Raw genomic sequence first — 226,879 nt, 5'->3', positions numbered from 1 at the left:
GACAGAGCAGACGCTGTCGTCGCTCGGCGCGGTCGTCAACGGCGGGGGATTGGGCCAGATCGGAGAGGTCATCCACAATTTCTCGGCCGCCCTGTCCGGGCACGAGGGTGCCGTGCGTGATCTGATCACCCGCCTGGACACGTTCGTGGGGACACTGGATGACCAGCGGGACAACATCGTCGCCTCCATCCAGGCGCTGAATCGGCTGTCGGCCACGTTCGCCGACCAACGCGACGTCGTCACCGACGCGCTGCGCAAGATACCGCCGGCGCTCGAGGTGTTGATCAAGGAGCGGCCGCGTCTGACGGCCGCCCTGGATCATCTTCGGGTGTTCAGCAACACCGCCACCCGGCTGATCAACGACTCCCAGGCCGACCTGGTCACGAACCTCAAAAATCTGGAGCCGACCATCAAGGCGCTCGCCGACGTCGGACCGGAGTTCGGCGCGGCCATCGCGGCGGCGTCCGTGTTCCCGTTCACCCAGAACTTCGTCGACCGCGCGGTCCGAGGCGACTTCTTCAACCTGCATTTCGACTTCGACCTCACGATTCCACGGCTCAAGAAGGGTTTGTTGCTTGGAACCCACTGGGGGCAGCTGGATATGCCCGTGCCACCGGTGCCCGGGGATCCGTATCGCATGAATTACACACTCGATCCTTTGCATAACCCGCTGAGGCCACCATGGATCGATCCCGACGCCTTGCCGCTGCCCCCACCACCGCCGGGTGCGGCTCCGCTGCCCGGCCCGCCACCGGCTGCGGCACCGGGGAATTATGGACCGTTGCCCGGGCCTGCTCCGGCCGCAGCCCCGCTGCCCGGACCTCCTCCGGGTGCGGCCCCGCTGCCCGGTCCCCCGCCTGGCGCGGCCCCGCTGCCTGACGCGGGTCTTGGCCAGACGGCGCCGCCCGCAGAGGCGCCGCCGACAGGAGCGGGTGGATAGATGCTGACTCGCTTCGTTCGTATCCAGCTGGCGGTGTTCGCGATCGCCGGAATCATTGGCGTGATCGCCATGGTCCTCTTCTATATCCAAGCGCCGACCCTGCTGGGCATCGGCCGGATGACGGTAACGCTGGAGTTGCCGGCCACCGGCGGCCTGTACCGGTTTTCCAACGTGACCTACCGCGGGGTTCAGCAAGGCAAGGTCACCTCGGTGGATCTGACGCCGACCGGCGCGAAAGCCACACTCTCGCTTAGTAGTTCACCGAAGGTCCCGGCGAATCTGACGGCGAAGGTGCTGAGCGTTTCCGCGGTGGGTGAACAGTACGTGGACTTGCAGCCCAAAACCGATTCACCGCCCTATCTGCACGACGGCTCGGTTATCGCCGTGCGAGACACGACAATTCCGCAGCCGGTCGCCCCAATGCTCGAACAGGTCAATGCCTTGGTTCAAAGCATCCCGAAGACCAAACTCGGTCAATTGCTCGACGAGTCCTTTCAGGGCTTCAACGGCTCCGGTTACGACCTGGGGTCGCTGCTCGATTCCTCGAAGACTTTGTCCCGCGACGCCAATAGCGTCGTCGATCGCACCCGAGCCCTCACCGAAGACACCGGGCCGCTGCTGGACACTCAGGCAAGCACCACCGATTCGATCAGGAAGTGGGCACACAGCTTCGCTGGCATCTCGGACACGCTGGTGGACAACGATTCCCACTTCCGCGCCATCTTGGAGAAGGGTCCTGACGCCGCGAACGAAGCGTCGCGGCTTCTCGAACAAATCAAACCGACGCTGCCGGTGCTGCTTGCCAACCTGACCACCATCGGGCAGATCGGCGTCACCTACCACCCTTCGCTCGAGCAGCTACTGGTGTTGCTGCCGTCGGGGGTTGCTGTCGAGCAGGCCGCGCAGGGTGAAAACCATCCCGACGGTAGGGCTTACGGCGACTTCGCGGCCACGGTCGACGATCCACCTATTTGTACGGTCGGCTTCATGCCACCCAACACCTGGCGATCACCGGACGACCTCACCGACATCGACACACCGGACGGGTTGTATTGCAAACTCCCGCAGGATTCACCGATCGCGGTTCGCGGTGCCCGCAACTATCCCTGTATGGGTCACCCGGGTAAGCGCGCACCGACCGTCGAAATCTGCAACAGCGACAAGCCGTACATGCCGCTAGCGATGCGACAGCACACCCTCGGCCCCTATCCGCTGGACCCGAATCTGCTGGCCCAGGGTGTCCCGCCCGATGACCGAATCACCGTCAATGACAGGATCTTCGGCCCGGTCGAGGGTACGCCGCTACCGCCGGGGGCGGTGCCGCGCGGCGCTCCTGTGGGGCCGCGGGGAGAAAATCCGCCACCGGGCACGGTCGGGGCCGCAGTCCCCCCCGTCCCGTCTTCGGGACCCCCCGCGCTGGCGCCGATGTCGAGAATGTCGGCGGACCTTCCGCCCATAGCGCCACTCGACGTTCCTGCGGCGGGAGAACTTCCCCCGCCGCCCGCGGCGCCGGCCCCGCTTCCAGTCCCGCTTCCAGCCCCGCCCTCTCCTCCCGATCCCGGACCAGCCGACACGACCGGCGGGGGAGGACCTCAGGCTGCGCCAAGCTCGTTCGGAGGCAACGCATCTAAACCAACGCCGTCGGTCGTGGTGGCGAAGTACGATCCGCGCACCGGTCGTTACGTCGGTCCGGACGGAAAGTTGTACCAGCAGTCGGATCTCGTTGCTCCGAAAGCACCCAGGACGTGGAAGGACATGCTTCCCACCTGAATTCGCCGGGAGACGAAGCGGCCCGAGGGCGGGGCAATGAAGCTAGGACGGCCCGGTCAGGAGAGCTGATCCAGGCGCAACGGCATCGTGATATCGAGCCACTGGTTTTGCCCGCAGGCACCGCTCGGGCCGACTGTCTTATCCTTGCCCGCGAAAACCCGCGACCCGATCTGGAATCCACCATTGTCGTTCACCGGGTAGAAAAAGAACTGCTGCTGCCCCGCAAACGCGGTACCGTCCTGGCACCGCTCCCAGTTCGGCACTTCGCGTCTCACCTTCCACATCTCGCCATCTTTCATGAATAGGGCCGCGCTCCATCCCTGGTCGCTCGTCACCGTGCCATGGCATTCTATGGTCGAGTCGCAAGTCGAGCTGATGGTCCATACTTGATAGACCGTTGGCTCGCCGAAGTACTGGTCATTTCTCTGGGCGTAATCGCCAATGGACGTGGCACGGAACGTCCCATTGATGGCCACGTCCTCCTTGGTTATCGCCTGGGCTGTGGGTGCAGTGCCCAAACCGCCGAATGCGGTGGCAGCCAACAGCGTTGCGGTGGTGAGTGTTCTGACTGAACGCATCAGGTGCTCCTCGAAGCGCGTAATCCGAGAGTGCCTATGGCACCTATTCCGCCGTCGGTTGCGACGTTCTCGAGCGATGACGTTACACCGCTTTAGCCCGCCAGATAATGGTTAGGACAACATCTGTCGCGCTCATCCGGACGGGTCGAATTTCGCGATCAGCCAAGAGCCGTTGACCTTGGTCAGCGTGACCAGGACACTGCTCTGCGTCGTCTCGGGGTCTTTCTTTTGTGCGCTTGCGGTGGTCTGGTCCACGAATACCAGCACCACGGCCGAATCGGGATGCAATTCCGAGACTGCGGCCCGAATCACCTTGGCCGTCGCCGTAAGTTGTCCCTTCTGCGCAGTCGGCGCGATGACTTCGTCGGCGAATTTGCTGTAATAGGCCAAGAAGTCGCCGGTGAGATGCGACTTCGCGTTGTCGAAATCGCGATTCCAATGGTCGTAGGAATACGACAACGCCGCCACCGCACCATTCGACGCCGCCTGTATTGCCCGGTTCGCCGCGGCGTCGCCAACCTGCTGATCCGGCCGGTACAGGATGAAGTACACGCCGGCAGCGACTCCCATGGCGGCGATCACCAACGTTGTCGCGACGATCGAACGCCACCGCGCCAAATAGCGGCGCGCCCGACGGCGAATCGCCGCCGGCCGCCCCTCCTGGTCGGCACTTGGAATCGTCGAGCCGTCACTCGCGTTTTCGGTGCCGCCCAGCGAGGAGCCATCTTCGACAGTCATCGCAGGAAATCAACTTTCGACATCTTGAGCTGGCCGCCGTCGCGGTCCAAATTGACGCTGAGCCGAAACAGGGCCGGTGGCGGTTTGGCGTTATCGGGCCCAATGGGATCGGTTTTCGCCGCCACAAGCACGACTCCCGAATTGTCGCTCACCGACTGGACCGCGACGGCTTCCACGGTGACCCTGGTGCCGACCTTCGTCTCCTCGGCCTTGTTGACGATCAGCCTCGACAGCACAGCCAGCTGGTTCTTCTGGTCGCCCGTGGAGGCATCGATCGAGCGCTGGACATCCTCTTTGGCATGAGCGGGGTCAATCGACATGAATGCCGTGATCCCTTGCCGGGCAGCTGCACTGAACTCCGCGGTGAGCTGGCGGTTATGCACCGCGATGTGGTGCTGCCAGAGCATGTAGCCGCTCCCTCCCAGAGAAGTGGAGAAGAGCACGGTGCCGATGCCGGCGGCTACCGTTCGCCGCTTTGGGCGCCGCAGCCATCGCGGTCGCCTGGGACGGCGCGGCAACCGTAGCCGTTTCCGGATCGACACCGCGGGCCGGTGCTCGGCATCATGTGCATCGTCGGCCGAATCCCCGGTTTCGGCCGCTCCGCGCAGGCTTTCCAGGCGTGCCCGAGCCGCCTCGGCGCGCGCTTCAGCCTCGGCAACTTCGTCTTCTGCGTCCACTTCCGAGAGGTCGGCGTCGGGCCCGTCCGGATCGTGCATCGGAGAGCGAGCTTATCACTTCCGCGCGGGCTCAAAGGCGCCATGGGGCGGCTGCCCTTGCGGCTCTCACATGCGGAAATGCTCGCCCGTCGGGACACCCGACGTAGTCGCGCTCGATGCCTCGGCGCCGCCGACCTTGCAGTCAGGGTTGATCTTCTCCAACCAGGAGAATTTTCTTTTCGGATGTGGCAGAGTTATCGGGTGCGATCGATCGTGGCCCTGGTTGCTGCGTTGCTCGGCGCCGGTGTGGTGGCGGCGCCGCCAGCCTTGGCGGGGCCGACTGTCTGCGACTACCCCGCCTGCACCCCCGGCATCATGCCGCACCAGGTTCTGGGCGCGCCGTGTGACAACACCAGCTACTACGCGTTCGGTGTCGCCGACGGCTACGTTTCCTTCGCCTCGGAGCCCGGCCGGCTGATGTTCTGCGGCTCGCCGCGGCGATACCAGCCGCGCTGGTTCCGCTCACCTCCGATGGCGGGGGTCAAGGACGAAAACGCCGAATGCCCGAACTATTTGAACTACGTCGCGCAGGCGCCCGACGGCCTGTTCCTGATCTGTATCGCTCACGACGGCATAGCGAGCTGGGTCCGCGCCGACACATAACCGAGTCAGTCGCGGGATTTTCGGGGCAGGCCGAGCAGGCGCCGGCTCAAGTCGGTCACCCGCTCGAGCAACGTGTCGTCGTCGATGTCGGCAACCAGCGGATGCATGACCGCGGTGCTCAGCGCGCCGGAGAACATGGCCGCCTCGATCCGCCCGTCCAGACCCGCATCGCTCAGCAGCACCCGGTACAGACGGTCCATGAAAAGTTGAAACGGCTTGTGCTCGGCCAGCAATCGGACGACGACGGGGTCGAACTGCAGCGTGCGCACCAACCGGCGGTCACGCACGGCCATCTCGACCACGCGCACTAGTAACGCATCGCGCGCTTGGGGACCGTCGTCGTATGCTTCGGCCTCCTCGAGCGCCGGCTCGAGCCGGCCGAGTTCGCGCTCGGTCACGGCGATGACGATCTGCTCTTTGGTCCGAAATTGATGGTAGACAGCGGCTTTCGTGATTCCGACTGCATCGGCGATCATCTGCAGTGAGGTACCGCTGACACCGTGCGTGGCGATCAGATCCAACGCGGCGTCGAGTACCCGCGTCCGGGCCGGGCTGTGCTCGATGAGCCAAAATTGCTCAGCGGCGACCGGCTGCCGTGCTGTTCCCACGCCCCGAGACTAGACGACGCTATTGACCCTGGCTAGCCGATCGGCTAGCTTCGCTCACTAGCCGGGTACCGGCCGCGATCTCGTATGGGAAGGAGTACCGATGTCCGACGTCGGCGCGGACGACCCAGGCGGTCGCCAATCTGTCCGAAGCGCGTACCGGCGGACCGACGGCGAGCTGATCCTGCTCTGGACCTTGCCAATGGCGCTGATCCTGTGGATCGCCTCCTTCTTCCTGTTCCCGGGATTCAACCCGCCGATGTCACCCACCATGCCGGCGGAGGAGGTGGCCGCCTTCTACCGCGATCCGGGGCACATTCCGCAGATCCGTTCCAGCATGATCTTGTTCAACTGGTTCGGGGTGTGTCTGGTGCCGATACTGGCGCTGATCGTGCTGCAGATCCGCCGCATGGCGCACCGGACACCGATCTTCTCCTACGCCATGCTCGGGTGCGCGGCCGGCGGCCCGACGCTGTTCCTCGTCGCCGATGTCTGCTGGCTGCTGGCCGCCTTTCGCCCGGAGCGCAGCCCGGAACTGACTCAGCTGCTCAACGACCTCGCCTGGATCACCTTCACCATCCTGGTCCCGTTCTTCATCGGTCAGTGCGTAATCTTGGCCCTGGCAATCTATTTCGACGACCCGTCCCGCCCGGTGTTCCACCGGTGGGTGGCTTACTTCAATCTTCTGGTGGCGGCCGCGCTGGTGCCGGCGGCGTTCGTCGGCGTGTCGTTGAAGGGCCCGCTGGCCTGGGACGGCCTGCTGTCGTTCTGGGTGAAAAACGTCGCGATCGCGGTCTGGATCGTCGTGATGGGCATCGTCTTGGGGCGGGCCGTCTATCGCGAGCGCGCCGAATCCCGCGGTCAACCAATGGGATTGGTCACCGCATGAGCGCGGTGATCGCACCGCCGACGTCCCCGGCCACGCCGCCCGCCGGCCCCCTACACCACCGAATCGGTTGGCACCTGAGCCGCGACCCCAAGCGTGAGCTGTGGCTGGCGTGGGGGGTGCTCATGGTGTTCTACGGCCTCTTCTTCCCGATGTTCTTCATCGTGGCGCAGGTTCAGCCGCCGCCGGAGCCGACCTGGGACCTCGCGACCCAGGCCCACTGGTTCTCCGAGCGTCACCTCGGCATACCCGTCGGCTTCGGGGTCATCTTCGCCATCAGCGGCATGATCGCGGTCAACAACGCACTCATCGCGTACTCGATGCGCCGCATGTCGGTCAGCCGCGCGTTCGCGTACTCCTATCTGCTCATCTACTCACTCAGCGCGGTTCCGGGCATGCTGCTGCTCAACATCGCGCTGATCGTGGGCACCCTGCGACCGGACCGCGACCCCGAAGCGATCGGTTGGCTCTATGACTTCGCCTTCTTGTCTTTCGACGGAACCATGGGGGTGTTCCTGATCGGCTCACTGATCTGGATGGTGGCGATCTTGCTCGACAAGAATCGCGTATTCCCCAAGTGGTTCGGCTATCTCAACCTGTGCAACGCGCTGACGGAGGTGGTCGTGGCGCCCTGCTGGATCTTCCGGCGTGGCGTGTTCGCGTGGGACGGCGAGATCGCGTGGTGGCTGGACATGGTCGTCTTCGGGGTCTACCAGGTCACGTTCATCGTCATGCTGTTCCAGATGATCCGGCGCGAAGACTTCGGTACCGGACCACTGCCGGACCTGCCGCGAAAGACGGCGGTTGCGCAATGACGGACCTCGCCGAAAACAGCGCGCGGGTTAGGGCCGTACCGGGCCAACCCGACATGTGGGCCTTCGTCCTGTTCGAAACCCTGGTGTTCACCGGGTATTTCGCCTTCTACCTGTTCGCACGGGGTCGCAACCCCGAACTCTTCCTGCACTCGCAGGCGCATCTCGACCTGCGCGTCGGAGTCTTCAACACTTTGGTCTTGTTGCTCAGCTCATGGTCGGTCGCGCGGTGCGTTCAGTCGGCGCGCGCCGGCGCTTACCGCGCGGCGCTCAGTGATGCCGCCATCACGGCAGGATTCGCCGTCGTATTCCTGTTTTTCAAGGTGTTCGAGTGGGCGCGGCTGGTCCAAGCGGGAAATGGCATAGACCGCAACGACTTCTTCATGTACTACTTCTTCCTCACCGGGATCCACTTTGTTCATCTGCTGATCGGCTTCGTCGTCCTGGGCGTCGTCGTCTACCAACTCATGAGTCCGGCGCGGCGCTCCCAGGAAATCGTCGAAACCGGCGCAACGTATTGGCACACCGTCGATTTCCTGTGGGTGCTCATCTTCGCGCTGCTCTACGTGGTGAGGTGAGCGGGTGAAATTCAACAAGAGGTTGCTGTTCGTCTGGCTGATCTTGGCCGCGTTGACGCTGGCTTACCTGTGGATAGATCACTCCGCCGGCGGATTGCTGAAGTCCAGCGCGGTGGTGACGTCGAGCGTCATCGTCATCGCACTTATCAAGGTGCGCATCATTTTTCGCGAATTCATGGAGGTGCGCGACGCGCCGGTGCTGCTCTGCCGCCTTACCGACGCGTGGGTGGTGCTGATCGCCGCCGTCTTGCTCGGCAGCTACTTCGTCGGACTGCAAATCCGTTAGCGCTCGCCAGTCGCGAGTTCCTAGGCCACCGGCGCGATCGCGTCCGCGGTGGTGAACCTCAGGTGCAGTTCGCTGAGGCCCCGCAGGATGTAGGTGGGCTCGTAGGTGTAACGACGATCGGCGGCCGGCCCGTGATGGGCTTCGTTGATTTCGATGTGCGGCATCCGGTCCAGGATCCGCTCGATCGAGACACGCCCCTCGACGCGGGCGAGCGGACCGCCGGGGCACGAGTGCACGCCGCGGGCGAACGCCATGTGTTCGCGAACGTTCCTGCGGCGCAAGTCGAATTCGTGCGGGTTCTCGAACCGGCGCGGGTCGCGGTTGGCGGCGCCCGGCAGGATCATCACCACGGTGCCCGCGGGGATGTCGACACCTCCGACGGTGGTCGCCTTGCGCGCCAGCCGCGAGTCGCTCTTGACGGGGCTGTCCATCCGTAGCGATTCCTCGATGAACCCGGGAATCAGGCTGCGGTCGTCACGCAACTGCTGCTGGATATCGGGCCGGTCGCCGAGAACTTGCAGGGCGGCGCTGAGCAGCTTCGCGGTGGTCTCCTGTCCCGCGGCGAAGAGGAAGGTCGCCGAGCGGACGACCTCGATCACCGGGGGTGTCGATCCGTCCGGGTACTTCGCGTCCGCCAGGAAGCTCAGCACGTCTCCGCGGGGCTCGCGGCGCCGATCCTCGATGTAGTGACAGAACTTGTCGTCGAGCCACTCCAGCGGGTTGATACCCACCGACTCGTGGTCCAGGGCACCCACTCGCGCCTCGGGGCGATCGGCGCCCAACACCTTACGGAATTCCCTGTGGTCCTCCTCCGGCACGCCGAGCAGGTCCGCGATCACCAAAGTGGCGAACGGCTTGGAATATTCGGCGATGAACTCGCACTCACCGAGGCCGAGGAACTCGTCGAGCTGGCGGTCGGCGAGGCGCCACATGAACTCCTCGTTCTGCTTCAGCCGGCTCGGGGTCAGCAACTTCGCGAGCACCGACCGGGCCTTCGTGTGGTCGGGCGGGTCCATGGTGACCATGTGCTCGTTCATCGGAAACGAGCTGCGGTGCGCATCGATCTGCGGGCTGATGTCGTCGCCTTCGGGCGTGAACGGCAGCGGCGGGAAGGGCCCGCCGAGGGCGACGATGTTGGAGAAGGTGTCCGGGTCCTTGTAGATCTCGCAGGCTTCGTCGTAGCCGGTGACGGCGACCACCCCGTAGTGCGGCAGGCGCAGCACCGGGTTTTGGCTGCGCAGGTAGTCGAAGTAAGGGTGCGGATCGGGGACCAATGACGGATCGGTGAAGAAGTCGATCGAGTCGAAGGTGCTCATCGGAATGCGTCTCCCTGGGCTGGGTTTACCGGCGGTATTCGGCGGCAAGCCGTACCGCCGCCCGATTTCGAGATCCAAAATGTGCTGAGCACCTGCTTAGCATGGCGGTAATGTCAGGGTCAAGGTTGAGGGCGGCGCGCCACGATACGATCCGTGTGGTCGGCACGGGATGGCACACAGTACGGAGCAGGCACATGACATCGGCCCGCAGAATCGGGGCGCCGGACGCGAAAAACCGCGTCTTGTTGCTCGATGCCGCCGAGCGGCTGATGCTCGAGGAGGGCTATGCCGCGGTCACGTCCCGCCGCCTGGCGAACAAGGCCGGGCTCAAGCCTCAGCTGGTGCACTACTACTTCCGCACCATGGAAGAGCTGTTCCTGGAAGTGTTCCGTCGCCGGGCCGAAGAAGCGCTTGAAGTGCACGCGCAAATGCTGAAGTCGCCGCAGCCGCTGTGGGCGCTCTGGCGATTCGGCACGGACCCCGCCTTCACCCGGATTTCGATGGAATTCATGGCGCTGGCCAATCATCGCAAGGAGATGCGGGCCGAAATCGCTTACTATGCAGAGCGTTTCCGCGAAGAGCAGCGCCAAGCGGTGACGACCGCGCTGGAGCGTTACGGCTCCAGAATTCAAGACGAAGGCCAGGACATCGACATCCCTCCGGTGGTGTGGACGGTGCTGATGAGCAGCCTGTCGCGGTTCCTGGTACTCGAGCAGGCGATCGGTATGTCCGCCGGACACGCCGAGACGTTGGGATTGGTGGAGAACTACTTGCGCCGCCTGGAAGGCGAACCGCAGCCGATCGAGGGCGTACCGGATACCTGGATTGTTCACCAGTTCCGCAGCGAGCAGAGCACGCCTTTGGGGCCATCCTTGGATACGACGACCGCGCCGTCTACCGCCAGATCGCAGTGAAGTCCCGGCGTGCCGGGCTCCGTGCCGGTGCTCGCCACCACCATCGCGTAATGGTCGGGGTCCGACATGTCCAGATCGAAGCCCCACGGCTTGCCCGGGGCGAGATCGACGTCCACATGGGGTGTGAACGAGTAGGGGTTGTGGCTGTAGTCGGAGAATTTCTCCGGCTGGTGGTCCAGGTAGTAGATGGACGTATAGATCGGGTTCTGCGCGGAAACGGTGTACCTGACGTGATGCATGACCGGGTCGGCATGCGCCCGTCCGCTTCCCACCAGCACGCTCGCGACCGCCAATAGCGAAGCCAACGACACGATGGAGCCGACGCCCATCGCTGTCCTCGTTGTGGTCATGACGCTCCTCCGGCGGCCGGGCGCGGTTTGTTGTTGCGGTTCATCACCCGTTCTGCGGCTTGCCAGTGCGGGTCGGCAACCCACAGCCGTGCGAAGGATGCTATCGCCTCCTCCGGGGAAACTCCGCGGATTGCGCGCTTTATCTCGGTTGCCGGGTGGCGCGCCAGCGACCTCGCGATGGCTCGCCAACCCTCGTCGGGCGAATCGAAGACGTCGCGGGGCACGACCTGGTCGACCAGGCCGATGCGCTCGGCGTCGAACGCGCTCAGGGCGGTTCCCGAGCCGGCCAGCAGCAGCGCCCTGCTCTTTCCGACCAGCGCAGCCAGCCGCTCGGCCCCGCCCCAGGCCGGCATGATCTCCAGCTGGACTTGGTTGAAGGCGATTTTGACGTCGTCGGCGGCTATCCGGATGTCGGCGGCGACCGCGACTTCGGCGCCGCCGCCGAACGCGTGGCCGTTGAGCGCGGCGATCACCGGGGCGGGGAAGTCGGCCAGCTGATCGCAGATGGACCGCATCCGTCGCGCCATGGCTGCGGCGTCCTCCTCGGTCCGCAGCGCGCTCAACTCCTTCAGGTCACCGCCGGAGACGAAAGCTTTGTCTCCGGCGCCCTTGATCACCAGCGCTTGAGCGCCTTCCGCCGCATCGAGCGCCTTCTCCAGCTGGTCCATGGTGTCCAGGCCGATGGCGTTGCGGGCCTGCGGGCGATCGATGGTGACCACCGCCAACCCGGCGTCGATCTCCAGATCCACCATGCGTTTTCGCTCCTCGACAACAACACGATATTGGCATTCTCTTTTCGCGAGAATAACATCATCGCTGCAGGCCCAAGAACTTTAGCCAGTGAGGTAGAGGTGACTCGATGCGGAACCGAATCCTGGCCGCCGCCGCGGTCCTTGCCATCGCCTTGGTCGGGGCATGCACGTCGCGGCCTCCAAGCCAAATCGCCAGCACGGCGACGGTGACCGTCAACGGCGCTGACCGCACTTTTCACGTCGTGAAGTGCAGTCAGCGGGAGTGGACCCGAACGATCGACATCGGCAGCGACTTCGCGGGAGCCAAGGTCGTGATCGACGAGAGTGCGCAACCGGCGACCGCCGAGTCCGTACACATCCAGAACCTGGGTGGCTTCAGCGGAATGTACTCCCGGGGCGGCGACGGCGAAGGGGGCATGAGCATGACCGGTGACAAATTCACCGTCAGCGGCACCGCCAACGGGTACCTGACCGCCAAACCCGGTGAACCGGCTACCGCCACCTACAAGATCTCCGTGGCCTGCTGACACGCCGGACCGGGGTCCGGAGACCCACGTTGCGATTACGCTCCCGTAGAGAATAGTATTCTCATAAATTGCGAAGGAGGATTTCATGGGCCAGCTGTCGCATCGGGAAGACGTCCCATTCCCGATCTTTGACGCGGATAACCACCTGTACGAGCCCCCAGAGGCGCTGACCAAGTTCCTGCCCAAGGAGTACAAGGACTTCGTCCAGTACGTCCAGATCAACGGGCGGACCAAGATTGCGATCCGCGGTCAGATCAGCAACTACATTCCCAACCCGACCTTCGAGGTCGTCGCCCGGCCGGGCGCCTGGGAGGAGTACTTCAAGTACGGCAACCCGGACGGCAAGAGCAAGCGCGAACTGTTCGGTGAACCGATGCGCGCGATCCCGGCGTTCTTCGAGCCCGGCCCGCGCCTGGAGAAGATGAACGAGCTTGGTCTGGATCGCACTCTGATGTTCCCGACGCTGGCGAGCCTGCTCGAGGAACGTCTGCGCGACGACCCGGTGGCCGTCCACGTCCTGATCCACGCGCTGAACGAATGGCTCGACGAGGTCTGGGGCTTCAACTACCAGAACCGGATCTTCACCACCCCGGTCATCACCTTGCCGATCGTCGAGAAGGCGATCGAGGAACTGGAGTGGGCCGTCAAGCGCGGCGCGCGGTGCATTCTGATCCGCCCGGCGCCGGTCCCGGGCTTCCGCGGGCCGCGTTCCTTCGCGGTGCCCGAGTTCGACCCGTTCTGGGAGCGGGTCGTCGAGTACGACTTACTCGTCGGCATGCACTCCAGCGACAGCGGCTATTCGCGCTACACCTCCGAGTGGGACGGCGCGGAACAAGAGATGCTGCCGTTCCAAACCAATGCGATGGGCATCCTCAACGAGTGGCGGCCGATCCAGGACGCGGTGGGGTCGTGGGTGATTCACGGCGCGCTGTACCGGCACCCGAAGCTGAAGGTCGCGATCGTCGAGGCCGGGTCGAAGTGGATGACGCCGCTGCTGGACGGCCTGGCCGAGGTGTTCCGCAAGGCCCCGGAGGTTTTCCCGAGCGACCCCGTCGAGATGGTCAAGAACCGCATCCACGTGAGCCCGTTCTTCGAGGACGGCATCGACGATCTGGTCAACCTCGTCGGCGTCGATCAAGTGTTGTACGGCTCGGACTGGCCGCACCCGGAGGGGCTGGCGGAGCCGACGTTCTACGTCAACGCGCTGTCGCATCTATCCGTTGAGGATCAGGCAAAGATCATGGGCGGCAACCTCGGTCGGCTCGTCACGGTGTGACGTCTGGGGGCTCCGGGCGGCGACGATGCAGGACGTGAAGCGTCCTGAGAAGGAGCCGGCCAACCGACAGTGGCAGACCATCCCGGAGATGGTCTTGAGCGCAGCGGACCGCTTCGGCGACGCGGAAGCGGTCGTCGACGGTCCGCTGCGCTTGACATTCGGTCAGGTGACCGAGAGAATCCGTTGTGCCGCAGGCGCTTTCGCCGACCTCGGCATCGACAAGGGTGACCGGGTCGCTGTCTGGGCGCCCAACTCGGCCGAGTGGATCATCGCGGCGTTCGGGTTGCTCACCGCCGGCGGCGTGCTCGTCCCGGTCAACACGCGGTTCAAGAGCGAGGAAGCCCGCGACATCATCGTCCGCAGCAAGGTGAAGGCCGTCCTGGTCCAAAAGGGTTTCCTGGACCAGGATTACAGCGCGCCCGCCGGAGTGCCGGTGATCGACCTGAAGTCCGACTTCCTGCCCAGTGGTTCGCCATTCGAACGGCCGGTGAGCGGCACCGACACCTCGGACATCATCTTCACCTCGGGCACGACCGGGCGTCCTAAGGGGGCGATGCTCAATCACAGTCAAACGCTGCGCATGTACGAGGAGTGGGCGACGCTCGCGGACCTGCGGGAGGGCGACCGCTACCTGCAGATCAACCCGTACTTTCACACCTTCGGACTCAAGGCGGGTCTGGTCGCCTCGTTCCTGCGCGGCGCCACGATGCTGCCCGTCGCGGTGTTCGACGTCGACACCGTAGTGAATCTTGTTGAACGTGAACGCATCACGATGCTGCCCGGACCGCCGACGCTGTATCACTCGTTGCTGACGGTGGCCGACAAGTCCAGGCTGTCGTCGTTGCGTGCGGGCGTGACCGGCGCCGCCGACATCCCGGTCGAGCTGGTGCGTCGCATCCACGACGAACTGCCGTTCGAGACGCTGATGACCGGTTACGGCCTCACCGAGGCCGGCAACGTCACCCTCTCCCTGCCGGGCGATTCCTTCGAGGACGTCGCCACCACCGCGGGCGTGCCGTGCGAGGGGGTCGAGGTGCGCATCGCCGAGGACGGCGAGGTGCTGGTCCGTGGCTACGGAGTGATGCGGGGGTACCTCGACGAACCGGAGGCCACCGCCCAAGCGATCGACCGCGACGGCTGGCTGCACACCGGAGACCTCGGAGACTTCACCAAGACCGGGCGGCTGCGCATCGTCGGCCGGAAGAAGGACATGTTCATCGTCGGTGGGTTCAACGCCTACCCGGCCGAGATCGAGGGCTTCCTGCTCAATCACCCGGCCGTGGCACAGGCCGCGGTCATCGGTGTCCCCGACGAACGGATGGGCCAGGTCGGCAAAGCGTTTGTGGTGCGCAACGGCGAGGTCAGCGCCGACGAATTGATCGGCTGGTGTCGTGACCGGATGGCCGGATTCAAGGTGCCCCGCACGGTAGAGTTCCTCAATTCACTCCCACTCAACGCGACGGGGAAAGTGATGAAGGACCAGCTCCGATGAACAACGGCGATATCCATTCGATGGTGATCGCATCGGACTATCGCGTCCCCGATCCCACCCGGGTATGGCCACTGCTGAAACGCAACAAGGCCGCCCTGGCCGATATCGGCGCACACCACGTGTTGGTCTACACCTCGACCCGCGATCACGGCCGGGTCCTGGTGATGATCGGTGTGCACAGCCGGGAGCCGATCGTGGAGCTGCTGCGGTCCCGGGTCTTCTTCGATTGGTTCGACGAGGCCGGCGTGGAAGACATTCCCGCGGTCTTCGCCGGCGAGATCGTCGACAGATTCATCGCGCAGCCACCGACAACTCCGGCGGCGCCGGGCGTCGTGGTGGCCGCCATCGCCTCCGTGAACGACGTGTCCCTGCTGACCTCCGAAGTCAGCACGGCGATCGACAGATTCACTACTGCCGGCATCCGAAAGACGTGGGTGTTCCAGGCTTTCGACGACGATCACGAGGTGCTGATCCTGCAGGAGTTCCCCGACGAGGAAAGCGCGCGGGACTGGATCGACCACCCAGACGCGGCGGCGCAATGGATGTCGGGTGCGGGCATCGGCGCCTACCCACCGTTGTTCGTCGGCCGATTCTTCGACATGATGCGCATCGAGGCGGACTGAGGATCCGCCGGTGTTCGTGTGCCTGTGCAACGGAGTCACCAGTCAAACGGTGACCGAAGCCGTTTCGTGCGGGGCGTCGACCACCAAGGAAGTCGCCCAGGCGTGCGGTGCGGGAGCCGATTGCGGACGCTGCCGTCGCACGGTGCAGGCCATCCTGCGATCGTCCAGTCCGGACCGAACCCCGAACTCGCGCTAGCTCGTCAGCGGCGCGGACTGCCATCCGGTGATGTCGGTTCGACGAGTTCGACCAGCAGGGCCGGGATTTCGAGTCGCGGCAACATCACCTCGACGAACACCATGCGGTCTCGCTGCTCGGCGGCGGCGGTCAGCGCGTCGTCGAGTTCGCCGTAGGTCCGGACCTGGAACGCCAGGTGGTCGGTGACCCCCAGCGCGCGGGGGACCTCCGTCCACTTCCAATTGACGATGTCGTTGTACGGCGCGGTCTCGCCGTGGATCGCCCGTTCCACGGTGTAGCCATCGTTGTTGACCACCACGATGACCGGGGACAGCCCCTCACGCGAAAAGGTGCCCAGTTCCTGGACGGTCAACTGCGCGGCGCCGTCCCCGATGAGCAGCACCGTCCTGCGGTCCGGATGCGCCACCGCGGCCCCGAGCGCGGCGGGCAACGTGTAACCGATTGAGCCCCACAGTGGTTGGCCGATGAAGGTCACACCCTGCGGCAGCCGGTGGTCGGCCATGCCGTAGAACGAGGTGCCCTGGTCCGCAAGCACCACGTTGCCGGGGGTGAGGGCCACGCAAAGGCGGTCCCACAACATCTTCTGGGTGAGTGGCTGGTCGCGCGGCGGGGGCGGCGGCAGCGGCTCGGCCGGCGGCGACACCACCGGTGGCGAGGAGACTCCGCGGCGCACCAGGATCGCGGTCAGCGCGTCGAGCGCCGCGCCCATTTCCAAGGGCGCGAAGACTTCTCCGGCCACGCTGCTCTGGTACTGGCCGACATCGATCGTCCGGGCGGGGTCGATGCGCTGGCTGAAGAAGCCGCTGACCATGTCGGTGAACACCACCCCGGCGGTGACCAGCACGGGCGCCTCTTCAATCGCGGTGCGCACCGCCGGCGCGCTGGCGGACCCGGCGTAGATGCCCAGGAAGTTGGGCGAACTCTCGTCGAGCAGACTCTTTCCCCACATCAACGTGGCGTGCGGCACCACGTCGGCCGCCAGCAACGCCTCGAGTTCTTTGATCGCCTGCAGTCGGTGTACCAGCAAGTCGGCGAGGACGGTGAGCCGGTGGTGGCCGATGAGTTCGGCCGCGGCTTCGGCGAACATCGCCAGGGCGCGGGGGCTGGTGCCACCGGTATAGCGGGGCAACGGCGCCTCCGGCGGCTCGGTGGGGAAGCGAGCCACGTCGGTGGACATCAGGATGTATCCGGGGCGCTTCTGCTCGCGCACCTCGGACAGCACCCGGTCGATCTCGCGGCGGGCCGTCGCGGGCATCAGATTGGTTTGGGCGCAGGTGATTTCGCGGCTGACCCGGAAGAAGTGCTCGAAGTCCCCGTCGCCGAGCGAATGGTGCAGCGCCCGGCGGGTGTGCTGGGCATCCTTGGACGGGCCGCCGACGATGTGCACAACGGGTACCTGCTCGGCATAACTGCCCGCGACCGCGTTGGCCGCGGAGAGCTCTCCGACCCCGAAAGTCGTTACCAAGGCCGACATTCCGCGTAACCGGCCATACCCGTCGGCGGCGTAGCCGGCGTTCAGCTCGTTGGCGTTGCCGACCCAGCGAATGCTGGGGTGCGCAATGATGTGGTCGAGGAATTCCAGGTTGTAATCGCCGGGAACGCCGAAGATCTCCGAGACGCCGAGCTCGGCGAGGCGGTCCAACAGATAGTCACCGACGGTGTATGCGGGATCGGTCGCAGCATCAGTCACAGGCACGACGGTACGCTCGGTCGAATCCGTTCCGGGCGAGACGCCGGGCCAGTATCGTGCGGGCCATGGCACTCAAAGAATCCCGCGACATCGTCATCGAAGCCAGTCCGGAGGAGATTCTGGACGTCATCGCCGACTTCGAAGCGATGCCCGAATGGTCGGAACCGCATCAGAGCGCGGAGATCCTGGACACCGGTGACGACGGGCGCCCCCGGCAGGTGAAGATGAAGGTCAAGGTCGCCGGGATCACCGACGAACAGGTGGTCGCCTACACGTGGGGCGACAATGTGGTGAGCTGGAAGCTGGTCAGTTCCTCGCAGCAGAAGGCGCAGGACGGGAAGTACACCCTGGTGCCGAAAGGCAACGAGACTCTGGTCAAGTTCGAGCTTCTCGCGGACCCGAATGTGCCGCTGCCCGGCTTCGTGCTCAAGCGCGCCGTGAAGGGAACGATCGATTCGGCGACCAAGGCGCTGCGCGACCGGGTGCTCCAGGTGAAGAAGGGTAAGTAGCTGCCGTGAGCGGCGGCCCGCTGTCCGGGGTGAAAGTCATAGAACTCGGCGGCATCGGGCCGGGACCGCACGCGGGAATGCTGCTCGTCGATCTGGGAGCCGACGTGGTGCGGGTGCGGCGTCCAGCGGGCGGCTTGGGGATGCCGGCCGAGGACCGCGATCTGCTGCACCGCGGCAAGCGAATCGTCGACCTGGACGTCAAGGCGCAGCCGCGAACGCTGCTGGAGCTGGCCGCCAAGGCCGACGTGTTGCTGGACTGCTTCCGGCCCGGGACCTGCGAGCGACTCGGCATCGGGCCGGACGACTGCGCGGCGGTCAACCCGCGGCTGATCTACGCGCGGATGACTGGGTGGGGACAGGAGGGTCCGCTGGCGCCGACCGCCGGTCACGACATCAACTACCTGTCGCAGACCGGCGCCCTGTCGGCGCTGGGCTACGCCGACCGGCCGCCGATGCCGCCGCTGAACCTGGTCGCGGACTTCGGTGGCGGCTCGATGCTGGTGGTGATCGGCATCGTGGCCGCCTTGTACGAACGGGAGCGTTCGGGCGCGGGGCAGGTGATCGACGCGGCGATGGTCGACGGGGTCAGCCTGCTGGCCCAGATGATGTGGACTATGAAGTCCACTGGCGCACTGCGGGACCGACGCGAATCGTTCCTGCTCGACGGCGGCGCCCCGTTCTACGGCTGCTACGAGACCGCCGACGGACGATACGTCGCCGTCGGCGCCATCGAACCGCAATTCTTCTCGGCGCTGCTCGACGGGCTCGGCCTGTCACCCGACGACGTGCCCGCCCAGCAAGACAAAGCGTCCTACCCACGGATGCGCGAGATCTTCACCCAGCGATTCGCCAGCCGGACGCGGGACGAATGGACGCGGACCTTCGCCGGCACCGATGCTTGTGTCACCCCGGTGCTGACGTGGCAGGAGGCCGCCGCCGATGGGCACCTGCGGGCGCGTTCCACCCTGATCACCGCCCACGGCGCCGACCAGGCCGCACCCGCCCCACGCTTTTCGCGAACCCCCGCCGGGCCCGTCGGACCGCCTCCGGCGGCGACCACGCCGCTCAACGAAATCGACTGGTAGAAAATCCTTTACGGCGAACCGGTCCGCATCGCGGTCGGCGTTGCTAAGTTGATCCTCAGTGGCCGTAAAAGCATCAAGGGAATTCGTCGTCAACGCGCCGCCAGAAGTGGTCATGGAGGCGCTGACCGATGTCGGCGTCCTGTCATCGTGGTCGCCGCTGCACAAACATGTCGAGGTGATAGACCGGTATCCCGACGGCCGGCCGCACCACGTCAAGGCCACCATCAAGGTTCTCGGGCTGGTCGACAAAGAGGTCCTGGAATACCACTGGGGACCGGATTGGGTTGTCTACGACGCCAAGGGGACCTCGCAGCAGCACGGCCAGCACGTCGAGTACACCCTCAAACCCGAAGGGGTCGACCAGACTCGGGTGCGCTTCGACATCACCGTCGAACCCGGCCGGCCCATGCCTGCGTTCGTCGTGCGGCGCGCGGCCGAGAGTGTTCTCGACGCCGCGATGAAAGGGTTGTGCGACCAGGTGGCAGGCGGCAGCGGTTCTTCCCGGCCGGAATAGCCTTCGCCGGTGGCTGCGCTGGCGTTAACTTAGTACTAGTGGCCGTTCAAGCATCTTCGGAAATCGTCATCGACGCGCCTCCGGAAGTCATTATGGAGGCGCTCGCCGATATGGATGCCGTGCCCTCGTGGTCGTCGGTCCACAAGCGGGTCGAGGTCGTCGACAAGCATCCCGACGGCCGCCCCCACCACGTGAAGGTCACGATCTCGGTGACCGGCATCCACGACACGGAAGTGCTCGAATACCATTGGGGCGCAGACTGGATGGTGTGGGACGCCCACAAGACGGCGCAGCAGCATGGTCAGCACGGCGAGTACAACCTGAGCCGCTTGGGCGTCGACAAGACCAGGGTGCGCTTCACCATCACCGTCGAACCCTGGGCGCCGCTACCGGAGTTCTGGATAGCCCGGGCCCGAAAGAAAATTTTGCACTCGGCGCTGGAGGGGCTGCGCAAGCGGGTGATGGAGGGCTTCGGATCGGCTAGGTAGCGTCGCGCAGCCCGGCGAGTCGCTTGATCGCCTCGTCGAGGGTGTCGTCGCGTTTGCAGAAGGTGAAGCGCACCAAGTGATTCCACACATCGGCCGGACCGTGCGTGGCCGCCGGCTCGCAGAAGGCCGACATCGGGATCGCGGCGACTCCAACCTTTTCCGGGAGCGCCGCGCAGAACGCGCCGCTGTCGTCGTAGCCCAGCGGACGGGGATCGGCGCACAGGAAGTAGGTGCCGGCGCTGTCGTGCACCTCGAACCCGACGTCGATCAGCCCGGCGGCCAGTCGATCGCGCCTGGCCTGCAAAGTGGCGCGCAGGCCGGCCACCCACGCGCCCTCGGTCTCCAGTGCCAGGGCCACCGCCGGCTGGAACGGCGCGCCGCCGACATAGCTCAGATACTGTTTCGCCGCGCGCATCCCCGCGATGAGATGCGCTGGGCCGCAAGCCCATCCGATCTTCCAGCCGGTGCAGTTGAACATCTTGGCGGCGCTGGAGATGGTGATCGTCCGCTCGGCCATGCCGTCGAAGCCGGCCAGCGGAACGTGCTGCCGCCCGTCGAATACCAGGTGCTCGTAGACCTCATCGGTGATCACCAGCAGGTCCGCCGCGGTCGCGACCTCGGCGATGGCCGCCAACTCGTCGGCACTCAGCACGGTGCCGGTCGGGTTGTGCGGGGAGTTGACAATCAGCGCGCGGGTCCGTGGCGTCACGGCCCGGCGCAGGGCGTCGGCGTCCAGGGCGAAGCCGCGGCCGTGGGGGACCAGGGGCACGACCACCCGTTGCGCGGAGGCCATCGCCACCACCGGTGAATAGGAGTCGTAGAACGGTTCGATGAGCAGGACCTCGGAGCCGGGTTCGACCAGGCCGATCACCGCCGAGGCGATGGCCTCGGTCGCCCCCACCGTCACCAGCACCTCGGCGTCGGGGTCGTAGGTGATGCCGTAGCGGCGCTGCCGCTGGGCGGCGATGGCGTGGCGCAGCGGTGCGATGCCGATGCCCGGTGGGTACTGGTTGACGCCGTCGGCGATGGCCTCCTGGGCGGCCTTCAGCATCGCCGGGGGTCCGTCCTCGTCGGGGAACCCCTGGCCGAGGTTCACCGCTCCGATCCGCGCGGCCAGCGCCGACATTTCGGCGAACACCGTGGTCGCGTAGGGGCGCAGTCGCGACACCGTCATGGTGGTTGAGCTTAGGCGCGGCGGGCCACGGCCAGTGCCCGGGACGTGGCAGGCCAGCGTGAAGTTAATTGCACACTCGTCGCCGAGCGTGAAAGTAGTTTCACGGTCGGCCGGGGCGGCCGTCCCGGCCGGGCGAGCCGACGCGTGGTCGTCGTCACACGCCGCCCCTGAGCTGCGCGGTTTGGCCAACCAACAGGTTGGCCGGGGGCCCTGTTAGGGTGGGGCGGGATCTAGTCTTCAAGACGGATTCGAACCCTATTCGCCAGATCAGGAAGTCGTCATGTCCGAAGAAGCTTTTATCTATGAGGCCATCCGCACCCCGCGGGGCAAGCAGCGCAACGGTTCGCTGAACGAGGTGAAGCCACTCAACCTGGTCGTAGGCCTGGTTGACGAGCTCCGGCGGCGTTTCCCCGACCTCGACGAGAACCTGATCAGCGACATGATCCTGGGTGTGGTGTCCCCGGTCGGCGACCAGGGCGGCGACATCGCCCGCACCGCGGTGCTGGCCGCCGGCCTGCCCGAGACCACCGGCGGCGTGCAGCTCAACCGGTTCTGCGCGTCGGGCCTCGAGGCCGTCAACACCGCCGCGCAGAAGGTACGGTCCGGCTGGGACGACCTGGTGCTGGCCGGCGGTGTCGAGTCGATGAGCCGCGTCCCGATGGGCTCCGACGGCGGCGCCTGGGCAACCGACCCCGAGACCAACTACCAGATCGGGTTCGTGCCCCAGGGCATCGGCGCCGACCTGATCGCCACCATCGAAGGCTTCTCCCGCGAGGACGTCGACCGCTACGCGCTGCGCTCCCAGGAGAAGGCGGCCGCGGCGTGGTCCGGCGGCTACTTTGCCAAGTCGGTCGTTCCGGTGCGCGACCAGAACGGTCTGGTGATCCTCGACCACGACGAGCACATGCGGCCCGACACCACGCTCGAAGGCCTGGGCAAGCTGAAGACCGCGTTCGACGGCATCGGCGAGATGGGCGGCTTCGACGACGTGGCGCTGACCAAATACCACTATGTCGAGAAGATCAACCACGTCCACACCGGCGGCAACAGCTCCGGCATCGTCGACGGCGCCGCGCTGGTGCTGGTCGGTTCGGAAGCGGCCGGCAAGTCGCAGGGCCTGACCCCACGGGCGCGCATCGTGGCCACCGCCACCAGCGGCTCGGACCCCGTCATCATGCTCACCGGCCCGACCCCTGCCACGCGCAAGGTGCTCGACCGCGCGGGCCTGACGATCGACGACATCGACCTGTTCGAGCTCAACGAGGCGTTCGCGTCGGTGGTCTTGAAGTTCCAGAAGGACCTCAACATTCCGGACGAGAAGCTCAACGTCAACGGTGGCGCCATCGCGATGGGCCACCCGCTGGGCGCCACGGGCGCCATGATCACCGGCACCATGGTCGACGAGCTCGAGCGCCGCAACGCGCGTCGCGCCCTGGTCACGCTGTGCATCGGCGGCGGCATGGGTGTCGCCACCATCATCGAGAGGGTTTAAGACCATGGCAGAGAACACCATTCAGTGGGATAAGGACGCCGACGGCATCGTCACGCTGACCCTGGACGACCCCACCGGGTCGGCCAACGTGATGAACGAGCACTACAGCGAGTCCATGCACAACGCTGTGGAACGCCTTGCCGCCGAAAAGGATTCGATCACCGGTGTGGTCATCACCAGCGCGAAGAAGACCTTCTTCGCCGGCGGCGACCTCAAGGGCATGATCAACCTCGGCCCGGAGAACGCCGGCGAGGCGTTCGACACCGTCGAGTCGGTCAAGCGTGACCTGCGCGCCCTGGAGACCCTCGGCAAGCCAGTCGTCGCCGCCATCAACGGGGCCGCGCTGGGCGGTGGCCTGGAGATCGCGCTGGCCTGTCACCACCGCATCGCCGCGGACGTCAAGGGTCTGGTCGTCGGCCTGCCCGAGGTCACGCTGGGCCTGCTGCCCGGCGGCGGCGGGGTGACCCGCACCGTGCGGATGTTCGGCATCCAGAACGCTTTCATGAACATCCTGTCGCAGGGCACCCGCTTCAAGGCCGACAAGGCCAAGGAGATCGGCCTGGTCGACGAACTCGTCGGCTCGGTCGACGAATTGGTGCCCGCCGCCAAGGCGTGGATCAAGGCCAACCCCGACTCACACGAACAGCCTTGGGACAAAAAGGGTTACAAGATGCCCGGCGGTACCCCGTCCAGCCCCGCGCTGGCGGCGAACTTGCCGGCGTTCCCGGCGCTGCTGAAGAAGCAGCTCAAGGGCGCGCCGATGCCGGCGCCGCGGGCCATCCTGGACGCCGTGGTCGAGGGCGCGCAGGTGGACTTCGATACCGCCAGCCGCATCGAGAGCCGCTACTTCACCCAGCTGGTCACCGGCCAGGTCGCCAAGAACATGATCCAGGCGTTCTTCTTCGACCTGCAGCACATCAACGGCGGTGGTTCCCGGCCGGACGGCATCGAGCCGGTCAAGATCAACAAGATCGGGGTGCTGGGCGCGGGCATGATGGGCGCCGGTATCGCCTACGTGTCGGCCAAGGCCGGGTACGAGGTGGTGCTCAAGGACGTCAGCCTCGAGGCCGCCCAGAAGGGCAAGGGCTACTCGGAAAAGCTTGAGGCCAAGGCACTTCAGCGGGGCAAGACCACCGAGGAGAAGAGCAAGGCGCTGCTGGACCGGATCACGCCGGCCGCCGACCCGGCCGACCTCAAGGGCGTCGACTTCGTGATCGAGGCCGTGTTCGAGAACCAGGAACTCAAGCACAAGGTGTTCCAGGAGATCGAGGACGTCGTCGAGCCCAACGCGTTGCTGGGGTCGAACACCTCGACGCTGCCGATCACCGGTCTGGCGACCGGTGTGAAGCGCCAGGAGGACTTCATCGGGATCCACTTCTTCTCGCCGGTCGACAAGATGCCGCTGGTGGAAATCATCAAGGGCGAGAAGACCTCTGACGAGGCGCTGGCCCGCGTGTTCGACTACACGCTGGCCATCGGCAAGACCCCGATCGTGGTGAACGACAGCCGCGGATTCTTCACCAGCCGCGTCATCGGCACGTTCGTCAACGAGGCGCTGGCGATGCTGGGTGAGGGCGTGGAGCCCGCGAGCGTCGAGCACGCCGGTTCGCAGGCCGGCTACCCGGCGCCGCCGCTGCAGCTGTCCGACGAGCTGAACCTGGAGCTGATGCACAAGATCGCGACGGCCACCCGCAAGGGCGTGGAGGACGCGGGCGGCACTTACGAGCCGCACCCGGCGGAGGCCGTCGTCGAGAAGATGATCGAGCTGGAGCGGCCCTCGCGGTTGAAGGGCGCCGGCTTCTACGAGTACGTCGACGGCAAGCGGACCCGGTTGTGGCCGGGCCTGCGCGAGACGTTCAAGTCCGGCAGCGCGGAAATCCCGTTGCAGGACATGATCGATCGCATGCTGTTCGCTGAAGCGCTCGAGACGCAGAAGTGCCTTGACGAGGGCGTGCTGACGTCGACCGCCGACGCCAACATCGGGTCCATCATGGGCATCGGGTTCCCGCCGTACACCGGTGGTAGCGCGCAGTTCATCGTCGGTTACCAGGGCGCGGGTGGTATCGGCAAGGAAGCCTTCGTGGCCCGGGCCAAGGAGCTGGCCGCCCGGTACGGCGACCGCTTCCTGCCACCGGCATCGCTGAGCTGATCACCGACGCAAGCGGCCAGCCCCCGAAGCGACGTTTTCGGGGGCTGGTGCGTTCGGTGGCTCGACGGCTGTGCTGCGCCCGAGACTTAAGTTATTGCGAAGCGATACGGCGTGTCGTCGCAACAGGTTACGTGTCGCCGCGCGCGAATAGGTAGTACCACGCCGGGGTCTTCTCGGCGCGGTCCAGCTCGCGCTCGGGGCCGGCCGACAACAGCGTCCAGCTCTGCGCGAATCGGCGTTCCATCTCGGCGCGGTCGACTCCGCGCACCCCGACCCGACCGCCGGGCACGAACGCGACGATCAGCAGCCGTGCGTCGGGCCTCGCCAGGGCGCTGATCTCGCGGACGTAGGCGTCGCGGTCGGCGTCGCTCATGTTGTGCAGGCAGCCGTTGTCCACGATCAAGTCGAAGTTCGCGCCGACGCCGGACCGGCTCAGTTGCGTGACGTCGGCCCGAAGGAACTCGACGGCGGCGCCCGCCGCGCTGGCCTTGGCACGTGCGCGTTCCAGTGGCTTGGCCACGAAGTCGACCGCGGTGACCTTCCAGCCGTGTTGGGCCAGATAGATCGAGCAGTCGCCGGTACCGCAGCCGACCTCCAGGGCCGACCCGGCGGTCAGTGCCGCGGCGTCAGCCGTTCCCTCGACCAGGCCCCGCAGGCTCTGCGCCAGCGGATGACCATCCCACGGGGTGAACCCGATGCGGTAAAAGATCCGAAACAGCGTTTGTTTGGAAGCCATAGCTCACCCTAGGCCCGCGGGGGCGGTCACCTGGAGGCGGCGGCGATGCGGCGCCATTGCTCCCGCGGGAACGCCCGGGGATCGGGCAGCAGCACCTGGACGCAGACGTGGTCGGCGCCCGCGGAACGATGCTCGGCGACGCGGCGCATGATGGCCTCTTCATCACCCCACGCGATGATGGCGTCGAACAGCCGATCGCTCACCTGCGACAGGTCGTCTTCGGTGAAGCCGCTGCGCAGCAGGTTGTTGGCGTAGTTGGGCAACGCCAAATACGACCGCAGCCAATCGGTTCCGATCTGTCGGGCCTCGTCGGCGCTGTCGGTCAAGATCACCGTCTGTTCGGGCAGCAGCAACGGACCGCTGCCCAAAGTCGAACGGGCAGAAGCGGTGTGCTCGGGGGTGACGAGGTAAGGATGGGCGCCGCCGGCCCGGGTCGCCGACAACGTCAGCATCTTGGGGCCCAGCGCGGCAAGCACCCGGCGCTCGGTGGGAACCGGCCGCGGCGCGGCGTCCAGGCCGTCCAGAAAGGATGCGGTGGCCGCCAGTGGTTTGCGATATCGCCCGGGTTGGCCGGCGTCGATCAGCGGGGCGTGGCTGACGCCGATCCCGAGCAGGAAGCGGTCACCGTGCTCGGCCGTCAGCGTCGCGTAGGAGTCGGCGACATCGCCGGGCGAATGCATCCACAGATTCAGGATGCCCGTGGCGATCACGGTCCGCTTGGTCGCGCCGAGCAGATGCCCCACCGCGTCGAACACCGGCCCGCCGACATCGGGTATCCACAGCGCCGGGAACCCCAGTTCGTCGAGTTCGGCTGCGGCCTCCGCGGATTCGGTCGGGTCACCGTAGCGTAGCTGACTGCTCCAGATTCCAACGCCCGTCAATTCCATGTGCAGTCTTCCCTTCGTGGCGCGCGCCTGCCGCGGTGGCTCGGGCCGCGGCTCTACACGACATGCTGTCAGACGTCGCTTCCGGAGTATTCGGGCACCGGCATCGAATCGTGCATCCGGACGCCCCTGGTGTTGAGCTTCGCCACAGAACGGGACAGCGACCCGGGCATCGCCGAGATCAGCTGGGCTCCACGGGTTAACGCCCACACTCCGATTCGTGAACCGGGGATGATGCCTTTGGCGGCGCCGCGGGCGAAAGTCCGGCTGCGCCGCACCGATTCGTGCATCCGCAGTTCGTAGGCGGCGAAGGCGCGCAGGTGGTCCCCGTCCGCCTCGGCGAGCTCTCCGGCCAACACATACGCGCCCAGGACGGCGAGACTGGTGCTGCCGCCCACCGCGGGCCCCGGGCAGTAACCAGCGTCACCGACCAGGGTGACCCGCCGCCGTGACCACCGGTCGGTGCGCAGCTGGGTGATCGAGTCGAAGTAGAAGGTGGGCGTGTGCTCCAGTTCTGCCAGCCAGGTGTCCACCTGTTCGTGCATGCCGGCGAAAGTGTCGCGCAGTATCTCCTTCTGCCGCAACGCATCGCGATGCTCGTAATCCAATTCCTCTTTGCTGCGGAACAGGAACACCGCCCGGGCGTCGTCCAGGTGGTCCGCCGTGTAGATTCCGGCGAAACGGCCGACGCCGACGTGACCGACCATCTCGCCGGATTCGACGAGCGCCTTGGGCGCCGACAACACCGACAGGTACCCGCCGAGAAAGCGCGTCAGGTTGGCTTCCTCGCCGAAGGTCAGGCGCCGAACGTTGGAGTGCAGCCCGTCGGCGCCCACGATGACGTCGAAGGTACGCGCCGGCGAATGCTCGAATGTCACGGTGCCGTCGTGCTCGATCGCGGTGATGGAATCACCGAACACGTACTCGACGTCGTCGCGGGCCGCGTCGTAGTAGATCTCGCTCAGGTCGTCGCGCATGATTTCCACGTGCGAATCGGAGGTCGCGGCGTAGATCTTGGTGAGGTCGACCTCGATGGCCTTCGTCCGCCCTTCGCGGTACATCGTCAACCGTTCCGTTCCGGTGGCCCGCGCCTCGATGCGCGGAAGCACACCCATCTTCGTCGAGATTTCCATTGCGGGACGGAACAAGTCGACGGCGTGGCCACCGGTTTTGCGCAGCGTCGGTGCGCGCTCCACCACGGTGACGTCGAAACCGTACCGGGTGAGCCAGTACGCCAGGACCGGACCCGCGATGCTGGCGCCCGAGATGAGTATGCGCATGATCACCTCCCACGCTTACTTAACGTTCGGTAAGCTTAACATCCCACTTACCTATCGGTAAGTCAGGTAAATTGGCGGGGTGAGCAGGCCCCGGTCGGATACCCGTGAGCGCATCCAACAGGTCGCCCGGGAGCTCTTCTTGCAGCGCGGCGTGCAGCGCACCAGCCTGCAGGACATCGCGGACCGGCTGGGTATCACCAAACCCGCCTTGTACTACCACTTTCCCTCACGCGAAGACCTGGTGCGCAGCATCTTGGTGCCGCTGATTGACGAGGGTGAACGCTTCGTGGCCGAGCACGAGGGTCGCCGCCGCGACAATGCGCGCGAGCTGCTGGAGGGGTATTTCGATTTCCACTACCGGCACCGCCGGGACCTGGTGCTGCTGTTGACCGAGCTGTCGACGCTGATCGACCTCGACCTCATCGACACGGTGCTCGCGTGGCGTGAGCGGCTGGCCAGGCTGGTGTTCGGCAAGAAGCCGACGCTCGCGCAGTCCACCCGGGCGGTGGTCGCGTTCGGTGGCTTGCAGGATTGCTGCGTGCAGTTTCCCGATGCGCCGTACGAAGAGCTACGCGAGAAGTCGGTTGCGGCCGCGCTCGACGCGCTGGGTGGGTAGCGGAGGGCTACAGTCCCGGTATGCGCTTTGGACTCTTCATTCCGCAAGGCTGGCGAATGGATCTGGTCGGTATCGAACCCGAGAACCACTGGGCGGTGATGCGAGATCTGGCGACCTACGCGGACCGCAGCGCCTGGGACTCGCTGTGGGTCTACGACCATTTCCACACCGTTCCGGTGCCGACGGGTGAAGCCACCCACGAAGCCTGGTCGTTGATGGCGGCATATGCGGCCACCACCTCGCGGATCAAACTCGGTCAGATGTGCACGGCGATGAGCTACCGCAACCCCGTCTACCTCGCCAAGGTCGCCGCGACTGCCGACATCATCTCCGGTGGCCGCATCCAGATGGGGATCGGCGGTGGCTGGTACGAACACGAATGGCGCGCTTACGGTTACGGATTCCCGTCGGCGGGGGTGCGGTTGGGTCGACTCGACGAGGGCGTGCAGATCATGCGCGACGCCTGGCGCGACGGCAAGGTCAGCTTCGAGGGCAAGCATTACCAGGTTGACGGGGCGATCGTCGCGCCAAAGCCCCTGCGGGAAAACGGAATTCCGCTATGGATCGCCGGCGGTGGTGAGAAGGTGACGTTGCGGATCGCCGCTCAATACGCGCAGTACACGAACTTCACGCCGGAGCCCGAAGCGTTCGCGCACAAGTCCGAGGTGCTGGCCGAGCACTGCCGCAGCGTGGGCACTGATTATCACGCGATTGTGCGGTCGGTCAACGTCAATGCGATCGTCGGCAACTCCGAGGCCGATGTCAAAGACCGGCTGCAACGAGTCCGCGACCGGCTGGTGGGTTGTGTGGGCGAGGCCGCGGCGGATGCGATGATCGCCGGCACCAGCGGACCGGACTCGGCGACGGGCACACCGGATCAGGTGATCGAGCGACTCGCGAAGATCCGCGACCTCGGGTGCGAATACGCCATCTGCTACTTCCCCGAGGCCGCCTACGATCGTTCGGGTATCGAGATGTTCGAGAGCCAGGTCATACCCGCGCTGACTTAGCCAACCTCGAAAGCCAGCGTCAGATGTCGGAAGTCGTGTACCTGGTCTTGGCCGGCGGCTCGGCCAGCAGCGGAGGAAGCTGGGTGAGCTTGCCTTCGCCGGCGCGGAAGGCGCGGTAGGCCTCGTCGTTTTCGACCGTCTCCCAGATCTCGTAGATGAGCCAGTGCGCTTCGTCGTCTTCGTCGACGAGCACGTCAGTGCGGACGTTGCCGTCGAACGCCCGGGTGTCCTGTAGCGCCCGGCCCATCAGCTCGCGGCCCGCAGCGACCTCGTCGGGCTTGAATCTGAGCTCAAGTATCACGGTGACCGTCATGGGCCCAACATATCTTCGCGCCTGGTCGGGCGGCGGCCCACCCGTCCCCCAAGGAGGAGAATGCGGTTTCCACTTTTCGGAAAGCTGTTATACGGTTCAGTCGGAATTGTTCAATTTGGTGCACCGTGGACGTCGCTGGAGGACCCCTCAATGCAGAAGGCGCTGGCTCCCGAGATCTCAACCTGGCCCGACGAGAATCCGCAGCTGATCGGCAGTCGGTGCGGTGATTGCAACGCCACCACCTTTCCGGTGCAGGAGCGGTGCCCGCGGTGCAGCGGAGGCGCGATGAGCGACGTGCTGTTGCCGCGGACCGGGACCGTCGTCGCTTGGACCACCCAGGGCTTCCCGCCCGGGGCCCCGTACGCCGGCCCGACCGGCAAGGACTTCGTGCCGTTCGGCGTGGGTCTGGTCCAGCTCGGCGACGTGATCCGGGTCGAGGGCCGGCTGACCGAGAGCGACCCCGCCAAGCTGAAGTTCGGCCAGGAAGTCGAACTCACCATGGTGCCGTTCACCACCGACGCGGACGGCAACGAGATCGTCACGTTCGCTTTCCAGCCGGTCTAGACAGAAGGAGCCTGAGATGACCAATGATGTGGCGATCGTCGGTGTGGGCCTGCATCCTTTCGGCCGGTTCGAGAAGACCGCGATGCAGATGGGCGCCGAGGCCATTCAGTCCGCGCTCACCGACGCCGGAGCGCAGTGGAAGGACATCCAGTTCGGCTTCGGTGGCAGTCACGAAGTGTCCAACCCGGACGCCGTGACCCGCCTGGTCGGACTGACCGGCATCACCTTCACCAACGTCTTCAACGCCTGCGCCACCGCGGCCAGCGCCATCCAGCAGACCGCGGACACCATCCGGCTGGGCAAGTACGACATCGGCATCGCCATCGGCTTGGACAAGCACCCCCGCGGCGCCTTCACCGACGACCCCGCCAAGCTGGCGCTGCCGCAGTGGTACGCGCAGAACGGTCAGTTCGTCACCACCAAGTTCTTCGGGATGAAGGCCAACAAGTACTTGCACGACCACAACATCTCCCAGGAGACGCTGGCGCGGGTGGCCAACAAGAACTTCCGCAATGGCGCACTGAACCCGAATGCCTTCCGGCGCAAGGAGATCTCGGTCGAGGAGATCCTCAACTCGACCGTGCTCAACTACCCGTTGACGCAGTACATGTTCTGCGCGCCCGACGAGGGGGCCGCGGCCGTGATCATGTGCCGCGCGGACATCGCGCACAGGTTCACCGACAAGCCGGTGTACGTGCGCGCCTGTGAGATCCGCACCCGCACGTTCGGTGCGTACGAGGTGCACGCCACCTTCGCGCCGCTCGATGAGGACGTCTCCCCGACGGTGTACGCCGCCAGGGCGGCCTACGAAGCCGCGGGCATCGGGCCCGAGGACGTCGACGTCGCCCAGCTGCAGGACACCGACGCCGGCAACGAGGTCATCCACATGGCCGAGACGGGGCTGTGCGCCGACGGCGAGCAGGAGAAGCTGCTGGCCGACGGTGCCACCGAGATCCACGGCTCGATGCCGGTCAACACCGACGGCGGGCTGATCGCCAACGGCGAGCCGATCGGCGCGTCGGGGCTGCGGCAGATGCACGAACTGGTGCGGCAGCTGCGCGGCGAGGCGGGGGAGCGGCAGGTGCCCGGCAACCCGCGCGTCGGCCTGGCCCAGGTTTACGGTGCGCCCGGCACCGCGTCGGCGACCATCCTGTCGCTCTGAATCGCTTGCACCGCAGCCTAAATCGCCGGGCCCAGCAGGTCGTCCGCGTCGCGGATGATGTAGCCGTAGCCCTGCTCGGCCAGGAAGCGCTGCCGGTGCGCGGCGTACTCGGCGTCCAGGCTGTCGCGCGCCACCACGGAATAGAAGATGGCGCCGCCGCCGTCGGACTTGGGCCGCAGCAACCGGCCCAGCCGTTGCGCCTCCTCCTGGCGTGAGCCGAACGTTCCCGAGACCTGCACCGCCACAGAGGCTTCCGGCAGGTCGATGGAGAAGTTCGCAACCTTGGACACCACCAGGGTGGACAGCTCGCCGCGCCGGAACGCGTCGAACAGTTCCTCGCGTTCCTTGGTCCGGGTGGACCCCTGGATCACCGGGGCGTTCAGCTCGGCGCCAAGCTCGTCGAGCTGATCGAGATAGGCACCGATCACCAGCGTCTGCTCACCGGGATGCTTCGCCAGGATCGACTTGACCACAGCGATTTTGGTGTGGACAGTCGAGCACAACTTGTACCGCTCTTCGGGCTCGGCGGTGGCGTAAAGCATGCGCTCGTTGTCGGTCATGGTGACCCGCACCTCGACGCACTCGGCCGGCGCGATCCAGCCCTGCGCCTCGATATCCTTCCACGGCGCGTCATAGCGCTTCGGGCCGATCAGCGAGAACACATCGCCCTCGCGGCCGTCCTCGCGGACCAGCGTGGCCGTCAGACCCAGGCGCCGCTTGGACTGCAGATCGGCGGTCATCCGGAACACCGGCGCGGGCAACAGGTGGACCTCGTCGTAGATGATCAGCCCCCAGTCCCGGCTGTCGAAGAGTTCCAGGTGCCGGTATTCACCCTTGGTGCGGCGGGTGATCATCTGATACGTCGAAATGGTGACGGGCCGAATCTCCTTGCGCTCGCCGGAATATTCGCCGATCTCGTCCTCGGTGAGCGACGTGCGCGCGATCAGCTCGCGCTTCCATTGCCGGGCCGCGACGATGTTGGTGACCAGAATCAACGTCGTCGCACCGGCTTTCGCCATGGCGGCCGCGCCCACCAGCGTCTTGCCGGCGCCGCACGGAAGCACCACCACCCCGGATCCGCCGGACCAGAAGGAGTCGGTGGCCATCTGCTGATAGTCGCGCAGGTGCCAGCCGTCCTGGGCCAGGCTGATCGGATGCGCTTCGCCGTCGACGTAGCCCGCGAGATCCTCGGCAGGCCAACCGATCTTGAGCAGCATCTGCTTGACGCGGCCGCGCTCGCTGGGATGGACGACGACCGTGTCGTCGTCGATGCGGGCGCCGAGCATCGGGGCAATCTTCTTGTTGCGCAACACCTCTTCGAGCACCGCGCGATCCAGGCTCACCAGCGTCAGGCCGTGCGCGGGGTTCTTCACCAGCTGCAGGCGACCGTAGCGGGCCATGGTGTCGACGATGTCGACCAGCAGTGGTTGGGGCACCGCGTAGCGCGAGAAGCTGACCAGCGCGTCGACCACCTGTTCGGCGTCATGACCCGCGGCGCGGGCGTTCCACAGCGCCAGCGGCGTGATGCGGTAGGTGTGCACGTGCTCGGGTGCGCGTTCCAGCTCGGCGAACGGCGCGATGGCGGCGCGCGCCGCGCCGGCCAGCTCGTGGTCTACCTCGAGCAACACCGTCTTGTCGGACTGCACGATCAACGGTCCGTCAGACATGTTCAGCGCCACTCCTTCTCATCGGTGCTTCTGCGTGCCAACCATTATCCGGCGGTGGCCGACACGACCGAGGTGATGCGGTGGATGGCGAAGTCACGCAGCCGCCCGGACGCGGAATCGAAGGCGACCAGCTGACCGCCCTTGATGGTGATCGGCGACACCACCCGCTGGGTGGCCACGCCCGCCGCATCCAGATAACCGATCACCAGGGTGTCTTGTTCCTTGGCCGCGCGCTGCAGCTGCGTCATGGTCACGGCGGGATCGATGCGGATATTGCCGAACGGTGCGGCGGTCACCTTGCGAAGCACGGCCACCACCGCGTTGAGGCTTTCACTGTTGGGGCGCCGGGCCGGGCGATAGGGCCGGCGCTGCTGGGGTGTGGCCACCCGGGCGCCGCGCGGACGCACGTCGACGATGGCGCCGGATGAATCCTCAGCCGCCGGCGCGAAGCCCGCGGACCGCAGGGCGGCGAGCACCTCGCCGATCGGAGCCGGCGACACCGCGACCGTCGGCGCCAGGGCCCGCAACTGCACCTCCCCGGCCGCCGGCGCGGCCAAAGCCTGGGCCAGCAGCGCGGGGTCCTCGCACCGCACGAACGACGCGGCGATGCCGATCCGCAGCTGCCCGTGCCGGCGCGCGACATCGTCGATCAGATAGGTAAGCCCTTGGGGCACAGGCGTTTTGGAATGCCTGGCGAATAAGGAATGCATCCAGTCGCGAGTCTTGCCGACATCGAGTGCGTGCCGGATCGACTGCTCGCTGACGCGGTACACCATCGCGGCGCCGGCCGATTCGACGGTGGCGACGACGGCGAGTTGCTCGGCCAGGTCGCGTTCCAATGGCCCGGGCACGACCACGGTCAGGTCCGCCTGCACCAAAAAGTGGTCGACCGGTTTGGGTAGCGCCCGGTTCATCGCCTCGATCGCGACCTGCGGATCGCCGTCGTTGTCGAGCAGCGCACGGCCGGGTGTGCTGATCGCGCCGCGGCCGACCAGTCCCAAGGCGGTGCTCTCGGCGAGCAGGTCCCCGACGGGCCCGGGCTGCAACCGCTTCGCCCAGCGTGGACGCCGCCAGATCAGCGCCGCCGAGGCTGCCGCCGCGTCGACGCCGGCGCCGGGGGACAGCTCGGAGAGCATGCCGAGCAGCAGCCGGCGATCCAGCGGCGCGGCCGTCGAGTACAGGCCGTCGGTGAGAGCCCCGTAGGGCTTCGCGTCGGGGCCCCGACTGCCGATCAGCGCCGGCCGACCGGGAAGGTCGAGCCAGCTGCCGGCCAACAGCTGCCAGCGTTCGGCCGCCGACATCGCGGTGTACCGGTCGGTGGCGACCGTCGGCGCCCAGTACGGCGCCTCGCCGGTGACCGGCTCGGGGTCGGGCATGCCGCTGGCGATCAATCCGGCCGCGGCCGTGACTTCGAGGATCAATCCAAGCCGCGGCTCGTCGATGCCCGTCACCTTGCTGAGCCGCTTGACGTCGCGAATTCCCAGGCCGCCGCTGCGCAGCTCGGAAACCGGTGCGGCGGAAAGCGTTTCAAGCAGGACGTCGACCTCGTGTAGCAAGTCGATGACGGCCCCGGCGGCCACCGCGTCCGCGTCGTGGGCCGTGGTCGTCGAGACCACCGGGTCGGGTGCGGTCAGCTGCATAGGGCCCGGCTGCTCGCCGCGCAGCACCTGCCCGACGTGGCGGGGCAAGATCACCGTCTCGGCGTCGACGCGCCGCAGCAGGCCTATGGCCAGCAGCTGGGGGACCGGCCGGTCGGCGGGCGCGCCGGGCGCGGCGTCGCGAGTGCGGCCCATCGGGGAACCCTCGAGAAGCTTCTCCAGCACGTCGAGCTGGGCCTGATCGAGATCGTCGATCAGACCGGCGATCTGCTCGGCGCTGCGCGACGTGTCCTCGAGAATGACCTGGCCCGGATGCCAGGGCATCCCCGTCGCGGCGTCGGCTGCTACGCGCAGCGCGGCCTCACCCCAGACCAGGGCGCGTTGCCGGAGGTCGTCCAGCGCATCGAGGACGTCGGCTTCGGCGGCGCGGTCACCGATCAGCGCCAGCAGTTTCGCGGCGGGCACCGGCTCCGCGTCGGCCTGCAGCACCAGCAGCGCATCGAGTACGGCCAGGCGCAGGAAGTCGAGGTCGTCGGTGCCGGCCTTGATCGACTGGCGGGCCTGGGCGCGCGCGGCCAGCGCGGCGATGCTGCCGGGTGGGGGCTGGGCCAGGTCCGGCCGCAACTCCAACAGTCGGATCAGCCGCTCATCGGATAACTCGGCCAGCCACGACCCCAGCGGGATATCCGGGGTGTTGTCGGTCATTGCTGACCAGCGTAAAGCAGGTGGCGGGTACCCAGCAGACGCTCAGCGCGGGGAGGTCTGATTGAACCGTGCCTGGCGCCGGGAGTAATCGCCCCAACGCCGGATCGAGTCTGCGGCGACGTGCCGCACGGGCACATTCTTAAGGCGGGCGCGGCGGCGCAACTTGTTCACGGCGTCGTCCATGGAAATGTCGAATCGCGAGCTGAGCATCCCGGCGGCGATCGTCACATCGAGGTCGAAGTCGTCGGTGTCCAATTGCGATTCGATATGCACTCCGTCGGACAGGAGAGCCGAGACCGCCAGGTCGGCCGCGATCGCGGTGTCGATCCATTCGGCGTGGTCGGGAGCGCGTTCGCGGCGGCTGCGATAGACGGTGAACGCTCCTACTACGTCGCCGTCGAGCATCATCGGATACGCGGAGACTCCGACGATGCCGAGGTCGAGGGCGGCCGTGGCGTAGCCGGGCCAGAGGGCACAATCGCTGGCCAGGTCGGCGACGTGCACCGGAACGCCGCTGAGCAGGGCCGCATGCATGGGACCCTCCGCCAATTCGGCGCCCCACTGATCCATGTTGCTGGCGCGGGCGTCGCTGGCGGTCAACAGTGCAAGCTGCCCGGACGCGCTCTGCAGCGAAATAGCTGCGCCGACGACGGTGTCGAATGCTTCCACGGCCAGGACGCACAGCGAGGCCGACCATCCGCGGCCGGGGTTTTCGCGGGTGTGCGCCATGAGCAGCTGCCACAGCCGGCGGCGCCGCTGACTGGATGCCGTCGGGCCGGACGGCCCGCGCGAGGTGCCTACCGCGAGTAGCGCATCGGTCAGCCTCGTGTTCTGCTCGATCAGGAGGTCATGCAGACCGCGATAGCGCGACGCCGTCAGGGCAAGGGCGCGACCGTCTGCGCTGCGGTCGATGCCATCGGCGATCAGCGGGGTGATGTCTTCGACGTGGTGAAGCAACCCCACCACCCGGCCCTCGTCGTCGCTGATCGGAGAGTTAACCGGGCTCCATATCTTGGGAATGAATTCGGCGCTGCCGCTGGGTGCGATGTCGTAACGCTGAATGGGCATCTGGTGCGCGGCCGCGTCCCGCAGGACCCGGCTGAGCGAAGCCTGCAGGTTCTGCACGCCGGTGGCCGCGACGTCGGCGGGATTGTCTGGGAAAGCGTCGAACATCTGCTCGCCGATGAGTTCGTCGCGCTCACGACTCGTCGCCCGCAGGTAGGCGTCGTTGACGGCCCGGATGTTGAGTTCCGCATCCAGGAGCAGGTAAGGAGCCGCCGTCACGGCAAAAACCGGACTGTTCGCGGCGGCGTCTAGCACGGCTGGCACGATCATTTCAGCGTAACTCGGCGTGGCCGACCGTCGCATTACGTTCGAGGGCGCCCAACACCCAAGCCCTTGCGGCTACATGCTGTGCGCCACCTGTCAGAATGGACCTCGTGGCTGACAATGCTGACGGCAAAGCGCGCAAAACCAAGTATGTCGACAACGGCTGGCCGACGACCGACCCCGACGACCACGCGGTGAGCGAACTCGTGACCGATCGCACGGGCGCACTGTCGCCGTTCGGCGAGCTGGTGTTCCCGCTGCCTTCCACCGAACTGCCCTACCTGCACCCGGTCACCGTCGTCAATCGGTAGGCCGCCAGATGGCCTCTGAGGACTCCAAAGCCTCGGCGAAATGGGCGTCGGAGAATTCCGGCCCCGGCGTCCTGTCACATCTGGACGACCGTGGGGCGGCGCACATGGTCGACGTCAGCGAGAAGGCAGCCACCAAGCGAACTGCGATGGCCGCCGGGGTGGTGCGCTCATCGGCGGAAGTGCTGGCGCTGATTTCGACCGGCGGCCTGCCCAAGGGCGATGCCCTGGCCACCGCGCGGATAGCCGGCATTCAGGCCGCGAAGCGCACCAGCGAACTCATCCCGCTATGTCATCAACTCGCTCTCACCGGGGTCGACATCGACTTCACCGTGCGGGAGTCTGAGGTCGAGATCATCGCAACGGTGCGAAGCACCGACCGCACGGGGGTAGAGATGGAAGCGCTGACGGCGGTCAGCGTCGCGGGGCTGACGCTCTACGACATGATCAAGGCGGTAGACCCGGCCGCACGAATCGACGACATTCGAGTGCTGCGCAAGGAAGGCGGCAAGACCGGAAGGTGGGCGCGCCCATGAGCACCCGTTCCGCCCGCATCATCATCGCCTCGACCCGCGCGTCCTCAGGGGCGTACGACGACCGTTGCGGCCCGATCATCGCCGAATGGCTTGCAGAGCGCGGCTTTTCGGCCCCGGAGGCCGAGGTGGTGGCCGACGGGCCACCGGTCGGCGACGCGCTGCGCACCGCGATCGACGCCGGGGCCGACGTCATCATCACCTCCGGCGGCACCGGCATCTCGCCCAGCGACAGCACACCGGACCACACCGTGGCCGTCGTCGACTACCTGATTCCGGGACTGGCGGAAGCGATCCGCCAGTCGGGTCTGCCGAAGGTGCCGACATCGGTGTTGTCGCGCGGGGTGTGCGGTGTGGCCGGCCAGACCCTGATCGTGAACCTGCCCGGTTCGCCCGGGGGGGTTCGCGACGGCCTCGGCGTGCTCGCCGATGTGCTGGACCACGCACTCGATCAGCTCGCCGGCAAAGATCACCCGCGATGACGCTCGTCGTGCGCGCCGCGATGACCGAGCACCCCATTTCACTGGCCGAGCATGAAGAGTTGGTGGGCCATCAGTCGGCAGGGGCCATCGTCGGGTTCGTCGGCATGATCCGCGACCACGACGGCGGACGGCGGGTGGTGCGGCTGGAGTACTCCGCGCACCCGTCTGCCGACCAGGTCATCGCCGACGTGGTGGCCGAGGTGGCCGAGCAGTCCAGCGGCGTGCGCGCCGTCGCCGCCAGCCATCGCATCGGCCCGCTGCGCATCGGAGAGGCGGCGCTGGTTGCGGCCGTCGCCGCCGACCACAGGCAAGCGGCATTCGCCACCTGCGCGCACCTGGTGGACACCATCAAGGCGCGGCTACCGGTGTGGAAGCACCAATTCTTCGCCGACGGAACCGAGGAGTGGGTGGGCTCGGCCTGACGCGCTAGGCACGGCGGCCACCGGAACGGTGCGCCGAGCCCGACACGCCCCGAAAAGGAGGGGTTTCGGGGCGTGCGGGGAGTACGGCGGCGTCAGGCGTTAGGAGACGGCTGAGCGAGAGCGTCCAGCGCGTCGTTCCCGTGAACGTCCTGGGCCCGGATCGCATCCCACAGCTGCACGAGGTAGTTACCTTCAGAAGCCTGCTGCGGCATGTCTTCCGGAACGAAACCGTGGAAGCCCGTGTCCACGACGGGCGGTGCGTCCGCCGGAGGTGCGGGCGGCATCGCGTCGGCCGGAGGTGCGGGCGGCATCGCGTCGGCCGGCGGCGGTGCGTCGGCCGGGGGAGCCGGCGGCAGGTCCACGGGAGGCGCGGGCGGCATCGCGTCGGCCGGGGGAGCCGGCGGCAGGTCCGCCGGGGGCGGCGGAGGAGCGTCCGGCGGTGCCGGCCGGTCAAACCCGGCCAATTGCACCGGAGCGGGCGGGGGCGCGTCGGCGGGCGGGGCCAGCGGTGCCGGGGCGCCATTGATGCCGGGCGCATCCAGGCTGGCCGGAGCCGGCACGTCGCGCTGGGTGGGACCCGACAGGGGGCCACCGCACACGGGCCAGGCGCCACGACCCTGGGTGGCGAGCACCCGCTCGGCGACGGCGATCTGCTGTTCCTTGCTGGCGAGTTCGGCCGACGGTGCGTACTGGCCACCGCCGTGTGCGGCCCAGGTGCTCGCGCTGAATTGCACGCCACCGTGGTAGCCATTGCCGGTATTGATGCCCCAGTTGCCACCGGATTCGCAACGGGCTACCTGATCCCATTCACCGTCGGTGGCTGCGGCCGCTTGGCCGGCAAGGGCGATGCTGCCGCCACCAAGTACCGCGCCGGTGAAGGCGATCTTGGCGACGCTGATGTTCGAACTGCTGGGCTTACGGTGACGTCCACTCATACGCGCCGATGTATTCCTCTCTCGTCACGCGCCTGCGAGGTCAGCTGTCGGGTTCGGGTTGGAGAGGCCACCCGGCCGGCGTGGTCTCGAACGAGACGACGTCGACTTCACCCCTAGGAGCCGCGAGCGGCCCCAATCCGATCACGGTGGACCGGTGGGTCCCCCGTCTCCATCCATGTAGTTCGGAGGCCCCCGCCTATTGGATGGAGCTCGGCGCGATAGGGAGGGGAGGTCCGCCAATCGGGATGGCTGGCGAGCCTCCGGAGACGTTAACCGTTTCTGTTGGTCTCGTCACGTCTAGGGAAACCCGGCGTTTCCCGCTCGGCCATCTACGAAAACCGCAGGAACACATAGTGTTTGCGCAGGTCGCAATGCGCGATATCGGAGCGTGATCGCGCCGTTATCGTTCCGTTACGTGAGATATGTCACAGTTTCAACCGCCGGAAAATGGCGGCAGAACATCGATCGTGTCACCGGGTTGCAACGCCGCGGTCTCGTCGCGCACCGCGATCCCGTCGCGCAGGTATGAGCATCGGGTCAAAACGGTGGCCAGGAGGGGCCCTCGAACGGCGAGCCGCTCGACCAGCTCGCCGACCGACGTGCCGGGGCGAAGCACCACTGCCTCGGAGTCGACGCCGGCGGCCGCCCGCGCGGCCGCGAAGTAGCGCACCGTCACCTGGATTCCGTCGGCTTGGACAGGGGTCTGTCCCATGGGACTAGCCACCGATCGCGCTCATCGGGCGGTCGGGCTGGATGAAGTTCGGATCGTTGATGCCGTGGCCGGCGGGCTTGCCCCACATCGCGGCGCGCCACGCCGCCTCGACGGCGTCGTCGGGCGCACCGCTACGCAGCAGCCCACGCAGGTCGGTCTCCTGCTCGGCGAACAGGCAGCTGCGGACCTGACCGTCGGCCGTCAAGCGGGTGCGGTCACACGCCCCGCAGAACGCGTGCGAGACAGATGCGATGACCCCGAACTTGCCGCTCGGCGTGCCGGGGCCGGTATCGACCAGCCACAGCTCGGCGGGGGCCGATCCCCGCGGCGCGGGGTCGGGCCGCAGCCGGAAGTGGGGGCGCAGCGCGGCCAGCACGTCGTCGGCGCTCAGCGCCGCGTCCCGCCGCCATCGGTGTCCGGCGTCCAGCGGCATCTGCTCGATGACGCGCAACTGGTAGCCGTGCTCGAGGCAGAACCGCAACAACCCCACCACGTCTTCGCGGCCGGTGCCGGGGTCCAGAACGGCGTTCACCTTCACGGGCGTCAGGCCGGCGTCGTTGGCGGCTGCCAGGCCGTCCAGCACGTCTGCGAGCCGGTCGCGACGGGTGATGGCCGCGAAATTCCGGCGATCCACGCTGTCGAGTGAGACGTTGACCCGATTCAGGCCGGCCGCGGCGAGCCCGGCTGCGCGCCGCGCCAGCCCGACACCGTTGGTGGTCAGCGAGATCTCGGGGCGGGGCTGCAGGGCGGCCGCCTCGGCCACCACCTCTTCGAGGTGGCGCGCCAGCAGGGGTTCACCGCCCGTGAACCGCACGCTGGTGACCCCCAGCCGGGTGACCGCGATCCGCATCAGTCTGGCCACCTCGTGGGCGCTCAGCAGTTGTTCGCCCGGCAGCCAGTTGAGGCCTTCGGCCGGCATGCAATAGCTGCACCGCAGGTTGCAGCGGTCGGTCAGCGAGACCCGCAGATCGGTGGCGACCCGCCCGTAGGTGTCCACCAGCGGGCCGCTGGCCGGCACATCGCCGGGAACGGCCGGGCCGTCATCGCGGCGCGGCACCGAGGGGACGCCCAACGTCGTCAGGGTCATGCGGCCACCGGCGGCGCGTAGTGGGTCGGCGAGCTGACCGGCACGATCTGCTTACCCAGCGGCATCAGCGACACCGGAATCAGTTTCAGGTTGGCCAGCGCCAGCGGGAGGCCGACGATCGTGAGCGCCATCGCCGCCGCGCTGACCAGATGACCGATCGCCAGCCACACCCCGAACAGCACGACCCAGATGACGTTTCCGACCAGGGCGCCGGACCCCGCCGTCGACTTGTCCACAATCGTGCGGCCGAACGGCCACAGCGCGTATGAGGCGATGCGCAGCGACGCGAAGCCGAACGGAATGGTGACGATGAGCACGAAGCTGACGATCGCCGCGGCCAGGTAGCCGACGGCCATCCAGAGGCCGCCGAAGACTAGCCAGATGACGTTCAGGATCAGGCGCATATCTCCTCCGCGGTTATCACCAAGCGTACCGAGTGCCAAATAACGGGGGTGCTCGTCATCTGGGCTTCCGAGTAGGATCAGACTCCTAATACGGCGTCCTGCGCAGGCGGGACGCATATTTTGTTGCCTAATTCCGTTGATTCGTTAGACAAGCAGGTGAGACCAGTGCCGACGGGCAAGGTGAAGTGGTACGACGCTGACAAGGGCTTCGGCTTCCTGTCGCAAGAGGACGGCGAAGACGTGTACGTTCGCTCGTCGGCGTTGCCCGCTGGGGTCGAGGGCCTCAAGGCGGGCCAGCGTGTCGAGTTCGGCATCGCCTCCGGACGGCGTGGACCGCAAGCGTTGAGCCTCAAACTGATTGAGCCGCCGCCCAGCCTGACCAAGACGCGGCGCGAGGTGCCCGCCGAGCACAAGCACAGCCCCGACGAGCTGCACGGCATGGTCGAGGACATGATCACGCTGCTGGAAAGCGCGGTGCAGCCCGAGTTGCGCAAGGGTCGCTACCCGGACCGCAAGACCGCCCGCCGGGTTTCCGAGGTGGTCAAGGCCGTAGCCCGCGAACTCGACTCCTGACGGTGCCTGTGTCCGGCCACGCCGGCCGGCCGGTGGCACACGGCCAACCAGCAGAATCACCGTCTGCGCCCCAACGGAGGGTGGCGACGCCCGCACTGGGGTACTCCCTGCTCACGACGGGTATCGAGCAAGGAGGCTGTGATGGCGCAGCAAAAGCAGGTCACCGAAGAGGAAGCGAGAGCTCTCGCCGAGGAGTCTCGTGAAACGGGTTGGGAAAGACCATCTTTCGCCAAGGAGTTGTTCCTTGGTCGTTTTCCGCTGGAGCTGATTCACCCGTTTCCCACACCGTCGGAGGCTGACGAGGCGCGCACCCGTGCGTTTCTCGACCGGCTACGAGAGTTCCTGGGCACCGTGGATGGCAGCGTCATCGAACGCGATGCGCACATCCCTGACGAGTATGTGAAGGGTCTGGCCGATCTGGGCTGTTTCGGGATGAAGATACCGTCCGATTACGGCGGGCTGAATATGTCGCAAGTCGCCTACAACCGGGCCCTGATGATGGTGACGAGCGTGCATCCGAGTCTCGGCGCACTGCTGTCGGCTCATCAATCCATCGGCGTACCCGAGCCGCTCAAGCTTGCCGGGACACCCGAGCAGAAGCGAAAGTTCTTGCCGCGGTGCGCGGCTGGGGCGATATCGGCATTTCTGCTTACTGAACCCGACGTCGGCTCCGACCCGGCACGGCTGGCCTCGACGGCGACACCGGTCGAGGACGGCAAGGCCTACGAACTCGATGGCGTGAAGTTGTGGACCACCAATGGCGTGGTCGCAGAGCTGCTGGTGGTGATGGCCCGGGTGCCCAAGGGCGACGGACATCGAGGCGGCATCAGCGCCTTTGTCGTCGAGGCTGATTCGCCCGGCATCACCGTGGAGCGACGCAATAAATTCATGGGGCTGCGCGGCATCGAGAACGGTGTGACCAGGCTGCACAAGGTCCGGGTCCCGAGCGAAAACCTGATCGGCCGCGAAGGCGACGGCTTGAAGATCGCGCTGACCACCCTCAACGCCGGACGGTTGTCGATTCCCGCCAGTGCGACGGGCTCGTCGAAGTGGGCACTGAAGATAGCGCGCGAATGGTCCGGTGAGCGTGTGCAGTGGGGCAAACCATTGGCCCAACACGAGGCGGTGGCACGCAAGCTCTCGTTCATCGCCGCGACCAACTACGCCCTTGACGCGGTGCTGGAACTGTCCGCCCAGATGGCCGATGAGGGCCGCAACGACATCCGCATCGAGGCGGCGTTGGCCAAGCTATGGTCCAGCGAGATGGCCTGCCTGATCGCCGACGAGGTCATGCAGATTCGGGGCGGGCGGGGATATGAGACGGCGGAGTCGCTGGCGGCGCGCGGCGAACGTGCGGTTCCGGTCGAGCAGGCGGTGCGGGACCTGCGGATCAATCGCATCTTCGAGGGGTCCAGTGAGATCATGAGACTGCTCATCGCACGCGAAGCGGTCGATGCCCATCTCGCCGCGGCCGGTGACCTCGCGAAGCCCGACACCGGCTTGCGGCAGAAGGCCGCCGCGGCCGTCGGGGCAAGCGGGTTCTACGCAAAGTGGTTGCCGCAGCTGGTTTTCGGTGAAGGGCAGCGGCCCCGCGCCTACCATGAGTTCGGTCCGCTGGCGGCACACCTGCGCTTCGTCGAACGCTCCAGCCGCAAGCTGGCACGCAACACGTTCTACGGGATGGCACGTTGGCAGGCAAAACTGGAGCAGCGGCAGGGCTTCCTCGGGCGCGTGGTCGATATCGGTGCCGAACTGTTCGCGATGTCCGCGGCGTGCGTGCGGGCGGAGTCACAACGCGCCGCCGATGCGGCAATTGGTCAGCAGGCGTACGAGCTCGCCGAAACGTTCTGCCGGCAAGCGGCCTTGCGGGTGGAAGCCCTGTTTCACGCCCTGTGGGACAACACCGACGGCAGCGATGTCGCGCTCACCCGTAACCTGCTTCAGGGGCGCTACGGCTGGCTCGAGGACGGGGTCATCGATCAGTCCGAGGGCACCGGGCCGTGGATCGCCGAGTGGGACGAGGGCGCGTCGACCGAGACCAACTTGGCCCGGAGATTTCTCACGACCTGAGGCGCAGGTCGAACCTGAGGCGGCTGAATCCCGGCGATCGCTCGGCAATGAATCGATGTTGAGCGACTATGGGAGATATGGCTTCCTATGTTGCTTCGGCGGGCGAATTTACCCGCGACACCGACTACATCACCACCCGCATCACCGCCGATGGGCGCGACGGCTATCCGGTCGAGCCCGGGCGGTACCGGCTGGTCGTCGCCCGGGCGTGCCCATGGGCGAACCGCGCGATCATCGTGCGCCGCCTGCTGGGCCTGGAAAGTGTTCTCTCCATTGGCTTTTGCGGCCCCACCCACGACGAGCGCAGCTGGACGTTCGATCTCGATCCCGGCGGCGTCGACCCGGTGCTGAAGATCCCGCGGCTGCAGGACGCCTACTTCAAGCGTTTCCCGGACTACCCCAAGGGCATCACGGTCCCGGCGATCGTCGACGTGGGAACCGGTGAGGTGGTCACCAACGACTTCGCGCAGATGACCCTGGATCTGTCGACGGAATGGTCGGCATACCACCGCGACGGGGCACCCGAGCTGTATCCCGAACACTTGCGCTCCGAGATCGACGAGGTGAGCAAGAAGGTCTACACCGAGATCAACAACGGCGTGTACCGGTGCGGGTTCGCCGGCTCGCAGCAGGCCTACGAAGCCGCCTACGACCGGTTGTTCACCGCGCTGGATTGGGTGAGCGAACGGCTGAGCGAACAGCGATTCCTAGTGGGAGACACCATCACCGAAGCCGACGTCCGGTTGTTCACCACCCTGGCCCGCTTCGACCCGGTCTATCACGGCCATTTCAAATGCAACCGCAGCAAACTGAGCGAAATGCCGGTGCTGTGGGCCTATGCGCGCGACCTGTTCCAGACACCCGGATTCGGTGACACCGTCGACTTCGTCCAGATCAAGCAGCACTACTACATCGTGCACGCCGACATCAATCCCACCCGGATCGTGCCCAAGGGTCCGGACCTGGCCAGCTGGCTATCTCCGCACGGGCGAGAAAGTCTCGGTGGCAAGCCGTTCGGAACGGGGACACCGCCCGGGCCGCCGGTCGAAGGCGAACGCGTGCCCGCCGGGCACGGGGCCTAGTTCGTGGCGCCGAACGTCGAGTAGGTGCGCCCAAATACGCGCATTTGCACAACAACTCGACGTTCGGCGCGAACCCTCAGAAGGTCAGGCGCACGGACCATTCCGCGTGCGGCACATCGCGCAACTCGCCCGCGGGATCGACCGCCAACGTCAGCAACTGCACGACGATGCCGGCCAGCCGCCCGCGATGAGGATCGACCGACGGGATCGTCACGGCGAACCGGGTGCCCGGCCGGAAGATGGTGCTGGTCGTGTTGGTCGGGTCGTCGTATACCTGGAGCAGCCGCCAGGGCGCCCGGTAAATCGCGTCGGGCACCGAGAGCTGAATCGGGTAACGTTCGCTGACCTTCAGCTCGCCCTGGTTCTGCGGTGTCTCGCAGTCTTCGAGGTTGAGCACGTTGCAGTACAGGTAGGGCCCCACCCGGGTCAGGTGACCGTGTGAAAACGCGCTGATCTCGGGGTGCCGCGGTCCGGAGCGGCCCACCAGCAACCAGGCGCCCACGCCGGCGCCGACGCAGAGCACAGCCACCACACAGGCGAGCAGCACGGCCACCCCCCGCTTGCTTCTGGGTTTCACTCGGCAACCACCGCCGGAGCGCCGACACCGCGGCGCTTGCCCTCCTGCTCGACCATGATTGGCCTATTTCCTCCCAGGCCGGGAATCAGTGAGTTACCGCGGAAGCTGACCAGGGTCTGCGCCAGGCCCAGGATGAGCAGCGCCGTGACCGCGGTGAAACCGACCCACAGTTCGGTGTACACCAACACCCCCAGCGCGCCGCCGAGGACCCAGGCCAACTGCAGTGTGGACTCCGAGCGCCCGAACCCCGATGCGCGGGATTCCTCCGGTAGATCGTTCTGCAGCGACGCGTCCAGGGACGCCTTCCCGATGGCGCTGGCCCCCGACGTGACCAGGGTGGCGATAACGGCCAGCACCAGGTTGCCGGCCACCGCAGCGGCCAGCGCGACGGCGCTCACCGCGACCGTGCAGCGCACCACCAGCACGGCGGGCCGCCCCAGCTTCAGGCGCGCACTGGTGAAGTTGCCGACGAAATTGCCGATCCCCGCCGCGGCGCCGATCACCCCGAGCATCGCGACCTGGGCCCAGCCGTTGGTCTGATGGGCCTTCGCGACGAATGCGGGATAAAGGAACAGGAAGCCCACCATGACCTTGATGGTGCAGTTACCCCACAGCGACGTAATGATGTTGCGGCCCAACGGCTGTCGCAACGCCCCGCTGACCTCCTTGTGCCAGCTGCGCCGCAGCGGTTCACTGTCCTGGCGATAGCTCAGGGTGGCGGGGACCTCGCCGGCGGTCACCTCGACCCAGCGCGGTATCCGCATGGACAGCAGGGCGCCGGCGATCGTCACCGCGATCACCACGAATAAAGCCCCGGGCAGCTTGAACAGGTGGGTGCAGACGAACTCGACGCCACCCGCGATCGCTCCGCCGACGATCGTGCCGCCCAGCAGGCCGAACATGGTCAGCCGCGCGTTCACCCGGACCAGGTCGATGGTCGGCGGCATCACCCGCGGTGTCACCGCGCTGCGCAGCACGCTGAACGACTTCGAGAAGACCATCATCGCGAGTGCGCACGGGTAGAGGACCCACGAGGGGAAACTGCCGCTCGCGCCGTCGTAGTTCATAACCAGCAGCACGGCCAGGGCGGTGCGAAGCGCGAACGATGCGGCCAGGGCGACGCGGCGGCCGTGCTGCAGCCGGTCCAGCGCCGGGCCGATCAGCGGCGCGATCACCGCGAACGGCGCGATGGTGATCAACAGGTACAGCGCGACCCGGCCCTTGCTCTCGCCGGTTGCGGCGGCGAAGAACAGCGTGTTGGCCAGTGCGACGGCCATCGCGGCGTCCACCGCGAAGTTGGCCACCACCGGCCACGTCAGCGCCGTCAGACCCGACTTGTCCGCGCCGTCGGCGGTCGCGGCGCGCTGCACCATCCAGTACATCCGCGAACCCATCTCGCGACTGCGCAGCGCCGCCGCGCGGGTGACGGTGATCCGCTCGCCGGCACCGCGAGGCGCCCCGCCACTGTTGCGTTCCGGCTCCGGCTCATGGTCCAGAGGGGGCAAATAGCGGTTGGCGCTCGGCATCGGCGACGGGCGGCGGGTACGCCGGTCGGCCGCGCCACCGGCGGGGTAATTCGCCGCGCCCGGATGCTGGGCGGCAGGGCCGTTGCGGGGCCGGCGGCCCGGCTGAGCGGCCACCCGGCCCGGATTGTTTTGCCGCCTTCCGGACACGTCCCGATTCTCCCCTATGCCGACTGCATGCGTCTGCAGGCAACGGGGTGTGGCTCGTCAACCTAGTATTGGAAACGCCATGCAGAAAGAAGACAGCGTGACCCGACCCACCGAGGAGCCCACCGTGGACTACGCCGTGGCGACCGTCGGCGACTGGCCCGAGGGGTTGGCGGCGGTGCTGACGAGCGCGGCGGACCAGGCCAGGGCCGCCGTCGTGGAGTTCAGCGGGCCGGAGATGGTCGGCGATTATCTGGGCGCCGGCTACGAAGACCCGAACACCGCCACCCACCGGTTCCTGGCGCATCTACCCGGCTACCAGGGATGGCAATGGGCGGTCGTCGTGGCCGCCTATCCGGGCGCCGACCACGCCACCATCAGCGAGGTGGTGCTGGTGCCGGGGCCGACGGCATTGCTGGCGCCCGAATGGGTGCCGTGGGAGCAACGGGTGCGGCCCGGGGACCTGAGCCCCGGTGACCTGTTGGCGCCCGCCGCCGATGATCCCCGGCTGGTGCCCGGCTACACCGCCAGTGGGGATCCCCAGGTCGACGAGACCGCCGCGGAAATCGGGCTGGGCCGTCGTTGGGTGATGAGCGTCGAGGGCCGCTCCGAGGCGGCCGAACGCTGGCGCACCGGCGATTACGGCCCCGATTCGCCGATGGCGCGATCCACCAAGCGGGTCTGCCGCGACTGCGGCTTTTTCCTGCCGCTGTCGGGTTCCCTGGGGGCGCTGTTCGGCGTGTGCGGCAACGAATTGTCGGCCGACGGGCACATCGTCGACAAGCTGTACGGCTGCGGCGCCCACTCGGACACACCGGCCCCTGCGGGCAGCGGGTCGCCGGCTTACGAGCCGTACGACGACGGCCTTTTGGACGTCGCCCAGGCACCGGTCGAGCCATCCCCGCCGCCTTCGGAGCCGTCGGAGGCCGCGGAAGAGCAGCCGGCGCCCGAGGCTGTGCAGCCCCAACCCGATACGCCGGGCGAACCGGCGGAAACGGATACGTCGGAGGCCGCGCCGGTGGCCGAGGCACCGGAGCCTGGGCAGCCACCGCGGGACGAGACGCCCGACTAACCGGTTTCGGCGGCGGCCTTGATGCGCGCCAGCGACGCGTTCATGCCGTCGAGCAATTCGCGTTCGAACTTGGTGGTCCCGCCGAAGAGCGCGTTCACCGACAGATTCGAAAACGCGGTGACGCCGTTTTCGGCGTGGCGACTCTCGATCAGCCGCGTGCCCTCGCCGCTGGGCTCGAGCTCATAAGTCCAGATGGTGTTGTTGGTGTCGACCCGGAACGCGAGCCTGCGGTCCGGGACGACCTCGACGACGGTGCAGGTGGTCGGCCAGAACAGCCGCTTGCGGCGGTTGAGGTTGAGGGTCCGGGTGCCCTGACGCAGCGGGCCGAAGGGCTTCATCCACCGGCACTGCGGACTCCACTGCGGCATCCGCCGCAGATCGGCGACCAACCCCCACACCGTCGCGGCCGGGGCGTCGATATCGACATGCGCTTGCAACAGCGGGGCTACCATCGCTCCTCCAGGTTCCGTGCGTTACTCATGGTCGAGGAAATTTTCCAGCCCGGCCTGAGCGCCGCGCGCACCACGGCGGGCCGCGGCCAGCTGCAACAGGAAGATGCTCGTGCCGAGCGCCCCCACGCCCAGCCCGGCCAGGGCAACCGGACGCCAGCTCTGCAGGGAGGGCACCAGGAAAGCGGCGCCTACCGCAATCAGCCATCCCAGCGCACCGAGGATGATGAACGGCCACGCCCGCAGCAGCGCAGCCGGCAGCGGCGGTGCTGTGCGGTTGCGACCGGGCTCGGCAGACATCGCGATCAACATAACCCGCCGGTGGTCTCTGCGGACGGCGCACCCGCTTGCCCGACACCTCGGGGCAAAGCGGGATACGCGGGCGGATAAGCGTTTCGATGAAAAAACCCCGCCGCTTGGCCATACCGATCAACACCCCGTCGTTCTCGGGTTCGTGTCCCGGTTTGTGAGCGTGCCGTGTAACCTCGCGCCATGCCTGACAGCGATGCGCGGCTGGCCAGCGACCTGTCACTGGCAGTAATGCGGCTGGCCCGCCAACTGCGGTTTCGCAATCCGTCGTCGCCGGTGTCGTTGTCCCAGCTGTCGGCGCTGGCGATGCTGACCAACGAAGGCCCGATGACGCCCGGCGCACTGGCGATTCGCGAGCGTGTCCGGCCGCCGTCGATGACCCGGGTGATCGCGTCGCTTGCCGAGATGGGACTTGTCGACCGCGCGCCACACCCGGTCGACGGCCGGCAGGTGCTTGTTTCGGTCTCCGAGTCCGGCGCCGAGCTGGTCAAGGCAAACCGTCGTGCCCGGCAGGAGTGGCTGGCCAAGCGGCTGGCGACGCTGGACAGCCAACAGCGCGACACCCTGCGCAACGCGGCCGACCTGATGCTGGCCCTGGTCGACGAAGGCCCGTGAGCCACACCACCGAATGATCACCGACGTTGACGACCCCGACGATCCGAGGCTCGACGATTTCCGCGACCTGAACAGCGTCGACCGCCGTCCGGATCTGCCGTCCGGCAAGGGTCTGGTGATCGCCGAAGGTGTGCTGGTGGTGCAGCGCATGCTCGCGTCACGCTTTAGCCCGCATGCCCTGCTGGGCACCGACCGTCGGCTCGCCGAACTCGAAGATGACCTGGCCGGCAGCGCGGTGCCGTTCTACCGGACCTCCGCCGACGTGATGGCCCAGGTGGTCGGCTTCCACCTCAACCGCGGAGTGCTGGCCGCCGCCCGTCGGGTGGCCGAACCCAGCGTTGCCGAAGTGATCGCGAAGGCCCGCACCGTCGCGGTGCTCGAAGGGGTCAACGATCACGAGAACCTGGGCTCGATCTTTCGCAACGCGGCGGGCCTCGGCGTCGACGCGGTCGTATTCGGCAGCGGCTGCGCCGACCCGCTGTACCGGCGCGCGGTCCGGGTGTCGATGGGCCATGCGCTGCTGGTGCCGTTCGCGCGCGCAACCTGTTGGCCGGCCGACCTCAAAGGGTTGCGGGACAACGGGTTTCGACTAATGGCGATGACACCGCAGGGCACCGCTTGCGCCTTGCCGGACGCGATGACGGCCGCACGCGATGAACGTGTCGCGGTATTGGTGGGCGCCGAGGGGCCCGGACTGACGCCGGCCGCCCTGCGGTCGAGCGACGTGCGGGTGCGCATCCCGATGTCGCGGGGCACCGACTCCCTCAACGTCGCGACGGCGGCGGCGCTGGCGTTCTACGAGCGGGCCCGCTCGACGACGAGAGGCGGAGATGGACAGTCAAACTAGGCTCCGGCTGATGAGGGACGAGTCCGTGCCCTGGGCAACGGGTTTGACGGTGTCCGGATTCGTTGCGGCGGTCACCGCCGCCGCGATCGTGGTGCTCAGTCTGGGGCTGCTTCGGGTGCACGCGCTGCTGGCCGTCGGGCTCAACGTCGTCGCGGCGGGAGGGCTCGCACCGACCTTGTGGGGGTGGCGGCGCACCCCGGTGCTGCGCTGGTTCGTGCTAGGTGCGGCGGTCGGTGTCGCGGGGGCCTGGTTGGTGCTGCTCGCCTTGACGGCCGCGGGTCACCATCCGGCCTAGTGCTGTCCGCCCGAGCGCACGCCGAGCAATACGTCTTCCCACGCCGGAATGACCGGCTTACCCCGGCGGGTGTGCACGGGCTTTTCCTCAGGCTCGGCGGCCACCGGTGGTTCCGGCACGGGCGGCTTCGCGGGTTCTTCGAAGTCGACGTGGGCCACCCGGGCCAGGGGGCGCAGCGGAAGTTCGAAGCTGGGGTCGATCAGCGCGCTGGCCGCGTCGTCGATGGCGGTGACCGTTCCGCCGTGGGCGCCCGGCGAGAAACAGAAATGCGCAAGGTTGTCGGACCGGCCGACCTTCCACGCGAGTTGCACCGTCCAACGGTTGTCTTCGTTACGCCAGGCGTCCCAGCTCAGTTTGTCGTGGCTGAGACCCCGTTTGACCAGTGCGGCGCTGACCGTCTCCAGGAGGGTCAGCACGGCGGGACCATCCGCCAGCATCGGGTGGGCGGCGGTTGCCAGTTCTGCGGCGCGGAACCGTTCCAACAGCACCGGGTGGGCGAAGCGGCGGATCCGCGACACCTCCGAGCCGGACGCCGCGGCGACCTGCTCGACGGAGGCGCCCGCGCGGATTTTGGCCTGAATTTCTTTGGGGCTCAGCATGTTGGTGACTTCAATCTCGAGCTGCGGTTGCTCGCAGGACAGGGCGGCGTCGCGCAGCAGGGCTCGCAGGCGGTCGTCGGCCGCCAGCTTGAATTGCTCCGCGGCATCGTCGCCCTCGCAGATGACATATTTGCTGTCGGCATCCAGCCCAACCACTTTGAGTTCCCGCATGGTTATCTCCTCGCAGGCTCCGTGCAGGTCAGCGACGGACCCGTCACGTGCGCACTGTAGTCCAGCAACCGCCCATCATCTGTGCTGACACGCTGTGCGGTTGCGGCTTGATTGCCAGTCGGTTACAAGCGCTCGACGACCCAATCGATGCATTGGGTCAGTGCGCTGACGTCGTCGGGGTCCACCGCTGGGAACATCCCCACCCGCAGCTGGTTGCGGCCGAGTTTGCGGTACGGCTCGGTGTCGACGACGCCGTTGGCCCGCAGAATCTTCGCCACGGCCGCGGCGTCGACCTCGTCGGCGAAGTCGATGGTGCCCACCACCTGCGAACGCAGCTTCGGGTCGGTGACGAATGGCGTGGTGTAGGACCGGTCCTCGGCCCAGGAGTACAGCCGGCCCGACGAGTCCGCGGTGCGTTTGACGGCCCAGTCCAGTCCGCCGTTGCCCAGCATCCAGTCGACCTGCTCGGCCATCAGCGCCAGGGTGCCGACCGCCGGGGTGTTGTACGTCTGGTCCTTCAGGCTGTTCTCCACCGCGATGGGCAGCGACAGGAAGTCGGGAACCCAGCGGCCGGAGGCCGCGACGGATTCGACGCGGGCCAGCGCCGCCGGGCTCATGATGGCCAGCCACAGGCCGCCGTCGCTGGCGAAATTCTTCTGCGGAGAGAAGTAGTAGGCGTCGGTCTCGGCGATGTCGACGGGCAGGCCGCCGGCGCCCGAGGTCGCGTCGATGACGATCAGCGCGTCGCCGGAATCTGTCGGCCGGCCGACGGGCACCGCGACGCCGGTCGACGTCTCGTTGTGCGCCCAGGCGATGACGTCCACCGAGGGGTCGCCCTGCGGCTCGGGGGCGCTGCCGGCGTCCGCTTTGATGACGACGGGATCGCCGACGAACGGGTTCTTGGCGACCGCGGAGGCGAACTTGGAGCTGAACTCGCCGAAGGACAGGTGCAGCGAACGCTTGTCGATCAGCCCGAAGGCCGCGGCGTCCCAGAACGCGGTGGCCCCGCCGTTGCCCAGGATCACCTCATAGCCGTCGGGCACGGAGAACAGATCGGCGAGCCCGGACCGCAGCCGGCCGACCAGGTTTTTGACCGGCGCCTGCCGATGGGAAGTGCCGAACAGCGGCGCGGCCGAAGTGCTCAACGCCTCCAGTTGTTCGGGCCGGACCTTCGACGGGCCACAGCCGAAGCGGCCGTCTCGGGGTTTGATGTCAGCGGGGATCTCGAGCTGGTCAGCCATGCCCATCAGGGTAGTGAGCCGACCTGACGGGCCGGTGCGGCGGCCCGCCCCCGGGCCCAAGCCGCCGGGTGAAAACGCCTGCTCGCGCGTGGTCGGACGTTTGATCCCATGTGATCTGGGGCATAAAAAATCCATGACCACCGGTCAGATCACACTGCCCGAGGGGCCTGGAGAATATCCGGTACCTGCGGTACTGTCTGGACACAGCACGTCCAAATGTAAACCTCGTTGGGGAAGGCCTGGATATGGCTAGGACGCGATTGGTCCGGCGTTGGCGCAGCAACATGGAAGTGCGCGACGACGCCGAATACGTCAACATGCTTGCCACACTGTCCGAGGGGTCGGTGCGGCGCAACTTCAACCCGTACACCGACATCGACTGGGATTCGCCAGAATTCGCCGTCACGGAGAACGACCCGCGGTGGATTCTGCCGACGACCGACCCGCTGGGCCGGCACCCGTGGTATCTGGCGCAGTCGGACGAACGCAAGATCAGGATCGGGATGTGGCGCCAGGCCAACGTGGCCAAGGTCGGACTGCACTTCGAATCGATCCTGATCCGCGGGCTGATGAACTACACGTTCTGGGTGCCCAACGGGTCGCCGGAGTACCGGTACTGCCTGCACGAGTCGGTTGAAGAGTGCAACCACACCATGATGTTCCAGGAGATGGTCAACCGCATCGGCGCCGACGTGCCTGGCATGCCGCGGATCCTCAAGTGGCTCTCGCCATTGGTTCCACTGGTGGCCGGCCCGCTGCCGGTGGCATTCTTCATCGGCGTACTCGCCGGCGAGGAGCCCATTGACCACACGCAGAAAAATGTTCTGCGCGAAGGCAAGTCGCTGCATCCCATCATGGAGCGGGTGATGGCCATCCACGTGGCCGAAGAGGCTCGCCACATCTCGTTTGCCCACGAGTTCCTGCGCAAGCGGGTTCCGGAATTGACCAAGAGACAGCGGTTCTGGACCGCGCTGTACCTGCCGCTGACCATGAAGGTGCTGTGCCGCGCAATCGTGGTGCCCCCCAAGGCATTCTGGCGCGAGTTCGACATCCCGCGTGAGGTGCGCAAGGAACTGTTCTTCCGCTCGCCGGAATCGCGTAAGTGGCTCAGCGACATGTTCGGTGATGTGCGGATGCTGGCTTATGACACCGGCCTGATGGAGACGCGCTCGGCCCGGTTGATGTGGCGGTTGTGCAAGATCAACGGCAAGCCGTCGCGTTACCGCAGCGAGCCGCAGCGCCAGCACCTGGCCGCGGTCCCGGCCGCCTAATAACTGCGAGATCCTTTATGCCGCACGTTATTACCCAGTCGTGCTGTAACGACGGGTCCTGCGTCTTCGCGTGCCCGGTGAATTGCATTCACCCGTCACCAGATGAGCCGGGCTTCGCCACGTCGGAAATGCTCTACATCGATCCGGTGGCGTGCGTGGACTGCGGCGCGTGTGTCAGCGCATGCCCCGTCGGCGCGATCGCACCCGACACCCGGCTGGACTCCAAGCAGCTGCCTTTCATCGAGATCAACGCCTCCTTCTATCCGGATCGGCCGAAGGACGAGAAGCTGCCGCCGACGTCGAAGCTGGCCCCGGTGATCCCGGCCGCCGAGGTGCACGCCCGCCGGAGGCCGCTGACCGTGGCGATCGTCGGATCGGGGCCCGCGGCGATGTATGCCGCCGACGAACTGCTGACCCAGCAGCGCGTGTGCGTCAACGTCTTCGAAAAGCTGCCCACGCCTTATGGATTGGTGCGGGCTGGGGTGGCGCCCGATCATCAGAACACCAAGAGGGTCACCCGTCTTTTCGACAGAGTCGCCGGTGATCGCCGGTTTCGGTTCTATCTCAACGTCGAGGTCGGCAAGCAGCTGAGCCATGCGGACCTGCTGGCTCACCACCACGCCGTGCTGTATGCCGTCGGTGCACCGGATGACCGCCGGCTGGACATCGCGGGCATGGACCTGCCGGGTACCGGTACCGCAACCGAACTGGTCGCGTGGATCAACGGGCATCCCGACTTCACCGGTCTGCCAGTCGATCTCAGCCATGAGCGGGTGGTGATCGTCGGCAACGGCAACGTCGCGCTCGATGTTGCCCGGGTGTTGACGGCGGATCCCGACGACCTGGCCCGCACCGACATCGCCGACCACGCGCTGGCAGCCTTTCGGGGTTCGGCGGTGCGCGAGGTGGTGATCGCAGCCCGGCGTGGCCCCGCGCAGTCGGCGTTCACGCTGCCCGAGCTGATCGGGCTCTCCGGCAGCTCCGAGGTGGTGCTCAGCGCGGCCGACCATCAGCTGGTGGCGGCCGATCTCGCGACCGCTTCGGACGCGCTGACCAAGCGCAAGCTGGAAATCTTGAGCACGCTCGGCGACGATTCGACGCCGTCCTCGCGTCCGAGGATCAGGCTGGCCTATCGGCTCACCCCGAACCGCGTGCTGGGGGAGCAACGCGCGACCGGTATCGAGTTCTCGGTCACCGGAACCGACGAGACGCGCGTGCTGGACACGGGCCTGGTCCTGACGTCGATCGGCTACCGCGGCAAGCCGATTCGCGATCTTCCCTATGACGAATCGTCGGCCGTGGTGCCGAACGACGGGGGCCGCGTCGTCGAACCCGGATCCGGTGAACCGGTGCCCGGCGCCTACGTCGCGGGATGGATCAAGCGGGGGCCCAGTGGGTTCATCGGTACCAACAAGTCCTGCTCGTTCGAGACCGTCCAGTCCCTGGTCGCCGACTTCAACGCCGGCAAGCTGACCGATCCGGTCGGCAAGCCCGAGGCGCTGGCCGGCCTGGTGCACTCCCGTCAGCCCGAGGCCATCGACGCGGCGGGGTGGCGCGCCATCGACGCAGCCGAGATCGCGCGCGGCAGCGCTGAGGGCCGGCCCCGCAATAAGTTCACCGACGTTTCCGCCATGCTCGCGGCGGCGGCCACCGCAGAACCGGCGCCGCCACCGCGGCGCCGGCTGCTGGATCGGCTGCTCGGCTAGTTCGCGGCCTGCCCGGCCATCGCCGCCGAGATCTCGTCCATGCTGACCTCGCGGACCGGCTGCCCCAGTGACCAGTGGTGGCCGAACGGGTCGGCGACCATGCCGTAGCGGTCTCCCCAGAACTGGTCGTCCAGCGGGGTGACCACGGTGGCGCCCGCGTCAAGCGCGCGCTGGAAGCTGGCGTCGACGTCGGTGACCTCGAGGTGGATCGTGACGGGGGTGCCGCCCAGCGACGTCGGCGTCATCGATTTGCCCCCACACATTTCGGGGAAGTCGTCGTTGAGCATCACCGTGAAGCCGTTGATACGCACCGCGGCGTGCACCAGTTTGCCGTCGGGGCGCGGCACGCGCCCTATTTCTTCCGCCCCAAAAGCCTTGACGTAGAAGTCGATTGCCGCGGCGGCATCGTCGACCACCAGGTGCGGGGACAGTGCCGGTTCGATGTTGATCGCCATGCTGGTTCTCCTTGTTCGGTTCCCGTTCCTGCCCGGGGGACGGGCAGGCCCACGATTTATGACTGCGTCGGCGATGGAAACTCATCGCGACGACAACCATTAGATCGCCGGGTACCGACAATCGAGCGGCTCAGGCGTTGGTGAGACTGCGGTCCCAGCCCTCGACGGTTTCCGGGCTGCGCGGGCCGGGGCCCACGTAGATGGCCGACGGCCGGACCAGCTTGCCCAGCCGCTTCTGCTCGAGGATGTGGGCGCACCACCCCGCGGTCCGGCCGCAGGTGAACATTGCCGGCATCATGCTGGCCGGTACTCGGGCGAAGTCCAGCATCACCGCGGCCCAGAACTCGACGTTGGTCTCGATCGCCCGGTCCGGACGGCGTTCGCGCAACTCCGCGAGCGCGGCCTGCTCCAGCGCGACGGCCACCTCGTGGCGTGGCGCGCCCAGCCGTTCGGCGGTAGCGCGCAGCACCCGGGCCCGCGGGTCCTCCGCGCGGTAGACCCGGTGCCCGAAGCCCATCAGCTTGTCGCCGCTGTCCAGGATCTTCTTCACCAGGCCCCGCGCGTCGCCGGTGCGCTCGACCTCCTCGAGCATCGGCAGCACCCGCGCCGGCGCCCCGCCGTGCAGCGGGCCGCTCATCGCGCCGATCGCACCGGACAACGCGGCCGCGACGTCGGCGCCGGTCGAGGCGATCACCCGTGCGGTGAACGTCGAGGCGTTCATGCCGTGCTCGGCGGCCGAGACCCAGTAGGCGTCAATCGCTTCGACGTGCCGCGGGTCCGGCTCACCCTGCCACCGCGTCATGAAACGGGCGGTGACCGTGTCGCATTCGTCGATGATCCGCTGCGGGACGGCGGGCTGGTAGATGCCGCGCGCCGACTGCGCGACGTAGGACAGCGCCATCACCGACGCCCGGGCGAGCTGGTCGCGGGCGACGGTCTCTTCGGTGTCCAGCAGCGGCTTGTACCCCCAGATCGGGGCGAGCATCGCCAGGCCCGCCTGCACGTCGACGCGGACGTCGCCGGTGTGGATGGGCAGCGGGAAAGGCTCGGCGGGCGGCAGGCCGCGGCCGAACTTGCCGTCGACCAGCAGCGCCCACACGTCGCCGAACGTGACCTGCTGGGTCACCAGGTCTTCGATGTCGACACCGCGATAGCGCAGCGCACCGCCGTCTTTATCCGGTTCGGCGATTTCGGTGGTGAAGGCGACCACGCCCTCGAGGCCGGGGACGAAGTCTTCGGGGACCACAGTCATACCGAAAATTCTCGCACCCCCTGATCGGCCCGACGCTACCGGCCGGTAGCAAGCGCCGGTAGCGTGGACGCGATGGCAGGACCAGACCCCGGACCAGGAAAAGAGCACCTGCAAAGAATGCGTGTGGAGTACGGGTCGGTGGAAAAAGACGGCAGTCCAGATCTCGACGCGGATTGGCTCGATGACGGCTGGGTTTCGTTGTTGCGCAAATGGATCGACGACGCCGAGCGGTCGGCTGTCGCCGAACCCAACGCGTTCGTGCTGGCGACCGTCAGCGCCGACGGCAGGCCGGCCAGCCGGTCGGTGTTGTGCAAGAGCGTGGACGAGACCGGAATCACTTTCTTCACCAACTATGACTCGGCCAAGGGCGACGATCTCGCGGCCACCGGGTACGCCTCGGCGACCTTTCCCTGGTACCAGCTCGGCCGTCAGGTCCACATCCGCGGGCCGGTGAGCAAGGTCAGCGCGCACGTCACCGAGGACTACTGGTCCAAGCGGCCGCGCGGGTCGCAGCTGGGCGCCTGGGCGTCGCACCAATCGCAGCCGATCGCCTCACGGGCGGCCCTGCTCGACCAGCTGAGCGAGGTGACCGCCCGCTTCGCCGACCGCGAGCAGGTCCCGGTCCCGCCGGGCTGGGGTGGCTATCTCATTGCCCCGGAGCTGGTTGAGTTCTGGCAGGGCCGGGAAAACCGATTGCACAACCGCATCCGCATCACCGGCGACCGGGTGGAGCGCCTGCAGCCCTGACCGCGTCGTACGGGAATCGATTGCCTGCGTGACCAGCAGACTCGACCCCGGGCAGGCGTCTTATCCTCATAACGACTACTTTTGCAGTAAGCACCAAGTCAGCAGCCATTCAGCCAGAGCGCAAAGGGGTTCTCGTGGCAGACACCGACGACACCGCCACTTTGAAGTACCCGGGCGGCGACACCGACCTGCAGATCGTCAAGGCCACCGAGGGTGCTGACGGCATCGCGCTGGGCTCGCTGTTGTCCAAGACCGGCTACACCACGTTCGACAACGGCTTCGTCAACACCGCCGCGTGCAAGAGTTCCATCACCTACATCGACGGCGACGCGGGCATCCTGCGCTACCGCGGCATCCCGATCGAGCAGCTCGCCGAGAAGTCGACCTTCATCGAGGTGAGCTACCTCTTGATCTATGGCGAGCTGCCCAGCAAGGAGCAGCTGGCCGACTTCACCAAGCAGATCCAGCTGCACACCATGCTGCACGAGGATCTCAAGCGGTTCTTCGACGGCTTCCCGCGCAACGCGCACCCGATGCCGGTGTTGTCCAGTGCCGTCAACGCGCTCTCGGCTTACTACCCCGATTCGCTTGACCCGATGGACAGCGAGGACGTCGAGCTGTCGACGATCCGGTTGCTGGCCAAGCTGCCGACCATCGCGGCCTATGCCTACAAGAAGTCGGTCGGCCAGCCCTTCCTTTACCCGGACAACTCGCTGTCGCTGGTGGAGAACTTCCTGCGCATGACGTTCGGCCTGCCCGCGGAGCCCTATCAGGCGGATCCCGAAATCGTTCGGGCGCTGGACATGCTGCTCATCCTGCACGCCGATCACGAGCAGAACTGTTCGACCTCGACGGTCCGGCTGGTGGGGTCGTCGCAGGCCAACCTGTTCACCTCCATCTCCGGTGGCATCAACGCGTTGTGGGGGCCGCTGCATGGCGGCGCCAACCAGGCGGTGCTCGAGATGCTCGAGAAGATCCGCCAAAGCGACGACGACGTCAGCGAATTCGTGCGCAAGGTCAAGAACCGCGAAGAAGGCGTGAAGCTGATGGGCTTCGGTCACCGGGTCTACAAGAACTACGACCCCCGCGCGCGCATCGTCAAGGAGCAGGCAGACAAGATCCTGGCCAAGCTGGGCGGCGACGACGACCTGCTGAGCATCGCCAAGGAGCTCGAAGAGGCGGCGCTCACCGACGACTACTTCGTCGAGCGCAAGCTCTATCCGAACGTCGACTTCTACACCGGCCTGATCTACCGGGCGCTGGGTTTCCCGACCCGGATGTTCACCGTCCTGTTCGCGCTGGGGCGGCTGCCCGGATGGATCGCGCACTGGCGCGAGATGCACGACGAGGGCGACAGCAAGATCGGGCGCCCGCGCCAGATCTACACCGGTTACACCGAGCGCGACTACGTCACCATCGACGCGCGCAAGTAAGCGGATCCGCAAGCGCGGCAGTCACATTCGCGATGTGAGCGAGGCCAGCACCGCCATCGCGGCGTTGTGCCCCCCGATGCCCGACACCGCCCCGCCCCGGCGTGCGCCGGAGCCGCACAGCATGATCCGTTCGTGCGCGGTGGCCACACCCCATTGCCGCGCCGGGGTGTCCAGCGGGTCGTGGTCTTCGGCGAACGGCCACGACAGGCCGCCGTGGAAGATGTTGCCCGCCGTCATCCTCAGGGTGCGGTGCAAGTCCAGCGTGGTCGTCGTCTCGATGCAGGGCCGGCCGCGCGCGTCGCTCAGCAGAACCTCTTGAATCGGTTCGGCCAGAACGGAATTCAATGACGCCAGTACGGCGTCGGTCAGCCGGTCGCGCAGGGCGCCGGAGTAGGTGCCGTCGAACAGCGAGTGCGGCGTATGCAAGCCGAACACCGTCATCGTATGCGCGCCCGAGTCGCGCAGGCCGGCCGAGAGGATGCTCGGGTCGGCCAGCGAGTGGCAATAGGCCTCGCAGGGCAGCGGATTGGGGATGTGCCCGGTCGCCGCTTGCGAATACGCGGCGTCGAGCTGGGTCCAGGTTTCGTTGACGTGGAAAGTCCCGGCGAAAGCGTGCTCGGGTCTCACTTTCTCGTCGAGCAGCCGGGGCAGCCTGCGCAGCACCATGTTGACCTTGACCTGCGCGCCCTGGGGCGGGGGCGGCGGTCGGTCGCCGACAAGCCCGGCCAGGACTGTCGGTGTGACGCCGGCGAGAACGAACCGCGCCCGGATCCGATGCTCTTCGTCGCCGGTGCGATACCTCACCTCGCCGCTGGGATCGACGGCGTAAACCTCTGCGCCGGTGGTGATTTCGGCGCCATAGCCCTCTGCCGCCGCGGCCAGGGCCGTGGTGACCGCGCCCATGCCGCCGATCGGGACGTCCCAGTCGCCGGTGCCGCCGCCGAGCACGTGATACAGAAAGCAGACGTTCTGCGCCAGCGAAGGGTCATCGAGGCGGGCGAACGTGCCGATCAGCGCGTCGGTCGCGATCACCCCGCGCACCACGTCGTTGCGCACCGCGTCGGCGATCGCGTGTCCGATCGGCTCTTCGATCATCGCGTGCCACGCGCGCGCCGCGCGGCGATCGCCGCCTCGCATCACCTGCCGGCGGACGCCCTCGCGGGTGCGCAGCGGCTCGAGCAATGTCGGCCACAGGCGTTCGGTGACCAACCGGCAGCGTTGATAGAAGTCGGCGAACCCTCGCGCATCGCCCGCGGCCCCGATGCCGGCGAAGGTGTCACCGTCCGACCCGATCAGCAGCCCGCTGCGGCCGCGGGTCGCGGGATCGGGTGTGTAGGACGAAAACGGCCGCCGGGCCAACCGCACGCCGGCGCCCAGATCCTGGACGATCCGCGCGGGCAGCAGGCTGACCAGGTAGGAGTAGCGCGATACCCGAACGCCGACACCATCGAAGGCGTGCGCCGAGACCGCCGCGCCGCCGGTGTGGTCGAGCCGTTCCAGCAGGCGAACCCGCAGGCCCGCGCGGGCCAGGTAGGCGGCCGCCACGAGGCCGTTGTGGCCGCCTCCGATGACGACGGCGTCGACTTGGCTCGGGTGGCCGCTCAGCTCAGGTAGCCCTCGACCTCGTCGGGCGGACGCACCTCCGCCTCCCGAGGGTCGCCGCCGGTCTCACGTAGGGCCCGGCGCTGCCGCAGCAGGTCCCAGCACTGGTCGAGTTCCACCTCCACCCGCCGGAGGCGGTCATGCTCTTCGGACGTGTCGATGTCCCCGCGCTGCAGCTGGGCCCGCAGCGCCTTCTCCTCGGCGACCAGGTCGCGAATCACTGCCAGCGTGTCGTTGTCGGTCGGTTTACTGCCGTTGGCCATCACTCCAGTGTGCCCGACTCGCCAGCTAGTGGACGGCCCCGCCGACCCGCGGCGGCGATGCGGCGCTAGCTGGGGCCCGGGAGCCGCAGCACCAGCCGCGCCCCACCCAACGGGCTGCTCTCCAGTGCCGCCGTTCCCCGGTGCAGCTGGGCCTGCTGGGCAACCAGTGCCAACCCCAGGCCCGACCCGGAATGCGAGGCCGTCGAGCCACGAGAAAACCGATCGAACACCACCTGGCGCTCGTCCTCGGGCACGCCGCTGCCGTTGTCGTCGATGGCGATCTCGACGCCGGCGCGCGAGCTGACCGCCGAGAGCTGGACCTTGGTGGCGCCGCCATGCTTGACGGCGTTGGCGATCGCGTTGTCGACGGTGAGCCGCAACCCGGCCGGTAACCCGACGATGATGCAGGTGGGTGACGGCACGAGCGAAACGTCGACCCCCGGATAGATCCGGGTGGCGTCATGGGCCGCGCGGTCGAGCAGCTCGGTGATGTCGACGGGCACGTGATCGTCAGCCGTCGACAATTCGCCCTGGGCCAACCGTTCGAGGGCGGTCAACGTGGCCTCGATCCGCGACTGGGTGCGCACGACGTCGCCCAGCACCTCTTTGCGCTGTTCGTCGGGCATGTCGAGGGTGGACAGCACTTCGAGGTTGGTGCGCATCGCGGTCAACGGAGTGCGCAGTTCGTGCGAGGACACGGCGGCGAAGTCGCGGGCCGACGCGAGCGCATCCTTGGTCCGGTCCTGTTCGGTCCAGATGCGTTGCAGCATGCCGCGCATGGCTTCGGCGATCTCGACGGCCTCGCTGGCGCCGCGCACCGCTACCTGTGGGCGCTCGTCGGCGTCGATCGAACGGGCTTGCTGGGCAAGGCGTTTGAACGGTCGTACCGCGAAAGCCGCCAGGAGCCAAGCGAATACCGCCGCCGCACCGATGGAGAGCGCACAGATCAGGATGACCCGGCGATGCAGGTTGTTGGTCTGGGCGATCGTGTCGTCGTACGTCGCACCCACCGCCACCGTCGCAGGCTGCGGCGTGCGGACCTCCAGGGTCCGGACCCGGTAGCGCACCCCGTTGATGTACGTGTCGGCATACCCGACATCCAGCGGCGGCAGCGTGACGTCCGAGTTGGACATGACCTGACCCTCGCGCCGGACCGTGATGACGGTGTCCTGGTCGTTGGGGGTGCGCGGGATGTCGGCGAGTCCACGCGGCAGGAAGGGGATGGCGAAGCCCGCCGCCTCGTCCAGGCGGCGATCGAGTCGTTCCTTCCAGGCGCTGGTGATGCCGAACCACACGACGGCGCCCGCGATGACCACCACGATGGCGGTGCCGATGGCCGTCGCGACAGCGACCCGCGCCCGTAGCGATGGCGTACGGGTCGCAATCCGGGACAGAAAGTTCATTGCCGGTCGACCTGCTTACTGCATGCGCAGTACGAATCCCACTCCGCGGACGGTGTGCAGCAGCCGGGGACCACCGTTCGCCTCCAGCTTGCGGCGCAGATACCCGATGAAGACGTCGACGACGTTGGTGTCGGCGGCGAAGTCGTAACCCCACACCAGCTCGAGCAGTTGCGCGCGGGACAACACCGCAGTCTTGTGTTCGGCCAGCACCGCCAGCAGGTCGAATTCCCGCTTGGTCAGGTCGACGTCGACGCCGTTGACCCGGGCACGCCGTCCCGGGATGTCGACTTCCAGCGGCCCGACCGTGATGGTTTCCGACGAGGACGTGGCGGTGGCGCCGCGGCGGCGCAGCAACGCCTTGACCCGCGCGACCAGCTCGGCGAGCACGAAGGGTTTGACCAGGTAGTCGTCGGCTCCGGCCTCGAGGCCCGCCACCCGATCGTCGACCGAGCTGCGCGCGGACAGGACGCAGACCGGGACGTCGTTGTCCATGGCGCGCAGCGCCGTGACGACGCTGACGCCGTCCAGCACCGGCATGTTGATGTCGAGCACGATCGCGTCCGGGCGCGTCTCGGTGGCGCTGCGCAACGCTTCGGCGCCGTCGACCGCGGTCGACACCTCGAATCCGGACAGCCGCAGACCGCGTTCGAGCGACGCGAGCACATCTGAATCGTCGTCGACGACCAAGACCCGCGGTGAGCTAGCGCCTGTGTCCATGCCGCCCATTTTGCCTGATTGTCGACTATGGCTGTGGGAGGCGCGACCTTGCGGCCGAGCAGTCGCAAAAGCACCCGACACGCCGAGGAAAACGGGACATTTGCGTCTGCTCGCGGGTCTACGCGCCGGCCAAACCGATGTTGCGGTAGCGCCGCAACCGGGCGGCGAGCCGCTCGGCGGCCGGGAGCTCGCGCAGCGCATGCACCTCGGCGGCGATGGCCCGCGCCAATCGCCGCGCGAACTCGACCGGCTCGTCGGCGGCGTCGGGATACTCCGGCACGACGGCGTCGACGATTCCCGACTTCAGCAGATCGGCCGACCGGATGCCTTGGGCCGCAGCAAGTTCGGCGGCGTGCTCGGTGTCGCGGAACACGATCGCGCTGGCGCCCTCCGGCGGAAGCGGGGCCAGCCAGCCGTGCAACGCGGCGAGCACCCGATCGGCCGGCACCATCGCCAGCGCGGGCCCGCCGCTGCCCTGGCCCAGCAGCACCGACACCGTCGGGGTTTCCAGCGTCACCAACTCGGCCAGGCATTGCGCGATCTGCCCGGCCAGCCCGCCCTGTTCGGCTTCGGCCGACAGCGCCGGCCCCGCGGTATCGATCGCCAGCACCAGCGGCAGGCGCAACTCGGCGGCCAGCGCCATGCCGCGCCGGGCTTCGCGCAGCGAGGCGGGCCCCACCCCACCCTTTTCGAAGCCGCCCGTCAGCCGCTGCTGCCCCAGCACCACCACGGGCTGGCCGGCGAACCGGGCCAGCGCCAGCAGCGTGGTCGCCGCGTCTCCCTGGCCGGTCCCCGACAGCAGCACCCGATCGGTGGCGCCGTGCCGCAGCAACAGGCCCACCCCCGGCCGGTCGGGCCGTCGCGACGCCACCACCGAGTCCCAGGCCGCGATGTCGGGCGTCGGTTCGGCCGGTACCGGCGCGGGCAGCGGCCCGGGAGCGTCGACCATCACGGTCATCGCACGGTCCAGCGTGCGGCGCAGCTCCTCGAGCCGGACGACGCCATCGATCACGCCGTGCCGCTGCAGGTTCTCCGCGGTCTGCACGCCCTCGGGAAAGGGTTCGCCATACAGGAGCTGGTACACGCGCGGGCCGAGAAAGCCGATCAACGCGCCCGGCTCGGCAACCGTCACATGGCCCAGCGACCCCCAGGACGCGAACACCCCACCCGTGGTCGGATTGCGCAGATAGACCAGGTAGGGCAGGTGCGCTTGCCTGTGCAGCCGGACCGCCGCGGCGATCTTCACCATCTGCAGGAACGCGACCGTGCCCTCCTGCATGCGGGTGCCACCGGAGCTCGGCGAGGCCAGCAGCGGCAACCCCTCGGCCGTCGCCCGCTGCACTGCTGCGGTGATCCGCTCGGCCGCGGCGATCCCGATCGACCCGCCCAGGAAGCCGAATTCGGAGACCACCACCGCGACCCGCCGGCCGAAGACGCGTCCCTCGCCGGTGAGCACCGATTCGTCCAGGCCCGTCGCGGCCCGGGCGTCGGCGAGCTCCTGGGCGTAGGACGGGCTGACCGGCACGTCGAGGGGTTCACCGTCCCAGCGGACGAAGGAATTCTCGTCCAGCACCGCATCGCGGAGTTGAGCAGCCGTAATACGACTCACGAGACGAGGCTATATAGGGTGGCTGCCATGATCGGTGTTACCCAGGCCGAGGCCGTTATGACGATCGAGCTGCAGCGTCCCGAGCGCCGCAACGCGTTGAACTCCCAGCTGGTCGAAGAGCTGCGCGAGGCCGTGCTGAAGGCCGGCGACGGCTCCACCCGCGCAATCGTGCTGACGGGTCAGGGCACGGTGTTCTGCGCCGGCGCGGACCTGAGCGGTGACGCCTTCGCGGCCGACTACCCCGACCGGCTCGTCGAGCTGCACAGGGTGCTCGATGCCACGCTGATCCCCGTGATCGGGGCCATCAACGGCCCGGCCATCGGCGCCGGCCTGCAGCTGGCCATGCAATGCGATCTGCGGGTCGTCGCACCCGACGCGTTCTTTCAGTTCCCGACCTCGAAATACGGCCTGGCCCTGGATAACTGGAGCATCCGGCGACTATCGTCGCTCGTCGGTCACGGCCGGGCCCGGGCGATGCTGCTCACGGCCGAAAAGCTGACCGCCGACGTGGCGCTGCAGACCGGGATTGCCAACCGCATCGGGACGCTCGCCGACGCCCAGGCCTGGGCCGCCGAGATCGCCGGTCTGGCACCGCTGGCGATCCAGCACGCCAAGCGGGTGCTCAACGACGACGGTGCCATCGAAGAGCCCGGGCCGGTGCACAAGGAACTGTTCGACAAGGCCTGGGGCAGCCAAGACGTCGTCGAGGCCCAGGTCGCCCGGATCGAGAAGCGGCCGCCGAAGTTCCAGGGGGCCTGACGGCTATGCGCGGGACGCTACGGCTAGTCGCCGGTACGGCGTCGCTGGCGGCCGGTGGTTGGCTGGTGCGAGCGTTGCACGGCGCGCCGGACGCGCTCGGCGCCCACCCGGCATCGATCGCCGAGGCGGCCGCCGGGTCGCCGCACTACCGTGACGGTGTTTTCGTCAACGTCGAGCCCGCCTCCGAAATCAAGATGGACCGCGAGCAATTGCGGCTCATCGCGTGGGAGCTGATCGGCAACCGGGGCGGCAGCCGTCCGAAGGGGCCGATCCCGCTGGCCTCGCCGGGGATGCTCGACGCCGGCCCGGGCCGGTTGGCCGTCAGCTGGTTCGGCCATTCCACGGCGTTGCTGGAGATCGACGGCTACCGGGTGCTCACCGATCCGGTGTGGAGCGAACGTTGTTCGCCGTCGGACGTCGTGGGCCCGCAGCGGCTGCATCCGCCGCCGCTTCCGCTCGAGGCGCTGCCCGCCGTCGACGCGGTGGTGATCAGCCACGACCATTACGACCACCTGGACATCGACACGGTCAGGGCGCTGGCCCGCACTCAGCGGGCACCGTTCTTCGTGCCGCTCGGCATCGGGGCCCACTTGCGCCGGTGGGGGGTACCGGAGCCGCGCATCGTCGAACTCGACTGGCATCAGAGCGCCAAGGTCGACGAGCTGGAGGTGGTATGCGTACCGGCGCGGCACTTCTCGGGACGCTTTCTGGACCGCAATACGACGCTGTGGGCGTCGTGGGCGTTCGTCGGCCCCAAGCATCGCGCCTACTTCGGCGGCGACACCGGCTACACCAAGAGTTTCGAGCAGATCGGCGCCGATCACGGGCCGTTCGACCTGACTCTGCTGCCCATCGGGGCCTACAACACGGCGTGGCCCGACGTGCACATGAACCCCGAGGAGGCGGTGCGGGCGCATCTGGACGTCACCGACGGCGGACTGTTGGTGCCGATCCATTGGGGCACTTTCCGATTGGCCCCGCACCCGTGGGCCGAACCGGTTGAGCGCCTGCTCGCCGCCGCCGCGCCGGAGCGGGTGAAGGTGGCGGTGCCGCTGCCGGGTCAACGCATCGATCCCGCGGCGCCGGAGGAATCCGCCCCGTGGTGGCGGCTGTAGATCGCCCCGGCGCGCACGCGCGTAGGGTTCGCGCATGATCAAACGCGCGGCCGGGGCCGGCCTCACCGCGGCGCTGCTCGGGTTGACGGGTTGCGGCTCCGCGCAGCCGACCGCCGGGCCGCCGTCCACGTTGTCTGACGTCCCGCCCAACCAGGTTTCCGGCGTGGCGATCCCCGCCGGCCGCGTGGACGATGCCGTGGCGAAGCTGGACGGGCTGGTCGGCGACCTGATGAAAAGCACCGGCATCCCGGGGATGGCCGTAGCCGTCGTGCACGGCGGAAAGGTGTTGTACGCCAAAGGCTTTGGCCTAAAAGATGTGAGCCGAGGGCAAGGTTTGGACAACAAGGTGGACGCCGACACCGTCTTCCAGCTGGCCTCGGTGTCGAAATCGGTGGGCGCGACGGTGATCGCGCACGAGGTCAGCGACAACGTCGTCGGGTGGGACACGCCCGTCGCGTCCGAGTTGCCGTGGTTCACGCTGAATGATCCCTACGTCACCAGTCATGTGACCATCGGCGATTTGTATGCGCATCGCTCCGGGTTGCCGGACCACGCGGGTGACAAGCTGGAAGACCTGGGCTACGACCGCCGGCAAACGCTGGAGCGGCTCAAGTACCTGCCGCTGGACCCGTTTCGAATCAGCTACGCCTACACCAACTATGGGATCACCGCCGGTGCCGAGGCGGTGGCGGCCGCGGCGGGCAAGCCATGGGAGGAGCTGTCCGACGAGGCGCTCTACCGCCCGCTGGGCATGGCGTCGACGAGTTCGCGGTTCGCCGACTTCATCGCCCGGCCCAACCACGCCGTCAACCACATCAAGATCGACGACAGGTGGCAGGCCCGCTTCCAGCGCGACCCGGATCCCCAGTCGCCGGCGGGCGGCGTGAGCTCATCGGTGAACGACATGGCGCGCTGGCTATTGATGCTGCTGGGCAACGGAACCTACGACGGTCACCGGGTCGCGTCGCCGGAGGCCCTGCTGCCCGCCACCAGCCCGCAGATGGTGTCATCACCCGCCAAGACGCCGCAGGCGCGCACCGGCTTTTACGGATACGGCTTCAACTCCTCGGTCGATTCGTCGGGACGCACCGAGTACAGTCACTCCGGCGCTTTCGATTTGGGAGCGGCCACCAACTTCGTGGTGCTGCCTTCCGAGGATCTGGGCATCATCGCGCTGACGAACGCCGCGCCCTACGGCATCCCCGAAACGCTCACCGCCCAGTTCATGGATCTGGTTCAGTACGGTCAGATCCGCCAGGACTGGGCGCCCTTGTACAAGAAGGCGATCGGATGGCTGAACAACCCGCTCGGCTCGCTGGTCGGCCGGCAACCCCCGACCAACCCCGCCCCGGCCAGGCCGCTCGGTGACTACGCCGGCAGCTACGCCAACGACTACTGGGGACCGGCAGTAGTGACCCAGCACGACGGCGCGTTGCAACTGCGGATGGGTCCGACAAACCGGACGGCCACCCTCACCCACTGGGACGGCGACACCTTCACCTTCACGTTGACCGACGAAAACGCCCCACCCGGAACGGTTTCCAAGGCCGTTTTCGGCGACCATACGCTGAACTTGGAGTACTACGACTCGGACAAGCTGGGAACCTTCACGCGATGACTCACGCCTCTGGCCTCACCGACGCCGAAGTGGCCCAGCGGGTGGCCGACGGCAAGAGCAACGCAGTACGGGAACGCGCCACACGCAGCATCACCGACATCGTCCGGGCCAACGTGTTCACCCGGATCAACGCGATCCTGGGAGTGTTGCTGCTGATCGTGCTCGCGACCGGCTCGCTGATCAACGGGATGTTCGGGCTGCTGATCATCGCCAACAGCGTCGTCGGCATGGTGCAAGAGATCCGGGCCAAGCAGACGCTGGACAAGCTCGCCATCGTCGGGCAGGCGAAACCCTTGGTGCGCAGGCAATCCGGGACCAGGGCGGTGCCGCCCGGTGAAGTGGTACTCGACGACATCATCGAGCTGGGCCCCGGAGATCAGGTGGTCGTCGACGGCGAGGTCGTCGAGGAGGCGAACCTGGAAGTGGACGAGTCGCTGCTCACGGGGGAGGCCGACCCGATCGCCAAGGCCGTCGGCGACGCGGTGATGTCGGGCAGCTTCGTCGTCGCGGGCAGCGGCGCGTACCGCGCCACCAAGGTCGGCCCGGACGCCTACGCGACCAAGCTCGCCGAGGAGGCCAGCAAGTTCACCCTCGTGAAATCCGAACTGCGCAACGGCATTAACCGCATCCTGCAATTCATCACCTACCTATTGGTGCCAGCCGGACTGCTCACCATCTACACCCAGCTGTTCACCACGCGCGCGGACTGGCGGCAGGCCGTGCTGCGCACGGTCGGCGCACTGGTGCCCATGGTCCCCGAAGGGCTGGTCCTGTTGACGTCGGTCGCGTTCGCGGTCGGGGTCGTGCGGCTCGGTCAGCGCCGGTGCCTGGTGCAGGAGTTGCCCGCCATCGAGGGACTCGCGCGCGTCGACGTGGTCTGCGCGGACAAGACGGGCACCCTGACCGAGAGCGGCATGCGGGTGGCAACCGTGGACGAACTCGACCCCGCGGCGAATGGGATTGCCGATGTGCTGGCCTCGCTGGCCGCCGCCGATCCGCGACCCAACGCGAGCATGCGGGCCATCGCCGAGACCTATCACCGGCCCCCGGGCTGGACCGCCACGGCGACAGCACCTTTCAAGTCGGCCACCAAATGGAGCGGTGTTTCTTTCGACGGGCACGGGAACTGGGTGATGGGGGCTCCGGACGTGTTGCTCGAGCCGGCCTCGGCGGCGGCCGAACAGGCCGAGCGGATCGGCGCGCGGGGGCTGCGGGTCCTGCTGGTCGGCGCGGGTGACGTCGCCGTCGACCATCCCGACGCGCCGGGCCGCGTCACCCCGGTCGCGCTGGTGGTCCTCGAACAGAAGGTGCGCCCGGACGCGCGCGAGACTCTGGATTACTTTGCCGAACAAGGCGTTTCGGTCAAGGTGCTGTCCGGGGACAACGCGGTCTCGGTGGGCGCCGTCGCCGGGGAGCTCGGGCTGCGCGGCGAGGCGATGGACGCGCGCCAATTGCCCTCGGAACCTGCACATTTGGCCGATGCGCTGGACACCCACACCGCCTTCGGCAGGGTGCGGCCGGACCAGAAGCGCGCCATGGTGCACGCCCTGCAATCGCACGGGCACACCGTCGCGATGACGGGCGACGGCGTCAACGACGTGCTGGCCCTCAAGGATGCCGACATCGGTGTCGCGATGGGCGCCGGCAGCCCGGCAGCGCGCGCCGTGGCGCAGATCGTCTTGCTGGACAACAGATTCGCGACGCTGCCTTACGTCGTGGGCGAGGGCCGTCGGGTGATCGGCAACATCGAACGCGTCGCCAACCTCTTCTTGACCAAAACGGTGTACTCGGTCCTGCTGGCGTTCCTGGTGGGCGTCGAATGTCTGCTGGCCAAACCGCTGGGGGCCGACCCGCTGCTGTATCCGTTCCAGCCCATCCATGTCACCATCGCGGCCTGGTTCACCATCGGCATACCGTCGTTCATCCTGTCGCTGGCGCCCAACAACGAACGCGCCCACCCGGGCTTCGTGCGCCGGGTCCTCACGTCCGCGCTGCCCTGCGGACTGATCGTCGGCAGCGCGACGTTCGCCTCCTACCTGCTGGCGTATCACGGGCGTCACGCCAGCTTCGTCCAACAGGATCAGGCGTCCACGGCTGCCCTGATCACGCTGCTGATGACGGCGTTGTGGGTGCTGGCGGTGGTGGCCCGGCCGTATCAGTGGTGGCGGGTGGCGCTGGTGATCGCTTCTGGTCTGGCCTATGTCGTGATTTTCAGCCTGCCGTTGGCACGCAAGGAGTTCCTGCTCGACCCGTCCAACGTCGCGGTGACGTCGACGGCGGTGGGCATCGGCGTGCTGGGCGCCGCCGCGATCGAGGCCACCTGGTGGATCCGCGCCAAAGTGCTGGGCGTGCGGCCGCGGTTGTGGCGCTGAGCGCGCCGAACTCACCCGCAGCGGGCCCTCGCCGGCCAAGTACGATGCCGGGGAAAAGGGAGGGTGCATGGGATTCCTGGACAAGGCAAAGGACCTGTTGTCGCAGAACGCCGACAAGGTCGAGATGGCGATCGACAAGGCCGGCGAGTTCGTCGACGACAAGACGCAGGGCAAGTACACCGACACCATCCACCAGGTGCAGGAGCAGGCCAAGAAGGCCACCGGCGCTGCGGACCCCGGCGACCAGCAGAACTGAGCGATGGCGAAGCTCTCCGGATCCATCGATGTCCCGCTGCCACCCGAGGTGGCCTGGCAGCACGCCTCCGACCTGTCCCGGTACAAGGACTGGCTGACCATCCACCGGGTGTGGCGCAGCATCCTGCCCGACGAGATCGAAAAGGGCACGGTCGTCGAGTCGATCGTCGAGGTCAAGGGCATGTACAGCCGGATCAAATGGACGGTCGTGCGCTACAAGCCGCCCGAGGGCATGACGCTCAACGGCGACGGCGTCGGTGGGGTCAAGGTCAAGCTGATGGCCAAGATCGCACCCAAGGACGACGGGTCGGTCGTCAGCTTCGACGTGCACCTCGGCGGCCCGGCGCTGTTCGGCCCCATCGGCATGATCGTCGCCGCCGCCCTGCGCAGCGACATCAACCAATCGCTGGAGAACTTCGTCACGGTGTTCACCCGGGCCGACCCGAGCACCAACGGAGACGGTGCGGCTCATCGCTGATCGCCGGCGATGAGTTTCGGGCGCGGCGGCAGTCGATAGTGTGAAGCCCTTTCCTTCGGGCCCAGGACACCACCAGGAGGTCACCGTGCCTATCCGTGACTGCGCCCCGCTGGGCGCTCCATGCTGGATCGATCTGACCACATCCGACGTCGGCCGCGCCCAGGAGTTCTACGGCCTGGTCTTCGGCTGGACGTTCGAGTCCGCGGGACCCGAGTACCACGGCTACGTCAACGCCGCCAAGGACGGTCACCCGGTGGCCGGCATCATGGCCAATCGGCCGGAAGCCGAGTCGCCCGACCGCTGGGCCACCTACTTCCACACCGCCGAGATCGACACCACACTCGCGGCCGTGACCGGGGCCGGTGGTGCGGTGTGCATGGCGATCGAGGTGCCCGCCAAGGGCCACATGGCCGTCGCGACCGACCCCGCCGGCGCGGTCTTCGGGCTGTGGCAGCCGCTGGAACACCGCGGCTTCGAGCTCATCGGGGCGGCGGGTGCCCCGGTGTGGCACCAGCTGACCACACGCGGCTACGACGCGGCCCTCGACTTCTACCGCGAGGTTCTGGGATGGCAGACCGAGACTGTGTCCGACACCGACGAATTCCGTTACAGCACGGCACGATTCGGTGACGAGCAATTGCTCGGCGTGATGGACGGCGCCTTCTTGCCGGAGGAGATCCCGCCGAACTGGGTGATCTTCTTCGGTGCCGAGGACGTCGACAAGACCCTGCGGGTCATCGCCGACAACGGCGGCGCGGTGGTGCGCGACGCCGAGGACACCCCGTACGGACGGCTGGCCGCCGCCAGCGATCCGACGGGTGCGATCTTCAACTTGTCCTCGCTGCAGGCCTAGCGTCTCTGGACGGCAGCGTCACGCCGGCGTGGCCGTCGGCGAGTTGCGCCACGCTAGCGGGACGCTCGCTCACGGGAGCCGGCCCCGCAGTCCGTTAGTCTCGCTAGCATGACTCGCCGACTGCGTCCCGGTTGGCTGGTGGCCCTTTTCGCCGTCATGGTGTCGGCCAGCGCATGGCTGCCGTGGCTGCGGACGCGGGTGAACGGCGGGGGCTGGGCCAACGCCATCGGCGGCGCCCACGGCAACTTGGAGCTGCCGCGGGGGTTCGGCGCGGGTCAGCTGATCGTGCTGTTGGCCTCGACGCTGTTGGTGGTCGGCGCCATGATGGGTCGTGGTTTATCGGTGAGGCTCGCTTCGGTTGCCGCACTACTGATTTCGTTGCTGATCGTGGCACTGACGGTCTGGTACTACAAGCTCAATGTCAATCCGCCGGTGTCGGCCGAATACGGGCTGTACGTCGGCGCGGGCGCGGCCGTCGGTGCGGTCGGCTGCTCGCTGGTGGCCGTCATCGCCGCCTTGGCTTCCGGCCGGCCCGGTCGCTGACTTTCAGGCGGGTGGGAATTCGTGCTGTCCCGAGGCGCCGCTGCTCTCGGGCTCGTTGACACCGAATACGAAGGGCGCGAACACGATTTCGCGTCCGTCCGGGTCGCGGAAGGTGGCCGCCCCCGTCGCCGCCCAGTACGGGTGCTGCTCGACGGGCTCGACGCCGGCGTCGCGCAGGCGCGCGAGGGCGGCTTGCTGCGACTGCTGGTCGGGAAAGTACAGACACAGCTGTTCGTGGGGGTCCACCGCGACGTCGTCGCTGGCCTCGACGATTTCCATGGTGAGGTTCCAGCTGGGCAACCCGAAGATCGCGCCGTTGCTTCCGTAGCTGTCCCCGAAGGTCTCGTAGAGCGGCAGGCCGACCAGATCGCGGTAAAACTGCACGGTTTCAGCGAAATGTGCGGAGCGGCGCGCGAAACGGATGGCGCCGATCGGCGCGAGTTGCAGTGGCCAGTGTGTGTGGCGGCGCCTGCCGGTGCGCATCACAGTCCGATCGCGGCAGCGGCCGAGTCGGAGGTGTCCCAGCGCCGCAATTGCGCACCGGGCGCCCAGGTGGAGTGGGTCCCACTGGAAATGCGTTCGGGCAGTTGAAGTTTGCAGACCGGGCCGTCACCGACGCGGGACGCGTCGAAGACCAGACAGTAGGAGGCGTCGGTGTTCATGTCGGTGGTGAGGGTGACCAGGTAGCCGTCGTCCTCACCGACGGCGCCCACGCGTGGCGCCATCGCGGTCTCACTGCCGTAGACGCCCTCACCGAACGAGAACACCTCCTCGGTTCCGGCGCGCAGGTCGTGTTTGACCAGGCCGTCGAACAAGAACCAGCCTGGCCTGCCGGTGGCGGCATAGGTGTAGCGGTAGTCGCCGCCGACGCATTCGGGATTGATGGTGCCGAATTCGGTGATGGACTCCGAAAGCCGCTCTTCTCGTACTGCCCCGGTGACCAGATTGAACCGCCACCGGTGCAGCCGTGCCTGCAGGCGATCGAGGGCGAGGAAGCGAAACAGCTTCTCCCACTTCGTCCCGCCGGTATCGAGCGGGGACGGATCGCCCTCGAAGAAGCCGTCGAGCACGATCTCGTCGCCGTCCTCGTAGGCGTTGGTGAAGTGCAGCACGAAGGTGGGGTCGGCCTCGAACCAGCGAATGTCTGCGGTGCCGCCGCGGCGCGGGATCACCGCGAACCGCGACGGGATGTCGGGGTAGAAGCGCGGCAGGTGCACGTCGTGCTCGAGCAGCTGGGGATCCCAGAACAGCGGGAAATCGTTGAGGATGGCGTAGTTCTCGGTAAACGCCATGTCGTGGGGCAGACGCGGACCGGGCAGCGGGATGTCGACGTAGTGCGCCAGCTGGTTGTGTTCGTCGACCACGCCGTAATGCATGTACGGCTCTTGCTTGCTGTAGTTGAAGAACAGCAGTTCACCGGTTCTGTTGTCTACCTTGGGATGTGCGGACACACCCCACTCGACGGGGAAGCCGCCGCTCCAGGACTCCTTGCCCAGCGTGGCGGCCGAATACGGATCGATCCGGTACAGGTCGCCGCACTGGTAGAAACTGGTCAGCGCGATCCCGCGGTGGACGATGACGTCGGTGCTCGACGCGTCCTTCATCTTGGTACGTGCGCCCCACCCCTGTTCGCGCCGCGCCAGTTGCACGGGCTCGGCCAGACCCGGCCACAGCGGCTCACCGGCCTCGTTCTCGGCCAGAAACCCGTCCGTGCGGATAAAACGGTTGCGGTAGAACGCCTTTCCGTCACGGAAGCCGACCACGTGCACCATGCCGTCGCCGTCGAACGGATGATAGGTCTTCAGCGCCGGATGCAGCGGGTTCTCGGTGTTGCGCAGGTAGACGCCGTCCAGATCGCGGGGGATTTCGCCCTCGACAGCGCGGACGTCGTCGGCGTCCCACTCGGTGGTCTGGGGCCGCCACGGTCCGGTCCGGTAGGGATGCTCGTCGTCCTCAGGCAGCGTGGAAAGGAACTTGCCGACGATCTCAACATCCATTCTCACTCGCCTCCGGTGCCGCTGACGACGAAACTCACTGTGGTGGCGGTGCTGCCGCCGAAGTTCAGCGTGCCGAAAATTTGGGCGTCATCGACCTGGTATTCGCCGGCGTCGTCGCTGACCTGCTTGGCCGCGTCAAGCAGCATCCGCACGCCGGAGGCTCCGACCGGATGTCCGCCGCCGATCAGGCCGCCGCTGGGATTGATCGGCAAACGGCCGCCGATCTCGATCTCGCCGTTCTCGATTGCCTTCCACGATTCACCCGGGCCGGTCAGCCCAATGTGGTCGATCGCCAGGTACTCGCTGGGGGTGAAGCAGTCATGCACTTCGAATCCGTCGACGTCGTCGAGGGTGCGCCGGGCGCGGCGCAGCGCGTCGAGTACCGCGGCCCGCACATGGGGCAGGACGTACGGGTCGCCATCGGCGCGGTCGAGTTTTTGTCGCAGACCCAACCCGACGGTGCGATGGCCCCACCCGTCGATTCGGGCGATCGCGCGCGCATCGGGATGGTCGCGCAGATACGCGTCGTTGACGAGTACCAATCCGGCGCCGCCATCGGTCATTTGGCTGCAGTCGAATCGACGAAGCCGGCCTTCGGTGATCGGGTTGCTCGCGTCGTCGTCGGTGATCGGGTCGGGGACGATCCATTCCCGGGTTTGAGCGTTGGGGTTCCGCCGCGCGTTGGTGAAGTTCAGCTGTGCGATGGCCCGCAGGTGCGCGTCGTCCAGGCCGTACCGCCGGTCGTACTCGTCGGCCACTTGCGCGAACATGGATGGCCATAGGTAGCGGGCGTCGGCCCCCTCGTGCCCGGTCCACGCGGCCGCACCCAGATGCTGCGCGGCGGTGTCGCCGGGGACGGTCTTCTCCAACTCGATGCCCATCACCAGCGCGGCATCGTAGGCGCCCGATCGCAGGTCGGCCATCGCCGAGAGCGCCGCCACGCTGCCGGAGGCGCACGCCGCCTCGTGTCGTGAAGCCGGTGTATCCCAGAGGCCGTCGCAGACCGTAGCCGGCATCGCCCCGAGGTGGCCCTGACGCGCGAACATCTCGCCGAAGGCGTTGCCGACGTGGACCACCTCGATGTCGGCCGCATCGACCCCGGCCGCCGTCAGCGTGGCGTCGACGACCTCGGCGGTCAACGCGGCGAAGTCGCGGCCTTCTTTGGTGAGATTGCGAGCGAAATCGCTTTGATAACCACCGAGAATCCACACACCGGCCGAGTCATCCATACGCCGACGGTACTCCGGGACGGCGGGGATGTTCAGCGCTATCGGCCACCCGATGCGGGTCGGCCAAGAGCCGAGAAAAAGGGGCGGCCCCGTCGGCTCTCGGGCTGAACCGACGGGACCTAGACGGGTGCGCAGGCCGGCCGACGCACACGCCTCTGTTGCATCATTGCCACCGATGGGGGTCGACAAACATGCGGACCCTAACTCGTTCGCTTGTGCGACACCGTTGGCGCGCACCGGGCGGCCGACGATTTTCGTTACGCGCGTGTGCAATAGAGCTTCGGAGAATTGTGCCGGTGCAAGGCTGAGCTGCGGCAATGTGGTGCGCTTGTACCGATCGGCGGCTCGCGTCGCCGCTCGGCTTCCGACGGAGTCCGACGCGCCAACCGCCTGCGCCGAGGCGCGCACCGCCACCGGCTTCCCGGGGGCGCCCAGCAAATCTGGCGATGTCGCCACCCGCCGCGTCCCCCGACCGCCGCGCCATTGCCGCGAGGCATGTGGCGAGGCGCCCGCTCACCGCGACACAGCCGGACGGTCGAGCGATCAGCCACCTGGCGGTGACGCCGACCGCGGCCCATTTCGGCACCATGCCGGGCGCCCTTTGACCCGGTTAGCGGCCACGACGGCAAAGGCCTTAACGCTTCTCATCTCGCTCGCATGAGTGATGAGCTAATCATCTGCGGACCGCGGCGTGGGCGGGGACCGTCGCGTTGCGACACGGTCACGGATGAATACCTATCAGCTCATCACTGGTCACATTTGCCCCGCCAATCACTATCGTCACATGGGCCAGCTAAGGGACGTCATCGCGGTGTCCTACCCCTCGAAAGGTGCTACATGTCGGCGTTTCTGCGAAGTGTGTCGCTATCGATGGCGTCGGCGGCCGCTATCGGATTCGTCCTCGTGGTGGGGCCCGCGCCGGTTGCAAACGCCACACCGTGCGGGGCGCCCGAGGCGAACGTGGACCCTCCCGCCGCGCCCCCGGCCATGCCCGCGCCCCAGCCGGTCGTGCAGCCGCCGACCGGGCGCCGGCCCACCCACACGAATGACCAGGCGCCACTACCGAGGCTGGGGCCACTGATCTCGTCACTGCTCAAACCGGCCGCTCCGGGCCGCCAGTACTCCGCACCGCTGCATCCGCAAGCCGAGGTGCTGCCCCCCGGCCCCAATCCGCCCGCGCCCGGCGTCCCGCTACCGCCCAACGCAAACCAATTGCGCCCCAACGCCGCTCCCGTTCCGCAACCGCAGCCACAGCCCCAGCCGCCGCCCGAGCCGGGACCGCCGCCTCCTTCGATCGCGGGGGCTCCGACGTCGCTCGTCGACTGGGTGACCGGACCGAACGGCCCCAACAAAACCCTGCAACGTTTCAGCATCTCCGGTACCGACCTCGGAATTGCTTGGGACAACGGTGATCCCGCCAACCGCCAGGTGCTGATGGCCTTCGGTGACACCTTCGGCTACTGCAAGGTGCACGGCCAGCAGTGGCGCTACAACACCCTGTTCCGCAGCAACGACCACGACCTGTCCAAGGGCATTCACATCGCCGACGGTGTGCCGAACGACAGGTATTCCGGCTCGCCGGTGTGGGCGCCCGGACTTTCCAAGCAGGTCGTCAACACCATCCACAAAGCCGCGCACGAGACTGGGATCATCCCGACCGCGGCGATGTCGATGGGCAGGACCCAGTACATGAGCTACATGTCGATTCGCCAGTGGGGCCGCGACGGCGAATGGTCGACGAACTACTCGGCGATCGCCCGGTCCAACGACAACGGCCAGAACTGGGGGATCTTCCCGACAACCATTCGTACCGCTTCGCCGGATGCCATTCCGGGAGCGGGGTTTACGCCGGGAAACGAGAACTTCCAGATGGGCGCGTTCATGAAGGGGAACGACGGTTACCTCTACCAGTTCGGCACCCCCTCCGGACGCGGCGGCGCGGCGTTCCTCTCGCGCGTCCCGCCGAATCAATTGCCCGACCTGACCAAGTACCAGTACTGGAACGGCGACAACGGCGGCCATTGGGTGGCTAACAACCCAGGCGCGGCGACGCCGATCTTCCCGGGCCCCGTTGGCGAAATGTCGGCCCAGTACAACAGTTATCTCAAGCAGTACCTGGTGCTGTACACCGACGGAGGCAGCAACGACGTGGTGGCGCGGACCGCGCCGACGCCCCAGGGGCCGTGGAGCCCTGAGCAACCGCTGGTGTCATCCTTCCAAATGCCCGGTGGCATCTATGCGCCGATGATCCATCCTTGGTCGTCGGGCCGAGACCTGTACTTCAACCTGTCGTTGTGGTCGGCCTACGACGTGATGCTGATGCACACCGTGCTGCCGTAGCGCCGTTGCCGGCGAACAACGACTGTCGAGTGACCGGACGCTTTCGCTCGCAGACGCCCGGGGGGATGCGGGCGTCTGCGGCGTTAGCTGCCGGAAATTTGCTTTGCAAGATCAGTTAGCCAGCGGCTCAATGCTTTTCGGTAAGTCTGCCGTGGGGGTATCGGCTACTGCGGTGGCAGCGGAATCCATCGCTTACCGTCCGTCGTCCACCCGCAGGGCAGGTAGTTCCAGTGCGCGGGCGGATTGGGGTCAAAACTCAGGCATTTCGGTGCGTAGAACGAAGGGCCGGGAGGCGGTGGGGCCGGCTGATTCTCAGCGCGTGCGATGGCCCCGCTGAGCATCACGGCTCCAACGGCCATCAGTGTCGCGAATAGCTTCCGCATCGCAAACTCGGCGACTTTCGTGCCCCGACGAAGGGGGCGCTACGGTTCTTCCCTCGCATGCATGGTATCGATGCTAGCCCTCTTTTCCGTCTGGTGTGGGACTTGAGATTCTCCGGTCGGTCACCGCGCAGCCGGCGATGTGTCGACTTGGCCGTCATTGCTGTATACCGGTGGCGGCATCGGCGAGCGCGGGACAATAGGCGAAATCGAGAAACGCAACCTGGACAGGGCATCACAACGAAAAGTACGCTCGTGTCAGCGATCTATTGTCAGAGCAGAAATTGTTGCGGCACAAACCCGTGCAGCCAGGAGCATTAACAATGAGGTATCTCGATTCGAGCTCACCTTCGGCGTTTGCGGTGAGGACCTCTGAAGTTGTACTGCGCCGCCTGAGTCACGGCCCGTTGGCCGCCCGTTACCTCGCACACGCCCGTCCCTGCCTCGACAGAGTCATCTCTGAGCAAACACGCCAAGATAGTTGGCGCGCAATAGAATTCATTGCGGATAGCCATAATCGGCGCGTCGAATCCTACCTGCAACGCCGACGGCATCGTCCGTGGCGCAACCGCGGATCTTAGCCTCGCAAGCCGAGCCATCCATGTCGTGATCGGCGTTGCACAGCAACTCCGACCAGGCAGGCATGTCGCCCACGGCCGAACAACGCCGTAGCGAGATCTCGCGTCGTGCAGGTAGCCCGAGCCGCAATCTGCTGGCGCGGATCCGGGCCACGGTTGCAGTTCGCGTGTGTCACAGCAAGCCATGTGGTAGCGCTCGGCCTTAGTCCCACCGGCGGAAATGAGCCAGCCGCGTTGCGGGTCTGGATGGGGACCGGTGGTTGCGCACTCAACACGAAAGTGCGGTCAACGAATCAGTCGATGGGTATGGCGAGTCGCCGTCCGTTCCGCAGGTGAGTTCGCTACGCCATCAAATATGAGGTGCATCAATGGATTACGGGGGTTTACCGCCGGAGGTCAACTCCGGCCGGATGTACATGGGGCCCGGATCGGGGCCGATGCTCGCCGCAGCCGCGGCGTGGGATGCTTTGGCCGCCCAGTTGCACTCGGCGGCAGCATCGTATGAGTCGGTGATCTCGAATCTGACCGGCGGCTGGCAGGGTACTTCGTCGACCGCGATGTCGGCCGCGGCAGCGCCTTATGCGGCGTGGATGAGCGCGACCGCTGCCCAGGCCGAGCAAACCGCTGCTCAGGCGCGAGTGGCCGTAGTTGCCTATGAGGCCGCATTCGCCGCAACGGTGCCTCCGCCTATCGTTGCGGCCAATCGTGCCCGGTTGATGACTCTGGTGGCGACCAATCTTCTCGGTCAGAACACCTCGGCGATCATGGCCACCGAGGCCGAGTACGCCGAAATGTGGGCCCAGGATGCGGCGGCGATGTACGGCTATGCCGCCGCCTCGGCGACCGCTACACAGATGACACCACTCAGCCAGCCGCCGCAGACCGTCAACCCGGCCGGCACAGCAATACAGGCCGCTGCGGTCGCGCACGCGACCGATGGCTCTGCCGCAACAAGCACGCAAACCGTACTGCCACAGTTGATGTCGTCCGTGCCGCAGTCGTTGCAAACCCTGGCAACGCCTACGGCCGCCGCCGACCCGCCGTCGCTGCTGTCCGCGTTCGACTCGGCCCTCACCGGTCCGTTGGGGCCCGTCTCGTTGTACGGCATCGGGGGCAGTCCCTATCTGCTGGGCGTTGAGAGCTACCTGGTTCCCCAGAACGTGGCGAATGTGAACAGCGCCAGACAACGGCTCGACCGGGACAGATCGGCGCTGCGGTCGCTTGGCCTGGACCGCGGTCCGGAGACGCGGGTAGTGGGGACAACGACCACCGGCAGCGCCGGAATACCAACGGGTATAGGCCGTTCCGCAGCGGTAGGACCTTTGTCGGTACCGCGCGGATGGGCTGCGGCAGCCCCCGAAATTCGGTCGGTTGCCGCAGTATTGCCGCAGGCCAATTTCGCCGCTGCTCCGGTCGCCCTGACGGCAGAAGGGCAGGGGAGCCTGTTCGGCAACATGGCCGCTTCAGGCCTGGCGGGGCGCGCCGTGGTCGCGACCGGTGATGGTTCTGGCCGCGGAATAGGGTTCGGAGGCAATGCCTTCGGACGAACGGCGACCACTGCCACGATCATCGTCATCAATGGGGACGACGCGCAGGAATAGTCTGACGCGCTCATATCAAGGAGCAGCAATGGATTTTGGAGCATTACCGCCGGAGACCAACTCCGTGCGGATGTACGCCGGCCCCGGCTCGGGGTCAATGTTGGCCGCGGCGTCGGCATGGGACGGATTGGCCGCCCAGCTGTACGCTGCATCTGCATCGTATGAGTCGGTGATCGCGAACCTGTCGAGCGGTTGGCAGGGTCCGTCGTCGGTGGCCATGGAGGCTGCGTCGGCGCCCTACGTGGAATGGATGAGGGCGAGCGGCGCACAGGCGGAGCAGGCCGCTTCCCAAGCCAGAGCGGCGGCGGCGGCTTATGAGACCGCGTTCCTGGCGACGGTGCCCCCGGCGGCGATCGCGGAAAACCGCGGTCAGTTGGCGTCACTGGTGGCGACAAACGTTCTCGGGCAGAACACCGCCGCGATCGCAACGACCGAGGCCGAATACGGGCAGATGTGGGCGCAAGATGCGGCCGCCATGTATGGCTATGCCGGTTCCTCTGCGACTGCCGCGCAGATGTCGCCGTTTGGCCAGCCGCCGCAAACCACCAATCCCGTTGGAGCAGCCGGTCAATCGGGCGCCGTCGCCCAGGCTGCCGGCACGGCGCCGGCCAACACGCAGTCGGCCTTGTCGCAGCTGATGTCGACCACACCGCGAACGCTGCAAAGCCTCGCGTCGCCCGCCCCATCGCCTGCGGCCGATCCGTCGTCATTGACAACGTTCTTGAACAATTTGAACTCCACGCCGCTGGCGAGGATTGCCGCGAACATCGAATTCGTCACCAAAGGCATTCGGCCGGTGAATGACACGTTGCTTAGTCTCAGCTTGGGCCTGGTGGCAACGGCACGGACCTGGAGCGACACAGCGGTCGATCTCGAGGCGCCACTGTTCGCGTCGCTCGGTTCAGGTAGCCAGACGGTGGGGGCAGCGAGTGGGGCTGCGGTGTCGGCAAGCGTCGGCAGTGCGGGCCTAGCCGGTGCCCTATCGGTGCCGCCGAGCTGGGCCGTGGCCAGCCCCGCGGTCAAGCTCGCTGCCAGTGTGTTGGAGTGCACTAGCACGGGTGCCGCTCCAGCGGCCGTGAGTGGCTTCTCGGGTGAGATGGCCTTGGCAGGCTTGGCCGGAGGCGCTCTCGGCGGTGCCGTGCCCCGCGGGTTCACTAAAGGCAGCGCCCGAAACGTCGGCCGTCGCGCATCGGACAGTGACGACAAGACTCCCGATAAACTCAAGGCTGTACTCGCGGAGCTGCAGCAAGCGCCCGAGGTGATTCAGCACTGGCACACCGATAAGGCGCATCTGGAAAGCCTCCTGGACCAGCTCTCCAAGAAGCCGGGCGTGCACGCCGTGCACTTGTCGTCGGCCGGCAAATCCAAAGCCACACCGCCGCGGCCAACGTGGGGCTGAACGTTCCGGTGGTGTGCTGCAGCCCAATATTGTTGATACACAGCATCTTTCGGCAGCGTATCCGCCTGGTCCGGCCAGGGGAGGAACGGGCGACGTCCAGTCAGCCGGCTTCTGCCAGACGCAAGGAAGGCGCCGTCTCTTTGAGCCTCCCGAGCCCGCCGACCGCTTCAACCGCTTGCCTGAACCGCCCATGCTGATCCATCACCCAGTCCAGCATCGCGGGCCACAGATCCACATCCGCGACGTCGTCGAACTGCGAGGTGACGCAGATGGCGGCGGCCTTCTTGCCGGGCTTGTCGTCCCACTCGGCGTCCTGGCCCAAGGCCCGCTCGAATTCGTCTTTTATCGCATGGAGTGCTTCGAACCGGCCCAAATTGACACGGGCATCGGGGCTGCTGAAGTAGAGCTGCACGCCGAGACCCTGGTGCGTGAAGGCGGTTGAGTAGGAGACCGCGCTCGTGCCGGTAGGCAGGTTGTATCGCGAGGCGCGTGTCGGTGTTTTCCGTTTTGTCCAGCCAGGGTGCTCCGCGCCGACCCGATTGAGAAACTGCTCCCAGAAGTCCCGATACAGCTTCGAGCGCTCGGTCAGTGTCGCTGGGTTGTCTTGCCTCCCCGACTTGCTTGGCTGAGCGACCGCCTCGGAGTCCGGCGCCGCGGTGGGGCCGTCGGCCTGGACCACCTCGATCCCGACTCCGGCAGGGCGAACATCGGCGTCTCGGGCGGCTGCTTTCCTGGCGGTTGCCGCTCGTGTCCTCGCCTTGGCGGCCCTCGCCTTCGCGGGCCTCGTCTGAACGACCAACGCCCCGAGCACGATTCCACCGATCGCGACAAAGAAGACAACAAAGAGAATGTAGAAGAAGTTCGCCGCATCCATGACGTCACCGCTGCGAAGCCAGTCGGCGGAACTCGGCGGCAAATCCGGACGGATGCCGGCTCATCGACTGGGCAGTCATGAGGCGGCTACTACAAGTGACTGTTGAACGCCGTCGTGGCCGTGAGATGCGCCGCGGGACAACATGCTCGCCCAAACCTCCGCGATTGGTGATGCAATTTGGTGACGTTGCCCGACTCGTCGGTTCGAGCGTAAATGCCTCAGCTGGCAGTTACACGGGAATTGTGAATCTCGCAACCGCTCTGCACCCTTGAGCCGCCGGCGCGATCGGGGCCAGACCGCCCTGGCTCAGGTCCGCCTCAGGGAAACGCTGGGCGGATCGGTCGTGAGGCTTTCTCCTTTTGCCTATCAGAGGCCCCCGCACCGTGACGGCGCCAGGATGGGCGACCAGGGAGGGCAATCCGGTGGTAAAGGTTGCGGCGGGGGTGACGGGATTGGAGTTGGGAAGAGGTTAGGACCTTCCCAGTAGTGCGCGGGAGCGTGAGTCCGCACGTCGTAGGCGAAGTAATAGGTGTGGCACACACTCATGTCCCAAACTAGGTCGGCATCCGACCGAGGTGGATCATTCGGCATAGCTTGTCCTGGGCACCATTGGAATGGGCCATAGGTGTAGGCGTGAGCGATACCAGCGCCCGGCCCCAAACTCGCCATACCCAAACCGCCGGACATTAGCATGATCGTTGCTAATCCAACGATTTCTCGTTTCATAAACCGCAGGCTATTCCCCCTGACCCGGGAAGACTAGAGGATCGAACGGTTCGATTTACGTTGGTCGTTCGTTGCTGTGGAGCCGGGTCGTGATTCAAGCACGCGCGGAGGTCCCGTCGGAGGAGGAGTAAGGCCGCGCGGTTGCTGTGCGCCCGAAACATGCCGGGAGCGCTCTCAGCCGAATGACGTCAGTTGGTGCTCGACAGTTTGTCAGCGGGTGACGCCTGTCGACGTTTCGGCCGCTGCGTCGTGGGCTGGCCCTTGAGGCCCTTGTTGTCGGGGAGCTGAGCGTTGTCGAACGACGTCTCCCGGCTGGGCACTCGGCTCGCCACCACTATCTGCGGTTTGAATGTCTTTCCGCCCCGCAGCTCGACCTTGATCGCCGGGTCGGCGTACTGAGCCAACGTCCGCAGCGCCGACTTGCTGTACGCGCGTAGCGCGCTGATGAATCCGTCATGCGGTACCGGCAATATCGGCGCGAACGGCAGGGTCAACGACAACCGCGCAATGTGTACCAACGACGGTGGGCGCGACAGGTCGATGATCAGCAGTTTGCTCGCGACGCGGGTGCCTTCGGCAAATACTCGAGCGGCTAGCGGCGGTGGCAGGTGGTGTAAAGACAGGGCGAACACGGCGAGGTCGTAATGGCCATCGGGGGCGTCGATGGCGGTCGCGTCCATCGCGCGGACCACCGCACGCGGGTGTCTGCCGAGGTTGCTCTCGGCGATGGTCGACACAAATGTGGGGTCGATGTCCGTGGCCGTCACTCGGGCGGTGGGATGCATCTCCAGCAGCGCTCGCGACAACCCGCCGTGGCCGGCACCGAGTTCGATGATGTTGGGATCGGGTACTTCCGCGACCTCATCGAGCGCGATGCGCGCGAAGTTCTTCTGGGTACCCGAAAACCTTTCCATGCGCTCCAATGAGCGGACCACTTTGCGTTTCAGATCGTCGACATCGTCGCGGTCGAGGTATTCCAGACGATCGGTTTGCAGCCGCCGGTCCAGCCATGAGGCGTCCGGGCCCCCGCGCGGCATACTGTCGATTTCGAGGCTTTTGGCCGCCCCGCCGGCGCCCCGTTTCGAACGGGTCAAAAAGTTCAACACCAAGCCCAGCACCCCCGCTCGTGATCTTAGACGCTGCCCTATTCGTGCGGAGATGAACGCTACACGTGCGCTAATCGTTTTTCTGTGCGTACACACCGGGTCCTTCGTCGTGCGATTTCTTGAGTTCGCTTTCTGGCGGTGAGGCGTGGGAGGGCCGCGACGCCCCGGGCAACTGTTCAGATGTTGCCCGTGTACGCGACGGTGCCCTCTTCCTCGTTAGCCTTCTCAATCGCCGCATCTACCGCTTCGATCAAGTGGGGCTCATCATCGGGCAAGCATGCTGCCTCGATCTTGTTGACCCCGTCATGTTCAGCCCGGAACCGGTCGTGGCCGGAGAATTGCTTTTTGAAGTGCTGGCGCCAGTTGGCGCCTCTGGGCCAGGCGGGAAGCGGCGTGGTCTCGATCTCGTACACGTTCCGCACTTGCCTCAACGCCGACGGAAAGAGGGTCCTCGGCCCGTGCAGCGGCTTGGGTTCTCCAACACGCGAAATGCCGAGGTTCATTCGTCGTAGCCTCCCGTCTGCTTTAACCTTTCTTTCGCCTTGTTTGTATTGCCACGATGCGCAGATTTACGCACCTGGTCGGATATCGGACGCACCTTGGGCAGGCCAGCAACAGTGCATCTGGCCGCTCACTCGGTGCTCAGATGGTGCCCCTGCCAACCTTCTCGGCACTGCTCTGCCACGCTCAACTCCCTCAGTCGAAGGAGTGTCGCGGATCAGCCGAACTAACTGTCAAGCATCAGCCGAAACACTGTCACACATCAGCCGAAGACAGACTGTCACGCATCACCCGACGTAATACAACCACCTGTGCCCCCGGCAGGATTCGAACCTGCGACACCGGCTTTAGGAGAGCCGTGCTCTATCCCCTGAGCTACGGGGGCGGACCGGCCTGAGCTTACCGGCAGGCCGGCGGCAATCGCCCCGGCGGTCAGCGCAGTTCGGCGATCACCTTGGAGAAGTTGCCGATGTTGTTGTCCTGCACGGTGAAGGACGACACGCCGTATTTGTCGCGGTATGCGAGCAACGTGTCGGCGATCTCCCGCGGCGAACCGCTGAGCACTGAGGGCTGGGACAGGATCTCCTCGTCGGACAGGTTGGGCGCGTAAGTGCGGGTCAGCTTGAGGTCGGGCTCGGTCTCGCCGTCGCGTGGCATCGCCGTGATCGCCAGGTTCAGCTCCAGGGAGTCGAACCGTTCTCCCGCGGCGTTGCGGACGAACTCGACGCGTTCGGCGAACGGATCCTCGACGTCGCGCACCTTGGAGCCGGTCAGCCCGATGATGTCGGCGTTGCGGGCGGCGATGGTCAACACCCGATCACCGTTGCCGGCGATGATGAGTGGGGTCGACGGGTGGTGTTCTTTCAGGTACTTCGTCATGTGCTCGAGGTAGTCGACCCGGGCGCCGGCGCTGGGATAGGGAATCTCCGCGGCCTCGAACTCTTCTCGCACATAACCGGTGCCCAGCCCGATCTCCAGGCGGCCATCGCTGAGCAGATCCAGGGCCTGCATGTCGCGGCTGAGCAGGGCCGGCTTGTAGAACGCGGAGTTCAGCACGTACATGCTCAGCCGTAGCGTCGTGGTGACCATCGCGACCGCGGTCAGCGTCGGGAACGGTGCCGCGGCACCCAAATGGTCGGGCACACAAAGAATGTCGAAGCCGGCGTCCTCGGCGCGCTTGGCTTTGTCGAGCAGCGCCTCGCGCGACTTGAAGAACCGCATGCTCATTCCGAAGCGAAAGTCTCTGGCCACCAACAATCTCCGTTCAACGATCCGACATCGACCAACTGCGGGCGGCCGCGGCCAGCCCCTGGGTCAGGGCGCTGGTGACCGACGACAAACCGTCGTCGCCCGGCAGCGGACTGCGCGGGCTGATCCCCCTGACCCGCGCCGAGAGCTCCAGTTGCGTTCCGCCGCCACGCACCCGGTTCACCGGGTTGCGCGGGTGCAAGCCCCGCAGCTCCGGCGGGATGTCGTCGAGGTCGGTGACCACCTGGTAACCGGTCAGCTGGATGTGCCGGTTCAGGTGGGCGGCCAATGCCCGATTGCGACCGCCGGCCAGCAGTTGGGTGCTCCGACCGTCGCGGCCATACCCGTGCAGCGACACCGCGACGTCAACATGGTCGAGGAACTCGGCGAGCCGTGGCGACTCGGCCGGATCGAACAGGGCCGACGGCAGGTGGTGCGGGTAGCGATCCGGATGGCGCACCGCATAGACCGATGCGCCGGCGGCTTCGGCGGCGCGCTCGGCGATGACGTCGGTCATCTCCTCCAGCCCGCCGCCGTGGATCGCGAAAAAGCCGAAACGCGAACGCAATCGGCTGATCTCGGTCACCCCAGGTTCGCGCAGCAGTGCCGAAAGTGACTGTGGCCCAGGCCCGGACGCAGAGGACGATCTCGGACCGGGCCATCCGGCGGGATCCCAGCGGCGCAAGAAGTCGACCCAACGCTGCGGCAGCCCGTGCTGGGTAGCGCCATCGATGATCTTGGGCAGGTAACCCGGGCGGGGCGGGCCCGGCGTGACCCGGTGATCGATGTAGACCCAGGCCGACGCGGGCCCGTCGTCGGTGTGCACGGTCATCTCGTCGCGCCGGTAGCGCACCGGCACACCCTCGGCGCTGTCCAACGTCGCCAAGTCACCGTCGGAGATCTGCCAAACCACCCCGTGCACCTCGTTACCGGCGAGCGGTTCCACGGTGGCCACGCCGCGCTGGTTGATCAGCCAGTCGTGATCGGCAAGCACCGCCGGTCGCGGCCGCGCGGCGTCGGGACACCGTTGCGCCATCTGCCGGACGCATAGGTTCGACCCGTATGCGAAGTAGAGGTGCCCGAGCGCCGGCATTCAGCCCGTCACCGTCAGCCAGATGAGCACCACGTTGAGCAGACTAATCAATACGCCGACGGCCCAGCCGACAATCGTCGTGATGCGGTGATTGACGTCGCCACCCATCAACTCGCGGTCGCTGGTCAGCTTGATCAAAGGCAGCACCGCAAAAGGGATTCCGAACGACAACACCACCTGCGACAGCACCAATGCGCGGGTGGGGTCGAAGCCGACCGCCAGGATCACCAGGGCGGGCACCAGGGTGATCACCCGGCGCACGATCATGGGAATCGACCGGCGCAGCAAGCCCTGCATGATCATGGCGCCGGCATAGGCGCCCACCGACGACGACGCCAGACCCGACGCGAGCAAGCCGACCGCGAACAGCACCGCGATGGTCGGGCCAAGCGTGTGGTGAATCGCCGCATAGGCGCCCTCGATGGAGGCGCTGAGGTCGCGGTGCTGCAGGTTGACCGCGGCGATCAGCAGCATCGCGGCGTTCACCGTGCCGGCCACCGTCATCGCCAGCACGACATCCCAGCGGGTGATGCGCAACAGCAGGCGCCGATGCGACCCCTCGCCGGGATGCCCGTGCCGGTCCAGCACGAGGCCCGAATGCATGTAGACCGCGTGCGGCATCACGGTGGCGCCCAGGATGGCCGCCGCCAGCAGCACGCTTTCGGTGCCCTGGAATCTGGGTACCAGTCCGCCGAGCATCTCCTCCGGCGGCGCCGTCTTGACGAAGAAGCTCGCCGCGAAACCGATCGCGATGACGAGCAACAGGCCGGTGATGACCCGCTCGAAAATGATCTGTCCGCGCCGGTCCTGAATCCCCAGCAGCAGCAAGGCGACCAGACCGGTGATCAACCCGCCGGCCAGCAGCGGCAAATCGAAGAGGATGTGCAGGGCGATGGCCCCGCCGACCACCTCGGCCGCGTCGGTTGCGACGGCCACGAGTTCGGCCTGGGCCCAATAGATCAACCGCGCCGGGCGGCCCATCCGTTTACCGATCGTGCCGGGCAGCGAGCGTCCGGTGACCAGCCCCAGCTTCGCCGACAGGTACTGCACAAGGCCCGCCAGCACATTGGCTGCCACGATGACCCACAGCAGCAGGTAGCCATACTGCGAGCCGGCGCTGACGTTGGCGGCGACGTTGCCCGGGTCGACGTAGGCGATGGCGGCGACGAACGCAGGCCCGAGCAGATACCAGTTGCCCTTCAGCGAGCCCTGGGTGCGCTGCCCCAACGTGCCGACCTCGATTCCCTCCACCAAATAATAAAGTGAGGTTAACCGAACATCGCAACGCGACCGTCGGCGGCTCCGGCGTTTAAGGCCCTCGTGCCTCAGCTGGGGCGGTAAAGCCCCTTCCCGGTGACCAGCGGCAGGTCCAGGGTCGTCACGATGCCCGGGTGCGCGGCGACTACCGCCGGGATCGCGTTGACTACGCGCATCGCGGTGGCCACCAGGCCGGCGTGATTGTGATCGCCCTTACGGCTGCTCAGGCAGACATCCATGGCATAAGACGGTTCGCCGGTGATCTCGATGCGGTAGGAACCGCCCTCTTGGGCCGGCTGGGGCCAGTCGGGGCACAGGTCCTCGCGCAGCCGGGTGACGTGTTCCAGGACGACGACGGGATTGCCGTCGACCATGCCGAACACCTCGAAGCGCAGCGCCGCGGCGGTGCCCTTGGCGATATGACCCGAGGCGATGTCGAAGTCCTCGGGGGCTGGTATGCGAACGTGGTCCTGGGTGACCGCGTCGAGCGAAATGCCCAGGCCCGCAGCCATTTGGCGGATCACCGACCCCCACGCCAGGCTGAGCACGCCGGGTTGCAGCAGCATGGGAACCTCGTCCAGCGGCTTGCCGAACCCCATGACGTCGAACATGACCGCGGCGCTGTCGTACGTGGCGTAGTCGACGATCTCCATGCATCGAATCTGCTGAATGCTCTGGCAGGTGCCCGCCAGGGCAAGTGGCAACAGATCGTTGGCGAAGCCGGGATCGATACCGTTGACGTAGAGACTCGAATTCCCTTCGCGCGCCGCATCTTCCAAGGGCTTGATGAGTTCCTCGGGGATGACCTGCCACGGATACTGCAAGAACACCGGGCCGCTGCCGACGATGTTGATCCCCGCCGCCAAGACGCGCCGGTAGTCCTCGAGCGCCTCGGGCAGCCGGTTGTCGGCCAGGGCGTTGTACACGGCGCATTGTGGCCCGGTGGCCAGCACGGCATCCAGGTCGGTGCTGGCGAGCACTCCTGTCGAATCGCTAAGCCCCGCAAGCTCGGCCGCGTCCTTGCCGGCCTTGGCGTCCGAGGACACCCAGACGCCTTTCAAGTCGAACTCGGGATTGGTGATGAGCGCCCGCAGAGCGTGGATACCGACGTTGCCGGTGCCCAGTTGGACGACGGGGATGGGCATGACTGGCTCCTTAGGTCACAGGTCCGGGACGGGTATGTCGAGGTTGGGGAAGGTGAGACCACCGTCGACCTCGAGCGTCTTGCCGGTCAGGAAGCTGCCGGCGGGGGACGCCAAATAGACTGCGGCAGCGGCAATGTCGACGGGATCGCCGAGGCGCCGCATGGGAGTGGCCTTCTCCATCGGTGCCCGCAGCTCGTCGTTGGAGGCAACCACGTCCAGGGCGGAGGTCAGGATCGACCCCGGCGCGATCGCGTTGACGCGAATGCGCGGGCACAGGTCCAGGGCGGTCAGCCGAGTGTAATGCGACAGCGCGGCTTTGGCGGTGCCGTAGGCGGCGAATCCGCGCCCGGCCAGCCTGCCCATGGTCGAGGTGATGTTGATGATGCTGCCGCCGTCGGAGTGCTCCAGCATCAACGGGACCGCGGCCAGCGTCAGCGCGTGGGCCGTGGCGACGTTGAAGGTGAAAGCCTCTTTGAGGTCCTTCGTCGAGGTGGTCAGCAGCGTGTTGGGCATCGTCCCGCCGACGTTGTTGACGACGATGTCTAGTTTTCCGAATGCCTCGACGGCCTTGCCGGCCAGCTCGGCGGTGGACTCGGGATGCGCCAGGTCGGCGGCCACGACGTGGGCCCGCCGTCCGACGGCTCCGACCTGTTCTGCGACGGCTTCTAGTTGTGACTCCGTGCGCGAGGCGATCAGCACATCCGCGCCGGCCTCGGCGAAGGCCAGCGCAATCGCCGCCCCGAGGCCGCGGCCTGCACCGGTGATGACGGCGACTTTGTCGTCGAGACGGAACCTGTCAAGGATCATTGGCGGCCTCTCTTTTTTCGGTGTCAGCCGACACCGTAGCAAGCCGCGCCGTCTCGGATCGGGCATTTCTGGAACACGTTCTATTTTTCGCATGAGGGCGTGGTGGGCCGGCCCGCAGCGCAGGCATGCGCGCGGGAATCCCGTGCTGGACGACCGGTTCGCGGCGTCGCAAAGCCAGCCAACGCGCTTTGCTGTCGGAGGACGCAGAAACAGGGTTCAGCTTGCGTCCACCCACGGCGCCACCCGGTGCCATCGCGTTAAGCGGTGATCGCCGATCATTTTGCTCAGCGTTCACCTTGTTACTGTTAGCTTCGTGGCTGCGAGCCGGGCTGGTCGGGCGCACTGGCTACCGACCGGCGGCGGTCCCGTTTCATCCCAACCGTAAGGAAGCGAATTGAAACTCAACCGATTTGGCGCCGTGCTGAGTGTGCTGAGCGCTGGCGCGCTGGCGTTGTCGGCATGCGGAAGCGATAACAACGGGACCGGCGCGCACGCAACGAGCGGCTCCTCGTCGGGCAGCGTGAGCTGCGGCGGGACGAAGGCCCTCAAGGCCAGCGGCTCGACGGCTCAGGCCAACGCGATGACCCGGTTCGTCAACGCGTTCGAGCAGGCCTGTCCCGGCCAGACGCTGAACTACACCGCCAACGGTTCGGGCGCGGGAATCAGCGAATTCAACGGTAAGCAAACGGATTTCGGTGGTTCGGATTCACCGCTGGCCGCCAGTGAATACGCCGCGGCCCAACAACGTTGCGGGTCGCCGGCGTTGAATCTCCCGGTGGTGTTCGGCCCGATCGCCATCACCTACAACGTCACGGGCCTCAATTCGCTGAGCCTGGACGGCGCCACCGCCGCCAAGATCTTCAACGGCGCGATCGGTACATGGAATGATCCCGCCATCGGAGCGCTCAACCCGGGTGTCACGCTGCCCGCCGAGCCGATTCACGTCGTCTTCCGCAACGACGAATCCGGCACCACCGACAATTTCCAGAAGTACCTCGATGCCGCCGCCAACGGCGCGTGGGGCAAGGGGGCCGGCAAGACGTTCAAGGGTGGTGTCGGCGAGGGAGCAAAGGGCAACGACGGCACCTCGGCCGCGATCAAGGCGACCGAGGGGTCGATCACCTACAACGAATGGTCGTTTGCTCAGGCGCAGAAACTGAACATGGCCAAGATCATCACGCCGGCCGGGCCGGACGCGGTGTCGATCAGCGCCGACTCGGTGGGTAAGACGATTGCTGGAGCCAAGATCGCCGGCCAGGGCAACGACCTTGTGCTGGACACGCTGTCCTTCTATAAGCCGACCCAGGCCGGTTCCTACCCGATCGTGCTGGCCACCTACGAGATCGTCTGCTCGAAGTATCCCGACGCGCAGGTCGGCACGGCGGTCAAGGCGTTCCTGCAAAGCACCATCGGCGCGGGGCAGAACGGCCTGGTCGACAACGGCTACATCCCCATCCCTGACGCGTTCAAGTCGAGGTTGTCTGCTTCCATCAACGCCATCACATAACCTGAAGTGGTCGTGACACGAGGAACCGCAATCAGCTCGTCGACCACGGAGAAACCGGCGCTGACAACGCTGAGTGAACACGTGGGGCGGCGGGCTGATCGACTGTTCAAGTTGACGGCCGCCGCTGCCGGTTCGACGATCGTGGTCGCCATCCTGTTGATCGCGGTATTCCTGTTGCTGCGTGCGGTCCCATCGTTGCGCGTCAACCACGCGAACTTCTTCACCAGCGCCAAATTCAGCACCAGCGACCCGAACAGGCTCGCCTTCGGCATCCGTGACCTGCTGATGGTCACGGTGCTCAGTTCGGTCAGCGCGCTGGTGCTGGCCGTTCCCGTCGCGGTCGGTATCGCGGTGTTTCTCACCCAGTACGCGCCACGGCGGCTGGCGCGGCCCTTCGGCGCGGTGGTGGACCTGCTGGCCGCGGTGCCATCGATCATCTTCGGGCTGTGGGGGATCTTCGTGCTCGCCCCCCAGATCGAGCCGGTGGCCGCGTTTCTCAACCGTCACCTTGGTTGGCTGTTCCTGTTCAAGCAGGGCAATGTCTCGTTGGCCGGTGGCGGCACCATCTTCACCGCCGGCGTCGTGCTGTCGGTAATGATCCTGCCGATCATCACGTCCGTCTCGCGGGAGGTATTTCGGCAGACCCCGCACATCCAGATGGAGGCGGCGCAGGCACTCGGCGCCACCAAATGGGAGGTGGTGCGGATGACCGTGCTGCCGTTCGGGCGCAGCGGTGTGATCGCGGCCTCGATGCTGGGGCTGGGCCGCGCGCTGGGCGAGACCGTGGCGGTGCTGATCATCTTGCGTTCGGCCGCCCGCGCGGGTAGTTGGTCGCTGTTCGACGGCGGCTACACGTTCGCCTCGAAGATCGCGTCGGCGGCCGCGGAGTTCAGCGCGCCGCTGCCCACGGGGGCATACATCTCGGCGGGATTCGCGCTGTTCGTGTTGACGTTCGTGGTCAACGCGCTCGCCCGTGCGATCGCCGGCGGCAAGGTCAACGGATGAACCGCAACGTGGAGCGGCGCCCGTGACCGTCGAAGCGTTGGACCGACCGGTCAAGGTGGAGGTGTTCAGGCCGCTGAGCTTCCGGCGCCGGATCACCAACAGCACGGCGACGATCTTCTTCCTCGCTTCGTTCTGCGTTGCGCTGGTGCCGCTGATCTGGGTGTTGTGGATCGTGGTCGAACGAGGCTGGTACGCCGTCACCCGGTCGGGGTGGTGGACCCACTCGCTGCACGGGGTGCTGCCGGAGCAGTTCGCCGGTGGCGTCTACCACGCGCTCTACGGCACGCTGGTACAAGCCGGGGTGGCGGCGGCCATGGCCGTGCCGTTGGGCCTGATGACCGCGGTCTTTCTGGTGGAATACGGATCCGGCCGCTTGGTGCGGCTGACGACGTTCATGGTCGACGTCCTCGCCGGAGTGCCCTCGATCGTGGCGGCGCTGTTCATCTTCAGCCTGTGGATCGCCACCTTGGGCTTTCAGCAGAGTTCGTTCGCGGTATCGCTGGCCCTGGTCCTGCTGATGTTGCCGGTGGTGGTGCGCTCCGCCGAGGAGATGCTGCGGCTGGTGCCCGACGAACTGCGCGAGGCCAGCTACGCGCTCGGTGTGTCGAAATGGAAGACCATCGTGCGGATCGTCTTTCCGATCGCGATGCCCGGCATCGTGTCCGGCATTTTATTGTCCATCGCGCGGGTGATCGGTGAAACCGCGCCGGTGCTGGTGCTGGTCGGCTACAGCCGATCGATCAACCTCGACATCTTCCACGGCAACATGGCGTCTCTGCCGCTGCTGATCTACACCGAGCTCACCAATCCCGAACACGCCGGATTCCTGCGGATCTGGGGCGCGGCGCTGACGCTGATCATCATGGTCGCCGTCATCAACATCGTTGCGGCGCTGACCCGTTTCGTGGCAACCCGCAGACGCTGACCCGGTCAGGACTTCGACGCCGCCTTTTTGGCCGCTTTTTTGGCCGGCGCTTTCTTGGCGGTCGTCTTTTTCGCGGGGGCCTTTTTCGCCGCGGCCTTCTTCGCGGGCGCCTTGCCGTTGCCGGAACGCGCCTTCACGCTGGCCTCCAGCTTGGCGAGCAGGTCTGATACGTCCTCGGTCTCGTCCAGCTCCTTCGGCTGCTCCTCGGTGGTAAACGCTTCTCCGCCTTCGAGTTTGGCGTCGACCAACTCTTGCAGCTGCTCCTGATAGGTGTCGTGATAGCGATCGGGATTGAAGTCCTCGGCCATCGACTCCACCACCTGGCCGGCCATCTTGAGCTCGGCCGGCTTGATCTCGACCTTCTTGTCCAGGATGGGGAAGTCGGGGTCGCGGATCTCGTCGGGCCACAACAAGGTGTGGATCACCATCACGTCGCGCTTGCCGAAGTCCTTGACGCGCAACGCGGCCAGCCGGGTCTTGTTGCGCAGCGTGAAGTGGACGATCGCCATCCGATCGGCCTCGGCCAGGGTCTTGGCAAGCAGCACATAGGATTTCGACGACTTGGAGTCCGGCTCCAGGAAGTAGCTGCGGTCGAACAGCATCGGATCCACCTCGCTGGCCGGCACGAACTCCAGCACTTCGATCTCGCGGCTGCGTTCCTCGGGCAGGGTGGCGATGTCGTCGTCGGTGATGATCACCATCTGACCGTCGTCGGACTCGTAGGCCCGCGCGATGTCACGGTATTCGACGACTTCGCCGTCCACCTCGCACACGCGTTGGTACCGGATACGGCCGTTGTCCTTGGCGTGTACCTGGTGGAATTTGATGTCGTGGTCCTGGGTGGCGCTGTACACCTTGACGGGGACGTTCACCAGCCCGAACGCGATGGAACCCTTCCAGATCGAGCGCATGCAAGTCAGTATGCCCGGAGGGCCGGTGGCAAAACAGCACGACGAGGCTACGACCGGGGATTGTCCACGTCGGACTCCGGCGATCGAGGTGCGTGGCTAACGACGCGAAGCCGCATCCAGCGCGGCCCGATCCGGCAGGTCGGCTCCCGCGCGAGCGACGGTGAGCGCCGCGCACAGGCTCGCCGCTTCCACCGCGATCGTCAGCGCGTCCACGCTGATTTCGCGCAATTCGGTGCGCCGGTCGCCGCCCAACGACCCCGATTCCCAGAGCGCGTCGAGCAGACCAACCATGAAGGCGTCGCCGGCGCCGACGGTGTCGACCACGCGCTGCGCCCGCGTCGGTACCCGGGCGGCGCCCGCCGCGCAGAATGCCACCGCGCCCCGGTCGGCCATCGTGATCGCCACGATGGCCGGGCCCAGCCGCAGCCACGTTTGCGCGATCTGCTCGGGGGGCCGCGTGGGGTCGATCCAGCGCAGGTCTTCCTCGCTGACCTTCACCACGTCGCTGCGTTCGACGAGGTGCTCGATGCGCGCGACGGCCAGCCCCCGGTCGGCGATCAGCGACGGCCGCACGTTGGGATCGAAGGTGACCGTGGCCGAGACGCGATAGGCGTCGATCAGCGCCGCGACCGCGAGGCAGCCCGGATCCTGCACGGCGGCAATCGATCCGGTGTGGACGAATAGCGGCGGTGCGACCGGCGGTGTTCCGGAGAGTCGCCAGTCCAGATCGAACACGTACTCGGCGGACCCGTCTTCGGCGATGGTCGACCGCGCGGTCGCCGTGCGCTGGGCCGCCCGGCTTTCCGAAACGAGTTGCACCCCTGCGGCTTCGACGTACTCGCTGATGTGCCGGCCATAGGCATCGTCGGCGATCGACGTCAGGAAGTCGATTCCGCGACCCAGTCGGCCAAGCCCGACGGCAACATTGAGCGGGCTGCCGCCGACATGCTCGTCGCTGTCGACGATATCGATCAGCGACTCGCCGATCACCAGCCCGCGGGTCATCGCACCAAGGCATCCAGCGTCGCGCGAGCCCCCTTGCTGTGCAACGAATCCAGCGCCCACAGGTACGCCTCGACGAAGCGTGGCTGATGGGCCAGGTCGCAGAACACCGCGGTGATCTCGATGAACGCGGTGGGATTCTCGTGCTGCGACCTGGCGATCGGGATGAGCGAGTCCGCCAGCTGATCCAGCACCTCGTACGGGTTGCCCCACTCGTCGACACCCTCGGCGTAGCGGGCCCAGCTCGCCACCACCGCCGCCGCCAGCCGGACCGGCCCGCCGTGGGCCAGGTTGTCGCAGATGACGGGATACAGAAATTTCGGGATGCGGTCCGACGAGTAGGCGCACAGCCGCGCGACGGTGTCCCGCACGGCCGGGTTGGCAAACCGCTCGACGAGCGTGCGGCCGTACTCATGCAGGTTGATTCCCGGCACCTGCGGGAGCGTCGGAATGGCCTCGGATTCGAAGTAGGCAAGCAGGAATTCGGCGAACAATGGATCGCTTGCGGCCTCGTGAACGAACTTGAACCCGCAGAGGTGGGCGAAGTAGGCAAGGCACTGATGCCCGGCGTTGAGCAGTCGCAGCTTCATCAGCTCGTACGGGCGCACATCGTCGACCAGCAGAACGCCCGCTTGCTCCAGCGGCGGGCGGCCGTCGGCGAAGGAGTCCTCGATCACCCAGGCGGTGAACGGCTCGGCCACGACCGGCCACCGGTCGTTGACGCCGAAGTCGCGTCGCACTTCCGCGGCCATCGCCAAAGTCGTTGCGGGCGTGATGCGGTCGACCATCGAACTCGGAAACCGGGCGTGCTCTGCCACCCACTCGGCCAACTCGGGATCCCGGCGTTCGGCGCCTGCGAGCACGGCACGCCTGGCGACCTCACCGTTGTTCTCGATGTTGTCACAGGAGGCGATCGTCGGCGCGGCGATCCCCCGCCGGCGACGCCGGTCCAACGCCTCGACGATCAACGCGAACGCGGGGCCGTCCGGGTCGCGATAGCCGCCCTCGGTGATGGTCAGCGAGATGATTCGGGTGGCCGGTGCCGCCAGCACGTCCAGCGCCGACTCGGGATCATCGGGCGCGTAACGATAGTCGATGATCGAGCCGATCACCTGGGCGTCGCGGCTACCGTCGGGATTTTCCAGGATCAGCGTGTAGAGCCCGTCCTGACCGTCAAGGACGTCGCGCATCGTCCAGTCGGCGGGCATGACACCCACACCGCAGATGCCCCACTCGTGCGCCAGGCCCTGCTGCAGCAACAGGTTGATGTAGGCGGCCTGATGCGCGCGGTGGAAATGACCGGCCCCGATGTGCGCGATCCCGACGGTCACCCTGCTGCGGTCGTAGTTGGGCGCATCGATCGGCATCGTCGCGAGCGCCGCATTGTTCAGGTCGATTCCGTTGGCCTCCATTGGCCCACTCCTCCCCGCCTCAACGCCCGGATCGTCACCCGGCCCGGAAACCTTCGGCCGCAGACAACAGCAGCACATCCGCGATCGCGCGCCACGAATCGGTGATCGCGACTGCTCCCGCATCGACCAATTCCGCACGGCGGCAATCCCGTTCGTCAGGTGGCACGAACATCAGGTTGCCGATGGTGGGGTAGCCGGCCGCCACCGCGGATGTCACGCCGGCCACGGAGTCTTCGATGGCCAGCCCCTGTTTCGGTGCGACGCCCAGTACCTGCCCGGCATGCACGTACACCGCCGGGTCGGGTTTGCTGGTCGGCACCGGAAGCGAATCCTCCGCGCTGAAAGTCACCGCCTCCGATATCAGCGAGTCGAGGCCGGTGGCGGCGAAGCAGGCCCGCAGCCGCCCGGTGGCGCTCGAGCTCACGGCCGCGAGCGCGTACCGGTTGGCGAGGCTGCGCAACGGCTCCACCACCTCCGGATCGGGGGTCAGGGTGTCAGCCAGGTGAGCGGTGACCCGCTCACGCTCCTCGCGCACCCACTGCTCGAGCTCGTCGGTGGACAACGCGTTGCCGCCGGCGAGGCCGCCGGCCGAGGCGACCCGTGCTGCGGGACGGCCCCGGGCCAACGTCTCGTCGAGCGGCACTTCGCACTGCACCGCCAGGTCCAGCGCCGTGTTACGGAAATTCTTCCCGACAGCCCGCTTGCGGAGCTCCTCGCAGCTGAGCGGGGCGGTCACGCCGAACCTGGCCAAAAAACGGTTGGTCACCTCGGTCGAGGCGTCGAACGCCGGCCTCTCGGACCCGAACAGGTTGTCATCGGCATCGCACAGCAAGGTCGTGATCGGCGCCGCGTCGAAGGTGCGCACAAAGGTCAGCCCAGTCATCGCGACACCAACTCCCACTCGTCGTTGCGCATCGCATCCCGCAGTGTGGGCACCACACCGCGCTCGTCGATATCGGAAATCATCGCGCCCAGCCGCTCGGCAAAACCGGGAACCGCGCGTACCTCGGCGAACATCTCGTGTCTGAGCAGCGGATCTGGATTGCTGCGGGCCATATTGGCCAACCTAGCCACCGGAATCGCCTGAGAGTCTTCCAGGCGGAGCTTTCGCCCGTCGAGGTCGTGGCCCCGCATGTAACGGGCCCATCCCGCGACGGCCACCATCAACAATGTGTGCGGCCTGCCCTGCGCGATCGCCTCCCGCAGCGAGGGCAGCACGAACGTCGCGATCTTGCTGGTTCCGCGCCGGGCCAGCCGCGCCAACTGGTCACTCATCCGGGAATTGCTGAGCCGATCCAGCAACGTGCCCCGGTACTCGGGAGTGTTCATGCCGGGCACCGCGGGCAGCAGCGGCTGAATCTCGTCGCGCAGCAGCTTGTCGACGTAGTCGAAGATGACGCGATCGCGCATCGCTTCGTCGGTGCGCTGGTAGCCGGCCAGGATGGCCAGGCACGCGAGCGCGATATGGGTTCCGTTGAGAAGACGGGTTTTGATCAACTTGTGGTCGCTGACATCGGCGACGAATTCGGCACCGACCTCGTCGAGCGGCGGCCGCCCGTTGCTGAACGAATCCTCGATCACCCATTGGCTGTGCGGCTCGGTCACCACCGGCCATTTGTCCGCGACGCCGAATGTCTGCTCGACGAATGTGCGCTCAGATCTGGTGGTTTGGGGGGTGATGCGGTCGACCATGGTCGACGGAAACGCGACGTGCGTCTCGATCCAGCGGGCAAGCCCGGGATCCTTCAAGGCGGCGAACGACACCAGCGCGGTTCTCGCCGGCTGCGTGTCGCCGGGAACGTTGTCGCAGCAGAGCACGGTGAACGGCGCGACGCCCGCGCGACGGCGCCGGTCGAGAGCTTCGGCCAGGTATCCCCACGCGGTGGCGTAGCTGCCGGAGGCGACGAGGTCGGCGCGCACGTCGGGGTGGTCGGCGTCGAATTCGTCGGTGACCGGATTCAGGAAGTATCCGTTGTCGGTAATGGTCAGGCTGACGATGCGGGTTTGCGGATCGGCCAGGGCGCTACGGACCGCCGCGCCGTCGTTCGGCGCGTAATGAACGGAGCCGATCGAGCCGACGACGCGGGCGGTTTGGCGGTCGTGGCCGCGCTGTACGACGGTGTACAGCCCGTCCTGCGCCGAAAGCAGGTGTTTGAGGTCGGGGGAGTGGAGACTGACGCTGGTGACTCCCCAGCGTCCCGAAATGCCCTTGCGGGCCAGGTCGTCGAAGTAGACGGCCTGGTGGGCGCGGTGAAAGTTGCCCGCGCCGATGTGGACGACTCCTCGACCGAGGGCCGACCGGTCGTACGTCGGAACGTCGACTCGTTGCGAGTGCAGCCGTAGTGTCGCGTCGCTCAATGGGACGCCGTTTTTTGGACGCCAAGGGGAGGGGATCAGATCGAACATCGTGTTCCTGTGCCCCGAACCGTCCGGAGGTATACCCGCTCGTGGGTCATGTCACAAAACGAACCGACGGTTGCGCGATTAGCGGTGGTCAAAGCGGTTAACACGCGCGAAACGCGTAGGTTGACAACATGGCACCGCGGGTGAAACTGACCAACGCCGACAAGGTGCTCTATCCCGCCACCGGAACCACCAAGAGCGACATCTTCGACTACTACACGCGGATTGCCGAGGTGATGATCCCGCACGTCGCCGGGCGTCCGGCAACGCGCAAGCGCTGGCCCAACGGCGTCGACGAAGAATCGTTCTTCGAGAAACAACTGGCGGCGTCGGCGCCCGACTGGCTGCCGCGCGCCAGCGTGACCCACCGATCCGGAACGACGACGTATCCGATCATCGACACCGTCGACGGCCTGGCCTGGATCGCCCAGCAAGCCGCGCTGGAGGTCCACGTGCCGCAGTGGCGCTTCGTCGCCGAGTGGACCCGCAGCCGGGCCGAAGAACTGAAACCGGGCCCGGCGACCCGGCTGGTGTTCGACCTCGATCCCGGCGAAGGCGTCACGATGGCCCAGCTGGCGGAGGTGGCGCGCGCCGTCCGCGAACTGATCGCCGGTATCGGGCTGACCACTTATCCGCTCACCAGCGGCAGCAAGGGCCTGCACCTCTATACGCCCTTGCAGGAGCCGGTGAGCAGCAAGGGCGCGACGGTGTTGGCCAAACGCGTTGCGCAACAACTGGAAAAGACGATGCCCACGCTGGTGACGTCGACCATGACCAAGAGCCTGCGGGCCGGCAAGATCTTTTTGGACTGGAGTCAGAACAACGGCGCCAAGACGACCATCGCGCCGTACTCGCTGCGGGGACGTGAGCAACCCACCGTCGCGGCGCCGCGCACCTGGGAGGAACTCGACGACCCGTCGCTGCGCCAGTTGCGTTACGACGAAGTGCTGGACCGGGTCGCCCGCGACGGCGATCTGCTGGCACCGCTGGACGAGGACGCACCGGTGCCGGACCGACTGAGCAAGTACCGCAGCATGCGCGACGCATCGAAAACGCCCGAGCCGGTGCCGGCGTCGAAACCCGTTATAGGGCAGGGGAATAGCTTTGTCATCCAGGAACACCACGCCCGCCGGCTGCACTACGACTTCCGGCTGGAACGAGACGGCGTGCTGGTGTCGTGGGCGGTACCGAAGAACCTGCCCGAAACCACCTCGGTGAACCACCTGGCGGTCCACACCGAGGACCATCCGCTGGAATACGGCGGGTTCGAGGGCATCATCCCCAAAGGCGAGTATGGCGCGGGAAAGGTGGTCATCTGGGACTCCGGAACCTATGAGGCCGAGAAGTTCCTTGACGACGAAGTCATCGTCAATCTGCGCGGCACCAAGATCTCCGGACGCTATGCCCTGATTCAGACCAATGGGAACCAATGGCTGGCGCACCGGATGAAGGACCAGAACGTCTTTGAGTTCGACACGATCGCCCCCATGCTGGCCACCCACGGTTCGGTGACGGCGCTCAAGGCAGGACAATGGGCGTTCGAGGGCAAATGGGATGGCTACCGGCTTTTGATCGAGGCCGACCACGGCGCCATCCGGGTGCGGTCTCGGCGCGGTCGCGAAGTGACTGGTGAATATCGCGAACTGCATTGGCTGGCAGACGATCTCGCCGAGCACCATGTGATCCTCGACGGTGAGGCAGTGGTCCTGGATTCTTCGGGGGTGCCCAACTTCCACGAGATGCAGAACCGGGGCCGAGGCTCGCGCGTCGAATTCTGGGCGTTCGACGTGTTGTACCTCGACGGGCGCTCGCTGCTGCGGGCCAGCTACCGGGACCGGCGAAAGGTGCTGGAAATGCTCAGCACCGCAACCAATCTCGTCGTTCCAGAGTTGCTACCCGGAGATGGCACGCAAGCGCTGGAAGACTCGGGCAAGCGCGGCTGGGAGGGGGTGATCGCCAAGCGGCGCGACTCCACCTACCAGCCCGGCCGGCGCTCGTCCTCGTGGATCAAGGACAAGCACTGGAACACGCAGGAGGTCGTGATCGGCGGCTGGAAGGCGGGGGAGGGCGGACGCACCAGCGGCATCGGCTCACTGCTGCTGGGCATCCCCACCGCCGACGGCCTGCATTTCGCGGGACGCGTCGGCACCGGGTTCACCGAACGCGACCTGGCCAACCTGAAAAAGACGCTGGCGCCGCTGCACACCGGTCAATCACCGTTTCACCCACCGCTGCCCCGCAGCGAAGCCCGGGGCGTGACGTATGTGGAGCCGATCCTGGTCGGGGAGGTGCGCTACAGCGAGTGGACCCCGGACAACCGGCTGCGTCAATCGAGTTGGCGGGGGCTGCGGCCGGACAAGGAAGCGAGTGAGGTGGTGCGGGAGTGAAATGGGTTACCTACCAAGGTGATGACGGCGAGCGCGTCGGAGTCGTCTCCGGCGACACCATCTATGCGATGCCGCCGGGAGCGACACTGCTCGACCTGATCGCGCGCGGCTCCGAGGGATTGCGCCAAGCGGGGGAGGAGGCGCGGCGCTCCCCGTCGGCCACGGTGCGTCTCGCCGATGCGCGACTGCGGGCGCCCATTCCGCGTCCGCCTACGATCCGGGATTCCTTGTGCTTCCTCGACCACATGCGCAACTGCCAAGCCGCGCTGGGCGCCGGGCGCCTGCTCGCCGACACCTGGTATCGCATCCCCGCCTTCTACTTCGCCTGTCCGACAACAGTTTTAGGGCCGTACGACGACGCGCCGACGGCACCCGGAAGCGCTTGGCAGGACTTCGAGTTGGAGATCGCCGCGGTGATCGGAACGGGGGGCAAGGATCTCACCGTCCAGCAGGCCGAACAGGCGATCATCGGCTACACCATCTTCAACGACTGGTCCGCGCGCGACCTGCAGCAGATGGAAAGCCAGCTGGGCATCGGACAGGGCAAGGGCAAGGACAGCGGTGTGACGTTGGGCCCCTACCTCGTGACCCCCGACGAGCTCGAGCCGTACCGCCACGGCGCCAAACTCGACCTCCAGGTCACCGCATTGGTCAACGACAACGTCATCGGCACGGGGTCGACGGCCCAAATGGACTGGACCTTCGGCGAAGTCATCTCCTACGCCTCGCGCGGCGTCACCCTCAATCCCGGCGACGTCATCGGCTCCGGGACGGTGCCCACCTGCACACTGGTCGAGCACCTCAATCCCGCTGCGCTGGAATCGTTTCCCGGCTGGTTGCACGACGGCGACATCGTCACGCTGCGCGTCGAGGGGCTGGGGGAGACCCGGCAAACCGTCCGCGCCAGCAGCGCGCCACACGCGTTGGCCGCCCGGCCCAATCCGGACGCCGCACCCGCCGCGCGGCGGGTCAACCGCGCGCCGGCGAAGGTGCCGTACACCCGCGGGCTGCATCGGGTCGCCGACCGCGTGTGGGCGTGGACGTTGCCGGATGGTGGCTACGGGTGGAGCAACGCCGGACTGATCGCCGGCGCGGGCGCATCCTTGTTGGTGGACACCCTCTTCGATTTGGCACTGACGCGCGAAATGCTCACCGCGATGCGGTCCATCACCGGGTCGGCGCCCATCACCGACGCTGTGATCACCCATTCCAACGGCGACCACACCCACGGCAACCAACTGCTGGACGCCTCGGTGCGCATCATCGCGGCGCAGGGCACCGCCGAGGAGATCGAGCACGGGATGGCGCCCGAGATGCTGGCCATCGCGCAAACCGCCAACCTCGGGCCGGTGGCCACCCCGTACACGCGAGAGCGCTTCGGGCACTTCGACTTCAGCAACATCACGTTGCGCAACGCCGACCAGACCTTCGAGCGCAGCCTGCGCGTCGACGTCGGCGGGCGACGGGTCGACGTGCTGAACCTGGGTCCCGCGCACACCGCCGCCGATTCGGTGGTGCACGTGCCCGATGCGGGCGTCCTGTTCGGCGGCGACCTGCTGTTCATCGGCTGCACGCCCATCGTGTGGGCGGGACCCATCGGCAACTGGGTCGCGGCGTGCGACGCGATGATCGCGCTGGACGCGCCGACCGTGGTCCCCGGACACGGCCCGGTAACCGATCCCGACGGAATCCGCGCGGTGCGTGGCTACCTCGTGCACGTGGCCGAACAGGCCGAGGCGGCATACCGCCGGGGGCTGTCGTGGGCCGAGGCCGCCGACGCCATCGACCTCGGCGAGTACGCGACCTGGCTGGATGCCGAGCGGGTGGTCGTCAACGTCTACCAGCGATACCGCGAACTAGACCCGCAGACACCGCAATTGGAGGTCATGGCCCTGCTGGTGATGCAGGCCGAATGGCTGGCCAAACGATCCGCGTGACCGCTCACGGCGGCTAGGGCCGCACCGCGCTGACGAAGCTGATCGTGGCGGCGGGAACCTGGTGCTCGACGGGCCCCAGTTGCGGTAGGCCCGCGGCGGAAAACAGGTCGGCGAGCCGAAATGTGCTGGTATCCCATCCGTTTGCCGCCAGGTGCGCGGCGACGTCGGTGTGCTCGCCCGGGTAGGCCAAACCGGCGATGTCCAGATCGAGCCCCTGCCGTCGCCACCCCTCGGTCGCGAGCCGGGACTGTTCGCGCCCCTCCGGGGTCGCCGGGGCGACGGTCCCGAAGTCGGCGGCGAACCGGCTGCCCTCACTGGACAACGGAATGATGGAGTCCAGCAACCGAACTTCGGCCTCGGGCGGAAGGAACCCGATCAACACTCCTTCGGCCAGCCACGCCGTCGCCTGCGCCGGGTCAAAGCCCGCCGCCTGCAAAGCCGCCGGCCAGTCCTCACGCAGATCGATACCCACCGTGCGGAGTTCGGCGGTCGGGGCGGCGCCGATCTCGGCCAGCGTCGCCGTCTTGAACGCGATCACCTCCGGCTGGTCGATCTCGTACACCGTCGTGCCGGCCGGCCAACGCAGCCGGTAGGCCCGCGAATCCAGACCCGATGCCACGATCACCACCTGGCGCAGACCGGCCTGACCGGCTGCGGCGAAGTAATCGTCGTAAAACCGGGCCCGGGCGGCGAATGTGTCCACCATCCGCGAAAATTTGACGCCGTTCTCGAGCTCGTCTGAATCGAGTTCGCCGGTCGCCAGCTTGGTGAACACGTCCAGCCCGACGGCGCGCACCAGCGGCTCGGCGAACTCGTCGGTGATCACCGGTTGTGGGCGTCTGGTGGCCGCCGCGCGGGCCGCGGCCACCATGGTGGCGGTGGCGCCCACGCTGTTGGCCAGGTCCCAGGTATCGCCTTCGGTTCGTGCCATGGCTTCTCCTTCGATGCGGTCGCAACCACGGTATGCCTCCTGGGTGAATTGCGTCGTCGCCTACGGTTCCCCTATGCCCGCAGTGACACTGGAACCCCTCGAAGACGAGATCGCCTGCATCACCCTCAACCGGCCGGAGCGCCTCAACGCCATCGATGGGTCGTTGATCGACGGCGTCCACGAGGCCCTGGATGTGCTGGACCAAGGCGAGTACCGGGTGGCGATCCTGACCGGCGCCGGGCGCGGGTTCTGCGCCGGCGCCGATTTGAGCGGCACCGGTCAGGCGTGGACGAAGAACAAGCCGACCACCCCGGCGTTCAAGGTCAATTACGACGCCCAGGTTCGGTTGGCCAACCTGTACACCCGGATCTACGAGATGGACGTTCCGGTGATCGGCGCGGTCAACGGTGTCGCCGTCGGGGGTGGCCTGGCGTTCGCGTTGGTCTGCGATATCCGCGTCGCCTCCGAGCAGGCCCGATTCGGTTCGGTGTTCATCAAGGCGGGCTTCTCGTCGATGGACATGGGCACCAGCTACCTGCTGCCCAAGATCGTCGGCGCCGGGGTGGCCCGCGAACTCATGCTCACCGGTCGCATCATCGACGCGGCCGAGGCCTATCGGATCAAGCTGGTGCACGAGGTCGTCGCCCCCGATGATCTGATGCCGGCCGCGGTCAAGCTGGCGCGCTCGATCGCCGAGAACAACGCATATGGCGTGTGGCAGACCAAGATTGGCCTCAACGCCGCCCTGGACGCCCCCAGCCTGCGCCACGCCATCGAGATCGAGAACCGCACCCAGATCCTCAGCGGCTTCACGAACAACCCGGTGGAGGCCGCGATGGCGCACCGGGAAAAACGCGCACCGAAATGGGATGTGCTGTGAGAGTTACAGTTTCGCGATGACGTTCTCGGCGAACATCTCCAGATTGCGGATCTTGCTGTCCAGCGGCTCGTTGTCGTTGCCCTTGATGTAGGGGATGCGGAATCCGACGATGACGTCGGTGACGCCCTTGTCCTCGAGCCGTTTGATGCCGTCCGCGGTGTAGGCGTCGGCCGAGATGACGTGGATCTCGAACGGCCCGGTCTTGCCTGCTTCTTCGCGGAACTTGGTGAGCTTGGCCAGCAGGTGGTCGAGTTCCTCGGGGTCGCCGCCGCCGTGCATCCAGCCATCCAGGCGTGCCGCACGCCGCAGTGCCGCGTCGGCGTGCCCGCCGATCAGAATCGGGACGGGTTTGGTGGGGGCCGGGGTCATCTTGGTCTTGGGGATGTCGTAAAACTCGCCATGGAATTCGAAGTACTCACCAGTGGTGAGCCCCTGAATGATTTCGATGCATTCGTCCATCCGCTTGCCGCGCCTGGCGAACGGCACACCCAGCAGCTCGTAATCCTCGGGCCACGGGCTGGTGCCGACTCCGAAACCCACCCGGTTGTCGGTCATCGCGGCCAGCGAGCCGATTTGCTTGGCCACCAACGCCGGTGGCCGGATGGGCAGCTTGAGCACGAAGAAGTTGAAGCGCAGCTTGGTGGTCACCGCGCCCAACGCCGAAGTCAGCACGAAGGTTTCGATGAACTCCTTGCCGTCCAGGAACTCGCGGTTGCCGTCCGGGGTATAGGGGTACTTCGAGTCGGATTCGAAGGGGTAGGCGATGCTGTCGGCGATCGTCATGGCGTCGTAGCCGGCCGCCTCGGCCGCCTGAGCCAGCGGGATGTAGTACCTAAAGTCCGTCATCGCCTCTGCGTAGGTAAACCGCACGTCATCTGCCTTCCTGAAGGGGTCGTCTTCCGACATTAGAACGTGTTCTAGTTTCAGCACAACCGCGAAATGGGCGCGACGACGCCGGGCCGCCGGCTGGAGCAGGTTTGCGCTACAGCTGGTTCTCGGGACCGATGACAGCCCACACCGTCTTGCCGAACGAGGTGGGTGTGCTGCCCCAGGCTCGGGACAACGCCTCGACGATCGCCAGCCCGGACACGTCGATGCCTTTATTCGGCGAGGGCAGTCGCACCGCAGGCGTGTTGCTCGCATCCGACACCGCGATGGTCGCGGCGTCACCTTGCGCCTCGATTCGCACCGCCGGGACGCTCGCGGTGTGTTCCAGCACGTTCTCCACGAACACGTTGACCACCACCAGCGCCACCGGAATGAGCTTGGACTGCGACCAGGCGGTAAGCCATTCACGGACCAGGCGCCGCGATTCGCGCAGGCTGGTCAGGTCGGCGGGCAGCTGAATGTCGGCGCGCCGCACCGGGCGACGTCTGTTCTGGCCGAGCGCTTTGAGCGCGGCCTTCTCGCTCGAGTAGATGGGCATGAAGTGGCTGACACCGCTACGGGTGATCGCGTCGCGGGCCGCGCGGTCGGTGCAGACCAGCAGAATCGGGATGTGGGGCGCGTCGCCGAGCTGCCAATACGCGCCCATGAAGGCGGACCATGCGGATTCGGTGTGAACCTTGAGCCCGGAAACGTTGACGATCACGGCCGCCGCGTCGTCCAGTGTGGCCTTGAGGATGCGGTCGCGAAGCGGGGTTTCGTGGGCGGCATCAAGTTCGCCGTCGACGGTCAGAACGGCAACCGAGTTATCCGTCCGCATTGCCACGGCCACCGGGGTCATTCCAGCTCGGTCCTGGTGTCCGTTTTCATTTCCCGCTCCTCGCATTCCGCCGGGACGATTGCTTGAGTATCCGCTCTCAGCGGCAAAAGTCTAATCGGGGCGCCGGCGGCCAAATACCGCCCGAAACCGCACGCGGCGATTGGGACCCGGCAAATCCGTACCCACAAGCTCGCAACGAAACCACCATGCGGCCCTCCACCGTGGGAAGTCGACCATCACTCCACGCGCCATGGGGCTCAACGCCCGGCACGCGCTTTGTTCGGGGTTACCACACCGCGATTGCCGCCAAACTTTTAGGTACGTCCGGTGGCCGGTGCGTTAACCAGTGCAAAGGCACTGGCTCGGCCGGCGTGCGGGCGCGCAGATCGGCTCAGCGGTTGCTCAGGGCGTAGGGGGGAGCGCCTACTCCGGCGACCGAGTGCGTCCCCCACGGTGTTCTTTCGACGATGCGGGCGGCCGCGCTGCACTCTCCGACGGTCAGCGTGCCGGTTCTCGCCTGCTTGAGGATCTCGCCGGACAGCGGTTCCGACTCGGAACCAAACACCGTTCCCTGCCAGTGGTAGCGGCCGTCGATCGGGTCCAGATGACCGGTCAGCCGGACCCGCACCGGGTGGCGGGCGCCGGCGATTTCCAGTGTGGCGGCGCCGTCGTAAATGTCTTCGCCGGCGGGCACGCTGGCCGAGAGTTCGAAGGCCGACGCCACCGGGGGCGGCTCGGGGGCATGCAACTGAGCCCGCTCATTGAACACCTGCTGGCTGCTGGCGCGCACCTCGATGCGGCCACTGACGGTGCGCCGCATGGCTTTCAGGCATTCGGCGATGTAGCGCGCCTGCGCGTCCGGGTCGGGTCCGGTGATGAAGAAGTAGTTGGGAAACCCGCGAACGGCCACCCCGTAGAAGGGCTCCATGCCGTCGTGCCAGGCGCGGCGGATCGGCAGCCCGGCCGCGCCGACCAGCGTCTCATCGGCGACGTCCTGCGGAATGCAGAATCCGGTCCCGTAGATGATGGCGTCGACCCGGTGGTCGGCGCCATCGCTGGTGCGCACCCCCGTCTCGGTCAGCGCCTCGATGACCGACGAGGCGATCGCGACCGAGGGCCGGCCGGCCGTCCGAATGTGGCGGCGCAGCCAGCGCTGGGCCCGCGTGGACCACGCCGGCACCTCGCTGACGACGCGACGCGGCGCGTGGGGGAACACGGTGACCGATGCGGCTGTGTGGGCCAGCCGGTCGATGTGGTGCCCGGCGCTGGCGTCGGTCCCGACGACCGCGATGCGCTTGCCGGACGGATCGAATCCGGCATCCCACGCCGCGGCGTGAAACGACTCCCCGCCGAACCACCCGGATATGCGCGGCAGCCACGGTCGCTGGACCGGACGGTCAGCGGCGACGACGATGTCGGCCCGCAAGACCGCGCCACCGGCCGTGGTCAACACCCAGGTGTCGGTGACGTCGTCGAAGCGTGACCTCTCGACATGGTCGTCGAGGGCGACGAGATCGGTGAAACCGGCTGCCAGCAAGGCGGTTTGGGCGTTCTCACCGCGGGCGCCCGCGCCGACGACGACGATATGACGGCGGTGCTCGGCGCGGTCATGCGGCTGCGTCACAGAAATCTGCTGCGCTTCCAGCCGCGGCGGGCGATCGAGCCCATCAAGCCGACTTCGGTCAAAAACGCCGCCAGTGGCGCGAAGCCGGCGACCTGCACCTCGCGCCGGTGCGGACTGGAGCGCGCGACCTTTCGGGCCCGCCTCGGGTCCAGACCCGCTCGCGCGTACGGCACGGGGTTGCTGAAGAGGTAGTTGAAGAAGTAGCCGCCCAGGCCGTTGATGTTGGCCATGAACCAGCGGTTCAACCGGGGCATTTCGACCACGCGCTTGCGGGCACCGTCGCGCGCAAACTGGATGTGACGCGCCTCTTCGGTGACGTGAATACGCATGAGCCGCTGGATGATTGGCTGCAATTCCGGGTCGTCCATCATCTGCCGCTGCAGCGAGTCGAAGATCTCCTCACCGATCAGGGCGGCCACCCAGAGCATCGAGCCGCGCTGAAAGGCCAATGGCAGCAGGTTGATGATCATCCGGTGCAACCGCCGCGGACGTACCGGCTTGGCGCCGACGCGTTCGATGGCCTTGCCGAACATCACCATGTGCCGGGTCTCGTCACCCAGTTCGGTGAGCTTGTAATGCGTCGACTTGCTTGTCGGGTCCTCGTGCAGGATCGTGCGCAGCAACGATTGATTGAGCATGTTCTCGAACCAGATCCCGGCCGACAAGGTGTTGACCAGTTCGTGGCGGGACAGCTCGATCTGCTGCTCGCGGGTCATCTCGTCCCACATCGGCGTGCCGTAGAGCGACACCAGCCTCGGCGGCAGATAGAACTTGTCCGGGTCGAGCGGGGCGTCCCAGTCGATGTCGACGACGGGCTCATAAGACTTTTTGACCGAGCCCTTCAGCAGGCGGTCGGAGAATTCTTCACGACTGGGCCCTACCGGCTTGACCGCTGAGGTCATTGCGCCGCTCCCTCCATTGGGTGCTTCAGACGGTACCCATGGTACTGGGTACTTGCGGTCCCGGCTAGATGCTGAAGGTTGCGATTCGGCAATCTGTCGGGCAACGGGCGGCGGGAGGCGACGAGTGGGTCGGCACATTCACGTCATCGGCATAGGTGCCGGCGATCCCGCCTACCTGACCGTGCAGGCGATCGAGGCGCTGAACGACACCCAGGTGTTCTTCGCGATGGACAAGGGCGAGCAGAAGAGCGACCTGGTGGCGCTGCGCCGCGAGATCTGCGGCCGCTTCATCCGCGAGCCGGGCTACCGCTTCGTGGAGCTGTCGGACCCGAAGCGGACAGTCGATGCCGACTACCGGGACGCGGTCGCGGATTGGCACGCCGCCCGCGCGGCCATCTGGGCCGACGCCATCTCCACCGAGCTGGGCCCGCATGGCGTCGGGGCGTTTCTGGCGTGGGGCGATCCGTCGCTCTACGACAGCACCTTGCGCATCCTCGACGCCGTGGCCGCGCGGGTCGACTTCACGTTCGACGTCATCCCGGGCATCACCGCCGTGCAGGCGCTGACCGCGCGACACCGCATCCCGCTCAACGAGGTCGGCGAACCCGTTCTGATCACCACCGGAAGGCAACTGCGCAGCCGCGGGCCGGCTCCCGGATCCGCCGTCGTGATGCTCGACGCCGACTGCTCGTTCCGTCTCTGTCCGCCCGACACGCGGATCTGGTGGGGCGCCTATCTGGGCACCGACGACGAACTGCTCGTCGCGGGCACCGTCGGCGAGGTGGGGTCCCGCATCGTTTCGCTGCGAGCCGAAGCCCGCGCCCGGCACGGCTGGATCATGGACACCTATTTGCTTAGACCGGCACACTGAAACCGTGCCCGAACTACCCGAGATCGAAGCGCTGGTCGACCACCTGCGGCGCCATGCCGTCGGCCTGACCATCGGCCGGGTCGACGTCGCCGCCCTGTCCGTGTTGAAGACGTTCGACCCGCCGATCAGCGCGCTGCACGGCCAGACCGTGGTCGGGGCCGAGCGGTGGGGCAAATACCTCGGGTTGCGGACGGACAATCTCTATTTGATCGCGCACCTGTCGCGGGCTGGCTGGCTGCGGTGGTCGGACAACCTGGCCGCGGCGCCGCTGCGGCCCGGCAAGGGCCCGATCGCGCTTCGGGTGCACCTGGGTACGCCCGGTGCGGCGCCCGGCTTCGACCTCACCGAGGCAGGCACCCAGAAGCGGCTGGCCGTGTGGCTGGTGGCCGATCCGCAGCAGATCCCACAGATCGCCGGCCTCGGGCCGGACGCGCTGGACCTGGACATGGGTGCGCTGGGCGATCGGTTGGCCGGTAACACCGGCCGGATCAAAACGGTCATCACCGACCAGAAGGTGATCGCCGGGATCGGCAACGCCTACAGCGACGAGATCCTGCACGTCGCCCGCATTTCGCCATTCGCCACCGCGAACAAGCTGACCGGCGCCCAGCTCGCCACGCTGCACGATGCGATGGTCTCGGTGCTCACCGATGCGGTGAGCCGGTCCGTCGGGCAGGGGGCGGCCACGCTCAAGGGCGAGAAGCGTTCCGGATTGCGGGTGCACGCCCGCACCGGATTGCCCTGTCCGGTATGCGGGGACACCGTTCGCGAAGTGTCGTTCGCCGACAAGTCTTTTCAATACTGCCCAACGTGCCAGACGGGTGGCAAGGTCCTCGCCGACCGGCGCATGTCGCGTTTGCTGAAGTAGTCGCGCGACCGCGAGTTGACACCTGTCGATATGCTGCCCCGATGACTCGCCAGAAGATCCTCATCACCGGTGCCAGCTCCGGCCTGGGCGCCGGGATGGCGCGCGCGTTCGCCGCCAAAGGCCGCGACCTTGCGCTGTGCGCGCGGCGCACCGACCGGCTCGATGAGCTGAAAGCCGAGCTGTCGCAGAAACATCCGGGCATCACGATCGCGGTCGCCGCGCTCGACGTCAACGACCACGAGGCCGTCCCCAAAGTGTTCGCCGAACTCAGCGACGAACTGGGCGGCATCGACCGCATCGTCGTCAACGCCGGCATCGGCAAGGGCGCGAAACTGGGGTCCGGCAAGCTGTGGGCCAACAAGGCCACCATCGAGACCAACCTGGTGGCAGCTCTGGTGCAGATCGAGACCGCCCTGGAGATGTTCAACAAAACCGGTTCGGGCCACCTGGTGCTGATCTCCTCGGTGCTCGGCAACAAGGGCGTGCCCGGCGTCAAGGCGGCCTACGCGGCGAGCAAGGCCGGGGTGAGCTCACTGGGCGAATCGCTGCGCGCCGAATACGCCAAGGGGCCCGTCAAGGTTTCGGTCATCGAGCCCGGCTACATCGAGTCGGAGATGACGGCGAAGTCGAACAGCACAATGTTGATGGTGGACAACGAAACCGGCGTCAACGCGCTCGTCGCCGCCATGGAACGCGAGCCCGGCCGGGCCGCGGTGCCGTGGTGGCCGTGGGCGCCGCTGGTGCAGTTGATGCGGGTGCTACCGCCTCAGCTGACCAAGATGTTCGCCTGAGATTCAGCTGGTTCGCCCGCGTTCGGTGCGGTAGCGGCGCACCAGTGCGTCGGTGGAGCTGTCGGACTGCGGCGCCGGCGAGCCGTCGGCGGTGATCACCGGAAGCAACGCCTTGGCCTGGGTTTTGCCGAGCTCCACTCCCCATTGGTCGAACGAGTCGATTCCCCAGATCACGCCCTCGGTGAATACCTGATGTTCGTACAGCGCGATCAGCTGGCCCAAGACGGACGGGGTGAGCCGGTTGGCCAGGATCGAGGTCGACGGCCGGTTACCGGGCATCACCTTGTGCGGCACGACGTCCGAAGGCGTGCCGTCGGCGGCGATCTCTTCGGCGGTCTTGCCGAAGGCCAGCACCTGGGTCTGGGCGAAGAAGTTGCTCATCAACAGGTCATGCATGCTGCCGCTGCCCTCGGCGGTGGGCAGATCGTCGAGGGGTTGGCTGAACCCGATGAAATCGGCGGGCACCAGTCGGGTGCCCTGATGCAGCAACTGGTAGAACGCGTGCTGCCCGTTGGTTCCCGGTTCGCCCCAGAAGATTTCACCGGTATCCGTGGTGACCGGGCTGCCGTCCGCGCGGGTCGACTTGCCGTTGGATTCCATGGTCAGCTGTTGCAGATAGGCCGCGAAACGCGCCAGGTCATTGGAATACGGCAACACGGCGCGCGATTGCGCGTCCATGAAGTTCGAATACCACAGGCCGATAAGGCCAAGCAGCACAGGCGCGTTCGATTCCAGTGGCGTCGTCTTGAAGTGCCGGTCGACGATGTGGAATCCGGATAAGAAGTCCGCGAAGGCTTGTCGGCCGATAACGGCCATCAACGAAAGACCGATCGCCGAGTCCACCGAGTAGCGGCCGCCAACCCAGTCCCAGAACCCGAACATGTTGTCGGTGTTGATGCCGAAATCGTCGACGAGGCGTTTGTTGGTGGAGACGGCGACGAAGTGCTGCGCCACGGCGGCGTCGCCGAGGGCGTCGGTGATCCAGCGACGCGCGGCCGTCGCGTTGGTCAGGGTTTCCAGCGTCGAGAACGTCTTGGACGCGACGATGAAAAGCGTTGTGGCGGGGTCCAAGTCGGCCAGGGTGGCGATCAGGTCGGCGGGGTCGACGTTGGAGACGAAACGCGCCGAGATCCCCGCATCCGCATAGTGACGCAGTGCCTGGTAGACCATCACCGGGCCGAGGTCCGATCCGCCGATCCCGATGTTGACCACGGTGCTGATCCGTTTCCCGCTGGCCCCGGTCCAGTCGCCGGTGCGCAACCGGTCGGTGAACTCGCCCATGGCGTCGAGCACCGAGTGCACGTCTTGGACGACGTTTTCGCCGTCGACGACCAGTTCGGCGTCCCGGGGCAGTCGCAGGGCGGTGTGCAGGACCGCGCGGTCCTCCGAGGTGTTGATGTGCACCCCGGCGAACATCTGGTCGCGGCGCTCCTCGAGGTTGGCCGTGCGCGCGAGATCGATCAAGAGCCGCAGCGTTTCTCGTGTGATGCGGTGCTTGCTGTAATCGATGTAGAGGTCGCCGACGGAGACGGTCAGCTCGCGGCCGCGATCGGGATCGTCGTCGAAGAACTGCCGAAGATGGGTGTCGCCGATCTGGTCGTGATGCCTGCGCAGGGCGTCCCATGCCGGGGTGGCGGTGATGTCGGGGAGGATGTGCACGGAGGTCATCCTTCGACACTATGGGCTGTGACGTGACGGAGCCAGGTGTCGGGGCGAGCCGGTGCTCCGCCGCGTCAGTGACCGAGCCGGCCCCTGCCCAAGCGCAGCAGCAGTATCGCCAGGTCCTTGCCTTCGGGGCCGAGTTCGCTGTAGCGCTCGATCACCTTCATTTCGCGGCTATGGACCAGTCGCGTGCCGCCGGAGGCCATCCGGGCCTTACCGATCGCCTGCGATACCTGGGTGCGTCGTTTCACTGCATCGAGAATCGCGGCGTCGAGCCGGTCGATCTCCTGGCGCAAGTCGTCTATGTCGGTGACCTCTCGGGTCTCCGCGATCTCGGTGTTCATCTCTGCTGACTCCGCGTCTTCGTCGTGATTGGGGGGTTCTGGTCTCATGCAGTATCGGGCCTCACAAAAGACGAGCCCCGGGCGCCGAAAGCGGACCACGGGGCTCTGCGGAAGCAGTTAACCCACGGGCACCGCGAACCGGCACCCGTAGGGGAGTCAACGGCGCCACTCCTGAGTCGTGGAGTGTCGCCGACACTGCGCGTTGAGCACGAATCGAGTTTGCCATCAAAAATGCTAGACGTACAAAGAATGGGATTTAAGCTGCGGTTTTTGAACTTGGGTGCAATTGCGCCGGCGATCGAACCCGGTCCGGAAATCGCGGTCCGACACGCCGAATTCCCGCGAGTCGGCGTGACGGCGTCCCGGTCGCCCCGGCCACTAACCTGGTCTGATGCCGGGGCGCTTCAGCGTCAGTGGGCGGCGGTAAGTTTGGACTGACATGAGTGTGCACGCAACAGATGCCAAGCCGGCCTCCGAGGCAGATCAACTGCTCGAGGGCCTCAATCCCCAACAGCGCCAGGCGGTGGTGCATGAGGGCTCCCCACTGCTGATCGTCGCGGGTGCGGGTTCGGGAAAGACCGCGGTGCTGACCCGCCGCATCGCGTACCTGATTGCCGAGCGTGGCGTCGGGGTCGGTCAGGTGCTGGCCATCACCTTCACCAACAAAGCGGCCGCCGAGATGCGGGAACGGGTGGTGCGGCTGGTGGGCAACCGGGCTCGCGCCATGTGGGTGTCGACCTTCCACTCGACCTGCGTGCGCATCCTGCGCAACCAGGCGTCCCTGATCGAGGGCCTCAACTCCAACTTCTCCATCTATGACGCCGACGACTCGCGGCGCCTGCTGCAGATGATCGGGCGCGACATGGGCCTCGACATCAAGCGCTATTCGCCGCGGCTGCTGGCCAACGCCATCTCCAACCTGAAGAACGAGCTGATCGACCCGGCCGCGGCGGTGGGCAACCTGACCGACGATTCCGACGAGCTGTCCCGCACCGTGGCCGGCGTTTACGGCGAATACCAGCGGCGGCTGCGCGCGGCCAACGCGCTGGACTTCGACGACCTGATCGGGGAGACCGTGGCGGTGCTGCGGGCCTTCCCGCAGATCGCCGCGCACTACCGGCGGCGGTTCCGTCATGTTCTCGTCGACGAATACCAGGACACCAACCACGCGCAGTACGTCCTGGTGCGCGAGTTGGTGGGCACGGACACCGCGGACGGCGTGCCGCCCGCCGAGCTGTGCGTGGTCGGCGACGCCGACCAGTCGATCTATGCGTTCCGCGGCGCCACCATCCGCAACATCGAGGACTTCGAACGCGATTACCCGGACGCGACAACCATTCTGCTGGAACAGAATTACCGCTCGACGCAGAACATCCTGTCCGCGGCCAACTCCGTGATCGCCCGCAACTCCGGACGCCGCGACAAGCGGCTGTGGACCGCCGAAGGCGCCGGTGAGTTGATCGTCGGCTACGTCGCCGACAACGAACACGACGAAGCCCGATTCGTCGCCGAGGAGATCGACGCGCTGGCCGCCAACGGCGAGATCACCTACAACGACGTCGCCATCTTCTACCGCACCAACAACTCGTCCCGGTCGTTCGAAGAGGTGTTCATCCGCGCCGGGATACCCTACAAAGTCGTTGGCGGAGTGCGCTTCTACGAGCGTAAGGAGATTCGCGACATCGTCGCCTATCTGCGGGTGCTGGACAACCCCGGCGACACGGTCAGCATGCGGCGCATCCTCAACACCCCTCGCCGGGGCATCGGCGATCGCGCCGAGGCGTGCGTGGCGGTGTATGCCGAGAACACCGGCGCCAGTTTCGCCGACGCGCTCGTGGCCGCGGCCGAAGGCAAAGTGCCGATGCTGAATTCGCGTGCCGAGAAGTCGATCGCCGGTTTCGTCGAACTGCTCGACGAGCTGCGCGGACGCCTGGACGACGATCTCGGCGATCTGGTCGAGTCGGTGCTCGAACGCACCGGATACCGCCGGGAACTCGAATCCTCGACCGATCCCCAGGAACTCGCGCGTCTGGACAACCTCAACGAACTCGTCAGCGTGGCACACGAATTCAGTACCGATCGGGCCAACGCCGCGGCACTGGGCGAGTCCTTGCAAGCCCCCGAAGACGAAGACGTGCCGGATACCGGCGTGCTGGCCGAGTTTCTGGAGCGGGTTTCGCTGGTCTCTGACAGCGACGAGATTCCCGAAGACGGCGCCGGCATGGTCACCCTGATGACGCTGCACACCGCCAAGGGCCTGGAGTTTCCGGTGGTGTTCGTGACCGGATGGGAGGACGGGATGTTCCCTCACATGCGGTCATTGGACGATCCGGTCGAACTCTCCGAGGAGCGGCGGCTGGCCTACGTCGGGATCACCCGGGCCCGCCAACGGCTCTACCTGAGCAGGGCGATCGTCCGGTCCTCCTGGGGACAGCCCATGCTCAACCCGGAATCGCGCTTCCTGCAAGAGATTCCACAGGAACTCATCGATTGGCGACGCACCGCGCCGGCCCCCTCGTTCAGCGCGCCCGTGAGCGGTGCCGGCCGGTTCGGCACGCCGCGGGCCGCCCCCACCCGCTCGGGAATGAGCAAACGCCCGCTACTGGTGCTCGCCCCCGGCGACCGGGTGACGCACGACAAGTACGGGCTGGGCCGGGTCGAGGAGGTGTCCGGCGTCGGCGAATCGGCGATGTCGCTGATCGACTTCGGCAGCTCGGGCCGGGTGAAGCTGATGCACAACCACGCCCCGCTCAGCAAGCTTTAGCCCCGGCGGCAATCGACCGCGTCGAACGTGCACTCACGGCGGAAATTCGGCGAAATATTCGCCCGCAGTGCGCGTTCGGTGAAGGTCAGGCGCCCAGCCACCGTTTGGTCTGCGGAAGCAGCACCAGCACCACCGTGGCGATCGGCAATATCGGCAGCAGGTGCACCACCCATGCGACCCGCGCGCCGGCGATGAACACCCCGATGTAGGTGAGGAAGGCGACGAGGGCGCCGGCCATCAACAGGTAGCGGCTGATCGATCGGCGCTGCAGCAGCATGATCACGCCGGACACCGTGGTCCCCGCAAACACCAGGGCCAGGAACGCGACCGCGATGCAGAACAGACGATCGGTTCGCCACCAACCGGCGATCAGATCGGTGGCCACCACCGACGTGGCCCAGCCGCTGATGATGCTCACCGCGCACGCGGCAACGGCCGTCCGATCGGAGGGTTCGAGGGCCGGGACCCCGGCATAGTTGGTCCGACCCGCATGGGGACCGGCCCGGTAGGGCGCCGATTGCGGAGCGAAGTGCGTTGTCGGGGCGTCCGGCGTGGTCGGGATGGGGCCGGTAGGCGCGCGGCGGATGATCCGTGTCCGTGAGTCGGAGGGCGGATCGTGCTCGGGCGTGGGCTCGGGCGGACGCGGACCGGAAGGTTCTTCGTTCGGCTCGGTCACCTCAGCCAGCGTAGTTGCCGACTGTAAGACCACGCTTAGCGAGCCACGGCACGGGATCGATCCGTTCGGTGCCGCCCTGCAGCACCTCGAAATGCAGGTGGGGGCCGGTGGAATTGCCCCGGTTGCCCATCGTGGCGATCTGGTCGCCGGCCATCACGCGCTCACCGACGCTGACGAGCGTGGTGTTGACGTGGCCGTAGAGCGTGACCGTCCCGTCGGCGTGGCGCAACTTGACCAGCATCCCGTAGCCGCTGGCCGGCCCGGAGTCGATGACCACGCCGTCGGACACCGCGTAGATCGGTGTGCCGATCGAGTTGGCCAGGTCGATACCGGCGTGCAGCACCCCCCAGCGGTAGCCGAAGTTGGAGGTGAAGATGCCCTTGGTCGGCATCACGTAGAGCGGCTGCGACAACCGCGCCTCGCGTTCGGCGCGGTCGTTGGCGAAGGCGACGCCCTTGGCGAGCTCCTGGTTGTGCAGTGCGGCGGTGGCCGACGGCGCCGCGGCGATCACCTGCGGGCCGCGGACGGTGTTGCTGCCCGCCCCGCCGCCCAGCGCCGACGCGTTGGCGGTCAGCACCGCGTCGGTTGTGGGGGTGTCGGCGTGGCTGGTGGCCGTGTGGGCGGCCGCGGCGGCCGCTCCCGCCGCCATCGCCGAGATCAGCAGGCGGCCCCGGGCCGCGCTGGTCGGTTGCTTGCGGTGCTGTCCTGCGCGGCGGACGCCTACGACGTCGACGGTGTGCGAGCGATCCGGGCGTCGTTCGGTGCGAGGCTCGACGATCACCCGCGGCAGCACCTCGGTGACGGGTGCGGCCAGCCAGACCGGACGTACGTCGTCGGCCTCGTGCAGGTCGTCGAGCTCGGGCGCCAGCAGCACCTGCGCTTCGTTGTCGAAGGGTGAGTCGCCGTTGAAGTCCAGGTCGCCAAGATCGCCGGCGTCGTCGCTGAACTCGAAGTCGTCGAAGTCAAAGCCGTCGAGCGGAAGGATTTCCGTGACCTCGGTGCGATGCGGTGCTTCGGCCCATCGGGCGCCTGCCGCGCGACCCACCCTCACGACGCCTTCGGTTACGGCAGAAGACCGGGCAAAACGGTGCTGGGACAACCTGAAATGTCCTCGTATCGTGACCATAACGTTATCTGGACCCTAGGAAGGTATCCGCTAACGCGCGGGGCTGGCAACCTCGTCGGAAAATCAGGGCGGAATTGTGATTTGGATCACGCGGACAGTCAACCCACGGCTCGTGAGCTGTGCCACATCGGCGGACGCGGCGGTAATCGCCGTTGGAGGGGTGGATACAGTTCGTCCGTGCGAGTTGCCGGGTGCGGCAACGCCCACCAAGAGGCCTAGTAGTTGAGTCGAGCGAAGACAGAGAGTCCATGGACCTTTTCGAGTATCAAGCAAAAGAGTTGTTCGCCAAGCACAACGTACCGACTACGCCGGGACGCGTGACCGACACCGCCGAGGGCGCGCGCGAGATCGCGACCGAAATCGGCCGTCCGGTGATGGTCAAAGCGCAGGTGAAGGTCGGCGGACGCGGCAAGGCGGGCGGCGTCAAATACGCGGCCACGCCCGAAGACGCCTACGAGCACGCCAAGAACATCCTCGGTCTCGACATCAAGGGACACGTCGTGAAGAAGCTGCTGGTGGCCGAGGCCAGCGACATCGCCGAGGAGTACTACATCTCCTTCCTGCTCGACCGCGCCAACCGCACCTACCTGGCCATGTGCTCGGTCGAGGGCGGCATGGAGATCGAGGAGGTCGCGGCGACCAAGCCCGAGCGGCTGGCCAAGGTTCCGGTGGACGCCGTCAAGGGTGTCGACCTTGCTACCGCGCGCTCCATCGCCGAGCAGGGCCACCTGCCCGCCGAGGTGCTCGACGCCGCCGCGATCACCATCAACAAGCTGTGGGAGGTCTTCGTCGCCGAGGACGCCACCCTGGTTGAGGTCAACCCGCTGGTGCGCGACCCGCAAGACCAGATTCTTGCGCTGGACGGCAAGGTCACATTGGACGCCAACGCCGACTTCCGTCAGCCCGGTCACGCGGAGTTCGAGGACCGCGACGCCACCGACCCGCTGGAGCTCAAGGCCAAGGAGCACGACCTCAACTACGTCAAGTTGGACGGCTCGGTCGGCATCATCGGTAACGGCGCGGGCCTGGTGATGTCGACGCTCGATGTCGTCGCCTACGCGGGCGAGAAGCACGGCGGCGTGAAGCCGGCCAACTTTCTCGACATCGGTGGTGGCGCGTCGGCGGAGGTGATGGCCGCGGGCCTCGACGTCATCTTGAACGACAAGCAGGTCAAGAGCGTGTTCGTGAACGTGTTCGGGGGTATCACCTCGTGCGACGCCGTCGCCAACGGGATCGTGACGGCGCTGAACATGCTCGGCGACGAGGCCAACAAGCCGCTCGTGGTCCGGCTCGACGGCAACAACGTCGACGAAGGCCGCCGCATCCTTGCCCAAGCCAACCACCCGCTGGTGATCCAGGCCGAGACCATGGACGCCGGTGCCGACAAAGCCGCCGAGCTGGCGAACAAGTAGGGGAGTCAAGCCATGTCGATCTTCTTGAACAAGGACTCCAAGGTCATCGTCCAGGGCATCACCGGCGGTGAGGGCACCAAGCACACCGCGCTCATGCTCAAGGCCGGTACGCAGGTGGTGGGCGGCGTCAACGCGCGCAAGGCAGGCACCACCGTGTCGCACGTGGACCCGGTCGGTAAGGACGTCGAGCTCCCGGTCTTCGGCACCGTCGCCGAAGCGATGAAGGAGACCGGCGCGAACGTGTCGGTCGTCTTCGTCCCGCCGAAATTCGCCAAGGACGCGATCATCGAGGCGATCGACGCCGAGATCCCGTTGCTGGTGGTCATCACCGAGGGAATTCCGGTGCAGGACAGCGCCTTTGCTTGGGCCTACAACGTGGACAAGGGGCAGAAGACGCGCATCATCGGGCCGAACTGCCCGGGCATCATCACCCCGGGTGAGGCGCTGGCCGGCATCACCCCGGCGAACATCAGCGGGCCCGGTCCGGTCGGGCTGGTGTCCAAGTCGGGCACCCTGACTTACCAGATGATGTACGAGCTGCGCGATTTCGGCTTCTCCACCTCGATCGGCATCGGTGGTGACCCGGTGATCGGCACCACCCACATCGACGCCATCGAGGCCTTCGAGAAGGACCCCGACACCAAGGTCATCGTGATGATCGGGGAGATCGGCGGTGACGCCGAGGAGCGCGCGGCGGACTACATCAAGGCCAACGTCTCCAAGCCGGTCGTCGGCTATGTCGCGGGATTCACCGCGCCGGAGGGCAAGACGATGGGACACGCGGGCGCCATCGTGTCCGGCTCGTCGGGCACCGCGGCCGCCAAGAAGGAGGCCCTGGAGGCCGCCGGCGTGAAGGTCGGCAAGACGCCGTCGGAGACGGCGGAGCTGGCCCGCAAGATCCTGCAGAGCCTGTAGTTCTTCACCGAGACCGTGGTCAGATCGCGAATCCGCGAACTGACGACGGTTTCGTTTCGGCTCCAGCCATCGGTTAGCCTGTCGAACTAACAGTTGCCAGGAGGTTTGTCATGGCGGTCGAGCCGCGAACCCCGGTGCTCGTCGGGGTCGGCCAGTTCACCGAGCGCATCGACGACCCCGACTATCGGGGAATGTCGGCGGTCGACCTCGCGACGGCGGCCGCGCGGGCAGCACTTGACGACACCGGCGCCAAAGGCGTCGCGCAGGCCATCGACACGGTCTTCGGGCTACGGCAGTTCGAGATCTCTGGACCGATGCCCGCGAGGCTGGGCAAGTCGAACAACTACCCGCGTTCGGTGATGAACCGGCTCGGCGGCGATCCCGCCCGCGTAGTACTCGAACCGGTCGGCGGGCAGGGGCCGCAGAAGCTTGTCACCGAGGCGGGCAACGCGATCGCGGCAGGTGCAGCGGACGTCGTCATGATCATGGGCTCGGAGCCGGGATCGACGGCTCGCTACTTCGCCGATCGCGAGGACAAACCCGACTTCACCGAACATGTCGAGGGCCAACTGGAAGATCGCGGCCACCAGATCTCCAGCTACATCGACGAATACACGATTCAGCACGGTCTGACCGGGGCGCCCGTGCAGTACGGCCTCCTGGAGAACGCCCGCCGCGCGCGGCTGGGGCGCAGCGTGGCCGACTATCGGCGCGAGATGGCCGAACTGTTCGCCCCGATGTCCAAAGTGGCTGCCAAGAACCCGCTTTCGTCATCACCGGTGGAGCGGTCGGTCGACGAGATCAGCACGATCACCGACGACAACCGAATGATCTGTGACCCCTACCCCCGTCTGCTCGTCGCCCGCGATCAAGTCAACCAGGGCGCGGCGGCGGTGCTGACGTCAGTAGATGCGGCGACCCGCTTGGGCGTGCCGGAGGAGAAGTGGGTCTTTGTGCACGGCCACTCGGACATGATCGAGCAGGCGATGCTCGATCGCGTCGACCTCGGTGCCAGCCCCGCGGCGGTCCATGCTGCCCGAGAAGGTTTGCGGGTAGCCGGAATCGGCGTCGACGACATCGATACCTTCGACTTGTACAGCTGCTTTCCGTTCCCGGTGTTCGTGATCTGCGAAGCGCTGGGCATCGGCGGCGACGACCCGCGCGGCCTGACCCTGACCGGGGGATTGCCGTACTTCGGTGGTCCCGGAAACAGCTACTCGCTGCACGGTATCGCCGAGACCGTCGCGCAGATGCGGGACAGGCCAGGGCGATTCGGCTTCGTCGGCGCCAACGGCGGCATCATGAGCAAGTACTCGGTCGGAATCTACTCGACCACACCCGTGAACTGGCGTACGGACAACTGTGCGGAGCTGAAGAAGGAGATCGACGCGCTGCCGAAGGTCGACGTCACCAAGACACCGGACGGCGCGGCGAGGATCGAGACATACTCCGTGCACTACGATTGGCCGGTCCGCACCGGCGTCATCGTCGGCCGGCTCGAAGCGGACAACACTCGGTTCATGGCCACCACCGACGACGACGAACTCGTCGCGTTGATGTGCGACGGCGATCCGCTCGGTGCCGAGATCTCGGTGTGGTCGACCGGCAACGGTAACCGGGCTTCGCTCGGCTAGATGTACCACCGCGTCTGAGCGCGCGACACTTAAACCGCGCACACGACACGCCGCGAACGGTCGCCGTGGTTTAAGTCTCGCGGAGATGAAGGGCAGTCAGACCAGGGCCGCCAGCTTGCCCGCCAAACGCTCGACGTAGGCGGCCACCTCGTCCTCCGACTTATCCGGCAGACCGAACAACACCTCGGTCACCCCCAGCTCGGCCCACCTGGCCAGCTTCTCGGGCACCGGCTTGAAGTCCAGCGCCACGATCTGGGGAGCGCCGTCGCGGCCGGCCGCAGCCCAGGTGTCCTGCAGCAGCTTCACCGGCTCGTCGATGTCGAAATCGCGCGGGGTGGTGATCCAGCCGTCGGCGCTGCGCGCGATCCACTTGAAGTTCTTCTCGGTGCCCGCGGCACCCACCAGCACCGGGATGTGCGATTGCACCGGCTTTGGCCAGGCCCAGCTCGGGCCGAACTTCACGAATTCACCGTCGTACTGAGCCTCTTCTTCGGTCCACAGCGCCCGCATCGCTTCGAGGTATTCGCGCAGCATGGTGCGGCGCCGGCCGGCCGGCACGTTGTGGTCGGCGAGTTCGTCGGTGTTCCAGCCGAACCCGACGCCCAGGCTGACGCGTCCGCCCGACAAGTGATCAAGGGTGGCAATACTTTTGGCCAGCGTGATCGGGTCGTGCTCGACCGGAAGGGCCACCGCGGTGGACAGCCGCACCCGCGAGGTCACCGCGCACGCCGCGCCCAGACTTACCCATGGGTCTAGTGTCCGCATGTAGCGATCGTCGGGCAGCGATTCGTCCCCCGTCGTGGGATGAGCCGCCTCGCGCTTCACCGGAATGTGAGTGTGTTCTGGCACGTAGAAGGTCGCAAAGCCGTGGTCGTCGGCGAGCTTCGCGGCCTTCGCCGGGGAGATGCCACGATCGCTGGTGAAAAGCACAAGCCCGTAATCCATGCAGAGAATTAGAACGTGTTCTACCTGTGCTGAGCAAGCCGCGGTGGCACGGACCGTCTCGCGAGCGGCGCGCGGCGCCTCCGGTGCGGGCCCCGCCGCGCAAGCCGGTGGCAGCGGCACGGGTTACCGCACGTGCGCTAGCGTGGGTGATCGACCGCGTCGCTAACGCAGCGAGGCGCCTGCAAGCACAGCGTTGCAACTGCAACCGTGGCGACCGCTAGGCAGTTCAAGGCACTGGAAGCAACAGGAGGAGCCATGACCTACTCTCCCGGAAGCCCGGGCTATCCACCGTCGCAATCCGGCGGCGCCTATGCGGGCGGCACACCATCCTTCGCGAAGGATGACGACGGAACGAGCAAGCTGCCGTTTTACCTCAACGTCGCGGTGGTGGTCCTCGGTCTTGCCGCGTACCTGTTGAACTTCGGTCCCACCTTCACCATCGGCGCCGATCTCGGTCCGGGCATCGGTGGGCGCGCCGGCGACGCGGGCACCGCGGTCGTGGTTGCGGTGCTGGCCGCGCTGCTCGCCGGACTCGGCCTACTGCCGAAGACCAAGAACTATCCGGGAATCGTTGCGGTGATCGCGGTTTTGGGCGCCTTGCTGGCCATCACCGAGACGATCAACCTGCCCGCCGGTTTTTCGATCGGCTGGGCGATGTGGCCGCTGGTGGCGGCCGTAGTGCTCCAGGCCATCGCCGCGGTCGTCGTTGTTCTGCTCGAATCCGGCGTCATCACCGCGCCGGCGCCGCGACCCAAGTACGACCCTTACGCGCAGTACGGCCAGTACGGGCAGTACGGCCAGTACGGTCAGCAGCCTTACTACGGCCAGCAGCCGGGCGCTCAGCAGCACGGCGGCCAGCAGCAGTCGCCGCAGGGGTACGGGTCGCAGTACGGCGGTTACTCGCCGAGTGCGGCACCCACCCAGAGCGGCGTTCCGACCGGCGGTTTCGGCGCTCAGCCCGCGCCGCAGTCGGGACCCCAGCCGTCCGCGCAGCAGCACGGCTCGTCTACTCCGCCCACCGGCTTCCCCAGCTTCAGCCCACCGCCGAACACCGGTGGATCGGATGCCGGTTCGGCGACCGCCAACTTCTCCGAGCAGGGTGGGGGCCAGCAGTTCGGCCACGAGCAGCAGTCGCCGTCTTCACCGTCTGGGCCAGCGCCCTCCTAACCGTGCGCTGTCGCGCCTAGTCGGGGACGTGCCCCAGAGTGACACGGGTGGAGGACAACCGGGCAGCGGGCGCTCGCCAGGCGCGTGACCTCGCCAGGGTCGCGTTCGCCCCGGCGGTGGTGGCGTTGGTCATCATCGCCGCGGTCACGCTGACCCAGTTGTTGATCGCCAACAGCGACATGACCGGCGCGCTGGGCGCCATTGCCAGCATGTGGCTGGGGGTGCACCAGGTACCGGTGTCGATCGGCGGCCGCGAACTCGGCGTGATGCCGCTGTTGCCGGTCCTGCTGATGATCTGGGCGACCGCGCGCAACACCGCGCGGGCCACCACGCCCCACTCGTCGTGGCTGGTCGTCCGCTGGGTCATCGCGTCGGCGCTGGGCGGTCCGCTGTTCTTGACGGCGATCGCCCTGGCGGTCATCCACGACGCGTCGTCGGTGATCACCGAGCTGCAGACGCCGAGCGCGCTGCGGGCGTTCCTCAGCGTGCTCGCGGTTCATGCCGCCGGCGCCGGGATCGGTGTGTGGTCCCGGGTGGGACCACGCGCGCTGGCGGCGTCGCCGCTGCCGTTCTGGCTGGGCGATTCCCTGCGTGCGGCCACCGCCGGTCTGCTCGCACTGCTCGGACTTTCCGGGCTGGTGACGGCGGGATCGCTGGTCGTGCACTGGTCGACCATGCAGGAGCTCTACGGCATCACCGATTCGATCTTCGGCGAATTCAGTCTCACCCTGTTGTCAATGTTGTACGCGCCCAACGTGATTGTGGGCACCGCGGCGATGGCCGTCGGGTCCAGCGCGCACATCGGGTTCGCGACATTCAGTTCGTTCACCGTGTTCGGTGGTGATATCCCGGCCCTGCCGGTGCTGGCCGCCGTCCCCAGGCCTCCGTTGGGGCCGGTCTGGGTGGCGCTGCTGATCATCGGCGCGTCGTCCGGGGTGGCGGTCGGTCAGCAATGCGCCCGGCGCGCGCTGCCGCCGCTGGCGGCCGCGGCCAAGCTGCTGATCGCCGCGGTCGCCGGGGCGCTGGTGATGTCCGTGCTCGCGTATGCCGGCAGCGGCCAGCTGGGCAACTTCGGCCACGTCGGCGTGGACCAGAGCGCGTTGTTCATCGGTGTCTTCTTCTGGTTCGCGGTCGTCGGCGGGGTCACGGTGGTGATGAGCGGTGGGGTCCGGCGTCGTCCTCGACAACCCAAGGCCAGACCGGCGCCGGCCGAGGAAGCGACGGCCGAGGACACGACGCCGGTGGACCCGGCCGACGAGGCGCCCACCGACGCAGTGGACTCGGGCGATCCCGGCGCCCGGGTCGAACCTGACGCGCCGGGCGAGTCTGCCGCAGCCGACGCGCCGGGCGGCGACGACGAGCCGCCCCTGGCCGAACCCGAGTCGGGGGCGACCGAGCGAGATTCGACGGACTAAGTCTTTTGCCCGCCTCGCAGCGACACCGTTGCGCGGGCGGGTGCGACACCGGCGATTGTCGCTCAGAGGTGGGCAATTCCCCTGCGGCCAGCCTCATCGTCACGGGGATGACGCCGACAGTAGGCTCGCCGATGTGGTCGAACCGCTCCATGTGCCCCCGAACGCACCGGCACGGGTAGTGGTACTGGCGTCGGGCACCGGGTCGCTGCTGAATTCCCTGTTGACGTCGGCCGTCGCGGACTATCCGGCCCGGGTGGTCGCCGTCGGCGCCGACCGCGACTGCCCGGCCATCGAGATCGCCGCGGCCGCGTCCGTGCCCGCATTCACCGTCCGACTCGGCGAGCACCCCAACCGCGACGCCTGGGACGCGGCGATGACGGAGGCCACCGCCGCGCACTCACCCGACCTGGTGGTCTCCGCCGGCTTCATGAAAATACTTGGGCCGCAATTCCTTTCGCGATTCCATGGCCGCATCATCAACACGCACCCGACGCTGCTGCCGGCGTTCGCGGGTGCGCACGGGGTGGCCGACGCGCTGGCCTACGGCGTGAAGCTCACAGGCTGTACGGTGCACCTGGTAGACGCCGGGACGGACACCGGGCCGATCCTGGCGCAGGAATCCGTTCCGGTGCTCGACGGCGACACCGAAGAGACCTTGCACGAACGCATCAAAGTCACCGAACGAAAGCTACTGGTGGACGTGGTGGGCGCGATCGCGACAGGCGGCCTGACCGTGGTCGGGAGAAAAGCGACGATCGGACGAAAGGCGATGAACCGATGAGCACCGACGACAGGCGCGAGGACGCCAAGCGGCCGATCCGGCGCGCCTTGATCAGCGTGTACGACAAGACGGGGCTGGCCGACCTCGCGCAGGGACTGGCGGGTGCGGGTGTGGAGATCGTCTCGACCGGATCCACCGCGAAGGTCATTGCGGACAAAGGCATTCCGGTAACCCGGGTCGAGGAGTTGACCGGTTTTCCCGAGGTTCTCGACGGCCGGGTCAAGACGCTGCATCCGCGCGTGCACGCGGGCCTGCTCGCCGACCTTCGCAAACCCGAGCACGCCGCCGCGCTCGAGGAGCTCGGCATTGCGGCGTTCGAGCTCGTCGTCGTCAACCTGTACCCCTTCACCGAGACCGTCGACTCCGGGGCCAGCATCGACGAATGCGTCGAACAGATCGACATCGGCGGGCCGTCGATGGTGCGGGCCGCGGCGAAAAACCATCCCAGCGTGGCGGTGATCACCGACCCCAGGGGCTACGACGGTGTGCTCGCCGCGGTACGCGAGGGCGGCTTCAGCCTCGCCGAGCGGAAAAAGCTGGCGTCGCTGGCGTTTCAGCACACGGCCGAATACGACATCGCGGTGGCGAGCTGGATGGAGTCGACGCTGGCCCCCGAACACCCGCCGACGACTTTCCCGAAGTGGCTGGGCCGCAGCTGGCGGCGCTCGGCGATGCTGCGCTATGGCGAGAACCCGCACCAGCAGGCCGCACTCTACAGCGACCCCGGCGCGTGGCCGGGGTTGGCGCAGGCAGAGCAGCTGCACGGAAAAGAGATGTCCTACAACAACTTCACCGATGCGGACGCGGCCTGGCGGGCCGCCTTCGATCACGAGCAGACCTGCGTGGCGATCATCAAGCACGCCAACCCGTGTGGGATCGCCATCTCGTCGGCATCGGTCGCGGACGCACACCGCAAGGCGCACGAATGCGATCCGCTGAGTGCGTTCGGCGGGGTCATCGCAGCCAACACCGAGGTCAGCCTGGAAATGGCCGAATACGTCAGCACCATCTTCACCGAGGTCATCGTGGCCCCCGCCTATGAGCCGGCCGCCCTGGAGGTGTTGACCCGCAAGAAGAACATCCGGGTTTTGGTGGGTTCGGAGCCGCTGAGCGGCGGGACCGAGCTGCGGCCGATCAGCGGCGGCCTGCTGGTGCAACAGCGCGACGAGCTGGACGCGCACGGCGACAACCCGGTCAATTGGACCCTGGCCACCGGCTCACCCGCTGACCCGGCGACGCTGGCCGACCTGGTGTTCGCCTGGCGCGTGTGTCGCGCTGTGAAATCGAACGCGATCGTAATCGCGGGCGGCGGCGCCACCATCGGCGTCGGCATGGGTCAGGTGAACCGGGTCGACGCGGCGCGACTGGCCGTCGAACGCGGCGGCGAGCGGGTGCGCGGTGCGGTGGCGGCCTCGGATGCGTTCTTCCCGTTCCCGGACGGACTGGAGACGCTGACCGGCGCGGGAGTGAAGGCGATCGTGCATCCCGGCGGATCGGTGCGCGACGACGAGGTGACCGCGGCGGCCACCAACGCGGGTATCACGCTGTATCTCACCGGGGCGCGTCACTTCGCGCATTAGTCACGGTGCCCGCAGCGACGCACGTGTCAATAAGCGTTCGGTGAACGCCCTTGGCATGACTCGTCTGACCCCGCGTCGTAGCGTGGAGTGGTGATGTCACCGAGCAACCTGCCCCGCACCGTCGGCGAGCTGCGCGCCGCCGGTCATCGTGAACGGGGAGTCAAACAGGAAATCCGCGAAAATCTGCTCGCACGCCTCGCCGAAGGCGGAGACGGTGAAGCCATCTGGCCGGGGATTCTGGGGTTCGACGACACCGTGTTGCCTCAGCTGGAACGGGCGCTGATCGCGGGCCACGACTTCGTTCTGCTCGGCGAACGGGGCCAGGGCAAGACCCGACTACTGCGCGCGCTGACCGGCTTGCTCGATGAGTGGACGCCGGTGATCGCCGGCGCCGAACTGGGCGAGCACCCCTTCTCACCGATTACGCCGGAGTCCATCCGCAAGGCCGCCACCCTGGGCGACGACCTGCCGGTCGAATGGAAGCACCGCAGCGAGCGCTACACCGAAAAGCTCGCCACCCCGGACACCAGCGTCGCCGACCTGGTCGGCGACATCGACCCGATCAAGGTCGCCGAGGGCCGCAGCCTCGGAGACCCGGAGACCATCGCGTACGGCCTGATACCGCGCGCCCACCGCGGCATCGTCGCGGTCAACGAACTGCCCGACCTCGCCGAGCGCATCCAGGTGTCGATGCTCAACGTGATGGAGGAGCGCGACATCCAGGTCCGCGGTTACACGTTGCGCCTGCCGCTGGACGTGTTGGTGGTCGCCAGCGCCAACCCCGAGGACTACACGAACCGCGGGCGCATCATCACTCCGCTCAAGGACCGTTTCGGCGCGGAGATCCGGACCCACTACCCGCTCGAGCTCGAAGCGGAAGTCGGTGTCATCGCGCAGGAAGCGCACCTGTCCGCCCAGGTTCCCGGCTATCTGATGCAGATAATCGCCCGGTTCGCCCGGTACCTGCGCGAGTCCAACTCCGTCGATCAACGCTCCGGGGTGTCGGCGCGGTTCGCCATCGCCGCCGCCGAGACGGTCGCCGCCGCCGCGCGACACCGCGGCGCGATGCTGGGGGAGACGGACCCGGTGGCCCGGGTCGTCGATCTGGGCACAGTGATCGACGTCCTGCGCGGCAAGCTCGAATTCGAATCCGGCGAGGAAGGCCGCGAACAGGCCGTGCTCGAACACCTGCTGCGCCGGGCGACCGCGGACACCGCGTCGCGAGTGTTGGGCGGCATCGACGTCGGATCGCTGGTGGCCGCGGTGGAGGGCGGTTCGGCGGTGACGACGGGCGAGCGGGTCTCGGCCAAGGATGTGCTGGCCGCGGTCCCGAGCCTGGCGGTGGTGGACAAGATTGCGGCCAAGCTGGGTGCGCAGTCGGAAGGCGAACGCGCCGCGGCGCTGGAATTGGCGCTCGAGGCGTTGTATCTGGCCAAGCGCATCGACAAGGTATCCGGGGAGGGCCAAACCGTCTATGGCTAGGTCTGATGGTGACGACCCGCAGCGCCCGGCTTCGCCGCGCCTGCGATCGTCACGAGGGCACTCCTCGCGTTACTCGGCGTACACCGGCGGGCCCGACCCCCTGGCCCCGCCGGTGGACCTGCGCGAGGCGCTCGAACAGATCGGCCAAGATGTCATGGCCGGCACGTCGCCACGCCGCGCGCTGTCCGAGCTGCTGCGTCGCGGCACCAAGAACATGCCGGGCGCGGATCGGCTGGCCGCCGAGGCTAACCGGAGACGACGGGAGCTGTTGCGGCGCAACAACTTAGACGGAACGCTGCAGGAGATCAAAAAACTTCTGGACGAGGCCGTGCTGGCCGAACGCAAGGAGCTGGCTCGCGCGCTTGACGACGACGCCCGCTTCGGCGAACTGCAACTGGACGCGCTGCCGTCGTCGCCGGCCAAGGCCGTCCAGGAGCTCTCCGACTACAACTGGCGCAGCGGCGAGGCCCGTGAAAAGTACGACCAGATCAAGGATCTGCTCGGCCGCGAGATGCTGGACCAACGCTTCGCGGGCATGAAGCAGGCGCTGGAGGGCGCCACCGACGAGGATCGTCAGCGAGTCAACGACATGCTCAACGACCTCAACGACCTGCTGGACAAGCACGCCCGCGGCGAGGACACCCAGCAAGACTTCGAAGACTTCATGGACTCCCACGGCGAGTTCTTTCCCGAGAACCCGCGCAACGTCGATGAGTTGCTGGACTCGCTGGCCAAGCGTGCCGCCGCCGCGCAGCGTTTTCGCAACAGCCTCAGCGCTGAGCAGCGCGCGGAGCTGGATGCCTTGGCGCAGCAAGCTTTTGGGTCACCAGCGCTGATGCAGGCGCTGGACCGGCTCGACGCGCACCTGCAGGCGGCGCGGCCGGGGGAGGACTGGAGCGGGTCCGAGCAGTTCTCCGGTGACAACCCGTTCGGGATGGGCGAGGGCACCCAGGCGCTGTCCGACATCGCCGAGCTGGAACAACTGGCCGAGCAACTGTCGCAGAGCTATCCGGGCGCCACCATGGACGACGTCGACCTGGATGCGCTGGCGCGTCAGCTCGGAGACGAGGCGGCCGTCGACGCCCGCGCCCTTGCGGAATTGGAACGCGCGCTGGTCAATCAGGGCTTTTTGGACCGCGGTTCCGACGGCCAGTGGCGGTTGTCGCCGAAGGCCATGCGTCGGCTCGGCGAGACGGCTTTGCGCGATGTGGCACAACAACTTTCCGGGCGCCGCGGCGAGCGCGACCATCGGCGCGCGGGAGCGGCCGGCGAACTCACCGGCGCCACCCGACCCTGGCAGTTCGGGGACACCGAACCGTGGAACATCTCCCGCACATTGACCAATGCCGTGCTGCGGCAAGCGGGAACTGCCACCCTGGACGGCCGCGACGGGCGGTTGAAGCTCACCGTCGACGACGTCGAGGTCTCCGAGACCGAGACACGCACGCAGGCCGCGGTCGCGCTGCTGGTCGACACCTCGTTCTCCATGGTGATGGAGAATCGCTGGCTGCCGATGAAGCAGACGGCACTGGCGCTCAACCATCTGGTGTGCACGCGTTTTCGTTCGGATGCCTTGCAGATCATCGCTTTTGGCCGATACGCCCGGACGGTGACCGCCGCGGAGCTCACCGGGCTCGAGGGCGTCTACGAGCAGGGCACCAACCTGCATCACGCGCTGGCGCTGGCCGGTCGGCATCTGCGCCGGCATCCCAACGCGCAGCCGGTGGTTTTGGTGGTGACCGACGGTGAGCCCACCGCGCACCTGGAGGACTTCGACGGCGACGGCACGACCGTGTTCTTCGATTACCCACCGCATCCGCGGACCATCGCGCACACCGTGCGCGGCTTCGACGAGATGGCGCGGCTGGGCGCCCAGATCACCATCTTCCGGCTGGGCAGCGACCCTGGTCTTGCCCGGTTCATCGACCAGGTCGCCCGACGCGTCGAGGGGCGGGTCGTGGTGCCCGATCTCGACGGCCTGGGAGCGGCCGTGGTCGGTGACTACCTGCGGTCTCGTCGTCGTTAGGCGCCTTGCAGACCGCGTCCGGGTAGGTGTGTCCTGGACTGGGTACAGGGATGTGAACGAGGAGGAGATGCATGAGTCAGGTTCCGACGATCGAGCTCAATGACGGTGTCAGCATTCCGCAGCTGGGTTTCGGCGTGTTCCAGATCAAGCCCGACGAGACCGCCGCGGCGGTCAAGAAGGCCCTCGAGATCGGATACCGCCACATCGACACGGCCGAGATGTACGGCAACGAAAAGCAAGTCGCACAAGGCATTCGCGACGCGGGTCTCGACCGCGGTGACGTCTTCGTCACCAGCAAGCTCAACAACGGATTCCACAAGCCGGACGATGCGCGTCGCGCATTCGACGAGACGCTGAAGAAGCTGGATTCCGACTACGTCGACCTGTTCCTCATCCACTGGCCGCTGCCCACGCTCTACGACGGCGACTTCGTCTCGACCTGGAAGGTCTTCGAGGAGTTCGCGCGCGACGGACGCGCTCGCAGCATCGGTGTCTCGAATTTCCAAGTGGCACACCTGCAACGGCTGGCCAACGACACCGACACCGTCCCGTCGGTCAACCAGGTCGAGCTGCATCCCTACTTCGGCAACGACGAAGTCCGGGCCTATGGGCGCGAGCATGGCATCGCCACCGAGGCGTGGGCACCCATCGCGCAGGGCAAGGTGCTCGACGATCCGGTGATCAAGCGCGTCGCCGAGGCCCGCGGTAAAACCTCCGCGCAGGTGGTGCTGCGCTGGCACATTCAGCGCGGCGACATCGTCTTCCCGAAATCGGTGACACCCGAACGGGTGAAAGAAAACTTCGAACTGTTCGACTTCGAGCTGGACGACTCCGACATGGACGCGATCGACGCGCTGGACAAGGGTGAATCGGGACGCAACGGCCCCAACCCCGACACTTTCGATTACGTGCCCGACTAGAACGTTTCGCTAGCCGCGTGGCCGCCGGGCCTTGCGGATGATGCCGACCCCGCCCCACAGCGAGAAGCCGCGAATGTGGACGGTCGGCGCGCCGGGCGTGCCCTGCCCGAGCACGGCGCGGTCGAAGTTGCCCATCACGCCGCGGCCGTGCACCTCGACGTTGACCTCCGGCGGCAGCAAAATGTTCTGCACACCCATGATCGACATCGCATGAATGTCGACCTCGGTCGAGGTGAAGTCGGCGTAGCGCAGATCGACCACCCCGCTGCCCCACAGCGTGAAGGTGGTGAGCTTTTTCGGGACGTTCCATCGTCCGCGGCGCTCGAAGCCGCTCATCAACGCCAGCAGCAGCGTCGACGGCGCCGGATTCAGCTTGCCGCCGCGGCGCGGGCTGATCGGCGTCCCCGGCAGATCGGCCCGCAGTTGATCCAGTTCTTCATATGTCGTCGCCGCGTAAGCCCTGGTCAAACGGTCTTCGTAGTCGTTGAGCTGCAGGCGGCCCTGTTCGGCCGCGTACGCGAGCAGCTGCGCAGTCTGGATGCGATCGGTATCGCCCGCGCGCGGCGGCTCGCCGCGCGTGTCCTCCGCATCCCGTTGCGTTGAGTTGCTCATCACCCACGAGCCTACGACGTCCAGGTTTTGCCGCAAGAGGATTGGCTAAACTGCAACGTTGCGCCCGCCCGGGCCACGCCGCCGGCCGTCCGGCCGGACCCCCTGTTTGACATCTGGCTAACTTCTCGGTGGCTGACCGGCCCAGTTGGGCGGACGCTTCTCCAAGAACGCCAGCATGCCTTCGCGGGCTTCGTCGGACACGAACAGTCGGGCGGATTCCTCGGCGAGCCGCTCGGCGTCGCGGTCGAACCCATCCAGCACCGCGGCCGTGGTCAGTGCCTTGGAGGCCGCGAGGCCCTGAGGCGATCCCCGGCCGATTTCGGAGACCAGTTTGCCGACTGCGGCGTCGACGTCCTCGGCGGCCTCGGTGATCAACCCGATCTCGGCCGCCTGGGTGGCGCCGAACTTCTCACCGGTCAGGTAGTAGCGCGCCGCGGCCCGGGGCGACAGCTTCGGCAGCAGCGTCAACGAGATGATGGCCGGGGCGACGCCGATCCGGGCCTCGGTGAGCGCGAAGGTGCTGCTGGGGCCGGCGACGGCGATGTCGGCCGCGGCGACCAGTCCCATGCCGCCGGCGCGAACGTGGCCGTCGACCGCGACGATCACCGGCAGCGGCGCCTCGACGATCGCACGCAACAGTTGGGCCATCTCCTTCGAGCGCTGGGCGGTCGCCTCGGCGGGATCGCTGCTCGAGGTTCCTTCAGAGAGATCCGCGCCCGCGCAGAACGTGTTGCCGGTGTGGCCGAGCACCACGACGCGCACGGCGGGATCGGCCGCCGCGTCGCGCAGCCCTTGGTGAAGCTGATTGACCAAGGTCGTCGACAGCGCGTTGCGGTTGTGCGGGGAATTCAGGGTCAGCCGCGCAACGTACCCGTCGGCGGTGTATTCGACGAGGGTGGCCATCAGTAGCTTCGGGGCAGGCCCAGCGATGTCTGCGCGACGAAGTTCAGCACCATCTCGCGGCTGACCGGAGCGATGCGGCCCAGCCGGGCCGAGGCCAGCATGGCCGCCACACCGTATTCCTTGGTCAGCCCGTTGCCGCCCATCGACTGCACCGCCTGGTCCACCGACCGCGTAGCCGCCTCGGCCGCAGCGTATTTGGCCATGTTCGCGGCCTCGGCCGCGCCCATGTCGTTGCCGGAATCGTAGAGGGTGGCGGCCTTCTGCAACATCAGCTTGGCCAGCTCGACTTCGATGTGGCACTGTGCCAACGGATGTGACAGGCCCTGGTGCGCGCCGATCGGGGTGCCCCACACCTGGCGGGTCTTGACGTAGTCGGCGGCCCGACTCAGGGCGAAGCGTCCCATCCCGACGGAGCTCGCCGCGCCCATGATGCGTTCCGGGTTGAGACCGGCGAAAAGCTGTGCGATAGCGGCATCTTCGGCGCCGACCAGTGCGTCGCCGGGCAGCCGGACGTCGTCGAGGAAGACCTGGAACTGGCGTTCGGGGCTGATCAGTTCCATTTCTATCGGGGTGTAGCTGAAGCCGGGCGCGTCGGTGGGCACGACGAACAGCGCGGGGCGTAACTTGCCGGTCTTGGCCTCCTCGGTGCGTGCCACCACCAGTACCGCCTGCGCCTGGTCGATACCCGAGATGTAGACCTTCTGGCCCTTGAGGATCCAGTCGCTGCCGTCCCGGCGGGCGGTCGTGGTGATCTTGTGCGAGTTGGAGCCGGCGTCCGGCTCGGTGATGGCGAACGCCATCGTCAGCGTGCCGTCAGCGATGCCGGGAATCCAGCGCTTCTTCTGCTCCTCGGTGCCGAACTTGCTGATGATGGTGCCGTTGATGGCGGGCGAGACGACCATCAGCAGCAGCGCGCTACCCGCGGCCGCCATTTCCTCCATGACCAACGACAGCTCGTACATGCCGGCGCCGCCACCGCCGTACTCCTCTGGCAGGTTCACCCCGAGGAAGCCGAGTTTGCCTGCCTCCGACCACAATTCGTCGGTGTGCTCCTGGGCACGGGCCTTGCGCAGGTAGTACTCGCTGCCGTAATTGGCTGCCCACGCAGCCACCGACTTGCGAAGGGCCTGACGCTCCTCGCTCTCGATGAAGCTGGTGTCGGTCATGCTGGATCTCCTTCTGATTGCGGCGCTTCCACTCTTGCCAGCACAGCGCCAACTTCGACTTGCTGACCGGTCTTGACATTGAGTTCGGCGAGAACCCCGTCGACCGGGGCGGCGATGGTGTGTTCCATCTTCATGGCCTCCAGCCAGATCAAGGGCTGTCCGGCGGTGACCGCCTCGCCGATCGCGGCACCAAGCCTGATGACGCTGCCGGGCATCGGGGCGACCAGTGAGCCCTTTTCGACGGTCGAACCCGGCTCGGGGAAACGGGGCAGCGCGATCAGGTGCACCGGCCCGAGGGCGGAATCGACGTAGACATCGGAATCATAGCGGCGCACCGAGAAGCTGTGGTCGACGCCGTCGGCCCGCAGGACCACGTCATTGGCCGTGGCCGACACCAGCTGCACCGACGGGTCTTCGGGCAGTACCAAACCGGTTCTGGTGAAACGGTATTGAACCCGAAGCTCGTCAGCCTGCTCGTCGCGGTAGTCCTTGACCTGGTGCCCCGATGACAGGTTTCGCCAGCCGCTGGGAACGGCGCTCAGCACCGGCGCGGTAGCGCGGTTGTGCGCGGCGTCGGCGAGTGCGGCTGCGACGGCGGACAGCCGGATCACGGCGGCGTCGCCCAGTGGCGCCGCCAACCGCGCCAGGTCATGGGTGTCGAAAAACGCTGTGTCGGTGGCGCCGTCGAGGAACGCCGGATGCCGCAGCACATTCACCAGAAGATCGCGATTGGTGCGCACGCCGTGCACGCGGGCGCGGGCCAACGCGTCGGCGAGAACCAGCGACGCCTGACGGCGCGTGGGGGCGTAGGAGATGACCTTGGCCAGCATCGGGTCGTAGTGGATGGAGACGGTGAACCCGTCGACGATGCCCGAATCCAGCCGGATCCCGGTCCGGTGCCCCAGCGAGCTGAACTCAGCCCGGACGGAAGGCATCTCGAACGCGCGCATCAAACCGGCCTGTGGCTGCCAGTTCTTGGCAGGGTCCTCGGCGTAGAGCCGGGCCTCGATCGAATGTCCCTGCGCGGCAGGGGGTTGCGCGCCGAGGCGAGCGCCGTCCGCGACGGCGAGCTGCAGCTCGACGAGATCGAGGCCGGTGGTCTCTTCGGTGACCGGGTGTTCGACCTGCAGCCTGGTGTTCATCTCCAGGAAGTAGAACTCGCCGTCGTCGTCGGCCAGGAACTCCACCGTCCCTGCCCCGGTGTAGCCGATGGCCTCGGCGGCCAACCGGGCCGCGTCGAACAGCTTGGCGCGCATGCCAACTGTGCGCTCCACCAACGGCGACGGAGCCTCCTCGATGATCTTCTGGTGCCGGCGCTGAATCGAGCATTCGCGTTCGCCGACCGCCCACACGGTGCCGTGGGCGTCGGCCATGACCTGAACCTCGATGTGGTGTCCGGTCGGCAGGTAGCGCTCGCAGAACACGGTCGGGTCCCCGAAGGCGGACTGCGCTTCCCGGCTCGCCCCGGCGACTTCGCCGGCGAGCGCGGACAATTCCCGAACCACGCGCATGCCGCGACCACCGCCGCCCGCGGAGGCCTTGACCAGAACCGGCAACTGCGCCTCGGTGACGGTGTCGGGGTCGAGCTCGTCGAGCACCGGAACCCCGGCGGCGGCCATCAGTTTCTTGGACTCGATCTTGGAGCCCATCGCCCGCACGGCGGCCACCGGGGGTCCGACCCACGTCAGTCCGGCGTCCTGGACGGCGGCCGCGAAGTCGGCGTTCTCCGAGAGGAACCCGTAACCGGGGTGTATCGCGTCGGCACCGGCGGCGCGGGCCGCGGCGATGAGGGTGTCGGCGTTGAGGTAGTCGTTGGTCTTGTCCAGCCGCACCCGGGCATCGGCCTCGGCGACGTGCGGTGCGCCCGCGTCGGGGTCGGTGTAGACGGCGACGGTGCCCAAGCCGAGCCGGCGGCAGGTGGCGAACACCCGCCGGGCGATCTCACCGCGGTTGGCGACCAGAACTCGAGTAACCATGGGGCTCACATCCGGAAGACGCCGAAATTCGACGTCCCCTTGATCGGGCCATTAGCGATGGCGGACAGACACATTCCCAATACGGTGCGGGTATCTCGCGGGTCGATCACCCCGTCGTCGTAGAGCATCCCGGACAACACCAGCGGCAGCGACTCGGCTTCGATCTGCCCCTCGACCGCGGCCCGCATCGCCGCGTCGGCCTCCTCGTCGACCTGCTGGCCGCGCGCCTGGGCGGCCGCCCGGGCCACGATCGACAGCACGCCCGACAGCTGGGCGCCGCCCATCACCGCGGACTTCGACGTCGGCCAGGCGAAGAGGAACCGCGGGTCGTAGGCGCGGCCGCACATGCCGTAGTGGCCCGCGCCGTAGGAGGCGCCGATCAGCAGCGAGATGTGCGGGACGGTCGAGTTGGACACGGCGTTGATCATCATCGAGCCGTGCTTGATCATCCCGCCCTCTTCGTAGTCCTTGCCCACCATGTAGCCGGTGGTGTTGTGCAAGAACAACAGTGGCGTGTCGGAGCGGTTGGCCAACTGGATGAACTGGGTGGCCTTCTGGGACTCCTCGCTGAACAACACGCCGCGCGCATTGGCCAGGATGCCGATCGGATAGCCGTGCAGTTGGGCCCAGCCCGTCACCAGCGAGGCCCCGTACAGCGGCTTGAATTCGTCGAATTCGGAGCCGTCGACGATGCGGGCGATCACTTCGCGGGGATCGAACGGGATGCGCAGATCCGCCGGCACGATGCCGATGAGTTCCTCGGTATCGAACAACGGCGCGGTGACCGGTTTGGGTTTCGGCCCCTGTTTGGCCCAGTTCAACCGGGCGACGACGCGACGCCCGATCCGGATCGCGTCGAGCTCGTCGACGGCGAAGTAATCGGCCAAACCCGAGACGCGGGCATGCATTTCGGCGCCGCCGAGCGATTCGTCGTCGGACTCCTCACCGGTGGCCATCTTCACCAGCGGGGGGCCCGCGAGGAAGACCTTCGATCGTTCCTTGATCATCACCACGTGGTCGGACATGCCCGGGACGTATGCGCCGCCCGCGGTGGAGTTGCCGAACACCAACGCGATGGTGGGGATGCCGGCCGCGGAAAGCCGCGTCAGATCGCGGAACATCCGTCCGCCGGGAATGAAGATTTCCTTCTGCGTGGGCAGGTCCGCACCCCCGGACTCCACCAGGGAGATCACCGGAAGCCGGTTCTCGAAAGCGATCTGATTGGCCCGCAGGATCTTTTTCAGGGTCCACGGATTGCTGGTGCCGCCTTTGACCGTCGGGTCATTGGCGACGATCATGCATTCGACACCTTCGACCACGCCGATGCCGGTGACCGTGCTGGCGCCGACCTTGAATGCGCTGCCCCAGGCGGCCAGCGGGCTGAGTTCCAAGAACGGCGAATCCTGATCGACCAACAACTCGATGCGTTCGCGGGCCGTCAGCTTGCCGCGGTCATGATGGCGCTCAACGTATTTGGCCCCACCACCGGCCAGGGCGTTGGCGAACTCATTGTCGATTTCCCCGAGTTTCGTCAACGCGGCCGCCGCCGCGTCGGTGAAGGCGGTGGCCTCCGCGTCGAGCGTGGACTGCAGCACGGTCATGATTGGAATCCCAGAAGTTTGGCGGACAGGGCGGTGAGGATTTCGGTCGTCCCGCCGCCGATGCCGAGGATTCTCATGTCCCGGTATTGGCGTTCGACCTCGGATTCGGCCATGTAACCCATGCCGCCGAACAGCTGAACGGCTTGGTGGGCCACCCATTCGCCGGCCTCGACGGCGGTGTTCTTGGCGAAGCACACCTGCGGAATCAGGTTCGTCTCGCCGGCGAGCTGCCGCTCTACCACGCTGCGCGAGTAGACCCGGGCGACGTCGATGCGACGGGCCATCTCGGCCAACGTGTTCTGCACCGATTGGCGCGATATCAATGGGCGTCCGAACGTTTCGCGGTCGCGGCACCATTGCACCGTCAGGTCCAGGCACCGCTGGGCACTCGAATATGCCTGTGCGGCAAGGCCGATGCGTTCGGAAACGAAGGCCTGCGCGATCTGGGCGAAGCCACTGTTTTCGGCGCCGACCAGGTTGGCCACCGGCACGCGGACGTCGGTGTAGGACAGCTCGGCGGTATCCGAGGAGCGCCAGCCCATCTTGTCGAGCTTGCGGCTCACCTCGAAACCTGCCGTGCCCTTCTCGACCACCAGAAGCGAAACCCCGCCCGCGCCGGGGCCTCCGGTGCGCACGGCGGTGACCACATAGTCGGCGCGGACTCCCGAGGTGATGTAAGTCTTGGCGCCGTTGACGATGTAGTGGTCACCGTCGCGAACCGCCGAGGTTCGAAGATGTCCGACGTCGGAACCGCCACCCGGTTCGGTGATGGCGAGTGAACCGATCAGTTCGCCTGCCAGCGTCGGGCGAACGAACGAGTCGATGAGCCGCTGATCGCCCGAGGCGATCATGTGTGGAACCGCGATGCCACATGTGAACAACGACGCGAACACGCCGCCCGGCGCTCCGGCCCGATGCATCTCCTCGCAGATGATCACCGCATCGGCGCCGTCGCCGCCACCACCGCCGACCGATTCGGGGAAGTTCGCACCCAGCAGTCCGGCGGCTCCGGCGCTGCGGTGCAATTCGCGCGGCAGGTCGCCGGTGCGCTCCCACTCGTCGACGTGGGGCAGGATCTCGCGTTCTGCGAACGAGCGCACCGTCTTTCGCAACTGTTCGCGCTCGGGCGTAGTCCAAAGGTTCACAGTAAACTCTCCGGGATGTCGAGGTAGCGGCCGCGGAGCCATTCGCCTAGCCCCTTGGCCTGGGGGTCGAATCGAGCCTGGTATGCGACGCCCTGGCCGAGGATGCCGTCGATGACGAAGTTGACCGCCCGCAGATTCGGCAGCAGGTGGCGGGCGACGTCGAAGTCAGCCGCTTCTGGAAGCAGCTCCTTGAGCAGGTCGACGGTCAACGTGTCGGCCAGCCAACGCCATTGCTCGTCGGTGCGCACCCACACCCCGACATTGGCCGAGCCACCCTTGTCGCCACTGCGGGCGCCGGCGATGCGGCCCAGCGGCACCCGCCGGGCGGGCCCGCCCGGCAACGGTTCGGGAAGCGGTGGCTCGGCGGCGGGGGAGAGCTCGAGAGTTTCTGTGGCGCAAGCGATGTCGACGCGGGTGCCGTCGGCGTGTACCGCAACGTGCGGTACCTGATCGGCGGCGACGTAGCCCGGGGTGAACACCCCGTAGACCTGGCCGTCGCCCGGCGGCGCGGTCACGTGGAATCCCGGATAGCTGGCCAACGCCAATTCGACAGCGGCCGAGGAGAATTGGCGCCCGACGTTGGCCGGGTCGGGATCGCGCACGACGCAGTGCAGCAGCGCGCTGGCGGCTTCTTCGGTGTCGGCGTCGGGGTGGTCGGTGCGGGCCAGCGACCATTGCAGTTCCGCGGGCTTGACGGTGAGCGCGGCGTCGAGTTGCCGGCGCATGAGGTCGGCCTTGGCCTCGATGTCGAGGCCGGTCAGCACGAAAGTCATCGAGTTGCGGAACCCGCCGATGCTGTTCATCGAGACCTTGTAGGTGGGTGGCGGGGCCTCGCCGCGGACCCCGCTGATGCGCACCCGGTCGGGCCCGTCGGACGACAGCTCGACGCTGTCCATCCGCGCGGTGACGTCCGGGTTGGCGTAGCGCGCGCCGGTGATCTCGTAGAGCAGCTGCGCGGTGACGGTGTCGACGCTGACCAGGCCGCCGGTGCCCGGGTGTTTGGTGATCACCGAGGATCCGTCGGCGCTGACCTCGGCCAGGGGGAAGCCGGCGTGGGTGAGGTCGGCGACCTCGGTGAAGAACGAGTAGTTGCCCCCGGTGGCCTGCACCCCGCATTCGATGACGTGGCCGGCGACCACGGCGCCGGCGAGCCTGTCGTAGTCGGTGCGGTCCCAGCCGAAGTGGGCCGCGGCCGCCCCGACGATCACCGAGGCGTCGGTGACGCGGCCGGTGACGACCACGTCGGCGCCGCTGTCGAGGCAGTCGACGATCCCCCAGGCGCCCAGGTATGCGTTCGCGGTCAGCGGGGTGCCCAGCCCGAGTTCGGCGGCGCGCGGCAACAGGTCGTCACCCTCCACGTGGGCGACCCGGGCGTCGATGCCTAGCCGTTCCGTCAGGGCGCGTATCGCATCGGCCAGGCCCGCCGGGTTGAGGCCGCCGGCGTTGGCGACGATGCGGACGCCGCGGTCACTCGCCTCGCCCAGGCAGTCCTCGAGCTGGGTCAGAAAGGTCTTGGCGTAGCCGCGCTCGGGGTGCTTCATCTTGTCGCGGCCCAGGATGAGCATCGTGAGTTCGGCCAGGTAGTCGCCGGTGAGATAGTCGACGTCACCGCCCGTGAGCATCTCGCGCATGGCCGACAGCCGGTCGCCGTAGAAACCCGAACAGTTGGCGATACGGACCGCGCCGGAGCTGCCCAGAGCACCAGAGGCGCCGGACGCAGAGGCCATGCCTGTCCTCCATTCGCGGATTCGACCGATTCGGACCACCCAACCAACCGGTAGGTTAGCGGGTACCGCCGGTGTCACGTCAAGGATGCCTGGTGACTCCCTTGGCGCCGAGATTGCCCATGGGGTCGCACTTCGCCAAAAAGTCACAGCCCTCACGGCAATCTCGGCGAGCCTGCCGGCCGGCGCGGCGCCCATTTTGGCGACAAGCCGACCAGCGACTATCCTGATGTGCGATCGTCGCCCGCCCGATCGGCCCACCGGCCACGCCGCGCGACATGCCGAACTGCAAGTCCCAGATTGAGGAGTCAGGCCCGACCATGGCCGTACCCAAGCGCAGAATGTCGCGCGCGAACACCCGTAGCCGGCGCGCGCAGTGGAAGGCCGAGAAGACCGAACTCGTCGGTGTGACGGTCGCAGGTCAGCGGCACAAAGTGCCCCGCAGGCTGCTCAAGGCGGCCCGCCTCGGTCTGATCGACCTCGACCGCCGCTAGCCCCCCCTCACGGCGCGCCTCTCAGGTCAGTCTCAGGCGGTGGGACGAAACTAGGGGCCGTGCGAATACTGGTCGTCGACGACGATCGCGCAGTGCGCGAGTCGCTGCGTAGGTCACTGTCCTTCAACGGCTACTCGGTTGAGCTGGCCCATGACGGGGTCGAGGCCCTCGAACTGATCGCGAGCGATCGCCCCGACGCGCTCGTCCTGGATGTGATGATGCCGCGCCTGGACGGCCTCGAAGTCTGCCGCCAGCTCCGCAGCACCGGTGACGACCTGCCGATCCTGGTGCTCACGGCGCGCGATTCGGTGTCAGAGCGGGTCGCCGGGCTGGACGCCGGCGCCGACGACTACCTGCCCAAGCCGTTCGCCCTGGAAGAGCTGCTGGCCCGGATGCGCGCGCTGTTGCGCCGCACCAAGCCGGAGGACGACGCGGAATCGGTGGCGATGACGTTCTCCGACCTGACGCTGGACCCGGTGACCCGCGAGGTCACCCGCGGTCAGCGCCGCATCAGCCTGACCCGCACCGAATTCGCGCTGCTGGAGATGCTGATCGCCAATCCGCGCCGGGTGCTCACCCGCAGCCGCATCCTCGAGGAGGTGTGGGGCTTCGACTTCCCCACCTCGGGCAACGCGCTGGAGGTGTACGTGGGCTATCTGCGGCGCAAAACCGAAGCCGATGGGGAGCCGCGGCTGATCCACACAGTGCGCGGCGTGGGCTACGTCCTTCGGGAGACACCCCCGTGACGATGCGGGCCCCTCGATGATCCGGTTTCCCCGGCCTCAACGTCCACCGCTGCGCCCACCGTTGCGCGCAACGCCCTCGTTGTCGTTGCGGTGGCGGGTGATGCTGCTGGCGATGTCAATGGTCGCGATGGTCGTGGTGTTGATGGCCTTCGCCGTCTACGCCGTGATCTCTGCCGCGCTGTACAGCGACATCGACAACCAGCTGCAAAGCCGGGCGCAACTGCTGATCGCCAGCGGCTCGCTGGCCGCGGACCCGGGCAAGGCCATCGAGGGCACCGCGTATTCCGACGTCAACGCGATGCTGGTGAACCCGGGCCACGCGATCTACACCGCCCAGCAGCCGGGCCAGACCCTGCCGGTCGGCGCACCGGAAAAAGCGGTCATCCACGGTGATTTGTTCATGTCGCGCCGTACCGCCGGTGATCAGCGAATTCTTGCCGTGCACCTGCAGAACGGCACGTCGTTGCTGATCTCCAAGAGCCTCAAGCCCACCGAAGCGGTGATGAACCGGCTGCGCTGGGTGCTGCTGATCGTCGGGGGGGTCGGTGTGGCGGTCGCCGCGGTGGCGGGGGGCATGGTCACCAGGGCAGGGCTGCGCCCGGTGGCGCGCTTGACCGAAGCGGCCGAGCGGGTGGCGCGCACCGATGACCTGAGGCCCATCCCCGTGTTCGGCAGTGACGAATTGGCCAGGCTCACCGAGTCGTTCAACCTGATGCTGCGCGCGCTGGCCGAGTCCCGGGAGAGGCAGGCGCGGCTGGTCACCGACGCCGGGCACGAACTGCGCACCCCACTGACGTCGCTGCGAACCAACGTCGAGCTGCTGATGGCCGCGATGGAGCCGGGGGCGCCGCGCCTACCCGAGCAGGAGATGGTCGATCTGCGCGCGGATGTCATCGCGCAGATCGAGGAATTGTCAACGCTGGTAGGCGATTTGGTGGATCTGACCCGTGACGACGCCGGCCAGGTGGTGCACGAGTCCGTCGACGTGTCCGAAGTCATCGATCGCAGCCTGGAGCGAGTCAGGCGGCGGCGCAACGACATTCACTTCGACGTCGACGTGACGCCGTGGCAGACGTACGGCGACGCCGCGGGGCTGTCTCGGGCGGTCCTGAACCTGTTGGACAACGCGGCCAAGTGGAGCCCGCCCGGTGGCCACGTCGGTGTCACTATGCGCCAGCTCGACCCGTCGCACGCCGAGCTGGTGATCGCCGACCACGGCCCCGGCATTCCGCCCCAGGAGCGCCGTCTGGTGTTCGAGCGGTTCTACCGATCGACGACGGCACGCGCCATGCCGGGCTCGGGCCTCGGGCTGGCGATTGTGAAGAAGGTGGTCCTCAACCACGGGGGACTGCTGCGCGTCGAGGACACCGTTCCGGGAGGCCAGCCGCCGGGTACTTCGTTCTATGTCCTGTTGCCCGGCCGGCCGTTACCCGCCCCGACGCACGGCACGCCTGGCGCCGCTGAGCGGCAAGCCGGCCAGGTAGACATCGCGACCGACCCTTCTCGAGCGGCGGCCGGCGATGAGGCGAACTCTCGGGAATCAGCGAACGTTATCTCAGTGGACTCTCAGTCCGCGCGGGCAAGGTAGGTCTGCGGCTACTGTTGGACCCAGCCGTCGACTTGCCGAAACACTGAGATAGAGGAAGAGCGACTTAGCGACATGACGAATGACCCGAGGTATTCGCCACCGCCGCAGCAGCCGGGATACCCCCCCGCGCCCAATCAGACTGCGCCAGTCCCCAGCCATGCGGTGTCCCCAGGTTATGCCCCGGGACAACAGCAGCCGTACAACCAGCAATACGACTGGCGCTATCGGTCGCAGCCCTCGTCGTCGCCGACGACCCAGTTCCGGCCGCCCTACGAGCCCTTCAGCAACACCGGGCCGGGCCGGATCCCCGGCGGAACCGGTGTGGGTCCGATACCGGGAGGCACCGGCGCGGGTCCGATTCCCGGCATGCCGCCGGGCATGCCCATCCCACCGGAGCCCCAAAAGCGTTCTCGCGCAGGCCTTTTGATCGTCGGCGCGTTGGCCGTCGCGGTGGTGTCGGCCGGCATCGGCGGTGCCGCGGCCACCGCGATCGAGCTCGGCACGCACTCGACGGGCAACGGTGGCGGCCGGGTCATCGGGGCGGCGCCCAGTGTCCCGGCCGCGAACATGCCGCCCGGCAGCGTCGAACAAGTCGCCTCCAAAGTGGTGCCCAGCGTCGTGATGCTCGAGACCGACATCGGTCGGGCGTCCGAGGAGGGCTCCGGCATCGTCCTGTCCACCGACGGGCTGATCCTGACCAACAACCACGTGATCGCCGCCGCGGCGGGACCGCCGAAGGGGCCCGGAGGGCCGACCGGCGCTCCGGTGCCTCCCGGCGTACCGGGTGGCCCGGGCGGTGCCGGTGCCGGCGCCCCGACGCCCAAGACGACGGTGACCTTCTCTGACGGCCGCACCGCGCCGTTCACCGTGGTCGGCGCGGACCCCACCAGCGATATCGCCGTGATTCGCGTGCAGGGCATTTCCGGACTCACGCCCATCTCGCTGGGCTCCTCGTCCGACCTGCACGTCGGCCAGCCGGTCGTCGCGATCGGCTCGCCGCTGGGTCTGTCGGGCACCGTCACCACCGGCATCGTCAGCGCGCTGAACCGGCCGGTGTCCACCACCGGTGAGTCGGGCAACCAGAACACCGTGCTGGACGCGATCCAGACCGACGCCGCAATCAACCCCGGTAACTCCGGTGGTGCGCTGGTCAACATGAACGGCCAGCTGGTGGGCGTCAACTCGGCCATCGCCACCCTGGGCGCCGACTCGCCGGACGCCCAGAGCGGTTCGATTGGTCTGGGCTTCGCCATCCCGGTCGATCAGGCCAAGCGCATCGCCGACGAACTGATCGCCAGCGGCAAAGCCTCCCACGCCTCGCTCGGCGTGCAGGTGATGAACGACAAGGGCACCCCCGGTGCCAAGGTCGTCGACGTCGTGGCGGGCGGTGCCGCGGCAGCCGCCGGCGTCCCCAAGAACGTGGTCGTCACCAAGGTCGACGACCGGCCCATCAACAGCGCCGACGCGCTGGTTGCGGCCGTGCGGTCCAAAGCACCCGGCGACAAGATCTCGCTGACGTTCCAGGATCCCGCTGGCGGCGGCAGCCGGACATTGCCGGTCACCCTCGGAAAGGCGGATCAGTAGTGAGAGTGGACGAACCCTCGGCGCCGGGATTGTCTGAGCTCGGATATACGGTTGCCTCCATGGAAACGGGCGCGGAACTGGTAGTTGGCCGGGCTTTGGTTGTGGTGGTCGACGATCGCACCGCTCATGGGGACGAGGACCACAGCGGTCCGCTGGTGACCGAACTGCTGACCGAGGCGGGATTCGTCGTCGACGGGGTGGTCGCCGTCGCCGCCGACGAGGTCGAGATCCGCAACGCCCTGAACACCGCGGTGATCGGCGGGGTCGACCTGGTCGTCTCGGTCGGCGGGACGGGCGTCACCCCCCGCGACGTAACCCCGGAGGCCACCCGCGAGATCCTGGACCGCGAAATCCTCGGCATCGCAGAGGCAATCCGCGGCTCGGGGCTGTCGGCGGGGATCATCGACGCCGGATTGTCACGCGGTCTGGCCGGGGTGTCCGGCAGCACGTTGGTGGTCAACCTGGCGGGCTCCCGCTACGCGGTGCGCGACGGGATGGCGACGCTGAACCCGTTGGCGGCCCAGATCATCGGGCAACTGTCGAGCCTGGAGATCTAAGACCGCGCCGAGAGGTGCGCCCCGCGGCAAGCCGACGCGGTTACTTCGATTCGGCTTCCGCGCGGGGCCCGTGCTCGGGTGGAGGCGTGGTGGTCACACTGCCGTGCTTGCCCGGCGCGTCGCCGTTGGTCTGCGCGAGCAGGTCGCGGATCTCCTTGAGCAGGACGACCTGCGCGTCGTCCGCCGGCTCGACCTCACCGCGTTTGCGCAATGTGGTGTACGGGAGCACGACCAGGAAGTAGACGACCGCCGCGATGATCACGAAGTTGATGGCGGCTGACAGGACTTCGTTCAGATCGATGGTCTGGCCGCCACCGATGCCGATCCGCAGGACGCCGAGGTCGGACTTCTGGTTGACCCCGATCCGGTTGATCAACGGCTTGATGATGGCGTTGGTGAAAGTCGTGACGAGTGCGGTGAACGCGGTACCGATGACCACCGCGGTAGACAGGTCGATGATGTTGCCCCGGGAGAGAAACTCCTTGAACCCTTTGAGCATTGAGACGCCTTTCTGGGACTGGACAGAATCTGCTGTCGGCTGGCGGACCAGCGACGGCCAGGCACTCAGTGCAGGGTGAGCGTGACGGTCTGGCCCAGCGCCGACCCTGCTACCGCGTTCGCCACACGAGCCGGCAGCGCAACTAACACTACGCGGTCGGCATCGGCGGCCTGAATCTTTTCTTTGGCCGACACGAGCACCACCACGGCGTCGGTGGCCACCACCTTGGGGGCGGCGTGCGAATTGTCCGGCGCGCTGGCGGCCGGCGCGGCCAGGACGTCGACCACGTCCCCGACCCGCACGAGGTCGATCAGGGCGGCATCGGCCAGATGCAGCGGCACGATGCGAGCGCCCGGCCCCGCCTTTGACCCGACTGCGGCCTCCGCCAACCGGCTTCCCAACAACCGGACGTCGGTGATGACCTCGCCGCGTCGTGTCGGGCCGGTCAGCGTCGAACCCACCACCGCGCCCAGGTCGGCTCGCGCCCCGTCGGGAACGGTTGCGGTCAAACGCTTTTCGAGTCGAACATCAGCGGGAGTCAACCCGACACCGGGACGAAGGTCATGGTCGGCCACCACGACTTGTGCGTAGTCACCGGCGGGATTGGAGCGCAGCGTCGCGATTGCGGCCAGCACGACCAGCCCGCCCGCGGCGACTCGGCGTGCCAGCACGGTGCGAGTCCAGTCTGGGCGCAGCCACAGCGACAGCCGGGTCAATAGGCTTGGGTTCAGCGATGATTCGCCCACGTCGCAACGGTAGGCGCAACCCGGCGCCCGGGCTCACGGCCGGCAACGCCGGTGTGGATAACCGTCAGCTGGTCGCGGCGGCCGTCGATGTTGCCGAACTGCTGCTCGACTTGTCGCTCGAGCTGGAGCTGGACTTCTCGCCCGAGCCGGAGCCCGACGTTTCGCTGGAGGCCGAGCTGCTTGATCCCGAGTCGCTCGACGAGGAGCCGTTGCTCGAACTCGACGATTTCTTGCCCGACTCGCGGCTGTCGGTGCGGTAGAAGCCGCTGCCCTTGAACACCACGCCGACGGAGTTGAAGCGCTTGCGCAGCCGCCCGGAGCAGCGTTCGCACGTGGTCAGCGCGTCGTCGGTGAAGGCTTGCACGATGTCGAAGCGATCGTCGCACTCGGTGCACTGATAGCTGTAAGTCGGCACAAAAACCTCCGGATGATCACAAACCTGGTTAGCACTCTAGCGTCTCAAGTGCTAGAACCGCCACGTGACATGACTCATTCCCATCAGGGGCCGGCGAGGTCGATCAATCCCTGTCGTGGTGTGAGCGCGTGGGTCATGGGGACGTCGTGCGGCTCGGCCGGTAATTCGTCGAGCACCTCCGTGTCCCGAACGACCGCGATCAGCCGCGCGCGTGGGCGCCGAAGTCCCAGAGAGCGGTCGTAGAAGCCCCGGCCCCGGCCCAGCCGCACGCCGCGCCGGTCCACGGCAAGCGCCGGCACCAGCACCACGCCGGCTTGCGCCAGGGCCGACGCCGGCAGCCAGGGCTCCGGCGGTTCGAGCAGCCCCCACCGCCCGGTGGTCAGGGTGTCGGGCCGGTATTCGCCCCAGGACAGCGGCAGCGGCGCGTTGTCAGCGGTTGTGCGCGCGACCGGCAGCAGGACCCGTCCGGCGCGCCGCAGCAACGTATCGAGCATGTCGATTGACCCCGGCTCGGTGCCCACCGGCACGTAGGCGCAGACCGTGCTGTCGCTGGTCACAATGCTTTCCAGGGCTTCCAGTCGCGCGCATACCTGCTGCGCCTCGGCGACGCGAACGTCGTCGGCAACCTGACGCCGGGCGGCGAGAAGCTGGTCGCGCAGCGCGGCTTTGCCGGTGGTCGCCATGCGTCAACCATGACAGCCAGGTCTTCGGACGCGCCACAGCGACTCGGCCGAGCCGATGCGGGTTATCGTGTGAATAATGTCAAGCCCAAACGTGGTGGTGCCACGCACTGCGGTCGTGCCCGCCGCGGGTCTCGGGACCCGCTTCTTGCCGGCGACCAAAACGGTCCCCAAGGAGCTGTTGCCGGTTGTCGACACGCCGGGCATCGAACTGGTGGCCGCCGAGGCGGCCGAGGCCGGCGCCGAGCGGCTGGTGATCATCACCTCCGAGGGCAAGGATGGCGTCGTCGCGCACTTCGTCGAGGACCTAGTGCTGGAAAGCACGTTGGAGGAACGCGGCAAGACGGCGATGCTCGACAAAGTCCGCCGCGCGCCGCAGCTGATCAAGGTCGAGTCCGTGGTACAGAGCGAGCCGCTGGGGCTGGGGCACGCGATCGGCTGCGTGGAGTCGCGGCTGGCTGACGACGAGGACGCCCTCGCGGTGTTGCTGCCCGACGACCTGGTGCTGCCCACCGGCGTGCTGGGCACGATGTCGAAGGTCCGCGCGCACTACGGCGGCACGGTGTTGTGCGCCATCGAGGTGACACCCGAGGAGGTCAGCGCCTACGGCGTTTTCGATGTCGAACCCATTCCCGACGACGACAATCCCGACGTGCTCAAGGTCAACGGCATGGTCGAGAAGCCTCCGGCCGGGGACGCGCCGTCGCTGTTCGCCGCGGCCGGCCGTTACGTGCTCGACCGCGCCATCTTCGATGCGTTGCGCCGCATCGAGCGTGGGGCCGGCGGCGAAGTACAGCTCACCGACGGGATCGCCTTGCTGATCGAGGAGGGCCACCCGGTGCACGTGGTCGTGCATCGCGGATCTCGACACGACTTGGGAAATCCCGGCGGCTACCTCAAGGCTGCGGTTGACTTTGCATTGGATCGTGACGACTACGGCCCGGATTTGCGGCAGTGGTTGGTAGCGCGATTGGGCCTGGCCGAACACTAGCCGGGCGGTCACCCGGCTGGCGGAGGCCGGCGGAGCGCGTAGCGGTCCCGGGCGGGGATGCCCCGCCTGCGCAGTGAGCGGGTCGCCCGATGCGCGGCGCCCGCCGGGTTTGAGGGCAGAGAGGCGCGCTGTGCGTTCGGTGGAAGAGCAGCAGGCCCGGATCACGGCGGCCGCGGTGGCCCCGCGGCCGATACGTGTGGCGATCGCCGAGGCGCAGGGACTGATGTGCGCCGAGGAGGTGGTGACCGAACGCCCGATGCCCGGGTTCGATCAGGCCGCGATCGACGGGTACGCGGTGCGCAGCGTCGACGTGATCGGTGTCGGCGAGGTGGGCAGTGAACGTCTGCCGGGACCGTTCGACGATTCCGGCGAGGGCAACGGGCGCGAGGGCCTGGTGCTGCCGGTGATGGGCACCGTCGAGGCCGGTTCGCGCACGCCTAGCCGGTTGCAGCCGCGCCAGGCCGTGCGCGTGCAGACCGGGGCCCCCTTGCCGACCCTGGCCGACGCGGTCCTGCCGCTGCGCTGGACCGATGGCGGGACCCAGCGGGTGCGGATTCTGCGGGGCGCCCCGTCGGGCGCCTACGTGCGCCGCGCCGGCGACGACGTCCAGCCCGGCGACGTGGCGGTGCGGTCCGGGACGGTGATCGGCGCGGCGCAGGTCGGGCTGCTGGCCGCGGTCGGCCGCGAACGGGTGTTGGTGCACCCACGTCCTCGGGTGACGATCATGGCGCTGGGCGGCGAGCTGGTCGACATCTCGCGTACCCCAGGCAACGGGCAGGTCTACGACGTGAACTCCTACGCGCTGGCGGCCGCGGCCCGCGATGCGGGCGCAGAGGTCAACCGCGTCGGCATCGTCAGCGGCGGCCCCCGCGAACTCCGCGAGATCGTCGAGGGCCAGATCAATCGAGCCGAGGTGATCGTGATCGCCGGCGCGGTCGGGGGCGCCGCGACCGAGGCGGTGCGCCAGGTGCTCGCCGAGCTCGGCGAGTTGGAGGTCGTGCGGGTCGCCATGCATCCGGGATCCATCCAGGGTTTCGGGCAGCTGGGCCGCGAGGGCGTTCCGACGTTCCTGTTGCCGGCAAACCCGGTGAGCGCGCTTGTGGTTTTCGAGGTGATGGTCCGCCCCTTGATTCGGTTGTCGCTGGGCAAGCGTCAGCCGATGCGCCGCATCGTGCAGGCGCGCACGCTGTCACCCATCACGTCGGTGGCCGGGCGCAAGGGCTTCCTGCGCGGCCAGCTGATGCGCGACCAGGACAGCGGCGAGTATCTGGTGCAGGCGCTCGGCGGCGGCCCGGGCGCGTCGTCGCACCTGCTGGCCACCCTCGCCGAAGCGAACTGTCTGGTCGTGGTGCCCAGCGGCGCCGAGCAGATTCGCACCGGCGAGATCGTCGACGTCGCCTTCCTGGCTCAGCGCGGCTGAGCGAAAAGACTGCGTACCCGGTGAACCTGTTGCGCTCCAATTCCCGTCATCCCGGTTGGCCCATGAGCGTTGGCCCGCTTCGGGTTTCGGCCGGCGTCGTCCGGTTGCGGGCGGTGCGGCTGCGCGATGGCGCGCAGTGGAGCCGGATCCGGCTGACCGATCGCGCGCATCTGGAACCGTGGGAGCCCAGTTCCGAGGGCGATTGGACGACTCGCCACGCGGTGGCGGCGTGGCCGGCGTTGTGTTCTGGTTTGCGTGCGGAGGCGCGGCAGGGGCGGATGCTGCCTTACGTCATCGAACTCGACGGCCAGTTCTGTGGCCAGCTGACCATCGGCAACGTCACCCACGGTGCGTTGCGTTCGGCGTGGATCGGCTACTGGGTGCCGCGCTCGGCCACCGGCGGCGGCGTCGCGACCGCGGCTTTGGCGCTGGGCCTGGATCACTGTTTCGGCCCGGTGATGTTGCATCGCGTCGAGGCCACCGTGCGCCCGGAAAACGCCGCGAGCCGCGCGGTGCTGGCAAAAGTCGGGTTCCGCCAGGAAGGCCTATTGCAGCGCTACCTGGAAGTCGACAAGGCGTGGCGGGATCATCTGCTGATGGCCATCACCGCCGAAGAAGTGAGCGGATCGGTGGCATCGACGCTGGTGCGCGCCGGGAACGCCAGCTGGGTGTGACCCTGGCCGTTGCGAGGCCGTCCGCTCCCAGGGTCTCCCGCGGCGGCCGAGGAGTCCAAATCGTTGCCGTTCTGGGACTGGCGCGACACGAGTGACTCATGGTGCTTGTGAGAGGCAAATTACAGGTGTGTAATTGTCCTGGTCAGTTGGACCCGGCCGCGTCGGCCAGAGATGGGCTTCGCGGGCGATGGACACCGAAGAGAGCAGGTCAACATGCCAAGCATCCCGCAGTCATTGTTGTGGATATCGCTCGTGGTGCTATGGCTGTTCGTCTTGGTGCCGATGCTCGTGAGCAAACGCGACGCGGTGCGGCGCACCAGCGACGTGGCGTTGGCGACCCGGGTGCTCAACGGCGGGGGCAACTCCCGGCTGATCAAGCGCAGCGGTCCGGCCGCCGGGCATCGCAGCGACCCCGACTGGACGCCGCCGCAAGACTCGACCGACACCGACCTCGACGACGAACGCTTTTCCGAGGACGAGGACCGCGACCATGATGTGGCGGACGACGCCGACACCGACGAGCTGAGCCGCCAGCGCCCGGTCGCGATGCGGATGGCGGTCGCCGAGCCGACCGAACCCGACTACCTCGATGTCGACGTCGTCGAGGACTCTCACGTACTTCCGGTGGGCGCCAGTGGTTCTGCTGCCGAGGCGGACACGGCCGACGTCGAACCCGTCGAAGGCGACGAGGCCGACACCGAGGCCGTCGCCGAGCGCGGCGGCGAGGACGAGGACCGCTACGAGTACATCGAGGACTCGTCCGGTTTGGAGCCCGCGGCCGAGGGTGAGGACGCCGACGACGAGGCGCCGGCGCCGATGCCGCGCAACGCCGCACGGCGGCGCCGGTTCGACACCAAGACCGCGGCCGCGGTCAGCGCGCGCAAGTACGCCTTCCGCAAGAAGGTCCTGATCGCGATGGCGCTCGTGCTGATCGGCTCGGCCACCGCGGCCTTCAAGGTCTCGCCGGCGGCCTGGTGGGCGTGCGGCAGCGCCACCGCGATCACCCTGCTCTACCTGGGTTACCTCCGCCGCCAGACGCGCATCGAGGAGAAGGTGCGGCACCGCCGGATGAAGCGGATGGCGCGGGCGCGACTCGGCGTGGAGAACGCCTACGACCGCGACTACGACGTGATCCCGTCGCGGCTGCGGCGCCCCGGCGCGGTGGTCCTGGAGATCGACGACGAGGACCCCGTCTTCGAGCACCTGGACTACGCGATGGCGATGCGGACCTTCGGCTGGCCCCGGGACCTGCCGCGCGCGGTCGGCGAGTAGCGCTCGCAGTTCGGCGGTTGGTGCCGCGGCTGGTAGCCTGCTAGCGGTCAGGGGCTATGGCGCAGTTGGTAGCGCGACTCGTTCGCATCGAGTAGGTCAGGGGTTCGATTCCCCTTAGCTCCACAGAAGAAAGTCCAGCTAGATACGGTATTTAACCGTTAGCTGGTGACGCGGATTCGGCCGCCCCGGCCGGCAGCGGGCCCGCAACGACTCGCTCTAACTCACGAAAATGGTGCGCTCGCGCGGCATTCCGGCATACCGCTTCTGCACTGCGCCGCAAACAGGGGCGCTGCTGGTGCAGCCACTGCATGCCAAACTAGATCATTGTGGTGGCCCTCGACCCGACAGTCGCGCTGGAAACATGCGAGAACGCTCTACGGCAACTCATGACGCACGCATACCGCGACGCCTACGGCGATGACTGGCTCGACCGAATCACCACAGAAGACCAGAGAAACGAATGGGCTGGCCGCGCTGCGACTGAACAGACAACGCGTAAAGGGGTGGCGGTCGTTCCGTCCGTCGGGCTTGCATACGCCAATTTCTATGACCTACTCAGCTTCGTCGAGAAGCATTGGCAGCCGCTGGCCCCGGCTCTCGGTAAGAGGGCTTCGACAGTGGCTCTGCTCAAACGGTTTGACAACCTCCGTAACACGGTCGCCCACCACCGGGAACTTGTCACCTTCGAAAAGGAGCTGTACTCGGGGATTGCCGGACAAATCAGGAATCAGGTGACGATCTTCATGACCACACAAGACCCGGCGGGAGACCACTACCCCCGAATCGAGTCAATAATCGATTCATTCGGCAACACCTACAACGGCGAGGCACCTGACCAGATAAACCACGACATTGTTACCGCGATTGTGCTGCATCCGGGGGACCTCGTAACCTTCACCGCGACCGCGTTTGATGCCCAAGATCGCGATTTGCGCTTTGAACTGCGGGCGAGTCTTCTAGGCATAGAACCACGGCAGAAGGTGCTTGAAAAAGCCGGTCGTCCAGTCGAACTCACTTGGCATGTGACCGACGACGAGGTCGGGACATTCCAAGCAATGGGCGTTTATCTGTACGCCGAAGGCACCAAATATCATCGGCACACCCAGTACGACTATTCAGTGCGATTCGCGTACCGGGTCGATCCACCGATTTAGAGGTTAGAACTGGTCGAACCGGCTTCCACCCATCACGCGTTCGCGTTCTTGGCAGCCTTGGTGGCCGACTGTATCGCCGCATCCAACTCCACGTCCGTCATACGGCGACAACCGGAGCACCGGCGATTGTTGCCGAGGGTGAGCAGAAGCCGGAGCTGGTCTACACAACTGACCAAATCACTGTTTCTGCAAAGAAACTCGCGGCACACACTGGTGTGTCGTGGGAAATTCTGTCCGATTGGGACCGGTTCGTGACCTACGTGCAGCAGGAGTTGACACGGCAGGTAATCAACACCGAGAACGCGGAACTGATCGCGGGCGACGGAACTACGGCTCGTCTGACCGGGTTCCTTTCCACGACAGGCATTCTCACCGCGACCATCGGCGCCGACACGGCCCTGGATGCGGTGTAGAAGGCGATAGCGTCGCTGCGAACCGGTGCGGCGCTGGCCGAGGCGAATCTTGTTGTGCTGCATCCGCCCACGTTCTCAGCGGTGCGCAGGTGCAAGGACACGCAGGGGCGCTACCTGCTCAACGCCGACCCGAGCGCCGAGCAGGCTAATCAGGTCTGGGGCATCGACGTTATTGCTACCACGCAAATTGCGGCCGGGACGGCGCTTGTGTTGGACACCAACAAGTTCGGGTTCGTGGTGCTGCGAGAGTCGATCACGTTGCGGACCGGCACGGACGGCAACGACTTCACGTCGAACATCGTGCGGTTCGTCTGCGAGGAACGGCTGAACCTCGCGGTCGAAAGGCCAAGTGCTGTACTGAAACTCACCGGTCTGCCCACGTCGTAGCAGCGAAGCATATAGCGATAGGAGCAAATCATGGCGAAAGTGAGAGTGGCGCAAGGGTTCCAGTGCGTCCACGACGGGGAAGTATTCGACAGTGGCGACACCGCCGACGTGCCCGATGCGGTGGCACAACGGTGGGTCGCCGAGGGTTGGGCGTCCGGGGCAGCACCCAAGTCGAAAGGTTCGCACCGATGAACGACACGTCGAAAGTTTATGCGCGCCGACATATCGAACGGCACAACGGCCGTGAAGTCACGGTGACACGGCTAGAGACGCCACTGGCCGATCAGCGCGCCATCGAGTCTGGGAAATCGAAAGGCTGGCAACAGTTCTAAACGTGCCAGGCTCGAATCGCTTCGGCCTGGCACGTTTAGCCATGTGAGTCAGATGCTCACACTGACTAGACTGAATCGCGCCACTCAACCCCGAGTTGGTCTGCGAGCGTGCGTGCTCCCTCGTTTGCCTTGCGTACTTCGTCTGCGAACGGGGAAGACGGATGTGGCGTGTAGAGCCAGACGAGTTCTTGAATCTCATTTGCGGACAAGGCTTTCACTAGCCGAACTGTAGGCATTTCGCTGTCAGTCGGCTTGACTTCACGGACCACGCCTCCTCGAACCCGGTTGTACTGCCGAAAATTTCGGTAACAGTTGCCCGAAATCATGTCCGTTCCATGGATACGTAGCGCCGTAACTAGACTGTGGCCGAGTGTCCAAGATACTTGTGTAATCCCGAACGGCTTCCCACCTGGCGGTCCCAACAACACCGGCCCGATTCCGCACATCGCGTGCCGGTGTTCGGGTACCGCGGTGTGGCCGATGTACACGTGCCATTCCGGTATGTCCTCACCGGCGAAAATCTTTGGTGGATCAGCAGAGTCGACGATAAACAGGTTGTCATACGCTTCGCGGAGCAATGCAATTTTGATTGCCCAGCGCCGAAACTCTTTCGGATCGCACCGATTGTCATCGTTGTTAGGGTCAAGTGCCCACCGCTCTACCACGGAATCAAGCTGGTTCATCCACCGGTTATTGCAGTCGTCGCACACTCGCCGCAGTGTCACGGAGAAGAGGTCCTCCGACTTCGAGGTGATCTTAGAGTTGTCGGGTCCGTACGTGATGTATTTGCGGTCGACACCCGGCAAGTTCGTTAGGTGCTCGTTGGTCTCGATTTTGTCTCGCCACGACGCCCGGAAGATGTGTTCGCGGGTCATGAGCGCAGTTTTGCCGCAGTACATGCACTGTTCGGGTGTGCGCTTCTTTCCCACGAAAAGAATTCTATTCGGGGTGGGACCGTTCAAGACGGTCGGCGCTATGTCGCCTCCCGATTCGTCGGAGATTGCCGAATACGTTCGGCGGCAGCGCCACCGTCGACCGCCCAGCGGCGCACGCGGCTCGGCTCCCGGACTTCGGCTGGACACGGCGCGGATCAACTGGTCGTGGCCCGTGATCGGCGACGCCCGCCCTGTGTGTTTGCTGGCCCGCTGTCAGGATGGCCCCGGCCCGCAGTCCGGCCCGCAGTAAATCATCGCGGAGTTTGAGCCGACTTTCGGCAACCGTCAGTCCCAACGCTGTGACCTGCGACGATGGTGCACAGCCAAGAGCTTGAATCAACAAACGCGCAGGTGGGCGGTTTTCGACTCGTTCGCATCGACTAGGTCAGGGGTTCGATTCCCCTTAGCTCCACAGAGTTTGAGCAGTTCACAGGGCTGGCCGGGAAGTGTTGCCTTCGGCCTGGCATTCACAACGGTGGTCGTGACCATCGGAATGCGGAGGTTCGCCGTATGGGTGGCTTGCCTGGTTTCCGTGCGGATTGTTATGGTCGCTGTGAAAGTGTGGCCCGGTGCTGGCGTCGTAGTTTCTCATCGCTGAGTCGAATCGGGATGCCGAGGGATTACTTCCGTCTCTGCATCAGCCGCGCCACTGTCTTATATCGAGTTCTCGGCGAGCAGGCCGGCCAAGCGTCTACAGGGGGCGTTGGCGGCTCCTAGCGGCAACAATCCGGGTCGAGCACCACGCACAGTGCCGCCAGGGACTCGCGACGCGGACGGTGATAGACATTCATGCCCCGTCGTTCGGACTCCACGATCCCGGCCCGGCGTAGCTGGGCTAAATGATGGCTGACAGTCGATTCACTGAGCCCGACCGATGCCGCCAGGTCGCTACTGCACATCTCGCCGGCCTTGGCGCAGAACAGGAATGAGACCAGCTTGACCCGTGCCGGGTCGGCCAGCGCCTTGAGGCGCAGCGCAATGTCCAACGCCGCATGGTCGTCCACCGGACCAGCCGCCACCGGAGAGCAGCACACTGGAGCGGACATATCCACCACCGGCAACGTCTTCGGCATGCAAAACATCCTGCCATACCTTCTTGACATATATCAAAGAGGTGGCAGTATCGGGAATACTACAAGTTCGACATAAGCCACAGAGGTAGAAATCAGCCATGTCACGGACTCAAGTTGCGCTCAATGTCAACGACCTCGACGAGGCGATTACCTTTTACTCGAAGCTGTTCAACACAACGCCCACCAAAGTCAAACAGGGCTACGCCAACTTCGCGGTGGCAGAGCCGCCGTTAAAGCTGGTCCTCATCGAAAACCCCGGCCATGCCGGAACTCTCAACCACCTTGGCGTGGAAGTGGAGTCCAGCGACGCCGTTCACGCTGAGATCGCCCGTCTGGCCGGCGAGGGCGTGTTCACTGAGGAAGAGATGGGGACAACATGCTGCTTTGCCACACAAGACAAGGTTTGGGTGACTGGACCCGCCGGGGAAAAGTGGGAGGTGTACACGGTGTTGGCCGATGCGGAATCCTTTGGCCCGGAGCCGCAGAACGCCGCTAACGGCGGTCTGTGTTGTGGAACCGGCAGCGATGACGCGGTGGGCGCACGGTCGTGACCCAAACTGTGCAGCATCCCGAACATACGGCGGTCGTCAAACAACTTTCGGTGCTCGACCGTTTTCTGCCGGTCTGGATCGGCATCGCTATGGCGACGGGACTGCTTCTAGGTTGGTTCGTACCGAGCTTCAATGCAGCCCTCAATCACGTTCAGGTAGACGGGATTTCGTTGCCTATCGCACTGGGCTTGCTGGTCATGATGTATCCGGTCCTGGCCAAGGTCCGCTACAACCGCCTCGACACGGTGACCGCCGACCGCAGGCTTCTACTCAGTTCGCTGCTGTTGAACTGGGTACTTGGCCCGGCGTTAATGTTCGCTTTGGCGTGGCTCTTACTACCCGATCTGCCCGAGTATCGGACGGGGCTCATCATCGTCGGCCTGGCCCGATGCATCGCGATGGTCATGATCTGGAACGACCTCGCATGCGGCGACCGCGAAGCCGCAGCGGTACTTGTGGCCCTGAATTCGATCTTCCAAGTCGTCATGTTCGCCGCGCTCGGTTGGTTTTATCTGTCAGTGCTACCCGGCTGGCTCGGCCTGCCCCAGACCACCATCACCACATCGCCCTGCCAGATCGCCAAGTCGGTACTGATCTTCTTAGGCATCCCGCTGATTGCTGGGTATCTGTCGCGACGCTTTGGCGAAAGGGCTAGGGGTCGAAGCTGGTACGAGACCACGGCGCTGCCCAAGATCGGCCCTTGGGCGCTCTACGGGCTGCTGTTCACCATCGTGATCCTCTTCGCGCTACAAGGTGACCAGATCATCAGCCGCCCAATCGATGTGGCTCGCATCGCCCTACCTCTGCTGGCCTACTTCGCCATCATGTGGGTCGGCGGGTACGCCCTGGGCACGATGCTTGGCCTGGGCTACCAACGCACTACCACGCTGGCATTTACCGCCGCTGGCAACAACTTTGAGCTAGCCATCGCCGTCGCCATCGCTACCTATGGGGCCACCTCGGGCCAAGCACTCGCCGGTGTCGTCGGCCCACTTATCGAGGTGCCCGTCCTCGTCGGTCTGGTCTACGTCTCACTGGCCTTGCGGCGCCGATACACCGATGGTGACCCGCGACTGTCGGTCACATTAGGTCAAGTCATCCGAGGACTGGCAGCTCCGGCAAACCTGCCGTGCTTTTCCTATGCACGCACAACGCGGGGCGCTCCCAGATGACCATGGGTTTCTTCAAGCATTTCGTCGGTGACTAGGTAACCGTCTACTCGGGCGGGTCGCAACCAGCCAGCGACGTAAACCCGGTAGCCATCGCTGCCATGGCAGAAAAGGGCATCGACATCGCCGCCGAGCAGCCCAAGCGATGGACCACAGACATGCTCGAAGCCGTCGATGTCGTCGTGACCATGGGATGCGGCGACACCTGCCCGATCCTGCCCGGACGACGCTACGAAGACTGGACGCTACCCGACCCCGCCGGCCAACCCCTTGAAGCAGTACGACCGATCCGCGACGAGATAGAACGTCGCGTGGCTGCGCTATTGGCCCAGCTAGCCGTATCTCAAGAGGGTGGGAGGTAACCCCCTTTGGACCAGAACCGCCCGCAGTTGCACAAGGTTATTGCGTTGTATCCCACTTGGGATGACGCAGAAGCCGCGGTGCACGCCGCCGCTGATCCTGGCGAATGACGGCAAGCGACTCGACCGGATTCTCCTCTGGTGGCGGTTCGCGCCTTCCCGGGAGGTCCCGTGCAGGTGACGGTACTGGGATATCGGGCGCCGACGGCGTAGTCGTCGCGGGGGTTGCCCGCAGCGCGAGTGCAGTTGAGGTACAACGGATTTGATGATCGACGATCCATTTGGCGGCGCACGCGGCGTACGTCATCACGCGTTGTTCTATCGTTCTGAACAGCACTACATCGATTCGACCGCACCCTACATCGTCGACGGCTTGGCGAACGATGAGCCGGTTTTGGTTGCTGTGCCGAAATACAACTTGGATGTGTTGCACGACGCACTGGGCACCGACGCCGCCGGGGTGACGCTGGTCGATATGGCCGAGGTGGGCCGCAACCCGGGGCGCATGATCGGGCTGTTCGGCAATTTCGTCGCAAAGTATCCGGGTCGACGGGTGCGCCTGGTCGGCGAATGTGTCTGGGCGGGGCGCAGTCAGCTTGAGTATCCCGCCTGTGTGCGGCTTGAAGCCCTGTGCAATCTTGCGTTCGACGGTTACGAGGTGACCGGCCTATGCCCGTACAACGCCGGCCGGCTCGACGCCCAAACACTTGCCGACGCCCGCGCTACCCACCCCCTGCTGTTGCAGGACGGGGCGTCGGTGGACAGCGACGACTACGCGCCCAAAGAGGCGCTGGCTCGCTACAATCGGCCGCTGCCCACCAACCCTGCGGCACGGACCTACACGGTCGAACGCCTCGCCGATCTGAACCTCGCGCGATCGTTTGCTGTCAGCTACGCTACGTGGCTCGGCTTGCCCAGCAGGCGGATCAGCGACTTGCTGCTGATCACCACCGAACTGGCCACCAACAGCCTGCAACACACCAGCAGCGCCTGCCGCCTGGCGTTGTGGCAGCACGGCCGCCATCTCGTCTGCGAGGCCAGCGATACCGGCCGGTTCGACGATCCCCTCGGCGGCCACCGTCAGCCGACCGCGCAGCGCGGCCGAGGCCTGTTGCTGGTGAATGCGGTCGCCGACCTCGTACGGACGCATACCACCGCGATCGGCACGACGATTCAAGCCTATTTGGCCATCGCCGCTTAGCGGCGTCGCGGCCGGTGCGGCATGACTGCCGGTGGGAAGTCAGGCCGGCGGCATCAAGACGGTGTCGATCATGTAGACCGTCGCGTTGGCGGTAGGCACCCCGCCGCACACCACACCGGCGTTGTTGACGCTCAGGGTGTTGGCCTGGCCGGTGACGTTCAGATCTGCGCCCTGCAGGGTCTTGTGGCTGCCGATGATCTTGGCCGGACTCATCTGACCTTGGACGACGTGGTAGGTCAGGATGCTGGTCAGCATCGAGGAGTTCGTCTTGAGTTCGTCGATCGTCGAGGCCGGCAACTTGGCGAACGCGTCATCGGTCGGTGCGAAAACCGTGTACTGGCCGTTGTTCAGGGTGTCCACCAAGTTCACCTGTGGGTTGAGCTGTCCGGAGACCGCGGCGGTCAACGTGGTGAGCATCGGGTTGTGGGAAGCTGCGACCGCGACGGGGTCTTGCGACATCCCCTGCACGGAGGCGGGTCCGGCGGGATGTGCGTTCGCATAGTCTGCGCATCCGGGTCCGACTAAGTCAGCCGCCGTTGCCATCGGTGCGGTGGCAACGGCAAATCCAACGATGGTCGCCGCTGTCAGGCCTGCGGCCGTCAATGGCGATTTGGACATCTTCATCGTGTTTGCTCCTTGATTCTGGTCGACAGCCATGCGCCGTGTTCGCAGTGGCATCGGTGATTCGGAGCCGCGGCGGGTTCGGATTGGTCAGGGGATTGACGAGCGTCGATCAGCCGTACGTGAAGGAGAACGCCTGGAGTCCCTTGGTGAGGCGCACCTGCAGCGTCGCGGTTTGGGTGTGGTCGTCCGCCACCAGCAGGTGCGATGTCGGCGGGCCGGCGATGGCTATGGCTTTGGACTGTCCGCCTCGGGTCACGGTGATGGTGCCCGTCCCGCCGGCGACGAGATAGACGTTTTTGGCGTGGTAGTTGAGTTCGATGCTGGACTCGTCGCTGTTGGCTGTTGCGCCTTGGTAATCCAGCGACCATGGGCCGCGCAAGGCGAAGCTGTCGGCGGGAAGATGCGGTGGGTAGTCGAATACCATTGCGCCCTCGTCATATTGGCCGGTGCCGCGATAGTTGACCACCTTGCCGACGCCGAAGTACGTCTCGGGGGTGGTGTTTTGCCGCGGGGGGTTGTCCTGTGCGGTGTCTCGCGGGGGCGGAAGCTTGACTCCTGGGTCGGCGTCGACGATCAACTGCCGGATGAGCTTCTCGGTGTTGCTGTAGCCACCTTCACCGAACTTGATGTGTCGCACCGAACCGGTGGCGTCGATCAGATATTCCGCCGGCCAGTAGCGATTGCGGTAGTTGGTCCACGTCGCATAGCCGTTGTCGAGCGCGATGGGGTAGGTGATGCCGAGGTCTGCCGCGCCCTTGGCGACGTTGGCGGGCTCCTTCTCGAACGCGTACTCGGGGGTATGCACTCCAATGACTTCGAGATTGTCGTGGTAGGCCTTGAACCAGTTGACGACGTGGGGGATGGCGCGCTGGCAGTTGATGCACGAATAGGCCCAGAAATCGATCAGCACAACCTTGCCGCGCAAGGCTTTTAAGTCGATCGGTCGATTACCGGGTGTGTTGAGCCAGCCGACGATGCCCTTGAGACTGGGGGCGGGCCCGCAACTTTCGAGCTGCGCGCCGCCGTCGGTGCAGTGTGACAGCTGCGCGTTCTCGTCGTTCACGATCCCGCCCAAGTTCAGCTTCTCTTCTATTCGGTGATCGCTTGCGATTCTGTCCTGTAACGGACTCGTGTAGTCGGGAATGGCCTGTTGCAGCAGAGCGGGCAAATTGAAGACCAGCGCCACCGCGAGCAGGATCGTCACGATCCCCGCAGCGATGCGAAGCTGGCGTTGGCGGCGCCGGAACGCGCTCACCCGTTGTGCCACTTGCTGACCTGCCAGCGCGAACAACAACAAGGGGAGTCCCGCGCCGAGCGCGAAAGCGCATGTCAGCACGATCGTGGCGGTGCCGATCTTCGCTGTTGCGCCGGCCACGATGATCGCGGCCAATACCGGACCGGCGCAGGGCACGTAGAGTACGCCCAGCGCCAGGCCGAGCGCGAATCCGTTGCCGTAGTTACGCGTTTGCTTTTGGGGAAGGCGCGCGAAGGGCTTCTCGAGAAGCTGCTCGAACCGCGGAAAGATCAGGCCGAGCCCGATCGCGACCAGGGCGACCAGCGCGGCCCATCGGACGGCGTCTTGCGGCAAGTGCAGCAGGGACAGCATCGCCGATCCGACGAGCGTGACGGCGCTGAAGCTCAGCACGAGGCCGCCGATCACCCAGTAGGGCCGGAACCGTTGTGCGAGAGCCGTTTTCGTCATGACTGACGTGCCGGAATCTTCGGGCGCATGTTGTCGTTGGCTGGGGGAGCCTTGGTCGGCGCCGGAGAAGAATATGACCGGTAACACCGGCAAGATGCACGGCGAGACGCCGGTGATCAAGCCTCCGAGGAAGCCGACCAACGCAAGAGTAACCATGACCGATATTCGTTACCGGAGCGTTCGCGGATGGCCTGACGCGTCGAGTCGACGGCAGACCAAAGGCAGCCGGGCTGTGCCCGGCTGCCTTTGGTTGGTGGGCGTGCGGACTCAGTGGCTGGGCGGCATCAGCACCGTGTCGATCATGTACACCGTCGCGTTTGCGGTGTGCACCCCTCCGCACACCAACCCCGCGTCGTTGACCTTCAGATCGTTGCCCTGGCCGGTCACGCCCAGGCTGGCGCCTTGCAGCGTCGCATGGGTGCCGTCGATCTTGCTGGGACTCGTCTGCCCTTGAACCACGTGATACGTCAGGATGCTTTTCAGCATCGCCGCGTCGGTCTTGAGCTTATCGATGGTTCCCGCCGGCAGTTTGTCGAAAGCGGCGTTGGTCGGCGCGAAGACCGTGTACTGGCCGTTGTTGAGCGTGTCGACGAGATTGACCTGCGGGTTCAGTTTGCCCGACAACGCCGACGTCAGCGTCGTGAGCATTGGATTGTTCGAGGCGGCCGTGGCGACAGGATCCTGTGCCATGCCCGCGACCGATCCGGGGCCGGTCGGATTCTGCTTGGCGTAGTCCCCGCAGCCCGCGCCTACCAGATCGGCCGCCGGATCGGCGGTCACGGACGTCGTCACGGACGCGGCCATGCTGCCGGCCGTGCTGCTGGCCGTGGTCGTCCCAGACGCCGAGTTGTTCGATGAACATGCCGATAAGCCGGCTACCAGCGCCGCCGCCGCCATGCCAGAGGCAGCGACTGATCTTGCCCGAGCGTTCCTCATTGCGTTCGGCTCCTTCGTGGTGGGCGGCCCAGCGCCGCCATCGTTGGTCGGTCATGAGTCATTCGGAAACGTCGCCGTCGCGGATGGGTCCGAGCCGCGCAAGTCTGCATCCGGATGCCGTTCGGCGCCGAATACCGGGTATGCGATCCGCCGTAACCAGACCGATGACGCGCTCCAGCCTCACGACATGGTCTGGGGACGCGACCGGCAGTGCTGCGCCGAATTCGGCACGCAGGATGGCGCCACGGCCCCGGCACGCGCAGCGTCGGACGCGAAAGCCGATACGCTATCGCGCCATGGGCAGTTCGGCGCGCACCGGCGGCGACCTCGACGCGTTGCTGCGCCGTGTCGCCGAGCACGACGTCGACGCGTTTACGCAGCTCTACGACCGGACCCGCGCACGGGTGTTCGGATTGATCTTCAAGATCCTGCGTGATGCCAACTACAGCGAGGAAACGACCCAAGAGCTCTATCTGCAGATCTGGCGCAACGCCGGCGACTATGACCCAGCCGCCGGAAGCGCGCTGGCATGGATGCTGATGCTGGCGCATCGGCGCGCCATCGATCGGGTCCGATCCGAGCAGGCCGCCATGGAGCGCGAATCGCGTTACGGTGCCAGCCATGTCGAGCGCCCCAGCGACGTGGTGGCGGACACGGCGCTCGCCCGCGAAGAGCGTGATCGCGTACTCGGTTGCCTCCACGCGCTGACTGCGACGCAGCGCGAGTGCATCGAGCTGGCCTACTATCGAGGCCTGACCTACGTCCAGGTCGCGGAGCAGCTCACGCAGAACCCCTCGACCGTCAAATCTCGGATGCGCGACGCGTTGCGAGCCTTACGTCGTTGTTTGGAAATCCCATGACCGATCCAATGGACACCCCGCTGCTCGAACTGGCGAGCGCCTACGCCCTGGACGCTGTCTCGGACAGCGAACGCGAGGACATCGAACGACGTGTGGCCGCAGCCCCCTCATCTGAAGCCGAAGAGTTCTACGCAGAGGTGCGGGCGGTGTGGGAGGCGATGGCGGCGCTCTCCGATACGACTCGGCTGGAACCCTCGCCGGCGCTGCGAGCCAAGATACTCAACGAAGTTGCCCTGCCGGCCAGTCCACGTAGGACCTACTGGCGTGCAGCGGTTTTGGCGGCGGCAGCCGCTATCATCGCCGCGGTGGTCGCAACGGGCATCACCGTGGCGCTGCGCCCGGCGCCGCCGTCATCGACGACTGAACACGTGTTGGCCGCGCCGGACCTTCGCACCGCCACCGCCCAACTTCCCGGCGGCGGCACCGTGACCATGCTGTCATCCCAACACAGCAACGCGGCCGTCATCGTCATGAACAACGTGCCCCCGCCCCACTCGGGCAGCGTCTACGAGATGTGGCTTATAGATCCCAAGGGGCCCCGCCCCGCAGGAACCATGGACACCGACACCGTCAAGCCATCGACCACCGCGGTGATTGGGGACCTCGGACACAGCACGGTATTCGCGCTCACCAAGGAACCCGGCCGAGGGTCGAGCCAACCCACCACCTCGCCATTGCTCACGCTGCCGTTGACTTGAACAACGCCGTCCATGCCCATCTGCGTCGAGGCGAACGTCCTAATCGCGTCCCCCAATCGAGAGCCCTTGCCGTATCCCCCGACGGATCTGTCGTTCTAGGGATGAGCTGTCTGCGGGGGCGGTTTCGCTGCAGCTGCAGCTGAGGCCCCCGAAGGGACTCGGGTCGCCGCTCGGACTTGGGTCGGCGCCGGCAGGCGCCCGCGCCGAAGTCAAGAACGCTAAGACTAGGCCGGCGCATGCCAGCGCTTTTGTGGTGAAGGGCAACGGTTTTCGTGTCCCGATCGGGGCCCGAGGCTCAGGTGGCTTGGGGCTGGCCATGGCGATTTCCTTTGGAGTCGAACGTGATGACTGATTCGGTGCCTTACCCGGCCACCGGCGAATGCGGAATGAGCGATACGCGCATGCCGACGCGTTGAACCGCGCCCTCCGATTCGCGACCGACCATGCCGCCCAGCGGCACTTTGGAGACAGCGGTGCCGGGTGCGGGTGCGGCGGCCCATCCACCCGGCATGGCGCCGCCGTTGAGGGCATGCAGCGGGGTGACCGATGAAACCGTTGCCGCCCAACTCGGTGGCACGGATAGGGTGCTCAGCGAACTGGCCTGGCCCACGCTCGCCGAGGCCCCCTCGCCCAGCCCCGCCAGCGGGCCGAGGTTTCCCAGGCCCGCCGCGCCTCCCATGCTCGCTATCCCGGCACGGCCCTCGGCTCCTAAAATGGAACCGGCGCCCGCTTCATCCAGTGCCAATCCCTGGTAGTCCAGTCCCAGTCCCTGGTAATCCAGATCCAGGCCGTAGAGGTCTATGCCGATGCCGCCGCCGTCGGCGATGAGGCCGGCGCCGTCGGCACCATAGCCGGCCACCTCGGAGGCCAGGCCGGCCGCGGCTCCGTCCGCTGCGGGTGCGGCAGCGAGCGCCGAGGCCAGTCCCGAGGCCGCGCCCGCTCCGGTGCTCGCGCTCTTCGCCGCCCCCTTGCCCGAGGCGCCGGTCAAACTCGACAGTGAACTGAATGGCGCGGACGCTCCCGACGCCCCCAGTGACGCTCCGGTGCCCATCGCCGCCTGTGACAATCCGGCGCTCGAGGAAGAGCCGGGGGTGGAGAGTCCTTGCAGAGTTTGGGGCACCGAGGAGAGCCATTGCGTCGTAGTGTTGCTGCCCGCGTGGGCGGCTGCGTGGGTGACGGCACCGATGTGACCGGTGAGGCCGGCCGGATTGGCCGTCTGCGGCGGCGCGAGCACCGGCGAAAGTCTCGATGCCGCGGCGGAATTGGTGGCGTAGCCGTACATCGCGGTGGCGTCCTGGGCCCACATCTCGCTGTACTCGGCCTCGGTCGCCATGATGGCCGGGGTGTTCTGCCCGAAGATGTTGGTCTGAATCAACGCCAGAAGGCGAACGCGATTGGCCGCGACCAGAGGGGGCGGCACCGTCATCGCATAGGCGGTTTCGAAGGCTGCTGCGGCGGCCGTCGCCTGTGCGGCCGCCTGGCCACATTGTTCGGCGGTCCCAGTCATCCAGGCTATGAAGGGCATCACGGCAGCCGTCATCGACATCGACGCCGGCCCCAGCCAGGGCTCGTCGGTGAGGCTCGCGATCACCCTCTGGTAGCTGCTGGCGGCCTCCGCCAGTTCGGCCGCCAGCGACTCCCAGCTGGTGGCGGCGGCCAGTAAGGTCGCGGGTCCGGGCCCTGCGTACATTCGACCGGAGTTGATCTCTGGTGGTAGCGCCCCAAAGTCCATGTCTATCCCTGTTTCTTGGTTGAGTCTTTTAACCGATGTGGCGGTGGGCGGCGTCGAATTGAAGCCGGCGACGTAGGCCACAACGGTTGGTCGGCAAAGCAAGTGGTGAGTAATGTGCGTGTCTCAGCAACGCGCGACGGCGTCATTCAGCCAGATCCGGAAGACGGCATCGATCGCCGCGGACACGAATGAGCTGCAGCTAGTACCGGCTAGCGCTAACCTGCCGCAATGGCGTTGTGGCGCAGACTAGCGGCCGTGCTCAATCAGCAACGGGCGACGCAGAATTGAATCAAAAGATTGGGTACGGCGGAACGGGGCACCGGCGCTCGTGCGGGCTGGTCCGCCCGCTGCCCAGACCAGGTCGCGCCAACCGACGGCGGGGTCGCAGAATCGGACCATCGTGGCGTGGAAAGCGCCAAAGTTGTTGCCCGATCACGCTTTACGCCAGCGCTTCTGAACGCTTTGTCATCGTTGACGGTCGATCCGACGCCAAGCCGACGGACTGGCGTCACGGCGCCGGCTGACGGCATCGGGTTGGATTCCGGACTGGCCAACGGGGCCGCCGCGGACGACTGCGATGCGATGGCCGCCACCTGGGCGTGCACCGCCCCGCAACCAAAAACGGTGGCGACGAGAGCCAGCGCGGCAACGATGGCCAACGCAGATCGTCGTCGTAACCATCGTGACGGCATGCTCAATCCGAAACTCACAGTGCCACACAGGCTACCAGTTATGCGTCGACCGCCGCCGAGCCGCACCGCGGCACGAAGCCGAGAAGATCTGCGCTTCAACCGGCTTCACAGCGGGCGAACACAGGGTTTGAATCGCCGCCGGCACCGGGCCGCGGACGTAGGTCCGCAGCCCAATGCCGCGATTGCCTAAGCGCTAGCGATCAGAAGCTAGTGGGAATTGGCCGCGCGCCCCCAAGCTCGATTGCTATGCAGCCCGACGACCCCAGCATCACACCGGTCAGCACCGTGACCAGCGCGGCCGCTTTCAGCATCCTCTTCTTGCTTGCGCTCATCGGTTCGCCTTTCTCCTGGTAGAGACAGCCGTGGCAGAAACTGCCGCCGGTGAGCCGATGTTATCGCTGTCTTTTGACGTGTGTGTAATATTGCGCAAACCGCAAAGGGTTTGCTGTCGGCCGACATATGCCCCGATAGAACCCGCCGCCGAATCCGCTAGGGGACCGTGGCGGCCTCGATGCCCCTCTGCCTCCACAGGAGGACTTGCTCTAAGTTCTTGTGGTATCTCGCGGCGCTGCGGCCGCGAGCCTCAGGGGGAGCTGCCGATGGTGAGAGCGACGGGATCCCAGCCGTCTTCCGACCGAGGAGAACGCGTTCTGATGGCCAGTCGGCGATTGGGGCGCGCGCGTCGGAGGCGACGCGCTCGCCAGACGAGCCCGTCGCCGTTCGCGCCGGAATGGACGCCGCCCCCGGCGTCGTACGGGGTGGGCGTCCGTCACAACGTCGCGGTGCCGATGACCGACGGTGTCGAGTTGCGGGCGGACATCCATTACCCCACGGTGCCCGAGACCGGACAGCCCGCGGCGGGTCCGTTTCCCGTGTTGTTGTCGATCACGCCGTATGGCAAGAAGGCGCCACCGCCGGCCGCCCAGATCGGCGGCGGCGCGGCCCCCTACCTGATCAAGCGCGGCTACATCGAGGTGATGGTCGACGTTCGCGGGACCGGATCCTCGGGCGGTTCGTTCGAGATGTGCGGCGAGCGGCAGACGCAGGACGGCGTGGAATTGGTGCAGTGGGCGTCGACGCTGCCCAATGCCAATGGCCGAGTCGGCATGGTCGGGCTGTCCTACCTTGCGATCAACCAGCTGTTCACCGCGGCCGCGGTCGGCCCGGAGTCGCCGCTGAAAGCGATCTTCCCGGTAATGGCGGCGCGGGATTTCTATCGCGACGCCGCCACGATGGGCGGTGTGCCGCACCTGCACGCGGTTCGCGGATACGGCTCCGTCTACACGCTGCTCAACGTGGTCAACCCGACCCTGGAGTGGCTCGCGCGCGGCGGTCACGCGCGACCGCGCTCGGGCGGCTTCGCCGCGGTTCGGCAGCGCGGACGCGACCAGCGGCGCTATTTCCGACCCCTGATCGCTGAGGTCGTCGCCGGGGGTGAAACCGCTTTTGACGGCCCGTTTTGGGACGCGATGAGTCCGGGGCTGGTCCTATCCAAGGTCGCGGCCAACGGAGTTGCGACCTTCCTCGTCGGCGGGTGGCACGACGCGTTCCAACGCGGGGCGCCGCTGAACTACGCCGCCCTGCAGAACGCGGCCGCGGGCCGGCCGCAGGACGCACCGATGGAACCCGGCCAGCCGGTATCGGATCGGATCCGACTGATGATGGGCCCCTGGTATCACGTGTCCAACCATGGCGGACTGCACCTCAACGCGCTGCAGTTGCGTTGGTTCAACCGCTGGCTCAAGGACGACGCCGACGCGGCCATCTGCGGAAAGCCGTTGGCTTTTCAGGCGATTGGAAGCTCGCAGTGGTATCGCGCCGACAACTATCCCCTCGCCGAGGCGACGCCCACCCGTTTCTATCTATCCGACGCGGGCCGCCTGAGCCCGGACGCGTCGCCGGAAGGCACCGCGGCGCCAATCACCTACGTGGCGCGCGGACCCCTGTCCGGTCGCAGCCTGGAGCAGTGGTCGCTGGGTTTGAACAGCTTCATGTTCTCCCAACGGGGCCGCAGCATCAGGTACGACCAGGACAACCGCCGCCTGCAGCGCGGCGCATTGACCTACACCACCGAGCCGTTCGGCGAGGCGAAGCTGGTGGCCGGGCCGATCGCGCTGACCATCCACGCGACGGCCACCACCACCGAGACACTGTGGGTCGCCCACCTCGACGACGTCGCCCCCGACGGGGCCAGCCGCCCGCTGACGCAGGGCGCGCTACTGGGGTCGCACCGAAAGCTGGACCCCGACCGCACTTGGTACCTGCCAGACGGCACCGTGCTGCGGCCGCAGCACCTCAGCACCCGATCGGCCGCCGAGCCCGTCGTGCCGGGGGAGGTGACCCGCTACGACGTGGAGATCTTCCCGACGGCGGCGTTGATCGCCGCCGGCCATCGACTGTGCCTGACGATCACCACCTATGACTTTCCGCATCTGGTGCCCAGCAAGCCGGCCCGCCGGGCGTTGGCCGGGGGGCGCTACCAATTGCATCAGGGCGGGCCTACGCCGTCGCACATTCTGATCTCGTTGGCAGACCCGGACGCCGTGAGCTGACGGGCCTTGTCTTCGACGGCATCCGCGCCTTCCGTTGCGTAGGTGCAGACCAACGCGGGTACTGATCCTTCGAACCCGATGACGGAGAGGATTCGATGGCGGACCGCGATCGTGACTACGCCGATGAGCTGCTGCAAGAACTGTTGTTGACTTACGGGCCGTGCGGGCAGGAGGACGAGGTACGCGCGGTTATCGCCCGCGAACTGCAACCCGTCGTCGACGACATGTGGACTGATGACGCCGGCAACCTGATCGGCTACGTCGCCGCCAACCCGTCGGCCGGCGATGCCGGGGCGCCCAACCACCGCCACCGCACGGAGTCCATCCCCGGCACCGCCACACGGGTCATGGCGCACATGGACGAGCTGTCCATGATCGTCAAACGGGTGGAATCCGATGGCACACTGCACCTGACGCAGCTGGGCACCATGTACCCGGGCAACTTCGGACTGGGTCCGGTCGCCGTGCTGGGTGACAACGAAACCCTCACCGCCGTACTGACTCTCGGCTCCGAGCACACCACCCAGGAAAGCTCGCGAATCTGGGAGACCAAACCCGACCAGGGTGACCGCGCGCTGGATTGGGATCACGTCTACGTGTTCACCGGCCGCAGCAGCGACGAGCTGACCGCCGCGGGGGTGCACGCCGGAACCCGGGTGTGCGTCGACCGCAGCAAGAGAGCCGTTGTCGAGATCGGAGACTTCGTCGGCGCCTACTTCCTCGACGACCGCGCCGCGGTGACCGCCCTGCTGCACGCCGCACGCCAACTGCGCGAGCGTGGGCAACGCCCCGCCGACGACGTGTACCTGGTGTTCACCACCAACGAGGAGGTCGGCGGGGTGGGAGGCACCTACGCCAGCGCCACCCTGCCCGGCGACCTCACCGTGGCGCTGGAGGTCGGCCCCACCGAACGCGAATACAGCACCAGCGTCACCGGCGGCCCTATCATCGGGTACAGCGACGCCCTGTGCGTCTACGACAAAGAAGTCGCCGACCGGCTGCTCAAAATCGCCACCGACCGCGAGCTGTCGCCGCAGGCGGCCGCGCTGGGTGCGTTCGAATCCGACGCTTCGCACTCAAAGGCGAACGGGCTGACCGCGCGCGCCGGCCTGCTGTGCCTGCCCACGCTGAGCACCCACGGCTATGAGGTGATCGCTCGCCGCGCGATCGACGACGTGGCCGCGATCGTCGTCGATTTCGTGCTGCAGCCGAGTCAGAAGAGCGCCTGAGGCTTGCCGAATGCTCCACGCGGCAACGCCCCGCGCGTCTGCCTTCCGGCGGGCCGCCCGATCGCACCAGTGACCCGCGCATGCTTGCCCGAGCCGCGACCGTGCTCATAACCTGGCAACATCCGACCGTATCCGGGGGGTCGGCCCGGCGCGGCAGACGACGGCGAGCAGGCGGGCAGGTCATGGCATCACCGCGACGCGCAGAGCGGTGCCGCGATGCCGCGGGCGGCGGTCCGTAGCGGTGGCCGGGCTCACCGGCGCGCGGGTGGACGAGCTGGCGACGATGGACATCTTCACGGGATGTCCCGCCGAAGACCTGGCGCCGTTGGCGGGCCGCCTGCAACCGCTGCGCGCCCCGGCCGGCCAGGTGCTGATGCGGCAGGGAGAGCAGGCGGTCTCGTTTCTGCTGATCTCGTCGGGCACCGCCGAGATCAAACACGTCGGTGACGACGGCGTAACGATCGTCGAGCATGCCTCCCCGGGCATGATTGTCGGCGAGATCGCCCTGCTGCGTGACATTCCCCGGACCGCGACGGTGACCACCGCCGAACCGTTGACCGGCTGGATCGGTGACACCAGGGCGTTCGCCAGCATGGTGCACATCCCCGGCATCACGCCGCGGCTGCTGCGCACCGTGCGTCAGCGGCTCGCCGCGTTCATCACGCCGATCCCGATTCGCGTGCGCGACGGCACGCTCCTGTTGCTGCGGCCGGTGCTCCCCGGCGACAGCGAGCGCACCGTGCACGGACACGTTTACTTCTCCAGCGACACGCTCTATCGGCGGTTCATGACCCCGCGACTTCCGACTCCCGCTTTGATGCATTACCTATCGGAGGTCGACTACGTCGATCACTTCGTGTGGGTGGTCACCGACGGCAGCGACCCGGTGGCCGACGCGCGTTTCGTGCGCGACGAGAGTGACCCGACCGTCGCCGAGATCGCCTTCACCGTCGCCGATGCCTATCAGGGCCGTGGCATCGGCACCTTCTTGATGAGCGCGCTGTCCATCGCCGCCGAGGTCGACGGCGTCGAAAGGTTCTCCGCGCGAATGCTTTCCGACAACGGGCCGATGCGCGCGATCATGGACCGCCACGGAGCCGTCTGGCAGCGCGAAGACGTCGGCGTCATCACCACCGTGATCGACGTGCCGGCCCCCCGCCACCTGCGGCGTGAGGAGGCCGAGCAGATCAAGCGTGTCGCCCGGCAGGTCATCGCGGCGGTTGGCTGAGACCCGCGCTGGCGCGGGGGAGACGGTTTGGCGATGTCCTGTGCTATCAACTCCTCATGCGGCCGTTCTGGATCGGTCCGGCGCTAATCGGGGTGCTCACGTCGGCGATCGCGGCGTGCGGTCACTCACCGGCACGCGCTCCGGCGGCCGGTCCCACGAAATCCGTTCCGGCGAGCGTCGTTACCGTCAACCCCGCGAACATCAAACGGGTCGTTCGCGACCTGCCGCACGGCTATGAGGTGAACACCGCAATCCCCAGTGCCGCCTCACCCCGGGTGATGTGGAGCCTCGGGGACGGCCTGCAGGCCAAGCCGGCAGTGTGCGGGACGCTGGCCGACCCGGGGAACGGGCGCGACCAGTCGGCGCAGGGCGTCTCGGGATCGGGCAGCGGCGGCATCGTCGACGCCGTGGTGGTGGCTTTGCCGGGACCGGTCGATCTGCCCGAGGACCTGGTTACCACGTGTGCGCAGTGGTCGGAGACCGCCGGGCAGACCGTGGCCCACGTGCACCTCACCGACGCCCCGCACGTCGATGGTGTGGACACCGTCGGAATGGTGGCCGACGTCAAGTCATCCGTCGAGTCGGGTATCGAAATAGATTCGCGCATCTACACATTCACCGCGTACCTGGGCAACTACTACGCATTTACCACGCTCACCACCGATCCGGGCTCGGCGCTGCCGATGCTGCCGCCGCAATTCGCCGCGGATCTGCTCGCCAAAACGGTGTCCACGTTGCGCAGTTGAGCTCTTCGCTTGGGTAGATTGGCGACGATGTCCAAGATCTTGCCCGCGGTCGTAGCTGTCTGCGTCCTGGCCGGCTGCTCATCGGCCACTCACCCGGCGAAGGTCGACATCAACAAGGTCGTCGACGTGAAGTCCAGCTTCGGACCCGAGTACAAGGTCAGCGACATCAGCGAACGGGGAATCGATCCCAAGCTGTTGGCCGGTCGCAAACTGCCGGACGGGTTGACGTTCGACCCCGCGAACTGCGCGAAAGTCGCGGCCGGGCCGGACATGCCGGCGGACCTGCAGGGCAACATGTCCGCGGTCACCGCCGAGGGTCGCGGCAATCGGTTCGTGGTGATCGCGCTCGAGACCTCAAAAGCGTTGCCGCTCAACGATCCTGGGAAGGACTGCGCCAAGGTGACCTTCACCGGACCGCAGCTGCGGGGCGGTGTCCAGGTGGTGGAGGTGCCGCAGATCGAGAGCACCCGCACGCTGGGCGTGCATCGCGTCATGCAGGCGCTGACTTCGGGTGGCCCGCGCACCGGCGAGTTGTATGACTATTCGGCCGCATTCGGCGACTACCAGGTGATCGTCATCGCCAACCCGCTGGTGGTCCCCGATCAGCCGGTCGCCCCGGTGGACACCCAGCGGGCGCGCGACCTACTCGTCAAAGCCGTGTCCGCGGTGCGCGCCTGACTGTTTACCGCACGCCGCGCGGGCGGAACTGGATGCTCACCCGGGGGCCGACCGATGCCGTCGTCTTGGGCACGGCGTGTTCCCAGGTGCGTTGGCACGATCCGCCCATCACCAGCAGATCGCCGTGCGCCTGCGGCAGCCGCAGCGACGGCCCGCCGCCGCGGCGGCGCATCGCGAAAGAGCGGGTGGCGCCCAGGCTGACGATCGCCACCATGGTGTCCTCGGAACTGCTGCGGCCGATGGTGTCGCCGTGCCAGGCCACGCTGTCCGAACCGTCGCGGTAGCAACACAACCCGACCGTCGTGAACGGCTCACCGAGCTCCCCGGCGTAGATGTCGTTGAGCCGGCGCCGCAGCCGGGCCAGTTCCGGATGCGGGGGCTCGTCGACGGCAAGGTCGTGAAAGCTCACCAGCCGCGGCACGTCGACGACGCGGTCGTACATCTGGCGGCGCTCCTCGCGCCACGGCACCGTCGACAGCAGGGCGTCCAGCAGGTCATCGGCATCGGTGAGCCAGCCGGCACGGATCTCGATGAACGCGCCGTCGCCGAGTTGTCTGCGCTCGGTGTGCTGGAACAGGGAGCCTTGGACCGCGATCTCCACGGAAGTGAGTTTATCGCACATCCGTTCGATGGCGGGTGGCGCGCGACGGGCGTGTGTGGCGGGACGGCAAGGCGGGGCGCCGCTACGGTTGAGCTGTGGGTGTTGTCGAGCTGGGCACCAATTCCGAGGTCGGCGCGTTGCGCGTGGTCATCCTGCACCGCCCCGGCGCCGAACTGCTCCGCCTGAATCCGCGCAACCTCGACCAGCTGCTGTTCGACGGCCTGCCCTGGGTCGCCCGCGCGCAAGACGAGCACGACCAGTTCGCCGATCTGCTGCGGTCCCGCGGCGTCGAGGTGCTGCTGTTGTCGGACCTGCTCACCGAGGCGCTGACGCACAGCGGAGCCGCCCGGATGCAGGGCGTCGCGGCCGCCGTCGACGCGCGACGACTCGGAGTGCCCTTGGCGCAAGAACTTTCGGCATACCTGCGGGGGCTCGAGCCGGCCCGGCTGGCTCAGGTGCTGATGGCCGGCATGACGTTCAACGAGTTGCCCTCCGACACCCGGACCGACGTCTCACTGGTGCTGCGCATGCATCACGGCGGCGACTTCGTCATCGATCCGCTGCCCAACCTGGTGTTCACCCGCGACTCGTCGATCTGGATCGGCCAACGGGTGGTCATCCCGACGCTGGCGCTGCGAGCCCGCACCCGCGAGGCGTCGCTGACCGATCTGATCTACGCCCACCACCCCCGATTCACCGGCGTGCGACGCGCCTACGAGTCGCGCACCGCCCCCGTCGAGGGCGGTGACGTGTTGCTGCTGGCGCCCGGGGTGGTCGCGGTCGGGGTCGGGGAGCGGACCACTCCCGCCGGCGCTGAAGCGTTGGCGCGCAGCCTGTTTGACGACGACCTCGCGAACACGGTGCTCGCGGTGCCGATCGCGCAGCGGCGCGCCCAGATGCACCTGGACACGGTGTGCACCATGGTCGACACCGATACGGTGGTGATGTACGCGAACATCGTCGACTCGTTGTCCGCCTTCACGATTCAGCGCACGCCGGACGGGGTCGCCATCAGCGACGTGGCCCCCTTCCTGGAGGCAGCGGCCAAGGCGATGGAGATCGACCAGCTCCGCGTCATCGACACGGGCCTGGATCCCGTTGTCGCCGAACGCGAGCAGTGGGACGACGGCAATAACACGCTGGCGTTGGCGCCCGGCGTGGTAATCGCCTACGAACGCAATCTGCAGACCAACATTCGCCTGCAGGACGCCGGCATCGAGGTGCTCACCATCGCCGGCTCCGAACTGGGTACCGGCCGCGGCGGACCCCGGTGCATGTCCTGCCCCGTCGCCCGCGACCTGCTGCCCTAGACGCGTCGAGATTGCCGCCACGGTCGCGATTCGCGCGTGAACCGCAGCCGTCATGGCAATCTCGACGACGAACGGCGGGCCAACGCTTCGCGCGCACGTTGGACGATGAGGTTCGGACGGTCCTCGTTGATCACCCTGATCACGTTCCAGCCAAGTCGGCCAACCATCTCGGCTCGCCGGATGTCTTTGACGTACTGTCTTCGATCGGTGCGATGTTGCTCGCCGTCGTACTCGACCGCCACCATCGGCGCTTCCCACCCCATATCCAGGTAAGCCACCACACGTCCGTCGGTGACCCGAATCTGCGTGGCAGGCGCGGGGAGTCCCGCGTCTATGAGGACGAGTCGCAGCCAGCTTTCTTTGGGTGATTGCGCGCCGCCGTCCATGAGTGCCAAGGGCGTTCGGCACCGGCGCACTCCTCTCGCTCCCTTGTGGGTGATGATCAATGGAGTCACTTCGGCCGCGGTGACACCCGTCGCGGCGGACAACGCGTCGAGATGAGCGACTGCTGATCCCCGCGGTAGGTGCCGGCCCAGATCGAACGCCGTACGCGCCAGGCTGGTGACAGGTAGCCCGCCCAGGTCAACGATCTCGTCGGCGCCGATTCGTTCACGGCGAACGATGATTCCGGGCGGAGGATGGTTGAACGGCCCGATGATCTCTATCGGTGTGGATTCGTCGACCCACTTGTCCCCATGGAGCGCCGCCGCCGCGCGGCCCGCGACGATTCCCCGGCGGCCTGACCATAACCACGCCCCGACGATGTTGTCCCGCAAGGATCTCGAGGCGCCTTTCGGCAGGTAGACGTCTTGATGAATCCGCCGGTAGTTCCAACGCAATCGGCCCCGGGTCAGCCCGCCGCGCGCTACCGCCTCGGTCCCGAGGAAGACCCTCGCCACGCGCTCATCATGATGGTCGGCGCCGCTGTCGCGTCCACATTGCCGCCATGGCTGTGGACAAGGCGCGAAGCGCAGCCCTCACGGCAATCTCGGCGGCGAAAACTAGCGCCAGCTGGGCAGCCAGATCTCCATATTCCAGGTCTGCTGCGAAATCGGCAGACCGGTGAGCACCGGGAACAGCCACGCGAAGTTGGTGACCACCAGGGCCACGTAACAGCACACGGCGATCAGTCCAAGAGTGCGTCGCTCGGAATTCGGCTGCAGTCGCAGCCGCCGGGGCGGGGCGCCGGGGGTGTAAAGAATGTCGCCGCAAATGAGCGCGATCGCCATCACCAAGAACGGCGCCATGGTCGCGGCGTAGAAGAAGTACATCTGCCGGTCGATGTCGGCGAACCAGGGCAGCCAGCCCGCGCAGTAACCGACCAGCACCGCGGCGTAACGCCAGTCGCGGCGTACCAGCATGCGCCACAACGCGAAAACCAACACCGGCACGGCCAGCCACCACATCGCAGGGGTGCCCACCAGCATCTCGGCCTTGACGCACGATTGCGCGCCGCACCCGGCGACGTTCTGCTCGTCGATGGCGTAGAGCACCGGCCGCAACGACATCGGCCAACTCCACGGTTTGGATTCCCACGGGTGGTAGTTGCCCGCGGAATTCGTTAAGCCCGCGTGGAATTGGAACGCCTTGGCCGTGTAATGCCACAGCGATCGGATGGCGTCGGGCATCGGAACAATCGCATGGTCGCCGATCGTCTGGCCCACCTCGTGCCGGTCGATCGCGGTCTCGGAGGCGAACCACGGCGCATAGCTGGCCAGGTACACCAGCACCGGCATGACGCCCAGCGCGTACGCGGTCGGAACCAGGTCGCGGCGCAAGGTCCCCAGCCACGGCCGGGTCACCTGGTACTGACGCCGCGCGGCCACGTCGAAGGCCAGCGACATGGCACCGAAGAACAACACGAAGTACAGGCCGGACCACTTTGTGCCGCATGCCAAGCCGAGGAGGATCCCGGCGCCAACGCGCCACCACCGCACACCCAGCCGGGGACCCCACACCGTCTCGGCGTTGCGGCCCTCGGCCAGCGCGATGTGCATCCGCTGCCGAACCTGGTCGCGGTCGACGATCAGCGCGCCGAACGCAGCGACCACGAAGAACGTGAGGATGCCGTCGAGCAGGGCGGTCCGCGAGGCGACGAAGCTGACGCCGTCGCAGATCACCAGCACGCCGGCGATCGCACCGATCAGCGTCGAGCGGCTGATCCGCCGGACGATCCGCATCACCAGCGCCACCATCACGACGCCGAGCAGTGCGCCGGTGAACCGCCAGCCGACCCCGCTGTAGGCGAAGATCGCCTCGCCGAGGGCGATCAGCTGCTTGCCGACCGGCGGGTGGACGACCAGGCCGAAGCCCGGGTTGTCTTCCACGCCGTGGTTGTGCAGCACCTGCCAGGCCTGCGGCGCGTAGTGCTTTTCGTCGAAGACCGGGGTGCCGCCATCGGTGGGCGAGCCCAAGTTCAGGAACCGGGTCACCGCCGCCACCAGCGTGATCACCCCGGTCACTACCCACCCGCGGATCTGATCGGTCGGCCCGAAATCGGCCACCGGCACCAGCGGTCCGGGGCTGACGACGGGCACGGCGCGCTCCGCGTCGGCACCCTCGGTGTGCAAGGGGGATTCGCGGGGCGGGGCAGTCATCGGTGTCGATCGTAGGCTGTCGGTCATGACCACCGGCCGCCTGTTGCTGGGCGCGACCCCCCTGGGCCAGCCGTCGGATGCCTCACCCCGCTTGCTGGACGCCCTGGCCCGAGCCGATGTGGTGGCCGCCGAGGACACCCGCCGGGTGCGCACGCTGGCCAAGTCCCTCGACGTGCGAATCGCCGGTCGGGTGATCAGCATGTTCGATCAGGTCGAGAGCACCCGGGCACAGTCCGTGATCGAGGCGATCCGCGCGGGCGCGACGGTGCTGGTGGTCAGCGACGCCGGGATGCCGCTGATCAGCGATCCCGGCTACCGGCTGGTGACGGCCTGCGTCGAGGCCGGCCTGTCGGTGGGATGCCTGCCCGGGCCGTCGGCGGTGACGACCGCGCTGGCCCTGTCCGGTCTGCCGGCCGAGAAGTTCTGCTTCGAGGGATTCGCGCCACGCAAGAAGGCGGCGCGGCGGACCTGGCTGGATTCGTTGGCCGACGAGCGGCGCACCTGTGTGTTCTTCGAATCGCCGCGCCGGTTGTCCGCCTGTCTGCGCGACGCGGTCGAGCGGCTCGGCGGCGAACGCCGGGCGGCGATCTGCCGGGAGCTGACCAAGGTGCACGAGGAGGTGGTCCGGGGATCGCTCGACGAACTGTCGGCGTGGGCGGCCGACGGTGTGCTGGGTGAGATCACCGTGGTGCTGGCCGGGGCCACCCCGAGCGCCGACCTGGCGTCGCTGGTCGCCGAGGTCGAGGAGTTGGTGGCCGACGGCGCTCGCGTCAAGGACGCCTGCGGCCAGGTGGCGGCCGCCCATCCGGGGGCGCGTTCGCGCCAGCTCTACGACGCGGTGCTGCGGTCACGACGCGACTAGCGGCGGTCGCAAGCGCGGCGAAGCCGGGCGTAGCGGGCCGCCGCCATCAGGACTAGCCGCTCGGTCAGCCGGCGGCGATGGACGGCAGCCCGACGATGGGGGACGCCTTGTGCAGGCATTCGGCCCACTCGGCGTCCGGGTCGGAGTCGGCGGTGATCCCGCCGCCGACACCGAGCACCGCGCCGCCCGCGGCGTCGAATTCGACGGTGCGGATCGCGACGTTCAATTCGCAACCGGCCACCGGCGAGGCCAAACCGATTGTGCCGCAGTATATTCCACGACGATTCGGCTCCCACTGCGAAAGCAGTTGACGGGCACGGTGTTTGGGCGTCCCGGTGACCGAGGCTGGCGGGAACGTGGCGTCCAGCAGCGCCGACGTCGGCAGTTCGGTGGGGACCTGCGCGGACACGGTCGACACCAGGTGCCACACCCCCGGGGCGCGCCGCACCACCAACAACTCTGGCACGGTCACCGTTCCGACGATCGCGACCCGGCCGAGGTCGTTGCGCACCAGGTCGACGATCATGATGTTCTCCGCGACCTCTTTCGCCGACGCCCGCAGCGCCGACGGCCAGGCGTCCAGCGGCAAGGTGCCCTTGATCGGGCTGGACGTGACGATCGTGCCGCGCCGCCGCAGGAAAAGCTCTGGCGACAGCGCCGCCACCGCACCCCAGGCGCCGGTGACGTAGGCCGCCCGTGCCGGGGAGGTGCGCGCGACGCCGTCGATGAAGAAGTCCAGCGGGTTGCCGGTGACCGTTCCGGTGAACTGCGTGCACACGCACGCCTGGTAGACCTCGCCGGCGCGGATGGCTTCCAGGCAGGCCAGCACCCCGTCGCGATGCGCCGCCCGATCGGCGATGCCCCAGTCGATGTGGCACTCGCGCGGCGGAGCCGTCGGCGTGGTCAGCGCGGTGGCGAGCCAGTCCGGCATCGGTGCACCCGAGAGGCTCTCGTACCACCACTGCCCGTCGCGGTCGCGGCGAAGCACGCTGTCGGTCCAGCCGCCGGCGGCCTCGGGAATCCGGTTTGGCCGGGCGTCGGCGCCGGGGTCGGGATACGACAGGTAACCGATCCAGCCCCCGCCCACCGCGTGCGGCTCGGACGTCCGCGATGCCGGGACCGCGAACACGTCGCCGACTTGGACCGGGCGCACCGACAGGCTTGGCGCGATCACCGCCAGGGCGCCGAACCACTCGCCGGTAAGCGCGGCCGGCGGCGGGAGACCCAGCCGGGTGGTGGCGTCACCGACGGCGCGCAGCACCTGGGGTGCGGCGCCGAGATCGCCGAGCCGGTCGATGCGCACCGACCCAGTGTGCCGCTCAGCCGCGGCTGATGTCGCGGGCGGTGGCCAGGGCGGCCAGCTTCTGCGGGTTGCGCATCACGTAGAAGTTGGTGATCTTGTCCTCGGCGATCTCGAGAGTGATCACGCCCTCGAGCTGTTCGCCGAGGTAGAGCAGCACCGCCGGGGCGCTGTTGCAGGTCACCATCTCCACCCGCATCGCGCCCATCGTCGCGGCCCGGCGCATCAGGCCGGCGATCGCGCGGGCGACCTTCTGCGCGCCGACCACCGGCCGGCGGGCGGCGCTCACCACGCCACCGCTGTCGGCCGTCCAGGTCGCGTCGGGGGCGAGCATCGTCATCAGCGCGTCCACGTCACCGCCGGCCGCCGTCGCCAGGAACTGCGCGGTGATCTCGGCGTTGCGTTCCGGGTCGACCGAGTCGAATCGCTTCCGCCGGGCCCGCACGTGTTCGCGGGCCCGGTGCGCGACCTGCCGGACGGTGGGCGCCGGCCTGCCCACCGCCTCGGCGATCTCGGCATAGTCGAAACCGAACACCTCGCGCAGCACGAACACGGCCCGCTCGTCGGGACTCAGCGTCTCCAGCAACACCAGCATCGCCATCGAAATCGATTCCGCCAGAACGACGTCGGCCGAGGGGTCCTGCTCGTCGAGCAGCAGCGGTTCGGGCAGCCACGGCCCCACGTAGTCCTCGCGCCGGCGAGCACCGGCCCGCAGCGAGTTCAGCGCCTGGCGGGTGACCAGCTGGGCCAGGTACGACTTGGTGTCGCGCACCGTCGCCAAGTCGACCGCCGCCCACCGCAAATAGCTGTCCTGCAAGACGTCGTCGGCCTCGGTCGCCGAGCCCAGCATCTCGTAGGCGATGGTGAACAGCAGTGGCCGCAGCAAGGTGAACCGTTCGGCGTGCTCGCTGCCGGTCGGTGCTTGCGTCATCGCGCGGCGACCTCCTCGTCGGCCGGTGACTGCGCGGGCCGCTTGCCACCCTTGATCCAGAAGTACGAACCGGGCTTGGCGGCCTCGCGCCGGATCGACCACAGCGTGCCCTTGCAGATCGCCTCCTTGACCGAAGCCGCCGCCCGGCCGCCGAGGAACATGTTCACCGGGGTGTCGTCGGTGCGGGAGAACTGCACGGTCGCGTGGGTGCGGCCCAGGCTGATGCATTGCCCGACGAACGCCTGGCTCAGGGCCGCGGGGACGTCGCCGGCGATGCGGCTGAGCACCGTGTTGGCGGCCTGGACACCCAACGGGCCGGCGGCCTGGCAGCTCATCCGCAACGGCTGACCCGACGGCGCGGCGGCGTCACCGGCGGCCACGATGCGCTCGTCGTCGATGCTGGTGAGCGTCTCGTCGGTGAGCAGCCGGCCCATCGGGTCGGTGTGCAGCCCGCTGCGCGTGGCCAGATCCGGCACGGCGAATCCGGCAGTCCAGATGGTCGCCGCGCTGGGCAGCACCACGCCGTCGGTGAGCACCACCTCATCCCAGCGCACCTCGGCCACCGCCACGGACTCCAGCACGTTGACACCCAGGCCGCGCAGTTGTTTGGCCACCGAACGCCGGCCCCGCTTGCTCAATGACGGACCGAGCACCGGGCCGCAGACCAGGGTCACCGGGCGGCCACCCTCGGCCAGCTCGGACGCGGTCTCGATCCCGGTCAATCCGCCACCCACCACGGTGATGGGTGCCGGCAGCGGCAGATCGGTGAGCGCGTAGTGCAGCCGCTGCGCGCTTTCCAGATCAGCGACCGAATGTGCGAATTCGGCGAAGCCCGGCACCGCCGATGCGGTGACACCGGTGCTTCCCACGGCGTAGACCAGATAGTCGTAGCTCAGCTCGGCACCCGAGGAAAGCAGCACCCGCCGGCCGGCGGTCTCGATCCGATCGACGCTGTCGACGATCAACCGGATCCCTTCGCCGAGCAACGTCGCGTAATCGGCCGTCGGCGCGCCGGTGTCGGCGACCAACTGGTGCAAGCGGATTCGCTCGACGAAGACCGGTCGCGGATTCACCACCGTGATGTCGATGTCCGGGCGCTGGCGCAGATGGTTGGCCGCCAGTGTTCCGGCGTATCCGGCGCCGACAACGACGACATGGGTTCTTTCGGGGGCTACCTCGGTCATGGCTGTCTCCTTTTTCGTGAGGACGTGTGCCCTTTGAGACACCGCAGAACCGCCGAGCGTGACAGGCACGCCCGCAATTGTGACCCGTCTCACTGCGCGCAGCTTGCCCGTGCACCCCCGCTGAGCTGCAGCGAAGCTATGCCGAAACGCGCATGATACGCTGCGCTACGCCAATTTGTGGCCTGCCCCAGGCCGGATTCACGCACCACTGGAACGCGCGAAAATATGGGGCCACCTACCCGCGCATCGGTGTGTATTGGGAGAAGCAACCTTGACGACGACGATCGTTTTGACTGGGCCCGGCGGCGCGCCGGCGCAGTCGCACAACCCTCGCGGCCCGTGGTCGCCGGGCGCGATCTGACGCCACCATGGTGTGCTCATGGAGGAAATGCGCGCTGGCCGCTGTCCTGTGCGCGGCGGCGGCGCTCAGCGGTTGCGGTGACAAAAGCGACCCTGGACCGCTATCTGCGATGGTCAGCCCGGCCATCCCGCCCACCGCGCAAGAGATACCCAACCCGCTGCGTGGCCAGTATGAGGAAATGCTGAATCCGCTCTTCCCGCAGGGTAATTCGGCGCAACAGCGATACTCCGCCTGGCCGGCGTCGTACGACGCCAGCCTGCGTGTCTCCTGGCGGCAGCTGCAGCCCGTCGATCCCCGCACCTTGCCCCCCGACGCGCCCGACGACCGCAAGTTCGACTTCAGCGCCGTAGATGACGCGCTGACCAAGCTCGGCAGTCGCAACATGCGCCTCACCCTGGGCGTGTACGTCTACAAGTCCTGCTGCAACGATTCCTACGCCGGCAACACCAACATCGCGATCCCGGACTGGCTGCGTCCGTCGGCGGCCAGCTATCCCGCGGCGCCGGCCGGTTCCGCACCGGGCGTCACCCAGGTGGTGCCGAACTTCAACGACGCCGACTACCTCAACGGCGTGGGCCAGCTGCTGGCCGCGCTCGGCCGCCGCTATGACGGCGACGAGCGGCTGTCCGTGTTCGAGTTCTCCGGATACGGGGACTTCGGCCAGAACCAGCTCGCCTATCTGCGGGATTCGCTGGGCACCGCGGGGCCCACCCCCGACGACAGCACCGCAAAGCTGGGCTATTACAGCCAGTTTCGCGACCAGAGCATCACCAAAGCTTCGATCGCCCAGCTGGTAGCGGCCAACGTCAACGCCTTCCCACACACCCAACTGGTGGTTGCTCCGCAGAATCCGGAGATCGTCCGCCAGCTGTTCGCCGAGGACGTCACCAAGAAACTGGCCGCACCGGTCGGCGTCCGCGCCGACTGCCTCGGGGTGCAGACGCCGTTGCCGGAATGGGCCGAGTCGAACGACTCGCAGTACGTTCGGTCCAACGACGCGGTCGTCAACGCGATCAGGCAGCGGCTGATGAGGGCGCTGGTGATCAGCCAGTGGTGCCGCCTGCCCAAAGGAGCCGATGCGCGGTCGTACTACGAAAAGGGCCTGCACGACGTCATCCGGTACCACGTATCGATGACCTCCAGCACCGATTTCCCGGACCGCGATGCGGCGTCGGCGATGGACCCCAAGCTGTTTCAGTTATGGAGCCAGGCCAATACCTCTGCCGGCTACCGGTATTCGGTCGAGGCGAAGCCGGGCTCGCAGTCGATCCAGGGCAAGGTGGCGACGATCTCGGTCGACTGGACCAACTACGGCGCGGCGGCGGCCACCGAGGCCTGGGTGCCCGGCTACAAGCTGGTCGACTTCTCGGGCGCGGTGGTTCGCAGCCTGCCCGCGACGGTCAATCTCAAGACCCTGGTCCACGACGAATCCAGCCCGTCACGCGAGGAGCCGGTTGCGGAGTCCGCCACCGAGTCGGTACGCGTCGACGTGACGGGCCTGGCGCCCGGTCACTACACACTGCGCGCCTCCGTCGAATGGCAACAGCACATACCGGGCGCCTCACACGTCGTGAACTACGCACCGATGGCCCTGGCGCGAGACGGGCGCGACGGCGCCGGGCTGTACCCGATTGCCACACTTGACATCCCGAGTGACTCCGTTAGCGGGCAAAACTAACGATCCACGGCGTGTGACACGTTCTGATGGATCGACGACCGCCTATGCTGGAGATCTGCGGTATTGACGCAGGTGTCAACCGTCGGTTCTGTGGCTGCTAACCTCGGGAGACAGCTCGATGGCTTAAGCGACACGGACGCGTGTTCGCTCCACTTTCGGAAGAAAACGAGGTAGTCGTGCCCTGCGTGAGCTCGAGGTGGCGGCCGCCGATGCGAGCCCCCGGCGGCTATCTCGCCGGGAAATGCGCGTCAAACCTCGCGCTGCGGGGAACCCGAGCTAGCGAGTGCGATGACGACTCATTCGACTGAAGGACGAGCGGATGCGACCCGGCAACAGATCCTGCGGGCCGCATCCCGTGAGTTCGCGCGCCGTCCGTACCACGCCGTAGGTCTCGACGACATTCTGAGTGAGGCCGAACTCACCAAAGGCGCGATGTACTTCCATTTCAGGTCGAAGCACGCGTTGGCAGTCGCGATCATCGACAGCCTGACCGAGGCGGGCACCGACGACGTGCACGATCTGATGACGCGCGGGCGCTCGGGCCTCGAGACCCTGATCGACTTCTCGTACCTGATCGCCGTCAAGGACATCAAGACCGACGCGGTCAGGTCGGGGCTGAATCTGATGGAGTCGGTCGGCCTGGCGGATGGGCTGCAGGAGAAGTTGCAAGATCAATGGATCAGCGCCCTGGCCGGTGTCGCCGAGCAGGCCAAGAGCGAGGGCGACATCGACCAATCGTGCGACCCGGAGGACATCGGCCGCTTGATGGTTTCGCTGCACATCGGGCTGCGAAAAACCAGCAATCTGGACGAACCCGCGCGGTTCCTGCTGGACCTGGAAAAGTGTTGGTTGCTGCTGCTGACCGGGATTCTGCAAGCGGGCCGCACCGAGTACTTCCGCCAATTTCTCCAGAGGCGAGCCGCGCTGGCCATCGACACCAGTTCAGCGGATGCCGACGAGCAGCAGTGACGGCGGACTGCCACCATGGCACGCCAAGTTCGGGCTGAAGCCACTCGCCGAAAAATTCTCGATGCCGCGATCGAAGTTTTCGGTGACGTGGGGTACGCCGCCGCTGGATGGAACACCATCATCGAGCGGACGGGAATGACGAAGGGCGCCCTCTATCATCATTTCGATTCGAAGGAAGCGTTGGCGGCGAACATCATTGAGGAAGGGTCCTACACACTTCTCAGGGCTTTCCGCAACGTCGGTGGGTCGTCGTCGCCCGGGCTGGAGAACCTGTTGCACGGCACATTCACAGTCGTTGAGCTGTTGAGCTCGGACAGAATGGCCCGCGCGGCTGCACAATTGGCCATCGCTTTGGGCGGGTTCAACCCGACCGCCTCGAGCTTCTACGCCAACTTGATTCGGGAGGCGGCACACGAGGCGCGGCGCGCTATCAAAGAGGGGGACCTCCGCAGTGAGATCGACCCCGACGTGTTCAGCGCCTCGATCATCGGCGCCATATTCGGAACGCAATTGGTAGCCAACGCGATATGGAGCCACGACAAAGTCGGCAAGGTCATCGGTGATCCCACCGCACGCTTGCATCAAATATGGAATTTGCTGCTCCCAGGTGTTGTCTCAAAAGCGTCGCTGCCCTACTTCGAGCAATTCCTCTACCGCGAAGAAACACGCCGCACCGCGGCCAGGGCTTCCCGTGAAGAGGCCGCAACGGAATCGGAAATCAACTAGATCCCGCGCGTTGTTGCCTCGACCCGCGGCGGAGGCTAGTGGCCTCTTCCCAGAGCTGTTCGGTCAGATCCTGAAACGCCGCAATCGCGAACTGGTCGTCCACTTGCGTGGTTGCGGAGTTGCTCATCATCGCGCGCACGACCGAGCCGTCTTTGTGCGCCATTTCGACGACCGTATTCGCTAGCGCATGAACCGTCGCCAACACCGAATCCGATTCCTGCGCGTGGAGGAAGACCTGTTCGAATCGCAGCGACAAGGCCTCGTCTCGCCGATAGCCCATCATGTCGGCAAAGGCGGTGTTGGCGAACAGGACACTGCCGTCATGTCCGATCGCCAGCACGGGAACCGCGATTTGCTCCAGCGCGACCAAAGCCGGCAGGCGCTGCAATGCGGCCATCGGCGATTCGCTCGGTGGCCGGTGGTCTCGTCGGTCCACCGGCCGATTATGGCCTATCCCTGAAGGCTGTGCTCGGCGCTTTCACCGATGCGGACGACCCATTGCTCCCGGCTGCTCACCCAGCTTCGGAAACCGGCTGGTAGCGGGGAAACACGCCCGTGGGAGCGGGCAGCGCCGTGCCGGGCGCCAGGCGCGTGCCGACGGCGGCGAACGCTCGCTGGTCGCGCTCCTGCCCGAGCAGATCGAGCAGCTTGCCGGCCGACTCCGGCATGACCGGCTGGGCCAGCAGCGCGGCGATGCGGACCGCCTCACAGGTGACGTACAAGACCGTGCGGAACCGTCGCTGGTCGGCCGCGGATTCGCTCTTGCGCAGGACCCACGGTTGCTGCGCCGAGAAATACTTGTTGGCCTCGCCGAGCATCAGCCAGATCGCCTCCAGGGCCAGATGCATCGCCTGGGAGTCGAAGTGGGCCCGCACCCGGTCCATCAAACCGTCGGCTGCCGCGAGCAACTCGGAGTCGGCGGCAACCAGCTCACCGGGTTCGGGAACGACCCCGTCGAGGTTCTTGGCGATCATCGACAACGACCGCTGAGCCAGGTTGCCCAACTCGTTGGCCAGGTCGGAATTGATCCGGGTGACGACGGCGTCTTCGCTGAAGCTGCCGTCCTGCCCGAAGGGAACTTCCCGCAACAGGAAATACCGCACCTGATCCACGCCGAACGTGTCCACCAGGTTGATCGGGTCGACGACGTTGCCCACCGACTTGCTCATCTTCTCGCCCTTGTTGAGCAGGAAGCCGTGCGCGAAAACCCTACGCGGAAGCTCGATTCCGGCCGACATCAAAAACGCCGGCCAGTACACAGTGTGGAATCGGATGATGTCCTTGCCGATCATGTGCAGGTCGGCCGGCCAGTAGCGCCGGAACCGCTCGGATTCGGTGTCCGGGTAGCCGACCCCGGTCAGGTAGTTGGTCAGCGCGTCGACCCAGACGTACATGACGTGGTCGGGATGCTCGGGCACCTGCACGCCCCAGTCGAACGAAGTGCGCGAGATGGACAGATCGCGCAGGCCGCCCGAGACGAAGCTGACCACCTCGTTGCGCCGCACGTCGGGTCCGATGAACTCGGGGTGCGCCTCGTAGTGGGCCAGCAGTCTGTCGGTGTACGCCGAGAGCCGAAAGAAGTAGGTCTGCTCCTCGGTCCACGTCACCGGGGCGCCGGTCTCCACGGCAAGCCGGGTGCCGTCGTCGAGGAGTTTGGTCTCCGATTCAACGAAGAACCGCTCGTCGCGCACCGAGTACCACCCCGAGTAGGTGTCCAGGTAGATGTCACCGGCCGCCGCCATCCGACGCCAGATCTCCTTGGACGCCTCGTGGTGGTCCGGATCGGTGGTGCGGATGAAGCGGTCGAAGGAGATGTTCAACCGCTCCTGCAGCCGCTGGAACACATCGGAGTTGCGCCGGGCCAGCTCGGCCGTCGGGATGCCCTCGGCCGCCGCCGTTTCGACCATCTTGAGGCCGTGTTCGTCGGTGCCGGTCAGAAACCGCACATCGAACCCGTCGAGCCGCTTGAACCGGGCGATCGCGTCGGTCGCGATGTACTCGTACGCATGCCCGATGTGTGGATCGCCGTTCGGATAGGTGATCGCGGTGGTGACGTAATAGGGCCTCATCGCCCTCAACCTTATTTGGGGGCACCTTATTGTGTGCGCGTGAGCTCCAAACGCCAGCCGCCCCCGGCCCCCGAGCCGTTGAGCCCACTCGTCGACGCGCACACCCACCTGGATGCGTGCGGCGCCGCCGACGCCGAGGGCGTGCGGGCGATCGTGGACCGCGCGGCGGCGGTAGGGGTGCGGGCGGTCGTCACCATCGCCGACGACCTCGATTCGGCGCGCTGGGTCACGCGCGCCGCCGAGTGGGACCCGCGGGTCTACGCTGCGGTGGCCTTGCACCCGACCCGCGCCGACGCGCTCGACGACGCCGCCCGAGCCGAAATCGAGCGACTGGTGGCCCATACCAGGGTGGTGGCGGTCGGCGAAACCGGCCTGGACTTGTATTGGCCCGGCCGTCTGGACGGCTGCGCCGAGCCGGCCGTGCAGCGCGAGGCGTTCGCCTGGCACATCGACCTGGCGAAGCGATGTGGCAAGCCGCTGATGATCCACAACCGCGACGCCGACGCCGAGGTCCTCGACGTGCTGGCGGCCGAGGGCGCCCCGGACGCCGTGATCTTTCACTGCTTTTCGTCTGACGTCGCCATGGCCCGCCGCTGCGTGGACGCCGGGTGGCTGCTGAGCCTCTCCGGTACCGCGAGCTTCCGCAACGCGCACGCCCTGCGCGAAGCCATCCCGTTGATCCCGCCGGGGCAGCTGCTGGTGGAGACCGACGCGCCATTCCTGACGCCGCACCCCTATCGGGGGACTGCGAACGAGCCCTATTGCCTTCCTTATACTGTTCGGGCGATCGCCGAACTGGTCGGTCGTCGCCCGGAAGAGCTGGCCGAGATGACAACTCGCAATGCTGCGCGGGTGTACGGATTGGTCACAGTGTGAGGTAAACGACCAGGCGCTTTGGTTTAAAGTCGCCGCGTTGGAGTTGCCCAACCTTGACCGGTTCGTTACCGTCTTGTGATCGAACGGTAGGGCCTACGGGCCCTTAATTTGTGACTTGCTGCTGAATGAGTTGGTCGTTGAGGGTTGGGTAGCGCGCGTTGAGTGTATTGACAAAACTGCATCAGAATCCTTCGCCGATGTTGCGGCTCGTGGTCGGAGGGCTGCTGGTAGTCCTGGCATTCGCGGGTGGATACGCGGTCTCGGTGTGCAAGACGGTGACGCTGACCGTCGACGGGGTCGCCATGCAGGTGACCACCATGAAGTCGCGGGTGATCGACGTCGTTGAAGAGAACGGCTTTGCCATCGACGAACGCGACGACTTGTATCCCGCCGGTGATGTCGCGGTCCACGACGCCGGCAAGATCGTGTTGCGGCGCAGCCGCCCACTGCAGATCTCGTTGGACGGCCGCGACACCAAGCAGGTGTGGACCACCGCATCCACAGTCGACGAGGCGCTGGCCCAGCTTTCGATGACCGACACCGCGCCGGCCGCGGCCAACCGCGGCAGCCGCGTTCCGCTGGCCGGAATGGCGCTGCCCGTGGTCAGCGCGAAGACCGTCCGCATCAACGACGCCGGCGCTATCCGCAATGTGCACCTGGCGGCGCCCAACGTCGCCGGCCTGTTGAGCGCCGCGGGCGCACCGCTGCTGGACAGCGACCAGGTGACGCCCCCCGCGAGCATGCCGATCGTCGACGGGATGGAAGTCCAGGTCACCCGTAACCGGATCCAGCAGGTCACCGAGCGAATCCCGCTGCCGCCCACCGCCCGTCGCATCGAAGATCCGGGCATGAACATGAGCCGCCAGGTCGTCGAGGATCCGGGCAGCCCGGGCACCCAAGACGTCACCTTCTCGGTGGCCACCGTCAACGGCGTCGAGACGGGCCGGCTGCCGATCGCCAACACGGTGATCATGCCCGCCCGCGACTCGGTGGTGCGCATCGGCACCAAACCCGGCACCGAGGTGCCTCCGGTCAGCGACGGTTCCGTCTGGGATGCGATCGCGAGCTGCGAGGCGGGCGGAAACTGGGCGATCAACACCGGAAACGGGTATTACGGCGGTGTGCAGTTCGACCAAGGCACCTGGGAGCGCAACGGCGGTTTGCGGTTCGCCTCTCGCGCCGACCTCGCCACCCGTGAAGAGCAGATCACCGTTGCCGAGGTGACCCGTGAGCGCCAGGGTTGGGGCGCGTGGCCAGTGTGCAGCGGAAGAGCTGGTGCACGCTGACCGTTCGGCTGCTCGGGCGTTCCGAGATCAGGCGGCTGGCGAAAGAACTTGAATTTCGGCCACGGAAATCCCTCGGCCAAAACTTCGTTCACGACGCGAATACGGTGCGCCGGATCGTTTCGACCTCCGGGGTGGGCCGGTCTGACCATGTCCTGGAAGTCGGGCCCGGGCTGGGGTCGCTGACCCTGGCATTGCTCGACCGCGGCTCCTCCGTCACCGCCGTCGAAGTCGATCCGGTACTGGCCGAACGGCTGCCGCAAACCGTTACCGAGCACTCCAACAGCGAAAGCCAGCGCCTTACGGTGGTCAATCGCGATGTCTTGACCCTGCGCCGCGACGAGCTCGCCGTCCCGCCGACCGCGGTGGTGGCGAATCTGCCCTACAACGTCGCCGTTCCGGCGCTGTTGCACCTGCTCGCCGAGTTCGAGTCCATTCGCACCGTGACCGTCATGGTGCAGGCCGAGGTCGCCGAGCGGCTGGCCGCCGAGCCGGGTGGCAAGGAATACGGCGTGCCCAGCGTCAAGGTGCGCTTCTTCGGTGGGGTTCGTCGTTGCGGCATGGTGTCGCCGACCGTCTTCTGGCCGATTCCCCGCGTCTACTCCGGCCTGGTTCGCATCGACCGGTACGCGACCTCGCCGTGGCCCACCGACGAAGCCTTCCGCCGCCAGGTGTTCGAACTGGTCGACATCGCGTTCGGGCAGCGGCGCAAGACATGCCGTAATGCGTTCGTGGGCTGGGCCGGCTCGGGCAACGAGTCGGCGGATCGGCTGCTGGCCGCCAGCATCGACCCCGCCCGCCGCGGTGAGACCCTTTCCATCGACGACTTCGTCCGGTTGCGGCAGCGGTCCGCCGATCGGCCCCCTGGCACAGCAGCGACCGCCGAGCAGGGGGCGTCCGCGGGCTGACGGCGGCCGCCGGGGCGCCGTTGCGTGTGATCTGCCGGTTGCAGCGATAGTCTGCTGCGGTGTCAGCGTCTGATGGCAACACCGCCGCGCAGTGGGTTCCCACCGGCTCGGTCACGGTTCGGGTGCCCGGAAAAGTCAACCTCTACCTGGCGGTCGGTGACCGCCGCGAGGACGGCTATCACGAGCTGAACACGATCTTTCAGGCCGTCTCGCTGCTCGACGAGGTGACGGTCCGCAACGCCGATGTGCTCTCGTTAGAGATCGTCGGCGAGGGCGCCGAGACGCTGCCCACCGACGAACGCAACCTTGCCTGGCAGGCCGCCGAGCTGATGGCCGAACACGTCGGCCGGGCGCCGGATGTGTCGATCATGATCGACAAGACCATTCCGGTGGCCGGCGGTATGGCCGGTGGCAGCGCCGACGCTGCGGCAGTGCTGGTCGCGATGAACTCGCTGTGGGAGCTGAACGTGCCCCGCCGCGATCTGCGCATGCTGGCCGCTCGCTTGGGCAGTGACGTGCCGTTCGCGCTGCACGGCGGAACCGCGCTGGGCACCGGCCGCGGCGAGGAGTTAGCGACCGTGTTGTCCCGCAACACCTTCCACTGGGTGCTGGCGTTCGCCGACAGTGAGCTGCTGACGCCGGCCGTGTTCGCCGAGCTGGACCGGCTGCGCGAGGCGGGAGATCCGCCCCGGTTGCCCGCTCCCGGGCCGGTGCTGGCCGCCCTGGCCGCCGGCGACGCCGAGCAGTTGGCGCCGCTGCTGGGCAATGAGATGCAGGCGGCCGCGGTGAGCCTGCACCCCGCCCTGCGGCGGACGTTGCGCGCCGGTGTCCAGGCCGGGGCGCTGGCGGGCATCGTGTCCGGTTCGGGCCCGACGTGCGCCTTCCTGTGCTCGTCGGCGGCCGCCGCGGTCGACATCGGGACCGAGGTGTCCGGCGCGGGTGTCTGCCGCACGGTGCGGGTGGCCAGTGGGCCGGTGGTGGGCGCGCGCGTGGTGCCTACACCCACCGAAGTGTGAATTTCTTCCCAACGTGTGCGTTGGTTTGGCGCCTCCCTAAGAGGAGTTTAAGATGAGGCGCGGTGACCGGAAGCGCTGCCGGATCGCGGCGGATGCGGAGGCATCATCGATCCGAGACCTAACCGCCGCTCAACTGTGTTGGCGTGCTTGCGGCGAAGCGCTACCCAGCGGGCGGACCATGAAATCCGGGGCGTTGGTACGAGGGCTGCAACCGAGGAGGATTTGTGAGCAGGTTTACCGAGAAGATGTACCGCAATGCCCGGTCCGCGACGACGGGCATGGTCACCGGTGAACCCCACGAACCGGTCCGTCACACCTGGGGCGAGGTCCACGAACGCGCGCGCCGTATCGCGGGTGGCCTGGCCGCCGCGGGCATCGGGCCCGGCGACGCGGTCGGCGTGCTCGCCGGTTACCCGGTGGAGATTGCGCCGACGGCGCAGGGCCTGTGGATGCGCGGCGCGAGCCTCACCATGCTGCACCAGCCCACGCCACGCACGGACCTGGCCGTGTGGGCCGAGGACACCATGAACGTCATCGGCATGATCGAGGCGAAGGCCGTCGTCGTCTCGGAGCCCTTCCTGGTGGCCATCCCGGTCCTCGAGGAGAAGGGCATTCACGTCGTCACCGTTGCCGATCTGCTCGCGGCGGAACCGGTCGACCCCGTCGAGGTCGGCGAGGACGCGCTCGCGCTGATGCAGCTGACGTCGGGATCCACCGGATCGCCCAAAGCGGTGCAGATCACCCACCGCAACATCTACTCCAACGCCGAGGCGATGTTCATCGGCGCCCAGTACGACGTCGACAAGGACGTCATGGTCAGCTGGCTGCCCTGCTTCCACGACATGGGCATGGTCGGATTCCTCACCATCCCGATGTACTTCGGTGCCGAGCTGGTCAAGGTCACCCCGATGGACTTCCTGCGGGACACGCTGCTGTGGGCCAAGCTCATCGACAAGTACAAGGGCACCATGACCGCGGCGCCCAACTTCGCCTACGCGCTGCTGGCCAAGCGGCTGCGCCGGCAGGCCAAGCCCGGCGACTTCGACCTGTCGACCCTGCGGTTCGCGCTGTCCGGCGCCGAGCCCGTCGAGCCCGCCGACGTCGAGGACCTGCTCGACGCGGGCAAGCCGTTCGGCCTGCGGCCGTCGGCGATCCTGCCGGCCTACGGCATGGCCGAGACCACGCTGGCCGTGTCCTTCTCGGAGTGCAACGCCGGTCTGGTGGTCGACGAGGTCGACGCCGACCTGCTGGCCGCCCTGCGCCGGGCCGTGCCCGCCACCAAGGGCAACACCCGCCGGCTGGCCACGCTCGGCCCGCTGCTGAAGGACCTCGAGGCGCGCATCATCGACGAGAACGGCGAGGTGATGCCGGCGCGCGGGGTCGGAGTCATCGAGCTGCGCGGCGAGTCGCTGACGCCCGGCTACCTCACCATGGGCGGGTTCATCTCGGCCCAGGACGAGCACGGCTGGTACGACACCGGTGACCTCGGCTACCTGACCGAGGAAGGCCACGTGGTGGTGTGCGGCCGCGTCAAGGACGTCATCATCATGGCGGGCCGCAACATCTATCCCACCGACATCGAGCGCGCCGCTTGCCGCGTCGAGGGTGTGCGGCCGGGCTGCGCGGTCGCCGTGCGCCTGGACGCCGGCCATTCCCGCGAGACGTTCGCGGTGGCCGTGGAGTCCAACGCCTACCAGGACCAGGCCGAGGTGCGCCGCATCGAGCACCGGGTCGCCCGCGAGGTGGTGGCCGAGGTCGACGTCCGGCCGCGCAACGTGGTGGTGCTCGGCCCGGGCACCATCCCGAAGACGCCGTCGGGCAAGTTGCGCCGATCCACGTCGCTCGACCTGGTCACCTAGTCCGGTTACGCGGCGGCTACCAGGCGTGGACGCGGTTCTGCGCGGGCTCTAGCCCCAGTTCGATCAACAACTCGGTGGCATCCGCGGCCTGCTCGCAAATGGTGGGGACCTCGGGGCGCTCAGCGGCGCCGAAGTTCTCCAGCACGAACACCGCCGGATCCTTGCGTCCGGGCGGACGGCCGATCCCGATGCGAACCCGCTGAAAGTCCTTGCTGCCCAGAGCGTTCCCGACCGAACGCAGACCGTTGTGGCCACCTTCGCCGCCCCCGATCTTGAGCCGGATACGGCCGAAGTCCAAGTCGAGATCGTCGTGTATGACGATGATGTCGCCCGGTGTCACCGAATAGAACTTCGCCAAAGGGCCGACCTGACGGCCGGATTCGTTCATGTAGCAGCGCGGCTTGGCCACGATCACCGAATGCCCGGCGAGGCGGCCGCTGACGATCTCGGCACCGGAACGCTTGTGCGCCTTGAACTTCGAACCCATCCGCGCCGCGAGCAGGTCGGCGACCATGAAGCCGACGTTGTGTCGGGTCCGGGCGTAGTTGTCTCCGGGATTGCCCAGGCCGACGACCAGCAACGGCTCGGCCACGTTGTGATCCGCCTACTCGGACTCGGCTGCGGCGGCCTCTTCTTCGCCGGTCTCGCCCGCTTCCTCGCCTTCGGCCGCAGCGGCTTCCTCGGTGACCTCGCCGGCGCCCTCTTCGGCGAGCTCCTCCTCCGTCGGCGCGGTGACGACGTTGACCACCAGCGTCTCCGGGTCGGAGATCAGGTTGACACCGTTGGGCAGGACGATCTGTCCGGCGGAGAACTGGGTGCCGGGCTCGGCGCCCTCAACCGACACCGTCAACTGCTCGGGAATCGACAGGGCGTCGGCCTCGATCTCGATGGCGCTGGCGTCCTGCGTCACCAGGGTGCCGGGCACGGCGTCGCCCTCGATGACGACGCGGACCTCGACGACGACCTTCTCGCCTCGACGCACGACCAGCAGGTCGGCGTGCTGAATGGTGCGGCGAATGGGGTGGATGTCGAGCGACTTGGTGAGCGCCAGCTGCTCCTTGCCCTCGATGTCGAGGGTCAGCACCGCGTTGGTGCCGGCGTGCCGGAGCACCGCCGCGAAGTCATGGCCGGGCAGTTCCAGGTGCTGCGGGGCGGAGCCGTGGCCGTAGAGGACGGCCGGGATCTTGCCGTCGCGGCGGGCCCGCCGCGACGCACCCTTGCCGGTCTCGCCGCGGACCGCGACCTTGAGCTGGTTGAGTGCTTGCTTGGCCATCTTGTCGCTCCTGTGTGCTCGCCTGTGTTCGGGGCACGGCCGGGGTCGCGACGATTCGTCGGTCTCCGTCGATAACGGTGCTGGCCAGCCAGCCACCCTCGCCGTGACGCCCGGCCAGGTTAGCGCATCCGCACCTCACAGGGGAAATTTCGTGGCCGGTCGCGGTCTTGTCACACCCGTCACACGCCGGGGGCATGTTGCTTTTGCGGTCGTGTGCGGCCGTGGTGCGGTCGACCTGGGTTGTCGCTCGAAGGCGGGCAAAACGTCTATCGGCCGGCGAGGGACTCATGTGACACGTGCTCAGAGGGGAAAGGGGGTCTTCGTGAGCTGCTCGGACAGCGACCACAGCGCCGACGCGGTGGCCGTGTCCCGGGCACGCCGGCTGCGCGCGACCGGTTGCGTGCGGCCGATCTGACCGAATCGCGGGCCCACGAAGGTGTCGCCGGGCAGATCCTGGGACGCCGCGTACAGGGTTTGCCGGGCGCCGAAATCGGCGTCCGTCGCGACCACCCGGGTGACGGCCGACATCAACGTGTCACCCAGCTTGCGGCCGGAGGCGCCCTGCAGGTTCGTGTGCGAATAGCCGGGGTGGGCGGCGAGCGCGCGCAGCGGGGAACCGGCGGCGGTCAGGCGGCGCTGCAGCTCGCTGGTGAACAGCAGGTTGGCGAGCTTGGACTGGCTGTAGGCCAGCCACGGCGAGTAGCGCCGGTTCTGCCAGTTCAGGTCGTCGAGGTTGATGGTTCCGGGCCAGTGCGCCATCGACGACACTGTCACCACCCGATCGGTCAGCTTGGGCAGCAGTAAGTTCGTTAGCGCGAAATGGCCGAGGTGATTGGTGCCGATCTGGGTCTCGAAGCCGTCGACCGTCAGGCCGAAGGGGGCGGCCATGATGCCGGCGTTGTTGATCAGGACGTCGGCCTGGCCCACCCCGTCGGCGAATCGCCGCACCGACGACAGGTCCTGCAGGTCGAGCTCCCGCACCTCGACCTGACCGGCCATCCGCCGGGCCGCGGTCTCGCCTCTGCGGATGTCGCGGACGGCCATGATGATCGTGGCCCCTCGTCGCGCCAGCTCGCGGGCGGTCACGGCGCCCAGCCCGCTGTTGGCGCCGGTGATGACGACGGTTCGTTCGGCGAACGACGGGAGATCAGCGGCGGTCCAGCCAGTCATGCGTGATAACACTAATCGCGGAGCGCGCCGCGCCGCGGCACGGCCGCCGAGATTGCCGTCAGGGCTGTGTTTGATTGTCGATTACGACCGTGACGGCAATTTCGGTGAGATCAGCGCCGTATCGCCAATCACTTCGCCGCGACGACAAACCCGTGAATGATCGTGTCGATGTCGCTCGCCTGCGCGGCGGCCTGATTGGCGAAGCCGGTGATGGTCAACTGCACAAGATAACGCTGGCGCGCGGGCGGTGATCCGGTCGCGATGACGATCCGGTTCCAGCTGTGCAGCCGCATACCAGCGTCGAGGTCGTAGCTGCCCTGGATCATCGACGAGGGGAAGCCGTTATAGGGCGCGCCCGAGGCGTCCAGCTGCTTGAAGTTCTCGAACAGTTGGGCATCGTCGTTGCCGTGCTTGATGACCTGGGCGGCGTCGAAGTCGCCGTTGAGCTTGAACACGACCAGCCTCGCCGTCGGAAACTTGCCGCCCTGCGAGATGATCAGCGTCTGCGGGCTGATGTTCGGGCTGGTGAACGGCGACCAGCCCGGCGGTGTGGGTATCGACACCGTCAGGTCGGGCAGCGATCCCGGCGCCACCGGCTCTCCGGTCACCCCGATGCTTTGCAGATACTGCGACAGCGGAACCGGCTTCTCCGCCGGCTTGGTGGTCGTGGTGGTGGGGGTGTTGGACAGGATCGATTGGTAGTCAGGCGATTTCGGTGCGCAGGCGGCGGCGAAGAAAGCCGCCGCGACCGTCGCGGCAGCGGCCACGAGGCGGCCGAGCCGATTCACAGAATCTCGCGGACCGCGTCGATCGGGCGGGCCAGCCGAGTGCCCTTCGGCGTGACGACGAAGGGTCGTTCGATGAGGATGGGGTGTTCGACCATGGCGTCGAGCAAGCGGTCATCGTTCGCGTCCGCGAGATCGAGCTCCTCGTAGAGGGCTTCCCGCTTGCGCACCGCAGCGCGCACGTCGATGCCGGCGTCGCGGATCATCTTCGCCAGCTCGCTGCGCGACGGCGGGGTTTTCAGGTATTGGACGACGGTAGGCTCAATGCCGTTGTCCCGCAATAAATCCAGCGTCTTGCGCGAGGTGCTGCATTTGGGGTTGTGATAGATGACGGAATCGGCCATCTAGGCGTCTCCGTCGAACAGCCCGGTGACCGAACCGTTTTCGAAGACGGCGCGGATGGTGCTGGCCAGCAGCGGCGCGATGGACAGGACCGTCAGCTGGGGGAAGCGCTTCTCCTCACCGATCGGCAGGGTGTTCGTCACGATCACTTCCCGGGCGCCGCAGGCGGCAAGCCGCTCGGCCGCCGGATCGGACAGCACGCCGTGGGTGGCCGCGATGATCACGTCGCCGGCGCCCTCGTCGCGCAGCAACTTGACGGCGCCGGCGATGGTGCCGCCCGTGTCGATCATGTCGTCGATCAGGACGCAGGTCCGCCCCTGCACCTCACCGACGACGCGGTTGGACACCACCTGGTTGGGCACCCGCGGGTCGCGGGTCTTGTGGATGAAGGCCAGCGGGACGCCGCCCAGCGCGTCGGCCCATTTCTCGGCGATGCGCACCCGGCCGGAGTCGGGCGAGACGACCACCATGTTGCCGTCGGGGTAGTTGTCGCGGATGTAGCCGGTCAGCAGGTTCTGCCCGCGCATGTGATCGACGGGCCCGTCGAAGAAGCCCTGGATCTGGTCGGTGTGCAGGTCCACGGTGACGATCCGGTCCGCGCCGGCGGTCTTGAGCAGGTCGGCGACCAGCCGGGCCGAGATCGGCTCGCGGCCGCGGTGCTTCTTGTCCTGCCGGGCATAGGGGTAGAACGGCATGACCGCGGTGATCCGCTTGGCGCTGCCCCGCTTGAGGGCGTCGATCATGATCAGTTGTTCCATCAGCCAGTTGTTGACCGGGTCCGGGGCCGACTGCAGAACGAAGGCGTCACACCCGCGCACCGATTCGTGGAACCGCACGAAGATCTCGCCGTTGGCGAACTCCCGCGCGGTCTGTGCGGTGACGTGGACGTCGAGCTCCTTGGCCACCTGCTCGGCCAACTCCGGATGCGCGCGGCCGGAGAAGAGCATCAAGTTTTTGCGGTTATCGGTCCAGTCGTGGCTCAACGCACTGCCCTCGCCAAATCGGGGTGGGGGATGGAAGGCCCCATCGTACGAAGCGAATGGTACGGAACGATGGCCGGGTTGCCAGCTAGCAAATTCACGGTGTCGGTTCGGCTTCTGGCGCTGGGCCGGCCGTGACGCTCTGACCGGCGGCTTTCTCGGCGGCCTCGGCGGCCTGCGCGGCCGCACTGCCCGGGCGCTTGCGGCGCACCCATCCTTCGATGTTGCGTTGTGGACCGGCGGATACGGCGAGCGTTCCGGGCGGGACGTCGTTGCGCACCACCGTGCCCGCCCCGGTGTAGGCGCCGTCGCCGACGGTCACCGGCGCGACGAACATGGTGTCCGAGCCGGTGCGCACGTGCGAGCCGATGGTGGTCCGCCGCTTGGATTCGCCGTCGTAGTTGACGAACACGCTGGACGCGCCGATGTTGCTGTGTTCGCCGATGTCCGCGTCCCCGACGTAGGTCAGGTGCGGCACTTTCGAGCCGGTGCCGATGGTGGCGTTCTTGGTCTCGACGAACGCGCCGAGCTTGCCGTCGTCGCCCAGCATCGTGCCGGGTCGCAGATAGGTGAACGGCCCGACGGTCGCGCCGGCGCCGATCGACGACGCGGTGCCGTGAGTGCGCACCACCGAGGCGCCGTCGCCGACGCTGACGTCGGTCAGGGTGGTGTCCGGCCCGACGACGCAGTGGCTCCCGACCTGAGTGCGGCCGAGCAGCTGCGTCCCCGGCTGGATGACGGTGTCGCGCCCGATGCTGACGTCGACGTCGATCCAGGTGGTGGTCGGGTCGACGATGGTGACGCCGGCCATCTGATGGGCCGCGATGATGCGGCGGTTCAGTTCGGCACCCAGCTGCGCCAGTTGGACGCGGTTGTTGACGCCGGCCACCAGCGCGCTGTCGTCGACGTGGCGGGCGTGGATGGCCAGGCCGTCGCCGCGCAAAATGGCGATGACGTCGGTCAGGTAGAGCTCCTGCTGAGCGTTGTTGGAGCTCAACCGATTCAGCGCGGAGCGCAGCGCCGCGGTGTCGAAGGCGTAGACGCCGGCGTTGACCTCACGGATCTCGCGTTGCGAGGGCGTGGCGTCGGCGTGTTCCACGATCGCCATCACCTCGTTGTCCTGGGTGCGCAGGATGCGGCCGTAGCCGCTGGGGTCGCTCACCGTGGTGGTCAGCACGGTGACCGCGGCCGGCGCCGCGCTGTGGGTGGCGATCAGGTCGGCCAGGGTGTCGGCGTCCAGCAGCGGGGTGTCGCCCGAGGTGACGACGACGACCCCGGCGTAGTCGGGGGGCAGCGCGGACAGGCCGCACAGCACGGCGTCGCCGGTGCCGCGGGGGCGCTCTTGCAGCGCCACATCGATGGCGCGCCCCAGGGCGTCGGCCCAGTCGGCCACCAGCGGGGCGATCCGCTCGTGATCATGGCCTAGGACGACGGCCAGGTGCTGGGGAGCCACCTTGGTGATCGCGTGCAAAAGATGGGACAGCATGCTGCGCCCACCGATGGTGTGCAGGACTTTCGGGGTGTCCGAGCGCATCCGGGTGCCGGGCCCGGCCGCCAGCACCAGGACCGCGGTATCACCAGGAGACGACATCAACCCTCCTTGCGTTGGTTCGCGCGGGCTGCGCGCTTCAAGCGCCGACACGCCGTCAAGCGTGTCACTTCAGCTGCGGTGAAGGCAAAAAACGATGGGATATCGCAATCAGCAATCGAGCTCCGTCGCCAGGACTCGAACCTGAACTATCTGAACCAAAATCAGAGGTGCTGCCGATTACACCACGACGGATCGCTAACCACTGGCGAGCGGCGGTTTTATACCGACGGCGCCAAGAAGACTTTAGTCTGACGACGATGCGGGCCGCTTGTCGGCTGTTCACCGATACGCTGATTGACGTGGCCGTGCTCGATCGTGACCCGGACAAGGTGGAGAAGGAAGTGCGGGCGCCGCGCGCCCGGATGACCGGCACCGAGCGCCGCCAGCAGCTCGTCGGCATCGCGCGCACGCTGTTCGCCGAACGCGGATACGAAGGCACCTCGATCGAGGAGATCGCGCTGCGCGCCAACGTGTCCAAACCGGTGGTCTACGAGCACTTCGGCGGCAAGGAAGGCCTCTACGCGGTCGTCGTCGACCGCGAGATGTCCGCGCTGCTGGACGGCATCACCTCGTCGCTGACCAACAACCGGTCGCGGGTACGCGTCGAGCGCGTCGCACTGGCGCTGCTCACCTACGTCGAACAGCGCACCGACGGCTTCCGGATCATGATCCGCGACTCACCGGCCGCGATCAGCTCGGGCACCTACTCCAGCCTGCTCAATGACGCCGTGAACCAGGTCAGCTCCATCCTGGCCGGCGATTTTTCCCGCCGTGGCCTGGATCCCGGGCTGGCGCCGCTGTACGCCCAGGCCCTCGTCGGCTCGGTGTCGATGACGGCCCAGTGGTGGCTCGATACGCGCGAACCCAAGAAGGAAGTGGTGGCCGCCCACCTGGTCAACCTGATGTGGAACGGGCTGACCCACCTGGAGGCCGACCCCCGGCTGCAGGACGAGTAGCCGCGCGGGCTAACCGCAGTCGCGGGCCAGCAGGTCGGCGACGGTCTCCCGGCGAACCAGTTCGCGGACGTGCCCGTCCTTGACCGCCACCAGCGCCGGGCGGCCGACCATGTTGTAGTTCGACGCCATGCTGTGGTGGTAGGCGCCGGTGCAGGCCACGGCCAACAGGTCGCCGGGGTGCAGGTCCGCGGGCAGCTCGATGTCGCGGGCGATCTCGTCGCCCGCCTCGCAGTGCCGGCCGACGACGGTGACCCGGTGCTTGGGCCCCAGCGCATGCCGGTTGGCCAGCGCGGCCGTGTATCGCGCGCCGTACAGCGACACCCGCGGGTTGTCGCTCATGCCGCCGTCCACCGCGACGAAGGTGCGTCCACCCGGCTGGGTTTTGATCGAGCACACCCGGTACAGCGTCACGCCGGCCCGGCCGCAGATGGCCCGCCCCGGCTCCGCCACCATCTGGGGCCGCGGGAAATGTTCGGCGGCGCAGGCTTCGTCGAGTGCGTTCTCGATGACGTCGGCCAACTGTTCGAGGTTGAGCTCGCGGTCGCCGGCCAGATAGGGGATGGCGTGGCCGCCGCCGATGTTGAGCTCGGTGAGGATGACGCCGTGCCTGGTCCGGGTGTCGGCCATCGCCGCGATCATCCGGCGGATCGCTTCGCCGTACAGGTCGGCGTCGGTGACCTGGGAGCCGATATGGCAATGCAGGCCGACCAGGTCGAGTATCGGGTGCGCGAGCACCCGCTGGGCCGCGACGTCGGCGCGGTCGCCATGCAGCGTGAACCCGAACTTCTGGTCGCTGATGCCGGTGGTGACCGCCCGGTGGCCGTGGATGTCGATGTCCGGGGTCACCCGAATGAGCACCCGCTGGCGGCGCTGTGCCAGCCCGGCGAGGTAGGCGATTTCCATGCCCGAATCCAGCACGATGCGTCCCACCCCGACCCGCACCGCTTCGCGCAGCTCTTCGGGCGATTTCGCGTTGCCGTGCATGACGATGCGCGCGGGGTCCACTCCGCCCGCAAGGGCGACGGCCAGCTCGCCGCTGGAGCAGACGTCGAGCCCGAGGCCTTCGTCGCGGGCCCAGCGGGCCACCGCGGTGCTCAGCAGCGACTTCCCGGCGTACACCACCTCAACGCCGCGCAGCGCCTTGCGGTAGCGGCGGGCGCGATGCCGGAAGTCGGTTTCGTCGATGACGTAGGCCGGGGTGTGAAACTCGTCGGCGATATCGGTCAGTGGTACACCGCCGACGCACAGCCTGCCCGCCTCGTCGGGGTGCGCGGTGATGGGCCAGATCGCGGGATCGAAACGCGGGGAAGCCGCCTGACCGAGAGACGGCAGAATGTCCAGCAATGTCATGAATTCAACGTGCGTCCGCGGGTAACCCGGTGGTGCCTTCCTTACGATCCCTTGACGCCGGAGAGCTCGATATTGACGAGGTTCGGTGTGTCCGGCCCGGCCACCGAGGGCCCCTAGAATGGAATTCATCATGACCGCACCGGGGGCTGCTCGCCCAGAAACCCCGATCGCGGGGCTCGTTGAATTGGCGCTCACCGCGCCGACCTTCCAGCAGCTGATCGACAGCGCGGCCGCTTCGCCGGCCGAATTACACCTGGTGGGTCCAGCCAGCGCACGGCTATTCGTCGCTAGTGCGCTGGCGCGGTTGGGTCCTCTGCTGGTAGTCACCGCGACCGGGCGCGAAGCCGACGACCTGACCGCTGAACTGCGCGGCGTCTTCGGCGACGCCGTCGCGGTCTTTCCGTCGTGGGAAACCCTGCCCCACGAACGACTTTCGCCCGGCGTCGACACCGTCGGCGCCCGGTTGACGGTGTTGCGCCGGCTGGCCCATCCCGGCCTCGGTCCTGACGGGCGCCCATCCGGGCCCCCTTTGCGGGTCGTGGTGACCGCGGTGCGCTCGTTGCTGCAGCCGATGACGCCGCAGCTGGGCCTGGTGGAGCCGGTCACGTTGAGCGTCGGCGCGGAAATCGAATTCGAGAGCGTGATCACCCGGCTCGCCGAGCTGGCCTACACCCGGGTGGACATGGTCGGCCGGCGCGGCGAATTCGCCGTGCGCGGAGGCATTCTCGACGTCTTCCCGCCGACCGCCGAGCACCCGGTGCGCATCGAGTTCTGGGGCGACGAGGTCAGCGAGATGCGCATGTTCTCGGTCGCCGATCAGCGCTCGATCCCGGAGCTAGAGGTCGACACCCTGATCGCGGTGGCCTGCCGCGAACTGCTGCTCACCGATGAGGTGCGTGAGCGCGCCGCCGAGCTGGCCGCGCGGCACCGCACCACCGAGCCCGCCATCACCGGCAGCGTCACCGACATGCTGGCCAAGATCGCCGAGGGCATCGCGGTCGACGGCATGGAGGCGCTGTTGCCGGTGCTTCGGCCCGGCGAACACGTGCTGCTCACCGACCAATTGGCCCAGCGGACACCGGTCTTGCTGTGCGATCCGGAGAAGGTCCGCACCCGGGCCGCCGACCTGATCAAGACCGGCAGCGAATTCCTCGAAGCGTCGTGGTCGGTGGCCGCGCTGGGCACCGACGCCCCCGTCGACGTGACGCAGTTCGGCGGATCGGGTTTCGCCGAACTCGATGACGTGCGAGCCGCGGCGGCCCGTGGCGGGCATCCGTGGTGGACGCTGAGCCAGCTGTCCGACGAGTCGGCCGTTGAGCTGGACATCCGGTCGGCGCCGTCGGCGCGCGGGCACCAGCACGACATCGACGGCATCTTCGCGATGCTGCGCGCGCACGTCAGCACGGGCGGCTACGCCGCCGTCGTTGCACCCGGCGCCGGCACCGCGCATCGCGTGGTGGAACGGCTGGCCGAATGCGACACCCCCGCCGCCATGCTCGAATCGGGCGCCGCCCCCAAGGCCGGCGTGGTCGGGGTGCTCAAGGGCCCGCTGCACGACGGCGTCATCATCCCCGGCGCCAGGTTGGTGGTGATCACCGAGACCGACCTGACCGGCAGCCGGGTGGCCGCCGTCGAGGGCAAGCGCCTGGCGGCCAAGCGGCGCAACACCGTTGACCCGTTGGCGCTCACGGCCGGTGATCTGGTGGTGCACGACCAGCACGGCATCGGCCGGTTCGTGGAGATGGTCGAGCGCACCGTCGGCGGCGCGCGCCGCGAGTACCTGGTGCTCGAATACGCCTCGAGCAAGAGGGGTGGCGGCTCGGACAAGCTGTATGTGCCGATGGATTCGCTGGACCAGCTGTCGCGGTACGTCGGCGGGCAGGCGCCCGCGCTGAGCAAGCTGGGCGGCAGCGACTGGACCAACACCAAGACCAAGGCCCGCCGCGCGGTGCGCGAGATCGCCGGTGAGCTGGTGTCGCTGTACGCCAAGCGGCAGGCCAGCCCCGGGCACGCGTTCGGTCCGGACACCCCCTGGCAGGCCGAGATGGAGGACGCGTTCGGCTACACCGAGACGGTTGACCAGCTGACCGCGATCACCGAGGTCAAGGGCGACATGGAAAAGCCGATCCCGATGGACCGGGTGATCTGCGGCGACGTCGGCTACGGCAAGACCGAGATCGCGGTGCGGGCGGCGTTCAAGGCGGTCCAGGACGGAAAGCAGGTGGCCGTGCTGGTGCCCACCACCCTGCTGGCCGACCAGCATCTGCAGACCTTCAGCGACCGGATGACCGGATTCCCGGTGACCGTGAAGGGCCTGTCCCGGTTCACCGATGCGGCCGAATCCAAGGCGGTGATCGAGGGCCTGGCCGACGGATCGGTGGACGTGGTGATCGGCACGCACCGGCTGCTGCAGACCGGCGTGCGCTGGAAGGACCTCGGGCTGGTCGTGGTCGACGAGGAGCAGCGGTTCGGCGTCGAGCACAAGGAGCACATCAAGAGCCTGCGCACCCACGTCGACGTGCTGACCATGAGCGCCACTCCCATCCCGCGAACGCTGGAGATGAGCCTGGCCGGGATCCGCGAGATGTCGACGATCCTGACGCCGCCCGAAGAGCGGTATCCGGTGCTGACCTACGTCGGGCCGCAGGACGACAAGCAGGTCGCGGCCGCCCTGCGGCGCGAGCTACTCCGCGACGGGCAGGTCTTCTACGTGCACAATCGGGTCAGCTCGATCGACCGGACGGCCGCCCGGATCCGGGAGCTGGTGCCCGAGGCGCGCGTCGTCGTCGCGCACGGGCAGATGCCCGAAGAACGGCTCGAGCGCACGGTGCAGGGGTTCTGGAACCGCGAATACGACATCCTGGTGTGCACCACGATCGTGGAAACCGGGCTGGACATCTCCAACGCCAACACGCTGATCGTCGAGCGCGCCGACACCTTCGGTCTCTCGCAGCTGCACCAGCTGCGCGGCCGGGTCGGCCGCAGCCGAGAGCGTGGCTACGCCTACTTCCTTTATCCGCCGCACTCGCCGCTGACCGAGACGGCCTACGACCGGCTGGCCACCATCGCGCAGAACAACGAGTTGGGCGCGGGCATGGCCGTCGCGATGAAGGACCTCGAAATCCGCGGCGCCGGCAACGTCTTGGGGGTCGAGCAGTCCGGACACGTCGCCGGGGTCGGCTTCGACCTGTACGTCCGATTGGTGGGCGAGGCGGTGGAGGCCTACCGGGCGGCCGCCGACGGCCAGACCGTCACCACCACCGAGGAGCCCAAGGACGTGCGCATCGACCTGCCCGTCGATGCGCACCTGCCGCCGGACTACATCGCCAGTGACCGGCTGCGCCTGGAGGGGTACCGGCGGCTGGCCGCGGCGGCCTCCGACGGCGAGATCGACGCGGTGGTCGAGGAACTCGTCGACCGGTACGGGGCGCTACCCGAGCCGGCCCTTCGGCTGGTGGCGGTGGCGCGCCTGCGGCTGCTGTGCCGCGCCGCCGGCATCACCGAGGTGTCCGCGGCGTCGGCGTCGACCGTGCGCCTGTCGCCGATGACGTTGCCGGATTCCGCTCAGGTGCGACTCAAGCGGATGTATCCGGCGGCGAGCTATCGGGCCACGACGTCGACGGTGCAGGTTCCCATCCCGCGGGCCGGCGGGGTCGGCGCGCCGCGTCTGCGCGATGTCGAGCTGGTGCAGATGGTGGCCAACCTGGTGACGGCACTGCAGGGTAAACCGCAGACAGATATTGGTATAACGAGTGAGCTGCCTGCATCGATGGCAAGTGAGGAGCGACAGGCGCGATGATCCGCGCCAGCGACGATGCAGTGGGGGAACCCCCAGCCGCGAAGCGGCGAGGGGGACGAAGCGATGAGGAGGAGGGGCGCAGTTGATCGTCGTCTTGTTCGACCCCCGCCGGCCCTCGCTGGTCCCCGTCGAAGCCATCGAGCACCTGTCCGGCGAGGTGCAATACACCGAGGAGATGCCCGTCGCGGTGCCCTGGTCGCTGTCAGCGGCGCGCCCGGTGCACTCCGGCGACGACGCGCCGGTGCTGCTGTCGTCGGACCGCGAGCACCCCGCCGTCGTCGCACGGTTGGCGGCCGGTGCCCGGCTGATCTCGGCGCCCGAGACGCCACGTGGTGAACGGCTGGTCGATGCCGTGGCGATGATGGACAAACTGCGCACCGCCGGCCCATGGGAAAGCGAGCAAACGCACGACTCCCTGCGCAGATTTCTGCTGGAGGAGACCTACGAACTGCTGGACGCGGTCGGCAGCGGCAACGCCGAGGCGTTGCGCGAAGAGCTCGGCGACGTGCTGTTGCAGGTGCTGTTCCACGCCCGCATCGCCGAGGATGCGGCGCAGTCTCCCTTCACCATCGACGACGTCGCCGCCACCCTGATGCGCAAACTGGGCAATCGGGTACCGGGAGTGCTTGCCGGGCAATCCATTTCGCTCGAAGAACAACTGGCCCAGTGGGAAGAGCGCAAGGCGGCCGAGAAGCCACGGAAATCGGTGATGGACGACGTGCACACCGGGCAGCCCGCATTGGCGCTCGCCCAGAAGGTCATTGCCCGTGCCGGCAAAGCGGGCCTACCCGCCGACCTGATCCCCGAGGCGATCAGCTCGATCTCGGTGTCGGCCGACGTCGACGCCGAAAGTGCCCTGCGCGCCGCCGTTCTGGGCTTCGTGGAGACGGTCCGCGAAGTCGAGCGGACGATCTCGGCCGCACGCCGCGGCACCGACGTTCCCGACGAGTTCGACGTGGCCCCGCCCGGCGAGATCTCCGAGGAGGAGTGGCGTGAGCACTGGCCGACGGTCGCGGCGGCACTCGACGATGAAGAGTCGGCGGTCGAGGCCGACTCCGACTTGGTCGAGGTGGAATCCAGCGCCGACGCCGCGGCCGGTGACGCCTGAGGCAGTGGCCACGTCGTTACCGCGGCGCCCCCGCGCCTTTTTTCAACACTTTCGCCCGTCCGCGTGAGCGATCACCGGAATGTTTGCCGGATATGTCATCGGCCACTCGGTAATATCGCGGATGAGGTTGCGAATCACCGTGGTCGGCGTCGGTCTGGCCGGGCTAGCCAGGGCGACCAGCAGCTAACCGATGATTAGCTGAAACCGGCGATAAGTCGGTGCGCCGAGGCCCGAGGCAACCGGGTAGTTGCCGAACGCATGGGACGATGGTGTGGCGGAAGTTGGTGCAGGCGAGTGTGGGGAGCTCAGGAAAGCATGGTGTCGCCGAGGCGTTGGCTGCGCGCGGCCGCCGTGATCGGCGCGACCTCGATCGTGCTGGCCTCTAGTTGTACCTGGCAGCTCAGCCTGTTCATTCCCGACGGCGTCCCGCCGCCGGCCGGGGATGCGGTGCCGGCGGTGGACACTCATGCCAGCGGCCGGCCCGCGGATCAGTTGCGGGAGTGGGCGCAACAGCGGTCGGCGGGGCTGGAGATCCCGGTGATCGCGCTCGAGGCCTACGCCTACGCCGCCCGGGTCGCGGAAGTGGAAAACCCGAAATGCCACATCGCCTGGACCACCCTGGCCGGCATCGGCCAGGTCGAGAGCCACCACGGCACCTATCGCGGCGCGCGGCTGGCCCCCAACGGCGATGTGAGCCCCCCGATTCGGGGCGTCCGCCTCGACGGCAGCGGCGGCACCCTGCGCATCGTGGACACCGAGGAAGCCGTCACCGACGAAGACGGCGTGACGCGCGCCATGGGGCCGATGCAGTTCATCCCGGAGACGTGGCGGCTCTATGGTGTCGACGCTCACAACGACGGCCGCGTCAGCCCCGACAACATCGACGACGCCGCGCTCGCGGCGGCCGGCTATCTGTGTTGGCGCGGAAAGGATCTCGGAACGCCCCGCGGCTGGATCACCGCGCTGCGCGCCTACAACAACTCCGGCGTCTACGCGCGGGCCGTCCGGGATTGGGCGACCGCTTACGCGAAAGGTCACCCGCTGTAGCAGGATGTATCGCTGACCGGCGAAAGCGCACCGGCGACTAGGCAAGTCCAAGCAAGGAGAACTCAGTGCCGATTATCGAGCAGGTCGGGGCCCGCGAGATCCTCGACTCCCGCGGTAACCCGACCGTCGAGGTCGAGATAGCCCTGATCGACGGGACCTTTGCCCGCGCGGCGGTGCCGTCCGGTGCGTCGACGGGTGAGCACGAGGCCGTCGAGCTGCGCGACGGCGGCGAGCGCTACGGCGGCAAGGGCGTGCGCAAAGCGGTGCAGGCCGTGCTGGACGAGATCGGTCCGGCGGTGATCGGCCTGAACGCGGACGATCAGCGGCTGGTGGACCAGGCGCTGCTGGATCTGGATGGCACGCCCGACAAGTCGAGGCTGGGCGGCAACGCGATCCTGGGTGTGTCGCTTGCCGTGGCCAAGGCCGCCGCCGACTCCGCCGAGTTGCCGCTGTTCCGTTACCTGGGCGGCCCGAACGCGCACATCCTGCCGGTGCCGATGATGAACATCCTCAACGGCGGCGCGCACGCCGACACCGCCGTCGACATCCAGGAGTTCATGGTCGCGCCGATCGGTGCGCCCAGCTTCGCCGAAGCGCTGCGCTGGGGCGCCGAGGTGTATCACGCGCTGAAGTCGGTGCTCAAGAAGGAGGGTCTGAGCACGGGCCTGGGCGACGAGGGCGGCTTCGCCCCGGACGTCGCCGGCACCACCGCGGCCCTGGATCTGATCAGCCGGGCCATCGAGTCGGTCGGTTTCAAGCCCGGCGCCGACGTGGCGCTGGCCCTCGACGCGGCCGCCACCGAATTCTTCACCGACGGGACCGGCTACAAGTTCGAGGGAGCCACCCGCACCGCCGAGCAGATGGCAGAGTTCTACGCCGGCCTGCTCGGCTCGTACCCGCTGGTGTCCATCGAAGACCCGCTGTCAGAAGACGATTGGGACGGCTGGGTGACGTTGACCGCGTCGATCGGCGACCGGGTGCAGCTGGTCGGCGACGACATCTTCGTCACCAATCCCGAACGGCTGGAAGAGGGCATCGACAAGGGCGTCGCAAACGCGTTGCTGGTCAAGGTGAATCAGATCGGCACGCTCACCGAGACGCTGGACGCCGTCGCGCTGGCCCACCACAGCGGCTACCGCACGATGATGAGCCACCGCAGCGGCGAGACCGAGGACACCACGATCGCCGATTTGGCGGTGGCCGTCGGCAGCGGGCAGATCAAGACCGGTGCGCCGGCCCGCAGCGAGCGCGTCGCCAAGTACAACCAGCTGTTGCGGATCGAGGAGGCGCTCGGTGACGCGGCCCGCTACGCCGGTGACCTTGCCTTCCCTCGGTATGCCGTGGAGGCGAAATAGCTTGACGTTCAACGGCTGACATGGCTGACGCGAAACGGCCCGACTCGAAGCGGCGCTCCCCGGCATCCCGCCCGGGGAAGGCCGGCGATTCGGGTCGGGGGCGTCGCACGGCCAAGCCGTCCTCCAAGCCGTCGTCGCGGACGTCGCCCACCGCGAACCAGGCCGGCCGCAATCCCACGCGTAGGCAGCAAGAGCATGTCGTCGAGCCCATCGTGCGCCAGGCCGCCGAATCCCTCGAGCAGCGCTCCGAACAACGGCTGGGCTTCACCGCGCGCCGCGCGGCGGTGCTCGCCGCAGTGGTCTGCGTGCTGACGCTGACCATCGCCGGACCGGTGCGCACCTATTTCGCGCAGCGCACCGAGATGAATCAGCTCGCCGCCACCGAGGCTGCGCTGCGCAGTCAGGTCGCGGAGTTGGAGCAGCGGAAGGCCAAACTCGCCGACCCGGCCTACATTGCGGCGCAGGCCCGCGAGCGGCTGGGCTTCGTCAAGCCAGGAGACATCCCGTTTCAGGTTCAGCTTCCGCCGTCGGCGGCCGAGCCCGCGCAGCCGGGATCCCCGTCGGCGAAGCCGGCCAACGGAGATCCCTGGTACACGTCGCTGTGGCACACCATCGCCGACGCCCCGCACCTGCCGCCCGCCAAATCGCCTGCGCCCCCGCCTCCTCCGGCGGAGCCGGGATCGACCGAGCCGGTGCCCGCACCGAACCCCACGGGTCCCGGTGGTTGACCATGCCGACCTGGAAGCGGTGGCGCGCCAGCTCGGGCGCGAGCCGCGCGGGGTACTCGAGATCGCCTACCGGTGTCCCAATGGTGAGCCCGGCGTGGTGAAGACAGCGCCGAAATTACCTGACGGCACGCCGTTTCCGACGCTGTACTACCTGACCCATCCGGCGTTGACGGCCGCTGCAAGCAGGCTGGAGACGACGGGGTTGATGCGCGAGATGACCGAGCGGCTGGCCCAGGACGCCGAGTTGGCGGCCGCCTACCGCCGCGCCCACGAGTCGTATCTGGCCGAACGAGACGCGATCGAATCGTTGGGAACGACGTTCTCCGGCGGCGGGATGCCGGACCGGGTCAAGTGCCTGCACGTACTGATCGCCCACTCGCTGGCCAAGGGCCCCGGCGTCAATCCGTTCGGCGACGAGGCGCTGGCGATCCTGGCTGACGAGCCCGCGATGGCGGGCGTGTTGGTGACAGGCCAATGGTGAACGCAAGGCTCGCGGGAATCGACTGCGGTACCAACTCAATTCGCTTGCTGATCGCCGACCTCGACGGTGGCCGGCTGGTTGACGTGCACCGGGAGACGCGGATCGTGCGGCTGGGCCAGGGCGTGGACGCGACCGGCGAGTTCGCGGCGGACGCGATTGCGCGCACCCGCGCGGCGCTGAGCGATTATGCGGCGTTGATCGACGAGCACGGCGCGCGGCGGGTGCGAATGGTGGCGACATCCGCCGCCCGCGATGTCGCCAACCGCGACGCGTTCTTTGCGATGACGGCCGAGGTGTTGGGCGCGGTGCTGCCCGGAGCGGTGGCGGAGGTGATTACCGGTGCCGAAGAGGCCGAGCTCTCTTTCCGTGGGGCGGTCGGCGAGTTAGACAGTGCGGCGGGCCCTTTCGTCGTCGTCGACCTGGGCGGTGGCTCCACCGAGATCGTGGTCGGCGCCGATGCTGACGGCGGCGTGACGGCCAGCTACTCCGCCGACATCGGCTGCGTACGGCTGACCGAACGCTGCCTGCATTCCGATCCACCGACGCCCGAGGAGGTCGCGGCGGCGCGCGCGGTGGTGCGCGAACGCCTGGAGGTCGCGCTGGGTGAGGTGCCGGTGGAGGGGGCGAAGACCTGGGTCGGGCTGGCCGGGACGATGACGACGCTGTCCGCGCTGGCCCACAATTTGACGGCGTATGATTCTGCAGCCATTCATCTTTCGTGCGTACCCGGCGACGACCTGTTGTCGGTCTGCGAACGGCTGATCGGCATGACGCGCGCCGAGCGCGCGGCCTTGCCGCCGATGCACGAGGGTCGCGCCGACGTGATCGGCGGGGGTGCGATCGTGGTCGAGGAGTTGGCGCGCGAACTGCGTGCCCGAGCGGGCATCGGCGAGCTGACGGTCAGCGAGCACGACATCCTGGACGGCATCGTGTTGTCCATCTCGGCGTAGATCACACAGGCCACATTTGCATCTAGAAAAATGGGTGTGCCTTTCGCCCGCCTCGTAGCGACAGTCTCGGCGGTGTCGTACCCGTATGCGACCGTCCGGGGATGACACTTCGCGGAATCGAATTGCGCTACGTGCTCGCGATGCAACTGGCGGTGCACGGCCCGGCGACCATCACCGAATTGATCGATGCGCTGCAATGGCACAGCTTCGGGGTGTGCGGGAGACCATCGAAGGCGATCTCGGATGCGCTGCGATGGGAGGTCGAACGCGGCAGGGTGTCGCGACTCGGGCGAGGCCGGTATGGGCCCGGATATATGCCGCGTGGCACCGAACATCGGATCCACCAGCGTGTGCTGGCATTGCGCGAGGCGGCCCGGCTGTCGCTATGAGGCGGGCAATTAACTAACTCACCGGAGCGGACGCCAGAGTGGCGTGCGCACCCGGCCGCGGGTTTCATGCCTCGAAGCGATATCCCATGCCCGACTCGGTCAGCAGGTGCTTGGGATGCGACGGGTCGTTCTCGAGTTTGCGGCGCAGCTGCGCGAGATACACACGCAGGTAATGTGTTTCGGTGGCATACGCCGGGCCCCACACCTCTTTGAGCAGTTCCTCACGGCCGACCAGCTTGCCGCGATTGCGGACAAGGACCTCGAGCATTCCCCATTCGGTCGGGGTGAGATGCACTTCGCTGCCGTTCTTGGTGACCTTCTTGGCGGCCAAGTCGACGGTGAACGATTCGGTCTCGATCACCGGTTGCTCCAGCTCGGAGGCGGCGGTGTTGCGCCGCACTGCCGCCCGCAGTCGCGCCAGGAATTCGTCCATCCCAAAGGGTTTCGTCACATAGTCGTCGGCGCCGGCATCCAGCGCCTCGACCTTGTCCGAGGAATCGGTGCGCGCCGAGAGCACGATAACGGGTGCGGTGAGCCAGCCGCGCAGACCGGCCAGCACGTCGATGCCGGAGATGTCGGGCAGGCCGAGGTCGAGGATCACCACGTCGGGCTTGTGCTCGGCGGCCGCGCGCAATGCGCCGGCACCGCTGGACGCGGTGATCACCTCGTAGCCCCGCACTGACAGGTTGATGCGCAGCGCACGCAGGATCTGCGGTTCGTCGTCGATCACCAGGACGCGCGTCATCACGCGTCCATCGCTTGTGGCGCAGCCATATCCACGATGACGGTCAGGCCGCCGCCCGGGGTGTCGGTGGCCGTAATCGTCCCGCCCATGGCTTCGACGAAGCCGCGCGCCACCGACATGCCCAGGCCGACACCGATGGTGTTGTCGTTATCGCCAAGGCGCTGAAACGCTTCGAAGATCTGTTCCTCGGCCCCGTGCGGAATCCCCGGGCCCTCATCGATGACATTGATCAGCACGCGATCACCCACCCGGCCCGCGTTGACCCGGACCACGCAGTCGGGCGCGTAACGCAGCGCGTTGTCGATCAGGTTGGCCAGCACCCGTTCCAGCAGCCCGGCGTCGGCCATCACCATGGCGTCGGCCACCTCGACCTTGACCCGATCGATGGCGGACCGGAAGAACCCGGTGGCGCCCTTGCCGATACTGACCAGGGCCCGCTGCACGGCCTCCTCCAGATACACCCGGCTCAGCTCCGGGTGGATCACCCCGGCGGCCAGACGCGATGAGTCGAGCAGGTTTCCGACCAGCGCGGTCAGCTGGTCGATCGACTCCTCGATGGTGGCCAGCAGTTCCGCGGTGTCGTTGGGGGAGAAGGCGACGTCCTCGGCGCGCAGGCTGGAGACGGCGACCTTGGCCGCGGCCAGCGGGGTGCGCAGGTCATGGCTGACCGCCGACAGCAGTGAGCGCCGAAGTTCGTCGGCCCGGACGATCGCCTCGGCGCGGCTCGCCTCTTCGGCAAGCTCACGCTGTCTGATCAAACCCGCGGCCTGCCTGGCCACCGCGCCGAGCACCCGCCGGTCGCGCGCGGAGAGCTGTCGGCCGGCCAGCAGCATCCAGAACTCGTCGTCGCCGACTTCGATCGCGGTGTCGGCGGAATCGACGGTGGCGCAGGGGGTTCTGCCGACGCAGGCGATGACTTCGCTCTTCTTCCCGCCGGCGAGCGCTTCCTCACCGGTTTCCCGCAGCATGCTGACGGCGCGCTGGGCGTAGGTCTCCCGTACCCGTTCGAGCAGCGTTTCCAGGTCGGCGCCGCGCAGCACCGACCCGGCGAAAAGGGTCAGCAGCTCGGCCTCCTGCGAGGCGCGTCGGGCTTCCCGGGTGCGTTTGGCCGCGAAGTCGACCAGCACGGCGACGGCGACCGCGATGAGCAGCAGCACCAATTCGGTGATGGCGCTGTTGGGTTCGGCGATGGTGAAGCTGTGCCGCGGTGCGATCAGGTAGTAGTTCAGCAGCAGGCCGGAAAGCACGGCCGAAAGCGCCGCGGGCGCAACGCCTCCCAGCAGGCCCACCAGCAGCACGCCGATGAAGAACAGCGCGCTCTCGCCGCCGGTGTCCAGATATGGGTCCAGCATCGTGACCGTGATCGCGCAGATGACCGACGGCACGATGAAGGCCGCCAGCCACGATGCCACCCGCCGCTCGCGGGGTACGAGTGAAGACACCCGGAAGCCGCGTTTGGACTCCTCGTGGGTGACCAGGTGTACGTCGATCTTTCCCGACAGCTCGACAATCCTTGGACCGATGCCCTCCTCGAAGAGGCGTGCCCAGCGTGATCGCCGCGAGGTGCCGATCACCAGCTGCGTGGCGTTCATTTCGCGGGCGAATTCGAGCAGCGCCGTGGGCACCTCGTCACCGACCACGGTATGCATCGACGCGTCGAGGCTGCTCGCCAACTTGCGAATCTTGGCCATCCGCGACTCCGACAGGCCGGCCAGCCCGTCGCCGCGCACGACGTGCACCACCATGAGCTCCGCGGTGGACTTCGACGCGATACGCGACGCCCGTCGCACCAGCGTCTCGGATTCGGGTCCACCGGTGACCGCCACGACCACCCGCTCGCGCGCCTCCCACATGTCGGTGATCTTGTTCTCGGCGCGGTACTTGGCCAGCGCCGTGTCGACCTGGTCGGCAAGCCACAGCAGGGCCAATTCCCTTAACGCGGTCAGGTTTCCGCGACGGAAGTAGTTGGACAGCGCCGCATCGATGCGATCCGGCGCGTAGACGTTGCCGTGAGATAGCCTGCGGCGCAATGCTTCTGGCGTGATATCGATCAGCTCGACCTGAGAGGCCTGTCGGACCACCGAGTCGGGCACCGTCTCCTTCTGTTCTATGCCGGTGATCTGGGCGACAACGTCGTTCAGGCTTTCCAAATGTTGCACGTTGACCGTTGAGATCACGGTGATCCCGGCGTCGAGCAGTTCCTCGACATCTTGCCAGCGCTTGGCATTCTTACTGCCCGGTGTATTGGTATGCGCGAGTTCGTCGACGAGGACGACCTGGGGGCGGCGCTGCAGGACCGCGGGCACGTCTAGTTCGGCGAAGCTGCCGCCGCGATAGTCGACTTGGCGGGGCGGGATGAGCTCGATGCCCTCAAGCAGCTCAGCGGTTTTCGACCGCCCGTGGGTTTCCACCACGCCGGCCACCAGATCGGTGCCTCGTTCCAGCCGCCGATGTGCCTCGCCCAGCATCGAGTACGTCTTGCCCACGCCCGGAGCCGCGCCGAGATAGATGCGCAGCTCCCCGCGTTTGGGATGGTGGTCGCGGAGGCTGACGTCGCTCACGTCAACCATCATCCCCCCTCGGCGCTAACTCGTGACCGGGTACCGGTGGTCGAGTTGCAGATTTAGTTGCAGCACATTGACGCATGGTTCACCGAAAAATCCGAGCCCGCGACCGCTGCTGTTCTGCGCGACGACCTCACGTATCTGCTCTGGACTGACGTGGCGCACCTTGGCCACCCGCGCCACCTGGATGTCGGCGTAGGCGGGTGAGATGTTCGGATCCAGGCCGCTGCCGCCGGCGGTCACCGCGTCCGCAGGCACCGCCGGATCGGCGGGTGCGGCACCGCGGATGGGGACGGTCTGCCCGATCGAGTAGTCCTCGCCGTACCTGGCACATTCGACCCGCACGCCCTGGTACAGGGCGAGGAACGGTGTGATCGTCGCTCCGCACGGCTCGTTGACGCTGACCACCCGGGTCGGTCGGATGATGCCGCCGCGCGCGTCGCGGGGGCCGATCACCGACAACACCGCACCCACGCCACCGCCGGTGCAGAACGGTCGCGACCCGTCGACCCCCTCCAGCTTGCCCACCGCGGCGCTGCGCGAGCACACGGTCGTCAACAAGCTCGGTTTGAAGCCGGCGTCCGACGCCGACTTGCCGCCCGCCAGTTGCGACGGATCGGCGGGCGTGTCGACGATGCTTTCCGGGCCGAGGTTGCTGCCGCCAGACGAGGTCGGGTCATACCCGTTGCCGGCCGCCGAGGGCCGGCTCTGGAAGTACTGCGGCAGCGCGTTGCCGTCCTTGTCGGTGAACAGCTGGCCGATCAGTCTGCTGCCCACCGGCTTACCGTTGGCGGTCAGAATCGACCCCTCGGCCTGGTCGCGCAACCCGGGGAACTGCGCGACCAGCCAGACGAACGCTGGGTAGGCGAGACCAGTGACGACGGTCAGCACCAGCAGGGTGCGCAGTGCCGCCCAGTGCAGGCGAACGAAATTCGACAAAGACATGTCAGGACATCCCCGGGATGAATTGGACGATCAGATCGATCAACTTGATTCCGACGAACGGGGCGACGATGCCGCCGAGGCCATAGACGTACAGGTTGCGGCTCAGCAACTTTGACGCACTGTTCGGCGTGTATCGCACACCGCGCAGCGACAGCGGGATCAGCAGCACGATGATGATCGCGTTGAAGATCACCGCGGACAGGATCGCCGACTGCGGGCTGTGCAGCCGCATCACGTTGATCAGGTCCAGCCCGGGAAACAGTGCGACGAACATCGCCGGGATGATCGCGAAATACTTGGCAATGTCATTGGCGATCGAAAAGGTGGTCAGGGCGCCCCGGGTGATCAGCAGCTGCTTACCGATCTCCACGATCTCAATGAGTTTGGTGGGGTCGGAGTCCAGGTCGACCATATTGCCGGCCTCTTTGGCGGCCGACGTGCCGGTGTTCATCGCCACGCCCACGTCGGCTTGAGCCAGGGCCGGCGCATCGTTGGTACCGTCACCGGTCATCGCGACCAGCTTGCCGCCTTCCTGTTCGCGCTTGATCAGGTCGAGTTTGTCCTCGGGAGTGGCCTCGGCCAAGAAGTCGTCGACTCCGGCCTCATCGGCAATCGCCTTGGCGGTCAACGGGTTATCACCGGTGATCATCACCGTCCGGATGCCCATCCGCCGCATCTCGTCGAACCGCTCGCGCATGCCCTGCTTGACAACATCCTTGAGATGGATGACGCCGAGCACCGACGCTGTGCCGCCACGGCTTTCCCCGACCACCAGCGGAGTACCGCCCCCGGCAGAGATGCCGTCGACGACCTCGCCGAGCTGCTGGGGCACCGTACCGCCTTGCGCGCGTACCCATTCCGCCACCGAACTCGCGGCACCCTTGCGCAACAGGTGCCCCTCGAGGTCGACACCCGACATCCGGGTGGTGGCCGAGAACGTCACCCATTGGGCCTGGGCCAGTTCACCGGGCGTGCGTGCCCGCAACCCGAAGTGCCGCTTGGCGAACACGACAACCGAACGGCCCTCGGGTGTTTCGTCGGCGAGGCTGGACAACTGCGCGGCGTCGGCCAGCTGTTCGGCGGAGACGCCGTCGAGCGGGACAAAGGCCGCGGCCTGCCGGTTGCCCAGGGTGATGGTGCCGGTCTTGTCCAGCAGCAGGGTGTTCACGTCGCCGGCGGCTTCCACCGCCCGCCCGGACATGGCGAGCACGTTGCGCTGCACCAGCCGGTCCATGCCGGCGATGCCGATGGCCGACAGCAGCGCACCGATCGTCGTCGGAATCAAGCAGACCAGCAGCGACACCATCACGATCCCGGTGACACCGCTTGCGCCCAGCGCCTGGCCATCCGGGACGCCCGGATTGTTGACCTTGGAGTAGATCGCCAGCGGCTGCAGCGTCGCGACGGCGAACACGAAGATGATGGTCAGCGCCGCCAGCAGGATGTTCAGCGCGATCTCGTTGGGAGTCTTCTGCCGGTTGGCGCCCTCGACCAGCGCGATCATCCGGTCGATGAAGCTTTCGCCCGGCTTCTGGGTGACTTTCACGACGATGCGGTCGCTCAGCACGGTGGTTCCCCCGGTGACCGCCGAGCGGTCTCCTCCGGATTCGCGGATCACCGGCGCCGATTCACCGGTGATCGCCGATTCGTCCACCGAGGCAATGCCTTCCACGACATCGCCGTCACCCGGGATCACCTGTCCGGCTTCGACCACGACGATGTCGCCTTGCTGCAACTGCGCCGCGGCGACGGCTTCCTCGACCGCGGTGGCTCCGGGCGCCCAGTCTTTGAGCCGCCGGGCCATGGTTTGGGTCTTGGCCCGACGCAGCGTTTCGGCCTGGGCCTTGCCCCGGCCTTCGGCGACCGCCTCGGCGAGGTTGGCGAACAGCACGGTCAGCCATAGCCAGATCACCGTCAGCCAGGCGAACCACGTCGGGCTCAGGAACGCCAGCACGGTGCTCCAGGCGGCGCCGATTTCGACGATGAACATCACCGGATTCCGCCAGAGGGTGCGCGGGTCGAGTTTGCGCAGCGCATCTGGGGTCGACTTCCACAGCATCTTCGGGTCGAGCAGGCCGCCCTGCACCCGTTTTCGGCTTACCGGAGCCGGTTGCGTCTGTTCGGCCGGCTCGATCGCGGTCGCGGTCATCAGTGGATTCCTTCGGCGAGAGGCCCGAGCGCGAGCATGGGCAAGAACGTGAGGGCAACGACGATCAACGTGACGCCGGCCACCATCCCGACGAATTGCGGCCGATGGGTGGGCAGGGTGCCCGTCGACTCCGGTGTGGCGCCCTGCTTGGCCAGCGAGCCGGCCAAGGCCAGCACGAGCACAATGGGCAGGAATCTGCCGAAGGCCATCGCCAGCCCGAGGGCCGTGTTCCACCAAATCGTGTTGGCGCTGAGCCCGGCGAAGGCCGACCCGTTGTTGTTGGCCGCGGAGGTGAACGCGTAGAGCACCTCGGAGAGTCCGTGCGGCCCGCCGTTGAGCATGCCGGCCCGCTCGCCGGGCAGTGCCATCGCGATCGCGGTGCCGGTCAGCACGATCAACGGCGTGACCAGGAAATAGCTTGCGGCAAGCTTGATTTCGCGGGGGGTGATCTTCTTGCCGAGGTATTCGGGGGTGCGCCCGACCATCAGCCCGGCGACGAAGACGGTGATCACCGCCAGCACGAGGATGCCGTACAGGCCGGACCCGGTGCCGCCGGGCGCGACCTCGCCCAGCTGCATGTTGAACATCGCGATCATGCCGCCCAGGCTGGTGAGGGAGTCATGAGCGGAGTCGACGGCACCGGTCGAGGTGAGCGTCGTGGCGGCGGCGAACACCCCGGAGTCGGTGACGCCGAAGCGCTGCTCGACTCCCTCCATCGCCGCGCCGATCGACGTCGGCACCGTGCCGTGGTGCTGCACCTGAAACCACAGCATGAACGTCGTGCTGATCGTGTAGAGCGTCGCCATCACGGCCGCAATCGCGAAGCCCTGCTTGGTGTTTCCCACCATCCGTCCGAAGGTGCGGGGCAGCGAGAAGCCGATCACCAGGATCAGGAAGATTTCCAGCCAATTGGTCCACGCGGTCGGGTTCTCAAACGGGTGCGCGGAGTTCGCGTTGTAGAAACCGCCACCGTTGGTGCCGAGTTCCTTGATGACCTCCTGGCTGGCCACCGGACCGCCGGTGATGGTCTGCGCGGTGCCGTTGACTCCTGCGACGATCTGGTCGTGCAGGTGGAAGTTCTGGATCGCCCCACCGGCCACCAACAGGATCGCGCTGATGATGGCGATGGGCAGCAGGATGCGCAGCGTTCCGCGCACCAGGTCCACCCAGAAGTTGCCCAGCTCGCCGGTACGCCTGCGGGCGAACCCGCGCACGAGCGCCACCGCCACCGCCATACCGACGGCGGCGGAAACGAAGTTCTGCACAGCCAGCCCGGCCATCTGCACGAGATGGCCTTGGGTCGTTTCGCCCGAATACGCTTGCCAGTTCGTGTTGGTGACAAAGCTGACCGCGGTGTTCCAGGCCAGTGAGGGCGTCATCTTGGTGGCCGGGTCATGCAGATGCAACGGCAACTTTCCCTGCACGAGTTCGAATACGAACAGGAACAGGATGCTGACCGACGAGAACGCCAACACGCTGCGGGCGTAGGCCCCCCAGGTCTGCTCCGCGCGGGCATCGACCCCGATCAGTCGATAGATCACTCGCTCGGCCTGCAGGTCCTTGTCCGACGTGTACACCCGAAACATATAGTCGCCGAAGGGAATATGCACGACCACCAGCGCCACGACGAGAACGACCAAAAAAAGGATCCCGGCTGTCGTCGTGTTCATTTAGAACCTCTCCGGGAACAGCAGGGCGCCTGCGAGGTAGAGCGCGATAAGGATGGAAAGCCCCAGGCCGACCGCATTCTGGTAGTTCACAGCCGCTCGACCAACTTTTGAGCCAGGCCGAGTGTGGCGAACACCGCCACCGTCAGCACGAGATACACCGCCACGCCCATCATTTCTCCGTCCGCGCCAATCACGTGCATACGAAATGGGACTCGACGAGCCGGCCACATCGTGTGGTGATCGCAAGCGCGGCACAGCCGGGCACAGCGGGTCACCACCATCAGCGAAGGTCTCGCCAGTCAAGATCAGCTCGAAATTAGCTCGGTGGCATCCGCCGGCGCGTCCGGTTGACGGTTTCCTAACGGGCGCACGGTGCACATTTACGGTTCCTTTACGCCCGGGGTCCGGGCAGGAAAGAATCGCAGTGTCGGTCAATCAGCGGCTGCGGCAACGGCATCCATGCGACCACCGCGGGTGCGCTACTGCGACGGTGTGTCGGCGGTCGACCTGGTGATCAACGGCAGCCGTACCCGGAAAACGGTGCGGCTCTCGTCGGATTCGGCGGTGACCGAACCTTGATGAGCCTTGACGATCGAGTTGACGATGGCTAAACCCAGTCCATTGCCCGAGCCGTTGGACCTCGACTTGTCGGCCCGGACGAACCGCTCGAACAACCTGGGCAGCAGCTCGGCGTCGATGCCCGGGCCGTCGTCGGTGACGGTCACTTCCGCGTAGGGCGCACCGGGACCGACACGGCGGCAGGTGATTCCGGTCGTCACCGTAACCCCTGGCGGAGTGTGCACGTGGGCATTGCTGAGCAGATTGCTGACCAGCTGATGCAGCCGGGCGTGATCGCCGAGCACCCATACCGGCTCGTCGGGCAGGTCTTTGACCCAGTGGTGCGTCGAGGCTGCCACCGTCGCGTCGTTCACCGCGTTGCTGACCAACTCGGCCAGGTCGACCTCTTCGGTCTGCAGATCCTGGCCTTCACCCAGCCGCGAAAGCAGGAGCAACTCGTCGACGAGCAATGCCATCCGCCGAGCCTCGGATTCTATTCTGGCCAAGGCGTATTCGGTGGTCGGCGGCAGCGCCGAACTGTCCTGGCGGGTCAGTTCGGCGTAGCCCTGAATGGCGGCCAGCGGTGTGCGCAACTCATGGCTTGCGTCGGTGATGAATTGGCGCATCCGCAGATCCGAGTCGACCCGATGCGCCAGAGCGCTATCGACGTTGTCCAGCAAGCGGTTCAGCGTGTGGCCGACGATCCCCACCTCATTCTGGGGGTTGGTGTCCTGCGGTGGTACCCGGACGCTGATCAGGTGGTCGTCGCCGGTGAGCGGCATGGCGGCGACACCGGCGGCGACGGCCACGAGCCGGCGCAGCGGGCGAAGGGTGTAGCCGACCACCCACACCGTGAGCCCGGCGGTGACCAGCAGTGCCGCCGCGGTGAGCACGATGGTGGTGAGCTGTTTGCGGGCGATGATTCGGTCGGCCAGGTTGTGCGACACCCCGACGACGAGGACGTCGGACCCGTTGACAGTGCTGTCGATGCGGTAAGGCCCCAGCCTGCCGAGAATTTCGGTGCGCGGCGGCCCATCACCCCAGGATTGCGATTGAAGGTCACGGACGACGTCGGCCGGCGCGGGTTTGGGTTCGTCTTCGGAGAACACTGCCGACCCGATCACGGTGCCGTTGTGCAACACGGCGATCAGGTTGCCCGGCGTCTGCCCGGTGAACTCCAGCATCGCCTGTGCGATCGGCGGGGTGCCGGGCTTCGGCGAAACATGTTCGCCGTTGCGGTATTTGGTGTACTGGTGGCTGAACGCGTCCAGAGACTCGGCCACATCGGCGTCGCTCATGATGTTGACGTAGCCGCGCAGGCTCAACACCGACACGATCCCGATCGTCACCAGCACCACGCTGACCACCGCCAGCACCCCCAACAGCAGTTGGCGCCGCAGCGAATGGGGGAACCACCGGGGAAAGTCCCTGGATACGCCGATCGGGTCTCGGGTCATTCCGCCGGCCGGAGCATGTACCCCACACCACGGACGGTATGAATCATCGGTTCCCGCCCGGAGTCGATCTTCTTCCTCAAGTACGAGATGTAGAGATCCACGATGCTGGTGCGGCCGGCGAAGTCGTAATTCCAGACACGGTCCAGGATCTCGGTCCGGCTCAACGCGCGGCGGGGATTGCGCATGAGGAAGCGCAGCAATTCGAATTCGGTGGAGGACAGCGAAATCGGGTCGCCGTCGCGGGTGACTTCCCGGCTGGCGCTGTCGACCTTGAGTCCGCCGACTTTGAGCGTCTCGGCGGTCGGCGTGGGTTGCTGCCCGGAGCGGCGCAGCAAGCCGCGCAGCCGGGCAACCAGTTCCTCGAGGCTGAACGGCTTGGTCATGTAGTCGTCGGCGCCCGCGGTCAGACCGGTGACCCGGTCCATCACCGAGTCGCGCGCGGTGAGGAACAGCGTGGGGGTGTAGGCGTCGGACTGCCGGACGCGTTCCAGTATTCGCAACCCGTCCACATCGGGAAGCATGATGTCGAGGACGAGGACGTCCGGGTTGACCCGGTCGAACTTGGCCATGGCTTCGCGTCCGTTGTGGGCGATGTCGACGACCCAGCCTTCGTAATGCAGCGCCATTTTCACCAGGTTCGTCAACGCCGGCTCGTCGTCGACCAGCAAAACCCTGATGGGTGACCCGTCGGCACGGTAGATCCTGGGCAGCTGCCCCAGGATGGCTTGACGTGGGCGCTGCGCGGCTGAGGTTCCCGACATTGCGGTCATGTTCCTACATTCTGGCAAGCCGCACACGGGACTGTCACGGAGTTCATAGAAACCTCAAATGTAGCCGTCGGTCAGCGGCCGCGTCCGACTGCGCGGGGCGGTGGGCTGATTCGCGGGGCAGCGAA

The 226,879-nt window shown here is 66.9% G+C and carries 210 protein-coding genes, 3 tRNA genes, 6 pseudogenes and 1 riboswitch (1 of these 220 cut by a window edge); of the genes and pseudogenes, 114 read left to right on the top strand and 105 right to left on the bottom strand.

Annotation, left to right across the window (positions count from 1 at the left end; all coding sequences use genetic code 11):
* Together AC5Y4T_RS07885 and AC5Y4T_RS07880 are read left to right on the top strand one after the other, a co-directional pair.
* On the top strand, positions 1-940 hold the 3' portion of the coding sequence (locus AC5Y4T_RS07885; RefSeq protein WP_499952577.1) for an MCE family protein. Its footprint begins 431 nt before the window's first position; the window shows 940 of its 1,371 coding nt (coding positions 432-1,371); the start codon falls outside the window, past its left edge; its stop codon occupies positions 938-940.
* Complete coding sequence (locus tag AC5Y4T_RS07880; RefSeq protein WP_499952575.1) at positions 941-2,710, top strand: MCE family protein; 1,770 nt, start codon at positions 941-943, stop codon at positions 2,708-2,710.
* A gap of 56 nt (positions 2,711-2,766) precedes the next feature.
* Here the strand turns inward: AC5Y4T_RS07880 and AC5Y4T_RS07875 are convergent, their stop codons facing one another.
* The 3 genes from AC5Y4T_RS07875 to AC5Y4T_RS07865 form a co-directional block, all read right to left on the bottom strand.
* Positions 2,767-3,288: an Rv2253/PknI dimerization domain-containing protein gene (locus AC5Y4T_RS07875; protein ID WP_499952573.1), complete on the bottom strand. Its 522-nt coding sequence runs from the start codon at positions 3,286-3,288 to the stop codon at positions 2,767-2,769.
* Between the two features lie 132 nt (positions 3,289-3,420).
* Positions 3,421-4,026 (bottom strand): Rv1363c family protein, encoded by a 606-nt coding sequence (locus tag AC5Y4T_RS07870; protein ID WP_499918663.1) that lies wholly within the window; start codon positions 4,024-4,026, stop codon positions 3,421-3,423.
* The gene (locus AC5Y4T_RS07865; protein WP_499952571.1) at positions 4,023-4,742 is read right to left on the bottom strand and encodes an Rv1363c family protein; all 720 of its coding nucleotides are present in this window, start codon (positions 4,740-4,742) and stop codon (positions 4,023-4,025) included. The genes AC5Y4T_RS07870 and AC5Y4T_RS07865 overlap by 4 nt, the downstream gene beginning before the upstream one ends.
* A 183-nt stretch (positions 4,743-4,925) precedes the next feature.
* Here AC5Y4T_RS07865 and AC5Y4T_RS07860 point away from each other — a divergent pair, with 183 nt between their 5' ends.
* Positions 4,926-5,345, top strand: a complete 420-nt coding sequence (locus AC5Y4T_RS07860) for a hypothetical protein (protein WP_499918659.1) — start codon at positions 4,926-4,928, stop codon at positions 5,343-5,345.
* Between the two features lie 5 nt (positions 5,346-5,350).
* Here AC5Y4T_RS07860 and AC5Y4T_RS07855 read toward each other — a convergent pair whose 3' ends face one another.
* On the bottom strand, positions 5,351-5,953 hold the full coding sequence (locus tag AC5Y4T_RS07855; RefSeq protein ID WP_499918657.1) for a TetR/AcrR family transcriptional regulator: 603 nt from the start codon (positions 5,951-5,953) through the stop codon (positions 5,351-5,353).
* A gap of 100 nt (positions 5,954-6,053) precedes the next feature.
* On the opposite strand from AC5Y4T_RS07855, the gene AC5Y4T_RS07850 reads away from it, so the two are divergent.
* The 4 genes from AC5Y4T_RS07850 to AC5Y4T_RS07835 are packed head-to-tail and all read left to right on the top strand — an operon-like array spanning position 6,054 to position 8,512.
* Positions 6,054-6,839, top strand: a complete 786-nt coding sequence (locus tag AC5Y4T_RS07850; protein WP_499952569.1) for a hypothetical protein — start codon at positions 6,054-6,056, stop codon at positions 6,837-6,839.
* Positions 6,836-7,651: a hypothetical protein gene (locus tag AC5Y4T_RS07845; RefSeq protein WP_499952567.1), complete on the top strand. Its 816-nt coding sequence runs from the start codon at positions 6,836-6,838 to the stop codon at positions 7,649-7,651. Before AC5Y4T_RS07850 ends, AC5Y4T_RS07845 begins: the two co-directional genes overlap by 4 nt.
* On the top strand, positions 7,648-8,226 hold the full coding sequence (locus tag AC5Y4T_RS07840; RefSeq protein WP_499952565.1) for a cytochrome c oxidase subunit 3 family protein: 579 nt from the start codon (positions 7,648-7,650) through the stop codon (positions 8,224-8,226). The genes AC5Y4T_RS07845 and AC5Y4T_RS07840 overlap by 4 nt, the downstream gene beginning before the upstream one ends.
* Before the next feature lie 4 nt (positions 8,227-8,230).
* Positions 8,231-8,512 carry a cytochrome C oxidase subunit IV family protein gene (locus AC5Y4T_RS07835; protein WP_499918646.1) on the top strand — a complete coding sequence of 94 codons (282 nt, stop codon included), beginning with the start codon at positions 8,231-8,233 and terminating at the stop codon, positions 8,510-8,512.
* A gap of 20 nt (positions 8,513-8,532) precedes the next feature.
* Here AC5Y4T_RS07835 and AC5Y4T_RS07830 read toward each other — a convergent pair whose 3' ends face one another.
* Positions 8,533-9,828, bottom strand: a complete 1,296-nt coding sequence (locus AC5Y4T_RS07830; RefSeq protein WP_499918644.1) for a cytochrome P450 — start codon at positions 9,826-9,828, stop codon at positions 8,533-8,535.
* A 194-nt stretch (positions 9,829-10,022) separates the two neighbouring features.
* Here AC5Y4T_RS07830 and AC5Y4T_RS07825 point away from each other — a divergent pair, with 194 nt between their 5' ends.
* Positions 10,023-10,742 carry a TetR/AcrR family transcriptional regulator gene (locus tag AC5Y4T_RS07825; RefSeq protein ID WP_499952563.1) on the top strand — a complete coding sequence of 240 codons (720 nt, stop codon included), beginning with the start codon at positions 10,023-10,025 and terminating at the stop codon, positions 10,740-10,742.
* On the opposite strand, the gene AC5Y4T_RS07820 is transcribed toward AC5Y4T_RS07825, so the two are convergent.
* The gene (locus tag AC5Y4T_RS07820) at positions 10,658-11,092 is read right to left on the bottom strand and encodes an Rv2576c family protein (protein ID WP_499918640.1); all 435 of its coding nucleotides are present in this window, start codon (positions 11,090-11,092) and stop codon (positions 10,658-10,660) included. The two genes, AC5Y4T_RS07825 and AC5Y4T_RS07820, sit on opposite strands and share 85 nt — an antisense overlap.
* A complete protein-coding gene (locus tag AC5Y4T_RS07815) occupies positions 11,089-11,844 on the bottom strand; it encodes an enoyl-CoA hydratase/isomerase family protein (protein WP_499952562.1) in 756 nt (251 codons plus the stop codon). Before AC5Y4T_RS07815 ends, AC5Y4T_RS07820 begins: the two co-directional genes overlap by 4 nt.
* Before the next feature lie 107 nt (positions 11,845-11,951).
* Here AC5Y4T_RS07815 and AC5Y4T_RS07810 point away from each other — a divergent pair, with 107 nt between their 5' ends.
* From AC5Y4T_RS07810 to AC5Y4T_RS07790, 5 genes are all read left to right on the top strand, one after another.
* Entirely contained in the window at positions 11,952-12,371 is a 420-nt protein-coding gene (locus AC5Y4T_RS07810) for a lipoprotein LpqH (RefSeq protein WP_499918637.1), read from the top strand.
* An 85-nt stretch (positions 12,372-12,456) separates the two neighbouring features.
* Positions 12,457-13,647, top strand: coding sequence for an amidohydrolase family protein (locus tag AC5Y4T_RS07805; protein ID WP_499918634.1), 1,191 nt, complete (start codon positions 12,457-12,459; stop codon positions 13,645-13,647).
* 25 nt (positions 13,648-13,672) lie between these two features.
* Positions 13,673-15,139: a FadD3 family acyl-CoA ligase gene (locus AC5Y4T_RS07800; RefSeq protein ID WP_499952561.1), complete on the top strand. Its 1,467-nt coding sequence runs from the start codon at positions 13,673-13,675 to the stop codon at positions 15,137-15,139.
* The gene (locus AC5Y4T_RS07795) at positions 15,136-15,762 is read left to right on the top strand and encodes a fatty-acid--CoA ligase (RefSeq protein ID WP_499952559.1); all 627 of its coding nucleotides are present in this window, start codon (positions 15,136-15,138) and stop codon (positions 15,760-15,762) included. Before AC5Y4T_RS07800 ends, AC5Y4T_RS07795 begins: the two co-directional genes overlap by 4 nt.
* Before the next feature lie 10 nt (positions 15,763-15,772).
* Positions 15,773-15,958, top strand: a complete 186-nt coding sequence (locus tag AC5Y4T_RS07790) for a (2Fe-2S)-binding protein (RefSeq protein ID WP_499918627.1) — start codon at positions 15,773-15,775, stop codon at positions 15,956-15,958.
* A 4-nt stretch (positions 15,959-15,962) separates the two neighbouring features.
* Here AC5Y4T_RS07790 and AC5Y4T_RS07785 read toward each other — a convergent pair whose 3' ends face one another.
* Positions 15,963-17,648, bottom strand: a complete 1,686-nt coding sequence (locus AC5Y4T_RS07785) for an alpha-keto acid decarboxylase family protein (RefSeq protein WP_499952558.1) — start codon at positions 17,646-17,648, stop codon at positions 15,963-15,965.
* Positions 17,649-17,713: 65 nt separating this feature from the next.
* On the opposite strand from AC5Y4T_RS07785, the gene AC5Y4T_RS07780 reads away from it, so the two are divergent.
* From AC5Y4T_RS07780 to AC5Y4T_RS07765, 4 genes are read left to right on the top strand one after another with little or no spacing between them, the layout of a single operon-like run.
* The gene (locus AC5Y4T_RS07780; protein WP_499918621.1) at positions 17,714-18,157 is read left to right on the top strand and encodes an SRPBCC family protein; all 444 of its coding nucleotides are present in this window, start codon (positions 17,714-17,716) and stop codon (positions 18,155-18,157) included.
* 5 nt (positions 18,158-18,162) lie between these two features.
* Complete coding sequence (locus AC5Y4T_RS07775) at positions 18,163-19,242, top strand: CaiB/BaiF CoA transferase family protein (protein ID WP_499918618.1); 1,080 nt, start codon at positions 18,163-18,165, stop codon at positions 19,240-19,242.
* A 58-nt stretch (positions 19,243-19,300) separates the two neighbouring features.
* Positions 19,301-19,756: an SRPBCC family protein gene (locus tag AC5Y4T_RS07770; RefSeq protein ID WP_499918615.1), complete on the top strand. Its 456-nt coding sequence runs from the start codon at positions 19,301-19,303 to the stop codon at positions 19,754-19,756.
* 38 nt (positions 19,757-19,794) lie between these two features.
* On the top strand, positions 19,795-20,244 hold the full coding sequence (locus tag AC5Y4T_RS07765) for an SRPBCC family protein (protein ID WP_499918613.1): 450 nt from the start codon (positions 19,795-19,797) through the stop codon (positions 20,242-20,244).
* Here AC5Y4T_RS07765 and AC5Y4T_RS07760 read toward each other — a convergent pair.
* Positions 20,237-21,418 (bottom strand): pyridoxal phosphate-dependent aminotransferase, encoded by a 1,182-nt coding sequence (locus AC5Y4T_RS07760; RefSeq protein ID WP_499918610.1) that lies wholly within the window; start codon positions 21,416-21,418, stop codon positions 20,237-20,239. The two genes, AC5Y4T_RS07765 and AC5Y4T_RS07760, sit on opposite strands and share 8 nt — an antisense overlap.
* Before the next feature lie 280 nt (positions 21,419-21,698).
* Here AC5Y4T_RS07760 and AC5Y4T_RS07755 point away from each other — a divergent pair, with 280 nt between their 5' ends.
* Positions 21,699-22,910 (top strand): acetyl-CoA C-acetyltransferase, encoded by a 1,212-nt coding sequence (locus AC5Y4T_RS07755; protein WP_067352530.1) that lies wholly within the window; start codon positions 21,699-21,701, stop codon positions 22,908-22,910.
* A gap of 4 nt (positions 22,911-22,914) precedes the next feature.
* Complete coding sequence (locus tag AC5Y4T_RS07750; RefSeq protein WP_499952557.1) at positions 22,915-25,059, top strand: 3-hydroxyacyl-CoA dehydrogenase NAD-binding domain-containing protein; 2,145 nt, start codon at positions 22,915-22,917, stop codon at positions 25,057-25,059.
* A gap of 127 nt (positions 25,060-25,186) precedes the next feature.
* On the opposite strand, the gene AC5Y4T_RS07745 is transcribed toward AC5Y4T_RS07750, so the two are convergent.
* The 3 genes from AC5Y4T_RS07745 to AC5Y4T_RS07735 all read right to left on the bottom strand — a co-directional run bounded on the left by AC5Y4T_RS07745 (position 25,187) and on the right by AC5Y4T_RS07735 (position 27,959).
* On the bottom strand, positions 25,187-25,795 hold the full coding sequence (locus AC5Y4T_RS07745; RefSeq protein ID WP_499952555.1) for a class I SAM-dependent methyltransferase: 609 nt from the start codon (positions 25,793-25,795) through the stop codon (positions 25,187-25,189).
* A 26-nt stretch (positions 25,796-25,821) separates the two neighbouring features.
* Positions 25,822-26,682 (bottom strand): LLM class F420-dependent oxidoreductase, encoded by an 861-nt coding sequence (locus AC5Y4T_RS07740; protein ID WP_499918600.1) that lies wholly within the window; start codon positions 26,680-26,682, stop codon positions 25,822-25,824.
* Between the two features lie 68 nt (positions 26,683-26,750).
* Positions 26,751-27,959, bottom strand: coding sequence for an FAD-dependent monooxygenase (locus tag AC5Y4T_RS07735; protein WP_499918596.1), 1,209 nt, complete (start codon positions 27,957-27,959; stop codon positions 26,751-26,753).
* Between the two features lie 79 nt (positions 27,960-28,038).
* On the opposite strand from AC5Y4T_RS07735, the gene AC5Y4T_RS07730 reads away from it, so the two are divergent.
* Both AC5Y4T_RS07730 and AC5Y4T_RS07725 read left to right on the top strand, forming a co-directional pair.
* Complete coding sequence (locus tag AC5Y4T_RS07730; protein WP_499952554.1) at positions 28,039-28,575, top strand: TetR/AcrR family transcriptional regulator; 537 nt, start codon at positions 28,039-28,041, stop codon at positions 28,573-28,575.
* A gap of 20 nt (positions 28,576-28,595) precedes the next feature.
* Positions 28,596-29,585: an LLM class F420-dependent oxidoreductase gene (locus AC5Y4T_RS07725; protein ID WP_499949608.1), complete on the top strand. Its 990-nt coding sequence runs from the start codon at positions 28,596-28,598 to the stop codon at positions 29,583-29,585.
* 19 nt (positions 29,586-29,604) lie between these two features.
* On the opposite strand, the gene AC5Y4T_RS07720 is transcribed toward AC5Y4T_RS07725, so the two are convergent.
* A complete protein-coding gene (locus AC5Y4T_RS07720) occupies positions 29,605-29,898 on the bottom strand; it encodes a putative quinol monooxygenase (RefSeq protein WP_499952553.1) in 294 nt (97 codons plus the stop codon).
* Between the two features lie 150 nt (positions 29,899-30,048).
* Here AC5Y4T_RS07720 and AC5Y4T_RS07715 point away from each other — a divergent pair, with 150 nt between their 5' ends.
* Positions 30,049-30,462: a Zn-ribbon domain-containing OB-fold protein gene (locus AC5Y4T_RS07715; RefSeq protein WP_499918586.1), complete on the top strand. Its 414-nt coding sequence runs from the start codon at positions 30,049-30,051 to the stop codon at positions 30,460-30,462.
* A gap of 16 nt (positions 30,463-30,478) precedes the next feature.
* Positions 30,479-31,624, top strand: a complete 1,146-nt coding sequence (locus tag AC5Y4T_RS07710; protein WP_499952552.1) for a thiolase family protein — start codon at positions 30,479-30,481, stop codon at positions 31,622-31,624.
* A gap of 17 nt (positions 31,625-31,641) precedes the next feature.
* On the opposite strand, the gene AC5Y4T_RS07705 is transcribed toward AC5Y4T_RS07710, so the two are convergent.
* Genes AC5Y4T_RS07705 through AC5Y4T_RS07695 form a run of 3 tightly spaced genes read right to left on the bottom strand, consistent with a single transcriptional unit; the run spans position 31,642 to position 36,923 of the window.
* Positions 31,642-33,291, bottom strand: a complete 1,650-nt coding sequence (locus AC5Y4T_RS07705) for a DNA repair helicase XPB (protein ID WP_499918581.1) — start codon at positions 33,289-33,291, stop codon at positions 31,642-31,644.
* A gap of 44 nt (positions 33,292-33,335) precedes the next feature.
* Positions 33,336-35,594: a helicase-associated domain-containing protein gene (locus AC5Y4T_RS07700; RefSeq protein ID WP_499952551.1), complete on the bottom strand. Its 2,259-nt coding sequence runs from the start codon at positions 35,592-35,594 to the stop codon at positions 33,336-33,338.
* Positions 35,595-35,636: 42 nt separating this feature from the next.
* On the bottom strand, positions 35,637-36,923 hold the full coding sequence (locus tag AC5Y4T_RS07695; protein ID WP_499918578.1) for a PAS domain-containing protein: 1,287 nt from the start codon (positions 36,921-36,923) through the stop codon (positions 35,637-35,639).
* Between the two features lie 110 nt (positions 36,924-37,033).
* Here AC5Y4T_RS07695 and AC5Y4T_RS07690 point away from each other — a divergent pair, with 110 nt between their 5' ends.
* From AC5Y4T_RS07690 to AC5Y4T_RS07675, 4 genes are read left to right on the top strand one after another with little or no spacing between them, the layout of a single operon-like run.
* Positions 37,034-37,234, top strand: coding sequence for a hypothetical protein (locus tag AC5Y4T_RS07690; protein ID WP_499918575.1), 201 nt, complete (start codon positions 37,034-37,036; stop codon positions 37,232-37,234).
* Positions 37,235-37,242: 8 nt separating this feature from the next.
* The gene (gene moaC / locus AC5Y4T_RS07685; RefSeq protein WP_499918574.1) at positions 37,243-37,767 is read left to right on the top strand and encodes a cyclic pyranopterin monophosphate synthase MoaC; all 525 of its coding nucleotides are present in this window, start codon (positions 37,243-37,245) and stop codon (positions 37,765-37,767) included.
* Entirely contained in the window at positions 37,764-38,246 is a 483-nt protein-coding gene (locus AC5Y4T_RS07680) for a MogA/MoaB family molybdenum cofactor biosynthesis protein (RefSeq protein ID WP_499918572.1), read from the top strand. The genes moaC and AC5Y4T_RS07680 overlap by 4 nt, the downstream gene beginning before the upstream one ends.
* On the top strand, positions 38,243-38,668 hold the full coding sequence (locus AC5Y4T_RS07675) for a molybdenum cofactor biosynthesis protein MoaE (RefSeq protein WP_499918570.1): 426 nt from the start codon (positions 38,243-38,245) through the stop codon (positions 38,666-38,668). Before AC5Y4T_RS07680 ends, AC5Y4T_RS07675 begins: the two co-directional genes overlap by 4 nt.
* Before the next feature lie 92 nt (positions 38,669-38,760).
* Here the strand turns inward: AC5Y4T_RS07675 and AC5Y4T_RS07670 are convergent, their stop codons facing one another.
* The 4 genes from AC5Y4T_RS07670 to AC5Y4T_RS07655 form a co-directional block, all read right to left on the bottom strand.
* On the bottom strand, positions 38,761-39,603 hold the full coding sequence (locus AC5Y4T_RS07670) for a transglycosylase family protein (RefSeq protein WP_499918568.1): 843 nt from the start codon (positions 39,601-39,603) through the stop codon (positions 38,761-38,763).
* A 13-nt stretch (positions 39,604-39,616) separates the two neighbouring features.
* Positions 39,617-39,801, bottom strand: a riboswitch (cyclic di-AMP (ydaO/yuaA leader).
* Positions 39,802-40,036: 235 nt separating this feature from the next.
* Positions 40,037-40,315: a MoaD/ThiS family protein gene (locus tag AC5Y4T_RS07665; protein WP_499918566.1), complete on the bottom strand. Its 279-nt coding sequence runs from the start codon at positions 40,313-40,315 to the stop codon at positions 40,037-40,039.
* Between the two features lie 4 nt (positions 40,316-40,319).
* Positions 40,320-41,402, bottom strand: a complete 1,083-nt coding sequence (moaA, locus tag AC5Y4T_RS07660; RefSeq protein ID WP_499918564.1) for a GTP 3',8-cyclase MoaA — start codon at positions 41,400-41,402, stop codon at positions 40,320-40,322.
* Positions 41,399-41,806 carry a YccF domain-containing protein gene (locus AC5Y4T_RS07655; protein WP_499918563.1) on the bottom strand — a complete coding sequence of 136 codons (408 nt, stop codon included), beginning with the start codon at positions 41,804-41,806 and terminating at the stop codon, positions 41,399-41,401. The genes moaA and AC5Y4T_RS07655 overlap by 4 nt, the downstream gene beginning before the upstream one ends.
* A gap of 165 nt (positions 41,807-41,971) precedes the next feature.
* Here AC5Y4T_RS07655 and AC5Y4T_RS07650 point away from each other — a divergent pair, with 165 nt between their 5' ends.
* The 3 genes from AC5Y4T_RS07650 to AC5Y4T_RS07640 all read left to right on the top strand — a co-directional run bounded on the left by AC5Y4T_RS07650 (position 41,972) and on the right by AC5Y4T_RS07640 (position 45,531).
* Positions 41,972-42,379, top strand: a complete 408-nt coding sequence (locus AC5Y4T_RS07650) for a cold-shock protein (protein ID WP_499918561.1) — start codon at positions 41,972-41,974, stop codon at positions 42,377-42,379.
* Between the two features lie 141 nt (positions 42,380-42,520).
* Entirely contained in the window at positions 42,521-44,449 is a 1,929-nt protein-coding gene (locus AC5Y4T_RS07645; RefSeq protein ID WP_499918559.1) for an acyl-CoA dehydrogenase family protein, read from the top strand.
* 77 nt (positions 44,450-44,526) lie between these two features.
* Positions 44,527-45,531, top strand: a complete 1,005-nt coding sequence (locus AC5Y4T_RS07640; RefSeq protein ID WP_499918555.1) for a glutathione S-transferase family protein — start codon at positions 44,527-44,529, stop codon at positions 45,529-45,531.
* 76 nt (positions 45,532-45,607) lie between these two features.
* On the opposite strand, the gene AC5Y4T_RS07635 is transcribed toward AC5Y4T_RS07640, so the two are convergent.
* A complete protein-coding gene (locus AC5Y4T_RS07635) occupies positions 45,608-46,108 on the bottom strand; it encodes a DUF2771 domain-containing protein (RefSeq protein WP_499918553.1) in 501 nt (166 codons plus the stop codon).
* Positions 46,105-47,748, bottom strand: coding sequence for an MFS transporter (locus tag AC5Y4T_RS07630; protein ID WP_499919018.1), 1,644 nt, complete (start codon positions 47,746-47,748; stop codon positions 46,105-46,107). The genes AC5Y4T_RS07635 and AC5Y4T_RS07630 overlap by 4 nt, the downstream gene beginning before the upstream one ends.
* Positions 47,749-47,878: 130 nt before the next feature.
* Here AC5Y4T_RS07630 and AC5Y4T_RS07625 point away from each other — a divergent pair.
* Positions 47,879-48,676 (top strand): annotated as a pseudogene (locus AC5Y4T_RS07625) (DUF3027 domain-containing protein); the annotation flags it as partial.
* A gap of 170 nt (positions 48,677-48,846) precedes the next feature.
* Here AC5Y4T_RS07625 and AC5Y4T_RS07620 read toward each other — a convergent pair.
* Positions 48,847-49,302, bottom strand: a complete 456-nt coding sequence (locus AC5Y4T_RS07620; protein WP_499952549.1) for an SRPBCC family protein — start codon at positions 49,300-49,302, stop codon at positions 48,847-48,849.
* A 21-nt stretch (positions 49,303-49,323) separates the two neighbouring features.
* Positions 49,324-49,599, bottom strand: coding sequence for a DUF2530 domain-containing protein (locus AC5Y4T_RS07615; protein WP_499918548.1), 276 nt, complete (start codon positions 49,597-49,599; stop codon positions 49,324-49,326).
* Positions 49,600-49,791: 192 nt separating this feature from the next.
* Here AC5Y4T_RS07615 and AC5Y4T_RS07610 point away from each other — a divergent pair, with 192 nt between their 5' ends.
* From AC5Y4T_RS07610 to AC5Y4T_RS07600, 3 genes are read left to right on the top strand one after another with little or no spacing between them, the layout of a single operon-like run.
* Positions 49,792-50,223, top strand: coding sequence for an Rv0880 family HTH-type transcriptional regulator (locus AC5Y4T_RS07610; protein WP_499918545.1), 432 nt, complete (start codon positions 49,792-49,794; stop codon positions 50,221-50,223).
* 13 nt (positions 50,224-50,236) lie between these two features.
* Positions 50,237-51,070 carry a TrmH family RNA methyltransferase gene (locus tag AC5Y4T_RS07605; protein WP_499952548.1) on the top strand — a complete coding sequence of 278 codons (834 nt, stop codon included), beginning with the start codon at positions 50,237-50,239 and terminating at the stop codon, positions 51,068-51,070.
* Positions 51,071-51,080: 10 nt separating this feature from the next.
* Positions 51,081-51,365 (top strand): DUF2537 domain-containing protein, encoded by a 285-nt coding sequence (locus tag AC5Y4T_RS07600; protein WP_499918541.1) that lies wholly within the window; start codon positions 51,081-51,083, stop codon positions 51,363-51,365.
* Here the strand turns inward: AC5Y4T_RS07600 and sepH are convergent.
* A complete protein-coding gene (gene sepH / locus AC5Y4T_RS07595) occupies positions 51,362-52,135 on the bottom strand; it encodes a septation protein SepH (RefSeq protein WP_499952546.1) in 774 nt (257 codons plus the stop codon). The two genes, AC5Y4T_RS07600 and sepH, sit on opposite strands and share 4 nt — an antisense overlap.
* 122 nt (positions 52,136-52,257) lie before the next feature.
* Positions 52,258-53,376 (bottom strand): phosphoserine transaminase, encoded by a 1,119-nt coding sequence (gene serC, locus AC5Y4T_RS07590; RefSeq protein WP_499952545.1) that lies wholly within the window; start codon positions 53,374-53,376, stop codon positions 52,258-52,260.
* 245 nt (positions 53,377-53,621) lie between these two features.
* On the opposite strand from serC, the gene AC5Y4T_RS07585 reads away from it, so the two are divergent.
* Together AC5Y4T_RS07585 and AC5Y4T_RS07580 are read left to right on the top strand one after the other, a co-directional pair.
* On the top strand, positions 53,622-54,647 hold the full coding sequence (locus AC5Y4T_RS07585) for an AurF N-oxygenase family protein (RefSeq protein WP_499918538.1): 1,026 nt from the start codon (positions 53,622-53,624) through the stop codon (positions 54,645-54,647).
* Between the two features lie 17 nt (positions 54,648-54,664).
* Positions 54,665-56,353 carry a 4Fe-4S binding protein gene (locus AC5Y4T_RS07580; RefSeq protein WP_499918537.1) on the top strand — a complete coding sequence of 563 codons (1,689 nt, stop codon included), beginning with the start codon at positions 54,665-54,667 and terminating at the stop codon, positions 56,351-56,353.
* Here AC5Y4T_RS07580 and AC5Y4T_RS07575 read toward each other — a convergent pair.
* Positions 56,350-56,808: a VOC family protein gene (locus AC5Y4T_RS07575; RefSeq protein ID WP_499918536.1), complete on the bottom strand. Its 459-nt coding sequence runs from the start codon at positions 56,806-56,808 to the stop codon at positions 56,350-56,352. The two genes, AC5Y4T_RS07580 and AC5Y4T_RS07575, sit on opposite strands and share 4 nt — an antisense overlap.
* A gap of 130 nt (positions 56,809-56,938) precedes the next feature.
* A complete protein-coding gene (locus tag AC5Y4T_RS07570; RefSeq protein ID WP_499918535.1) occupies positions 56,939-58,060 on the bottom strand; it encodes a citrate synthase 2 in 1,122 nt (373 codons plus the stop codon).
* A 117-nt stretch (positions 58,061-58,177) separates the two neighbouring features.
* On the opposite strand from AC5Y4T_RS07570, the gene pdxH reads away from it, so the two are divergent.
* Together pdxH and AC5Y4T_RS07560 are read left to right on the top strand one after the other, a co-directional pair.
* The gene (gene pdxH, locus AC5Y4T_RS07565) at positions 58,178-58,807 is read left to right on the top strand and encodes a pyridoxamine 5'-phosphate oxidase (RefSeq protein ID WP_499919016.1); all 630 of its coding nucleotides are present in this window, start codon (positions 58,178-58,180) and stop codon (positions 58,805-58,807) included.
* A 134-nt stretch (positions 58,808-58,941) separates the two neighbouring features.
* The gene (locus AC5Y4T_RS07560) at positions 58,942-60,240 is read left to right on the top strand and encodes a citrate synthase (RefSeq protein WP_499918534.1); all 1,299 of its coding nucleotides are present in this window, start codon (positions 58,942-58,944) and stop codon (positions 60,238-60,240) included.
* A gap of 21 nt (positions 60,241-60,261) precedes the next feature.
* Here the strand turns inward: AC5Y4T_RS07560 and AC5Y4T_RS07555 are convergent, their stop codons facing one another.
* The 5 genes from AC5Y4T_RS07555 to AC5Y4T_RS07535 form a co-directional block, all read right to left on the bottom strand.
* Complete coding sequence (locus AC5Y4T_RS07555; protein ID WP_499919015.1) at positions 60,262-61,845, bottom strand: phytoene desaturase family protein; 1,584 nt, start codon at positions 61,843-61,845, stop codon at positions 60,262-60,264.
* Positions 61,842-62,105, bottom strand: coding sequence for a DUF2630 family protein (locus tag AC5Y4T_RS07550; RefSeq protein ID WP_067126442.1), 264 nt, complete (start codon positions 62,103-62,105; stop codon positions 61,842-61,844). The genes AC5Y4T_RS07555 and AC5Y4T_RS07550 overlap by 4 nt, the downstream gene beginning before the upstream one ends.
* Positions 62,106-62,170: 65 nt before the next feature.
* Positions 62,171-63,508 (bottom strand): sensor histidine kinase, encoded by a 1,338-nt coding sequence (locus tag AC5Y4T_RS07545; protein WP_499918533.1) that lies wholly within the window; start codon positions 63,506-63,508, stop codon positions 62,171-62,173.
* 15 nt (positions 63,509-63,523) lie between these two features.
* Positions 63,524-64,234 carry a two-component system response regulator PrrA gene (gene prrA / locus AC5Y4T_RS07540; protein WP_007777113.1) on the bottom strand — a complete coding sequence of 237 codons (711 nt, stop codon included), beginning with the start codon at positions 64,232-64,234 and terminating at the stop codon, positions 63,524-63,526.
* A gap of 109 nt (positions 64,235-64,343) precedes the next feature.
* On the bottom strand, positions 64,344-65,834 hold the full coding sequence (locus AC5Y4T_RS07535) for a carboxyl transferase domain-containing protein (RefSeq protein WP_499952544.1): 1,491 nt from the start codon (positions 65,832-65,834) through the stop codon (positions 64,344-64,346).
* A 27-nt stretch (positions 65,835-65,861) separates the two neighbouring features.
* On the opposite strand from AC5Y4T_RS07535, the gene AC5Y4T_RS07530 reads away from it, so the two are divergent.
* From AC5Y4T_RS07530 to AC5Y4T_RS07495, 8 genes are all read left to right on the top strand, one after another.
* Positions 65,862-66,593: an enoyl-CoA hydratase gene (locus tag AC5Y4T_RS07530; RefSeq protein ID WP_499918531.1), complete on the top strand. Its 732-nt coding sequence runs from the start codon at positions 65,862-65,864 to the stop codon at positions 66,591-66,593.
* A 5-nt stretch (positions 66,594-66,598) separates the two neighbouring features.
* Positions 66,599-67,708 (top strand): MBL fold metallo-hydrolase, encoded by a 1,110-nt coding sequence (locus AC5Y4T_RS07525; protein WP_499918530.1) that lies wholly within the window; start codon positions 66,599-66,601, stop codon positions 67,706-67,708.
* Between the two features lie 34 nt (positions 67,709-67,742).
* Entirely contained in the window at positions 67,743-69,326 is a 1,584-nt protein-coding gene (locus tag AC5Y4T_RS07520; protein ID WP_499918529.1) for a serine hydrolase, read from the top strand.
* Entirely contained in the window at positions 69,323-71,698 is a 2,376-nt protein-coding gene (locus tag AC5Y4T_RS07515) for a cation-translocating P-type ATPase (protein ID WP_499918528.1), read from the top strand. The genes AC5Y4T_RS07520 and AC5Y4T_RS07515 overlap by 4 nt, the downstream gene beginning before the upstream one ends.
* Positions 71,699-71,765: 67 nt before the next feature.
* Positions 71,766-71,954, top strand: coding sequence for an antitoxin (locus AC5Y4T_RS07510; RefSeq protein ID WP_499918527.1), 189 nt, complete (start codon positions 71,766-71,768; stop codon positions 71,952-71,954).
* A 3-nt stretch (positions 71,955-71,957) separates the two neighbouring features.
* On the top strand, positions 71,958-72,431 hold the full coding sequence (locus AC5Y4T_RS07505; RefSeq protein ID WP_499918526.1) for a type II toxin-antitoxin system Rv0910 family toxin: 474 nt from the start codon (positions 71,958-71,960) through the stop codon (positions 72,429-72,431).
* Positions 72,432-72,516: 85 nt separating this feature from the next.
* Entirely contained in the window at positions 72,517-73,284 is a 768-nt protein-coding gene (locus AC5Y4T_RS07500) for a VOC family protein (protein ID WP_499918525.1), read from the top strand.
* 108 nt (positions 73,285-73,392) lie between these two features.
* Entirely contained in the window at positions 73,393-73,827 is a 435-nt protein-coding gene (locus AC5Y4T_RS07495; RefSeq protein WP_499918524.1) for a hypothetical protein, read from the top strand.
* A gap of 3 nt (positions 73,828-73,830) precedes the next feature.
* On the opposite strand, the gene AC5Y4T_RS07490 is transcribed toward AC5Y4T_RS07495, so the two are convergent.
* The 3 genes from AC5Y4T_RS07490 to AC5Y4T_RS07480 are packed head-to-tail and all read right to left on the bottom strand — an operon-like array spanning position 73,831 to position 77,053.
* Positions 73,831-74,310 (bottom strand): VOC family protein, encoded by a 480-nt coding sequence (locus AC5Y4T_RS07490; RefSeq protein ID WP_499918523.1) that lies wholly within the window; start codon positions 74,308-74,310, stop codon positions 73,831-73,833.
* Positions 74,310-75,824 carry a carotenoid oxygenase family protein gene (locus AC5Y4T_RS07485; RefSeq protein ID WP_499918522.1) on the bottom strand — a complete coding sequence of 505 codons (1,515 nt, stop codon included), beginning with the start codon at positions 75,822-75,824 and terminating at the stop codon, positions 74,310-74,312. The genes AC5Y4T_RS07490 and AC5Y4T_RS07485 overlap by 1 nt, the downstream gene beginning before the upstream one ends.
* 2 nt (positions 75,825-75,826) lie before the next feature.
* Positions 75,827-77,053, bottom strand: coding sequence for an acetyl-CoA acetyltransferase (locus tag AC5Y4T_RS07480; protein WP_499952543.1), 1,227 nt, complete (start codon positions 77,051-77,053; stop codon positions 75,827-75,829).
* Positions 77,054-77,890: 837 nt separating this feature from the next.
* Here AC5Y4T_RS07480 and AC5Y4T_RS07475 point away from each other — a divergent pair.
* Positions 77,891-79,393 carry a glycoside hydrolase family 183 protein gene (locus AC5Y4T_RS07475; RefSeq protein ID WP_499918520.1) on the top strand — a complete coding sequence of 501 codons (1,503 nt, stop codon included), beginning with the start codon at positions 77,891-77,893 and terminating at the stop codon, positions 79,391-79,393.
* A 164-nt stretch (positions 79,394-79,557) separates the two neighbouring features.
* On the opposite strand, the gene AC5Y4T_RS07470 is transcribed toward AC5Y4T_RS07475, so the two are convergent.
* Positions 79,558-79,776 carry a hypothetical protein gene (locus AC5Y4T_RS07470; protein ID WP_499918519.1) on the bottom strand — a complete coding sequence of 73 codons (219 nt, stop codon included), beginning with the start codon at positions 79,774-79,776 and terminating at the stop codon, positions 79,558-79,560.
* Between the two features lie 943 nt (positions 79,777-80,719).
* Here AC5Y4T_RS07470 and AC5Y4T_RS07465 point away from each other — a divergent pair.
* Positions 80,720-81,952 carry a PPE family protein gene (locus AC5Y4T_RS07465; RefSeq protein WP_499918518.1) on the top strand — a complete coding sequence of 411 codons (1,233 nt, stop codon included), beginning with the start codon at positions 80,720-80,722 and terminating at the stop codon, positions 81,950-81,952.
* Positions 81,953-81,980: 28 nt separating this feature from the next.
* Positions 81,981-83,351, top strand: coding sequence for a PPE family protein (locus AC5Y4T_RS07460; RefSeq protein WP_499918517.1), 1,371 nt, complete (start codon positions 81,981-81,983; stop codon positions 83,349-83,351).
* Between the two features lie 100 nt (positions 83,352-83,451).
* Here the strand turns inward: AC5Y4T_RS07460 and AC5Y4T_RS07455 are convergent, their stop codons facing one another.
* The 9 genes and pseudogenes from AC5Y4T_RS07455 to AC5Y4T_RS07415 all read right to left on the bottom strand — a co-directional run bounded on the left by AC5Y4T_RS07455 (position 83,452) and on the right by AC5Y4T_RS07415 (position 92,108).
* The gene (locus tag AC5Y4T_RS07455; protein WP_499918516.1) at positions 83,452-84,225 is read right to left on the bottom strand and encodes a DUF4268 domain-containing protein; all 774 of its coding nucleotides are present in this window, start codon (positions 84,223-84,225) and stop codon (positions 83,452-83,454) included.
* Positions 84,226-85,271: 1,046 nt separating this feature from the next.
* Positions 85,272-85,988: pseudogene (locus AC5Y4T_RS07450) on the bottom strand (class I SAM-dependent methyltransferase); the annotation flags it as partial.
* A 245-nt stretch (positions 85,989-86,233) separates the two neighbouring features.
* Entirely contained in the window at positions 86,234-86,560 is a 327-nt protein-coding gene (locus tag AC5Y4T_RS07445) for a hypothetical protein (protein ID WP_499918515.1), read from the bottom strand.
* Positions 86,561-86,870: 310 nt separating this feature from the next.
* Positions 86,871-86,943, bottom strand: a tRNA-Arg gene (locus AC5Y4T_RS07440).
* 47 nt (positions 86,944-86,990) lie between these two features.
* Positions 86,991-87,815 (bottom strand): LLM class F420-dependent oxidoreductase, encoded by an 825-nt coding sequence (locus AC5Y4T_RS07435; protein ID WP_499918514.1) that lies wholly within the window; start codon positions 87,813-87,815, stop codon positions 86,991-86,993.
* A 7-nt stretch (positions 87,816-87,822) separates the two neighbouring features.
* Positions 87,823-88,899: a poly-gamma-glutamate hydrolase family protein gene (locus tag AC5Y4T_RS07430; protein ID WP_499918513.1), complete on the bottom strand. Its 1,077-nt coding sequence runs from the start codon at positions 88,897-88,899 to the stop codon at positions 87,823-87,825.
* On the bottom strand, positions 88,900-90,150 hold the full coding sequence (locus tag AC5Y4T_RS07425; protein WP_499918512.1) for an Nramp family divalent metal transporter: 1,251 nt from the start codon (positions 90,148-90,150) through the stop codon (positions 88,900-88,902).
* Between the two features lie 74 nt (positions 90,151-90,224).
* Positions 90,225-91,301 carry an NAD(P)H-dependent amine dehydrogenase family protein gene (locus AC5Y4T_RS07420; protein ID WP_499918511.1) on the bottom strand — a complete coding sequence of 359 codons (1,077 nt, stop codon included), beginning with the start codon at positions 91,299-91,301 and terminating at the stop codon, positions 90,225-90,227.
* 15 nt (positions 91,302-91,316) lie between these two features.
* Positions 91,317-92,108: an SDR family oxidoreductase gene (locus AC5Y4T_RS07415; RefSeq protein ID WP_499918510.1), complete on the bottom strand. Its 792-nt coding sequence runs from the start codon at positions 92,106-92,108 to the stop codon at positions 91,317-91,319.
* Between the two features lie 394 nt (positions 92,109-92,502).
* Here AC5Y4T_RS07415 and pstS point away from each other — a divergent pair, with 394 nt between their 5' ends.
* Genes pstS through pstA form a run of 3 tightly spaced genes read left to right on the top strand, consistent with a single transcriptional unit; the run spans position 92,503 to position 95,545 of the window.
* Positions 92,503-93,615, top strand: a complete 1,113-nt coding sequence (gene pstS, locus AC5Y4T_RS07410) for a phosphate ABC transporter substrate-binding protein PstS (RefSeq protein ID WP_499918509.1) — start codon at positions 92,503-92,505, stop codon at positions 93,613-93,615.
* A gap of 30 nt (positions 93,616-93,645) precedes the next feature.
* A complete protein-coding gene (pstC, locus tag AC5Y4T_RS07405) occupies positions 93,646-94,620 on the top strand; it encodes a phosphate ABC transporter permease subunit PstC (protein WP_499919013.1) in 975 nt (324 codons plus the stop codon).
* A 22-nt stretch (positions 94,621-94,642) separates the two neighbouring features.
* A complete protein-coding gene (pstA, locus tag AC5Y4T_RS07400) occupies positions 94,643-95,545 on the top strand; it encodes a phosphate ABC transporter permease PstA (protein WP_499918508.1) in 903 nt (300 codons plus the stop codon).
* A 5-nt stretch (positions 95,546-95,550) separates the two neighbouring features.
* On the opposite strand, the gene ku is transcribed toward pstA, so the two are convergent.
* From ku to AC5Y4T_RS07375, 5 genes are all read right to left on the bottom strand, one after another.
* Entirely contained in the window at positions 95,551-96,456 is a 906-nt protein-coding gene (gene ku, locus AC5Y4T_RS07395) for a non-homologous end joining protein Ku (RefSeq protein WP_499918507.1), read from the bottom strand.
* A gap of 96 nt (positions 96,457-96,552) precedes the next feature.
* Positions 96,553-97,461 (bottom strand): carbohydrate kinase family protein, encoded by a 909-nt coding sequence (locus tag AC5Y4T_RS07390; RefSeq protein ID WP_499918506.1) that lies wholly within the window; start codon positions 97,459-97,461, stop codon positions 96,553-96,555.
* Complete coding sequence (locus AC5Y4T_RS07385) at positions 97,458-98,870, bottom strand: mannitol dehydrogenase family protein (RefSeq protein ID WP_499918504.1); 1,413 nt, start codon at positions 98,868-98,870, stop codon at positions 97,458-97,460. Before AC5Y4T_RS07385 ends, AC5Y4T_RS07390 begins: the two co-directional genes overlap by 4 nt.
* 34 nt (positions 98,871-98,904) lie before the next feature.
* Positions 98,905-99,753: an HAD family hydrolase gene (locus AC5Y4T_RS07380; RefSeq protein WP_499918502.1), complete on the bottom strand. Its 849-nt coding sequence runs from the start codon at positions 99,751-99,753 to the stop codon at positions 98,905-98,907.
* Positions 99,750-101,276, bottom strand: a complete 1,527-nt coding sequence (locus AC5Y4T_RS07375) for a mannitol dehydrogenase family protein (RefSeq protein WP_499918501.1) — start codon at positions 101,274-101,276, stop codon at positions 99,750-99,752. The genes AC5Y4T_RS07380 and AC5Y4T_RS07375 overlap by 4 nt, the downstream gene beginning before the upstream one ends.
* Positions 101,277-101,404: 128 nt before the next feature.
* Here AC5Y4T_RS07375 and AC5Y4T_RS07370 point away from each other — a divergent pair, with 128 nt between their 5' ends.
* Positions 101,405-103,660, top strand: a complete 2,256-nt coding sequence (locus AC5Y4T_RS07370; protein WP_499918499.1) for an ATP-dependent DNA ligase — start codon at positions 101,405-101,407, stop codon at positions 103,658-103,660.
* A complete protein-coding gene (locus AC5Y4T_RS07365) occupies positions 103,657-105,597 on the top strand; it encodes a fumarylacetoacetate hydrolase family protein (RefSeq protein ID WP_499918498.1) in 1,941 nt (646 codons plus the stop codon). Before AC5Y4T_RS07370 ends, AC5Y4T_RS07365 begins: the two co-directional genes overlap by 4 nt.
* A gap of 13 nt (positions 105,598-105,610) precedes the next feature.
* On the opposite strand, the gene AC5Y4T_RS07360 is transcribed toward AC5Y4T_RS07365, so the two are convergent.
* Positions 105,611-106,528 carry a class I SAM-dependent methyltransferase gene (locus tag AC5Y4T_RS07360; protein ID WP_499918497.1) on the bottom strand — a complete coding sequence of 306 codons (918 nt, stop codon included), beginning with the start codon at positions 106,526-106,528 and terminating at the stop codon, positions 105,611-105,613.
* A 73-nt stretch (positions 106,529-106,601) separates the two neighbouring features.
* Here AC5Y4T_RS07360 and AC5Y4T_RS07355 point away from each other — a divergent pair, with 73 nt between their 5' ends.
* Positions 106,602-107,408: an enoyl-CoA hydratase/isomerase family protein gene (locus tag AC5Y4T_RS07355; protein ID WP_499918496.1), complete on the top strand. Its 807-nt coding sequence runs from the start codon at positions 106,602-106,604 to the stop codon at positions 107,406-107,408.
* 3 nt (positions 107,409-107,411) lie between these two features.
* Here AC5Y4T_RS07355 and AC5Y4T_RS07350 read toward each other — a convergent pair whose 3' ends face one another.
* From AC5Y4T_RS07350 to AC5Y4T_RS07335, 4 genes are all read right to left on the bottom strand, one after another.
* Entirely contained in the window at positions 107,412-108,278 is an 867-nt protein-coding gene (locus tag AC5Y4T_RS07350; protein WP_499918495.1) for an LLM class flavin-dependent oxidoreductase, read from the bottom strand.
* A 112-nt stretch (positions 108,279-108,390) separates the two neighbouring features.
* Positions 108,391-109,134: an STAS domain-containing protein gene (locus AC5Y4T_RS07345; RefSeq protein ID WP_499918494.1), complete on the bottom strand. Its 744-nt coding sequence runs from the start codon at positions 109,132-109,134 to the stop codon at positions 108,391-108,393.
* Positions 109,135-109,504: 370 nt separating this feature from the next.
* On the bottom strand, positions 109,505-110,488 hold the full coding sequence (locus AC5Y4T_RS07340; protein WP_499919011.1) for a DUF4873 domain-containing protein: 984 nt from the start codon (positions 110,486-110,488) through the stop codon (positions 109,505-109,507).
* A 245-nt stretch (positions 110,489-110,733) separates the two neighbouring features.
* Positions 110,734-111,639 (bottom strand): AurF N-oxygenase family protein, encoded by a 906-nt coding sequence (locus AC5Y4T_RS07335; protein WP_499918493.1) that lies wholly within the window; start codon positions 111,637-111,639, stop codon positions 110,734-110,736.
* A gap of 124 nt (positions 111,640-111,763) precedes the next feature.
* Between AC5Y4T_RS07335 and cobF the strand changes: the two genes are divergently transcribed.
* The 4 genes and pseudogenes from cobF to AC5Y4T_RS07315 all read left to right on the top strand — a co-directional run bounded on the left by cobF (position 111,764) and on the right by AC5Y4T_RS07315 (position 114,169).
* Positions 111,764-112,510 carry a precorrin-6A synthase (deacetylating) gene (gene cobF / locus AC5Y4T_RS07330; RefSeq protein WP_499918492.1) on the top strand — a complete coding sequence of 249 codons (747 nt, stop codon included), beginning with the start codon at positions 111,764-111,766 and terminating at the stop codon, positions 112,508-112,510.
* 4 nt (positions 112,511-112,514) lie between these two features.
* Positions 112,515-112,757: pseudogene (locus AC5Y4T_RS07325) on the top strand (DNA-formamidopyrimidine glycosylase family protein); the annotation flags it as partial.
* Between the two features lie 153 nt (positions 112,758-112,910).
* Positions 112,911-113,378, top strand: a complete 468-nt coding sequence (locus AC5Y4T_RS07320) for a zinc finger domain-containing protein (RefSeq protein ID WP_499919010.1) — start codon at positions 112,911-112,913, stop codon at positions 113,376-113,378.
* A 41-nt stretch (positions 113,379-113,419) separates the two neighbouring features.
* Complete coding sequence (locus AC5Y4T_RS07315) at positions 113,420-114,169, top strand: SDR family oxidoreductase (protein ID WP_499918491.1); 750 nt, start codon at positions 113,420-113,422, stop codon at positions 114,167-114,169.
* 3 nt (positions 114,170-114,172) lie between these two features.
* Here the strand turns inward: AC5Y4T_RS07315 and pgi are convergent, their stop codons facing one another.
* Positions 114,173-115,837, bottom strand: coding sequence for a glucose-6-phosphate isomerase (gene pgi / locus AC5Y4T_RS07310; protein WP_499918490.1), 1,665 nt, complete (start codon positions 115,835-115,837; stop codon positions 114,173-114,175).
* A 65-nt stretch (positions 115,838-115,902) separates the two neighbouring features.
* Positions 115,903-116,223, bottom strand: coding sequence for a chorismate mutase (locus AC5Y4T_RS07305; protein ID WP_499918489.1), 321 nt, complete (start codon positions 116,221-116,223; stop codon positions 115,903-115,905).
* A 391-nt stretch (positions 116,224-116,614) separates the two neighbouring features.
* Between AC5Y4T_RS07305 and pcrA the strand changes: the two genes are divergently transcribed.
* Complete coding sequence (pcrA, locus tag AC5Y4T_RS07300; protein WP_499918488.1) at positions 116,615-118,939, top strand: DNA helicase PcrA; 2,325 nt, start codon at positions 116,615-116,617, stop codon at positions 118,937-118,939.
* Between the two features lie 85 nt (positions 118,940-119,024).
* On the opposite strand, the gene AC5Y4T_RS07295 is transcribed toward pcrA, so the two are convergent.
* Positions 119,025-119,615 (bottom strand): hypothetical protein, encoded by a 591-nt coding sequence (locus tag AC5Y4T_RS07295; protein WP_499918487.1) that lies wholly within the window; start codon positions 119,613-119,615, stop codon positions 119,025-119,027.
* Between the two features lies 1 nt (position 119,616).
* Positions 119,617-120,660, bottom strand: a complete 1,044-nt coding sequence (locus tag AC5Y4T_RS07290; RefSeq protein WP_499918486.1) for a M23 family metallopeptidase — start codon at positions 120,658-120,660, stop codon at positions 119,617-119,619.
* Positions 120,661-120,989: 329 nt separating this feature from the next.
* Between AC5Y4T_RS07290 and sucC the strand changes: the two genes are divergently transcribed.
* The 3 genes from sucC (at position 120,990) to AC5Y4T_RS07275 (ending at position 124,702) form a co-directional block, all read left to right on the top strand.
* Complete coding sequence (gene sucC, locus AC5Y4T_RS07285; RefSeq protein ID WP_499918484.1) at positions 120,990-122,153, top strand: ADP-forming succinate--CoA ligase subunit beta; 1,164 nt, start codon at positions 120,990-120,992, stop codon at positions 122,151-122,153.
* 12 nt (positions 122,154-122,165) lie between these two features.
* On the top strand, positions 122,166-123,068 hold the full coding sequence (gene sucD / locus AC5Y4T_RS07280) for a succinate--CoA ligase subunit alpha (RefSeq protein WP_499918483.1): 903 nt from the start codon (positions 122,166-122,168) through the stop codon (positions 123,066-123,068).
* 110 nt (positions 123,069-123,178) lie between these two features.
* The gene (locus AC5Y4T_RS07275; protein WP_499952542.1) at positions 123,179-124,702 is read left to right on the top strand and encodes an acetyl-CoA acetyltransferase; all 1,524 of its coding nucleotides are present in this window, start codon (positions 123,179-123,181) and stop codon (positions 124,700-124,702) included.
* A 96-nt stretch (positions 124,703-124,798) separates the two neighbouring features.
* On the opposite strand, the gene AC5Y4T_RS07270 is transcribed toward AC5Y4T_RS07275, so the two are convergent.
* On the bottom strand, positions 124,799-125,647 hold the full coding sequence (locus AC5Y4T_RS07270) for an LLM class F420-dependent oxidoreductase (RefSeq protein WP_499949525.1): 849 nt from the start codon (positions 125,645-125,647) through the stop codon (positions 124,799-124,801).
* A gap of 255 nt (positions 125,648-125,902) precedes the next feature.
* Between AC5Y4T_RS07270 and AC5Y4T_RS07265 the strand changes: the two genes are divergently transcribed.
* From AC5Y4T_RS07265 to AC5Y4T_RS07235, 7 genes are all read left to right on the top strand, one after another.
* Positions 125,903-126,814 (top strand): DUF5336 domain-containing protein, encoded by a 912-nt coding sequence (locus AC5Y4T_RS07265; RefSeq protein ID WP_499949523.1) that lies wholly within the window; start codon positions 125,903-125,905, stop codon positions 126,812-126,814.
* Positions 126,815-126,861: 47 nt separating this feature from the next.
* Complete coding sequence (locus AC5Y4T_RS07260; RefSeq protein WP_499952541.1) at positions 126,862-128,229, top strand: cell division protein PerM; 1,368 nt, start codon at positions 126,862-126,864, stop codon at positions 128,227-128,229.
* Between the two features lie 133 nt (positions 128,230-128,362).
* Positions 128,363-129,010, top strand: a complete 648-nt coding sequence (purN, locus tag AC5Y4T_RS07255) for a phosphoribosylglycinamide formyltransferase (RefSeq protein ID WP_499952540.1) — start codon at positions 128,363-128,365, stop codon at positions 129,008-129,010.
* Positions 129,007-130,590: a bifunctional phosphoribosylaminoimidazolecarboxamide formyltransferase/IMP cyclohydrolase gene (purH, locus tag AC5Y4T_RS07250; protein WP_499918477.1), complete on the top strand. Its 1,584-nt coding sequence runs from the start codon at positions 129,007-129,009 to the stop codon at positions 130,588-130,590. The genes purN and purH overlap by 4 nt, the downstream gene beginning before the upstream one ends.
* Positions 130,591-130,683: 93 nt before the next feature.
* Positions 130,684-132,072, top strand: coding sequence for a sigma 54-interacting transcriptional regulator (locus tag AC5Y4T_RS07245; RefSeq protein WP_499950898.1), 1,389 nt, complete (start codon positions 130,684-130,686; stop codon positions 132,070-132,072).
* The gene (locus tag AC5Y4T_RS07240; protein WP_499950893.1) at positions 132,065-134,098 is read left to right on the top strand and encodes a vWA domain-containing protein; all 2,034 of its coding nucleotides are present in this window, start codon (positions 132,065-132,067) and stop codon (positions 134,096-134,098) included. The genes AC5Y4T_RS07245 and AC5Y4T_RS07240 overlap by 8 nt, the downstream gene beginning before the upstream one ends.
* Positions 134,099-134,169: 71 nt before the next feature.
* The gene (locus AC5Y4T_RS07235; RefSeq protein WP_499952539.1) at positions 134,170-135,018 is read left to right on the top strand and encodes an aldo/keto reductase; all 849 of its coding nucleotides are present in this window, start codon (positions 134,170-134,172) and stop codon (positions 135,016-135,018) included.
* A gap of 9 nt (positions 135,019-135,027) precedes the next feature.
* Here the strand turns inward: AC5Y4T_RS07235 and AC5Y4T_RS07230 are convergent, their stop codons facing one another.
* The 7 genes from AC5Y4T_RS07230 to AC5Y4T_RS07200 all read right to left on the bottom strand — a co-directional run bounded on the left by AC5Y4T_RS07230 (position 135,028) and on the right by AC5Y4T_RS07200 (position 144,148).
* Positions 135,028-135,630, bottom strand: coding sequence for a DUF1707 SHOCT-like domain-containing protein (locus AC5Y4T_RS07230; RefSeq protein ID WP_499918474.1), 603 nt, complete (start codon positions 135,628-135,630; stop codon positions 135,028-135,030).
* A 117-nt stretch (positions 135,631-135,747) separates the two neighbouring features.
* Positions 135,748-136,533: an enoyl-CoA hydratase family protein gene (locus tag AC5Y4T_RS07225; RefSeq protein ID WP_499952538.1), complete on the bottom strand. Its 786-nt coding sequence runs from the start codon at positions 136,531-136,533 to the stop codon at positions 135,748-135,750.
* Positions 136,533-137,699, bottom strand: a complete 1,167-nt coding sequence (locus AC5Y4T_RS07220) for an acyl-CoA dehydrogenase family protein (RefSeq protein WP_499918472.1) — start codon at positions 137,697-137,699, stop codon at positions 136,533-136,535. The genes AC5Y4T_RS07225 and AC5Y4T_RS07220 overlap by 1 nt, the downstream gene beginning before the upstream one ends.
* Positions 137,696-139,675: an acetyl/propionyl/methylcrotonyl-CoA carboxylase subunit alpha gene (locus AC5Y4T_RS07215; protein ID WP_499952537.1), complete on the bottom strand. Its 1,980-nt coding sequence runs from the start codon at positions 139,673-139,675 to the stop codon at positions 137,696-137,698. The genes AC5Y4T_RS07220 and AC5Y4T_RS07215 overlap by 4 nt, the downstream gene beginning before the upstream one ends.
* Positions 139,676-139,680: 5 nt before the next feature.
* Positions 139,681-141,270 carry an acyl-CoA carboxylase subunit beta gene (locus tag AC5Y4T_RS07210; RefSeq protein WP_499952675.1) on the bottom strand — a complete coding sequence of 530 codons (1,590 nt, stop codon included), beginning with the start codon at positions 141,268-141,270 and terminating at the stop codon, positions 139,681-139,683.
* Between the two features lie 2 nt (positions 141,271-141,272).
* Positions 141,273-142,421, bottom strand: coding sequence for an acyl-CoA dehydrogenase family protein (locus tag AC5Y4T_RS07205; RefSeq protein WP_499952535.1), 1,149 nt, complete (start codon positions 142,419-142,421; stop codon positions 141,273-141,275).
* Positions 142,418-144,148, bottom strand: coding sequence for an acyclic terpene utilization AtuA family protein (locus AC5Y4T_RS07200; protein ID WP_499952534.1), 1,731 nt, complete (start codon positions 144,146-144,148; stop codon positions 142,418-142,420). Before AC5Y4T_RS07200 ends, AC5Y4T_RS07205 begins: the two co-directional genes overlap by 4 nt.
* Positions 144,149-144,465: 317 nt before the next feature.
* On the opposite strand from AC5Y4T_RS07200, the gene rpmF reads away from it, so the two are divergent.
* From rpmF to AC5Y4T_RS07175, 5 genes are all read left to right on the top strand, one after another.
* Positions 144,466-144,639 (top strand): 50S ribosomal protein L32, encoded by a 174-nt coding sequence (gene rpmF / locus AC5Y4T_RS07195; RefSeq protein WP_003872812.1) that lies wholly within the window; start codon positions 144,466-144,468, stop codon positions 144,637-144,639.
* Between the two features lie 59 nt (positions 144,640-144,698).
* On the top strand, positions 144,699-145,385 hold the full coding sequence (gene mprA, locus AC5Y4T_RS07190; protein WP_067930060.1) for a two-component system response regulator MprA: 687 nt from the start codon (positions 144,699-144,701) through the stop codon (positions 145,383-145,385).
* Between the two features lie 16 nt (positions 145,386-145,401).
* Positions 145,402-146,973 (top strand): HAMP domain-containing sensor histidine kinase, encoded by a 1,572-nt coding sequence (locus AC5Y4T_RS07185; RefSeq protein ID WP_499952533.1) that lies wholly within the window; start codon positions 145,402-145,404, stop codon positions 146,971-146,973.
* Positions 146,974-147,045: 72 nt separating this feature from the next.
* Positions 147,046-148,557, top strand: a complete 1,512-nt coding sequence (locus AC5Y4T_RS07180) for a S1C family serine protease (RefSeq protein WP_499950886.1) — start codon at positions 147,046-147,048, stop codon at positions 148,555-148,557.
* Positions 148,558-148,616: 59 nt separating this feature from the next.
* Entirely contained in the window at positions 148,617-149,114 is a 498-nt protein-coding gene (locus AC5Y4T_RS07175; protein ID WP_008254072.1) for a MogA/MoaB family molybdenum cofactor biosynthesis protein, read from the top strand.
* A gap of 40 nt (positions 149,115-149,154) precedes the next feature.
* Here the strand turns inward: AC5Y4T_RS07175 and mscL are convergent, their stop codons facing one another.
* The 4 genes from mscL to AC5Y4T_RS07155 form a co-directional block, all read right to left on the bottom strand.
* Complete coding sequence (gene mscL / locus AC5Y4T_RS07170) at positions 149,155-149,613, bottom strand: large-conductance mechanosensitive channel protein MscL (RefSeq protein ID WP_499950885.1); 459 nt, start codon at positions 149,611-149,613, stop codon at positions 149,155-149,157.
* Between the two features lie 65 nt (positions 149,614-149,678).
* Complete coding sequence (locus AC5Y4T_RS07165; RefSeq protein WP_499952532.1) at positions 149,679-150,359, bottom strand: SAF domain-containing protein; 681 nt, start codon at positions 150,357-150,359, stop codon at positions 149,679-149,681.
* Positions 150,360-150,423: 64 nt separating this feature from the next.
* The gene (locus AC5Y4T_RS07160; protein ID WP_499918462.1) at positions 150,424-150,774 is read right to left on the bottom strand and encodes an FmdB family zinc ribbon protein; all 351 of its coding nucleotides are present in this window, start codon (positions 150,772-150,774) and stop codon (positions 150,424-150,426) included.
* 83 nt (positions 150,775-150,857) lie between these two features.
* Positions 150,858-151,457 carry a 5-formyltetrahydrofolate cyclo-ligase gene (locus AC5Y4T_RS07155; protein WP_499952531.1) on the bottom strand — a complete coding sequence of 200 codons (600 nt, stop codon included), beginning with the start codon at positions 151,455-151,457 and terminating at the stop codon, positions 150,858-150,860.
* Positions 151,458-151,533: 76 nt separating this feature from the next.
* Between AC5Y4T_RS07155 and AC5Y4T_RS07150 the strand changes: the two genes are divergently transcribed.
* The 9 genes and pseudogenes from AC5Y4T_RS07150 to AC5Y4T_RS07110 all read left to right on the top strand — a co-directional run bounded on the left by AC5Y4T_RS07150 (position 151,534) and on the right by AC5Y4T_RS07110 (position 158,097).
* Positions 151,534-152,445, top strand: coding sequence for a UTP--glucose-1-phosphate uridylyltransferase (locus tag AC5Y4T_RS07150; RefSeq protein WP_499952530.1), 912 nt, complete (start codon positions 151,534-151,536; stop codon positions 152,443-152,445).
* A 130-nt stretch (positions 152,446-152,575) separates the two neighbouring features.
* A complete protein-coding gene (gene glp, locus AC5Y4T_RS07145; RefSeq protein ID WP_499918458.1) occupies positions 152,576-153,865 on the top strand; it encodes a molybdotransferase-like divisome protein Glp in 1,290 nt (429 codons plus the stop codon).
* 20 nt (positions 153,866-153,885) lie between these two features.
* Positions 153,886-154,539: a GNAT family N-acetyltransferase gene (locus AC5Y4T_RS07140; protein WP_499918457.1), complete on the top strand. Its 654-nt coding sequence runs from the start codon at positions 153,886-153,888 to the stop codon at positions 154,537-154,539.
* 213 nt (positions 154,540-154,752) lie between these two features.
* Complete coding sequence (sepX, locus tag AC5Y4T_RS07135; protein ID WP_499918456.1) at positions 154,753-155,811, top strand: divisome protein SepX/GlpR; 1,059 nt, start codon at positions 154,753-154,755, stop codon at positions 155,809-155,811.
* A 50-nt stretch (positions 155,812-155,861) separates the two neighbouring features.
* Positions 155,862-155,934, top strand: a tRNA-Ala gene (locus AC5Y4T_RS07130).
* 203 nt (positions 155,935-156,137) lie between these two features.
* The gene (locus tag AC5Y4T_RS07125; RefSeq protein ID WP_499918455.1) at positions 156,138-156,965 is read left to right on the top strand and encodes a hypothetical protein; all 828 of its coding nucleotides are present in this window, start codon (positions 156,138-156,140) and stop codon (positions 156,963-156,965) included.
* Positions 156,857-157,765, top strand: a pseudogene (locus AC5Y4T_RS07120) (phage major capsid protein). Before AC5Y4T_RS07125 ends, AC5Y4T_RS07120 begins: the two are co-directional and overlap by 109 nt.
* A gap of 30 nt (positions 157,766-157,795) precedes the next feature.
* On the top strand, positions 157,796-157,957 hold the full coding sequence (locus AC5Y4T_RS07115; RefSeq protein ID WP_499918454.1) for a hypothetical protein: 162 nt from the start codon (positions 157,796-157,798) through the stop codon (positions 157,955-157,957).
* A complete protein-coding gene (locus AC5Y4T_RS07110) occupies positions 157,954-158,097 on the top strand; it encodes a hypothetical protein (RefSeq protein ID WP_499918453.1) in 144 nt (47 codons plus the stop codon). Before AC5Y4T_RS07115 ends, AC5Y4T_RS07110 begins: the two co-directional genes overlap by 4 nt.
* A gap of 65 nt (positions 158,098-158,162) precedes the next feature.
* Here the strand turns inward: AC5Y4T_RS07110 and AC5Y4T_RS07105 are convergent, their stop codons facing one another.
* Both AC5Y4T_RS07105 and AC5Y4T_RS07100 read right to left on the bottom strand, forming a co-directional pair.
* Positions 158,163-159,026: a hypothetical protein gene (locus AC5Y4T_RS07105; protein WP_499918452.1), complete on the bottom strand. Its 864-nt coding sequence runs from the start codon at positions 159,024-159,026 to the stop codon at positions 158,163-158,165.
* A gap of 719 nt (positions 159,027-159,745) precedes the next feature.
* Entirely contained in the window at positions 159,746-160,105 is a 360-nt protein-coding gene (locus AC5Y4T_RS07100; RefSeq protein ID WP_499918451.1) for an Rv2640c family ArsR-like transcriptional regulator, read from the bottom strand.
* Positions 160,106-160,203: 98 nt separating this feature from the next.
* Between AC5Y4T_RS07100 and AC5Y4T_RS07095 the strand changes: the two genes are divergently transcribed.
* The 4 genes and pseudogenes from AC5Y4T_RS07095 to AC5Y4T_RS07080 all read left to right on the top strand — a co-directional run bounded on the left by AC5Y4T_RS07095 (position 160,204) and on the right by AC5Y4T_RS07080 (position 163,385).
* On the top strand, positions 160,204-160,656 hold the full coding sequence (locus tag AC5Y4T_RS07095; RefSeq protein ID WP_499918450.1) for an ArsI/CadI family heavy metal resistance metalloenzyme: 453 nt from the start codon (positions 160,204-160,206) through the stop codon (positions 160,654-160,656).
* Positions 160,653-161,709 (top strand): annotated as a pseudogene (arsB, locus tag AC5Y4T_RS07090) (ACR3 family arsenite efflux transporter); the annotation flags it as partial. The gene AC5Y4T_RS07095 and the pseudogene arsB, both read left to right, overlap by 4 nt.
* A 58-nt stretch (positions 161,710-161,767) precedes the next feature.
* Positions 161,768-162,187, top strand: a pseudogene (locus AC5Y4T_RS07085) (arsenate reductase ArsC); the annotation flags it as partial.
* A gap of 262 nt (positions 162,188-162,449) precedes the next feature.
* Positions 162,450-163,385, top strand: a complete 936-nt coding sequence (locus AC5Y4T_RS07080; RefSeq protein WP_499918449.1) for an anti-sigma factor RsbA family regulatory protein — start codon at positions 162,450-162,452, stop codon at positions 163,383-163,385.
* 39 nt (positions 163,386-163,424) lie between these two features.
* On the opposite strand, the gene AC5Y4T_RS07075 is transcribed toward AC5Y4T_RS07080, so the two are convergent.
* The 3 genes from AC5Y4T_RS07075 to AC5Y4T_RS07065 form a co-directional block, all read right to left on the bottom strand.
* Positions 163,425-164,003, bottom strand: coding sequence for a fasciclin domain-containing protein (locus tag AC5Y4T_RS07075; protein WP_499919004.1), 579 nt, complete (start codon positions 164,001-164,003; stop codon positions 163,425-163,427).
* Between the two features lie 115 nt (positions 164,004-164,118).
* Positions 164,119-165,867, bottom strand: coding sequence for a cytochrome c biogenesis protein DipZ (locus tag AC5Y4T_RS07070; RefSeq protein ID WP_499918448.1), 1,749 nt, complete (start codon positions 165,865-165,867; stop codon positions 164,119-164,121).
* A gap of 111 nt (positions 165,868-165,978) precedes the next feature.
* Complete coding sequence (locus AC5Y4T_RS07065) at positions 165,979-166,647, bottom strand: fasciclin domain-containing protein (protein WP_499918447.1); 669 nt, start codon at positions 166,645-166,647, stop codon at positions 165,979-165,981.
* Between the two features lie 296 nt (positions 166,648-166,943).
* On the opposite strand from AC5Y4T_RS07065, the gene sigK reads away from it, so the two are divergent.
* Together sigK and AC5Y4T_RS07055 are read left to right on the top strand one after the other, a co-directional pair.
* Positions 166,944-167,507, top strand: coding sequence for an ECF RNA polymerase sigma factor SigK (sigK, locus tag AC5Y4T_RS07060; RefSeq protein ID WP_499918446.1), 564 nt, complete (start codon positions 166,944-166,946; stop codon positions 167,505-167,507).
* Positions 167,504-168,205: an anti-sigma factor gene (locus AC5Y4T_RS07055; RefSeq protein WP_499918445.1), complete on the top strand. Its 702-nt coding sequence runs from the start codon at positions 167,504-167,506 to the stop codon at positions 168,203-168,205. Before sigK ends, AC5Y4T_RS07055 begins: the two co-directional genes overlap by 4 nt.
* 361 nt (positions 168,206-168,566) lie before the next feature.
* Here the strand turns inward: AC5Y4T_RS07055 and AC5Y4T_RS07050 are convergent, their stop codons facing one another.
* Together AC5Y4T_RS07050 and AC5Y4T_RS07045 are read right to left on the bottom strand one after the other, a co-directional pair.
* Positions 168,567-169,937, bottom strand: a complete 1,371-nt coding sequence (locus AC5Y4T_RS07050; protein WP_499918444.1) for a PPE family protein — start codon at positions 169,935-169,937, stop codon at positions 168,567-168,569.
* An 892-nt stretch (positions 169,938-170,829) separates the two neighbouring features.
* Positions 170,830-170,961: a hypothetical protein gene (locus tag AC5Y4T_RS07045; protein WP_499918443.1), complete on the bottom strand. Its 132-nt coding sequence runs from the start codon at positions 170,959-170,961 to the stop codon at positions 170,830-170,832.
* 426 nt (positions 170,962-171,387) lie between these two features.
* On the opposite strand from AC5Y4T_RS07045, the gene AC5Y4T_RS07040 reads away from it, so the two are divergent.
* From AC5Y4T_RS07040 to AC5Y4T_RS07020, 5 genes are all read left to right on the top strand, one after another.
* Positions 171,388-173,181, top strand: coding sequence for a CocE/NonD family hydrolase (locus AC5Y4T_RS07040; RefSeq protein WP_499919003.1), 1,794 nt, complete (start codon positions 171,388-171,390; stop codon positions 173,179-173,181).
* 95 nt (positions 173,182-173,276) lie between these two features.
* Positions 173,277-174,410, top strand: coding sequence for a M42 family metallopeptidase (locus tag AC5Y4T_RS07035; RefSeq protein WP_499918442.1), 1,134 nt, complete (start codon positions 173,277-173,279; stop codon positions 174,408-174,410).
* Between the two features lie 283 nt (positions 174,411-174,693).
* The gene (gene pat, locus AC5Y4T_RS07030) at positions 174,694-175,638 is read left to right on the top strand and encodes an acetyltransferase Pat (protein ID WP_499919001.1); all 945 of its coding nucleotides are present in this window, start codon (positions 174,694-174,696) and stop codon (positions 175,636-175,638) included.
* 56 nt (positions 175,639-175,694) lie between these two features.
* The gene (locus AC5Y4T_RS07025) at positions 175,695-176,384 is read left to right on the top strand and encodes a DUF5642 family protein (protein WP_499918441.1); all 690 of its coding nucleotides are present in this window, start codon (positions 175,695-175,697) and stop codon (positions 176,382-176,384) included.
* Positions 176,385-176,411: 27 nt separating this feature from the next.
* Positions 176,412-177,062, top strand: a complete 651-nt coding sequence (locus tag AC5Y4T_RS07020) for a DUF5642 family protein (protein WP_499918440.1) — start codon at positions 176,412-176,414, stop codon at positions 177,060-177,062.
* Between the two features lie 4 nt (positions 177,063-177,066).
* On the opposite strand, the gene AC5Y4T_RS07015 is transcribed toward AC5Y4T_RS07020, so the two are convergent.
* On the bottom strand, positions 177,067-177,663 hold the full coding sequence (locus AC5Y4T_RS07015) for an alpha-ketoglutarate-dependent dioxygenase AlkB (protein ID WP_197694692.1): 597 nt from the start codon (positions 177,661-177,663) through the stop codon (positions 177,067-177,069).
* 95 nt (positions 177,664-177,758) lie between these two features.
* Between AC5Y4T_RS07015 and arcA the strand changes: the two genes are divergently transcribed.
* A complete protein-coding gene (gene arcA / locus AC5Y4T_RS07010) occupies positions 177,759-178,973 on the top strand; it encodes an arginine deiminase (protein ID WP_499918439.1) in 1,215 nt (404 codons plus the stop codon).
* Positions 178,974-179,023: 50 nt separating this feature from the next.
* Here arcA and AC5Y4T_RS07005 read toward each other — a convergent pair whose 3' ends face one another.
* On the bottom strand, positions 179,024-179,872 hold the full coding sequence (locus AC5Y4T_RS07005) for a DUF559 domain-containing protein (protein ID WP_499952529.1): 849 nt from the start codon (positions 179,870-179,872) through the stop codon (positions 179,024-179,026).
* 102 nt (positions 179,873-179,974) lie between these two features.
* Positions 179,975-181,570 carry a dolichyl-phosphate-mannose--protein mannosyltransferase gene (locus AC5Y4T_RS07000; protein ID WP_499952528.1) on the bottom strand — a complete coding sequence of 532 codons (1,596 nt, stop codon included), beginning with the start codon at positions 181,568-181,570 and terminating at the stop codon, positions 179,975-179,977.
* A gap of 25 nt (positions 181,571-181,595) precedes the next feature.
* Between AC5Y4T_RS07000 and rsmI the strand changes: the two genes are divergently transcribed.
* Positions 181,596-182,432 (top strand): 16S rRNA (cytidine(1402)-2'-O)-methyltransferase, encoded by an 837-nt coding sequence (rsmI, locus tag AC5Y4T_RS06995; RefSeq protein WP_499952527.1) that lies wholly within the window; start codon positions 181,596-181,598, stop codon positions 182,430-182,432.
* A gap of 64 nt (positions 182,433-182,496) precedes the next feature.
* Here the strand turns inward: rsmI and AC5Y4T_RS06990 are convergent, their stop codons facing one another.
* Genes AC5Y4T_RS06990 through AC5Y4T_RS06980 form a run of 3 tightly spaced genes read right to left on the bottom strand, consistent with a single transcriptional unit; the run spans position 182,497 to position 185,847 of the window.
* On the bottom strand, positions 182,497-183,735 hold the full coding sequence (locus AC5Y4T_RS06990) for an aminodeoxychorismate synthase component I (RefSeq protein WP_499950865.1): 1,239 nt from the start codon (positions 183,733-183,735) through the stop codon (positions 182,497-182,499).
* 16 nt (positions 183,736-183,751) lie between these two features.
* Positions 183,752-184,663, bottom strand: coding sequence for an RNA polymerase sigma-70 factor (locus AC5Y4T_RS06985; RefSeq protein WP_499950864.1), 912 nt, complete (start codon positions 184,661-184,663; stop codon positions 183,752-183,754).
* Positions 184,660-185,847 (bottom strand): NAD(P)/FAD-dependent oxidoreductase, encoded by a 1,188-nt coding sequence (locus tag AC5Y4T_RS06980; RefSeq protein WP_499952526.1) that lies wholly within the window; start codon positions 185,845-185,847, stop codon positions 184,660-184,662. Before AC5Y4T_RS06980 ends, AC5Y4T_RS06985 begins: the two co-directional genes overlap by 4 nt.
* Positions 185,848-186,215: 368 nt before the next feature.
* On the opposite strand from AC5Y4T_RS06980, the gene AC5Y4T_RS06975 reads away from it, so the two are divergent.
* From AC5Y4T_RS06975 to AC5Y4T_RS06965, 3 genes are all read left to right on the top strand, one after another.
* Positions 186,216-187,886, top strand: coding sequence for a hypothetical protein (locus AC5Y4T_RS06975; protein WP_499952524.1), 1,671 nt, complete (start codon positions 186,216-186,218; stop codon positions 187,884-187,886).
* Positions 187,887-188,174: 288 nt separating this feature from the next.
* Positions 188,175-188,855: a TetR family transcriptional regulator gene (locus AC5Y4T_RS06970; RefSeq protein WP_499952523.1), complete on the top strand. Its 681-nt coding sequence runs from the start codon at positions 188,175-188,177 to the stop codon at positions 188,853-188,855.
* Between the two features lie 15 nt (positions 188,856-188,870).
* Complete coding sequence (locus AC5Y4T_RS06965) at positions 188,871-189,581, top strand: TetR family transcriptional regulator (RefSeq protein WP_499952522.1); 711 nt, start codon at positions 188,871-188,873, stop codon at positions 189,579-189,581.
* Here the strand turns inward: AC5Y4T_RS06965 and AC5Y4T_RS06960 are convergent.
* Both AC5Y4T_RS06960 and metG read right to left on the bottom strand, forming a co-directional pair.
* Positions 189,574-189,978 carry a PAS domain S-box protein gene (locus tag AC5Y4T_RS06960; RefSeq protein WP_499952520.1) on the bottom strand — a complete coding sequence of 135 codons (405 nt, stop codon included), beginning with the start codon at positions 189,976-189,978 and terminating at the stop codon, positions 189,574-189,576. The two genes, AC5Y4T_RS06965 and AC5Y4T_RS06960, sit on opposite strands and share 8 nt — an antisense overlap.
* A 115-nt stretch (positions 189,979-190,093) precedes the next feature.
* Positions 190,094-191,650 carry a methionine--tRNA ligase gene (metG, locus tag AC5Y4T_RS06955; RefSeq protein WP_499952519.1) on the bottom strand — a complete coding sequence of 519 codons (1,557 nt, stop codon included), beginning with the start codon at positions 191,648-191,650 and terminating at the stop codon, positions 190,094-190,096.
* A gap of 33 nt (positions 191,651-191,683) precedes the next feature.
* On the opposite strand from metG, the gene AC5Y4T_RS06950 reads away from it, so the two are divergent.
* From AC5Y4T_RS06950 to AC5Y4T_RS06930, 5 genes are all read left to right on the top strand, one after another.
* Positions 191,684-192,526 carry a TatD family hydrolase gene (locus AC5Y4T_RS06950; protein WP_499952518.1) on the top strand — a complete coding sequence of 281 codons (843 nt, stop codon included), beginning with the start codon at positions 191,684-191,686 and terminating at the stop codon, positions 192,524-192,526.
* A gap of 158 nt (positions 192,527-192,684) precedes the next feature.
* Positions 192,685-193,812, top strand: coding sequence for a resuscitation-promoting factor (locus tag AC5Y4T_RS06945; RefSeq protein WP_499952517.1), 1,128 nt, complete (start codon positions 192,685-192,687; stop codon positions 193,810-193,812).
* Complete coding sequence (rsmA, locus tag AC5Y4T_RS06940) at positions 193,776-194,717, top strand: 16S rRNA (adenine(1518)-N(6)/adenine(1519)-N(6))-dimethyltransferase RsmA (RefSeq protein WP_499952516.1); 942 nt, start codon at positions 193,776-193,778, stop codon at positions 194,715-194,717. The genes AC5Y4T_RS06945 and rsmA overlap by 37 nt, the downstream gene beginning before the upstream one ends.
* Positions 194,718-194,776: 59 nt before the next feature.
* Positions 194,777-195,733, top strand: a complete 957-nt coding sequence (locus AC5Y4T_RS06935) for a 4-(cytidine 5'-diphospho)-2-C-methyl-D-erythritol kinase (protein ID WP_499952515.1) — start codon at positions 194,777-194,779, stop codon at positions 195,731-195,733.
* 224 nt (positions 195,734-195,957) lie between these two features.
* The gene (locus tag AC5Y4T_RS06930; RefSeq protein ID WP_499918423.1) at positions 195,958-197,592 is read left to right on the top strand and encodes a fatty acyl-AMP ligase; all 1,635 of its coding nucleotides are present in this window, start codon (positions 195,958-195,960) and stop codon (positions 197,590-197,592) included.
* A 16-nt stretch (positions 197,593-197,608) separates the two neighbouring features.
* On the opposite strand, the gene pth is transcribed toward AC5Y4T_RS06930, so the two are convergent.
* From pth to AC5Y4T_RS06890, 8 genes are all read right to left on the bottom strand, one after another.
* Positions 197,609-198,184: an aminoacyl-tRNA hydrolase gene (pth, locus tag AC5Y4T_RS06925; protein ID WP_499918422.1), complete on the bottom strand. Its 576-nt coding sequence runs from the start codon at positions 198,182-198,184 to the stop codon at positions 197,609-197,611.
* A gap of 12 nt (positions 198,185-198,196) precedes the next feature.
* The gene (locus tag AC5Y4T_RS06920) at positions 198,197-198,865 is read right to left on the bottom strand and encodes a 50S ribosomal protein L25/general stress protein Ctc (RefSeq protein ID WP_499952514.1); all 669 of its coding nucleotides are present in this window, start codon (positions 198,863-198,865) and stop codon (positions 198,197-198,199) included.
* Between the two features lie 300 nt (positions 198,866-199,165).
* Positions 199,166-200,035: an oxidoreductase gene (locus AC5Y4T_RS06915; RefSeq protein WP_499952513.1), complete on the bottom strand. Its 870-nt coding sequence runs from the start codon at positions 200,033-200,035 to the stop codon at positions 199,166-199,168.
* Between the two features lie 128 nt (positions 200,036-200,163).
* Positions 200,164-200,823: an LpqN/LpqT family lipoprotein gene (locus AC5Y4T_RS06910; RefSeq protein ID WP_499952512.1), complete on the bottom strand. Its 660-nt coding sequence runs from the start codon at positions 200,821-200,823 to the stop codon at positions 200,164-200,166.
* The gene (arsC, locus tag AC5Y4T_RS06905) at positions 200,820-201,164 is read right to left on the bottom strand and encodes an arsenate reductase (glutaredoxin) (RefSeq protein WP_499952511.1); all 345 of its coding nucleotides are present in this window, start codon (positions 201,162-201,164) and stop codon (positions 200,820-200,822) included. The genes AC5Y4T_RS06910 and arsC overlap by 4 nt, the downstream gene beginning before the upstream one ends.
* Positions 201,165-202,145, bottom strand: a complete 981-nt coding sequence (locus AC5Y4T_RS06900; protein ID WP_499918417.1) for a ribose-phosphate diphosphokinase — start codon at positions 202,143-202,145, stop codon at positions 201,165-201,167.
* 94 nt (positions 202,146-202,239) lie between these two features.
* Positions 202,240-203,733 carry a bifunctional UDP-N-acetylglucosamine diphosphorylase/glucosamine-1-phosphate N-acetyltransferase GlmU gene (glmU, locus tag AC5Y4T_RS06895; protein WP_499952510.1) on the bottom strand — a complete coding sequence of 498 codons (1,494 nt, stop codon included), beginning with the start codon at positions 203,731-203,733 and terminating at the stop codon, positions 202,240-202,242.
* Between the two features lie 120 nt (positions 203,734-203,853).
* Positions 203,854-203,925, bottom strand: a tRNA-Gln gene (locus AC5Y4T_RS06890).
* Between the two features lie 170 nt (positions 203,926-204,095).
* Here AC5Y4T_RS06890 and AC5Y4T_RS06885 point away from each other — a divergent pair.
* The gene (locus tag AC5Y4T_RS06885; RefSeq protein ID WP_156656103.1) at positions 204,096-204,689 is read left to right on the top strand and encodes a TetR/AcrR family transcriptional regulator; all 594 of its coding nucleotides are present in this window, start codon (positions 204,096-204,098) and stop codon (positions 204,687-204,689) included.
* Between the two features lie 9 nt (positions 204,690-204,698).
* On the opposite strand, the gene lysA is transcribed toward AC5Y4T_RS06885, so the two are convergent.
* Positions 204,699-206,039, bottom strand: coding sequence for a diaminopimelate decarboxylase (gene lysA, locus AC5Y4T_RS06880; protein WP_499952509.1), 1,341 nt, complete (start codon positions 206,037-206,039; stop codon positions 204,699-204,701).
* Positions 206,040-206,169: 130 nt separating this feature from the next.
* Between lysA and mfd the strand changes: the two genes are divergently transcribed.
* From mfd to AC5Y4T_RS06840, 8 genes are all read left to right on the top strand, one after another.
* On the top strand, positions 206,170-209,838 hold the full coding sequence (mfd, locus tag AC5Y4T_RS06875) for a transcription-repair coupling factor (protein ID WP_499952508.1): 3,669 nt from the start codon (positions 206,170-206,172) through the stop codon (positions 209,836-209,838).
* Between the two features lie 82 nt (positions 209,839-209,920).
* Positions 209,921-210,946 carry a nucleoside triphosphate pyrophosphohydrolase gene (locus tag AC5Y4T_RS06870; protein WP_499952507.1) on the top strand — a complete coding sequence of 342 codons (1,026 nt, stop codon included), beginning with the start codon at positions 209,921-209,923 and terminating at the stop codon, positions 210,944-210,946.
* Between the two features lie 318 nt (positions 210,947-211,264).
* On the top strand, positions 211,265-211,993 hold the full coding sequence (locus AC5Y4T_RS06865; protein WP_499952674.1) for a lytic transglycosylase domain-containing protein: 729 nt from the start codon (positions 211,265-211,267) through the stop codon (positions 211,991-211,993).
* A 65-nt stretch (positions 211,994-212,058) separates the two neighbouring features.
* Positions 212,059-213,348, top strand: coding sequence for a phosphopyruvate hydratase (gene eno, locus AC5Y4T_RS06860; protein WP_499918410.1), 1,290 nt, complete (start codon positions 212,059-212,061; stop codon positions 213,346-213,348).
* Positions 213,349-213,368: 20 nt separating this feature from the next.
* Entirely contained in the window at positions 213,369-214,076 is a 708-nt protein-coding gene (locus AC5Y4T_RS06855) for an FtsB family cell division protein (RefSeq protein WP_499952506.1), read from the top strand.
* Positions 214,069-214,557, top strand: coding sequence for a DUF501 domain-containing protein (locus AC5Y4T_RS06850; RefSeq protein WP_499952505.1), 489 nt, complete (start codon positions 214,069-214,071; stop codon positions 214,555-214,557). Before AC5Y4T_RS06855 ends, AC5Y4T_RS06850 begins: the two co-directional genes overlap by 8 nt.
* On the top strand, positions 214,551-215,507 hold the full coding sequence (locus AC5Y4T_RS06845) for a Ppx/GppA phosphatase family protein (RefSeq protein WP_499952504.1): 957 nt from the start codon (positions 214,551-214,553) through the stop codon (positions 215,505-215,507). The genes AC5Y4T_RS06850 and AC5Y4T_RS06845 overlap by 7 nt, the downstream gene beginning before the upstream one ends.
* A gap of 101 nt (positions 215,508-215,608) precedes the next feature.
* On the top strand, positions 215,609-215,896 hold the full coding sequence (locus AC5Y4T_RS06840) for a hypothetical protein (protein ID WP_499952503.1): 288 nt from the start codon (positions 215,609-215,611) through the stop codon (positions 215,894-215,896).
* A gap of 64 nt (positions 215,897-215,960) precedes the next feature.
* On the opposite strand, the gene AC5Y4T_RS06835 is transcribed toward AC5Y4T_RS06840, so the two are convergent.
* The 9 genes from AC5Y4T_RS06835 to AC5Y4T_RS06795 all read right to left on the bottom strand — a co-directional run bounded on the left by AC5Y4T_RS06835 (position 215,961) and on the right by AC5Y4T_RS06795 (position 226,754).
* Positions 215,961-216,641 (bottom strand): response regulator, encoded by a 681-nt coding sequence (locus AC5Y4T_RS06835; protein WP_499918404.1) that lies wholly within the window; start codon positions 216,639-216,641, stop codon positions 215,961-215,963.
* The gene (locus tag AC5Y4T_RS06830; protein WP_499918402.1) at positions 216,641-219,214 is read right to left on the bottom strand and encodes an ATP-binding protein; all 2,574 of its coding nucleotides are present in this window, start codon (positions 219,212-219,214) and stop codon (positions 216,641-216,643) included. Before AC5Y4T_RS06830 ends, AC5Y4T_RS06835 begins: the two co-directional genes overlap by 1 nt.
* Positions 219,215-219,226: 12 nt before the next feature.
* Positions 219,227-220,150, bottom strand: coding sequence for a potassium-transporting ATPase subunit C (locus AC5Y4T_RS06825; RefSeq protein WP_499952502.1), 924 nt, complete (start codon positions 220,148-220,150; stop codon positions 219,227-219,229).
* A gap of 1 nt (position 220,151) precedes the next feature.
* On the bottom strand, positions 220,152-222,299 hold the full coding sequence (gene kdpB, locus AC5Y4T_RS06820) for a potassium-transporting ATPase subunit KdpB (protein ID WP_499952501.1): 2,148 nt from the start codon (positions 222,297-222,299) through the stop codon (positions 220,152-220,154).
* Entirely contained in the window at positions 222,299-223,969 is a 1,671-nt protein-coding gene (gene kdpA, locus AC5Y4T_RS06815) for a potassium-transporting ATPase subunit KdpA (protein ID WP_499952500.1), read from the bottom strand. The genes kdpB and kdpA overlap by 1 nt, the downstream gene beginning before the upstream one ends.
* Positions 223,970-224,059, bottom strand: coding sequence for a potassium-transporting ATPase subunit F (locus AC5Y4T_RS06810; protein WP_067355147.1), 90 nt, complete (start codon positions 224,057-224,059; stop codon positions 223,970-223,972).
* Entirely contained in the window at positions 224,056-224,139 is an 84-nt protein-coding gene (locus AC5Y4T_RS06805; RefSeq protein WP_499952673.1) for a potassium ABC transporter ATPase, read from the bottom strand. The genes AC5Y4T_RS06810 and AC5Y4T_RS06805 overlap by 4 nt, the downstream gene beginning before the upstream one ends.
* 309 nt (positions 224,140-224,448) lie before the next feature.
* Positions 224,449-225,984, bottom strand: coding sequence for a sensor histidine kinase (locus AC5Y4T_RS06800; protein WP_499952499.1), 1,536 nt, complete (start codon positions 225,982-225,984; stop codon positions 224,449-224,451).
* A complete protein-coding gene (locus AC5Y4T_RS06795; protein WP_499918396.1) occupies positions 225,981-226,754 on the bottom strand; it encodes a response regulator transcription factor in 774 nt (257 codons plus the stop codon). The genes AC5Y4T_RS06800 and AC5Y4T_RS06795 overlap by 4 nt, the downstream gene beginning before the upstream one ends.
* Between the last annotated feature and the right edge of the window lie 125 nt (positions 226,755-226,879).

It is taken from the genome of Mycobacterium sp. NGS11 (genome assembly GCF_059813315.1).
The sequence above is the reverse complement of the archived record's forward strand: the minus strand, read 5'-3'. Positions and strand labels throughout refer to the sequence as shown.

Excerpts from the sequence above, each read along its gene's own strand:
- AC5Y4T_RS07880 (WP_499952575.1), top strand. The coding sequence starts at position 941 with ATGCTGACTCGCTTCGTTCGTATCCAGCTGGCGGTGTTCGCGATCGCC.
- AC5Y4T_RS07875 (WP_499952573.1), bottom strand. The coding sequence starts at position 3,288 with ATGCGTTCAGTCAGAACACTCACCACCGCAACGCTGTTGGCTGCCACC.
- AC5Y4T_RS07870 (WP_499918663.1), bottom strand. The coding sequence starts at position 4,026 with ATGACTGTCGAAGATGGCTCCTCGCTGGGCGGCACCGAAAACGCGAGT.
- AC5Y4T_RS07865 (WP_499952571.1), bottom strand. The coding sequence starts at position 4,742 with ATGCACGATCCGGACGGGCCCGACGCCGACCTCTCGGAAGTGGACGCA.
- AC5Y4T_RS07860 (WP_499918659.1), top strand. The coding sequence starts at position 4,926 with ATGTGGCAGAGTTATCGGGTGCGATCGATCGTGGCCCTGGTTGCTGCG.
- AC5Y4T_RS07850 (WP_499952569.1), top strand. The coding sequence starts at position 6,054 with ATGTCCGACGTCGGCGCGGACGACCCAGGCGGTCGCCAATCTGTCCGA.
- AC5Y4T_RS07845 (WP_499952567.1), top strand. The coding sequence starts at position 6,836 with ATGAGCGCGGTGATCGCACCGCCGACGTCCCCGGCCACGCCGCCCGCC.
- AC5Y4T_RS07840 (WP_499952565.1), top strand. The coding sequence starts at position 7,648 with ATGACGGACCTCGCCGAAAACAGCGCGCGGGTTAGGGCCGTACCGGGC.
- AC5Y4T_RS07830 (WP_499918644.1), bottom strand. The coding sequence starts at position 9,828 with ATGAGCACCTTCGACTCGATCGACTTCTTCACCGATCCGTCATTGGTC.
- AC5Y4T_RS07825 (WP_499952563.1), top strand. The coding sequence starts at position 10,023 with ATGACATCGGCCCGCAGAATCGGGGCGCCGGACGCGAAAAACCGCGTC.
- AC5Y4T_RS07820 (WP_499918640.1), bottom strand. The coding sequence starts at position 11,092 with ATGACCACAACGAGGACAGCGATGGGCGTCGGCTCCATCGTGTCGTTG.
- AC5Y4T_RS07815 (WP_499952562.1), bottom strand. The coding sequence starts at position 11,844 with ATGGTGGATCTGGAGATCGACGCCGGGTTGGCGGTGGTCACCATCGAT.
- AC5Y4T_RS07810 (WP_499918637.1), top strand. The coding sequence starts at position 11,952 with ATGCGGAACCGAATCCTGGCCGCCGCCGCGGTCCTTGCCATCGCCTTG.
- AC5Y4T_RS07805 (WP_499918634.1), top strand. The coding sequence starts at position 12,457 with ATGGGCCAGCTGTCGCATCGGGAAGACGTCCCATTCCCGATCTTTGAC.
- AC5Y4T_RS07800 (WP_499952561.1), top strand. The coding sequence starts at position 13,673 with ATGCAGGACGTGAAGCGTCCTGAGAAGGAGCCGGCCAACCGACAGTGG.
- AC5Y4T_RS07795 (WP_499952559.1), top strand. The coding sequence starts at position 15,136 with ATGAACAACGGCGATATCCATTCGATGGTGATCGCATCGGACTATCGC.
- AC5Y4T_RS07780 (WP_499918621.1), top strand. The coding sequence starts at position 17,714 with ATGGCACTCAAAGAATCCCGCGACATCGTCATCGAAGCCAGTCCGGAG.
- AC5Y4T_RS07760 (WP_499918610.1), bottom strand. The coding sequence starts at position 21,418 with ATGACGGTGTCGCGACTGCGCCCCTACGCGACCACGGTGTTCGCCGAA.
- AC5Y4T_RS07755 (WP_067352530.1), top strand. The coding sequence starts at position 21,699 with ATGTCCGAAGAAGCTTTTATCTATGAGGCCATCCGCACCCCGCGGGGC.
- AC5Y4T_RS07750 (WP_499952557.1), top strand. The coding sequence starts at position 22,915 with ATGGCAGAGAACACCATTCAGTGGGATAAGGACGCCGACGGCATCGTC.
- AC5Y4T_RS07745 (WP_499952555.1), bottom strand. The coding sequence starts at position 25,795 with ATGGCTTCCAAACAAACGCTGTTTCGGATCTTTTACCGCATCGGGTTC.
- AC5Y4T_RS07740 (WP_499918600.1), bottom strand. The coding sequence starts at position 26,682 with ATGGAATTGACGGGCGTTGGAATCTGGAGCAGTCAGCTACGCTACGGT.
- AC5Y4T_RS07735 (WP_499918596.1), bottom strand. The coding sequence starts at position 27,959 with ATGCGCATACTCATCTCGGGCGCCAGCATCGCGGGTCCGGTCCTGGCG.
- AC5Y4T_RS07725 (WP_499949608.1), top strand. The coding sequence starts at position 28,596 with ATGCGCTTTGGACTCTTCATTCCGCAAGGCTGGCGAATGGATCTGGTC.
- AC5Y4T_RS07720 (WP_499952553.1), bottom strand. The coding sequence starts at position 29,898 with ATGACGGTCACCGTGATACTTGAGCTCAGATTCAAGCCCGACGAGGTC.
- AC5Y4T_RS07715 (WP_499918586.1), top strand. The coding sequence starts at position 30,049 with ATGCAGAAGGCGCTGGCTCCCGAGATCTCAACCTGGCCCGACGAGAAT.
- AC5Y4T_RS07710 (WP_499952552.1), top strand. The coding sequence starts at position 30,479 with ATGACCAATGATGTGGCGATCGTCGGTGTGGGCCTGCATCCTTTCGGC.
- AC5Y4T_RS07705 (WP_499918581.1), bottom strand. The coding sequence starts at position 33,291 with ATGTCTGACGGACCGTTGATCGTGCAGTCCGACAAGACGGTGTTGCTC.
- AC5Y4T_RS07700 (WP_499952551.1), bottom strand. The coding sequence starts at position 35,594 with ATGACCGACAACACCCCGGATATCCCGCTGGGGTCGTGGCTGGCCGAG.
- moaC (WP_499918574.1), top strand. The coding sequence starts at position 37,243 with ATGGCCTCTGAGGACTCCAAAGCCTCGGCGAAATGGGCGTCGGAGAAT.
- AC5Y4T_RS07680 (WP_499918572.1), top strand. The coding sequence starts at position 37,764 with ATGAGCACCCGTTCCGCCCGCATCATCATCGCCTCGACCCGCGCGTCC.
- AC5Y4T_RS07675 (WP_499918570.1), top strand. The coding sequence starts at position 38,243 with ATGACGCTCGTCGTGCGCGCCGCGATGACCGAGCACCCCATTTCACTG.
- AC5Y4T_RS07670 (WP_499918568.1), bottom strand. The coding sequence starts at position 39,603 with ATGAGTGGACGTCACCGTAAGCCCAGCAGTTCGAACATCAGCGTCGCC.
- AC5Y4T_RS07665 (WP_499918566.1), bottom strand. The coding sequence starts at position 40,315 with ATGGGACAGACCCCTGTCCAAGCCGACGGAATCCAGGTGACGGTGCGC.
- moaA (WP_499918564.1), bottom strand. The coding sequence starts at position 41,402 with ATGACCCTGACGACGTTGGGCGTCCCCTCGGTGCCGCGCCGCGATGAC.
- AC5Y4T_RS07655 (WP_499918563.1), bottom strand. The coding sequence starts at position 41,806 with ATGCGCCTGATCCTGAACGTCATCTGGCTAGTCTTCGGCGGCCTCTGG.
- AC5Y4T_RS07645 (WP_499918559.1), top strand. The coding sequence starts at position 42,521 with ATGGCGCAGCAAAAGCAGGTCACCGAAGAGGAAGCGAGAGCTCTCGCC.
- AC5Y4T_RS07640 (WP_499918555.1), top strand. The coding sequence starts at position 44,527 with ATGGCTTCCTATGTTGCTTCGGCGGGCGAATTTACCCGCGACACCGAC.
- AC5Y4T_RS07620 (WP_499952549.1), bottom strand. The coding sequence starts at position 49,302 with ATGGTAGCCCCGCTGTTGCAAGCGCATGTCGATATCGACGCCCCGGCC.
- AC5Y4T_RS07615 (WP_499918548.1), bottom strand. The coding sequence starts at position 49,599 with ATGTCTGCCGAGCCCGGTCGCAACCGCACAGCACCGCCGCTGCCGGCT.
- AC5Y4T_RS07610 (WP_499918545.1), top strand. The coding sequence starts at position 49,792 with ATGCCTGACAGCGATGCGCGGCTGGCCAGCGACCTGTCACTGGCAGTA.
- AC5Y4T_RS07605 (WP_499952548.1), top strand. The coding sequence starts at position 50,237 with ATGATCACCGACGTTGACGACCCCGACGATCCGAGGCTCGACGATTTC.
- AC5Y4T_RS07600 (WP_499918541.1), top strand. The coding sequence starts at position 51,081 with ATGAGGGACGAGTCCGTGCCCTGGGCAACGGGTTTGACGGTGTCCGGA.
- sepH (WP_499952546.1), bottom strand. The coding sequence starts at position 52,135 with ATGCGGGAACTCAAAGTGGTTGGGCTGGATGCCGACAGCAAATATGTC.
- serC (WP_499952545.1), bottom strand. The coding sequence starts at position 53,376 with ATGGCTGACCAGCTCGAGATCCCCGCTGACATCAAACCCCGAGACGGC.
- AC5Y4T_RS07585 (WP_499918538.1), top strand. The coding sequence starts at position 53,622 with ATGGCTAGGACGCGATTGGTCCGGCGTTGGCGCAGCAACATGGAAGTG.
- AC5Y4T_RS07580 (WP_499918537.1), top strand. The coding sequence starts at position 54,665 with ATGCCGCACGTTATTACCCAGTCGTGCTGTAACGACGGGTCCTGCGTC.
- AC5Y4T_RS07575 (WP_499918536.1), bottom strand. The coding sequence starts at position 56,808 with ATGGCGATCAACATCGAACCGGCACTGTCCCCGCACCTGGTGGTCGAC.
- AC5Y4T_RS07570 (WP_499918535.1), bottom strand. The coding sequence starts at position 58,060 with ATGACTGTGGTCCCCGAAGACTTCGTCCCCGGCCTCGAGGGCGTGGTC.
- pdxH (WP_499919016.1), top strand. The coding sequence starts at position 58,178 with ATGCGTGTGGAGTACGGGTCGGTGGAAAAAGACGGCAGTCCAGATCTC.
- AC5Y4T_RS07550 (WP_067126442.1), bottom strand. The coding sequence starts at position 62,105 with ATGGCCAACGGCAGTAAACCGACCGACAACGACACGCTGGCAGTGATT.
- AC5Y4T_RS07545 (WP_499918533.1), bottom strand. The coding sequence starts at position 63,508 with ATGAACTTTCTGTCCCGGATTGCGACCCGTACGCCATCGCTACGGGCG.
- prrA (WP_007777113.1), bottom strand. The coding sequence starts at position 64,234 with ATGGGCGGCATGGACACAGGCGCTAGCTCACCGCGGGTCTTGGTCGTC.
- AC5Y4T_RS07530 (WP_499918531.1), top strand. The coding sequence starts at position 65,862 with ATGATCGGTGTTACCCAGGCCGAGGCCGTTATGACGATCGAGCTGCAG.
- AC5Y4T_RS07525 (WP_499918530.1), top strand. The coding sequence starts at position 66,599 with ATGCGCGGGACGCTACGGCTAGTCGCCGGTACGGCGTCGCTGGCGGCC.
- AC5Y4T_RS07520 (WP_499918529.1), top strand. The coding sequence starts at position 67,743 with ATGATCAAACGCGCGGCCGGGGCCGGCCTCACCGCGGCGCTGCTCGGG.
- AC5Y4T_RS07515 (WP_499918528.1), top strand. The coding sequence starts at position 69,323 with ATGACTCACGCCTCTGGCCTCACCGACGCCGAAGTGGCCCAGCGGGTG.
- AC5Y4T_RS07510 (WP_499918527.1), top strand. The coding sequence starts at position 71,766 with ATGGGATTCCTGGACAAGGCAAAGGACCTGTTGTCGCAGAACGCCGAC.
- AC5Y4T_RS07505 (WP_499918526.1), top strand. The coding sequence starts at position 71,958 with ATGGCGAAGCTCTCCGGATCCATCGATGTCCCGCTGCCACCCGAGGTG.
- AC5Y4T_RS07495 (WP_499918524.1), top strand. The coding sequence starts at position 73,393 with ATGACTCGCCGACTGCGTCCCGGTTGGCTGGTGGCCCTTTTCGCCGTC.
- AC5Y4T_RS07490 (WP_499918523.1), bottom strand. The coding sequence starts at position 74,310 with ATGCGCACCGGCAGGCGCCGCCACACACACTGGCCACTGCAACTCGCG.
- AC5Y4T_RS07485 (WP_499918522.1), bottom strand. The coding sequence starts at position 75,824 with ATGGATGTTGAGATCGTCGGCAAGTTCCTTTCCACGCTGCCTGAGGAC.
- AC5Y4T_RS07480 (WP_499952543.1), bottom strand. The coding sequence starts at position 77,053 with ATGGATGACTCGGCCGGTGTGTGGATTCTCGGTGGTTATCAAAGCGAT.
- AC5Y4T_RS07475 (WP_499918520.1), top strand. The coding sequence starts at position 77,891 with ATGTCGGCGTTTCTGCGAAGTGTGTCGCTATCGATGGCGTCGGCGGCC.
- AC5Y4T_RS07470 (WP_499918519.1), bottom strand. The coding sequence starts at position 79,776 with ATGCGGAAGCTATTCGCGACACTGATGGCCGTTGGAGCCGTGATGCTC.
- AC5Y4T_RS07465 (WP_499918518.1), top strand. The coding sequence starts at position 80,720 with ATGGATTACGGGGGTTTACCGCCGGAGGTCAACTCCGGCCGGATGTAC.
- AC5Y4T_RS07460 (WP_499918517.1), top strand. The coding sequence starts at position 81,981 with ATGGATTTTGGAGCATTACCGCCGGAGACCAACTCCGTGCGGATGTAC.
- AC5Y4T_RS07455 (WP_499918516.1), bottom strand. The coding sequence starts at position 84,225 with ATGGATGCGGCGAACTTCTTCTACATTCTCTTTGTTGTCTTCTTTGTC.
- AC5Y4T_RS07445 (WP_499918515.1), bottom strand. The coding sequence starts at position 86,560 with ATGAACCTCGGCATTTCGCGTGTTGGAGAACCCAAGCCGCTGCACGGG.
- AC5Y4T_RS07430 (WP_499918513.1), bottom strand. The coding sequence starts at position 88,899 with ATGCCGGCGCTCGGGCACCTCTACTTCGCATACGGGTCGAACCTATGC.
- AC5Y4T_RS07420 (WP_499918511.1), bottom strand. The coding sequence starts at position 91,301 with ATGCCCATCCCCGTCGTCCAACTGGGCACCGGCAACGTCGGTATCCAC.
- AC5Y4T_RS07415 (WP_499918510.1), bottom strand. The coding sequence starts at position 92,108 with ATGATCCTTGACAGGTTCCGTCTCGACGACAAAGTCGCCGTCATCACC.
- ku (WP_499918507.1), bottom strand. The coding sequence starts at position 96,456 with ATGCGCTCGATCTGGAAGGGTTCCATCGCGTTCGGGCTGGTGAACGTC.
- AC5Y4T_RS07390 (WP_499918506.1), bottom strand. The coding sequence starts at position 97,461 with ATGACCCGCGGGCTGGTGATCGGCGAGTCGCTGATCGATATCGTCGAC.
- AC5Y4T_RS07385 (WP_499918504.1), bottom strand. The coding sequence starts at position 98,870 with ATGGAGGCCAACGGAATCGACCTGAACAATGCGGCGCTCGCGACGATG.
- AC5Y4T_RS07380 (WP_499918502.1), bottom strand. The coding sequence starts at position 99,753 with ATGACTGGGCTGACCTTTGTGCGCACCTTCGACGCGGCGCCGATCACG.
- AC5Y4T_RS07375 (WP_499918501.1), bottom strand. The coding sequence starts at position 101,276 with ATGTTCGATCTGATCCCCTCCCCTTGGCGTCCAAAAAACGGCGTCCCA.
- AC5Y4T_RS07370 (WP_499918499.1), top strand. The coding sequence starts at position 101,405 with ATGGCACCGCGGGTGAAACTGACCAACGCCGACAAGGTGCTCTATCCC.
- AC5Y4T_RS07360 (WP_499918497.1), bottom strand. The coding sequence starts at position 106,528 with ATGGCACGAACCGAAGGCGATACCTGGGACCTGGCCAACAGCGTGGGC.
- AC5Y4T_RS07355 (WP_499918496.1), top strand. The coding sequence starts at position 106,602 with ATGCCCGCAGTGACACTGGAACCCCTCGAAGACGAGATCGCCTGCATC.
- AC5Y4T_RS07345 (WP_499918494.1), bottom strand. The coding sequence starts at position 109,134 with ATGACCCCGGTGGCCGTGGCAATGCGGACGGATAACTCGGTTGCCGTT.
- AC5Y4T_RS07335 (WP_499918493.1), bottom strand. The coding sequence starts at position 111,639 with ATGACCTCAGCGGTCAAGCCGGTAGGGCCCAGTCGTGAAGAATTCTCC.
- AC5Y4T_RS07315 (WP_499918491.1), top strand. The coding sequence starts at position 113,420 with ATGACTCGCCAGAAGATCCTCATCACCGGTGCCAGCTCCGGCCTGGGC.
- pgi (WP_499918490.1), bottom strand. The coding sequence starts at position 115,837 with ATGACCTCCGTGCACATCCTCCCCGACATCACCGCCACCCCGGCATGG.
- AC5Y4T_RS07305 (WP_499918489.1), bottom strand. The coding sequence starts at position 116,223 with ATGAGACCAGAACCCCCCAATCACGACGAAGACGCGGAGTCAGCAGAG.
- pcrA (WP_499918488.1), top strand. The coding sequence starts at position 116,615 with ATGAGTGTGCACGCAACAGATGCCAAGCCGGCCTCCGAGGCAGATCAA.
- sucC (WP_499918484.1), top strand. The coding sequence starts at position 120,990 with ATGGACCTTTTCGAGTATCAAGCAAAAGAGTTGTTCGCCAAGCACAAC.
- sucD (WP_499918483.1), top strand. The coding sequence starts at position 122,166 with ATGTCGATCTTCTTGAACAAGGACTCCAAGGTCATCGTCCAGGGCATC.
- AC5Y4T_RS07275 (WP_499952542.1), top strand. The coding sequence starts at position 123,179 with ATGGCGGTCGAGCCGCGAACCCCGGTGCTCGTCGGGGTCGGCCAGTTC.
- AC5Y4T_RS07270 (WP_499949525.1), bottom strand. The coding sequence starts at position 125,647 with ATGGATTACGGGCTTGTGCTTTTCACCAGCGATCGTGGCATCTCCCCG.
- AC5Y4T_RS07265 (WP_499949523.1), top strand. The coding sequence starts at position 125,903 with ATGACCTACTCTCCCGGAAGCCCGGGCTATCCACCGTCGCAATCCGGC.
- purH (WP_499918477.1), top strand. The coding sequence starts at position 129,007 with ATGAGCACCGACGACAGGCGCGAGGACGCCAAGCGGCCGATCCGGCGC.
- AC5Y4T_RS07245 (WP_499950898.1), top strand. The coding sequence starts at position 130,684 with ATGTCACCGAGCAACCTGCCCCGCACCGTCGGCGAGCTGCGCGCCGCC.
- AC5Y4T_RS07240 (WP_499950893.1), top strand. The coding sequence starts at position 132,065 with ATGGCTAGGTCTGATGGTGACGACCCGCAGCGCCCGGCTTCGCCGCGC.
- AC5Y4T_RS07235 (WP_499952539.1), top strand. The coding sequence starts at position 134,170 with ATGAGTCAGGTTCCGACGATCGAGCTCAATGACGGTGTCAGCATTCCG.
- AC5Y4T_RS07230 (WP_499918474.1), bottom strand. The coding sequence starts at position 135,630 with ATGAGCAACTCAACGCAACGGGATGCGGAGGACACGCGCGGCGAGCCG.
- AC5Y4T_RS07225 (WP_499952538.1), bottom strand. The coding sequence starts at position 136,533 with ATGGCCACCCTCGTCGAATACACCGCCGACGGGTACGTTGCGCGGCTG.
- AC5Y4T_RS07220 (WP_499918472.1), bottom strand. The coding sequence starts at position 137,699 with ATGACCGACACCAGCTTCATCGAGAGCGAGGAGCGTCAGGCCCTTCGC.
- AC5Y4T_RS07215 (WP_499952537.1), bottom strand. The coding sequence starts at position 139,675 with ATGGTTACTCGAGTTCTGGTCGCCAACCGCGGTGAGATCGCCCGGCGG.
- AC5Y4T_RS07200 (WP_499952534.1), bottom strand. The coding sequence starts at position 144,148 with ATGGCCTCTGCGTCCGGCGCCTCTGGTGCTCTGGGCAGCTCCGGCGCG.
- rpmF (WP_003872812.1), top strand. The coding sequence starts at position 144,466 with ATGGCCGTACCCAAGCGCAGAATGTCGCGCGCGAACACCCGTAGCCGG.
- AC5Y4T_RS07185 (WP_499952533.1), top strand. The coding sequence starts at position 145,402 with ATGATCCGGTTTCCCCGGCCTCAACGTCCACCGCTGCGCCCACCGTTG.
- AC5Y4T_RS07180 (WP_499950886.1), top strand. The coding sequence starts at position 147,046 with ATGACGAATGACCCGAGGTATTCGCCACCGCCGCAGCAGCCGGGATAC.
- AC5Y4T_RS07175 (WP_008254072.1), top strand. The coding sequence starts at position 148,617 with ATGGAAACGGGCGCGGAACTGGTAGTTGGCCGGGCTTTGGTTGTGGTG.
- mscL (WP_499950885.1), bottom strand. The coding sequence starts at position 149,613 with ATGCTCAAAGGGTTCAAGGAGTTTCTCTCCCGGGGCAACATCATCGAC.
- AC5Y4T_RS07155 (WP_499952531.1), bottom strand. The coding sequence starts at position 151,457 with ATGGCGACCACCGGCAAAGCCGCGCTGCGCGACCAGCTTCTCGCCGCC.
- AC5Y4T_RS07150 (WP_499952530.1), top strand. The coding sequence starts at position 151,534 with ATGTCAAGCCCAAACGTGGTGGTGCCACGCACTGCGGTCGTGCCCGCC.
- sepX (WP_499918456.1), top strand. The coding sequence starts at position 154,753 with ATGCCAAGCATCCCGCAGTCATTGTTGTGGATATCGCTCGTGGTGCTA.
- AC5Y4T_RS07115 (WP_499918454.1), top strand. The coding sequence starts at position 157,796 with ATGGCGAAAGTGAGAGTGGCGCAAGGGTTCCAGTGCGTCCACGACGGG.
- AC5Y4T_RS07110 (WP_499918453.1), top strand. The coding sequence starts at position 157,954 with ATGAACGACACGTCGAAAGTTTATGCGCGCCGACATATCGAACGGCAC.
- AC5Y4T_RS07100 (WP_499918451.1), bottom strand. The coding sequence starts at position 160,105 with ATGCCGAAGACGTTGCCGGTGGTGGATATGTCCGCTCCAGTGTGCTGC.
- AC5Y4T_RS07095 (WP_499918450.1), top strand. The coding sequence starts at position 160,204 with ATGTCACGGACTCAAGTTGCGCTCAATGTCAACGACCTCGACGAGGCG.
- AC5Y4T_RS07080 (WP_499918449.1), top strand. The coding sequence starts at position 162,450 with ATGATCGACGATCCATTTGGCGGCGCACGCGGCGTACGTCATCACGCG.
- AC5Y4T_RS07075 (WP_499919004.1), bottom strand. The coding sequence starts at position 164,003 with ATGTCCAAATCGCCATTGACGGCCGCAGGCCTGACAGCGGCGACCATC.
- AC5Y4T_RS07070 (WP_499918448.1), bottom strand. The coding sequence starts at position 165,867 with ATGGTTACTCTTGCGTTGGTCGGCTTCCTCGGAGGCTTGATCACCGGC.
- AC5Y4T_RS07065 (WP_499918447.1), bottom strand. The coding sequence starts at position 166,647 with ATGAGGAACGCTCGGGCAAGATCAGTCGCTGCCTCTGGCATGGCGGCG.
- sigK (WP_499918446.1), top strand. The coding sequence starts at position 166,944 with ATGGGCAGTTCGGCGCGCACCGGCGGCGACCTCGACGCGTTGCTGCGC.
- AC5Y4T_RS07055 (WP_499918445.1), top strand. The coding sequence starts at position 167,504 with ATGACCGATCCAATGGACACCCCGCTGCTCGAACTGGCGAGCGCCTAC.
- AC5Y4T_RS07050 (WP_499918444.1), bottom strand. The coding sequence starts at position 169,937 with ATGGACTTTGGGGCGCTACCACCAGAGATCAACTCCGGTCGAATGTAC.
- AC5Y4T_RS07045 (WP_499918443.1), bottom strand. The coding sequence starts at position 170,961 with ATGAGCGCAAGCAAGAAGAGGATGCTGAAAGCGGCCGCGCTGGTCACG.
- AC5Y4T_RS07035 (WP_499918442.1), top strand. The coding sequence starts at position 173,277 with ATGGCGGACCGCGATCGTGACTACGCCGATGAGCTGCTGCAAGAACTG.
- pat (WP_499919001.1), top strand. The coding sequence starts at position 174,694 with ATGGACATCTTCACGGGATGTCCCGCCGAAGACCTGGCGCCGTTGGCG.
- AC5Y4T_RS07025 (WP_499918441.1), top strand. The coding sequence starts at position 175,695 with ATGCGGCCGTTCTGGATCGGTCCGGCGCTAATCGGGGTGCTCACGTCG.
- AC5Y4T_RS07020 (WP_499918440.1), top strand. The coding sequence starts at position 176,412 with ATGTCCAAGATCTTGCCCGCGGTCGTAGCTGTCTGCGTCCTGGCCGGC.
- AC5Y4T_RS07000 (WP_499952528.1), bottom strand. The coding sequence starts at position 181,570 with ATGACTGCCCCGCCCCGCGAATCCCCCTTGCACACCGAGGGTGCCGAC.
- rsmI (WP_499952527.1), top strand. The coding sequence starts at position 181,596 with ATGACCACCGGCCGCCTGTTGCTGGGCGCGACCCCCCTGGGCCAGCCG.
- AC5Y4T_RS06985 (WP_499950864.1), bottom strand. The coding sequence starts at position 184,663 with ATGACGCAAGCACCGACCGGCAGCGAGCACGCCGAACGGTTCACCTTG.
- AC5Y4T_RS06980 (WP_499952526.1), bottom strand. The coding sequence starts at position 185,847 with ATGACCGAGGTAGCCCCCGAAAGAACCCATGTCGTCGTTGTCGGCGCC.
- AC5Y4T_RS06975 (WP_499952524.1), top strand. The coding sequence starts at position 186,216 with ATGGTGTGCTCATGGAGGAAATGCGCGCTGGCCGCTGTCCTGTGCGCG.
- AC5Y4T_RS06970 (WP_499952523.1), top strand. The coding sequence starts at position 188,175 with ATGACGACTCATTCGACTGAAGGACGAGCGGATGCGACCCGGCAACAG.
- AC5Y4T_RS06965 (WP_499952522.1), top strand. The coding sequence starts at position 188,871 with ATGGCACGCCAAGTTCGGGCTGAAGCCACTCGCCGAAAAATTCTCGAT.
- AC5Y4T_RS06960 (WP_499952520.1), bottom strand. The coding sequence starts at position 189,978 with ATGGCCGCATTGCAGCGCCTGCCGGCTTTGGTCGCGCTGGAGCAAATC.
- metG (WP_499952519.1), bottom strand. The coding sequence starts at position 191,650 with ATGAGGCCCTATTACGTCACCACCGCGATCACCTATCCGAACGGCGAT.
- AC5Y4T_RS06920 (WP_499952514.1), bottom strand. The coding sequence starts at position 198,865 with ATGGCCAAGCAAGCACTCAACCAGCTCAAGGTCGCGGTCCGCGGCGAG.
- AC5Y4T_RS06915 (WP_499952513.1), bottom strand. The coding sequence starts at position 200,035 with ATGACTGGCTGGACCGCCGCTGATCTCCCGTCGTTCGCCGAACGAACC.
- arsC (WP_499952511.1), bottom strand. The coding sequence starts at position 201,164 with ATGGCCGATTCCGTCATCTATCACAACCCCAAATGCAGCACCTCGCGC.
- glmU (WP_499952510.1), bottom strand. The coding sequence starts at position 203,733 with ATGTCGTCTCCTGGTGATACCGCGGTCCTGGTGCTGGCGGCCGGGCCC.
- AC5Y4T_RS06885 (WP_156656103.1), top strand. The coding sequence starts at position 204,096 with ATGACCGGCACCGAGCGCCGCCAGCAGCTCGTCGGCATCGCGCGCACG.
- lysA (WP_499952509.1), bottom strand. The coding sequence starts at position 206,039 with ATGACATTGCTGGACATTCTGCCGTCTCTCGGTCAGGCGGCTTCCCCG.
- mfd (WP_499952508.1), top strand. The coding sequence starts at position 206,170 with ATGACCGCACCGGGGGCTGCTCGCCCAGAAACCCCGATCGCGGGGCTC.
- AC5Y4T_RS06855 (WP_499952506.1), top strand. The coding sequence starts at position 213,369 with ATGGCTGACGCGAAACGGCCCGACTCGAAGCGGCGCTCCCCGGCATCC.
- AC5Y4T_RS06845 (WP_499952504.1), top strand. The coding sequence starts at position 214,551 with ATGGTGAACGCAAGGCTCGCGGGAATCGACTGCGGTACCAACTCAATT.
- AC5Y4T_RS06840 (WP_499952503.1), top strand. The coding sequence starts at position 215,609 with ATGACACTTCGCGGAATCGAATTGCGCTACGTGCTCGCGATGCAACTG.
- AC5Y4T_RS06835 (WP_499918404.1), bottom strand. The coding sequence starts at position 216,641 with ATGACGCGCGTCCTGGTGATCGACGACGAACCGCAGATCCTGCGTGCG.
- AC5Y4T_RS06830 (WP_499918402.1), bottom strand. The coding sequence starts at position 219,214 with ATGATGGTTGACGTGAGCGACGTCAGCCTCCGCGACCACCATCCCAAA.
- AC5Y4T_RS06825 (WP_499952502.1), bottom strand. The coding sequence starts at position 220,150 with ATGTCTTTGTCGAATTTCGTTCGCCTGCACTGGGCGGCACTGCGCACC.
- kdpB (WP_499952501.1), bottom strand. The coding sequence starts at position 222,299 with ATGACCGCGACCGCGATCGAGCCGGCCGAACAGACGCAACCGGCTCCG.
- kdpA (WP_499952500.1), bottom strand. The coding sequence starts at position 223,969 with ATGAACACGACGACAGCCGGGATCCTTTTTTTGGTCGTTCTCGTCGTG.
- AC5Y4T_RS06805 (WP_499952673.1), bottom strand. The coding sequence starts at position 224,139 with ATGGGCGTGGCGGTGTATCTCGTGCTGACGGTGGCGGTGTTCGCCACA.
- AC5Y4T_RS06800 (WP_499952499.1), bottom strand. The coding sequence starts at position 225,984 with ATGACCCGAGACCCGATCGGCGTATCCAGGGACTTTCCCCGGTGGTTC.
- AC5Y4T_RS06795 (WP_499918396.1), bottom strand. The coding sequence starts at position 226,754 with ATGACCGCAATGTCGGGAACCTCAGCCGCGCAGCGCCCACGTCAAGCC.